Raw genomic sequence first — 230686 nt, forward strand, 5'->3', positions numbered from 1 at the left:
ATCTTCTTGCAAGGTAAAATAATGTCTTGCATTTTCAGGAACAGATATGAGATCGCCTGGCTCAAGTTCAACGTCAAAGAACTTTCCATCTTTTCCTTCAATGGCAAAGATGCCATGACCACTAACAATAAAGCGAACTTCATCATCAGTATGATGGTGTTCTTTTTTGAAATTAATTAATAATTCGTCAAGGTTAGGTGTGCTATTTGAAAGTGAAATTACGTCATGTGCTTTATAACCTCGGCGCGCTGAAACATCAGCGATTTCTTTTGAGAACACAGCTAATATTTCAGCTTTGTTTTCATTTGTTAAAGAATAATTTTCATTTAAATGAGTAGGAAGCTTAGATATGTTCCATTTCTCATATAAAACGCCTTCTTCTTGTAGAAATTTACATACTTCCACTTCATTTTCAATACGAGTATTTACTTCATGAATACGAATTTGCGCCACTAGAAACGCCTCCTTGGATTGATAATAGTTTTATATGAAATTGGAATAAAAACTCATAAGCTTCTAATCTTTTCTTTGCATCAAAGCTATCTCGTCCCCATACGGTAATACCATGGTTACGGATTAATACTGCTCCCGAATCGCCTTGTATATGCTTTCGGAAGTTTTCTCCAAGCGTTGGGATATGGGCATGGTTTTCGATAATAGGAATGTTAATTGTTGCGCCTTCTTCCCAAATATCAAGAGCTTTAATAATTTCTTGATTTTGAAGGGTGACTGCATCACTATATAAATTTGTGATGACATTGTTATCAGTTGTATGAACATGAAGTACGCATCCGGCATTCGTATTGTTATAAATATGTGTATGCAATATTGTTTCTGCTGAAGGACGTAATTCAGTTTCTAATACGGGAACTCCTAGATGATCTACTAATAGAAAATCATCTGGAGTTGTCTTTGTTTTATCTTTACCACTTGCTGTAATGAGAAAAGTGAGCGGTTCATGACTAACCTTTATAGAAATATTACCACTCGTTGCAGGAAACCAATTTCGTGTTGTTAATTCTTTTTTGATCTCGCTTAAGTCATACCATTGACGAAAAAGTTGTTTCATAACTTCACCTCCAACAAATGCTTTAATGCAGCTTGAACATCGTAAAATGTTTCAAAAGGTGTATAGGCGATATGATTCTCTTCACACTTTGTAATAAGGAAGTCACGGGCAAATACTGTATCTGCTTGTTTCGCAGCTTGTAAATCAGTAATGGAATCTCCAATTACAATATGGAAGTCATTCGCATCACCTAATTTACGGATTAAAGATGATTTACATAATCCGCAATGATTTTGACAATGATGATCACAAGGATGAGGCCAATTAACAGTAATGTATTCATTTGAAAAATCTGTTTCATTACAGTAAATTTGCTCTTTTGGAATAAGTCCTTGCAAGAGTGGATAGACGAAGAAATCCATTCCACCTGATATAACATAAAAAGAAATGTTATTTTCATTTACAAATTGTATAAATTCATGAAAACCACTACGGATTTCAGCAGTCTCTTTTAAAAATTGAATGATATCATCGTGTAGATTAGTAGGTATGAATTGAAATAATTGAGAAACACCTTCTTGAATAGATAGCTCTTGCGATAAAATTCTATTCTTTACTTCTTCAGCTTCTGGTGGTGCGAATTTTTCCATAATGGACATAATGTTATCATTATTGGTAATCGTGCCATCGAAATCACAAAATACTTGAATACTCATAATTTCACCTCATGAGAGGGATTTCCCCATATTTGTAGTGCACTATGCAAATTTATATCATCTACTTCATGAAGAGGTATATTTTGCAAAGTAGCATTAATCGCAGTACGGAAGGCTTTACCGCCACCCTGCGCTCCGTTCGGATGTCCGTGTATCCCGCCGCCAGCATTAATAACAACATCTTTACCGAAATCTCGTACAATAAAGGGAACGAAACCAGGGTGAATACCAGCAGACGGAACAGAGAAGCTTTTCTTGAAAAATGCATCGTCTTCAGTTAAATATTTTGAGATAGCAAGGGCTTCTTCTTTTTCTAGCGCAACACTCCCATATGGAGAGGGGAATAATGAAAAGTCAGCGCCAGCATAACGTAATAGCTTTCCGAGTAATAAAGGAGATGAAACTCCATATAGCTTGGATGCTGAGTAAGCACCACTTACAGCAGGGTGTGCCATAATAGGAACTGGGATTTCATCATCTTCTGCAAGTGATTGTAGTACATCTAGTCCGTAAGCAAATACGTTAAATAATAGAATATCAGCTCCAGCTTGCACCGCACGTTTCGCATTTTCTTTTAAATCAAAAGTTCGTCCGGTTAAATTTACGGCATATAACGTTTTATGTCCGTACGTTTCATATACGGATTGTAAAACTTCTTTTCCAGATACAATGCGTTTCGTAAGTGGTGTTAATGTATTCTCAAATAATATTTCATCATCTTTTACAATATCTACACCACCAATTGCTTGATCACGTAATTGCGTTTTTAAATATCCAATATTTCGTCCAATCATCCCTTTAAAAATACTCATTAAAAGAGGACGCTCATACACTTGTAAAAGATTTCGAATACCATCTATGCCGAACTTTGGGCCAGGAAAATGTTTTTTTAACTCGTCTGAAAAAGTTAAGTCAATTAATTTTACTTCGCCATCAAGTGATAGCTTTCCGAATGTAGTTGTTAAAATAGCTGGTAAATCTGGACTGAAGTTTAATAAAGGATATTCAATTTTAATAATTCCGCGTGTTACTTTTTTACGTAAATACGAATTGGTATGTTCTTGTGCAGCTAATTCCTCAACATGAATGACGTTGCCTTTATGTTGTTTTAATTGTTCTTGCAATAAATGTGGCAAATGTGTCCAAGAGCCAATCGTTAAACCGAGTGCAATTTGCTCAGCCTTTTTTTCTAAGTTATGTGAATCATCATGGATTAAATATGTCGCTATAATTCTGCTCATTGTTATAACCTCCTAGTTAAATAAAAAAACCTCTCAGCTAAGGAGAGGTTTTTTTACAACCAGCTCCTTATCTGTCAGCGTAATGCTGCGAGAATTAGCACCGTGTCTACAATTGTAGATCGGTTGCCGGGTTTCGTCGGGCTCGTCCCTCCACCTGCTCTTGATAAGAAGTATTTAGAAATGTTTAAATTTTTAAGATAACTGAATTTTGTCAGATATTTTTCATGTTGTCAATTACTTTTTGAAAAAATTTAATTTATCGATTCGATTAATGGCTTCTCGTAATCTATCTTCTGTATGCAAGAGACCAACGCGGACATACCCTTCACCATGCTCACCAAATCCAACACCAGGAGCAACTGCAACGTGTGCTTTTTCTAGTAAAATATTAGAAAATTGCTCAGAGGTATATCCTTTCGGAACAGGAAGCCATGCAAAAAATGAGCCTGTTGGAATGTCTACATTCCAACCAATTGAGTGACAAGCTGAAATAAGAGCATTTCTGCGAGATTCGTAACGATTTACAAGGTCTATTACGCAAGACTGTGAACTTAATAGTGCTTCGCGAGCAGCGTCTTGAACTGCACCAAAAATACTAACATACATATGATCTTGTAATAAGTTAATCGTTTCAATGACACTTTCATTCCCTACTGCAAAAGCGATACGCCACCCAGCCATATTGAAAGTTTTCGATAGAGTATAAATTTCAATTCCTGTATCTTTGGCACCGTCTGCTTGTAAGAAACTCACGGGTTTTTGACCATCAAATCCAATAGCGCCGTAAGCAAAATCATGAACAACTAATATATTATGTTCATTAGCAAAATGAATGGTTTCTTCAAAGAATGCTTTTGATGCAGTAGCACCAGTAGGATTATTTGGATAGTTTAAAAACATTAATTTTGCTTGTTTCGCAATAGAATCATCAATTTTCGTATAATCTGGTAAAAAATTATTTTCTGCAAGTAGTGGCATTGTTTCAAATGTTGCTTTCGCTAAAGCAACACCTGATAAATAATCTGGATATCCTGGATCGGGAACGAGAATTGTATCACCAGGGTTTGTAAAGCAAACTGGTAATTCTACTAATCCAGCCTTTCCGCCAAACAAAATAGCAACTTCTGTTTTTGGATTTACTACTACATCATATTCACGTTGATAGAATGTTGCCACGGCTTCTTTTAAGCTTTCGTGTCCGCGAAATGGCGGATATTTATGATGAATGGTCTTTTCTGCAGCATCTTGTAAAGCTTTTACGATATGCTGCGGTGTTGGTTGATCCGGATTACCTTGACCTAGATTAATAACATCGTGACCAGCTGCTACAACTTTGTTAACTTTTGCAACAAGTGAAGCGAAAAATTGTGTTGGCAATGATGTTACTATCTCAGAAGGTTGAAATGATTTCATACTTTCCACCTCTTTTGAAAGTTGTTACAATTCTAGTGACAAATGATATAATCTTTCCAGTATTTTGTAAAGAAAAAAATAAGAATGGGGCTGACAAAATGAAAGTCGCATGTATTCAAATGGATATTGTCTTTGGAGATGTAGAAAAAAATATTGAGAATGCTAAAAATAAAATAAGTGAAGCGATGAAAGAAAGACCAGATGTTATTGTTTTACCAGAACTATGGACAACAGGATATGATTTAACGAGACTCTCTGAAATTGCAGATAAGGATGGATTAGAAACGAAAGAAAAGCTGAAAGAATGGTCGAAACAATATGGTGTACATATTGTCGGTGGTTCTATAGCGAAGCAAACAGGGCAAGGTGTTACAAATACAATGTATGTGGTAAGTAATAAAGGAGAACTAGTCAATGAATATAGTAAAGTGCATTTATTTCAGCTTATGGATGAACATAAATATTTAATAGCTGGAAATAGTACGGGTGAATTTAAGTTAGATGATGTAGAGTGCGCTGGGACAATTTGTTATGACATTCGTTTTCCGGAATGGATGCGCGTTCATACTGCTAAAGGTGCAAAAGTTTTATTTGTTGTAGCAGAATGGCCATTAGTTCGTTTAGCACATTGGCGTTTACTATTGCAAGCAAGAGCAGTTGAAAATCAATGTTATGTTGTCGCATGTAATAGGGCAGGAAAGGATCCGAATAATGAGTTTGCCGGTCACTCTTTAATTATCGATCCTTGGGGCGAGGTTGTTGTAGAAGCGGATGAAGAAGAATCCATTTTATTTGGGGAGCTTCATTTTGAGAAAATTAAAGAAGTACGTAAAGGAATTCCAGTTTTTGCAGATCGTCGTCCAGAATTATATAAATAAAATGTTGACAAGTGATTTTTATTCTTGGTATAGTCTTCAACATAAAGTTAAAAATTCAAAAAATTATACAACTCTTATCAAGAGCAGGTGGAGGGATTTGGCCCGATGAAGCCCAGCAACCGACCGTAATACCATTGTGAAATGGGGCGTTTATTTACGCCAAAAGGCACGGTGCTAATTCCAGCAGAAAGTAAAACTTTCTGGCAGATAAGAGGGGAGAAGATAAACTTCAAACCTCTTTCTTAGTGGAAAGAGGTTTTTCTACGTCAGAAAAACCTCTGAATGAAAAAAGGGGGAGAAGACGATGGGATATTATTCATTAACTGAAACGACAGCTATACAATATGCGAAAGAAAATGGTTATTTTGAAAAGAAAGCAAATGTAGTTTGTCATGAAATTGGAGATGGAAATTTAAATTACGTGTTCAAATTAGAGGATGGAGAGAAGTCTATTATAATAAAACAAGCACTGCCATATGCAAAAGTAGTTGGTGAGAGCTGGCCATTGTCTATAAAAAGAGCGACGATTGAAAGTAAGGCACTGCAAATTTTTGCGAAGTATGTGCCGGAATACGTGCCGGTCGTGTACAGTCATGATGAAGAGTTAGCCGTAACAGTCATAGAAGACTTATCAAGACTAACAATTACAAGAAGAGGATTAATAGACGGAGAAGAGTACCCACTACTATCTCAGCATATTGGTCGTTTTTTAGCACATGCTTTATTTTATACCTCAGATTTCGGATTAGAGTCAGAAGAGAAAAGGGTATTAGAAGGTGCATTTGTAAACCCGGACCTTTGCAAAATTACAGAAGATTTAGTGTTTACAGATCCGTTTGGTCATTACGATACGAATGATTATGAGCCGGAATTACAACTAGCGGTTGATGAATTGTGGAGTGATAAAACTTTAAAATTAAAAGTAGCACAATATAAATATAAGTTTTTAACGAGAAAAGAAACACTTATTCATGGTGATTTACATACTGGTAGTATTTTTTCATCACCTTCTGAAACGAAAGTGATTGATCCGGAGTTTGCAACATATGGCCCATTTGGATTTGATCTTGGTCAATTCATTGCAAATCTATTATTAAATGCTCTATCTAGAGAGGAAGAACAGAGAAGTGTGCTATTTTTCCATATTGAGAAAACATGGAGCTATTTCGTAGACACTTTTACGAAGTTATGGATTGGAGAAGGTGTAGAAGCATATACGAAAGAGAAACAATGGTTGCCGATTATTTTGCAAAATATTTTTACGGATGTGGTCGGATTTGCTGGATGTGAGCTTATCCGAAGAACAATTGGCTTAGCACATGTAGCTGATTTAGATGAAATAGCAAATAAAGAAAAGAGAATTCAGGCCAAGAAACAAGCGTTATCCTTAGGTAAAGAACTAATAAAATATGAATCTAAGAACGCCGATATTCAACTGTTCCGAACATTATTTCAACAGACAGTTTCTGGAGGGGTAAAAGCATGAGTACAGTTGTTACTATTCCGAGGTCTGTCAGTTGGAAAGGTGATGCCATTGCAGTATTAAATCAAACAAAGTTGCCGCATAGCACAGAATACAAAACATTAACGACGATTGAAGAGGTATGGAAAAGTATTGTCATGCTAGAAGTAAGAGGAGCACCTGCAATTGGAATTGTAGCTGCATTTGGCTTGGCGCTTGCATCAAAAAAATATACTACTTTACATATTGAAGAATTTCAAAAGAAGTTTAATAGAGATTGTAATTATTTAGGGACGTCACGCCCGACAGCGGTCAATTTATTTTGGGCAATCAATCGTATGAGAGAATCTATTCAAGAAATTACTACAATAAAAGAAGCGCAAAAAATATTAGAAGAAGAAGCGCTTCGTATTCAGCAAGAAGATGAAGCGGTATGCCGGAGTATTGGAGAACATGCATTATCATGCTTTAAAGACGGTGATAACATTTTAACGATTTGTAACGCTGGCAGTATCGCAACTGCTAGATATGGTACTGCATTAGCGCCGTTTTATATTGGGAAAGAAAAAGGTGTACGGTTACATGCGTATGCGTGTGAAACGAGACCGGTTTTACAAGGCGGGCGTTTAACGACTTGGGAATTGAAACAGGCAAATATTGATGTAACACTTATTACAGATAATACGGCAGCTCATGCTATTCAAACGAAGGAAATCAACGCGATTATTGTAGGCGCGGACCGAATTGTCGCAAATGGAGATACGGCAAATAAAATCGGAACAATGAATTTAGCTATATTAGCAAAATATTTCGATATTCCGTTCTATGTTGCAGCTCCGCTATCGACATTTGATATTACGAAACAAACAGGCACTGAAATTGTTATTGAAGAAAGAGACGAAACAGAAGTTACGAAAATTTTTGGGAAACAAGTAACGCCAGTTGGAACTACTGTTTATAATCCAGCATTTGATGTAACGCCAAACGAATTAATTACAGGCATTATTACTGAGCGAGGTATTATACGCGGGGATTATAAACGAGAAATTGCATTATTATTTGAAAGACAAGCTAATACATAATAGCTTGTTTTTTTATGCCCAAATGTTTTCTTTTCTCTTATTTATATAATGAAAGGAGGAGAGAAAGATGGAAGAGTGGATCAGGATGGTAGGTAATGTAGGGTTTCCGATTGTTGTAACATTATATTTACTCCACCGTATTGAAAGTAAATTAGATGGGGTAATTGTTGCCATCGAGAAACTCCCTAAACAATTACTAAAGTAGGAAGATCCCTGGGAGAAAAAATAAAGTTTGCTCACAAAGAGCAAACTTTATTTTTTATTGAGCGGTATAACCACCATCAATAACGACAGCTTGACCAGTTATACCTTTCGCTTTTTCGCTCGCTAAAAATATAGCATAATCCGCGATTTCTTGTACTTGTAATAAGCGCTTTTGTGGTACAAGTGGATAAATGATGTCCTCTAAAACATTTTCAAGAGGTACATTTCGCGTTGTAGCTAAATCTTGTAGTTGATTACGTACGAGAGGGGTATCGACATAACCAGGACAAAGAGCGTTAACGGTAATTCCATGAGTAGCGCCTTCTAAAGCGGCAACTTTTGTTAATCCAATTACGCCATGCTTCGCGCTATTGTAGGCGGATTTCCCTGCAAATCCAACGAGACCATTAATGGATGCGACATTAATAATCCGACCATACTTTTGTTTTTTCATGATCGGGAAGGCATGTTTAATAGCAATAAAAGGAGCGATTTGCATAATTTTAATAAGTAGTTCAAACTTTTCGGTTGGAAAATCTTCAATTGGTGAAACGTGTTGCATGCCTGCATTATTAATTAATATATGTAATGAACCGAAATGATTAACTGTTTGAGAAATTGCAGCTGTAATTTCTTCTTCAGATGTAACATCACATTTTAAACCGATAGCTTGGTAGCCTTCTTTTTGCAATTGTTCAGCAGCTTCTTTTGCACGTTCTTCAAGACGATCGGTAATAACGACTTTTGCACCTTCTTTTGCAAAAGCGTTTCCCATTTCATAACCAATACCACTTGCAGCGCCTGTTAAAAAAACAACTCGATTTGTAACCATGATGAAAAACATCCCTTCTTAATAAAGTTCTCCTATTGCTCTATTTAGAGAGTGGATAATAAAAATCCTGCAAAGATTTGGAAAAATATCGTTAGCTATCTTGTTTTGCAAAATAGTCTCTGCTATACTATTTTGTAAAGCAAGATACTTACGCTTATCTATCTTGTAAAACAAGATAGTAGGAGGATTTGAATTATGTCGACGAGTCAAATGCTGAAAGGGATTTTAGAAGGTTGCTTACTTGCTATTATTTCTGAAGGTGAAATATACGGTTATGAAATGAGTGAAAAGCTGGCGAAGTATGGCTTTACAATGGCGAGTGAAGGAAGTATTTATCCGTTATTAATACGAATGCAAAAGGAAGGGCTAATAACAAGTGTAATGAAGGAATCTCCATCTGGCCCAAAGCGAAAATATTATACATTAACAGAAAAAGGCGAGGAAGCACTCGATGAATTTATGGATCGTTGGGAAGCGATGCAAAGTAGTGTAGAGCGTCTACTTGAAGGGAAGGGAAGAAAAAAATAATGCTATCAAGTGAAGCACGAAAGTTTTTATTAGATATGAGATTATTTTTAACGGCAAAGGGTGTGAAAGAAAGCGATATTGAAAATTTTATAGAAGATGCAGAACTTCATTTAATCGAGGGTGAGAGTGATGGGAAAAGTGTAGAAGATGTTTTCGGAAGCTCATCGAAAGAATATGCAAATGAACTTGTAAAAGTAATGGAAAAGGATAGACAGGAAACGTGGAAGCAAATTGGTTTTACAGTAATGAATATCGTATCGCTTTGGATTATTGCTTCTATTCTAATAGTGAATAACGGATTGTTACAGATGTCACTTATTCAGTGTGTTGGGTACAGTTTTGCATTGATTTTAGTTGTGATAGGTCCTAATTTTCTACTTCGCAAAATGACTTTTGTAACAAGTTTTTCAAAAACGTGGTTTTCTATGTGGTTTTTAGTGATGATAGCGCCAATGTTTTTAATGGGCGTTATTACGGTACTAGATGTGATATATCCTACAAAAATGTTTATATTCACTCAAATGCAAAGTTATATATTAGCTGGTGGGATTTTTATCATTACAGTAGCGATAAATATGTATTTTGATGGATGGTTTAAAAACTTATATTTAATTATTCCACTTTCGATTATGTTACTGTTTAAAACATTTACATCAGAAGATCTCGTGCCAATGTTATTTCAAATTATATGTTTATACGGAAGTTTGTTTATTTTAATCTTCCTTGAAATTATGATGAAGACGAATAGAAGAGAAGCGGTTAAATGAGGGAGGGATTACCATGCAAATTTCTAAAGAAGGTGAAAAGTTTTTAATCGATACGAAAGTATATTTAATAACAAAAGGAATGAAAGAAGAAGATGTGGACGCTTTTTTAGAAGATGCAGAACTTCATTTAATAGAAGGCGAGAAAGAGGGAAAGACGGTAAGTGATATATTCGGTGATTCACAAAAAGAATATGCGGAAGAATTAGCGAAAGAGATGGAGAAGGATAAAGGTCGGAGTATAAAAAGTATTTTAGGGATGATTATTGGTATTGGCGGGTATTGGTTACTTACAAATATTTTATTTGAAAGCCCAAATCATGAATTTACATTAACGAATGTACAATTGATTGGATACCCAATTGTTTTAATGATTACGATTGTAGGAATTATATTTGCTTTTAAGGTGTCATCATTTAAGAGCAAAATAAAAGAATTTAGCATCATTTATGTAGCATCTTTGCTGCCAATTTTATTACTAGTAGTATTAATGTTTATGAATAAATGGTACGGGACGCCTGTATTACAATTGACGACTATGCAAAGTTATATACTAGCTGGGTTTATCTTGTTAGTACTGTTAATTGGGGAAGCGTACATACTTGGATGGATTGGAATATTGGCTGTTATCGTACCACTATTCATTATGTTTGTATTTAAAGGATTGGGAGAGAAAAATCCATACTGGGGAATGTTAGAACCTTTACTTCTGTACGGTAGTTTATATGTGTTAATGCGATGGTCTTTGAAAAATGAGGAGAAAAAGACTGTAAGTTAGTTTTATATTACTAGTGAACGAACCGGATTTTTTATTAAGGGGGGAACAAACATGCAAAGTATATTTCTAGGTATATTGTCTACTATATTTTTAGGTTTAACGATTTTGGGGATATATACTACCTTTTCTAAAAAGGTACATGATGATTATTTCGATACTTTATTAGATGACACATCGGGGTATGTTTTGTTCTTCGGTTTAATAGGAAAAGGGCTGCTTTGGATATGCAAAAAATTATTTCCAAAGAAATATTATATAGGGATTTTTAGAGGTATTACGTTTATGTTTAGTTGCCTATTTTTATTTCTAGCAGCCGGGATTTGGATTGTGGATTGGAATAAGTTGTTTTAAACAGTAACAAGATTGTTACTGTTTTTTTCTTTGCAATAAAGCACTTTGTAAAGAGAGTGCTTTTTGTTCGTTCGTTAATAGGGATTGAATATAGACATTTTCAGGACGAGGTACGATAGGGTACATAAGATTTGTTGGAGAAGGATGGTGCTCTGAGCCAGTTGGGGAATGAGGATCTGCGTGAGTAAGTTTTCCGTGAACACGCCTTGTAAATAAAATATGACCGATTTCGTGAGCGAGCGTATATATATTTTTCATAGGAGCAGCCGAATTTGTTAACACGATATAACCGGTAAGTTGCTGTTGTTTTGCTAAAGAGTAAGCACAGGCAATTACTGCTGTTTCTTTGAAATAATCACTGCCAATGTAACAAATATAAAGGTCGCATTCAGGAGCTTCATTTACACATGTTTGGAAAAAGGATGCTAATTTTTCCTGACTTTGAATAGAATTTTTGTAACTAATTTCGCGATCAGAAAAACGAAAAAGTTCATTTAAAATAATTACTTCTTTAATTTGAAATGTAATCGGGTGCCAAATTGACTCTGCAACTGCTAAATCTTTTGCGATACGATCATTAGAAATATCGGCGCCTGGAGTAATGCAAATACATATATTGACGTATGGATCCATAAGGAACACCTCAACTGAAAAAATTCTTCCTATAATATATGTTGGGAAAAGACCCTATGTATGGATAAACACCTCGTTTATTACAAGACAAAAAAATTTCATAGTTCTATAACGTAGTGTGATCATCTTTTTGATATAGTAAAGAAAAGGGGGAGAATATATGTATACATTAAAAATCGTTTCAGACAGAGAAGCACTGTATCAATTTGCAAGTTACGTAAGAGTTGTGCAAGGGGTGGAAGATGTATATGTAGAGGTGGGAGAGCCTTTATATGAACATCCATTAATGAAATTTTATGTACATATTAAGCTGGAGGAAACATATGAGCAACAAAAAGCGTTACAAGAAATAGCAAGGTTGGTAGAATTAGGGCGTTTTACATACGTTCATTATCGTAATGATGAAATTGAAGAAGCTTTTGAAGCTGTAAAATATGAAAGTTTTAAGAAATAGAAATGAAAAAAAGGAAGCGAAGGCTTCCTTTTTTTTCTTGGAAATTACATCAACAAAAGGAGAAAAATTTTGTTATGATAAGGGAGGGTGAGGAAAGGAGAGTTTACATATTGGGGTATATTGAAGAGTTACGCAAAGTCGTTGGGACAAGGCCACTTATTCTCGTTGGATCAGCAATCATTATATTAAATGATAATCAAGAAGTATTGCTTCAATATCGTTCAGATACATATGATTGGGGTGTACCTGGCGGCGCGATGGAACTAGGAGAAACGACAGAAGAAACTGCTCGTAGAGAATTATTCGAAGAGACGGGGCTACAAGCAAAAATTATGCAATTTCTTGGTGTCCTTTCAGGAAAAGAAGTATATTTCCGTTATCCTAATGGGGATGAAATTTTCAATGTCATTCATCTGTATCAGGGGCATCATGTAAGCGGAGAATTGAGGCTTGATCATGAGGGAATAAAGCTTCAATATTTTCCGGTAGACAAGTTACCAAAATTAAATGAAACGACAGAGAAAATTTTACAAAAATTTTTATACGCATTGACAGAATAGAAGGTTAATTCCTTCTATTTTTATTATATTAAATATTTTGATTTTTTAGTATGTTTATAGTATGATAGTTGTAGACATACATCTTATGGAATTTCACCTAAAAACTGACTAGGGTACATAAGAGAGGGGCAAGTGCAAAATGCATAATGTTGTTATTACAGCTGCAGTTCGTTCGCCAATTGGAACTTTTGGGGGAGCGCTAAAAAATGTAACGCCAGTAGAATTAGCTGTTCCTGTACTTCAGGAAGCTGTAAAACGAGGCGGGGTAGAACCACACGAAGTTGATGAAGTGATTTTAGGTCATTGTATTCAAAGGACTGATGAAGCAAATACGGCAAGAACAGCTGCATTAGCGGCAGGATTTCCTGACACAGTTACAGGGTATACAATCCAACGCCAATGTTCTTCAGGTATGCAAGCAATTATGTCGGCCGCAATGCAAATACAATTAGGTGTAAGTGATGTTGTTATTGCAGGTGGAGTAGAAGCAATGAGTTCAAGCCCTTATGCATTGAAACAACACCGCTGGGGACAACGTCTACAGCACGGAGAAATTCGTGATACGGTGTGGGAAGTGTTAGAAGATCCGATTCATCATATTATGATGGGGGAAACAGCGGAAAATTTAGTTGAACAATATGAAATTACAAGAGAGGAACAAGATGAAGTTGCTCTTCGCAGTCATACATTGGCACTGAAGGCAATCGAGTCTGGATACTTTGACGATCAAATTGTTCCTATTACAATAAAAGAACGTAGAAAAGAAGTAGTATTTTCAAAGGATGAACATCCACGTGCTGATATTACAGCAGAAAAATTAGCTGGATTAAAACCAGCTTTCCGTAAAGGCGGTTCAGTAACTGCAGGTAATGCATCTGGCCTGAATGACGGAAGCGCGGTTCTAGTATTAATGAGCGAAGAAAAAGCGAAAGAAAAAGGCTTACAACCGTTAGCTAGAATTGTTGGATATTCAGTAGCTGGAGTAGATCCGAAAATTATGGGTATTGGACCAGCGCCAGCAATTCGTAAAGGATTAGAAAAAGTAGATTGGTCATTAGAAGATGCGGATTTACTGGAAATTAATGAAGCTTTCGCTGCGCAATACTTAGCTGTAGAGAAAGAACTAGGTTTAGATCGTGAAAAAGTGAATGTAAACGGTAGTGGTGTAGGACTTGGGCATCCAATCGGTTGTACAGGAGCTCGTATTACTGTAAGTTTAATTCATGAATTGAAGAGACGCGGGTTAGAAAAAGGAATTGCCTCTCTATGTGTCGGCGGCGGTATTGGGGTAGCATTATTTATAGAAGCACTATAAAAAGAAGCAGCAATCGCTGCTTCTTTTTTTTAAGCATTGAATAAATGATGAAATAATCGATCACGATTTTCAAAGAAAAGTTTCGTCGTTTGGTAATGCTCGGTTTCTTCTAATGTGGATTCGTGGATCCCTTCTTGTGTTAAAGAGTATATAGTGGATTCAGGGTAAGCCATTAAAATAGGAGAATGCGTCGCGATAACAAATTGTGAACCTTGTTCCGCTAGTTCGTGCATTCGAATGAGCATGGAAAGTTGCCTCATTGGTGATAGAGCGGCCTCAGGCTCATCTAAAATGTATAAACCTTGTCCTGAAAAACGATTCATAAATAATGAAAAGAATGATTCACCATGGGATTGTTCGTGAAGTGAAACACCGCCATAAGATTTTATAGCATCTATTTCATCAATATAAGAAGCAACGTTATAAAATGATTCAGCGCGAAGGAAGAAACCATCGCTTGGTGTATTGAAACTTTTTGAAATGCGAAGGTATTCATGTAAAGATGAATGTGAATCGTTTGTGCTAAAGCGGAAATTCTTCGTTCCACCTTCTGCATTAAATCCTAAAGCGATAGCAATTGCTTCGAGTAATGTTGATTTACCCGTTCCATTTTCTCCAATAATGAATGTTACATTTGGGTGGAAAGCAAGTGAGTGTAATGTTCGGATAGCCGGTAAACAGTAAGGATATGCGGAAAAACTAGGGATACTTTCTTTTTTTAATGTGACATTTTTTAAAAAGGGTACGTCAATCAATATATAAACCTCAATTCATAACGGATTTTGATTCTAAAAAAGTAGCAAATACAATTGGTAATGGCACATGAGTCCTTCTTATTTTCTGAATATTTTATGTGGATTATATCATTTAAACTATCATATTCCAATGTGAAAATAAATATTGCATGTAGATTATTCATGTCGTTATGATAGTATGTAATCTATTGTAATTATAAAAAGGAGTTAAAACATGCCGTTTACATTTGCGCATCCAGCAGCAGTCCTTCCTTTTGTGAAAAAGCAGTCCCAATATATTTCAGTAACGGCTCTTATATTAGGGAGTATGGCGTCTGACTTTGAATATTTTTTACACTTTAGACCGCATGGTGTTATTGGTCATACATGGCTTGGGTTCTTGTATTTAAATTTACCACTTGTATTTCTGCTCGCATATATATATCATTACATTTTAAAAAAGCCGTTTATAACACATTTACCTAAACCGTTTGCTGGCTACTATACATATGCAGTAGATGAGAGGTGGGGGCTTCATACATGGAAGGATTTCTTTGTATTTTGCTATTCTGCTTTATTTGGTATGCTCACGCATGTCGTTTGGGATGCGTTTACTCATCATACGGGCTACTTCGTTATGAAGATACCATTTTTACAAAGAGAATTACATAGTATTCCAGTGTATAAATATATGCAACACGGGAGTACATTTGTTGGTTTATTATTACTAGTATACGTACTATGGAAGTATAAAGATGAAACAGGGAAAGATACTATGATAGCTTCAGAAAAAAGGAAGTATTGGATTTCGGCAATCATTGTGGCAGCTCTTATATTTGTCGTTCACGCGTTCGTAGATCCCTATTTTCATATTTTCCAAATAGGAGGTATAATAGTATCTGGACTGACAAGTTCGTTTTGTGGACTTCTCATTGTTTCTATAGTTTACAAAGCAAAGGACTAATTAATATTAATGAATGATAGTGTTAGGAGAAATTATATGATGAAAGCATGGAAAAGTATTTTTGTTTTATGTAGTTTTCTTCTTATGTTAAGTGGTTGCTTCCATCAAGAAGAAAAGAAAGTTGAACCGAAGAAGAAAGAGTCTATTCCTGAAACAAAAGAATATGGCGGGCGTGAGCTGAAAAAAGTAGGACAAAAAGTGAAAGAAACAGGTTGGGGTACTTTTAAGTTAGAACAGATTCATTCTGTGAATCAAACATTTGAAGTAGCGCCAATGAAAATTCACGTACAAGATGTGAAGGTAATCTCTTTATCACAGATGAGTAAAGATGCAAAAGATACATTAAAAGTATATACGGCATTAACTCCTGAAGAAGTAAAGCGTAGATTAGGAGATAAAGTAAGTCAAGAAGATGCAGAGTTATATGCATCGCTAAGTGGAACAGAGATTAGTGATACGATTCGTTACGTTGAAATTACATATAAGGTGGAGAATAGCGGGAATAAAAATATCCAATTTTTCTCTATGAATGATGTTGCAATTAATGATAAGCAACATTTTAAAGTAGCAACTCAAAACTTTTTATATGATGAAGATACGCTCGTTGGTACAAAGAATGTATCTAGAGAAGACTATAAGCCAGGTGAAACAAGAGATGGTAGTATCGGGTTAATACTTGATGATGGAAAAGAAAAGGTAAGGGATATTAAGTTTACAACAGATAATGTAGTCGCAGCAGATACAGAAACGCAAGATGTTGTAACAGAGCCACAAACTTTTAACATCTCACTTTCTGAGTAATTTGTTTTTAAATATATGTAAGAAAAAACAGTCAGCACTGAAAATATTATGCTGACTGTTTTTTCTGTTCTTTTATGTATGAATCTACACTTTGAAAAGGCACCTTAATTTTAAACGCATCTTTTTGTTCATTAAATTGCTTTTCATTATAGGGACCAAACCGTTTATTATGCTTTACGTCAATAATCCAATAATGCTCACTTTTTTTATTTGCAATTGCTGCGTCAGGATTATTCGGATCTGACTTTTCCTCAGTTTGTTTTGCAATAATGTATTTATCATCCCAGGCTATGTCTGTAATTTTTGCGGGAATGTATTGTGTGGCATATACAGCATCTTGCGTGGGGAAAAGTTCAAATGCATTTCCAGAAGTACGTATGAGTTCGTATTCATCGTTAATCGTATATGTTATATGATTTGTATTTCCAGCACAACCGGCTAATAGGAATGCGACGAATAGGATTATCCATTTTTTCAATATGGGAACCTCCTTTACAATGCTGTTGTAACACATTGTACAAGAAAAGTAAGAGAAACGCTAGTTTACAATGTTTTTTAGAAGTGGTACGATGAGACGGGTAAAGAAGGATATGAAGGAGTCGACATAAAAATGAAGGTAAAGATGCATCGTCCAGCGCTTGTAATGAATCGCATAGGTGCTTCCCTAATTGACATGTTTTTAATTTCAGTTATGTATGGTGCAGTAGTAGCTATTATGACTGGAAATTATAGTGCTATTTTTAATCGCTTTAATATTAGTTTTGGCGATTATAGATATGATCTTGCAGTAGTTTTTATATTAATGGCAATATATTTTATTTTGGTACCTTTTATTTGGAACGGTGTAACACTTGGTAAAAAGGTAACAAGAATAAAATTAATTTCATTGAAGAGTGAAAAGTTAACATTACAAACATTAACGATACGGTTTTTTGTATTGTTATTACCAAACATATTACTACTTGGAATTCCAATATTATGTAACGTATATATGATGTTATTCCGCAAAGATAATTGTGGTTTTCAGGATTTAATTACAAAAACGAAAGTGATAAGTCTTGTATAATGAAAAAAGACCTTTTTATATATATAAAGGTCTTTTTTGTTATACAAATACATTTCAAAAGATAGATAATAATATCATTTTCAGTTTTAATAGATTGAAGATTAAGAAAATGTTATAATAATTAAAATAATATCTTTATATAATAAGGGGGAAATTGAAATGACTGGAGGTAGCGTAATATTTTGGGGGATTTTAATTTTTATCGGTTTAGCTTTCGATCAGCGTAATAGTAAGAAAAAAGAAGGAGTAAAAAAGTAACCGCTTACAAATAGATAAGCAACTTTTCTTGCTTGCAGACTAATCTCATAAAGCAGTATACTGAATAACGGTAAGACTTATAGAAGGGGTAATGAAAATGAAGCTTGCAGGAAAAGTTGCTATCGTAACTGGCGGTGGCATCGGTATTGGACGTAATACAGCTCTTTTGTTGGCTAAACAAGGCGCAAAAGTAATTGTGACGGACATTGATCAAGAAAGTGGACAAGCAACAGTGGAGGAAATTACGAATCTAGGCGGAGAAGCACTTTTTGTATCCTATGACATGGAAAAGCAAGGAGATTGGCAACGCGTAATTAGCATTACTTTGAATGCATTCAGTCGCATCGATATGCTTTTTCAAAATGCTGGTTTATATAAAATAGATTCTATTTTTTCATGCCAACAAGAGAACGATTCCAATGTACTTTGTATTAATGACGTATGGATAGAGATAAAACAATTAACGTCATCTTTTATGAAACAGCAAGAAGAAGTGGTGCTCAGTGACTTACCGATTTTCGGTATTATTGGCACGAAAGGACAATCATTTCATACAGTAGAGACCCTCGTATAATAGTGAAAACCGCCCTCAATATATGTGGACGGTTTTTTTGTATGTTATATTGTTGGAAATTATTTTTTAACGAATACGTTGTTCGGTTTGGCTATCAAAGAAATGTGCTTTATTCATATCAAATGCTAGTTTAATTTGGTCACCAGGTGAAAATGTATGTCTTGCATCAACACGTGCTGCAAAATCTTGATCTCCCAGTTTCATATATAAAATAGATTCAGCACCTAACAATTCAGCAACTTCGATTTTTGTTGTAAAAGCAGTAGATTGTGAAGCTTCTAAAAATAATAGTTCATCATGAATGTCTTCAGGACGAATACCTAAAACAATGTCTTTATTTACATAGCCTTGTTCACGTAACATCTTCATTTTGCCTTCAGTTACTTTAATTTTTATTGCATTGTCTATAACGAAATCGGTTTCAGTTAATTTACCACGGAAGAAATTCATCGCTGGAGAGCCGATAAATCCACCAACAAAAATGTTTTCAGGTGTTTCATATACTTCTTTTGGAGTTCCAATTTGTTGAATCTTTCCGTCCTTCATAACAACAAGACGAGAAGCCATTGTCATTGCTTCAGTTTGATCATGTGTTACATAGATTGTTGTCGTTCCAAGGCGATGGTGTAACTTAGAAATTTCTGAGCGCATTGCAACACGTAATTTAGCGTCTAAGTTAGATAAAGGCTCATCCATTAAGAACACTTTCGCGTCTCGAACGATTGCTCTCCCTAATGCAACACGTTGACGTTGCCCACCGGATAAAGCTTTCGGTTTTCTATCTAAATATTGTTCCAGTCCTAAAATTTTTGCTGCATCTTTCACACGACGATCGATTTCATCTTTTGGTATTTTTCTAAGTTTTAATCCAAATGCCATATTATCATACACACTCATATGTGGATATAGAGCATAGTTTTGGAAGACCATTGCGATATCGCGATCTTTTGGAGGGACATCATTCATTAGCTTACCATCAATTGAAAACTCTCCTTTTGAAATATCTTCAAGTCCAGCAACCATTCGTAATGTTGTAGATTTTCCGCATCCAGAAGGACCGACAAATACGATGAACTCTTTATCTTGAATGTGTAAATTGAAGTCTGTTACAGCTGTAACGTTATTATCATATATTTTATAAATGTTTTCTAATTTCAGTTCTGCCATGGTATTTCCCCCTAGAAATAATGATGCAAACGTTTTCTTTGAATTCATTATAAACGAATAGATTCAAAAAATAAACAAAAAAATAAAACGTTTTCATACGTGAGAGAAATATTAGTAATTTTCGTATATTTTCCTAGAAAAGTAAGAATAAAAGTTGTAAGCGCTATTTTAAATTAAGGTAGAATCTGTTATCATTCATTAATGAAAACGTTTGCGCCTTAAAAAAGAGAAAATCGAATTATGAATGAAATGGGGTAGCATAATGGAAAAACAATGGTGGAAAGAAAGTGTAGTATATCAAATTTATCCTCGTAGCTTTATGGATAGTAACGGTGATGGCATTGGGGATCTTCGCGGTATTATTTCAAAGTTAGATTACTTAAAAGAATTAGGGATTGATGTAATTTGGTTATCACCAGTCTATGAATCTCCAAATGACGATAATGGTTATGATATAAGTGATTATTGTAAAATTATGAATGAGTTCGGAACAATGGAAGATTGGGATGAGCTATTACATGAAATGCATGAACGTAATATGAAACTTATGATGGATTTAGTTGTGAATCATACTTCTGATGAACATAATTGGTTTATTGAATCACGTAAATCAAAAGATAATAAATATAGAGATTATTATATATGGCGTCCTGGAAAAGAAGGGAAAGAGCCGAATAACTGGGGAGCAGCTTTTAGTGGATCAGCATGGCAGTATGATGAATTGACAGATGAATATTATTTACATCTGTTTTCTAAAAAACAGCCAGATTTAAATTGGGATAATGAAAAGGTAAGACAAGATGTTTATGAAATGATGAAGTTTTGGTTAGAGAAAGGAATTGATGGCTTCCGTATGGATGTGATTAATTTTATCTCTAAAGAAGAGGGATTACCGACTGTCGAAACAGAAGAAGAGGGATATGTTTCAGGTCATAAGCATTTTATGAACGGCCCAAACATTCATAAATATTTACATGAAATGAATGAAGAAGTATTGTCTCATTATGATATTATGACGGTTGGTGAAATGCCTGGTGTAACAACGGAAGAAGCAAAATTGTATACTGGGGAAGAACGTAAAGAACTGCAGATGGTATTCCAATTTGAACATATGGATTTAGATTCAGGAGAAGGTGGAAAATGGGATGTAAAACCATGTTCACTCCTTACTTTAAAAGATAATTTAACGAAATGGCAAAAAGCATTAGAGCATACGGGATGGAATAGTCTGTATTGGAATAACCATGATCAACCTCGCGTTGTATCTCGTTTTGGTAATGATGAAATGTATCGCATTGAATCTGCGAAAATGTTAGCGACGGTGCTTCATATGATGAAAGGAACACCGTATATTTATCAAGGAGAAGAAATCGGAATGACGAACGTTCGATTTGAATCGATTGATGAATATCGAGATATTGAAACATTAAATATGTATAAGGAAAAAGTTATAGAGCGCGGTGAAGATATAGAGAAAGTGATGCAGTCTATTTATATAAAAGGACGAGATAATGCTAGAACACCGATGCAGTGGGACGATCAGAATCATGCAGGATTCACAACAGGTGAGCCTTGGATTACGGTAAACCCTAATTACAAAGAAATTAATGTGAAACAAGCGATCCAAAATAAAGATTCAATTTTTTATTACTATAAAAAATTAATTGAGTTACGTAAAAATAATGAGATTATTGTGTATGGATCATATAATTTAATATTGGAGAATAATCCATCTATTTTTGCATACGTAAGAACATATGGAGAAGAAAAACTTGTTGTTATTGCAAACTTTACTGCGGAAGAATGTGTGTTTGAATTACCTGAGGACATTAGTTATAGTGAGGCAGAGTTATTCATACACAATTACGACGTAGTGAGTGGATCGATAGAAAACATGACATTACGTCCGTATGAAGCGATGGTATTCAAATTGAAATAAGAAAAAGCCTTATACCACTTCGGTATAAGGCTTTTTTGGTTACCATTTTAATATGGAGAATCCATATGGAGGAAGTGTAACTTGTAACACACTTGCTTCCGCTGAAAATTCTTCGTTTGTATAAATGTTAATGATTTTCTTTCCGGTAACATGGAGAGGGAGTGAAGCTGTAATGTCACTGTTAGTCGGATTTAAAACGAAAAAGATTGTTTCATCTTCATACGTTTTCGTATAAGAAATATAATTATGTTCATCATTTGCTTCAATGAATTGGAAAGTACCATGTCCTCCAAATGCTTTATATTGCTTTCGTAATGAAATTAATGTTTGTACATGTGTAAATAATAGATGATCTTGTTCTTTCGTATCCCAAACCATACATTTGCGACAATCTGGATCCATACCGCCATCCATACCAATTTCGTCTCCGTAATAAATGCAAGGAGAGCCGATGAAAGAAAGGTGGAATACATAAAGTAACTTTAACTTATTTTTATCTCCGTTACAGGTTGTCAATATTCTTGGTGTATCATGGCTATCTAATAAATGAAACGCTGCTTCATTTACATTCATAGAGTAGGAATGTAGAGATTCTGTGATTTGTTTCATAAATTCATTTGCTTTAATGGAATCGTTAGCAAAGTAAGACAGTAGAGCATTTGTAACGGGATAGCTCATTACAGCATCAAATTGATCTCCTTGTAGCCATGGAAGTGCATCATGCCAAATTTCACCTAAAATATATACTTCAGAATTTAATGCTTTTATCTCACTTCGGAATTCTCTCCAAAAGCTATGGTCGACTTCATTTGCTACATCAAGGCGCCAACCGTCTATGTTGAATTCTCTTACCCAATAACGCCCTACTTCAAGTAAGTATTCTTTTACATCTGGGTGTGCTGTATTTAATTTAGGCATATACGGTGTAAACGCGAAAGTATCATAATTTGGAACTGGATCAGTTTTAATTGGGAACTCATGAATATGGAACCACTCTTTATATGCTGATTGCTCACCCTTTTCTAGTACGTCTTGAAATTTATCGAAAAAGTATCCGCTATGATTAAATACGGCATCGAGCATTACTTTTATACCGTGTGTATGACATGCCTGAACGAGTTCTTTGAAAGTTTCTTTTGTGCCAAATTGAGGATCGATTTCCATGTAGTCAATTGTGTCATACTTATGGTTTGAATGTGCTTTGAAAATAGGTGTGAAATATATTCCCGAAATTCCAAGCTTAACAAGATAATCAAGGTTTTGAATAATACCAGCAAAATCTCCCCCGAAGAAATTATTTGGAGTAGGCTCAGCGCTGCCCCAAGGAAGGGTGTTTTCTGGATTTAGTGCACAATCTCCATTAGCGAACCGTTCTGGGAAAATTTGATACCAGACAGTATCTTTAATCCAGGAAGGCGCTTTGAATACATCATGTGCATGAATAAATGGGAAACAGAAAAAGTTACCAACGTCATCATTTGGAATGCTAGAAAAAAATCCTCGCTCTGTATAAATAAGCGTTTCTGTCTCCGTGTTTAATTCGAAACCATAACGTAAGCGCTTAAATTTTGGTTCAATGGAAATGGACCAGAAATCAAACAATGCAGTAGAACCAGTTTTTTTCATCGGTGTACTTGATGTAATCCATTTCCCGTCTTTCCAATCATAAGGATCACCATAAACAAGAGTGGCGCTTTGAATATCGTCTCTTTTCGTACGTATTCGGATATGAATTGTTTTTTCATCGTAAGCGTATGCGTAATTATCTTTTGGCCTATGATAAATGGCTTCTTTAAGCATATAGAAAATCCCCCTTTAATATCTCCATGCATATTGTTCCCTTACGTATAATAATAAAGCATATGTTGCAAACGATTGCTTTTTGCATAGATTTAATATTGCTTATAAGAGTAGTATTCATTTCATATAAAGTCAATGTATAAAGAGTGTAGTAATAATATTTTAAAATTAATATTTGCAAAATGAATAAAAGAATGTATAATGATAGACAAATAGCGCAAACGTTTTCATAGATTGAGATATTGTTTGCGCTTCTATTAAACCATTAAATGCAAACGTTTTCAATTAGTAAGGTACATATACAATTCAGGGAGGTTTTTGGGATGAAGAAAGCATTATCATTATTAACGGTTTCAGCATTATCAATTGGTATGTTATCTGCATGTGGACCGAAAGATTCAGGGAAAAAAGAAGAAAGTAAGGCAAAGAAAGATTACGATCTTCTCGTTTGGGAAGATGATAAAAAAGGTGTTGGTTTAGAACCAGCAGTGAAAAGCTTTGAGGAAAAATATAAAGTAAAAGTAAAAGTTGTGGAAATGCAAATGACCGATCAAGTGAAGAAATTACGCCTTGATGGACCAGCGGGGACGGGACCAGATGTTGTAACATTGCCACATGATCAAATCGGAAACGCAGTAACAGAAGGTTTACTTTCTGAAGTGAAAGCTGATGATGCTGTAAAGAGTAAATTTACTGATTCATCAATAGAAGCACAGACATATAACGGAAAATTATATGGCTTACCAAAAGCAATTGAGACACCAGTCTTTATTTATAATAAAAAATTGATGCCAAAAGCGCCAGAAACGATGGACGAACTGTTTAATTTCTCAAAAGAATTTACGAAAGATGGCAAGTACGGATTTTTAGCATTAGGAGATAACTTCTACTTTGCTAATGCATTCATGGCAGGTATGGGTGGTTATGTGTTTGGCGAAAAAGATGGAAAGCCAAATGCAAGTGATGTTGGGTTAAATAATAGCGGAGCAGTACAAGGTGCTGAATATCTTCAAAAATGGTATAAAGAAAAGTTATTCCCGAAAGGTATTATCGGTGAATCTGGTGGACCTGCTGCTGATGGACTGTTTAACGAAGGAAAAGCAGCATCTATCATGAATGGCCCATGGGCGTTCCAAGCAATGGAAAAGAACGGAATTGATTATGGCGTTGCTCCAATGCCAAAATTACCGAATGGTCAACCAATGAAAACATTTGTTGGAGTTAAAGGATGGCATGTGACAAGTTTCTCTAAACAAAATGATTTAGCTACAAAGTTCACTGAATGGGTAACGAATGAAGAGAACGCAAAAATTCGATTTGAGAAAACAAAAGAAATTCCTCCAGTAAAAGCAGTAATGGAAGATCCAATTATTAAAGATAACGAAGCTGCAAAAGCAGTTGCAACACAATCTGAAAATGGAATTCCAATGCCGAACATTCCAGAAATGCAAGAAGTATGGAAACCTGCTGGAGATGCGCTTCAATTAGTTGTTACGGATAAAGAGGCACCAAAAGCAGCACTTGATAATGCAGTGAAGCAAATTAAAGGTAATATTGAGGCAAATCATAGTAAGAAAAAATAAGGTGAAATTCGTGCCTCTCATATGAGGGGTACGAATTCTCTCCCAGAAAAAAGGGGGAAGGAACATGCAAACATCTATGGAACCAGCAAACGCTTTAAACGGTTCAAAGTATAGGAAAATGGCAACCATGTTATCTATCATTCCAGGCGTGGGCCAAATGTATAATAAGCAATTTGTAAAAGGTCTTATTTTTCTTGTATTAACAGGTTCATTTATTGTAGCTTTTGCTGATTTATTAAATATGGGATTATGGGGAATTGTAACGCTTGGTACAGAAGTTCCACGTGATCATTCTGTCTTTCTATTAGTAGAAGGAATCTTGGCACTCATTGTCATCGTATTTGGGCTCGGAATATATGCATTTAATTTATATGATGCATACCAAAACGGAAAGAAACGTGATATAGGAACACCATTAAACTCTGTAAAAGAGCAATACCGTAATTTACTAGATCAAGGTTTTCCATATTTAATGGTTTCACCAGGTTTTCTATTACTTATCTTTGTAGTTGTATTTCCAATCATCTTCGTAATTTTAATTGGATTTACGAACTATGATTTATATCATTCTCCTCCAGCTAAATTAGTAGATTGGGTAGGATTTAAAAACTTTATTGATATCTTTACATTACCGATGTGGAGAGAGACATTTTTAAGCGTATTTTCTTGGACTGTCATTTGGACATTTGTTGCAACGACATTACAAGTTGCACTTGGTATTTTTTTAGCGATTATCGTAAATCAGCCTGGTATTAAAGGGAAGGCAATTATTCGAACAATCTTCATTTTACCATGGGCAGTTCCAGCATTCGTATCTATTCTTGTTTTCTCTGGTATGTTTAATGAAACATTTGGAGCAATTAACAATCAAGTATTGGCTTTATTCGGAATCGAAAAGATTGCTTGGATGACAGATCCATTTTGGGCGAAGATTGCTTTAATTATGATTCAAACGTGGCTTGGATTCCCATTCGTTTTTGCGATGACGACAGGTATACTGCAATCGATCCCAGGGGAATTATATGAAGCAGCTACAGTAGATGGAGCTACAGCTTGGCAACAGTTTCGTAAAATTACATTGCCACTTGTTCTATATGCAACAGCACCAATATTAATTACGCAATATACGTTTAACTTTAATAACTTTAGTATCATCTATCTATTTAACGGCGGAGGTCCTGCTGTAGCTGGACAAGACGCAGGGGGAACAGATATTTTAATTTCATGGATTTATAAGTTAACGATGACTTCGGCTCAGTACGGAAAAGCAGCAGCTCTTACAATGATCTTATCGTTAATCGTTATTACAGTTGCGTTATGGCAATTTAAGAAAACAAAATCATTCCAAGAAGAGGATATGATGTAAATGAATATTAAAAGACAAAAGATGTTACGTCTCTCATTAAGTTATCTCGTTATTTTCGTAATGTGTGCCATCATTTTCTATCCATTATTATGGATTATTGGCTCATCGTTTAATCCGGGTGATAGTTTATCTGGGTCAAGTATTATTCCACAAAACGCAACATTAGATCATTATCGTAAGTTATTAGATTTAGAGAATAGTAATTATTTACTATGGTATAAAAACACATTAAAGGTAAGTGTTTTAACGATGATTTTCTCAGTGTTGGCGATTAGTTTTACTGCTTATGCATTTTCGAGATATCGTTTTGTTGGAAGAAAAAATGGTTTATTAACATTTTTAATTCTGCAAATGATTCCAAACTTTGCAGCGTTAATCGCTCTATACGTATTAGCGCAGTTAACAGGATTAATTGATACGCACCTTGCATTAATTTTAATTTATGTGGGCGGGGCAATCCCAATGAATACATGGCTTATGAAAGGGTATTTTGATACGATTCCGAAAGAATTGGATGAGTCAGCTCGTATGGATGGAGCAGGACATTTCCGTATTTTTTGGCAAATTATTATGCCACTTGCAAAGCCGATCGTAGCAGTTGTAGCGTTATTCACTTTCATCGGTCCATTTACAGATTTCATTTTAGCAAGTATTATTTTGCGCACACCAGAAAATTATACGTTAGCAGTTGGGTTATATGAAATGGTAGCGAAGAAATTTGGTAATGAATTTACAACGTTTGCAGCGGGTTCGGTATTGATTGCAATCCCAATTTCAATTTTATTCCTATCACTACAAAAATACTTTATCTCTGGTTTAACTGCTGGAGGTACGAAAGGATGAAAAATGGGACATTACGTCCCATTTTTCTTTTCATCTCCCTATAAAAAATTTTATAGGGAGATGAAAAGAGATTTGACATCACATATGAAAAGAAGTGAAATAAATAGTATATTATAGTATAGGAAAAAAGAGCTATATCCCTTACAATACATGGAGAGGGAGAATATGATAGGTTTTGCAAGATAGAATCAATAAAAGTTTATGACTTCTCCTATTACTTGCAACGGGTGCAAGATTAAAAATATATATAAAATGGCAGAGAAGTGAAAGGAGGGGGATTTTTATGACAGTTACAATTAAAGATGTGGCGAAGAAGGCGAATGTAGCACCATCTACCGTTTCTCGTGTAATTGCTGATAATCCAAGTATAAGTGAAAAAACAAAGCGTCGTGTGCGGAAAGTAATGAGTGAACTAGGGTATCATCCCAATTTAAACGCAAGAAACCTAGCTAATCAAACAACAAAAACACTTGGTCTTGTTATGCCAAGTTCTGCAAGTAAAGCTTTTCAAAATCCGTTTTTCCCAGAAGTTATAAGAGGGATTAGTTCATTTGCACATGTGGAAGGGTATGCGCTCTATATGTCGACAGGTGAAACGGAAGATGAAATTTTTAATGGTGTTGTAAAGATGGTGCAGGGACGCCAAATTGGTGGCATTATTCTTTTATACTCAAGAGAGAACGACCGGATTATTCAATACTTGCATGAACAAAATTTCCCGTTTGTTTTAATTGGGAAACCATATGATCGAAAAGATGAAATTACATATGTAGATAATGACAATTATACAGCTGCAAGAGAAGTAGCAGAATATTTGATTTCATTAGGGCATAAACAAATCGCGTTCATCGGCGGTGGATCCGATTTACTTGTAACGAGGGATCGTTTGGCTGGTATGAGTGATGCTTTAAAATTAGCAGACATTGTATTACCAAAAGAGTATATTTTACATTTTGATTTTTCAAGAGAAAGTGGTCAACAAGCCGTGGAAGAATTAATGGGGCTGAAGCAACCACCAACAGCAATTATGGCAACGGATGACCTGATTGGACTTGGTGTGCTAAGTGCACTTTCTAAAAAAGGATTTGTTGTACCGAAGGATGTTTCAATTGTAAGCTTTAATAATGCTTTATTATCAGAAATTTCGAGTCCGCCACTTTCAACAGTTGATGTGAATATATATCAGCTAGGATATGAAGCTGCAAAAGCTTTAGTTGATAAAGTAGAGAATGCAGAGTCTACTGCAAAGTGTATCATTATTCCGCATAAATTACTGAAGCGTCAAACTTGTGATCATTATGCATAAAAAAGCTAAGAGTTTAACTCTTAGCTTTTTGTTGTAGAAAGGCTTCTAAACGGTCACAGCCTTCTTTTAACGTTTCGATACTATACGCATAGGATAAGCGGAGGTAGCCTTCACCATATTCAGAGAATGCTGTTCCAGGAACGACGGCAAGTCCAGCTTCTTTGACGAGATCAAGTGCAAAGTCAAAGGATGAAGTTGTTAAATGGCCAACATATGGGAATAAGTAAAATGCACCTGTTGGCTTTTCAACTGTTAAGCCCATTTGAATGAGTCTATTATATACGTAATCGCGGCGTTTTTTGTATTGATGACGCATCATTTTTGGTGCATCTTTAGCAGCTGTTAATGCTTCAATTGCAGCGTACTGAGCGATTGAGGTAGCGCATGTTACGTTGTATTGATGGACTTTTAATATATGTCCTGCTAAATAGCTTGGTGCGAATAATAGACCGATACGCCAGCCAGTCATAGAATGAGATTTTGATAAACCGTTAATGACGATCGTCTTTTCACGCATTTCTGGGAAATGAGCGACAGATGTATGTTTTTGTTCATATACAAGTTCGCTATAAATTTCATCAGAAAGGACGAAAATGTTTTTATCTTTTAAAACATCTACAATATCTTGTAGTTCTTCTTTTGATAAAGTTACACCAGTTGGATTAGAAGGGTACGGCAGTACAACGCATCTTGTTTTTTCTGTAATGGCATTTTCTAGTAATTTAGCTGTTAAACGGAAGCCAGTTTCGCGAACATCGATAAAAATCGGTGTTGCGCCGCATAATCGAATAATTGGCTCGTATCCTGGATAAATAGGGGCAGGTAAAATGACTTCTGTTCCTGGCTCTAAAATCGTTCGAAATGCAGCATCAATTGCTTCACTAGCACCGATTGTAACGATGGTTTCGTTTTCAGGTAAATAATGTAAATCGTAGTTATCTTTTACAAAGTCACAAGCTGCCTTGCGTAATTCTAATAAACCAGCGTTATGTGTATAGCTCGTATAATTTTCTGTAATGGCCCGTTTTGCCGCTTCTTTTACGAGAGAAGGTGTAGGAAAATCAGGTTGTCCAATTGTTAAAGAGATAAGATTATCATAGTTTTGAATCATGTTAGAGAATTGACGGATACCAGAAATCTGGATGTCCTTCACTCTAGGATTAATGAATTGTTCCATTGTATCTCCCTTTCTTCCGTTTGAAAATTAAGTTCATTTTAACATATTTTCTATAATTTCGCTTGCGTATATGTTAGGGAGAAAAGGAGGGATAATAGAAAAAAAAGCCGCTGTCAGCGACTTTTAATATCCGTACTCCCAATCTATTTCATCTTCATTCCAAAGTACAGAGGATACTTTGCCGAGGTGAACAACTGATTCGTTCACAGCACATGTGCAATTTTCATCTCCTGTTTTATGCTGCAACTCTTCATATACTGATTTTTCAACATTCTCTAGAACGACCAAATTTTCTTCTTTTAAAACAAGCGTAGTACCCGCCATATTTATCTTCCTCCTACTAAAATAATGATCACTTATTTGTAAACATAGATAGTATGGATTATATGCTGTATTTTGCTATAGTTGTCCGTCTCATGAAGTATTTTTTATTTTCTTTGTAATCCGTATTCATTGTATACTGCCAGGTAGAAATTTGGTACAGGGTTTACATTCATTTCGAAAATCTGTAACAATTATTATGCGTTGTTAACAAAGAATTAACAAATATGTTAAGAAAAATCAAAATCTTACAACAAATACGTCTGTAAAATGATATAATCATATCAAAATACATATAGGGGATGAGAGGCTATGGAGCTTATCCGTGATTTAATGATCCAAATTGCCATCATAATTTTGCCACTATTTTTATATGAAGCGATTCGTTTAAATCGTTATCAAGAAATGCCTCCGAAGCCGAACCGCTACTTTATTATGTTTTTATCTAGCATTACACTCGTTCTCTCCATGACATACTCTATTTGTTTTGGTGATGTTTGTGGGTATAACTTTCACCCAATCCCGATTGTTAGTGGTTTTCTATATGGTGGGATTGTTGGTTTAATCCCGGCCGTTATTTTTGTTGCATATGAATGGACGCTAAAAGGAATAAACCTTCTTCCAGTCATAGAAGTAATATTTCTATTGATAGTTCCATTATTTTTATCAAAGAAATGGTCGTTATTTTCAAGGGATAAGAAGCTAATTTTGGCATTTATGATTTCATCATTGTACGTACTTGTTTCTTTAGTGATCAGCATGATTAACGTTCTGTTAGAAAAGGGGTTCACACCGTATGTTTCCCACGTATATAGCGGATATATATTTGCTTCGCTTATTATGGTTATGACAATGGTATTTCAGGTGTATTTAACAGAATATTTAAATGAAAATGCAATATTGCGTACGGAGATGCAAAAGTCAGAAAAGCTTAATATTGTAAGTGAGTTAGCAGCAAGTGTTGCACATGAGGTTCGAAACCCGCTCACCGTTGTTCGTGGTTTTATTCAATTGCTAGAAAGTACAGAAGATGTGAAGAATAAGGATTATATGCGTCTCGTATTAGCTGAATTGGACCGGGCAGAACAAATTATTTCAGATTATTTGAATTTAGCAAGGCCACAAATTGAGAAGAAAGAACATATTTGCCTATCAGCTCAATTAATAGAAATGACAACTCTTATGTCATCATTTGCAGCGATGCAAGGGGTATATTTGCAAGTTGAGATTTCAGAAAGTCTTTATACGATCGGTGATAAGACAAAATTGAAGCAAGCTATTATGAATGTTGTTAAAAATGGTATTGAAGCAATACAAGGAAATAAAGGATATTTAAAAGTAACGGCTATGCAAAAAGATGAAACGATTGTAATAAGAGTTAAAGATAGTGGCGTTGGAATGACGAAAGAACAATTAGCAAGGCTAGGACAACCGTATTATTCTTTAAAAGAAAAAGGGACAGGATTAGGGCTTATGGTAACATTTAGTATTTTACAAGCGCATAATGGTACACTGGAATATAAAAGCGAAAGTGGAAAAGGGACTGAAGCGATTATTATATTGCCAGCTGTAAGAAATAAGGAATAAAAGTTACCGATGAAAGGTAACTTTTTATTTTATATAGGAAAAATATATTATTCATTTGTTTTTTCTTGTTTTGTTCGGCTAAATAAACTTCTAAATGATTGGAAAAAACTTTGTTCTTTTGAAGCTGCGACTAATCTTTTTGTTTCTTGAATTTCGCGAATTACTTGCATAAGTTGTGCATCACGATTGCTGTCTTTATTATAAATTTGATTTACGAGTTTATTCATTTTTTCTTCTTGCTTAGATTCGCGTTTATACATATGATTCATTAATAAGTCCATCTTTTCTTTTTGCAGGGCATCTGTTTGAGCGGCATGATCTACTAACTCTTGTAGCATTTTTTCTTGAGAGCCTTCTTTTACATAAACTTGTTGCATCAATTCATCTAGCTTTTCATCTTTTAAACGATTTTGGGTAATAAGGGTAGAATTTTGATGAATAATTGCTTCGTTTAATTGAGCGAGCATTTCAAGTTTTAACATGAACTCCTCGAAGTTACGCCCATCTTCTTTTTCTTTCGGTTGTATTTCTTGCGTATCTTGTATAACTGGTACAGGTGGGGCCTCTTTTTCTTTTAAAATAATTGGTATCGTTTCTGAAATATCTTCTTGCAATGTAGCAGCTCTTTCATGTATAGATTTCAATAGTTTTAAATCATCCAGTTTATAAATACGAGCATCAGCTGTTTTGGAAATCATATAACCGTGTTCCTCTAACAGTTGACTATATTTGCGAACTATATGTTTTGGGATGCCTGTTTTATTCGTGACATCTTTCGTTTTATAGGTAGCTTCCATAATATTTCCTCCCCAAAAAGTATCGTATATATCATTTCAATCTTTTATGAGGACTTCCTTTGAAAAAGAATGTCGGAAGGTTATTAGTTTTCTACAGCATTAGTGAAAAGGTGAAGAAAAATGAGAGTTTTTGGCGGAATGGCGAAGAAGAGCTAAAATAATGTCTGAAAACATATACAGGAGAAGTTTGTTATAATAACTGAGGAAAAGAAACTGGTAGAATCATGGAGGTATACATGAAGCAATTAAAAGGTATTATTATTTCAATTATTGCAATTCTTTCTATTGTAGTAGCGGTGTATGAAGTACTTGTTCCAGAGGAAACAAGTAACAAAAAAACAAATGCGTATGATCAAGTTCTAGAATTTCCGAAAGAGCGATATCCAGAGACAGGAAAACATATTACGGATGCGATAAAAGAAGGGCATTCAGAAGTTTGTACAATCGACCGTGGTGGCGCTGCGGATAGAAGAAAATTATCGTTAGCTCCATATCCATCAAAAAAAGGATATGATCGTGATGAATGGCCAATGGCGATGTGTAAAGAGGGCGGAAAAGGAGCACATATTGAATATATAAGTCCAGCAGATAACCGCGGAGCAGGCTCTTGGGTAGGAAATAAGTTAGATAAATACCCAGATGGTACGCGTGTGAAGTTTGACGTGAAGTAGTAGTTGCATATTTCATAATGAAGGAGAAGGGAACTATGGAGTTAACAATTTCGTATTCGCAATTAATGTTGATGAACTATGACGGGGATCAGCCTTACGTTGACTGGACGAATGAAGATTTTGAAAGAGGTTATGCGAAGGCGGATGGAACTGTTATTTTTGAAGCACTTTCTGATTATACTTGTGAAGTAAAAGTGACCTGTGGGAAACATATTGAGAAAGAAGAAGTGATTAGAACGGTTACAGTTCCGTTTACAGTTGAAAATGAATGTATCGTTGTAACAAGTATTCTTTCAAATAAATTTCAAATCCCTATTCCAAATGGTGAGTATACGGTTGTATTACAAGCAACGCCTCTTGAAGAACCAACGGATGATGAATTATATAAAATACAATATGAATTCTTTTTTGAAAGTAAAGAATAAAAAATGGGTTATCCTCAACAAGGATAACCCATTTTTGTTATGCGTTTGTTTTTAGAAGGGAACGAGCATCTTTCGCTGCTTGCACCATGTGTTCTAAAGCCGGAATAACTTCTTCTGTTCTTCTCGTTTTTAACCCACAATCAGGATTAATCCAGAAATATTTAGGATCGCATACTTGTAGAGATTGTTCTACGATCTTATACATTTCATCTTTACTCGGTACACGTGGGCTATGAATATCATATACACCTAGACCGATGCCTTTTTCATATGTTGTATGTTTTAATGTATCAATAAATTCACCGTGACTTCTTGATGTTTCGATAGAAATCACATCTGCGTCTAATGCGCGAATCGCATCAACAATATCTTCGAAGTTACTGTAACACATATGAGTATGAATTTGTGTTTCATTTGCTACAGAAGAAGTTGCTAAAAGGAAGGATTGTACTGCCCATGTAATATAAGCGTCCCAATCTTTTTCTTTTAACGGCATTCCTTCACGAAGTGCTGGCTCATCGACTTGGATCACTCGAATCCCCGAAGATTCAAGTAGTTCAATTTCGTGACGAAGAGCTAATGCAATTTGATACGAAACTTCTTTTCTTGGAATATCATTTCGAACGAAGGACCAATTTAAAATCGTAACAGGTCCAGTTAACATTCCTTTTACAACTTTCTCTGTTAAGCTTTGTGCATAAACAGTTTCCTTAATAGTCATTCCGTTAATAAAGGCTACATCACCATAAATAACAGGCGGTTTTACGCAGCGTGAACCGTATGATTGTACCCAACCGTTTTTAGTGAATGAGAAACCAGCAAGGCGCTCACCAAAATATTCGACCATGTCAGTTCTTTCAAATTCACCATGTACAAGGACATCAAGACCAATTTCTTCTTGGTAACGAATCCATTTTTCTGTCTCTTTTTCAATAAATTGTTCATATTGTTCATTTGAAATAACACCGTTACGCCATTCTTTTCGTGTTTGACGAACTTCAGTTGTTTGCGGGAAGCTACCGATAGTTGTTGTTGGTAACAATGGTAACTCCAAGGCAACTTGTTGCAATTCGTATCGTTTTTCAAATGGAAGAGGACGTGAAAAATCTTCTTCTTTTAATGCTGTTCGTGCTGCTTTAACATCTTCTCGGTTACGTGCAGCAGATGACCGAATTGTATGATGTACATTTCGGTATGTTTCCAGCTCCTTACTAATGCTTTCTGTACCTTGAGTCAGAGCGGAACGAATAAGAACTAACTCTTCTAATTTTTGATTTGCAAATGCTAACGCGTCAAATAGCTCAGTCGATAAGTGAGTTTCTTCTGTTTTATCGATTGGTGTATGCAATAAGCTACAAGAAGGCTGAACGATGAAATCTTTCGTCTGGACTTGTTTTTGTAACGTTGTAAATAACGTAAGAACTTCATCAAGGTCAGCTCTCCAAATATTACGGCCATCTATACAACCAACAGCTAAAGTTTTATCAGCTGGGAATCCATATTTTGAAATAGCATGTAGATTACCTTCTTTACCATGAACGAAATCTAATCCAATACCAGATACAGGGAATGTAATGATTTCTTCATAGTTTTCTTCTACACTATCAAAATATGTTTGTAAAAGAAGAGTTGCATTTGGAACTTCTTTACGAATAGCTTCATAAATTTCTTTTGCTTGTTGAAGTTCTTCTTTCGTTAAAGAAGCGAAAATCGGTTCATCAACTTGAATGACTTGTGCACCAGCTACATGTAGTTCTGAAAGCAATTGTACGTATGGTGCAACTAATTGTTTTAAAATAGTCGCGAATTGTTCTTGTGTATAACCTTTAGCTAATTTTAAGAAAGTATACGGTCCTAAAATAACAGGCTTTCCATCTACTCCTAATTCTTGTTTTGCCTCTTCATATAAGCGAAGTGGACGATTATCTTTTAAAGAGATTTGTAATCCCTCTTCATATTCAGGAACGATATAGTGATAGTTTGTGTTAAACCATTTTGTCATTTCGGAAGCTACGTGATCTTTAGAGCCACGGGCCATTGCGAAATATACATCAAGGTAAGATGTAAACTCAGAAAAACGTGATGGGATAAATCCTAGCATATAAGCAGTATCCAAAACGTGATCATAATATGTAAAGTCGCCAATTGGAATGAGTTCAATCCCTTTTTCTTGCTGTACTTTGACGTGTTGAAGGCGAATCTCTTTCATCTTTGTTAAAAATTGTTCTTCATCAATTTTATTAGACCAAAAAGCTTCCAATGTTTTTTTCCACTCTCGTTGTAGTCCGATGCGTGGATAACCTAAATTACTTGTTTGAATTGCCATTTTAAATTCCTCCCTAATTGAAAGTAAGCATTTCCGTTTACTAGGAAATACCTATAACAAAAAGCACAAAGGCATAGAAAATAAGCCTTCCTTTTTGTTTTAACACCTCATCATCATCCGTGAATCTATCAGTGTTGTTAAAACAGGCAGGTCTCCTGACTTATGCTTCATATAATTTCTTTTACCTTCCCGTTTTCACAGTGGCATAGAAAAGAAATCTCAGCATTTACAGTGGCGGGACCGTGTTGGAGTTTCACCAATCTTCCCTTTTAAACACGAAAAGAAATTTTCGTGTACCTATTTTCCTTTTGAAAGGAAGTTAACAAGCGATATGATATTGAAACAAATTCTAACACAATTTTTGGAATTTTGTCTACTGTTTTAAAATAAGAAAATTTCAAAGTTTTTTATTTTTATTATTCAGATTATTCTTGTTTTTTAGAGTGAAGAAAAGTAAGGAGAATTGAAAGGAAGTGCGATTAAACCTACAAAGAAGTAGATACTTGTACAAAGATAAGATGCTAGTTATGCAATTTAATAATAAATTCAATTTATATCGAAAATAAAACAAGCATAGCTCCGTCCTAAATTAGAACGGGGCTATGCTTGTTTTAAAATTTAACATGAAATAACTTTATCGTTTTTTACAACCTCTTCTTTATAATTTTACCCTTCATCTATATCAATTTTTGAAAGGCGTCCTGCAACTGCATCTATAAGGAGGGTGTTTAACCATTGTAATTCAACTGTAATATGTTCAATAACGCTTTGTAAAATATATAGTTGTGCACGTGGAATTTGTCCTTTGCTACAATCATAAATAGTTTGCATTTTATGTAAATATTGAATGGTATCATTTTTCTTTTTTTCTAAAATGGGAACTAACTCCTCTTCATCACCAAACTGAGCGAAAGAGAGTGCTGAATAAATTGGTTTATATATTTGATTTTTTGCCTCGAATTGTTTTAATAGTAACGTGTGAAATAACTGTTTACCTTCTTCTGTTATATGAAAGATTGTTTTATCTGGTCTATTCGTATCTCGAACAATTGTGGTAATGCTAATTGCACCTTGCTTTTCTAATTGCTCGAAGGCGTAGTAAAGGGAACCTTTTGCATATTTAATATAACAATCCATTTGTCTTTCTTTCATAATGTGTTGCACTTCATATGGATGTTTATCCCCTTCGAGTAGCAAGCCGAGAATGACTAATTTCATGCTCATTCTGTCTCAACTCCTGTATATAGAAACTTTATCCTGATTGGTGAGGGATTATAATCAGTGAGAATGGTTCCTTACTGATCAAAGTTTAACTTTATATATTATAAACGGCATATCCTTTTTCATAAAGGAATATGCCGTTTCTTTTCTATATATTAGCTTACTTGCTTTTGTTTTTGTTTCGTTTTTGGGCCTGTAAATAGGCGTTCATTTCCCATAAGTAAAATACAGATAATACTTAGTACAGCCGGGATTAGTGCCCAGAAGAATGTGCTAGCAATAGATGTAGCGAGAGCCTCTTTAATGCCAGTCAATATTTCAGCTGGTATTTTATCGTTAGTACCTGGTGATAATAAGAAACTTGTGTCTCCACCCTTTGGAGCTAGTTTTGCTAGTTCAGGAGGGAAGAGAGTGTTTAGTTTATCTGTAAAAATGTGATTTTGAATTGTACCAAAAATTGTTACACCAAGTGTCATACCGAGTGAACGGAAGAATGAATTTGTTGATGTAGCAGAACCACGGTCTCTCATTTCTAATTTGTGAATCGAAGACATGCTTAAAACTGAGAACGAGAAACCAACACCAAGTCCAGCGAGAACCATAAATAGTGTTACGAGTAGGCGAGGTGTGTCCATTGTTAAAGTGCTTAGTAAATAAATACCAAGAACGAAGAAAACTCCAGATGCCATCATAATGTTACGATAACTTGTTCGAGAAGCTAACTGTCCACCTGTTTGGCTTCCAATTACAGAGCCAACCATCATAGGTGTTAAAATTAATCCAGCATTTGAGGCCGAACCACCGAGAACACCTTGAACGAAGATTGGGATATAAACTGTACAGATGATAAAAGCGGCACCATAGAAAAAGGCAACACCTTGGCTAGCTGCGAATAAAGGCTTTTTAAATAGATGGAAAGAAATGATAGGCTCGGTTGCTTTTCGTTCTACGAAGAAGAAAATAATAAGCATAATAACAACTGTTGTAAATAAGCCAATAATTACAGTGGAATCCCATGCGTATTCTTTACCACCAAGTTCTAAGGCGAACATTAAGCAAACAATACTAATAACAAGTGTAATAGCGCCAGCCCAATCAATTTTTTGTTTTCTAAATTCTAGAGACTCAATGTAGTATTTCGTAATGAAGAAGAAGGAGATAAGTCCTAATGGAATATTAATATAGAAGACCCAGTGCCAACTTATATAGTCTGTAATATACGCGCCTAATAAAGGGCCGAATACACTAGATGTCCCGAAAACAGCACCGAATAGCCCTGTCATTTTCCCGCGTTTTTCTGGTGGGAATATATCGTACATAATTGTGAAGGCGATAGGCATAAGAGCGCCCCCGCCAATCCCTTGAATTGCTCTATAAATACTTAGTTGCTCAATACTAGATGCTGTTCCGCAAAGTGCAGAACCGAACAAGAAAAGAATAAGACCACCAATATAAAAGCGTTTCCGTCCGTACATATCAGAAAGTTTTCCGAAGATAGGCATGCCGGCCATTGTTGCTACCATATATGCAGACGTGACCCAAACGAACTTGTCAAATCCTCCTAAGTCTCCAACGATAGTTGCCATAGCTGTTGCAACAATTGTATTATCCATTGCCGCCATTAAAATACCAAGTAGTAAACCAGCAACAACAAATTTTGTCTTGTTGGAGTCTTTTTTTGATAATTGAGATTCCAAATATAACCCTCCTTTAAAAATAAGTAAACTATATTAAGTTTTGAGTGCAGCGCATAAAAATGTAAAGTATAGTTCTTTCAAATCAATTTACACAAGTGCACAAGCCATAAAGAATATTATAGTCAAATTTGACTAAAAGGCAAACTTTTTCTTCCGTCAAAATATTCTGTTGTATGTGCAGCAAAAGAGTGAGTAATACTTAATATTGGTATAAAGAATGAAGGAAATTATAAAAAAATATTTCAGTAAGAATCCCTTCAGTTAACAGAGGAAAAATGGTTTTTTCTTTATATTGTCGAATAGGATAAAAGGAAGAGTAATAACTATATATCGTTTGTAACAAGTTGTGTAGAGAGGCAGAATAAAGCCGTATGAATGATGCATCTGAAATGGGGTGAATATTATTATGAAAATATGGAAACGAATTTCGGATCAAGGAAGATGTTCAATACCACTACAACCGGTATTATGGATTGATGGATCAAAAAAGGAAAACGAATGTCCGAAAGTAGCAGTTACATTACAAATCCGTAGTATGTATAAAGAAAAATTTTCATATGAACTGACCTATGATGTAAACGACATACTTATTATACGAATTGAAGTTGAAAATAAAGGATTGGAAATGATTTCACGAGTTGTAGTAAGTCATATGATTCGAGATTATTTTGCATATATCCCAAATTCACTAAAGGCTGATAAGGGGATGAGTGAATTTTTGTTCCAGCTTGTAAGGTGGCGAATCGATAATTTATTACCAAATGAGAAGGTAGAATTAATTTGTAAAATAAAAGCAAATAAAGATAAAGCACTCAAAAGCGCATTATTTCAGGCTACATATACATTTCAATATAATGGAGTATCATATGGTCCGCTACAAACAAATGAAGTTGTTGTGCGACAATGATAAAAAGGAACCTGTATGAAAGGTTCCTTTTTTAGTGAAGGTTGTGCTTTTTGAGTACTTTTTTTTGCTCGATTCCTTTTTTTCCTACGTAATTATTTTTATAACCAAAATATAGAATGAACAGAAAGGAAACAACATTTACAATAGCGTCAATTTGATCGTTTGTAATAAAGTTTACACCGAAAGAGTTAAATAGTAATTTCAACGATAACAGAAAACCAGCTAGTAAACGTATAATATCTGATAGATTTTCTTTTTGTAGCATATAGGTCACCACCTTTTTAAAACGATATATAGTATATATATGAAATAGAATAGAAATGGTAGACAAGCTTAAGCGGAAATGTACACTCAATATGTACATTTTTTATTTTGTAGAAAAACATAATTGTTATAGAAACATATATTGGTATAGAAGGGAGGAGAAGTATGAAACATAAAGGAAAAATAAGTGGATTATTACTTGGGAATACAGTGGCAGTTACAGAATGGATTGCGCTTCAGGATGTAATTACAAAACTGGATTCGCGATCATTTTATACCGTCTTTATTATTTATATATTGCAAATGGTACTCAGCTATTATTTTGGACATTGGTATGATAAAAGAGCGAGCGGTCGTATGGATACGGAAGTAGGGGGAATGGCAAGTAATGATTTTGTAGTTGATTTCTTTGAGAAAGTAGCTGCTCTATCAGAACGGGATTCTCATAATATTACAGTGTACATTCTTTCTGTGAAAGAATGGAAAGGACTAAAAGAAACAGTGCAAGAAAAAAAATTGGAGGTGTTAGTACAAAAATTGGAGAGTACGATTGTAAAGACAATTCGTAAAGGGGATGTCGTTACTAAGTGGGATGAAAATAAGTATGTAATTGTGGCAATTGATAACGGACATGAAAAGTCGACAATAACAAACCGATTAATGAAAAATATTGAAAGTGAAATAGAAAATGGCTTGTTAAGTATGAATCTATTATTTGGAGCTGCTAGTTATCCACTAGAAGGAAAAACTTTTGAAGAATTGTTAAGAAAAGCACAAAATCAGTTGTACCAGCATAGAGGTTTGTAAGAAAATAAATAAAATTTTGATTTGAAGAAATATGATATGAAGAAGTTTTGAATGTAACATTTTTTTGACTTTTATTACAAAAAGAACTTTTATTGTAATAAAAGTCTTTAAAAATATATGGAATAAGCATATAATTATGTTGGATGTGTCAATGCATTTTGCACAATGTGTTTCATTTTTAAAGTGTAGAGGAAAGCATGCTCTACACTTTTCCTTTTTAGGGAATGACAAGAATAATTGTAAGTTGTTGCAAGATGACATTTACACTGTGTAAAATGAACAAAGAGGTTATTTGATAGAAAGCGGAAAGGGAATGATAGAATGATAGAAGTGACAGAACAACGACCATCTTTTATGAGGTGAATTATTACTGTTGTTCTCCAAATTATTATGGCTGTGATGAATTCCGTTGTACTTTTATGTAATACATAGTATAAACAGGTTTTAAAAAGTACCAATTAAAAGGTAGAGATGAAACTGCTATTTAGTTCGAAAATGTAATTTTGAGTAATACAATTTGTACAAGCATTATAAACAATATGAATGATTCTCGTAAAAAAAGGTGCGAGTATGGAGTTAATAAAGGATAAATAATTTCATAGCTTTTTACACGATGATCGTAAATAAGTAGGAGGAAAAGATGTTGAAGTATAGTAAATTAGCAATTGTAACTGCATTATCAATGATTTTACTAGCGGGTTGTTTCGGGCCGAAACCAGAAGAGGAATTATATGTTGCGTTTGAAAATGCTGCAAAGCAAGAAAAAACAATGTTTGAAGATGCGAAGAAACTTGAAACTTTAGAAAAAGAGGGACAAGAATTATATAACCAGATTGTTCAAGAAGGAAAAGATAATAATCAAACTGTTAAGGAAAAACTGAACCAAGCAGTGAAAAATACAGATGAAAGAGAAAAAGTGCTAAAAAAAGAAAAAGAATCTTTAAATAAGGCACAAGAAGAAGTGAAGTCAGTAGATAAATATGTGAAGAAAATTGAAGATAAGAAATTGAAAGATCAAGCGGATAAAGTGAAGAGCACATATGAGAAACGACATGATTCATTTAACAAAATGTATGATAGCTATAATAAATCGCTAAAACAAGAAAAAGAATTATATACAATGTTACAAGATAAAGGTACAAAATTAAAAGATATTAGTGAAAAAGTAAAAGTAGTAAATCAGTCTTATAAAGATATTGAATCAGAAAAAGATAAGTTTAATGAATTCACAAAAACTTATAATACAGAAAAAATAGCTTTTTATAAACAAGCAAATATTAAGATTAAAGAAGAGAAAAAATAAAACAGTTTGGCCAATAATGGGCCAAACTGTTTTATTTTTTTGTATAAGTACGACTATACCATGGGACAGGTTCACTTAATTTTTTTTCTTGTTTCAGTGCTTCAGGACCAATATAATCTTGAAGCGTCTTCTTTGCTACTGTTAAAGATAAGGTTGTTTTCGGATTTCGATAGGAGGATTCAAGATGACCAAGGTGTGGTAGGATTCGAAAATCTTCTTTGGTAGGAGGAATATGGAAAAAATAATCACCTAAACGTATAAGAACATCAGATTGTTGTTGGCTAAAACGTGGATTTCTAGAAAAATGTAATCCTTCTTTAATAGCTTTTTTCTCGGCAATTAAGCGTTCTAAAGCCGTCTTTTTTAACCAGTATAAATACTTTGGATTAGTTGCAGCTTTAGCATGACGATTCACAACGAAAATAGATTGAGCTAGTCGATTAATAGAATGTTGGTTTTGTAATTGAGATTGTGGTTGTGAAGGTTTCATATTGAATCTCCTTTCAATTTTTCATTATTATATCATAAATAAAAGTGATTTTTATTATATGCAAAAAGTGATTGTATATATTTTCAATATTAAAGCAATATTGTTACAAAAAACAACCATTTTGTATAATAGTAATAGAATGTGTTTTAGAAATTTGATAATGAAAGAGTGAGAAGTTTGAAAGAAATATTAAAACAGCAATATGCGATTATAGATATTGGGTCTAATACAATGCGTTTAGTTATTTATGAAAAGCAAAACGGAGGTTTTTATAAGGAAATTGAAAATACCAAAGTGGTTGCTCGGTTAAGGAACTACTTAGTCGATGGCATGTTGAGTGAAAAAGGAATAGAGGTATTGTTACACACATTATTTCAATTTCAAGAAAGTACACGATTCCACAAGTTGCATCATGTACTTTGTGTTGCAACAGCAACAATTAGGCAGGCTGAGAATCAAGAAGAAATTAAAAAACTTGTTGAAGGACAAACAGACTTTACTCTTAGAGTATTATCAGAATATGAAGAAGCACGTTACGGCTATTTAGCAGTTATGAATTCAACTTCGTTTTCTGAGGGACTTACAGTAGATATTGGTGGAGGAAGTACGGAAGTTACATACTTTCGAAATAGAGAGATTTTAGAGTATCATAGCTTTCCTTTTGGAGCACTTTCTTTAAAGCAACAATTTATTAAAGAGAATATACCTACTGAAGAAGAGTTGGAAAAGATTCAAACGTACTTAGAAGATCAATTTCGAACATTACCATGGTTAATTGACAAAAAATTGCCTCTTATTGCAATTGGTGGTAGTGCGAGGAACTTAGTGAAAATCCATCAAAATTTAATTTGTTATCCTATAGCAGGGGTACATCTATATAAGATGAAAGAAGAAGATATTCAAAATGTGAAAGAAGAATTGGAAGCATTGTCTTTCACAGAGCTTCAAAAATTGGAAGGGTTGGCAAAAGATCGAGCAGATACAATTATTCCAGCAGTCGAAGTATTTCATAAGCTTGTTAACGTTATAGAGGCACCAGCATTTGTATTAAGTAGAAAAGGATTACGAGAAGGTGTTTTCTATGAAGAGTTGACAAAAGATTTGGGGATTTCATATTATCCGAACGTAGTCGAAGAAAGTTTGCATTTATTATCACATGAATACGAAATGGATATGGAATTTGTTATTCAACTTGTTAAACATGGAAGATTGATTTGTCAACAGCTTGAAGGAGCAGGTCTTATTTCTATGTCCGAAAGAGACTGGGAAGTATTTCAGCAGGCAGCGAAAGTATTTAATATAGGAAAATATATAGATGAAGAAGCGAGCCGCTTACATACGTTTTATTTATTAGCGAATAAAACAATCGATGGTATGATGCATAAAGATCGAGTTAGATTAGCGCTTATTGCATCTTATAAATCAAAAATGTTATTCAAACAACATTTGTCCCTGTTTGAAGGATGGTTTGATAAAAATGAACAGAAAAAAATTCGCTTACTAGGAGCTGTTTTACAATTTTCAGCAGCTCTAAACATAAGAAAAAGATCGCTTGTTGAATCGATATGTGTAACAGAAAGTAAGGAAGGATTAACATTTAAAATTTTGTGTGAGCAATCGGCATTAGCAGAAAAAGTGCAAGCTGAAAAGCAAAAAAAGCAGCTGGAAAGAGTATTGAAAACGACTATTAACTTATCTTTCGAATCAAAACATTAAGTTGTACGGATGTCTTTACAAAAAATTAACACTTTGGAATATTGTAATTTGCTAAAATAAAAGTAACTAAATTATAGTAAAAAAGTTTCAAGGGAAGTGTGGAGAGGATGGAAACGTTGAAGGGGAATATAGTAAATTTAAATGATACAGCTTATTACAACAATAGGGAACTAAGTTGGCTAGCATTTAATGAACGTGTACTACAAGAAGCACAGGATGAAACGAATCCGCTCTTGGAAAGATTAAAGTTTATTAGCATTTTCAGCTCAAATTTAGATGAATTCTTTATGGTACGCGTAGCAGGATTGAAGGATCAAGTGAGTGCTGGGTTTAACCAACCGGAGAATAAGGCTGGCTTAACACCAAAAAAGCAATTAAATAAAATTGCGATAAAGGCGCATGAATTAATGACTGTACAATATGATACGGTTAAAAATTATGTATTGCCAGCGCTGGAGCTAGAGGGAATTGAGCGTTTAACATTCCATGATTTGACGAAAGAACAGAGAGAATTTATAGAAGAGTATTTTGATGAACAAATTTTCCCAGTCTTAACACCTGTAGCTATCGATGCATATCGTCCATTTCCGATGTTATTAAATAAAAGTTTGAATTTGGCTACACTTTTATATGATGAGAAACAAGTGGAGGAAGAAAACCGTACGAAATTAGGAATTGTACAAGTTCCTTCATTACTTGAACGTTTCATATTTTTGCCGAGCGAAGGGCAAAAGCATAAATTTATTTTATTAGAAGATGTAATTAGTGGTTTTACTCATAAATTATTCACTGGATATAAAGTATCATCTGTGACTCGTTTCCGTATTACACGCAATGCGGATTTAACGATTCATGAAGAAGGTGCGAGAGATTTATTAAAAGTAATTGAAAAAGAATTAAAAAAGCGTAAGTGGGGAGCTGCTGTACGTTTAGAAGTTGGCAAAGAGCATATTGATGAAAGAGTATTAGCATTATTATATGAGGTGTTGGAAGTAAAAGATGAAGACGTATATATAATGGATGGACCGCTAGATTTAACATGTCTCTTCTCTTTATATAAAAAACTAGCTCCATTATATGAACATTTAGTATATCCGGCTCTTATTCCGCAACGACCTCAAGATTTAGGGGATGCAGAAGATGTATTTGAAAAAGCAATTGAGCATGATATTTTATTACATCATCCGTTTGAATCGTTTCAGCCAGTAGTTGATTTTGTGCGTGATGCAGCAGACGATCCGAATGTACTTGCAATCAAACAAACCTTATATCGAGTAAGTGGGGATTCGCCGATTATTCAGGCGCTCAAGATAGCGGCTGAAAAAGGAAAGCAAGTGACGGTATTAGTTGAGTTAAAGGCAAGATTTGATGAAGAAAATAATGTACATTGGGCTAAAGAATTAGAAAAGGCAGGCTGTCACGTTATTTACGGTGTAAGTCATTTGAAAACACATAGTAAAATTACGCTAGTTGTAAGGAGAAAAAACGGAAAAATTGAAAGGTTCGTACATCTTGGGACTGGAAATTATAATGATGCAACAGCAAAGTTATATACTGATTTCGGTTATATTACATCACGAAAAGACTTTGGGGTGGATGCAACAAATTTCTTTAATTATTTAAGTGGTTATACAACAAAACCACATTTTCACCATTTATCGGTTGCGCCATTTGATATAAGAGAGCAGTTTATCGATTTAATAGATGAAGAAATTCGTTATCATAGACAATATGGAAATGGATATATTATCGCCAAGATGAATTCATTAACAGATAAACCGTTAATAAAAAAAATGTATGAAGCATCACAAGCTGGAGTAAAGGTAGAGCTCATCGTTCGAGGAACATGTTGTTTAAGGCCTGGTATTCCAAATGTAAGTGAAAATATTCGTGTCGTTAGTGTGGTTGGGAGATATTTAGAACATAGCCGCATTTATTATTTCCACCATAATGGAGAAGAGAAAATATACTTATCTTCAGCTGACTGGATGACACGAAATATGGAGAAGCGAGTAGAAATATCTTTCCCGATATTAGATATTGAAATGAAGGCGAGAATTAAGGCGATTTTACAGCTTACTTTAGCTGATAATGTGAAAACGCGTGAACAAAATAAAGACGGTGACTATTATTATGTTATTAATAATGGGGCAGAAGAGATTGATAGCCAAGTGAAGTTATTTAAGATGGCATATCAAAACACGGATGCTGAATAATGAGAACAAAGTAAAAAACCTCTTTTTTAAGAGGTTTTTTACTTTGTTCTCTACTTATTATAAAGGATGCGTAGAGAGAATATTTTTTATTATAAGCATGTTAATGGATCATGAATCGGTTAAGAAAGGAAATAACATTAGTAGAATTGTTGCGGTACATTAATAATAGAATGGTTGTTGACAAGGTCCACCATAACAAGGATAAGGTGCTGGCGGTGGGAAAGGTGGTGGATATGGTGGATAATACGGTCTAGGACCGAAAGCTAATGCTCCGCCAAGTAGTCCGCCAGCAATACCAGCTAGAAATGGGACGCCAAAAAACGGAAAAAAGCGTGAGTCGCCTACTGGACCAATAGGTGCTGAACGGACTGGGATTGGTTGATAATATGGATACATGACAAACCTCCTTTATTGGACTCACTTTTATCATATGGTAAATGAAACATGGATGAGCGCGTACAAGAAAGGTTATGTAAGAAAATAGGCGAATTATTACGAATGTTGGAGTGTGAAAATCGTAATTTCAGGTTTTGACATAAATCGGAATGGGACGCGTGTTCTGCCAAGGCCTCGATTGACATATAGGGCTAAATCTTGAATTGTATAGAACCCTTCTACATAGTTTTTAGCAAGTGATGGGGTAATAATTGCTCCTAAAAAGGGAATTTGTACTTGTCCACCATGGCTATGACCAGAAAGCTGTAAGTTAACTGGATATTGAGCAATTTGGGGTGCGATATCTGGCTCGTGAACAAGAACAATGTTATAAGTGTTTTGCTTCGCGTGATGTAGTGTCTCCTTTATTCTTGGTTTGCCTAGTAGTATATCATCAAGACCGAAAATTGAAATTTCACTATTATCTATTAGACGAATTTTCTTTTCGCTATTTAGTAACAGTTCAAATCCAGATTCGCGCATAATGTGTTCGTAGTACTCTGTTCCATATCCGCCGTGATCATGGTTACCATAAATAGAAAATTTACCGAAGGGTGCTTGTATATTTTTTAAAATAGATGCAACGAAAGGAGTGTCAGTATATGTTTGATAATTATCAATGAGATCACCGGTAAAAAGGACGATATCGGGTTTTACAGCATTAATTTTAGAAACGATTTGAGATAAATGGTGAAGAGAGAAATAGTATCCGAGATGTAAATCGCTAAATTGAAGAATCTTCATACCATGAAAGCTTTTTGGTATGAGTTTTGATTGTAGTGTATGTTCTGTAATAGAAAGTAAATGAGGCTCAATATATTTAGCATAATAGTATCCGATACTAGTGGTTATAAATGAATATAAACAAGTGCGCATGCCAGTTTTTAAAAAATCTCTTCTTGTAATTTTCTTCATAAAAATATGAGTACACCTATTTGACTTATGTTGCATTTATAGGTTACTCAAATCTCCTTTCAGTTTATTTAAAATATATTTTAAATAATACAAAAGTAGTATATATTACGAAAAAATGAATGAATAGAAACCTCTTTACGTTAAAATATCAGAAAAGTTTAAAAATATAAAGATTTCTATTAAATAAAATGATAAAATGAATGTGTATTCATTTTTTGGAGGGGATGTATGTGAAAGAAAAGGTAGTTATTATAACAGGTGGATCGAGCGGAATGGGAAAAGGAATGGCGACTCGGTTTGCAAAAGAAGGGGCACGAGTTGTTATTACAGGACGTACAAAGGAAAAGCTAGAGGAAACAAAGTTGGAAATTGAACAGTTTCCAGGGCAAATATTACCTGTGCAAATGGATGTAAGAAATCCGGATGATATTCAGAAAATGATTGAACAGATTGATGAGAAGTTTGGTCGAATTGATGTTTTAATAAACAATGCAGCTGGAAACTTTATTTGTCCAGCAGAAGATTTATCCGTGAATGGCTGGAATTCAGTCATTAATATTGTGTTAAACGGTACATTTTATTGTAGCCATGCTGTCGGGAAATATTGGATTGAAAAAGGTATAAAAGGGAATATCATTAACATGGTAGCAACATATGCATGGGATGCAGGTCCGGGAGTTATTCATTCGGCTGCAGCGAAGGCTGGAGTATTAGCAATGACGAAGACACTTGCTGTTGAGTGGGGCCGTAAATATGGAATACGAGTTAACGCTATCGCGCCAGGACCAATTGAACGTACGGGCGGTGCTGATAAATTATGGATTTCAGAAGAAATGGCTAAGCGTACGATACAAAGTGTTCCGCTTGGAAGACTGGGCACGCCAGAAGAAATTGCAGGTCTAGCTTATTATTTATGTTCAGATGAAGCTGCGTACATAAATGGAACTTGCATGACAATGGATGGAGGACAACATTTACATCAATATCCATTTTAAAAGGGATAAGAAAATGAATGTTTGATTCATTTTTCGACGGTTAAATGTGACGGAATTGTGACATATGAAAGAAAAGTGTTTACAAGAGGTCATATATACGGTATATTTAAGACCTCTTTTTTCTTCATAGTAGAATTGCTAATTCCCCTTAGCATTTTACCCCTCTAATCCCTTCAGGAAAACTGAAGGGATTTTTTATTATTTTTCCGTAAATATCATGTTATAATTTTTGAAAAGTAAAGGGAGGGAAGCGCATTGATAGATGCATTAGATGTAATGAGTAACTTGGATAAAGTCCTTCCTTATTATCAAGCTATTTTTAGTGCTGATGAGCATACTGTAATTGGATATGAAGTCGTAGGACGTATTCAAACAGAAGAGGGCATACAAAGTTTAGCTTCTTTCTTTCACGATGATTCTATTCCAAGTGAGTTTCAACTAGAAGCGGATAACATTATAGTAGAAAAAGCTTTAAATCGTTATTTAGAAAGTGATCAAAAATTATTATTATTTATACATCGGAATGCTAACGTATTAATGAACGATGATGATGAAAGTTTACTTCAACTTTTATTGATGTATGAAGAGCAAGGTTTAAATTTGAAACACATTGTTTTAGAGATTACAGAACATGAATGTAAAGAAGATATAGAGCAATTTAATCATTTGCTTATGTATTATCGTACATATGGTATTCAAATTTCGATTAATAAAGTCGGAACGGGTACAAGTAATTTAGAACGTATTAGCGTGTTAGCACCGGATATTTTAAAGGTAGATTTAACAAACTTAAGGCAAACTGCACTTTTACAATCTTATCAAGATATTTTATATTCTTTATCATTACTTGCTAGAAGAATTGGTGCAACATTGTTATATGAAGAAATAGATGCTTTTTACCAGCTACAATATGCTTGGAAAAACGGTGGTAGATACTATCAAGGGAATTATTTGAAAGAATGCTTACCTGATTTTATTGAAACGAACGTTTTGAAAGAACGACTTGGCAATGAGTGTCATCAATTCATTCAACATGAGAAGAAGAAGTTACAAAAAATTTATAATTTAACAGAAATGTTACGTGATCGAATTGGTGATGTTTTAGCCAAGCAGAAAAAGAATGAAGATATAAATGATTGGTTATTACAATTTAGTCAAAGTGTATCACAATGTAGTTTTCGCATATTTATTTGTAACGAAGATGGTTTTCAACAATCAGGAAACGTTATGAAAAAAGATGGGGAATGGATTGTAATGCCTGAGTATTATATGAAGAACTGGAGTTGGCGCCCGTATTTTCTAGAGAATATTATGAAAATGCGTTTTGAGAATAAGGCAAGACTTTCAGATTTATATGCTGATATTGAAACCGGTGAGATGGTACGAACATTTTCTTTCCCGATTGATGATGAAAACTTTTTATTTATAGATTTATCGTATGAATATTTATATGAAGAAGATGTTTTATTTTAATGCACGAAGAGATTCGTGCATTTTTTGTTTGTTTTTATCATAAATTGGTAATAGTGAAAATGGTGCCAAAAATGCTGTCTATCGTTGTAAAGATTTTACGAACGAAATCAGCCCTTTCTTTGCATAATCATTGTTACAATGAATACTACAAAGACAAGTTTTCTTAAAAGGAAGGTGAAAAAATGAGGAAATATGGTATATGGTTAGTTCTATTTGTATGCGTTGCCTTTCTAGTTGGTTATAGTGTTACAACTGTTTTAGGGAAAGAGGAAGTGAAAGTCGATCGGAAAGAAGTGTATACAACGATACAAAAGGGCTATGAAACCCAATTCTCAATTCGTGGGAAGCATTTGCCAATGAATAAGATGATAGAAACGTTATCACCGTATTTTACAGAGAATTTCCTTCAAGTATTTACAGATGAAAATAGTAGAAGTGATAAACAAAGTGGTGAATATTTACTTCCAGCAAAAGAAGCGCCGTTTTCTTTTAATTCAGAAACGAAAATGTCATATGATGAAGAGCATAAAATTTTATATGTATATGAACGGGCGAAAAGTGGACAATATCAAATTGTAACTTTGCAAAGAGATCAAGGGAAATGGAAATTGGCCGGATATCATGAAAGCCAAGAACTTTTAACGGAAATAAAAAGGTTACAACAATTATAAAGTGAAACTTTAATTAATAGGGGACATATTCCGCTGATTATTAGCCCTCTACAATTGAATGTTTACTTCCTAAAAACTAGCGGGATAAGAATAGGAATAGGAATAGGTCTTTACCTATTCCTATTCTATATTGAGAAGTTGTTGTAATTTTTCAATTTGAAAACCAGCAACAACTTCTCCGTCAATTACAACCGTTGGAGTTGAATAAGAATCATAGTCATATAAAAGACGATTGCGTGCAGCGGCGTCTTTTTTTACGTCAAATTCTTCATATACAACGTTATTATGCTTTAAAAATTCTTTCACAATGACACATGGCGGGCAATCGGGTTGTGTGTAAACCTCAATTTTTTTCATTGTAATTCCTCCTTTTTACTGTTTCTTATTATATTCTTCCAGTATAAAAATCGCAATAAAGAAGGAAAAAGATGTTCTTTCTGTTTTTTCCTTCGTATTTCGACAAATTTTTAGTTGAGTTTCTGGCCAATAACCTTTATCCTAGAGTGTGGAACATTTTTTCTGTTATGACGGATAGAATGAGTATAGCTGTAAAACCTATTGGTAGGAAGATCAGAGAAAGGAGAGATTTCATGTCTCTACTCCAAGGAATTTTAACTCGACTTGTTAGTCTACAAGAACAAGCTCAAAGCGGTGAAGTAGCACAACGCTATTTTGAAGTGAACGGTGAGCGTAAATGTAGCGTGAAATTTTTCGATAAAAGTGAAATGTATGAGTTAGAAGTGTATCAACAAGGTGAAAAACCTCAAGTGTATCAATTCGATAATATCGACATGGTTGCAATTGAGATTTACGATATCATTTCTTGATACATATAAAAAAGGTGTTGCCATATGGCAACACCTTTTTTAGTTCTATTACTTTTCGCATATATGTATAGGGATTTTTCATTTTTCCTACAATGGTAATAAAGTGAAATTGTAATCAGTGAAGATTCTTTGTCCTATACTGCTTATTAGCGATCACTAATTGGAGGCGAATAGTAAATAGAGGGATAAACATAATGAGGAGGTGTGTTGTATGGAACGTTTACCAGTTGTCATTTGTCCTAATTGTCACAATGCTGCTGAGATTATTCATGTATTAACGGCTCAATCGAACCAAAATGTAATTTATACGTGCCAAGTTTGTCAGTATGTAATTCGGAATATTGAAACGAATAAAGGGTAGGAAGTTATATTTTTTGTTTTTGTCCCATACAATGAGAATACGAAAAGTCTGTCTAATTGAAAGGACGTGACTATGTGGCCGGTGAACATAAATTTTATAATGTTTCAGAGAGACATTTAAATTTTGATATGGTCTTTACTCGTATTTGTAATTTCATTGAAAAGGATCCAAGAAATTTATATCGCTTATCCATTGGGACAGACTCACAAGCACATCAAAAGGATACGAGGTTTATTACGGCAATTCATATTCATCGCGTTGGAAAAGGAGCCTGGGGATGTTTACACCATCAATCAGTAAAAGATAAGCCAGCAACCTTACGTGAGAAGATATATTTAGAAACGCAGTTTAGTCAAGAAATCGCATGCTTATTTACTCCAAATCACATACAAACAATATGGGATTTATTGCATCCATACGCTCAAGATGGGGCTGGATTTATAATGGAGATTCACTTAGATATCGGAAATGATGGTTTAACAAAAGAATTTATTCTAGATATGACAGCGAAAATTCAAGCGATGGGATTAACTGCAAAAATTAAGCCAGATGCTTATGCAGCGTTTAGTTATGCAAATCGATATACGAAATAAAAACAAATTTTATATATCTCTTACCAAAAACTGAATATTACATCTATTAAATAGGCTGAAAATTTTATATAATAATGGTAACGATGCGAGTATAAGGAGAGGGGTATATGAAAAGGGAATTTGTTTTAACGGAAGAAGAGGAAAGTTTGTTACTAGATATTTTATTTCAGCAAAATTATGCGAGTGAAATTTTAGCTGTGGAACTTACAGATATTGAGAATGGTTTAAAAAAGACAGATGTGATGCAATATAAAAAAATCACAAGATTATTTTACAGATTAAAAAATAAAGGGTATTAAGCGCTACCGGAATGGTAGTCTTTTTTTTGCGTTATATGCTAAAATAGCTGTGTGATTTTGTTTTTTACTGAAATAATGTAAGGACAAAATAATAATATGAAAACGCTGTCATAAAATGTGAATAGAGCCGGTGATTATAAGCAGGAAAAAGGGAAAATGGGGGATGTAATATGATTAGTATTCCAAAAGACGAGTTTCAACAAATTTTTGTGAAAGATTTAATGATTTCATCAGAAAAAGTAGCGCACGTCCAAATAGGGAATGGCTTAGAGCATGCTTTACTCGTACTTGTGAAATCTGGATATTCGGCGATACCTGTTTTGGACCCGATGTACAAATTACACGGGTTAATTAGTACTGCTATGATTTTAGACGGTATGCTAGGGTTAGAACGTATTGAGTTTGAAAGACTTGACGAAATGAAGGTAGAACAGGTGATGAAGGAAGATATTCCGGTTCTTAAGTTAGAAGATTCATTTGCAAAAGCATTAGAAATGACAATTGATCATCCTTTTATTTGCGCTGTCAATGAAGAAGGGTATTTTGAGGGGATTTTAACACGTCGAGCGATTTTAAAATTGTTGAATAAAAAAGTAAGGCAACATAATCGATAATGTGAGAAAAGTGGCTTCATAGAAACGGGGAAGTCACTTTTTTTTCGTGCATATCAGTTGTGTATGTATTATATTTAAAAAGATAAAAAATATATGAGTATGTAGTTCAATTAAGGATGAAAAGCTTATTGAGATAAGGTGTATGGAAGCTAAGGAAAGAGGGAGAAAGTTGCAAATTGATGATTTTCAAATGATGGTTGTGTTAGCACAGGAATCAAATATGAGAAAAGCGGCGGAACGTTTATTTGTTTCACAACCTGCGCTTAGTCAACGATTACAATCTATGGAGAAACAATGGGGAATGAAGTTTTTTATTCGCTCGCAAAAAGGATTGACAATTACACCTGAAGGGGAAAAAGTCGCAAATTACGCAAAAGAAATGCTACAAAGGGAAGAAAATATTAAAAGTGAGTTAGCTGTTTTTAGAACAGAAACTCACGGAACGTTAAAAATAGCTGTTGCATCAGTTATTGGTCAATATTGGCTTCCTCCTGTTTTAAAGAAGTTTGTGAATAAATATCCTTCTGTGAAAATATCACTGTTTACTGGCTGGAGTAGTGAAGTGCAAAAGCAATTTTATGAAGGAGACGTTCATGTTGCTATATTAAGAGGAACACAAGAATATAAAGGGCAGAAACAACAATTATTTGAAGATGAACTTTATTTAGTGGATAAAGAAATAAAAGATATTTCGATGTTAAAAGAAACAAATAGACCTTTTATTCAATTTAAAAGTGATTCGACTTACTATGGACAAATACAAAATTGGTGGTATGGTTTATTTTCTAATCCACCTAAGAGAACGATTGTCGTTGATCAAATTGAGACGTGTAAACAACTCGTTTTAAATGGCATAGGTTATGCTCTATTACCTTCTACTGTTTTAAAAGAAGTACAGGAAAACATGTATAAAACACCTGTGCAATTAACAAGAGAAACATGGTTATTGACGAGTGAATCAGCTAGACAATTGAAGCAAGTACAAGCATTTTTAGAAATTATAGAAGAAATTCAAATGGAAAAATAGGATTATTATCTTGCTACTCGCTCTATCGTTTGGTAGAGTAACATTATAAATGGATTTAGGAGGCAACAAGAATGAAAATGATGGACGCTAACGAAATTATTTCGTTTATTCAAAAAAGTGAAAAGAAAACTCCTGTAAAGGTATACATAAAAGGGGATTTAAAAGAAGTAACATTCCCTGAAACGGTACAAGCATTTGTAAATAAAAAGTCTGGTGTATTATTTGGAGAATGGTCTGAAATTAAGACAATTCTTGATGAAAATAGTAAGCACATCGTTGATTACGTTGTTGAAAATGACCGTCGTAATTCTGCAATTCCAATGCTGGATTTAAAAGGTATTAAAGCTCGTATTGAGCCAGGCGCGATTATTCGTGACCACGTTGAAATCGGCGACAACGCTGTTATCATGATGAATGCAACAATTAATATCGGTGCTGTAATTGGTGAAGGTTCTATGATCGACATGAACGCAGTACTTGGTGGACGTGCAACTGTTGGTAAGAACTGTCACGTAGGTGCTGGTGCAGTACTTGCAGGTGTTATTGAGCCACCTTCAGCAAAACCAGTTATCGTTGAAGATGATGTTGTAATTGGTGCTAACGTAGTTGTGTTAGAGGGAGTTACAGTAGGTAAAGGTGCAGTTGTAGCAGCAGGAGCTGTTGTAACAGAAGATGTACCTCCATATACAGTTGTTGCAGGTACTCCAGCGCGTGTAATTAAAGAGATTGATGAGAAGACAAAAGCAAAAACTGAAATTAAACAAGAGCTTCGTCAATTAAACCCAGAGAAATAAAAACAAAAAAGCGTAAGAGCATAAACAGGCTCTTACGCTTTTTATAGATAGAGGTGCAAAAATGGCAGTAAGCAAATTTATTCAAATTCGTAGAGACTTACACAAAATACCGGAAATTGGATTTAAAGAGTGGAAAACACAACAGTATATTTTAGATTACATTGGAACGCTTTCGAATGAACATGTGGAAGTGAAAGTATGGGAAACGGGTGTCATTGTTAAAGTAAATGGAAAAAATCCAGAAAAAATTATAGGTTATCGCGCAGATATAGATGGTTTACCAATTACAGAAGAAACTGGATATGAATTTGCTTCTATTCATGAGGGAATGATGCATGCATGTGGACATGATGTACATACGACAATCGGTTTAGGCCTTCTAACAGCAGCTGTAACAAAAAGGATAGATGATGACCTTGTGTTTCTATTCCAACCAGCTGAAGAAGGTCCAGGTGGGGCTCTTCCTATGTTAGAGAGCGAAGAGTTAAAAGAATGGAAGCCAAATATAATTCTCGGTCTTCATATTGCACCTGAATACCCTGTAGGAACAATCGCCACTAAAGAGGGGCTATTATTTGCAAATACATCAGAGTTATATGTTGATTTAAAAGGGAAAGGTGGACATGCAGCCTACCCTCATACTGCAAATGATATGATTGTTGCAGCAAGTCATCTCGTTACACAACTCCAATCCGTTATTAGTCGTAATGTGAATCCACTTGATAGTGCAGTAATTACAATCGGCAAAATAACAGGTGGTACAGTTCAAAATATCATAGCAGAAAAGTCTCGGTTAGAAGGGACAATCCGAACGTTATCAGTAGAATCAATGAGTCGTGTGAAAAGTAGGATTGAGGCAATTGTTGCGGGGATAGAAGCTTCCTTCCAATGTGAAGCGGCTATTGACTACGGAGCGATGTATCATCAAGTATATAACCATGAAGCATTAACGAGAGAGTTTATGCAGTTCGTAAGTGAACAAACTGATATGAATGTCATTACATGTACAGAGGCGATGACAGGTGAAGATTTTGGTTATATGCTTCAAGAGATTCCTGGATTTATGTTTTGGCTTGGAGTAAATTCAGAATACGGTTTACACCACGCAAAATTACAACCAGATGAAGAGGCTATTGAGAAAGCTATCGTATTTTTAGATCAGTATGTGAAGTGGAAAGGAACTAGAAAGTGAACTTGCTCGCCAACTTCGAAACGATTTAAAGTGAAGGATTGTTAGTTCAAGGACGAAAAGGTCTTTCACATTTATTTTGGATGCACATCGACATACAAATGGATAAAATAATGAGCAGTGGTTTTGAGCCGCTGCTCATTATTCATTATCGCTTATTGAGCAGATGATTAGTTAACTAGCTTATATATGTTTACATTTCTTGTAGAAAGTGTGTAAAATCAAGGTGAAACATAGAAAAAGGGTGGGGAATTACGTGCAAATTAGCAGTGCAATGTTGTGTTTCGTCTTATATACGTATGTGATTATTGCGGCGATTTATTTTGGGATAAGTTTTTATGCCTACCGTTTAGTCGATAATCATGAATATGACGAAACATATAAATGGGTGAAGAGATATTTATCACCTGTATTAGAAATTATGAATGGGTTTGTGCTCTTTTTATTTATTGGATTAATTGCTTTCTCAACGAGTTTAGTAGGGAATAAAACAACATTATTTGTACTAGGTATCATTATTTTTATGTTGTTAGGTATACGGATTGGTAACACTGTGTTTTGGAATGAAAGAAAAGTAGATGGTTGGACTGGAATGTTAATTCCGTGTATGTTAGCGGCTATCGTGACAAACATAGAGCATGAGTATTATGAATTACATTTTTGGCTCATTATCGTTTTAACAATTCTTTCGGTCTTGTACATAAGTACAGTAGTACTAACATACATTGCGCATGAAAAAGGTGATGTTAAAGGAACTCGCTTCTTTAGAGGGCGCGCATTATTTTGGAGTGTGCCAACGATGGCGGTTATAGGAATAATTGCGATATTAGTAAATGGGTATCAATTTACGAATTGGCAACTGTTTTTAGAAAGTTGGTGGATTTTCATCCTTTCGTTTATCGCTTTTTTAGGTGCAACGCATTATTTATTCCATCAACATCATTACATATTGGCATTACTATTTGCATTTACACAACTATTATTTGCTTTCTTCGGACAAGAAACGTTATTATTCGTTTTTGAAACATTTAGTTCATTTGGAAACATATTTGTATTTGGTATGTTAATATTCAGTATCGCATTTTATTTACAACAGTATTTTTATATGCAAAAACAAAAATAAGAATGTTATACAGGTTTTTGTAGCAAATCTAAAGTATGTTACAATAAAAATACATAGTATTCGATGTTATTGGAGGAATTCCTGTGGGTGAAAAAGAGAAAGAATTTGCTGTCATTGGGCTTGGGCGTTTTGGTGGGAGTATTTGCCGGGAACTTGCTCAATTAGGTATGGAAGTAATGGCAATTGACTCAGATGAGGATAAAATTAATGAATTTGCAAATATAGCTTCACATGCTGTAATTGCAGATTCAACAGATGAGATGGTATTAAAAAGTCTTGGTATTCGTAATTTTGATCATGTAGTCGTTGCGATTGGAGACAACTTAAATTCAAGTATTTTAACAACGTTAATTCTGAAAGAGTTAGGTGTAAAAAATATTACTGTAAAAGCTCAAAATGATTACCATGAAAAAGTATTAAGTAAAATTGGAGCGGATCACATTGTGCACCCAGAGCGTGATATGGGAAAAAGGATTGCGAATAATATAGCGTCAAGTAATGTATTAGACTATCTTGAGCTTTCGGATGAGCATAGTATTGTAGAAATTATTGCAAATAAAAAAATTGATGGTCATTCTTTAATTGAATTAGATATTCGTGCGAAGTTTGGATTGAATATTGTAGCGATTAAACGTGGTAAAGAAGTTATTGTATCTCCTCGAGCTACGGAAAATATTCAAGCGGGAGATATATTAATTGTAATTGGTCATGACGATGAAGTAGATCGTTTTAAACACTTTTTGAGATAAGAGAAAAGGACAATACCGTGAAGGTATTGTCCTTTTTCTTATATCTCCATAATGATTGGTAAAATCATCGGACGACGTTTCGTTTTCTCATATAGGAATGGTGCCAATGTGTCTGTAATCTCATTTTTAATTTCAGACCATTGTGTTGTTTTACGTTCCATTACTTTTTCTAAATGAGTTGTAATTAATGTTTGAGCATCATTAATTAAATCACTACTTTCGCGCATATAAACGAAACCACGTGAGATAATATCAGGTCCTGCTGCAACTTTAAATTCTTTCATATCAATGCTTACAACTACAATAACAAGTCCTTCTTCAGAAAGGATGCGACGATCGCGTAATACAATATTACCGATATCTCCAATACCATTTCCGTCAATATAGACAGATCCAGATGGTATTTTACCAGCTACGCTTGCTTCATCTGAACGTAAGGCAAGAACATCGCCATTATCCATGATGAAACAGTTTTCTTCTGGAATACCACAATCATTAGCTAACTTCATATGCATACGTTGCATACGATATTCACCGTGAATTGGCATGAAATACTTCGGTTTAATTAGACGAAGCATTAGTTTTTGCTCTTCTTGTCCGCCGTGTCCACTCGTATGAATGTTTGACAGTTTTCCATGGATTACATCAGCACCAGCACGATACAACATGTTAATTGTACGACTTACGCTAATTGTATTACCAGGGATTGGTGAAGAAGAGAAAACAACTGTGTCGCCAGGGATGATTTGAATTTGACGATGCGTACCATTGGCAATACGTGAAAGTGCTGCCATTGGCTCCCCTTGACTACCTGTACATAAAATAACAACTTTATTAGCCGGTAGGCGATTTAGTTGAGATGCATCTATGAATGTATCCTTCGGACAGCGAATATAACCGAGGTTTTGTCCGATTTCAATTGCTGCTTCCATACTGCGACCAAATACAGCCACTTTACGATTGTTTTCAACAGCTGCTTCAACAACTTGTTGTAAACGATGAATATTTGATGCAAAGGTTGCGAAGATAATACGACCTTCTACTTTGCGGAAAATATCTTGAATACTATCACCAACGCGACGCTCAGACATTGTAAAGTTTGGAACTTCACTGTTTGTACTGTCAGATAAGAGGCAAAGTACACCGTCTTTTCCGATTTCGGCCATTTTTGTTAAGTCCGCAGGTTCACCAACTGGTGTGAAGTCAAATTTGAAATCTCCAGTATGAACCACTTGTCCTTGAGGTGTTTTCACAACAACTCCGTATGAATCTGGGATACTGTGAGTTGTACGGAAGAATGAAACTGATGTCTTTTTGAATTTAATAACATCATCTTCTTGAATTTCATAAAGTTTTGCTTTACGAAGTAATCCGTGCTCTTCTAGTTTGTTTTTGATTAGCGCAATTGCTAATTTACCACCATAAATAGGAATGTTCACTTGACGTAATAAGTAAGGAATTCCACCGATATGATCTTCGTGACCATGTGTAATGAACAATCCTTTAATTTTATCTTCGTTTCGCACAAAATAAGTGTAATCTGGTATTACATAATCGATTCCGAGGAGTTCGTCTTCTGGGAATTTAATTCCAGCGTCAATTATAATAATTTCATCTTGAAATTGAACAGCATATGTATTTTTACCGATTTCACCAAGACCACCTAAAGCAAAAACGGCTGCTTGATCATTCTTTAGAAATTTCATATGACTATACGATTTCCGCTAATGTTAAATCAGCGTTTTCTTTTTCATATTCAAGATGATTGCCAGTAACAGACTGAACGAACTCGATATTATATGCGAACTTATTTAATTTCTTACGAACATCCTTTTCAGACGTAGCCTCTAAATATAAAACTTTTGTATTTTCACGTACTGGAACCTCAGTCATTTTTTCTTGATAAAATACTTTAAAAATCATTTGGAAAACCTCTCCTTGTCTATGTTTTGCATTATCTGTTACTTATTATAAAGCAAACAGTCACGATTTTCATGTTTTTTCGAATGAGAATGAAGAAAAAGCCCGAAATGGGCACAATTTAAGCGATCGTCTTTTTACCGACCAGATCTTTTAAATAACGCTTGAGCTTTTTCTTCAGCTTCTTCAGCATGATTACTCCTTCCTTTCCTTATTTAAACATGCATATTACTAGTGAAAACGCCGTCTCTGCTATAAGAAAGAAGACAAAAGTGAATGTTGAATCTTGTCCTTTCTCATACAGGGAAAGTTATTCTATAGTAACGATTAGTAGCCGTTAGTTATAGGTATAGTATGAGAAAGAATAGAAAAGAAAATTCATACGAACAAGTATCCACACTTTTTACTAAATATATATATGCAGGTTTCATAAATAAGGTCAGAAAGTGAACGCTTTCTTCACAGATGTTTAATATGTTATACTTTTTTTTAGAATTTGAAAAGCGATAATCCAAATAGGAATATAGAGTAACAGAAAGGATTTTGACAAATGAATGATAAAATTGTCTTTTTTGATATTGATGGAACATTATTAGATCATGATAAGAAGATTCCGCAATCTACAAGAGATGCAGTAAGACAGTTACAAGAAAAGGGTGTGCATGTAGCAATTGCAACAGGACGTGCGCCATTTATGTTTGAAGATATTCGTGAGGAACTTAATATTCACAATTATGTTAGTTTTAATGGACAGTACGTTGTATTTGAAGATGAGGTAGTATTTAATAACCCGTTACATCCAGCTGCCTTACATAAGTTTACTCAGTTTGCAAATCAAGAAGGATACCCGCTTGTATATCTTGATCATCAAGAAATGAGAGCATCAGTTGAATATCATGATTATGTGAAAGAAGGTTTTGGAAGCTTGAATTTTGAGCATCCGGCCTATGAACCTAATTTTTATGAGAAGCGTAATATTTATCAAACACTTCTTTTCTGTGAAGTGAATGAAGAGGAAAAGTTTATAAATCAATACCCAGATTTTCATTTTATTCGCTGGCATGCGTATTCCATGGATATTATTCCAAATGGCGGTTCTAAGGCAAAAGGGATCGAGAAATTCATTGAAAAATTAGGATTTAACCGTGAACAAGTGTATGCATTTGGAGATGGTTTAAATGATTTAGAAATGATCGAAGCAGTTGGGACAGGTATTGTGATGGGGAATGGTCATGAAGACTTGAAAAAACTTGCAAATCATGTGACAAAGGATGTTAGTAAAGACGGCATATATCATGGCTTAAAATGGGCTGGATTGCTATAAGTGAATATGGAACCCATTTCATATAAAAAAAGGCGGAAGAGTAACTCCCGCCTTTTTTTATTATCGCTCTAGAGGTTTTGAATCGTCAGGAGCAGCAAATGGATTCTCTTTATTAATGTGATCATAGAACATAACACCATTTAAATGGTCAATTTCATGCTGAAATACAATTGCTGGTAAACCTTTTAAACGCAATTTTACTTCTTCGCCGTTAATAGATGTTGCTTTCACTGTAATTCTTGTGTAACGAGGGACATAACCAGGTACTTCGCGGTCTACTGATAGACAGCCTTCACCACTTTGTAAATATGTACGCTCAACAGAATGACTAATGATTTTTGGATTGAATAATGCATGACTATATAACGTACCGTCTGTATCTGTTACATGAACCGCAATCATTTTCTTTGAAATACCGATTTGCGGAGCCGCTAATCCGATTCCAGGGCGTAAACTATATTTTTCAGCCATTTCAGGATCTTGGCTATTTATTACAAATTCAATCATTTCTTTAAGTGTATTTGTATCTTCTTCGCTCGCTGGTATTACTACCTCTTCTGCAACATTTCGCAAAATAGGATCTCCTTCGCGAATTACATCTTTCATTGTAAGCATATGTAATCTCTCCTTTCCCTTTTAGTCTACCAAAGGAGCCGAAAAAAGTCATCGACAAGTAGGGAGAAGCGCTTTGGAAAGAGTTCTATTGTATGTAATAAAAAGAAACAGACGGCAAAGCCGTCTGTTTCTTTCCATAGTTGTTTCATTTTACATTAGCGAATGCAAGCAGCACCAACGATAATTAAAAGAATAAACAACACAACGATTAAGGCGAAGCCGCGTCCAGACCCGCCACAAGAACCGCCATAACCGTAGGAAGGATATGAACAAGTTGGATAGCAATATGAGTATCCGTACATGAGATGACCTCCTTTATCATTTCCCGCTAATACTGCGGTTACTATAATGTATGGAGGGAAGAGTAGAAATGTATGGGTAATTACCTATAAAAGGAAGAAGAGTTTGTATATTTTTGCTAAGAAGGGAGAAAAACTAAAGAGAATTAAATCGTTTACATATTATTCTAAGAGAAAAAACAAGTTAAAAAGGGAATAATATAACAGCGGGTTAATGCTTACTAATACAGATGTGAAAAATAAAAACACGTTTGTGTAGAAGAAACCGGCAGATTATTTATAAAAAAACGTATTCAAAGTAATTGACATCGTAATTAGAATAGTTGTAAACTAAAAAACGTGATCAAGATTGTATTAATATGTTTCTGAAAAAACATTAGTACAGATTGTTAGGTACACAAAATTATTCTCAACCGACAAATAAATTTGTTGGTTTACATTGTTGCGTTTTCAGTCTAGCCAATAGATAGTGAAAGCGTTTCAGAATATGGTTCAAGAGAGGAAGAGGTGAACGGAATGGGTACTAAAACAAAAAAGACCCTATTTAATGTTGATGAGCAAATGAAAGCTATCGCAGCTCAATTTGAAACATTACAAATTTTAAATGAAAAAGGCGAAGTTGTGAATGAAGCAGCTATGCCTGAATTATCTGATGATCAATTAAAAGAATTAATGCGTCGTATGGTGTATACTCGCGTATTAGATCAACGTTCTATTTCTTTAAACCGTCAAGGACGTTTAGGTTTCTACGCACCAACAGCTGGACAAGAGGCTTCTCAATTAGCAAGTCATTTCGCACTTGAAGCAGAAGATTTCATCTTACCAGGATATCGTGATGTGCCACAATTAGTATGGCACGGTTTACCATTATACCAAGCATTCTTATTCTCTCGTGGACATTTCATGGGTAACCAAATGCCTGAGAACGTAAATGCACTTGCTCCACAAATCATCATCGGTGCGCAAATCATCCAAACTGCTGGTGTTGCGTTAGGTATGAAACTACGTGGTAAAAAATCTGTTGCAATTACTTACACTGGTGACGGTGGTGCTTCACAAGGTGACTTCTACGAAGGTATGAACTTTGCGGGTGCATTCAAAGCTCCAGCAATCTTCGTTGTTCAAAACAACCGTTATGCAATCTCTACTCCAGTAGAAAAGCAATCTGCAGCTAAAACTGTAGCTCAAAAAGCAGTAGCAGCAGGTATTTACGGAATTCAAGTAGACGGTATGGATCCATTAGCTGTATACGCAGCAACTGCTTTCGCTCGTGAGCGCGCAGTAAATGGCGAAGGTCCTACTTTAATCGAGACTTTAACATTCCGTTACGGTCCACATACAATGGCTGGTGATGACCCAACTCGTTACCGTACAAAAGATATCGAGAACGAATGGGAACAAAAAGATCCAATCGTACGCTTCCGTGCATTCTTAGAAAACAAAGGCCTATGGTCTCAAGAAGTTGAAGAGAAAGTAATCGAAGAAGCAAAAGAAGATATCAAACAAGCAATTGCTAAGGCTGACCAAGCTCCAAAACAAAAAGTTACTGATTTAATGGAAATCATGTACGAAAAAATGCCTTACAACTTAGCTGAACAATATGAAATTTACAAAGAAAAGGAGTCGAAGTAAGCCATGGCTCAAATGACAATGATTCAAGCAATCACTGATGCTTTACGCGTTGAAATGAAAAATGACCCTAACGTACTTGTGTTTGGTGAAGACGTTGGTGTAAACGGCGGTGTATTCCGTGCTACTGAAGGTTTACAAGCTGAATTCGGTGAAGACCGTGTAATGGATACTCCACTTGCAGAGTCTGGTATTGGTGGACTTGCAGTTGGACTTGCACTTGAAGGATTCCGTCCAGTTCCAGAAATCCAATTCTTCGGTTTCGTATATGAAGTAATGGATTCAATTTCTGGTCAATTAGCTCGTATGCGTTACCGTTCTGGTGGACGTTGGACTGCTCCTGTAACAGTTCGTTCTCCATTCGGTGGCGGTGTTCATACTCCTGAACTACATGCTGATAGCTTAGAAGGATTAGTGGCTCAACAACCTGGTCTAAAAGTTGTTATTCCATCTACTCCATACGATGCAAAAGGTCTTTTAATCTCTGCGATTCGTGACAACGATCCAGTTATCTACTTAGAGCATATGAAATTGTACCGTTCATTCCGTCAGGATGTACCAGAAGGCGAATACACAATTGATTTAGGTAAAGCTGATATCAAACGTGAAGGTACAGATGTATCTGTTATCGCTTACGGTGCTATGGTTCACGCTGCATTAAAAGCTGCTGAAGAACTTGAAAAAGAAGGTATCTCTTTAGAGGTTGTTGACTTACGTACAGTTCAACCATTAGATATCGAAACAATCATCGCTTCTGTTGAAAAAACAGGCCGCGTGGTAGTAGTTCAAGAAGCACAAAAACAAGCTGGTATTGCAGCTAACGTTGTAGCGGAAATTAATGACCGTGCAATCTTAAACTTAGAAGCTCCAGTTGTACGTGTAGCAGCTGCTGATACAGTATTCCCATTCTCTCAAGCTGAGAGCGTATGGTTACCAAACCACAAAGATATTGTTGAAGCTGTTAACAAAGTAATGAACTTCTAATTTTTAGTTATTCATGTGCAAAAGAAATCAGCACATGCTGATTTCTTTTGCCATATTCCATAATAAAGAAATGAATCAGGGGGCTGAATTCCGTGGCATTTGAATTTAAACTACCAGATATCGGTGAAGGTATCCACGAAGGTGAAATCGTAAAATGGTTTATTAAACCAGGCGACGAAGTAAACGAAGATGACGTACTTCTTGAAGTACAAAATGATAAAGCAGTAGTAGAAATCCCTTCTCCTGTTAAAGGTAAAGTACTTGAAGTACTTGTAGAAGAAGGTACGGTTGCAGTAGTTGGAGATACATTAATTAAATTTGATGCTCCAGGATACGAAAACCTTAAATTTAAAGGTGACGATCATGACGAAGCTCCTAAAGCTGAAGAAGCGAAAGAAGAAGCTCCTAAAGCTGAAGCTACTCAAGCAGCAACTGCAGAAGTAGTAAATGAGCGCGTAATCGCTATGCCATCTGTTCGTAAATATGCTCGTGAAAACGGCGTAGACATTCATAAAGTAGCTGGTTCTGGTAAGAACGGTCGTATCGTAAAAGCTGACATCGATGCATTTGCAAATGGTGGACAAGCAGTAGCAGCAACTGAGGCTCCAGCAGCAGAAGCTACTCCAGCAGCAGCGAAAGAAGAAGCACCAAAAGCACAACCAATCCCAGCTGGTGAATATCCAGAAACTCGTGAGAAAATGAGTGGTATCCGTAAAGCGATTGCAAAAGCAATGGTTAACTCTAAGCACACAGCTCCTCACGTAACATTAATGGATGAAGTTGATGTAACTGAGCTTGTTGCTCACCGTAAGAAGTTCAAAGCTGTTGCAGCTGACAAAGGTATTAAATTAACTTACCTTCCATACGTTGTTAAAGCTTTAACATCTGCATTACGTGAATTCCCAATGTTGAATACTGCTTTAGACGATGCTTCTCAAGAAATCGTTCATAAACATTACTTCAACATCGGTATCGCAGCTGATACAGACAAAGGTCTATTAGTACCAGTTGTTAAAGATACAGATCGTAAATCAATCTTCACTATTTCTAACGAGATCAATGATCTTGCTGGTAAAGCACGTGAAGGTCGCTTAGCTCCGGCTGAAATGAAAGGTGCTTCTTGCACAATTACAAACATTGGTTCTGCAGGTGGACAATGGTTCACTCCAGTTATCAACCACCCAGAAGTAGCAATCCTTGGTATCGGCCGTATCGCTGAAAAACCAGTTGTGAAAAACGGTGAGATTGTTGCAGCTCCAGTATTAGCATTATCTCTAAGCTTTGACCATCGTTTAATTGACGGCGCAACTGCTCAAAAAGCATTAAACCAAATTAAACGTCTATTGAATGACCCACAATTATTAGTAATGGAGGCGTAATAACAATGGTAGTAGGAGATTTCCCAATTGAATTAGATACAGTCGTTGTTGGTGCAGGTCCTGGTGGATACGTTGCGGCAATTCGTGCAGCACAATTAGGTCAAAAGGTAGCAATTATTGAAAAAGCTAACCTTGGTGGCGTATGCTTAAACGTTGGATGTATTCCTTCAAAAGCGTTAATCAATGCAGGTCATCGTTATGAGAATGCAATGCATTCTGATGACATGGGTATCACTGCAGAGAACGTAAAAGTTGACTTTACAAAAGTTCAAGAATGGAAAAACGGCGTAGTTAAGAAATTAACTGGCGGTGTTGAAGGCCTTCTTAAAGGTAACAAAGTTGAAATCATTCGCGGTGAAGCTTACTTCGTAGATGCTAACACATTACGCGTAATGACTGAAGATGCAGCTCAAACTTACACGTTTAAAAATGCTGTTCTTGCAACTGGTTCTACACCAATCGAAATTCCTGGATTCAAATACTCTAAACGTGTTATCAACTCTACAGGTGCTTTAAGCTTACCTGAAATTCCTAAAAAGCTTGTTGTAATCGGCGGCGGTTACATCGGTATGGAATTAGGTACTGCATATGCTAACTTCGGTACAGAAGTTACTGTAGTAGAAGCTGGCGACGAAATCTTAGCTGGTTTCGAAAAAGCTATGAGCTCTGTTGTTAAACGTGCTCTACAGAAAAAAGGTAACGTTAATATCCATACAAAAGCTATGGCTAAAGGCGTTGAAGAAACAGAAACTGGCGTAAAAGTTAGCTTTGAAGTTAAAGGTGAAATCCAAACTGTAGAAGCAGACTACGTATTAGTAACTGTAGGTCGTCGTCCAAACACTCAAGAAATCGGTCTTGAGCAAGTTGGAGTTAAAATGACTGACCGCGGCATCATCGAAATCGATGAGCAATGTCGTACAAACGTACCAAATATCTATGCGATCGGTGATATCGTTCCTGGACCACCATTAGCTCACAAAGCTTCTTACGAAGGTAAAGTAGCTGTTGAAGCAATTAGTGGCCATGCATCAGCAATCGATTACATCGGAATTCCTGCAGTATGCTTCACAGATCCAGAATTAGCATCTGTTGGTTACACTAAGAAACAAGCTGAAGAAGCTGGAATGACTGTAACTGTATCTAAGTTCCCATTCGCTGCTAACGGTCGTGCGTTATCATTAAACAGCACTGACGGTTTCCTACAACTTGTAACACGTAAAGAAGATGGTCTTCTTGTAGGTGCTCAAGTTGCAGGTGCAGGCGCTTCTGATATTATTTCTGAGATTGGTTTAGCTATCGAAGCTGGAATGACAGCAGAAGATATCGCTCAAACAATCCACGCTCACCCAACATTAGGTGAAATCACAATGGAAGCAGCTGAAGTTGCTCTTGGAATGCCAATTCACATTGTAAAATAATTTAGGTAATGAAAATAGCCCATCTCTTATTTAAAGAGATGGGCTATTTTTTATTTTAATAAAAATGGCTTGCAAGGTCTTTATGTGTACTTGTCGAATGAATATATAATACTTTATTTGGACTGTTAGAACATATATTAATCCAAAAGTCATATATATGCTTTCGTATAATATGTAATTGATTCAAACTTAATCCCATATAGTAATAAAATAGAGCATGTCAAAGGAGAAGGTTCCATGAAAATATTACATGTTATATTTTATCATTTTTTATTATGGAGTGGTTTTTCCGTTGTATTATCATTGTCAAATGGTGATAAGTTGCATTATAAAGTCATTCTATTTTTTGTATTTCTTTATTTAGCATATGTGATCGCATATGTTGTATTACAAATTAGAAAGCAGGCATTATTTCTTACGTGTTCAAATTGCATACTTTTCTTAATCGTATTTTCTATTTTTTAGATTAACGTTTATAGAAATACATTGTTCTGCCATTAAATAATTGTAACTCTCCTTCTAACTTCTTCGCTAGAAAACGGCAAAATTCATTTGCTTTTCCTTTATCACCAAATGTTGCATTAGGTGGTAACGAGATCTGAATGAAAGATTGTTCTTTTTCTATACCGACACCAACATAAATGGAATCATATCGATCGTGAGTAGATTGTAGTTTTAATGTTGTTGCTGATGTATCTAAAATTTCATAAGGAAAAGCGGTATTTGTATAAGCGTAATTAATTTGAACACCAGTTTTGGAAGTAACTGTTTGATAATAATGAAAAAGTTGTTTTATATCATCTATTGAAACAGATTGTTGATTGGATTTAGGTACAAGCGTAATGAAGGCATGTTGCATATAAGTTCCCCCTAACTTAGTAGAATACTTTCATTCTACATCCTACTGAATTTTTTGACAATTAAAAGGAGTATTCCTTTTTTTGTTTAATATACTAATGAAAGGTGATGGAGAAAGGTGGAAACCGATGTTTGAAAAATTGTATGATGAGCATGAAAGTGTGAAGGTACGATTTTTGGGATTTATGACACATGATACTCGTTATGATTTTGGTGTTATTTATACAAATATGTTTTTTGGGAAGCCACTTATTGTTTGTATGCAAACAGGAAGGTCTACTTTACTTGGACGAGATGATGTAGAGAATGTTCAATATTTACAGGAAATTTTTAAATTAGGATCAGAAGGCGAAGCAGCGGAGTTAGCTCAGTTTTTTTCATTTCTAGTTCCCTCTACATCTTTGCATGCTGAATATGAAGAATAAATAATGTAAAACAGTCGTACGTATAAATATGGCTGTTTTTTTGTTTGAATATCGTATACTAATTTAAATTAAAAATATTTAATGTGTTATACTAAAAACCTATTGACGCAAAAAGTATAACATATTAAAATGAAGACAGAAAGTTAAGCGGTTACAAAAAGTTTTTGGGATTATAAACTTAGGGGGAAATGAAAAATGGGAACAATCGTATGTCAAGATTGTGAAGGTACAATTGCACACTTCGAGGATGAGAAAGTAACGGTACTTTACGGGAAATGTGGATCTTGCGGATGTGATCACACAGAGCATACAAAAGCCCAATAATTGATAGGAAATGGACAGCTAAAAGTTTTTAGGACCATAAACTTAGGGGGAAATGAAAAATGGGAACAATCGTATGCCAAGTATGTGAAGGAACAATCGGTCATTTTGAAGATGAAAAGACGACAGTGCTTTACGGGAAATGTGGTACAAATTGTGACTGTGCTAATAAAGATAAGGCGAAAGCTTAATTATAAATAAGTAGATTATTATTAAAACTCAGGGGGAAATGAAAAATGGGAACAATCGTATGCCAAGTATGTGAAGGAACAATCGGACATTTTGAAGATGAAAAATCAACAGTACTATACGGAAAATGTGGATCTCATTGCGACTGTAACCATAAAGAGCATGCAAAAGCTTAAATAAGAAAAAGCGCCTACACTTGTAGGCGCTTTTTTAATAAATTGTAGTTGTATGGCCAACTGTTGCAACGATTGCATCATCTCTAATCGGAATAAATCCTATGGATGTCTGTGGGGCTTTAGAAGAAGCGTAGTGGCTCATGAGACGGCTATCGATACGGGTAATAGTATCGGTCAAGAAAGCCGAAATGAAAGCGTAAGGAACTCGTCGTTCATTTAACGCGTATATAATTTCTTCTTTTGTTTTTACACCTACACCATGTCCGTAAAAAAAGAAATTCCCCAAATAGATTGTATTTTCTCCTTGCCACTCGATTGTAGCTGGATTCACTTGTGGATTTTTAAAATAAACGAGATCACCTGGGACAAGATCGCCACCCGTTTTTGTTATGAGTTTTAAATCTTGATCGTAGTCCCACGTATAAAGTAAAAGGTTTGCAAAGAGACGGTTGAAAGTTTCTTCTTCATACAACGATAGTAAAGCTTTGTAAAAAATAATAATCATCGCGGTGGCACATTCAGTTCCATATAGTTTTCCGTTTTTGAAAATATCTTGTATGGCAATGGAAGGGGGTATGTTTGGAAGGAGCTCAAATCCTCCAAGGGACGTTCTTTTCCAATACTGAGGGTTGCAAAAGGATTGTTGAAATGTTCGAAACTGAAATCCACTTTGAAAAAGTTCTAATGCGGAAGTAATAATATTCACACGCAAGTTTAGATCGAAGCTGAGTTCATCTGATGTTCGGAAGGAATAGATTTCTTGATTTCCTGCCATTATAGATAAAATTTGCTGTTTCTCAGCTGCAAATGGCTCATATTCATTTGTGATATAAGGATGCACAATAGAACGGCCTATTACAATCATAATAGTATCCCCACCTATACGTTACATTACATCATATCGTATGAGAAAAGGGAAAAAGGGTGAAAGAAAAGCCTATCAACTGATAGGCTTGTACTCTTTAATCACACGTAATGTTTGCAATGTCATATCTTCAGGACCTTGTACAGGTAAACCTGCTTCTAAGTTTTTACGAATATACTCTAAGTTATCTTGTGTAATAATTTCCCCCGGAGTAAAGATTGGAATCCCTGGTGGATAAACCATAACGAAATCAGCTATAATACGACCGGCTGCATTTTCAAATGGGATGACTTCTGTTTCCGAATAAAAAGCATCTCGAGGAGAAAGTGCTAGCACTGGTATTTCTGGAATTTCTACTTGTACTTGAACACCTTTATCAGCTGTATTTCTAAATGTTGCTGCTAAATCTTGTAATGCTGTAATAAGTGTATTCGTCTCACTTTCTGTATCTCCGAAAGTGACAAGACATAGTATGTTGTATAAATCTGAGAGTTCTACTTCAATGTTATATTGCTCTCTAAGCCATACTTCAGCCTGATGGCCTGTAATACCTAAATCTTTTACAGATACAATTATCTTTGTAGGATCATAGTTAAAAGTAGCATCCGTACCTAGCATTTCTTTCCCAGGACAGTAAAGATGCTCAATATCATTTATAGCATCACGAACTTGTTCTGCTAATTGAATTGTTTGTTCTATGAGTGCAGTTCCTTCTGTAGCAAGACGTTTTCTAGCAACATCAAGAGATGCTAATAAGATATAAGAAGTTGATGTAGTCGTAAGCATGCTAATAATAGATTGAACATGTTTTACGTTCACAAGGCCTTCTTTCACATTAAGAATAGAACTTTGCGTTAAAGATCCTCCTAGTTTGTGAACACTTGTTGCCGCCATATCTGCTCCAGCTTGCATCGCTGACATCGGCAATTCATCGTGAAAATGAATATGAACACCATGAGCTTCATCAACGAGTACAGGGATATCGTAAGAATGTGCTAATTGTACAATCTGTTCTAAGTCCGCAGCAAAACCAAAGTATGTTGGGTTAATAACAAGTAAGCCTTTCGCATCTGAGTGCTCTTCAAGAGCCTTTTTGACAGATTGAATTGTAATTCCATGTGAAATACCAAGTTTTGGATCGATTTCAGGATGCATAAAAATCGGTTTTGCACCTGAGAAGATAATCGCTGACATTACGGATTTATGCACGTTTCGTGGTACTAGGATTTTGTCACCAGGACCGCAAACGCTCATTACCATTGTCATAATTGCGCCACTTGTACCTTGAATGGAAAAAAAAGTATGGTCTGCACCGAATGCAGCGGCTGCTAAATCTTGTGCTTCTTTAATCATACCTTTTGGATGATGTAAATCATCGAGCGGCGCAATATTAATTAAATCAATTGCTAATGCATTATGCCCAATAAATTCGCGAAATGTAGGATCCATGCCTTGTCCTTTTTTATGACCAGGAATATGGAATTGAATTGGATTTCGCTTACTGTGCTCAACTAAAGCGGTAAACAATGGTGTTTCGTATTGGGACAATCTATACACTCCTTCTTCTTCGTAATATTTAGTATTATTTGTTTTATATAATCCTGTACTAAAAAAGCTAAGTCCTTTTTTAGTATGAGGCTTGTTTTTCTGCCATTCAAAAAAGTGTTTTGAGATGGTAGGTTCACTTTATTTTCTATAAAACAAAAGCATTATATCACCAATAATTATAGATGTATAGAAAAAAATATTTTTACAGTGCGTATATTAAATAGTTATTTCCAATTAACTTATAGAGGAAGACAATTCCATCATAAGGAATAAATAGTGTATAATGCAAAGTGGCTATAGTGAAGAGGAAAAAAACTTAAGATAGCATATTGAAATAAGAAGAAATGATAAATGAGGTGCAAAATGGAATATCAATATCCGTTAGATTATGATTGGTCAAATGAAGAAATGGTTGCAATTGTGAAGTTTTATGAAGCGATTGAGAAAGCATATGAAAAAGGCGTTATAAGAGAAGAATTAATGGGATTATATCGTCGTTTTAAAGAGATTGTTCCATCGAAAGCAGAAGAAAAGAAGATTGATAAAGAGTTTCAAGAAGTAAGTGGATATTCTATATACCGTGCGATTCAAAGGGCTAAAGAAGCAGAGGAACAAAAGCTTGTGAAAATGTAAAAAATATTTTGAAAAATAAAAACTGAAGTGATATAATGTGATAACAACTAAAAACGGACAATATAAATTGTCCGTTTTCTACTATCGATTACAAAGTGCATATAAAGGAAGGAGTGATTGCATCGTAGATTCAATCTTAGCAAGGAATTGTTCGTTGGTCATTGCTGAAAACTCCTCTGGTGATATATGAATACCAACTAATAATTCTGCTTTTTTCACAGTAGCTAGACGTTCAATCATCTTTTGTAAATCTTCTGTTTCAAGTGTTTTATGTAATTTTACACTTGGTTTAGTATGGTCAATGGACCAAACGAAGTCATTTGGAATATTAGTTTTTAAATCATTTAAATGTTCTAAGAAGGCGTGAGCCGTCTCCACTTTTTGTGGACACTCATAGATTAAACCAAAGTATACGAAGGCATGAGTACCCCATAATCCAATTTGGAAATGTGGTAGCATTTTATATCCGCGTTTATTTGTTGAAAAAGCAACCCAAGTATCGTTTGGTGGATTGACTTTACGACGTGCATGTTTTGCTACATGATAAAAAAAGTTCTCATCAGTTTGTTTGGATAAATACGTAGCAAACTGTTCCCCTAAAGCTTCTAGCTTAGGATGAATGTTCGTTTTAATTGCACTCATTCGTTCTTCGAGACCATCAACTGTAAAGACCTCAAAATCAGTTGATTTGAATGTTTGTAGTGTCATGATTGTTCCTCCAACTCCTATTTTGCTTTTATTTTAGCATAGCTTGTACTATTCATAAAAAAAACAGCACAAAAAAATTTAAATAAAAAAATATAATTTTGTTGCATAGATGATTTATCCAACATAGTATAGTATAAAACAAAAAAATCAGAAAATTAAATCAATTCTAGTCCGAGGGCAGACGAATATTGGGAGGAGGCAAATAATATGAGACAGGTGATTAATGCGTTAAAGAGAACAGATGCTGAAAAGAGAATTCCGGTGCTACGTTTGGAGCTAGATTATGAATTAGCGACTTTATATGATGCGATGATGGAAAATGATAAACAGAAAAAAGAAGAGTGTGTACAAAAGTTAGAAGTGTTAAGACTTGAAATGATTCGTTTAGAAGCGTAATAATAGTATATGTATAAAAAATTAGTTGGTGCGAACCTTATAAAGGGTTCGTTTTTTCTGTGAACAGTATAGATCGGAGTGTTTAAACATGCAAGAAGTATGGAAAGACATCGATGCACAAGCCAAACAGTGGATTCGAGATGCGGGAGAGCGTTTAATGGCATCAATGAAAAAGGCACTTATTATAGAAACAAAATCAAATGCAGCTGACTTAGTAACAAATATGGACCGAGAAATAGAACAGTTTTTAATTGGGAAAATTAAAGAAACATTTCCAAATCATACTATTTTAGGGGAAGAGGGTTATGGAGATGAGGTAACTTCTTCTGACGGGATTGTTTGGTTAATTGATCCAATTGACGGCACGATGAACTTTGTCCATCAAAAAAGAAATTTTGCTATTTCAATTGGAATTTATGAGAACGGTATCGGAAAGATTGGACTTATTTATGATCCAGTTCATGATGAATTATATCATGCGTTAAAAGGTGCTGGAGCTTTTTGTAATGAAGTGCCAATACCTTCATTACAAAAAGGGACTGTAGAGCAAGGTATTGTAGCTTTAAATGCGATATGGCTTACCGACAATCCATTGCTTAATATGGAAAGTATGATGGCTCTTGTTAAGAAAGCAAGGGGCACAAGATCATATGGCTGTGCAGCGTTAGAGATGGTATATGTTGCAACAGGGAGAATAGATGCATATGTAACGCCGAGATTATCACCATGGGATTTTGGCGGGGGACAGATAATTGTAGAGGAAGTTGGAGGCAAGGTGACAACCTTCTCTGGAGCCACGCTTTCTATTGTAGAGAAGAGTAGCGTGTTAGTTGCGAAACCAGGGGTGTATGAAGAAGTGTTATCGTTTATATCGGAGTAACAAAAAAAGTAAGAGGCTGTATATAAGCTTCTTACTTTTTAGCGTTATTGTGATTTGCGCATTTTTCTTTTTGTTACAAAACCGTATCCAACTGTAACAAATGTGCCGATAATGCAAATAATAATACCGATGGGACTATTTTCAGCAATCATAATGCCAATACCAATTAAGAAAATAACACCGATAATTGCGGTTAATAAAAAGCGATATTGAATGTGTTCCATTTCTTCACCCTCCAATCTCATTTTACTTTCACAAAAGTAAGAATACAACTATATTTTCATTCTTGATTTTATTTTAATTGCTATTGTATCCCCTTCGCTCTTATAATAGAGAAGGATTAAAAAGACATTAGGAGTTGGACATGTTGAAAAAACGACAAGATTTACGTAATATAGCAATTATTGCCCACGTTGACCATGGTAAAACAACACTTGTTGACCAGTTATTACGTCAAGCGGGGACTTTCCGTGCGAACGAACACGTTGAAGAACGCGCAATGGATTCAAATGATCTAGAAAGAGAACGCGGTATTACAATTTTAGCGAAAAATACAGCGATTCACTATGAAGATAAAAGAATTAACATTTTAGATACACCTGGTCACGCTGACTTCGGTGGAGAAGTAGAACGTATCATGAAAATGGTTGATGGTGTTTTACTTGTTGTTGATGCATATGAAGGTTGTATGCCACAAACACGATTTGTTTTAAAGAAAGCTCTTGAGCAAAACTTAACTCCAATCGTAGTTGTAAACAAAATTGACCGTGACTTCGCTCGTCCGGATGAAGTAGTTGATGAAGTAATCGATTTATTCATCGAACTTGGTGCAAACGAAGATCAATTAGAGTTCCCAGTTGTATTTGCATCAGCAATGAACGGAACAGCAAGCTTAGATTCAAACCCAGCAAATCAAGAAGAGAATATGAAATCATTATTTGATACAATTATCGAACATATTCCAGCGCCAATCGATAATAGCGAAGAGCCACTTCAATTCCAAGTAGCACTTCTTGATTACAATGACTATGTTGGCCGTATTGGGGTTGGCCGTGTATTCCGCGGTACAATGAAAGTAGGACAACAAGTTGCTTTAATGAAAGTTGATGGAAGTGTAAAACAATTCCGTGTAACAAAATTATTTGGTTACATTGGATTAAAACGTCAAGAAATTGAAGAAGCAAAAGCTGGTGACTTAGTAGCTGTTTCTGGTATGGAAGACATCAACGTTGGTGAAACAGTATGTCCAGTTGAGCATGAAGATGCGTTACCATTATTACGTATTGATGAGCCGACACTACAGATGACGTTCCTTGTAAATAACAGTCCATTTGCAGGTCGTGAAGGTAAATACATTACATCTCGTAAAATTGAAGAGCGCCTTCGTTCACAATTAGAAACAGATGTAAGTTTACGTGTAGATAATACAGAGTCTCCTGATGCATGGATCGTATCTGGACGTGGGGAACTACATTTATCTATCTTAATTGAAAACATGCGTCGTGAAGGTTATGAACTACAAGTATCTAAGCCAGAAGTAATTATTAAAGAAGTTGATGGCGTAAGATGTGAGCCTGTAGAGCGTGTACAAATCGATGTACCTGAAGAATATACTGGTTCAATCATGGAATCTATGGGTGCACGTAAAGGTGAAATGTTAGATATGGTGAATAACGGAAACGGTCAAGTTCGCCTTACTTTCATGGTTCCAGCACGTGGTTTAATTGGTTACACAACAGAATTCTTAACATTAACTCGTGGTTACGGTATTTTAAACCATACATTCGATTGCTACCAACCAGTACACGCTGGACAAGTTGGTGGACGTCGCCAAGGTGTTCTAGTTTCACTTGAAACAGGAAAAGCATCACAATACGGTATTATGCAAGTTGAAGACCGTGGTGTAATCTTCGTTGAACCAGGTACAGAAGTATATGCTGGTATGATTGTTGGAGAACATACTCGTGAGAATGACTTAACAGTTAACGTTGTAAAAATGAAACAACAAACTAACATTCGTTCTGCAACGAAAGATCAAACTTCAACAATGAAAAAACCGCGCTTAATGACTTTAGAAGAGTCATTAGAGTACTTAAACGATGACGAGTTCTGTGAAGTAACTCCAGAATCAATTCGTTTACGTAAAAAGATTCTTGATAAGAGCGAGCGCGAAAGAGCTGCTAAGAAAAAGAAATCTGTAGAAGCGTAAAATAGTAAAACAGCTACCTTTAATTAAGGTAGCTGTTTTTTTATGTTTATTTTTTAGAATATTTACTCTTTTTTGTGGACAGTATTTTTTTCACAGGTTACTCTTGTATTAAGTACATAAAGAAAAATGGTTTGATTTATGAGGAAGGGGGATAAATGGTGTTAGAAAGAATGTCGTTTTTTGCGAAATTATGTAAAGTTGATGAAAATCCAGAGCTAGGGATGTGGTTACTGTATGGCATCATTATAATATTAAGTGCACTTGTGTATAATTTAGGTTTTGCAAGAAAGCTATCAATAATAAAAAATATAGTGATATATATATCACTAGCGATTGGATGTACAGTTTTAACTTTCTTTGCAGTTTTTTTACCTGTTGGAGAGGGACTTGTTGTAGCGGCAATTGTGCTTGGGATTTATAGATTGCGATTACATCAAGCAAGACAACAAAAAGCAGGGTAAGGGGGGAAGTTTTATGCGTTCAGTGCAAGATGCATTATATAATTGGTTAACAATTAAAACAGTTGCCGAAGCACGTCCAGGTGATAATGCAGCAAAAGAAACGTATTTACTATTTCAAAATATGATATATGAAGAGCACAAATTAAAGAATGTGGAAGTTGAAAAGAACGAAGAAATGTATTTGATTTCATATGAAATGAATGGGGAACGAAAATCTGCACGGTTTCCATTAGAAGCTATTGATTGTTTCTTGGATCAAATGAATCGTGAACCTGAAAAATATAAATAAGTCCTTATCTATATGATTAAGGACTTATTTACATTTTACCAATCGTCTTCGACTTTTTTATCACGATATAGTCGGAAGTTACCACTTGCATGACGTTCCAGCGTACGTTCTGCAATTCGTTCCGAACATTCCATGCACATATATGTATGAATAGGGCGATTACGCAGTTTTTTTGCCGTAGGATTTTCATCATCTAACATATCTTTTTTATCACAAATCATACATTTGACTCTCATTTCGTCACCTCAATACGAATTCTATCAATATAAGTATATCATGGAAGTATAATGTTTTTGAATAATAGCGGGAAAAAATAATATTTTCGCAATTCAAAAAATAAGTTATGATAAGGATATATTAAGTATATTTGGAGGTGGAAATATGGCGAATGTAGTAGAGCCTACATTAACAGATGATTTAGTACAAACGTTACGTAAAGAGTGTATTGTCATGGTAGCAACAACAGATTTTGAAAAACAAGTTCCTAACGTAAGTGCTATTTCTTGGGTGTATGCGGTGAGTAAAACTAGTATTCGATTTGCAGTAGATCAACGTTCTCGTATTGTGGAAAATATACGGCATAGTACTGGGGTGGTATTGACTATAATGGCGAATGAATCCGTATTTTCCATAAGTGGTGCAGGCGAAATTTTGACTGATAGAATGGAAGGTATTCCTCTAAAATTAACTGTAATAGAAGTAAATGTACAAGAAGTACGTGATGTGATGTTTTATGGTGCAAAACTTGCAACTGAGCCAACATATGAAAAAACATATGATCTTCGGGCAGCAAAAAAGCTCGATAATCAAGTATTGGTAGGAATGAAAGAATTATAAATGCGATAAATAAGAAAGTCAGGTATTAACTTTTGTAATCAGTTATTGTGATTTTATGTTAATAATTATAATAAAAAGTAATATATTGAATAGAAATGAATAAAAAATAAATAAAAGGTTTAATGGCGATACATTTCGATTCTACCTCGTTTATACGGTACATATAATTATAACAATGGTTCGTCCATATTTTATGGATGAAACCCTTGTTCTACAAATTTAAAAGTGGAGTCAGGGGGTAACAGGTTGGATAAAATTTATGTGTTAGATACGAATGTACTTTTGCAGGATCCTTTATCTATTTTTTCATTTGAAACCAATGAAGTAGTGATTCCAGCAGTTGTATTAGAAGAGGTTGATTCGAAAAAACGTTACATGGATGAAGTAGGAAGAAATGCTCGTTATGTATCTAAGTTAATAGACAAATTTCGTGAAATAGGAAAGCTGCATGAGAGTATTCCGCTAGAAAACGGCGGTACATTTCGTATTGAATTAAACCATCGTTCATTTGTCCAACTACAAGATATCTTTGTAGAAAAGACAAATGATAATCGAATTTTAGCTGTAGCAAAAAATCTATCTTTAGAAGAACAAGAAAAAGAGGATGGGAAATCTGTTATTTTAGTAAGTAAAGACGTGCTCGTAAGGGTAAAGGCAGATGCGATTGGTTTGAAGGCGGAAGATTACTTAAGCGATCGCGTAATTGAAGTAGAAAATATATATTCAGGATTTTTAGAAGGGTATATATCAAAAGAGCAATTGGATTATTTTTATGAAAAAGGTGAATTGCCATTATCCGAAATTGCAAATCATCCTTTTTATCCAAATCAGTTTGTAGTAATGAAAGATGCATTAGGGGGATCTAGTTCAGCACTTGGCATTGTGGATCACTTAGGTAAGAAGGTAAAGAAACTTATTTTTCACAATGAACAAGTATGGGGGATACGACCGCGAAATGTGCAGCAGATTATGGGGTTAGAATTGTTGCTTCGTGAAGATATTCCGCTAGTAACATTAACGGGGAAAGCTGGTACAGGAAAAACATTACTAGCTTTAGCTTCGGGGCTCATGCAAACCGAAGATTTAGGACTATATAAAAAATTACTCGTTGCAAGGCCAATTGTTCCAGTCGGAAAAGATATCGGTTATTTACCAGGAGAAAAAGAAGAAAAGTTAAGGCCTTGGATGCAACCGATTTTTGATAACTTAGAGTATTTATTTAATACGAAAAAGCCAGGAGAGTTAGATGCGATTTTAGCTGGAATGGGTTCGATTGAAGTAGAGGCTCTTACGTATATACGCGGAAGAAGTATTCCAGATCAATTCATTATAATTGACGAAGCGCAGAATTTGACGAAGCATGAAGTGAAAACGATACTAACAAGGGTAGGAGAAAAAAGTAAAATCGTATTAATGGGAGATCCTCAGCAAATTGATCATCCGTATTTGGATGAGTATAATAACGGTTTAACATATGTTGTAGAGAAATTTAAAGAGCAACGTATTAGTGGCCATGTGAAATTTGTTAAAGGGGAGCGATCTAATTTAGCTCAACTAGCAGCAGATTTATTATAAAAAGGAGTGAGCCTTGGCTCACTCCTTTTTTCTTTCAAATATACACATTAAATAATGGTAAATTTACGAATGTTACGGATTGGATTTTGTCTATTAGATCCATCATTGTAATATAGATGAACAGGTCCATCCTCTTTTAATGGTTTTCCTTCTTTCGAAAAACCAAGAATAGCATTTTTGACGGTTTCTAATGGAAGCGTAAATGTATGTTCTACTGTTTCGACCTCGACTTGCGTAGCGTCATCTGAAATTTCAGCGTTAGCAAGAAAAGGATGAAATGGCATACCGAACGTTCCAGTAATTAGCTGTTCTTTTTTATATTTTTTTACACTTTGTTGTATCGGCGGGAAAGCAGCACCATCACGGATTTCGCGATCCCAATGCTCTGAAGTGTTTTTCAAATAAGCTTCTAATTCTGATATGTTTTCTCTTGTTTCATCAAAGTAAGTTGTCAAATCTACTTTTCGATCATCAAAGATCCAAACCGTTGGATCAATAGTGATTGGAAACCGAACTTTTCCATTAATAAATAAAATTTCGCTCATTGTTGTTCCCCCATTTGTGTTATACTCCCACTTTTCAGTATAATAGTATTAGACACTATTGTCACAAAAAATGTTTCTATTGCAATTTATTAAAACTATCGCTAATATTAATAGATAGGAGAGAGTAGGACGGAAACGGAGGGAATCAATTTGGCGTCTGAGACAGTATCAAATCATCAGGAAAAGGCACTAGCCCTTCTACAAGCGGATGCGGAGAAGATTTTAAGACTTATTAAGGTGCAAATGGACCATCTTACAATGCCGCAATGTCCATTATATGAAGAAGTGTTAGACACACAAATGTTTGGACTATCCCGCGAGGTCGATTTTGCAGTTCGCCTTGGTCTTATTGCAGAAGAACAAGGGAAAGCAATGTTAGGAGAGCTCGAACGTGAGTTATCTGCACTTCATGAAGCATTTACAAACAAACAACAATAACGGGTTCAAATAAGGGGGCTCAAACTGAAAAAGTTTGGGCTTTTTATTTGTATAATAAAGCAGGAAGAATCAATGTACATATGGAATACAACAATAATTAAATTGAAACAGAGAGAGGAAATGAAATGAAAAGAGTATGGAAATCAATGGATTATTCATTATTACTTCCTCTTGTTATCTTATGTGTGTTGGGAGTTATAATGGTATATAGTTCTAGTTCCATTGTCGCGATTTCGTCGAAATATAACTGGCCAGCAGATTACTTTTTTAAAAAACAATTAGTTGCTCTTGCTATTGGAACGGTAATACTTGTGATTGTCGCTATAATACCTTACAAATTGTGGAGGAAAAAAATAGTTCTTACAGCGATGGGGTTAGGGAGTATTGGATTACTAACAGCAGCGCTCCTTTTCGGTAAGGTAATCAATGGTGCAAGAGGATGGATACTAGGTATACAACCAGCTGAATTTGTAAAAATAGCAATTATTATTACGCTGGCAAGTTTTTTTGCTAAGAAACAAGAGAGGCAAACTCCTTTTTTTCAAGGGATAATACCTCCCCTATTTGTTGTCGGTGGATCGATGGTATTAATTTTATTACAAAATGACTTAGGGACTGACATATTAATAGGTGGAACAGTGTTAATTATGTTCTTCTGTTCAGGAGTTAATGTTAACTTGTGGATAAAAAGATTTTTATTAACAGCTGTCGTGTGGATTCCGGCGTTGTACTTTATTGGGGACTATAAATTAAGTAAATACCAAAAAGCGCGATTTTCAGTTTTTCTTGATCCATTTAGTGATCCTCAAAATGATGGATTCCAATTAGTTAATTCGTTTATTGGAATTGCCTCAGGTGGGTTAAATGGTAGAGGACTAGGAAATAGTATACAAAAGTATGGCTACTTACCAGAGCCGCAAACGGATTTTATTATGGCGATTATATCTGAAGAACTAGGTTTTATAGGTGTAGCTATCATTTTAATCTGTTTACTACTTATTATCATTCGCTCGTTTAGAGTGGCGCAAAAATGTAAAGACCCATTTGGAAGTTTACTTGCAATCGGGATTGCAAGTTTAATTGGGATACAAACATTTGTTAATGTTGGTGGTATGTCTGGATTAATACCGCTTACAGGTGTACCTTTACCGTTTATTAGTTATGGCGGTAGTTCTCTATTAGCAAATTTAATTGCGATGGGTATATTATTAAATGTTGCTAGTCATGTAAAACGACAAGAGAAACAGCAAAATGAGGAAATGAAAGAAAGAAAACAAGATGGACCACGTCTTGTTGTTGTGAAATAAAAAACACATTGTGCTTTAGAGCGCGATGTGTTTTTTTTTAGAAATATTAAATGTGATATATTAATTGATATTTATAGTAAAAAATATATCACATTAAATCTAATGTGATATACAATTAGGTTGTTAGAAAAGGAAGAGGTATGCTATACTATTTTTGTGAAACAAATTAATCAGAAAACTTATCATTTGTTAAAAAATAAGGTATGATGGATAAAAATAAAGTGAAGCTTTCTAAGTATAATATAATGTAGAAAGTGAAGAACTTCACGCTCTTTATGGTGTGTATATATTTTATCTCTAGAGTGGTAGGAAAGTAGAGGGGGAAGATCATGACAAAGCTGCAACGTATTCAAAAAGTATTGGTAGCTAACCGTGGAGAGATTGCAATTCGTGTGTTTCGAGCTTGTTCGGAACTTGGGTTAAAAACAGTTGCAATCTATTCTAAAGAGGATAGTGGTTCTTATCATCGTTATAAAGCCGATGAATCCTATTTAGTTGGGGAAGGGAAAAAGCCAATTGATGCTTATCTAGATATTGAGGGCATTATTGAGATTGCGAAAAGTAATTATGTAGATGCAATCCACCCTGGATATGGTTTCTTGTCAGAAAATATTCAATTCGCAAAACGTTGTGAAGAAGAAGGGATTATCTTTATCGGTCCAAAAAGTAAGCATTTAGATATGTTTGGAGATAAAGTAAAAGCAAGAACACAAGCGCAGCTAGCAAAAATTCCAGTTATTCCTGGTAGTGATGGGCCAGTAGATTCGTTAGAAGAGGTCAAAGAATTTGCTGAAAAGTATGATTACCCGATTATTATTAAAGCTTCCCTTGGCGGTGGCGGTCGTGGTATGCGTATTGTACGAAATAGTGAAGAATTAAGAGAATCGTATAATCGTGCGAAGTCAGAAGCAAAAGCAGCCTTTGGTAATGATGAAGTATACGTAGAAAAATTCGTTGAAAAACCTAAACATATAGAAGTTCAAATTTTAGCAGATGAAGAGGGCAATGTTGTTCATTTATACGAGCGAGATTGTTCTGTACAACGTCGTCACCAAAAAGTAGTAGAAATTGCACCTAGTGTGTCGCTTTCAGATGATTTGCGTCAACGTATTTGTGATGCTGCTGTGAAGTTAACGAAAAATGTAAACTATTTAAACGCAGGAACAGTTGAATTCCTTGTTAAAGACGATAATTTCTATTTCATTGAAGTAAATCCACGTGTTCAAGTAGAACATACGATTACAGAAATGATTACAGGAGTAGACATCGTTCAATCACAAATTTTAATAGCTGATGGACATGCATTACATAGCAAAATAGTAGGTGTTCCGAAGCAAGAGGAAGTTGTTGTGCATGGATTTGCAATACAATCTCGTGTAACGACTGAGGATCCACTAAATAATTTCATGCCGGATACAGGAAAAATTATGGCATACCGATCAGGTGGGGGCTTTGGAGTTCGTCTTGATACAGGTAATAGTTTCCAAGGTGCTGTTATTACACCGTACTATGATTCTTTACTTGTAAAAGTTACAACATGGGCGCTTACTTTTGAACAAGCTGCTGCAAAAATGGAACGTAACTTAAAAGAATTCCGTATTCGTGGTATTAAAACAAATATTCCATTCCTAGAGAATGTAGTAAAACATAAAAACTTCTTATCAGGGGAATATGATACTTCATTTATTGATGCGTCACCTGAACTATTCTTGTTCCCGAAACGTAAAGACCGCGGAACGAAAATGTTAAATTACATTGGGACAGTAACAGTAAATGGCTTCCCAGGAGTAGGGAAAAAAGAGAAACCAATTTTCCCTGATGCTCGTATACCGAATGTACTACATTCAGAGCCAATCCAAAATGGTACGAAACAAATTTTGGATGAGCGTGGAGCAGATGGATTAGTAAAATGGGTACAAGATCAAAAACGTGTACTTTTAACGGATACAACATTCCGTGATGCGCATCAGTCATTACTTGCGACGCGTGTTCGTACAAAAGATTTGCATCAAATTGCAGAGCCGACAGCGAGAATGTTACCGAACTTATTCTCAGCGGAAATGTGGGGCGGTGCAACGTTTGATGTTGCATATCGTTTCTTAAAAGAAGATCCATGGGAACGATTGCTAGATCTTCGTGAAAAAATGCCTAACGTTTTATTCCAAATGTTACTTCGTTCTTCAAACGCAGTTGGTTACAAAAACTATCCGGATAATTTAATTCAAAAGTTTGTGGAATGTTCTGCTCAAGCTGGAATTGATGTGTTCCGTATTTTTGATAGCTTAAACTGGGTAGAAGGTATGAGAGTTGCAATTGATGCTGTGCGAGATACTGGTAAAATTGCAGAAGCAACTATGTGCTACACAGGAGATATTCATGATCCACTACGTAGTAAATATGATTTGAATTACTATAAAAACTTAGCAAAAGAGTTAGAAGCATCAGGAGCTCATATTTTAGGTATTAAAGATATGGCGGGCTTACTAAAACCAAACGCAGCATATGATTTAGTTTCAGCATTAAAAGAGACGGTATCGATTCCGATTCACCTGCACACACATGATACGAGTGGGAATGGTATATTAACGTATACGAAAGCGATTGAAGCAGGTGTTGATATTGTTGATGTAGCAGTAAGCTCTATGGCTGGTCAAACGTCACAACCAAGTGCGAACACGCTATACTATGCGTTAGGTGGAAACGAAAGACAGCCAGACGTTAATATAGATTCATTAGAAAAACTATCTCATTACTGGGAAGATGTACGTAAATACTACGCACCGTTTGAAAGTGGTATGAATGCTCCTCATACAGAGGTATATATGCACGAAATGCCAGGCGGACAGTATAGTAATTTACAACAACAAGCGAAAGCGGTTGGTTTAGGGGATCGCTTCGATGAAGTAAAAGTAATGTATCGCCGCGTGAATGACATGTTTGGTGACATCGTTAAAGTAACGCCATCATCTAAAGTTGTTGGAGATATGGCATTATTTATGGTTCAAAATCACTTAACAGAACAAGATGTTTTAGAGCGTGGGCATTCTATGGACTTCCCGGGATCTGTTGTTGAAATGTTCTCAGGAGATTTAGGACAACCATATGGTGGTTTCCCGAAAAAGTTACAAGAAATTATTTTAAAAGGGAAAGAGCCGTTAACAGTAAGACCAGGTGAATTATTAGAGCCAGTAGATTTCGACGCGTTAAAAGAAGAGCTATTCCATAAACTTGGACGCGAAGTGACGATGTTTGATGTCGTTGCATATGCATTATATCCAAAAGTGTTTATGGATTACGAAAAAGTTGCTGAGCTTTATGGAAATGTATCTGTGCTTGATACACCGACATTCTTCTATGGTATGAGACTTGGTGAAGAAATCGATGTGGAAATTGAACAAGGTAAAACGTTGATGGTGAAACTAGTATCAATTGGAGAGCCTCAGCCAGATGGAAATCGTGTTCTTTACTTGGAGTTTAACGGTCAACCACGTGAGATTGTTGTGAAAGACGAAAGTGTGAAAGCGACAGTTGCACAACGCGTGAAAGGAAACCGTGAAAATCCAAACCATATTAGCGCAACAATGCCAGGAACGGTTATTAAAGTAGTTGTAAAAGAAGGCGATGAAGTGAAAAAAGGCGATTCTATGGCAATTACAGAAGCGATGAAAATGGAAACGACAGTTCAAGCGCCGTTCAATGGTAAAGTGAAGAAAGTATATGTTAACGATGGAGATGCAATTCAGACGGGTGACTTACTCATTGAATTAGATCACTAAAATAAAAAAAGAGCTGTGTCATTATGAACTGCACCCCAATTGTTAGACACAGTCTAACAATTGGAGGTGCAGTTTTTCTATATTACAAAAAATACCTTGCTAATTCGGCAAGGTATTTTTTCATTTAACTTTATTTTGTTTGTTTAGAAGTTGATGCAGCTTCTTTTGCATTCACTTTACTTCTTGTACCTAACATAACTAAATAGCATAGTACAGCAAACAAGCAAGAAATGAATAATGAATGTAATAATGCCATTGATAAACTAGCATTTGTAAATACGACTAAAATTCCTACTATAGCTTGAAGTGTAACAAGGATAAATGAAATGATCCATCCCCAGTAGACGACAGGCTGCTGTTTGTAATGGCGAATAGCAAGAATCATTGCGTATAGTATCCAAGCGAAAATTAATATTGCTGCAGCTCTATGTCCCATTTGAACCCATTCATGGAGTTGAGTTGGCATAGGTCTGTTTTTACTACATAAAGGGAAGTCTGGACAGGCTAAGCTAGCTCGTTCGTGACGTACTAAAGCTCCTGTGTAGACGACAATATAACTGTAAATTGTTACACCATAAATATGAAATTTCATTTTTTTGTCCATAATAAGTGAACGTGCATCAAACTTTTGGTCAATTTCAAAGATAAGACACGTTAATAAAATGACAGAAGCAAATGAAATTAAGGAAATACCGAAATGGATAGCAAGTACAGCTGGCATTTGTCCCCAAACAACTGCTGCAGCCCCCATTAATGCTTGTGCAACTAAAAATACGAAGGATAAAATTGCTAACGTTTTTGTTTCGCGCACATGTTTATAATATTTCCAGGACAAAATACAAAGGAGAGTGACAAGAATTCCTGCGGATCCTGATGTAAGGCGATGACTCAGTTCAATAATAGTTTCCATTGATAAATTAGATGGAACAAATTCACCGTTACAAAGTGGCCATGATTTACCGCACCCTTGACCAGAACCTGTTTTTGTAACTAAAGCGCCTCCTAATAAAACTATTAATAAATCAAGGCTTGTAATGACTGCTAACCATTTAATAAAGCGTTGCAATCTCGTTCACCATCTTTCTGCTATGAAGTTATTGCGAAATATTTTCATTCCATTATGTATAGAATAAAACGCGCTAATTCCTATGATATATAAAAAATAATAAAATAGCAAAGAAATGGAGGGGGAAGACAGGGGAGAGAAAATGGGTGTAGAAATAGAATATATAAGGAAATTTTTAGGTGAAAAATAGGCTATTTTGAAAAGAAATGGGGAGAATACGTGTTAAATATGACAAAAAAGTTTATTATAGAAGGTAACATCATGTTATGATATGGATAAGTAACAATTACGTTTTTTATATTCGACACAAAAAGTTCATGTTTTCTTCACAAAATGTTCGGGAAATATGATTTAATATATTGGAGTATGGGCGTAGATTAGTAGTAGAATGGGTTAACAATGTTTCTACTGTAATAATATTGCTATATAGAGGCGAAATATTTCATTCGAAATAGGCGCAAAAAGAAAGATGAAAGTTTTAAGAGGGGGTTAAAGTGATGAACCATGCAACAAGTGAGCTGCATGATGAGTCTGCTGTTACAAGTATACCGGAAACAACTCGGTTACAAGATTTAAAAGCACTCGTTAAAATGGGGATTGTAAACTCAAATACACTTACTGTATTTACAGGATTTTGGTTGGCATTACACTTTAATGGATTAAGTGTGATGGACAATCTGGATAAGTTATTCTTTACAATCGTTGGTTCTGGATTAGTTATGGCAGGGGTATGTTGTTTAAACAACTACATTGATCGAGACATCGATCCATTAATGGAAAGAACAAAGACCCGTCCAACGGTTACTGGAAAGTATAAACCAGGATTTGCACTTACATTTGGATTAGTTATATTACTTCTTGGGTTTGTATTTTTATTATTAACAACACCAATGGCAGTGTTAATGGGGTTTATTGGTGCTTTCACATATGTTGTTCTATATAGTTTATGGACAAAGAGAAAGTATACACTAAATACTGTTGTAGGTAGTATCTCTGGTGCAGTTCCACCTTTAATTGGATGGGCAGCAATCGATCCATCTTTAGGCCATCCAATTGCTTGGATGCTATTTTTGATTATGTTTATTTGGCAAATCCCACATTTCCTTGCATTAGCAATGAAACGTGTTGATGAATATCGAAATGCAGGAATTCCAATGCTTCCTGTAGTTCATGGATTTGAAATTACGAAACGCCAAATTATGATTTGGACAGTATGTTTATTACCACTACCATTTTATATGAGTGGACTAGGGATAACATTTATGGTAATTGCAACACTGCTTAACATCGGATGGATCGTTTTAGGATTTTATGGCTTCCGTAAGAAAGATGACATCAAATGGTCTGTGCAAATGTTTGTTTATTCCCTAAATTATTTAACAATCTTATTTGTATCAATGATTGTAGTTACATTCTTCTAAGACAACGACATAATTGGATTTCTTTACGTTGAGATTTACTTTACTTAACTATAAAGTACAATCTAATTCACAAGGAAAGTGGGGGTTGTTTGTATGAAGAAACAGTGGCGACTGCTTTCGTTCGTTTCACTGCTGGCTTTACTGTTAGGGGGATGCGGTAAAGCCTTTCAATCTACTTTAATTCCGCAAGGAGAAGTAGCAAAAATGCAATATGATCTGCTCTTACTAGCAAGTGCAATCATGGTAGGAGTAGTATTAGTAGTTACTATTATTTTCTTATATGTAATTGTGCGTTTCCGACAAAAGAAAGGTCAGGAAGATTATATTCCGGAGCAAGTTGAAGGAAATCACAAACTAGAAATTATATGGACAGTTATTCCGATTATTCTTTTGTTAATCTTAGCTGTTCCGACGGTTACATATACATTCAAACTTGCTGATGTAAGTGCGATGGAGAAAAAGAATATTGATAAAGATACTATCGTTGTTGATGTAACAGCGAATCTTTATTGGTGGGAATTTTCTTATAAATCAGAAAAGATAGTAACTTCCCAGGATTTAGTCATCCCCACAGGTAAGAAAGTGTATTTGAATTTGAAGGGTGCCGATATTAAACATTCGTTTTGGGTTCCATCTTTAGCTGGGAAAATGGATACAAATACAGATAATGTAAACAAAATGTGGTTAAAGGCAGATAAATCGGGCACTTATAATGGTTTTTGTACAGAATTTTGTGGCCCATCACATTCTTTAATGCAATTCAAAGTGAAAGCTTTAGATGAAAGCGAGTACAAACAGTGGCTTGCTGATATGAAGAAGATTGATGGGAAGAAAGAAGTAGCTTCAACGAAAGCGCAAGAAGGCCAAGAAATATTTAATAAAAGCTGTATTGGTTGTCACGCAGTTGGATCTAATGATAGTAGACCACCTTCCGCTCGTATCGCACCAAACTTAGCAAACTTTGCGGATCGCGATACAGTTGCCGGCATTGCCGAAAACAATGAAGAAAACTTAAAAAAATGGCTGAAAGATCCTGAAAATATGAAACCAGGAAATAAAATGACTGGTAAATATGGAAACTTAACGGATGATCAAATTGATGCATTAAATGCATACTTACAAACGTTAAAAGTTGAAAAGTAAAGAGGGATTATTCGCGAAGGGGAGGTTGAAAACGTGAGTTCTGTAGCAAAAAAACAGGGGATGGGTGCTGTCATATGGGATTATTTAACGACAGTAGACCATAAAAAGATTGCCATTCTCTATTTAATTGCAGGTGGATTGTTTTTTGTAATAGGCGGAATAGAAGCTCTATTTATTCGCCTTCAATTAGCGATTCCTAACAATGCTTTTCTTGTTGGGGATGCTTATAATCAAGTATTAACGATGCACGGTACAACAATGATTTTCCTCGCAGCTATGCCACTCGTGTTTGCATTTATGAACGCCGCTGTACCACTTCAAATTGGTGCACGTGATGTAGCGTTCCCGTTTTTGAATTCACTTGGATTTTGGTTATTTTTCTTTGGTGGAGTATTTTTAAATTTAAGTTGGTTTTTAGGTGGAGCACCTGATGCAGGATGGACATCTTATGCATCTTTAGCGTTAGCTTCTAAAGGTCATGGTGTTGATTTTTATGTATTAGGCTTGCAGATCTCCGGTATTGGTACGTTAATTGGAGGTATTAACTTCCTTGTAACCATTATTAATATGCGTGCGCCAGGGATGACATATATGCGTATGCCGATGTTTACATGGACGACATTTGTAACATCTTCGCTAATATTGTTCGCTTTTCCGCCGTTAACTGTAGGGTTAGGACTTTTAATGTTAGATCGTTTATTTGGAACAAGTTTCTTTAATCCGGCATTGGGTGGGAATACGATTATATGGGAGCATTTATTCTGGATTTTCGGTCATCCAGAAGTATACATTCTTATACTCCCAGCTTTCGGAATATTCTCAGAAATCTTCGCGACATTTTCGAAAAAACGATTATTTGGTTATTCGTCGATGGTGTTCGCGACAGTATTAATTGGATTCTTAGGATTTATGGTATGGGCGCATCATATGTTTACTGTTGGGCTTGGTCCAGTTGCAAATGCTATTTTCTCAGTTGCAACAATGGCGATTGCAGTACCGACTGGTATTAAAATATTCAACTGGCTCTTTACAATGTGGGGAGGAAGTATTCGTTTTACGACACCGATGATGTGGGCGGTAGCTTTCATTCCATCATTCGTAATGGGGGGAGTTACAGGTGTTATGCTAGCATCTGCACCAGCGGATTATCAATTTCATGATAACTATTTCGTAGTAGCTCACTTTCATTATGTAATCGTCGGTGGTGTTGTATTCGGTTTACTTGCAGGAGCTCATTATTATTGGCCACTGATGTTTAATAAAGTATTGAATGAAACGTTAGGAAAGATAACATTTTGGCTATTCTTTATCGGTTTCCATTTAACGTTCTTCATACAGCATTTCCTTGGGTTAATTGGTATGCCACGTCGTTACTACACATATCTTGAAGGTCAAGGGTTGGAAATGGGGAATATGATTAGTTCTATTGGAGCGGTATTTATGGCTCTTGGAACGATTGTTCTTCTATTCAATGTAATTAAAACGACAGTTTCAAAAGAAAAGGCTGGTCGTGATCCATGGGATGCTCGTACATTAGAATGGACAATGCCAGCACCTACACCAGAATATAACTTTAAACAATTACCATTTGTTCGCGGGTTAGATCCGTTTTGGATTGAAAAACGTGAAGGGAATAAAGAGATGACAGCGGCGGAACCAGTGGGTGATATTCATATGCCGAATCCATCATTTTCACCATTTATCATTTCTTTAGGACTGTTTATAGCGGCATTCGGTGCAATGTATATGCAGGGTGGAAAAGATAAGTTTTGGTTATTAGTAGCAATTATCGGTTTAATCATTACATTTGGCACAATGTTCCTACGTTCCGTAATTGATGATCATGGATATCATATTCATAAGGAAGATTTAGAAGATAAGGGGGGCAAGGCATAATGCATGTAGATGAAAAGTTAACAAATGAAACATTTCCAGCAGAGCCTGAAAAAGCAACCCTTGAGGGGAAAAATAAGTTTGTCGGTTTTTGGTTATTTCTTGGAGGCGAAACAGTATTGTTCGCTTCCTTATTTGGCACATATTTAGCGTTAAAGAATTCTACAAATGGTGGACCAACATCTCAAGAAATGTTCCAAATGCCACTCGTTTTTATTATGACGATGCTTTTATTAACGAGTAGTTTAACGAGCGTATATGCAATGTATCATATGAAAAACTTTAACTTTAAAAAAATGCAACTTTGGCTACTAGTAACAGTGCTGTTAGGTTTAGGGTTTTTAGGATTTGAGATATATGAGTTTTATCATTATACACATGAATTTAAGCATACTATGAGAAGTAGTGCATTTGGTTCCGCGTTTTATGCTCTTGTTGGTACACATGGACTCCACGTATTGTTTGGATTATGTTGGATTTTAACATTAATCTTTAGGAATGCGAAGAGAGGCCTAAATTTATACAATGCACCGAAGTTTTATGTTGCATCGATTTATTGGCACTTTATTGACGTAGTTTGGGTGTTTATTTTCACTGTAGTATATTTGATGGGAATGGTGGGATAAACAATGGCGATAAAGCAAACGAATAATCCTAAAGTTGATCTTGTTTATCGGAAAAGAAAAAGTGCGGAGGAAATGAAGCATCAAGTTATTACATTTGCATTAATGATTTTTTTAACATTAGTTGCATTTGCAGCGGTAGCATATCCGAAAACTTTTAGTCCGACTTTTTCAGTACCATTTATTTTACTATTAGCGGTGGTACAAGTAATTTTTCAATTGTATTATTTTATGCATATGAGTCATAAAGGACATGAAGCGGCAAGTTTCTTTCTTTATTCTGGTCTGTTGATTGGATTAATTACAATTTTAGCTTTTATGACAATTGTGTGGATTTGAAAAGTGAAGAATAAGGGAGCTCGTGTCGTCACAGCTCCCTCTTCATGTTATGTGAAAGGATAACCTTAAGAAGGTAGGTGTGACAATGAGTAACTTGTGGATATTTGGTTTTCAAGCACTATGGAGTCCAATCTTTTTACTATTTATGATTTCAATCCTTATTGGGTACTTTTTAATTATTGGACCATATAGAATGCGATTTGAACATGCGACAAAGGTAAGTAAGAAGCAAGTTTTTTATTTTACGACCGGGATTGTTCTTTTGTATTTTGTAAAGGGAGGGCCTATTGATTTAATTGGTCATATTATATTTAGTGCACATATGTTTGAAATGGCAGTTATGTATATTGCCGTTCCACCGTTATTGTTGCTTGGTATACCAGTTTGGTTATATCGTTATATTACTTCTTTTAAGTTCGTTCAAATTATATTAAAGATATTTGCTAAGCCACTTATTGCATTGTTTGTATTTAATGGCCTGTTTTCTTTTTATCATTTACCAGTTGTTTTTGATACAGTAAAACAAAGTCAAATTGCTCATCCTATTTGTCTCGCTATATTGTTCTTTACGGCAATCATGATGTGGTGGCCGATGCTAAATCCATTACCAGAATATCAAACGTTAAGTGATATAAAGAAACTTGGTTATATGTTTGCTAACGGTATATTATTAACGCCAGCTTGTGCGTTAATCATTTTTGCGACGGCACCATTATTTGCAACGTATACGGATCCGGCTGCTTGGATGAAGGCGATGGAATTATGTGTACCAGCGGGAACTTTATCTGATTTAAATATAACTGGACCAGAATTTTTACACTGGATGCCCGTCGTGCAAGATCAACAAACAGGTGGCATCATTATGAAAATTGTCCAGGAAATAGTGTACGGTACGATTATTGGCTATGTATTCTTTAGGTGGGCACGTAGAGAACGTGAAAAAGATAAAGAGCAGTTGCAGCAATTACCGCCATATTTACAGACGAAATAAAAACGAGTGCATCAAGTACGATGCACTCGTTTTTATTTTACTCAATGATTTGGAATTCTTTTAACTCTTTTTCGACATTTTGTAGCAGTTGTTCGCTTTTTTGAAGTACATTCGTTGGGAAAGTTTCACCCTCACCATATTCAACGCCGTGAGGATAATAATGTTTACCTAATAAGGGAGGAAGTAGTTTTATTTCAGCATGTCTACTACCAATGTCACCTTCAACAGCTAAACCTTGTACGCGTAAATAATAAACATCGTTTAATATTTCGAATTTATAATCGTATGTAACTCTTTCGTAGTCCCACTGTCCAGCAAGTACAAAATGGTTTTTCTCCATAATCTCTGTTAATAGTGTTAAATCAACGACTGCCCCATTAAATTTCGTATTTGTAAATTGCATATAATACCTCCTTTTTTAATGTTACATCATTATTTTTATAATAGTATGAATAATAAGAAAGTGCAATTCATATTGGGAGAAAAGGGATAATCCAGACTTTTTTTGCGAAAATATGATATAGTGAAAAGAGTACGGTACACACAAAAAAAAGGAAAGAAAAGGATTTGTGTATATCTCAATTTTATGTTTTGTGCAGGAGGTATATCGATTGAAGAAATTATTGCGTATCGTAATGATTACATTTTTAATTTTAGCTGTTGATTTATACGGGAAATTACTCGTTTCACAATATATATTAACCCCATCTCAATCAAAGCAAGAAAATAAAATTGTGAAAAAGAAAAAGCAAGTAAATGAAGACTCTTCTGATACTGTTTTAAATATGATTGGCGGGGACTCTGAAAATTTATTAGCAAAATGGGGAGAACCTTCTCGAATAGAGCCATCTGCTTACGGGTATGAATGGTGGGTATACAATCAAGATTTAGCTCAGTATGTTCAATTTGGGGTTGCTGAACGTAAAGTTGTAACGGCGTATGTTGCTGGTGAAGAGGTTAAGGTGCCACCTTATTATATAAATGAAAAGTATGAAGATGTGTATAAAAAGAATCCACTCTCTCATGAGATTTCGTTAAAAAGAGGAAAGAATAGTTATCAATTTGAGTTATCTGATACCGAAGTGATGGAACAACCATTAATACCTGTAGAAGATGGCTGGGCACAATTATATTTTGATCATTTTACACATGAGCTTGTTGGCGTTCGTTATATGGATGACGAAACGTTGTTACGCCAAAGGCCTTATCAGCTTGTTTATTCAGGTGAATTACTAGCAGAACAACCATTGACTCCAGATAAAATGAAACAAATAGAGAATGGGAATATGCAACAAATTTTTGATTTAACAAATATTATTCGAAGTCGTCATGAGTTGCCGTTGTTAACATGGGATCAACAAACCGCAGATGTGGCTATCGGTCATAGTAAAGATATGAAGGATAATAATTACTTTTCACATGATTCACCTACATTAGGTACGTTAGGAGATCGTTTGCAGCGCGGGAAAGTAGGATTTCAACTTGCTGGTGAGAATATAGCGGCGCAACATAGTGACGGAATTGCGGCGTTGCAAGGTTGGTTAAATAGTGAAGGACACCGAAAAAATTTATTGAATGAACAATTTACAGGATTAGGTGTTGGCGTATACGATAAGTTTTATACACAAAATTTTATTCGGAAATAAAGTGAACCTGTAAGCGGTGGATGGAACACTGCCTAGATATTTACTTCATCTTCACTGAATTATAGATAGGAATCTGAACCTATGCAAATAGTAGGGGAAAAAGGTGCATGAATCGTCTAAAAATAGGCGAACCATGCGCCTTTTTTTTCTTATTATATAGTAGATATACATGAAGAGGTGAGGATTATGCCGACAACAAAAGGACCGTTACATCCATCGGTTCAACAGTTTAAAGAGTTTGTAAACCATCACCCTAAAATGGTTCATGAAGTTAGAAGTGGTCATAAAACTTGGCAACAGTTTTATGAAGAATGGTACTTACTTGGTGAAGAAGATCCGATATGGGCAACTTTTAGACCGGATGGAGCACCTGCTTTTTCTTCGGTAAAAGAAAAGAAAACAGAAAAAGGAAAAGAAAAAGGAAAAGACACTCGAACTGAAGAAGAAAAAACTGCTGATGTAATGGGACAAATGCTTTCTTTTTTTAAGAAGCTGGATGTGGAACAAATGCAACATCATTTAGCCAATGTGACGAGTGCTATTGGTAGTGTGCAACAAGTTTTTCAACAATTTCAAGGAAAACGCACGCAGCAAGAAGAGAGTACTTCCGAAAATAATCCATTTTTCTTTCAGAAGGATTAGGGGGAAAGCGGATGAGAGCAGAAATTATGGAGTTTATAAAGGCAGATGAGGATTTATCTCGCTATATTAGAGAGCAACCGTACTGGTATAGAAAGCTAACGCGAAACCCTGAAGAAAAAGAGGCGTTTGAGTTAGCGGCTATGCAACATTTCAAAAAAACGATACCAGATAAAGTTGAGAAATTCCAAAATCAATTGGCAGTTGCCTCCATTATGATTGATATGTTTCAGTATATGAAGCAGCAAAATACAACATAATTGGAAGGGAAAACTATGTCCGTCATGCAGAACTTTTGATACAATAGAAGCGGATTATTTAAAAAGGAGTTGCAGCATGAGCATGACGGAAATTTGTTTAGTACGACATGGACAAACTGATTGGAATTTTCAAGAGATTATTCAGGGACGTGAAGATATTCCGCTGAATGAAGTGGGGAAGAAGCAAGCGAGTCAAAGTGCAGCTGCTTTGCAAGCGGAGGCATGGGATGTAATTATAAGTAGCCCACTAATTAGAGCGCAAGAAACAGCTAAAGAAATTGCAGGGGCAACTGGATTACAATCAATTTTATTAGATGAGCGATTTGTTGAACGTAATTTTGGTGAAGCTTCTGGGAAACCGGTTGCGACTGTTAGGGAATTAATTGCAGCAGGGGAAGTAGAAGGTATGGAGCAAGATGAAGAGATTGTAGCTCGTTGTTTTGCTGCTGTAAAAGATGTTGCAGAAACTCATTCTGGTAAACGTATTATCATTGTAGCCCATTCGCATGCGATAAAAGCAATTTTACATGCAATTGCTCCGGAAGATATTTCATTTAAGACACCGTTAAAAAATGCATGTATTAGTTATGTGAACGAGAATAGTGGGAAATGGGATGTTCTTAAATATAATATTGCAGAACATATTAATGTATAAATTTGTGTGGACATTATATAAAAAATAGTTAGAATGATATCTTTCTGTTTAGTGAGACACTTCAATTAGTAGTTCTATTCTAAATGTGGTATGATGAATACTCGGAGGTGTCACTCATGATTGTAGCGACGCTGGAAAGCGTATTAATATTAGATAAGGCAGAGCAGCTTGCAAAAGCGATTATCTGTTCAGATATAGCAGAAGATTATCGTAAGTGTTATAAAGAATTACATGAAGATATGGAAGTTCAGACGTTGATTCAACAATTTACAGCGATGAAAGAACGATATGAGGAAGTACAACGTTTCGGTAAATACCATCCTGACTATACTTCCGTTTCGACGAAAATGAGGGAGTTAAAGCGTTCTGTAGACTTACATGATAAGATTGCAGCTTTTAAACGAGTAGAAACGGCTTTGCAAAAGCTGTTAGATGAAGTTAGTGTAGCAATCGGTTCTGAGGTGTCCTCTTCCATCAAAGTTCCAACAGGAAATCCATTTTTCGATGCTGGTGGCTGTGGTGGCGGTTGTGGTACCGGTGGAGGTTGCGGCTGTAAAACGGGGTAAATCACCCCGTTTTTTAGAAGATAGAAGAAAACGTATACAGAGTTTGTCCTGTAATGTCATAAATTTCTGATTGGTTTTCATAAAATATAAAATATATGTTTTTAAAAGGAGAAGATGGAGAAGATTATGTTCGGGCAACGACAAAGTATGATTGTTTATTTACATTCATTGAAACATGCCAAGATTTTAAGGAAATATGGTAACATACATTACATATCAAAACGTTTAAAATATGCAGTAGTATATTGTGATATGGAACAAATTGAGTATATGATGCAAAAGTTGAACAAACTTCCTTTTGTGAAAAAGATAGAACAGTCGTACCGCCCGTATTTAAAAACGGAATTTGAAAATTCACGTCCTGATCGGGCAAAAGAATACGATTATAGCTAATAGAAAAATCCCCTGCTAATTTTAGCGGGGGATTTTTCATTCCTCCAATAACACTTTATTTCATTGGAGGAATGAAATTATTCATTCGTAAAATACCAATTAAATGATTGAAAAATAGTTCTTTTTCTGGGAAAGTTGTGGATGGTTTTACCGTAAAGGTAGTTACTTTTTTTCCGAGTTGTTCTGCTGTTTCTTCAAATAAGATGACGCGTTTACTTTTTTTATTTTCAAGTACAGGAATGCCTTCGCGACATATGTATAATGGTTGGAAATCACCAGTAGTAGTTGGTTTTAATATTACAACAAGTGAGCACACTTTTTTTTCGTTTTTAATCGTTTCAAATTGTAACATATGTGTTATACGTTCTTGATTTGCTTTGGCAATTTCAAGTAATTCATATAAATCAGAGTAGCCTTCTCCGAGTTCTATAAAGCGTTGAATCATATTTTTTCCTCCTCTTTCTTTTACTGTACCATCTCAATTTTTAAATGAAAAGTAGACAACGAAAAAAAACCCTGCAAAGCAGGGCCCTTCTTATACTAGCATGTACTAGTAAGAAGGAAAAGGGAGAGGAGAAACCGGAGGAAGAACTTATGGGGAAACGTAAGTCTTCTCCGCGGTTGGCAACAACATCGAAGGTGATGTTGTTATAATTATTTATGTCCAATCTAAATGAAGATATACATTATGAAATTAAATTTTATGTTGGGCTTTTTATTTTTCTTTTTTTTATTTTATGATAGGATAAAAAAGGTAAAGTGAAACGAATGGTTCGTGTTAGCGAATAGTGAGATGAATACATAAAAATACAGAGCGATTATTTTAAGTTAAGTTCTTCTAGTGTTCGTTGAAAGATGAATGGAATCGTATAGTTTGGTAGCGGTTACCGAGTGGAGAAAAATTTTCAATAATTGCTCCATAGATTGAAATAAAGGTAGTGACAACAGATGAGAGTAGTTTCAGGAAAATGTAAAGGACACCCGCTTAAAGCGGTGCCAGGTAATACAACACGTCCAACGACAGATAAAGTAAAAGAATCAATTTTTAATATGATAGGCCCTTATTTTGATGGTGGTATCGCGCTTGATTTATTTGGCGGTAGCGGTGGTCTTGGAATCGAAGCTATAAGTAGAGGGATTGATAAAGCGATTTTTGTTGATCGCGACAACAAAGCGATAAAGGTAATCCATCAAAATTTAGAAAGTTGTAGAATACAGGAACAAGCTGAAGTATATCGAAATGATGCAGAACGTGCGATAAAAGCGCTTATAAAACGTGAAATGTCATTCAATCTTATACTAATTGATCCCCCATATAAAGATCAAAAAATTATATCTTTAATCAGTGTAATGGATCAACATGGATTGCTACATAACGATGGTTTAATTATGGCAGAGCATGGTAATGATGTAGTTTTACCCGAGTCAATAGGAAGACTTGTAAAAGTACGAGCTGAAAATTACGGCATTACAGCGATATCGATCTATAAGTATGAAGGTGAGGGGACGGAATGACAAGTATAGCTATTTCTTCGGGAAGTTTTGATCCAATTACCCTTGGGCATCTGGATATTATTAAAAGGGGAGCAAAAGTATTTGACGAGGTATACGTAGTAGTTTTAAACAACTCGTCAAAAAAACCTTTCTTTTCAGTTGAAGAGCGCTTAGATTTAATTCGAGAAGCAACAAAGGATATCCCGAATGTAAAAGTAGATTCACATAGTGGACTACTAGTCGAGTATGCGAAAATGCGTAATGCGAACGCGATTTTACGTGGGTTACGAGCGGTTTCTGATTTTGAATATGAGATGCAAATTACTTCTATGAATCGAAAATTAGATGAAAACATTGAAACCTTTTTTATTATGACAAATAACCAATATTCATTTTTAAGCTCGAGCATTGTGAAAGAAGTTGCGAGATATGGAGGAAGTGTAGTAGACCTTGTGCCTCCTGTTGTAGAACGTGCTTTAAAAGAAAAGTTTCAAACCCCGTTAAAGTGAACGGGGTTTTTCTTTATTGCTCCGAAAAAATAATAAGATGACATATACATATAAACAAAATAATGTAAATATTGGTCCGTATTGTACAAAAGATGTCCAAATTTCATGCAGTATAGAAGAATGATTCGATAAAAAGACGGGGGTATCTTTTTGCATAGGTGAAAAAGAGCTTACTTTTTCATAGAATGGTTTCCAAAATATAAAGGTAAAAATAGGAGCAAGGATACTTTGGATAATTCGTGCGAAAAAATAGGGTTTAAATCGTATGTCTGTTTCAGCTAATATGCTAGCAACTTGCGCCTGAATAGAAAGGCCGCTAAATGCTAAAATAAAGCTTGTTACCATCGCTTGCTGCAGGAGGGGTGTTTCATTTATTTGACTAATCATTTGGCTGCCGAGTGTCATTTCAAAAATGCCAGATAATATCGGAATACTAAATTCAGTAGTTAGTTGGAAGAATGATAAAATATGTTGCATAATAAAAGAGAGAGCTGCTGTAATATGAAATACAGTAATCATTTTATTTAAAACAGAGAATAAAATAATAAATCCACCAATCATAAGTAACGTTTGAATAGAAGAAACGATAGCGTCCCCAAGTAATTTTCCTATTGGTCTTTTTTCTTGCATACGTGTCTCGTGTAGGATTGAAAATGGGTTTTGAAAAGGGCGTTTTTTAGTAGTATGTTTATCGTGCATGGAAATGTTGTTATGACCGTAAAAACGCATCAGTAACCCGACGGCAAAGTTACTTACATAATGTGCAGCAGCTAATACAATTCCTAATTTCGGATTATTGAAAAAACCGATAGAAACAGCTCCAAAAATAAAAAGTGGATTGGATGAGTTTGTAAAAGATACGAGGCGCTCTGCTTCAATTTGTGTTAGTTGATTGCTTTTACGCAGTCTAGCGCTTAATTTGGCGCCAGCGGGGAATCCTGAAGCCATTCCCATTGCCCAAACAAATCCGCCTATCCCTGGTACGCGGAAAAGTGGTCGCATGAGTGGTTCTAATATAACGCCTATAAATTTTACAACACCAATACTAATGAGAAGTTCGGCAATGATGAAAAAAGGTAAAAGTGAAGGGAATACAACTTCCCACCATATATTTAACCCTCGAATGGAAGCTTGCAGAGCAGCTTGGGGGTGGAGTACAAGAGAAAAGGTTAAAAACAGTGTTGATATGGTAAGGAAAGCCGTTTTCCATTTTTCATACATGTAAGTAAATCCCCCTTTGTCCCAAAAAACGTTCATTTCAGTATACGTGGATACGTAGTGAATTTAGACCATAAGTATGAAAAAGGAATGAAAAAAATTAAAGGGTGAGAAAAATGAAAGAACCGAAAATTGGCTTAGCTCTTGGATCTGGGGGAGCAAAAGGTTTTGCTCATATTGGTGTTATAAAAGTTTTAAAGGAAAATGATATACCGATTCATATGATTGCAGGAAGTAGTATGGGGGCTTTAGTAGGTACATTTTATGCAGCTAGTTCAAACATTGAAAGACTGTATAAACTGGCAAATGTTTTTAAGAGGAAATATTATTTAGATTTTACGGTTCCGAAAATGGGATTTATTGCTGGAAAACGTGTCAAAGATATGATTAAAATGTTTACATATAATAAAAATTTAGAAGAGTTAGATATCCCGACGGCTGTTGTGGCTACTGACATCTTGAAGGGGGAAAAAGTAGTTTTTACAAGTGGTCCTGTTGCGGAGGCGGTGAGAGCTAGCATATCTGTACCTGGAGTGTTTGTACCAGAGAAAATAGATGGAAGGTTATTGGTAGATGGTGGAGTAATTGATCGCATCCCGGTATCGGTTGTGAAAGAGTTAGGTGCCGATATTGTCATTGCTGTTGATGTATCCCCGATTAAAGTAAATGGAGAAGTTACGTCTATTTATGATGTAATTATGCAAAGTATTGAAATTATGCAACATGAGCTTGTGATGAATCGGCAAATTGCATCTGATTTAATGATGCGCCCAGCTGTGGAACAATTTAGTTCTCGTGCCTTTACGAACATTGAAGATATTATTCGAGTAGGAGAGGTAGAAGCGGAAAAACATGTTGCAAATATTCATTTATTAATTGAGCAGTGGAAGGAGAAACATAATGTTTAAACGTTTTCGGTTTATATATGCAATTTTAATAGGGATTATATTGGCGATGTTACTTGTTTACGTACGTTTACCGTATTATGTAACAAAACCAGGAATGGCTGCAAAATTAGAGCCTTACGTTCAAGTTGAGGGGGGAACGAAAGAATCTGGTGATTTTATGCTTGTTACGGTTTCGATGGGACCGGCAAATGTGGTCAATTTAATAGCGGCACAGTTTAATAAATATACACATATTTCGAAAGCGGAAGAAATATTGCAAAAAGGTGAAAGTGATGAAGAATATCAATTTCGTCAAAATTATGCCATGAAAGACTCGCAAAATGCAGCGATTTATAATGCGTATAAACGTGCAAATCGTACTGTTTCTTTTGAAAATAAAGGTGTATTGGTTGCCGGTGTAGCGAAAGGGATGCCGTCAGAAGGGAAGCTTAAACTTGGCGATATTATTATAGCTGTCGATGGAAAAACATTTGAAAAGACGGAGCAATTTATTGAATATATGACAGGGAAAAAAGAAGGAGATACAGTAAATATTGAATATAAGAGGAATGGAAAACAGCTAAAAGAAATTTTAAATGTAAAGACTATTCCGAATGGAAATGGTCGTGTTGGTATAGGTGTTTCTATCGTTACGGAAAGAGAATTAGTGGTTGATCCGAAAGTGAAAATTGACTCTCATGAAATAGGCGGGCCATCGGCAGGTTTAATGTTTACATTAGAAATATATAATCAACTGGTGGAAGAGGATCTAACAAGAGGGCATGAAATAGCTGGAACAGGTACGATTAATGAAAAGGGAGAAATTGGTCCGATTGGTGGTATTCAGCAAAAAGTGGTCGCTGCGAGTGATGCGGGTGCTGAAGTGTTCTTTGCACCAAATGAAAAAGGTGCGGAGAAATCGAATTATAAAGATGCACTTGAGGCTGCGAAAGATATTAAAACGAAAATGAAAGTTGTACCAGTTGATACGCTGGATGATGCATTAATGTATTTGGAAAAAATGGGTAAGAAATAAAAACCTCTCTGAAAAAGAGAGGTTTTCTTATAGGAATTTTGCAGTTGTTTCATCATACCGAATTGGATGATATGTTGCATCTTGTTTTAGTAGTTGTGTTCGTAACGGTTCTTGCATGATGGAGAAATATACAGAATTGGCTTTTCGCTCAATGTGTAAAGTAGGGTGATCAAATGTTTTTGTATGGGTAAGGATTGGAAGCTCTATTTTTTTCTTGTTTTTTGAAAGGTAAGTTTGTCCTTTTTGTGACATGCCTAGTAGACGAATGTACGGTGCATGCTGTTCTATATTTGCGCTATGTATTTCTTCTTTTGTTGTATTTGTTAAAATGTGTGTACAAGCTCTTTGCAGCCTAGTCCACGTATAACGCTTCGTTTTTAATGCTTCCATGAATGAATGGAAGGAGGAACTGCTTTGTATTTTTGATAAAATACGATGCTCTAAACCTTCTTCAATTTCATATATATGTCGTAAGTCGTCTGGAGACATCGTCATAAGTTTGTATTTGAAAAATGAAAAATATTGTTCCCAATTATGTAATATCCCGTAGTTTTGTTTATAATTTGCTAAAAGAGAAGCAGTGGCTTCGGGGATAAAAGGCTCAATTTCTGTAAAGGAACTATTTTCGCTAAAAAGTTGTTTACGAATACTTGTTGCACTTGCAATATGTTGGTCGTTAAAAGTTTCATCATGATAATGAGATGCGAATCTTTTTATCGTTTGTGCTTGCATAGAACTATTTTGCGACAGAATTGCTTTCATGTACTGGAAGCCTAAAATGTTATTTGGTTGTGACATGTCTATGTTTTTTTCGGAAGGTAAAATGTGTCGGAAAGCTTCAGATGTAGCTTTTGCGTAACTATTACCTGCGTTCATGAATTGCTTTACAAGACGATTATAAGTCTCTTCTTCATTTTTTTGCACAGAGATCGTGTTATAAAAATTTTTGATTTGTCCATCTTCACTACCGAAACAAATTTCAGAAACGTGTAGGGCGTTTAAAATAGAAATAGCACCATTTGCAAAGGTTTCAGCCTTTTGTGTTGAAAAGGCATAAGGAAGCTCTACAACGAGGTCTACACCGCATGCTAAGGCCATTTTGGTGCGATACCATTTGGATACGAGTGCCGGCTCACCACGTTGTAAAAAAGGGCCACTCATAACAGCGATTGTTATATCAGTGTGTGTTAACTTTTTTGTTTGTTGCACATGATAATCATGACCGTTATGAAAAGGGTTATATTCAACGACAATACCACTGGCTTTTATGGTAATCTCTCCTTTCGATGTAGCATCTTTTTGAAAAACGTGATACTCTATATATTATTTACTATGATGACTTCATTATAGTGTAAAGAAAAAACATTGACAAATATAAAATGGCTAGCTATAATTTTGTTTGTTGCCTTGAGGTGATATGATATGAAATGGTCCATCCATCAATTGAATAAATTGAGAAATAAAGGATTGACATTGGATGAGATGGTAGATGTAAGTGAGCTAAAAGAGGTCGAGAAAGATATTCGTGAAATTAATCCTGTTCACGTAACAGGAAGAGTTGATTTTGGCTCCGGTAAGTTTACGTTCCATCTACATATAACTGGAAGCATGGTTTTACCATGTTCTCGCTCTTTAGTAGATGTGACATTACCATTTGACATTAAAACAACTGAGGTGTTCCAAACTTCACAAGAAGAATTTGAAACTGACGCTGAAATTCATTGTTTAGAAGGAGAAGTACTTGACTTACTGCCCGTAATCAAGGAAAATATACTTTTGGAGATTCCAATGCAAATTTTCAGTGATGATGTTTCTGGTGGAGCACCGACGCAAGGTCAAGACTGGCAAGTGATTTCGGAAGAAGACAAAGAAAAGCCTGTTGATCCAAGATTGGCAGGACTTGCAAAGTTTTTTGACAAATAATCGGAAGACTGGTTCAGGCCTTCATATGAAAATAACTATTTCTTTTAAGGAGGTGGGAAGAATGGCTGTACCTTTTAGAAGAACTTCTAAAACAGTAAAAAGAAAGCGTCGTACGCATTTCAAATTATCAGTACCTGGTATGGTAGAGTGCCCAAGCTGTGGTGAAGCGAAATTAGCTCACCGTGTATGTAAAGCATGCGGTACTTACAAAGGTAAAGAAGTAATCAGCAAGTAATTGCGGGAAATAAACGTAGAAGATATCTTCTACGTTTATTTTTTTTTGTCTTATTCTTCATTTGATGTATTCTATCTTTTCTAGTAACTGCATATGTTTAATAAAAAATGCATAGGGAGGACTAGAGAGATGGCGACAACAAGACAAGATGCTTGGACTGATGATGAAGATTTGCTTCTGGCAGAAGTAGTACTCCGGCATATTCGAGAAGGTGGAACGCAATTATCTGCCTTTAAAGAAGTGGGAAGGCATTTATCTCGTACACCAGCAGCATGTGGATTTAGATGGAATTCTTACGTTAGAAAGCAATACAAAGAACGTATTGAAGAAGCAAAGCAACTGCGTAAAGTGGAAAATTATGAAGTGAAAGAGACGAAGGTGCTAGAGCCTGCGTCAATTACATTGAATGATGTTATTAATTTCTTGCAAAATTATAAAGATGAGAACTCTTTAATGGTGTTGCAACAGCAAATTGAATCGTTACAAACGGAGAAAGAGAGCTTGTTGGAGCGATTATCAGTATATGAGGAAGAATATAGAACACTGCTTGATTATATCGATCAAAAAAGAAGTGTAATGGTAGCAGAAAGAAATAGTGCTCGTTCGAATGGAAAATTAGAAAAGTTAAAGAAATAAAAAAACAGCTGCTATGTAGCTGTTTTTTTATTTCTTATGCAGACTCTTCGTTTGTAACCGCATTCAAATTTGTCTCTGGGTTCCAAACATAAAAATCACCATCAGGTACTGATATAGGTTGGAAATTTAATTTATCCCAAAAACCAGCTGAATGGATACGTGCAATCGTTTTAATTGGGAATTGAAGCCCCTTCGCATAATTTACAAGCATTTCTCCGAATCCTTGTTTTTGGAAAGTTGGTAATACTTCGAGTTTATAGAGTTCTAGGTAAGTACCTGTAATTTCGAATGGTTCTCCGCCGTCCCTTTTCATGTATAGACTCATACGTGCAATGAGTGATCCACCATAATAAATACCGTAGAATGGAGATTCGCTATCGTTTTCAATAATATTTGCTTGTAATTCTTCTAACATGGAGAGTTCTTGAGCTCCGCAACCTTTAAATTTTTTAAACTCGTCTAATGTTTTATAATTGATGAGCAAGCGCTCAACTTTTGGGAATCCCATAACATCACATCCTTTTTTTGTCTCGTTGAATGCAGAAAAGTAAAAATATTTATAATAATATTATAACTCATTTTTTTATTTTTATGAAGATGATAGTATATTTCTTTTATTATTTTTTTGGGGATTTGCTAAACTAAGAGTAGGAGCATATTAATAAGTAGTATATACATAGTGGAAGAAGAGGTGGCGTTTGTTCCTCTTTAGTTAATTATGAGTCCTTACCAATCGGGTGATTGTGGGATAAAAAGGGAGGGGAAAAAGGGACTTATGTATCGTGTTCATATGAGTTCCTTGTGTGAAAATGAAAATTGGAGTTGTGGGACCAGGAGCTATCGGTCTATTATATGCATTTTATTTACAAAAAAGTAATCAAGATGTTACGTTGTTTACAAGGACAGCTAGCCAGGCTGGCGAATTGAATATAACGGGTGTAACTTGTATTAGGGAGGGGAAACGCGAAACGGTATTCCCACCTGTTTTACCAATAGAAAGTATGCTAGATCGACAGCTAGACTATATATTTATTGCTGTTAAGCAATATCATATAACTGACATACTACCTTTTGTACGAGGGGAATCCTCATTAATCTTTTTGCAAAATGGAATGTCACATCTTCATGCTATGCAGAAAATAGAGAATGAAAATATTGCAGTTGGAATTGTAGAGCATGGTGCGAAAAAAGAAGAAAGTCATACCGTTTATCATACTGGGATAGGTGTAACAAAGTTTGGAATTGTGCACGGCCGGTCTAAACATTTTGAAAAAATGTTTAATTGCTTTCCTTTTCCTCATTTTCCGATTCAAATAGAAGATGATTGGAAGGATGTTATGCACAAAAAATTAGTAGTAAATGTATGTATCAATCCATTAACGGCGTTATTACAAGTCAAGAACGGAGATTTGATTACGAACCCATTTTTTTATCAGATGATGGAGCAAGTATTTCACGAAGTCGTTTTTCTTGTTAAAGAAGAAAAAGAAATAGTATGGGAAATGGTACGTCAAGTATGTGAAAGAACGTCTCATAATACATCATCTATGCTGGCAGATGTAAGAGCGAATAGACAAACGGAAATTGGTGCGATTGTTGGATATGTATTAGAAGAAGCTAGGAAACAGCGAAAATCTGTTCCGACACTCCGATTTTTGTTTGATGCAATAAAAGGGTTGGAAGTAAAAGCATAAGTGTAATTCTTTGCTTTTACGTGAAACATTGACTACAATGTGGATTGGTGAGAGAACAGGATACGAAAGGAAGAATTATATGGAGATAAAAGAAATCTCTGTTCCGCAACAAGGTGTTGTAGCGGACTATATGAACGGTAAAAAAGAGATACAGTCGTGTTTTGATTATATGTTAACAGAAGATGCTTTTAAACAGCGTGTACAAGATTTGCGTGAGAGGGAGTTTTTCCGCCAAGATTTAGTAGCGCATTTATTAGAATATAATACAAAATTACAAGCGGGAGAAGCTACAATTCAAAATGTAAAAGCGCTTGGAGATGAAAATACATATGTTGTAATAGCTGGACAACAAGCTGGGTTATTAACAGGACCACTTTATACGATTCATAAAATTATTTCAGTTTTACAGCTTGCGAAGGAAAAGGAAGAAAGTTTAGGTGTTAAAGTTGTTCCTGTTTTCTGGATTGCTGGTGAAGATCATGATATGGATGAAATTAATCATACTTTCGTAACGAAGAATAAAAAAATAAAAAAGACTATTTTTCATGATCGTAATCCGAAAAAGGCGAGTGCTTCAGAGTCTGAGCTTTCTTTGGAAGACTGTAGAAAGTGGATTGAAGAAATTTTCAAAACATACCCTGAAACGAATTTCACAAAGGATGTACTTCGATTTATTGATGATTCTTTGAGGAAATCGAATACGTATGTAGATTTCTTTGGTCATCTTATTATGAAAATGTTCGTGAATTCTGGTTTAATTCTTGTCGATTCGCATCATCCTGAATTAAGAAAATTAGAAGTGTCGTTTTTTAAACAAATTGTAGGTAAGTATAAAGACGTACAAGAGGGACTTCATAACCAACAGGAAGTAATTAAAAAATTAGGATATAAACCAATTATTGAAACAAAGTCTAATGCAATACATATATTCATGGAAATTGATAATGAGCGAGTGTTGCTTGAAGACGATCAAGGAAGGTTTGTTGGGAAGGATGGAGCGTATTCCTTTTCATATGAAGAATTAATTGAAGAGATGGAAAGAAGCCCGGAGCGCTTTAGTAATAATGTTGTAACGCGTCCTCTTATGCAAGAGTATGTATTTCCTACGTTGGCGTTTATTGGAGGCCCGGGAGAATTAGCTTACTGGAGTGAATTACAACAAGTTTTCCATACTATCGGTTTCCGAATGCCGCCTGTCGTTCCGCGTATTACAATTACTTATATAGAGAGGGATATAGCGACAGATTTGCATGATTTACAATTGCAAGAGAGTGATCCGTTTTTAAATAACGTAGATAAGTTGCGTGATGATTGGTTATCTAATCAAATAGAGGAACCGATAGATGACCGATTTGTAGAGGCGAAAAAAGAAATAATTAATATTCATACGTCATTACAACAGTTTGTGAAGAAAATAGATCCAGGGTTAAGTGCGTTTGCAGGGAAAAATGAATTCAAAATTAATGAACAAATCGAACTATTGGAAAGAATGTTGAAAAGAAATGTTGAGAAAAAACATGAAGTGCAACTAAACAAATTCCGTCGTATACAATTTGCACTCCGTCCATCAGGAGCGCCGCAAGAGCGTGTGTGGAATATATGTTACTATTTAAATCAGTACGGTTTAGATTTCATTGATCGTGTAATGGAAAAGCCGTTTTCTTGGAATGGAAAACATCACGTTATAAAACTATAGAATCTTGCTCTTAGGAGCAGGATTTTATTTTTATCTCGTTGAATTTACTGTGAAGTGAAATTTTTCTGAATTATTAATTTAAAAACAGTGGATATTGCAATTATGCAGGATACTTAAATATATGACAAAATAGCACAAAATGTAAACGTATTATTAGCTTTTTCGACAGTTTTTTATTTAAATTCCCGCAAAAGATGATAAAATTTAGTATATAATAAAAGAAAATAGCGATTTGTATAGTATGCTGCCGTTGTAGGCAAGTTAAATGAGTCGTTCTTTCACAGTATTTCGTTTTCTAATCGTGAAACATGCGTTTAGAAGGAGAGATACATTCAACATAATTAATTGGAAAAAGAGTAGGTGCAACAATGTTTAAACACGTAACAGTGCTTTTGAAGGAAACAGTAGACGGCTTAGATATAAAGCCAGATGGTACATATGTAGATTGTACACTGGGGGGAGGAGGACATAGTTCTTATTTATTATCCCAATTAACTGAAGGCGGAAGATTAATCGCGTTTGATCAAGATGAGATAGCAATTCAAAATGCGAAAGAAAAATTCTCTTCATACGGTGAGCAATTCATAACAGTAAAGAGTAATTTCCGATATTTATCTGAAAAACTACAGGAATTAGGTATAACAGAAGTAGACGGTATTCTATTTGATTTAGGTGTTTCATCCCCGCAATTAGATACACCAGAGCGTGGCTTTAGTTATCATCATGATGCACCGTTAGATATGCGAATGGATCAAGATGCCCCATTAACAGCATATGATGTTGTAAATAGCTGGTCATATGAACAACTTGTAAGAATTTTCTTCCAGTATGGCGAAGAGAAGTTTTCAAAACAAATAGCAAGGAAAATTGAAGCATATCGTGAGAATAAAGCTATTGAAACGACAGGAGAATTAGTAGAACTAATTAAAGAGGGTATTCCAGCTCCTGCTCGTAGAACGGGTGGACATCCTGCGAAGCGAGTGTTCCAAGCAATCCGTATTGCGGTAAATGATGAATTGAAAGTATTTGAAGAAGCGTTGGAATCTGCAATTGAGATGGTCAAGCCAGGCGGAAGAGTTAGTGTTATAACGTTCCATTCTTTAGAAGACCGTATTTGTAAAACGACGTTTAAGCGAAATAGTACAACGCCACAATTGCCGCCAGGGTTACCAATTATTCCTGATGAATTTAAGCCGAAATTAAAGCTTATTACGAGAAAACCGATTTTACCTTCTGATATAGAGTTAGAAGAAAATAATCGAGCGCGTTCTGCGAAATTGAGAATCGCTGAAAAACGATAAAAAGGGGAGAGAGGTATGAGTAACTTAGCTGTAAAGTACAAACAACAAGCGCAAGAAGAGGTTCAGATTCAAACGCCCCCACAGCAGATGGTTCAGCCAAAAGCTAAAGCGAAGATTACAAGAATCGAAAAACTGTTGTATGTAGCGTTTATTGGCTTTTTATTGTATGCCTGTGTAGCGTTTATTGGAAATAAAGCAGGCCTTTATCAAGTTAATGTAGAAGCTGCGACGATAGAACAAAAAATTGTACAGCAGCAAAAAGAAAATCAAGAATTACAGGCTGAAGTAGAGAAGTTAAGTCGTTATGAACGCATCTCTGAAGTTGCAAAAAAACACGGGCTAGAAATTAATGCGAATAATGTGAAAGGCCTCAAATAAGGCAATAGGTGTGAAGGGAAAATGAAGAGAACTATGACTAAATTTCATACCAATAAGGGAGCAGGGTATTTTATGATTTTATTCCTCCTGCTCTTTTTGCTGTTATTAGCCCGATTTTTTTACATACAAGCAACAGGAACAGTGCATAATCAAGATTTAGATAAACTCGCTCAGCAAAAGCATAGTAAAACCGGAGTTCTTGAAGCAAACCGCGGGACGATTTATGATCAAAACGGCCATGTATTAGCGCAAGATGCAAACTCTTATAAGCTTGTAGCGGAATTAAAAGGTGCCAATCAGGTTGAGAATAAAGAGGATACTGCAAAGAAAATTGCGGGAGTGCTCGGAAAAGATGAAGAGAAGATTTTAGCTACGTTAAATAAAGAAGGTAGAAGTCAAGTAGAATTCGGGAAATTAGGTAAGAACTTGACGAAAGAACAGAAAGATCAAATAGAAGCATTAAAATTGCCAGGTATATCTTTTATTACTGAAAATGCAAGGGTATATCCAAATGGTGATTTCGCATCTTATGTCGTAGGTCATGCGAGACCTGATGATAAGGGTGTTGCTAAAGGGCAATTTGGTTTAGAAAAGAGTTTAGATAAGTATTTAGGAGCCTCTAACGGAAAAGTAGCTTATACAGGTGACCGTAAAGGTGTGTCTCTTGATGGTGGGAAAGTGAATGTAGAGGCACCTAAAAATGGAGATAATGTATATGTAACGCTTGACCAGCGTATTCAAAGTTATTTAGAAGACGCAATGAAAGAAGCGAGTAAACATTATGAACCAGAAAGTTTAATAGGAATTGTTGCGGATCCAAAAACAGGGAAAATATTAGGGATGTCTAGTAAGCCTAGTTATGATCCGAACCAAGAGAATAATAATTATTTTTATAATGACGCAATTGCAAATGCATTTGAACCTGGATCAACAATGAAAATATTCACGCTAGCAGCAGCTATTAATGAAGGTGTGTATAAGGGACAAGATTATTATCAGTCTGGTACTTATCAAGTCGGAAACCGAAAAATAAAAGATCATAACGGCGGCGCTGGATGGGGATCTATCACATTTGATGAAGGGGTAGAGCGTTCTTCCAACGTAGCGTTTGCAATTTTAGGGGATCAAAAACTTGGCCCAGAACGTTTCCGAAAATATATTCATAGTTTTGGATTAGATGAAAAAACGAACATTGATTTACCTGGTGAAGGGTCAAATACAATTATATTCGATCAGCAAATACAGCAAGTAACAACAGCTTTTGGACAAGGTTCTACTGTAACGCCAATCCAGCTTGTGCAAGCTGCAACAGCTATTGCAAATGATGGGAAAATGATGAAGCCTTATACAATTGATAAAATTGTAGATCCAATAACAGGCGAAGTAAAATTAGAACATAAGCCAGAAGAAGTAGGGAAACCTGTTACGAAAGCAACAGCGGCGCAGGTAAGACAGTTATTAGAACGTGTTGTTACATCGCCTAAAGGCACGGGAACTGCTTATAAAGTCGATGGATATTCAGTTGGTGGTAAAACAGGAACAGCGCAAATTCCGGATGGAAAAGGTGGCTATATGACAGGAAGAGAGAATTACATATTCTCGTTCTTAGGTATGGCACCTATGGATGACCCACAACTTGTTGTATATGTAGCAGTTAAAAAACCGAAGTTGAAAGATGATGAGAGTGGCGCACAACCTTTAGCTGATATTTTTAAATATGTAACGAAGAATAGTTTAGAGTATTTAAAGATTAAACCTAATGAAGTGAAAGATCCGAAGAAATATGTGAAAGAGCAGCAAACTGCTGTTCCAGATGTAATCGAAAAAACGATGGAAGAAGCGAAAAAAGCTATTGATAAAGCAAAACTTCGTCCAATCGTATTAGGTGAAGGGAAAGTGCAGCAACAAGTACCGAAAGCGACTGAACAAACATTGAAGGGTGATCGAGTGTTCTTAGTGGGAGATCAACCTACAATGCCGAATATACAAGGCTGGGCACTTCGTGATGTTATGAATTTAGCAAAAACATTAAAGCTTAATCTAAAACCTACTGGTACAGGATACGTAACCGAACAAAGTGTACCAGAAGGAACATTGTTGCAACCTGGTACAGAGTTAGGTGTAACACTTGTACCGCCACTTGAACCACAACAAGAAGCAGAAAAGCCGTAATGATAAAAGAGAAGAAGTTCTAATTAAATAAGTACAAGCATATATTGGAACAAGCTAGGCGTAAGGGAGGCTTGTTCCAAAATGCGTGTATCAAATGTAACAGTTAGAAAACGACTTATTTTTATACTTATATCAGGTATACTTATTTTCACTATCATCGATATTCGTCTTGGATATGTGCAATTTTTTCTTGGGAATATGTTAACGGATCGTGCGAAAGATTCATGGAGTCGTAATATTACTTTTGAACCTGAACGTGGGAAGATTTTAGACCGAAATGGTGTGGAACTTGCTACGAATAAAAGTGCTCCAACTGTCTTTGTTGTACCGAGGCAAATTGAAAAACCAGCAGAGACTGCAGAGAAGTTAGCTGCAGTATTAGGTGTGGAAAAAGATGAGATTTATAAGAGAATTACAAAAAAAGAATCGATTGTAAGGTTAGATAAAGGCGGAAGGAAAATATCACATGATAAAGCGAAAGAGGTACGAGGATTAAGTTTGAAAGGTGTTTATATCGCAGAGGACTCTATCCGGTACTATCCATTTGGCAACTTTTTGTCACACGTATTGGGGTTTGCTGGTAGTGATAACCAAGGTCTTATGGGACTAGAAAAATATTATGATAAAGAGCTAAATGGTGATGAAGGTCATGTGCGTTTTTTTGCAGATGCAAAAGGACAAAGGATGCCTAATGTTGGTGATGATTTCAAAAAACCAGAAGCTGGTTTGAATTTAGGCTTAACAATTGATGCACGTATTAATAGAATTATGGAAAGAGAAATGAACATCGCAGAGTCGACATATAATCCAGATGGTATGATTGCGATTGCGATGAATCCGAAAAATGGTGAAATTTTAGGTATGTCGAGTCGGCCGAGTTTTGATCCGGCAGATTTTCAAAGTGTTTCTCCAGAAGTGTACAATAGAAATTTACCAGTATGGAGTACGTATGAACCTGGTTCAACATTTAAAATCATTACGTTAGCCGCAGCTTTGAATGAAAATTTAGTAGACTTAGAGAAAGATACGTTTTATGATGATGGAGCAGCTGAAGTTGGTGGAGCAAGATTGAAATGCTGGAAAGCAGGAGGCCATGGTAGCCAAACGTTTTTAGAAGTAGTTCAAAACTCTTGTAACCCAGGATTTATCGAGCTGGGTGATCGTCTTGGTAAAGACCGATTGTTTAAATACATTCGTAATTTCGGCTTTGGACAGAAGACAGGAATCGATCTGCAAGGTGAAGGTAGTGGGATTTTATTTAATTTAGATAAAGTCGGTCCAGTTGAGCAAGCAACAACTTCATTCGGTCAAGGCGTTTCTGTTACGCCAATCCAACAAGTAGCGGCAGTGGCAGCGGCTGTAAATGGTGGAACTTTGTATCAACCGTATATAGCTAAAGAATTTATTGATCCGAAAAAAAATCAAGTTGTAAGCAAAAAAACACCTGTAGCAAAAAGGAAAGTTATTTCCAAGGAAACTTCAGAAAAAGTTCGGTATGCATTAGAGAATGTTGTAGCAAAAGGATCTGGTAAAGGTGCTTTCATTGATGGGTATCGTGTAGGTGGAAAAACAGGTACGGCTCAAAAAGTGAAAGATGGTAAATATTTAGAGAATAATTATATTGTATCTTTTATCGGTTTTGCTCCAGCAGATGATCCGGAAATTGTTGTTTATGTTGCTGTTGATAATCCGAAAGGTGTAACGCAATTTGGTGGAGTAGTGGCAGCTCCAATTGTTGGAAATATTCTTCGGGATGCACTTCCTGTTATGGGAGTGAAACCGAGAACAAAACAAGTTGAAAGAGAATATAAATGGGGCGATATACCAACTGTGGAAGTTCCAAATTTAATTGGTATGAAAAAGAAAGATTTACAGACGCAACTCGTCGATTTGAAGCTTGATATAAGCGGAGACGGAGAGAAAGTCATTAAACAGTCCCCAGAAGCAGGAGCTAAAGTGAAAGAAGGCTCAAAAATTAGAATTTACTTCGGGAATTAAAGGTAACCTAGTACGTTTTATGGTACAATTGGTGGAAGTGAGTTCTCTAAAGAAGAGTTACTTAATTTGAGGCCGTAAGAGTCTCATTTATAAATAGGTCTATTTATTAGACGATAGTAGCACGTACCTCCTATTTTATTTAATTAGGAGGTAGCGTGTTGCGTATTAAAAAAGAGATAAATACACAATGTAGAGAGGGTTTAGTGAAATGAAGTTGCATACACTTGTATCATGTTTGCATGATTTTCCAGTTGTTCCAAAAGAAAATCCAGAAATCACATCTATAGAAGCTGATTCACGTAAAGTGAAAGAGGGAAGCTTATTTGTATGTATGAAAGGATATACGGTTGATAGCCATGATTTTGCTAAGCAAGCAGCGGCACAAGGAGCGGCTGCTATTGTTGCGGAAAGACCAATTGATGTTGACGTTCCAGTTGTACTTGTGAAAAACACTTTTCGTTCGTTAGCGGTTTTAGCTGATTATTTTTATGGTCAACCAACACACAAGTTACATTTAATCGGGATTACAGGTACAAATGGAAAGACAACAACATCGCATATTATGGATGAAATTATGCGCGCACATGGTCATAAAACAGGGCTAATTGGAACGATTAATATGAAAATCGGTGATGAAACATTTGAGGTGAAAAATACAACGCCAGATGCACTAACACTTCAACAGACGTTTTCAAAAATGGTTGAACACGGTGTGGATAGCACAGTAATGGAAGTTTCGTCACATGCTTTAGATCTTGGTCGTGTACACGGATGTGATTACGATGTAGCAGTGTTTACAAATTTAACACAAGATCATTTAGACTACCATAAAACGATGGAAGAATATAAACATGCAAAAGGGTTGCTATTTGCACAACTGGGCAATAGTTATAATCATAATCGTGAAAAATATGCGGTACTGAATAACGACGATGCTGTAACAGAGGAATATATGAGAAGTACTGCAGCAACTGTTGTAACGTATGGAATTGATACAACAAGTGATATTATGGCCAAAGATATCGTTATGACGAGTGGTGGAACTACATTTACGCTTGTAACGCCGTATGAAAGTGTAAATGTTACGATGAAATTGATTGGGAAATTTAATGTATATAACGTACTAGCGGCAACAGCGGCAGGACTTGTTTCTGGTGTAAGTTTAGAAACAATCCTTGATGTAATAAAGAAACTAGCTGGAGTTCCAGGACGTTTTGAAGTGGTTGATGGTGGACAGAATTATACAGTTATTGTTGATTATGCTCATACACCAGATAGTTTAGAGAATGTATTGAAAACAGCAAAGCAATTTGCAAAAGGCGACGTATATTGTATCGTCGGTTGTGGCGGCGATAGAGATCGAACGAAGAGACCAATCATGGCAAGTGTTGCAACAAAATATGCAACTCATGCAATTTACACTTCAGATAATCCAAGAAGTGAAGAGCCAGGGGCAATTTTAGATGATATGGTACAGGGTGCAAATGGAAATAATTATGAAGTAATTATTGATAGAAAAGAAGCGATATACCATGCGATTGCTAACGCGAAAGCTGAAGATATCATCATTATTGCTGGTAAGGGTCATGAAACATATCAAATTATTGGTAAAGACGTTCATCATTTTGACGATCGTGAAGTCGCTAAAGAAGCAATTACAGAGCGTTTAAACAACGAAGAGTAACAACGTGAGAGGAGGACTACATGTGCTTGAGCAAGGTTTATTAGTAACGGCTGGGGTAGCATTCTTAATTTCTGTTGCCCTTTCGCCATTGTTTATTCCATTTTTAAGAAAATTAAAGTTCGGACAGAGTATTCGTGATGAGGGACCAAAGTCGCATCAAAAAAAATCAGGGACACCGACAATGGGTGGTATCGTCATATACGTATCTATGATGGTCACTTCACTTATTATGGCGATTAAGTTTAATCATTTAGGTGCAGAGGTTTCATTATTACTATTAGTGACGTTTGGTTACGGATTGATTGGATTTTTAGATGACTACATAAAGGTAGTTAAGAAGAGAAATCTTGGTTTAACATCAAAACAAAAATTAGTAGGTCAGCTTGTTATTGCTATTGCGTTCTTTTTAATTGGAAAAGGGCAAGCGTTCCACACATACATCATGATTCCGGGAACGGATGTTAAGTTTGAATTAGGTTGGGCATATTTTGTACTTGTACTATTTATGCTTATTGGTGGATCAAATGCAGTTAACTTAACTGACGGTTTAGATGGTTTATTATCAGGAACAGCTGCTATTGCATTTGGAGCGTTTAGTATTATTGCTGTAGCGCAAGAGCAATTTGGAGTAGCAATATTCTGTATGGCGGTTGTAGGAGCTGTACTTGGATTTTTAGTATTCAATGCGAATCCAGCGAAAGTGTTTATGGGAGATACAGGTTCTTTAGCTTTAGGTGGAGCCATTGCAGCTGTAGCAATTTTATTAAAACAAGAATTGCTACTTGTAATCATTGGTGGAGTATTCGTAATGGAAACTTTATCTGTTATTATCCAGGTTATTTCATTTAAAACAACAGGAAAACGTGTCTTTAAAATGAGTCCACTACACCATCATTATGAATTATGTGGTTGGTCAGAGTGGCGTGTTGTTGTGACGTTTTGGTCTGTAGGATTTTTATTAGCTGTGTTAGGAATTTATATCGGGGTGTGGATGTAATTGAAAACTGTAACTGAATTTCAAAATAAAAATATTCTTGTATTAGGCATTGCAAAAAGTGGTTATGCAGCAGCTACATTATTACAAAAATTAGGAGCGAACGTTATTGTAAATGACGGAAAGCCTTTAGCAGATAATGTACTTGCTGCAGAATTACAAGCAAAAGGAATGGACGTTGTATGTGGTGGTCATCCTTTAGAATTGTTAGAGAGAAATATTTCTCTTGTAGTAAAAAATCCAGGAATCCCATATTATAATCCAATATTAGTTGCTGCGAAAGAAAAGCAAATTCCGATTGTTACGGAAGTTGAATTAGCATATCGTATTTCAGAAGCGCCATTTGTTGGGATTACGGGATCTAACGGTAAAACGACGACGACAATGCTTACATTTGAAATGCTAAAAGAAGGACAAAAGCATCCTATAATTGCAGGGAACATTGGAACTGTAGCGTGTGAAGTAGCACAGGATGCAAAAGAAAATGAAGTTGTAGTTACAGAGCTTTCATCATTCCAACTGATGGGAGTAGAATTGTTCCAACCTAAAATTGCTGCGTTTTTAAATTTATTTGAGGCCCACTTAGATTATCATGGGACGAAGAAAGAATATGGTTTAGCAAAAGCAAATATTTTTAAGAACCAAACAGAAAATGATTATAGTGTAATAAATGCAGATGATGCAGATGTTATGGCTTTATCTGCTTATAGTAAAGGACAAAAAATACTATTTTCAACAACGAAAGAAATTGAAGATGGCGCGTATATAAAAGATAATGCTCTTTATTTTAAAGGTGAAAAAGTTGTTGAAGTAGGTGATATCGTTTTACCTGGTCAACATAATTTAGAGAATATTTTAGCGGCGATGAGTATCGCAAAATTATTGGGTGTTTCTAATGAAGCGATTACGGCGGTGCTAAAACGTTTTACAGGTGTAAAACATCGTTTAGAGTATGTAACAACTATTAATAATCGTAAGTTTTATAATGACTCAAAAGCAACGAATATGTTAGCGACAGAGAAAGCTTTATCTGCGTTTACACAACCGATTGTGTTATTAGCGGGTGGGCTCGATCGTGGAAATGAATTCGATGATTTAATTCCATATTTCAAAAATGTTAAAGCGATTGTAACATTTGGACAAACAGCTCCAAAATTAGTAAGAGCTGCAGAAAAAGCGGGATTAGATACAATTGAAAGTGTCGATACTTTAGATGAAGCGGTAGTGAAAGCTTATGCTCATTCTACAGATGGCGATGTAATTCTTCTTTCTCCAGCATGTGCAAGCTGGGATCAATTTAAAACATTTGAAGAAAGAGGAGACATTTTTATACAAGCTGTGCATAAACTTATATAGAGTAAATCAAAACATCAGTAGGCTAACACCTACTGATGTTTTGTTACATAGGGCAAAAGTTTCTGCCTAAAGAGGTGGTGTTTATGGGTAATGAAGAAAACGCCTGATTTTATTCTCATCATCGTTACGCTTGCGTTGTTAACAATTGGAATGGTTATGGTGTATAGTGCGAGTGCGGTTTGGGCCTCTTATAAAATGGGGGACTCATTCTTTTTTGCAAAAAGGCAATTGCTATTTGCAGGTCTTGGTGTAGTGGCTATGTTTTTAATTATGAAAATTGATTATTGGGTGTGGCGTACGTACTCAAAAGTGATTTTGCTAGTTTGCTTCATTCTTCTTATTCTCGTTCTTATTCCTGGTGTAGGACTTGTTCGTGGAGGAGCGCGAAGCTGGATTGGAATTGGAGCATTTTCCATTCAACCGTCCGAATTTATGAAGTTTGCGATGATTATTTTCTTAGCGAAATTTTTAGCGGAACGACAAAAATTAATTACCTCTTTTAAACGTGGTTTACTACCAGCTCTAAGTTTTGTATTTCTTGCTTTCGGAATGATTATGTTACAGCCAGATCTTGGTACAGGAACGGTAATGGTTGGGACATGTATCATTATGATATTTATCTCGGGAGCAAGGGTCTTTCACTTTGCAATGTTTGGTTTACTTGGTGTAGCAGGATTTGTAGGGCTAATTGCATCAGCACCGTATCGAATGAAACGTATAACATCATATTTAGACCCGTGGTCAGATCCGCTTGGAAGTGGATTTCAAATTATTCAATCGTTACTCGCAATTGGACCGGGTGGACTATTCGGGCTTGGACTTGGACAAAGTAGACAAAAGTTTCTTTATTTACCTGAACCGCAAACAGACTTTATATTTGCAATCTTATCCGAGGAATTAGGTTTTATTGGTGGTTCATTTGTGTTATTATTATTTAGTCTATTATTATGGCGTGGGATTCGTATAGCTTTAGGAGCGCCAGATTTATATGGTACGTTTTTAGCAGTAGGTATTGTGGCGATGATTGCGATTCAAGTAATGATTAATGTTGGTGTTGTAACAGGGTTGATGCCTGTTACGGGTATTACTTTACCGTTTTTAAGTTATGGTGGATCAAGTTTGACATTAATGTTAATGGCAGTGGGTGTATTATTAAATATAAGTCGCCATTCTCGCTACTAAACCCTGTTTTATAAGACAGGGTTTTTCGTATGTGTGCGAAGAAACAATATGTATATAGAAATAAATACGACTGAAATAAGAAAAAGAGAAGCGGAGGAGTTAGTAGTGCGTGTATTAGTAAGTGGTGGGGGCACTGGAGGTCACATTTATCCGGCTCTTGCTTTAATAAGAGAAATAAAAAAATTAAATCCGGAAGCAAGGTTTTTATATATTGGTACGGAGAATGGATTAGAGAGTACAATCGTGCCAAAAGCAGGTATACCGTTTCAATCTATTGTTATAAGTGGATTTAAGCGTAAAATATCGCTAGATAACGTGAAAACGGTGATGCGTTTCCTAAAAGGTGTACAAGATAGTAAACGATATATTCGTCGTTTTAATCCGGATATTGTAATTGGAACGGGTGGATATGTATGTGGACCTGTTGTATATGCTGCAGCAAAATTAGGTATTCCAACTATTGTACATGAACAAAATAGTGTACCTGGTGTAACGAATAAATTTTTAAGCCGCTATGTTGATAAAGTTGCGGTTTGTTTTGAAGCGGCTGCAGAACATTTTCCACAGTCAAAAGTAGTCATGACAGGAAATCCACGAGCGTCAGAAGTAATGGATCAAAATGGAATGAAAGGAAAACGTTCAGTAGGTTTATCCCTTCCTAAAAAATCCGTGCTTATTTTTGGTGGAAGTCGTGGAGCTAGACCGATTAACGATGCTTTCGTAGAGGCAATTGAACAGTTTGGGAATAAAAGTTACGAAATATTGTATGTAACAGGTGAAGTTCATTACGATAAGGTGATGGAAGCTGTGAAGCAAAAAGGAAATCCGAGTAATGTTATTATCAAACCTTTCATTCACAATATGCCAGAGGTACTTACAGGTGTAGATCTTGTTGTTTCAAGAGCTGGGGCAACAACACTTGCAGAATTAACAGCGTTAGGTAAGCCAAGTGTGTTAATTCCGAGTCCTTACGTAACAAATAACCATCAGGAAAAAAATGCACGTTCTGTTGTCGATAAAGGAGCAGCAAAAATGTTGCTTGAAAAAGATTTAACAGCTGAAACGCTAATTCGTGATATAGATGAGATTTTATTAGATGCACAAACATTACAAAATATGAAGTTAGCTGCTGGGCAATTAGGTATTCCAGATGCAGCAAATAAGCTATATGAAGTAATGAATAAGCTTGTAAACAAATAACGTTAGGTGAACGCCCTGCATACTACTGTAATAAGGATACTTAGTATGGGGGAGATTGTTTATGGAACAATTAGTAAATGAGCTTATAGAAGCAAATGTTGGCCGCGTGTTAGTGGATGAACCGTTAGCACGTTATACGACTATGAAAATAGGTGGGCCAGCTGATATTTTAATTGTGCCAAAGCATATTACCGGTATTGAAAAAACGTTGCAGTTAGTAAAAAAATATAAAACAAAATGGACTGTAATTGGTCGTGGTTCGAACCTTCTTGTATCTGATTTAGGTATAGAAGGTGTCGTTATTCGTTTAGGAGAAGGATTAGACCACTTAGAAGTCGAAAAACATAAGGTAAGAGTTGGTGGTGGGTATCCCCTTATTAAATTATCAACTTTACTTAGTCGTCAAGGGTTAGCCGGTCTGGAGTTTGCAAGCGGTATTCCAGGAAGTGTTGGTGGTGCAGTATACATGAATGCAGGCGCACATAAATCGGATATATCAAACATATTATCAAAAGCTCTTATTTTGTTTGAAGATGGAACAATTGATTGGTTAACGCATGAAGAAATGGAATTTTCCTATCGTACATCTGTATTGCAAACGAAACGTCCTGGTATTGTTTTGGAAGCTGAGTTTCAATTACAGATAGGAGAGCGTGAGGGAATTGTAAGTGTCATGCAAAAGAATAAAGATTATCGCCGTGAAACGCAGCCATGGAATCATCCTTGTGCAGGAAGTGTGTTTCGGAATCCAATTCCATACTTTGCAGGAGATTTAATAGAAAAAGCGGGGCTTCGTGGTTATCAAATAGGTGGAGCTCAAATTTCTGAAATGCATGGGAATTTTATTATTAATACTGGTGGAGCCAGTGCGCAAGATGTATTATCTTTAATTGCATTAGTAAAGCAAACAATCAAGGATAAATTTAGCGTAGAAATGCATACAGAAGTAGAAATCATTGGAAGATAACGGTTATTCGTTCCGCTCATTATCATTTATGTTATAATAAGAAGATAAGAACGGCATGAGGAACATGCCGTTCTTTATGTTACGTAGGGGGATCGTACATGAAAAATAGTAAAGTGATTAAACTACAGGATCGTGTACCAAAGTTAAAAAATCAACAGAAAAAAAACAAGAAAAATGTTAATCATCGGTTGATTTTATACATATCAATTTTATTTTTATTAGTGCTCTTTTTAATTTATTTTCGGTCTCCGCTTAGCAATATAAAAAAGATAAGTGTGTTTGGAAATCATTATATGACAGATGAACAAGTGATGAAGGAATCAGGTGTGACATATGATACAAGTTATTTCCGAGTGACAGCACATAAAGCAGAAGAAAACTTAACGAAGCGAAAAGAAATTAAAGCAGTAAATGTAAAAAAACGTTTTCCAAATAAAATCGATGTTCATATTGAAGAATATTTAACGATTGGTTATATAAACAAAGATGGGAAATTACAACCGTTATTAGAGAACGGGAAAACACTTGATGTACTCCCGAACGGAAAACTGCCTGTTGCAGCGCCGATTTTTGAACCTTTTAAAGAGGAGAAAATGAAGGAGTTAATTGCTGAGCTTGAAAAATTAACACCAACTATTTTAAGGTCTATTTCTGAAATTCGTTATTCACCAACGAATGCCAATGAAGACCACCTTACTTTATATATGAATGAAGGGTATGAAGTGAGCACTACGATTCAAAATTTCGCAAAACGTATGGAAGCTTATCCACTTATCTTAAAAACAATTGAGCCGGGTAAAAAGGTATTAATTGACTTAGAAGTAGGGGCGTATACGAAAGAATTAGGAGCGGAAGAAAAAAAAGAATAGAATGATAGTTTTCACTACGTTATCGTAGAAAAAACGAAACGAATGTTCTGATTGATGCATATGAATTTACAAGAATGGTTTATTTGATGAAAAATATGTAAAAATTCTTAGATTCATACTAGGATTGGTACAAGTTTCACTTTTCTATGAGTACATCTTAGTGTAGACTTATACTTGGCGGTAATCTTTACACTTGAAATAGAATTATTTCAAGATAAGCAGTTATTCACAGTTTACTGCGATATTCTTAAATGAATGTTAAATAAAAATAAGAAAAATATAGGGTTAAAAAAGGGAAACGTATAAAGACGTTGAATATTTTTCTTATAAATAGTAAAGTTGCGATTGTTGTTCCATATATTGAGTTGTATGGTATAAATAAAGAAGGAGGTGCCAAAGAATGAACAGCAATGAAATATATGTTAGTCTTGACATCGGTACATCCAATGTTAAAGTCATCATTGGTGAAATGGTTAATGACAGCTTAAACATTATTGGTGTTGGAAATGTAAAATCAAATGGTTTAAAGAAGGGATCGATAGTTGATATAGACGAGACTGTTCGATCAATTAAAAAAGCAATTGAACAAGCTGAGCGCATGGTGGGAATCCACATTGAGCAAGTTGTAGTAGGTGTCAATGCAAACCAGGTACAGCTACTTCCTTGTCACGGAGTAGTCGCTGTTTCAAATGAAGATCGTGAAATCGGGAATGAAGATGTCTTACGCGTTCTAGATGCAGCACAAGTTGTGTCAATTGCTCCAGAACGTGAGTTTATTGATGTGGTACCTCGACAGTTCATTGTAGACGGTCTTGACGAGATTAACGATCCACGCGGGATGATCGGTGTAAGATTAGAAATGGAAGGTACACTTATAACAGGGTCGAGAACTTTACTACATAACCTACTTCGTTGTGTAGAAAAAGCAGGTCTTGAAATTGTTGATATTTGTCTTCAACCTTTAGCGGCTGCAACAGTTGCTATATCTTCAGATGAAAAAAATAGAGGAGTAGCCCTTGTTGATATGGGGGGAGGATCTACAACTTTATCTATTTTTAAAGATGGAGAGTTACAGGCGACGAGCGTATTGCCATTAGGTGGAGACCATATAACGAAGGATATTGCAATTGGGTTGAAGACGTCAACAGAAAATGCAGATCAAATTAAGTTAAAATATGGACATGCTTTTTATGATACAGCATCTGAAGAAGAGATGTTTACGGTTCCTATTATGGGAAGCGATCAAACAGAACAATATTCTCAATTGGAATTATCGGATATAATAGAGGCTCGTGTAGAAGAAATTTTAATGTTTGTTCAAGATGAAGTGCGTAAGTTAGGAGTAAAACAAGTAGCTTCTGGTTATGTACTAACAGGTGGAATTGCTTCTATGCCAGGTGTTCTTGATCTTGCATATGATATTTTACATGAAAATGTTCGTATAGCAACTCCTGATTATATTGGTGTGCGTGAGCCCCAATATACAAGTGGAGTGGGATTAATTAAACATTCTTATCAAAAAGCTAAATTACGTGGAAAAAATGTGCAGGAGAAGCAAGAGCATTTTGAACCAGTACCAGCACCAGCACCAACGCCGGTACAACAGCAACCTGCAAAACAAAAAACTCGTAATCAAAACAATAATAATCAAAATGATGACCGTATGATGTCAAAAGTAAAACGTGTATTCCGTTATTTATGGGATTAAAATTGGACACGAAAAATGAGGTTCTAGGGGGATTTCGACATGTTAGAGTTTGATACTACTCAAGATCAATTAGCGAATATAAAAGTTATCGGTGTCGGCGGTGGCGGAAACAATGCTGTAAACCGTATGATTGAACACGGTGTACAAGGTGTAGACTTTATCGCTGTGAATACTGATGCACAAGCATTAAATCTATCAAAAGCTGAAACAAAAATGCAAATTGGTGGAAAATTAACACGTGGACTTGGTGCAGGTGCAAACCCTGAAGTAGGGAAAAAAGCTGCAGAAGAAAGTAAAGAACAGATCCAAGAAGCACTTCGTGGTGCTGATATGGTATTCGTAACTGCTGGTATGGGCGGCGGAACTGGAACTGGTGCAGCTCCAGTTGTTGCTCAAGTTGCAAAAGAATTAGGTGCATTAACAGTTGGTGTTGTAACACGTCCGTTTACATTTGAAGGACGTAAGCGTGCAACACAAGCGGCATCTGGTATTGCTGCATTTAAAGAAAATGTAGATACACTTATTGTAATTCCAAACGATCGCTTATTAGAAATTGTTGATAAAAACACGCCGATGTTAGAAGCATTCCGTGAAGCAGATAACGTATTACGTCAAGGTGTACAAGGTATTTCTGATTTAATTGCAACACCAGGTTTAATTAACTTAGACTTCGCAGACGTAAAGACAATTATGTCTAATAGAGGTTCTGCTTTAATGGGTATTGGTTCTGGTAATGGAGAAAATCGTGCTGCTGAAGCTGCGAAAAAAGCGATTTCTAGTCCATTATTAGAAACATCTATTGATGGAGCTCAAGGTGTTATCATGAACATTACGGGTGGAGCTAACTTAAGCTTATATGAAGTACAAGAAGCGGCAGACATTGTAGCTTCAGCTTCAGATCCAGAAGTAAATATGATCTTCGGTTCGGTTATTAATGAGGGACTAAAAGATGATATTGTTGTAACTGTAATTGCAACTGGTTTTGATGATACAATTGCAACTCAACCACCAAAGCCAATTATTCGTCCGAATGCGAATCACACGCAACAACAGCAACAGCCAGTAGCTCAACCTCCAAAACAACGTGAAGTAAAACGTGAAATGAAGCGTGAAGAGCCGGTTGTACATGAGCGTCATTCCGATTCAGATGATATCGATATTCCAGCATTTTTACGTAATCGTCGTAGACGATAAAAGAAGAAGGAGCTTTCATGCTCCTTTTTTGTTTTATCCCGCATTAACGGACAGTAAGACCCCCACCTCAAAATTCAGCGGAAGCAAAGAAGTTAGGTGGGGGGGCGGGCTGCCCGTAAAAGCCCGATTGGTGAGGGCTAATAATCAGTGGGGGATGAACAAAACCCCCACTGATTAAAGTTTCACTTTATATAGGGAAAAGATCTGCTAAGCAGGTCTTTTTTTATTTTATATATTTCAATTAATATGTAAGCAAAAAAGTATAGTATTCTATGAAACATATACTTTTATTTTTTACCGACAGATTATGTCTAGAAAGCACAAAATAACAAAAAAACACCTCCGCAAATTGACACACTTTCCTATTGGATATGCATTATACTAGTCTCAACTTAAAAAAAGAGGTGAATTGTTTGGTTGTTTACGCCGACGTTGTTTGGTTGTTAAACGCCTGCATTGATTTTCTTTTACTTTTATTAACAGCCACCGTGTTAAAAAAGAAGATCAAAAGATGGAGGCTTGTGTTAGGGGCATTTATAGGTTCAACCATTGTTATTTTTGCCTTTACTCCTTTTGCTTCTATGATGACACATCCAATTATGAAACTACTGTACTCGTTACTTATTGTGTATACAGCATTTGGGTTTACAACGTTTAGAAATTATACACAAACTGTTTTTACTTTTTACTTTGTTACCTTTATGGTTGGCGGAGGGTTAATGGGCACTCATTTCTTTTTGCAAACGAATGAAATGGTAAATGGGTTGGTTCAATCTCAATCAATTTCTTATGGTGACCCCATTAGCTGGTTATTTGTTATTTTTGGTTTTCCAGTAATTTATTATTTTTCTAAAAAGCGTATTGAAAGCGTAGAGGTTACAAAAATACACTATGATCAAATTGTGAAATTAAAAGTTCAATTAGCTGAAGAGGAGTTGGAACTCGCAGGTTTAATTGATAGTGGGAACCAACTTTACGACCCGTTGACGAAAACACCTGTTATGATTATGCATATTTCATCATTAGAACATTGTTTGCCAGCTTGGTTAACAGAACAAATTTATTCCAAAACAGAGATTCCTCAAATACCAGAAAATGATTCTGGATGGGCGACAAAATTACGCTTAATTCCTTTCCGAGCAGTGGGAGTAGAGAGTCAATTTTTATGGGCAATTAAGCCAGACAGTGTACAAATTTATCATGAAGGAAGTTCTATCGTCGTGAACAAAGTATTGATTGGATTAAATACACAACAGTTGTCAACCAATGGAGAGTATCAATGTATTGTGCATCCGAAAATGTTGATTTCACAAAAAATGGTGATTGCTTAATAATGGGAGGCGGGATAATATGATGAAATTAAAATTTTATTTAGTATACCTTTGGTATAAAGTATTGCTGAAATTAGGAATTAAGACCGATGAAATTTATTACATTGGTGGAAGTGAAGCGTTACCACCGCCGTTAACGAAAGAAGAAGAGGAAGTTCTTTTAAATAAATTACCAAAAGGAGATCAGGCGGCAAGATCGTTACTGATTGAACGCAACTTACGGCTAGTCGTATATATAGCAAGAAAATTTGAAAATACAGGGATAAATATTGAAGATTTGATTAGTATTGGAACAATCGGTCTTATTAAAGCGGTGAATACATTTAATCCAGAAAAGAAAATAAAATTAGCAACATATGCCTCACGTTGTATCGAAAATGAAATTTTAATGCATTTACGCCGGAATAATAAAAATCGTTCAGAAGTTTCTTTTGATGAACCGCTTAACATCGATTGGGATGGGAATGAACTTTTATTATCAGATGTATTAGGTACAGACGATGATATTATTACAAAAGATTTAGAAGCGACTGTGGATCGTCATCTTCTAATGAAAGCATTACATCAATTAAATGATCGTGAAAAACAAATTATGGAACTTCGATTTGGGCTTGCTGGAGGAGAGGAAAAGACACAAAAAGATGTGGCGGATATGCTTGGGATTTCACAGTCATACATTTCGCGTTTAGAAAAAAGAATCATAAAAAGATTGCGAAAAGAATTTAATAAAATGGTGTAAAGAATAAGACCAGCCGTTATCTAGGCTGGTCTTATTCTATTTAGTTGTATGAGGAAAGACAATTAAAATGAAAAATGAAGAGAAAACCGCATGCATAAAATCCCCTTCAAAGGAAATACTTTACACTGTACAGCAACTCCCGATAGGAGGGAACACTTTGACGAGAAACAAAGTAGAAATTTGCGGTGTTGATACAGCTAAACTTCCCGTACTAAAAAATGATGAAATGCGTAAATTATTTCGTGAAATGCAAAGTGGAGAGATAAGCGCAAGAGAGAAATTAGTGAATGGAAACTTACGTCTTGTACTGAGCGTCATCCAAAGATTTAATAACAGAGGAGAATATGTTGACGATTTATTTCAAGTTGGTTGTATCGGACTTATGAAATCCATTGATAACTTTGATTTAGGCCAAAATGTAAAATTTTCAACGTATGCTGTACCGATGATTATTGGGGAAATACGCAGATATTTGCGTGATAACAATCCGATTCGCGTATCTCGCTCCTTACGAGATATTGCGTATAAAGCGTTACAAGTAAGGGAAAAGTTGATTGCAGAAAATTCCAAAGAACCAACAGCGATGGATATTGCAAAAGTGCTTGAAGTAACTCATGAAGAAATTGTTTTTGCTTTAGATGCGATTCAAGATCCAGTTTCATTATTTGAGCCGATTTATAACGATGGGGGAGATCCTATTTTTGTTATGGACCAGTTAAGTGATGAAAAACAAAAGGACGAGCAGTGGGTTGAAGAGTTAGCACTAAAAGAAGGAATGAAGCGTTTAAATGATCGTGAGAAAATGATTATTCGAAAACGTTTCTTCCAAGGAAAAACACAAATGGAAGTTGCAGAAGAAATTGGGATTTCTCAAGCGCAAGTGTCACGTTTAGAGAAATCAGCTATTAAACAAATGAATAAGACGATTCAAGGATAAGGTTTCACCATTTATGGTGAAACCTTTTTATATGTAACATAGTTTGTTTTGGCTCATAGTAGGGGAGAGATGTTCATATATTGAAAATAATATGTGGTTAGTAGAGGGTACTTCCTGTTCATTTGAGAAACAGTTTTTCAATTCGTCATATATAAGGGAGAGGATGAAAGTGATAAGAATTTCGGAATTGCAGATGAAAGATATAATAAATGTTTCAGATGGAAAAAGGCTTGGGAATATTGGAGATATTGAAATTGATATGAACACAGGGAAAATCGAATCTATAATTATTTCCAAACAGGCACGTATGTTAGGTATTTTTGGGAAAGATGTAGAAATTGTAATTCCTTGGAAGGAAATTGTGAAAATTGGGGAGGATGTCATACTTGTTAGAGTAAATACTGTTAATTCTGTAACAGAAACAATACAAACACCGACAATTTCATAAAGAATATTACAAATTCCTCTTTTTTTTCTGTTGGCATTATGAAAAAATAAAAGTATGGTAAAATAGACAGGAAGTACCATGCTTTTTTATGTTATTTTAATTAAAAGGAGCCGCTGTTATGATAGAACCATTTAAATATGTGGACGGTATACTGTATTTACAAGCGTGGAAAGAACTTGGAAACATTACTGCTGGATTTACGACAAAAGATGGTGGGGTAAGTACGGGCTCCTTTCATGCGATGAATTTAGGATTACATGTGAATGATATCGTGGAGAACGTTCATGAAAATAGACGCATTTTAGCAAATAAGTTACAGAAGCCATTAGAAAACTGGATTTGCTCTGAACAAGTTCATGATCATCATGTTGAAAAAGTAGGACAACAGGAAAAAGGAAGTGGCGTCTATTCATATGAAGACGGCATTTCAAAAACAGATGGCATTTATACGACTAATAATGATGTTCTTTTAACATCTTGTTACGCGGATTGTGTTCCACTCTATTTTTATGCGCCATCACATGGTATGATAGGACTTGCGCATGCTGGATGGAAAGGGACTGTAAAAGAAATTGCAAAGGAAATGATTCAAAAATGGAATGCAGAAGGCATTTCGAGTGATGAAATTCATGTTGCAATCGGACCAGCAATTGGATCTTGTTGTTACGTTGTTGATGATCGAGTATTAACAGCAGCAAAGCAAGTAGTAAACGGTTCTGTCCCTTATAAAAAAATTTCTGATGGGCAGTACGCAATTAATTTAAAAGAAATTAATCGTATATTATGTGTACAAGCAGGCATAAAAGAAGAGAATATTGTAATGTCATCTCTTTGTACAAGCTGTGAAGAGCAACTATTTTTCTCGCATCGCCGTGATCAAGGTAAGACAGGGAGAATGTTGAGTTTCATAGGTTTTAAGGAGGAAGAAAGCAAGTGACAGTACAAAAAAATTTAACAACTGTAAACGAAGCAATTAAACAATCTTGTGCACGAGCAGGACGTTCTTTGCAAGATATTAAACTCGTTGCGGTTACAAAAACGGTAGGAATTGAAAAAACAAACGAAGTAATTGAAGCTGGAATTATCGATTTAGGTGAAAATAGAAATGAAGGTTTCTTACAGAAGTACGAACATTTCGGTTCAAAAGTGAATTGGCATTTTATTGGGTCATTACAAACGAGAAAAGTAAAAGAAATCATTAATGAAATTGATTACTTACATTCGTTAGATCGTCTTTCACTTGCAAAAGAAATTCAAAAACGTGCGAATAAGAAAGTGAAATGTTTTATTCAAGTGAAAACATCATCTGAAGAATCAAAGCAAGGGTTGGCAATAGAAGAAACCGTTCCTTTTATTCAAAGTTTGCAAGAATTGGATAAGATTGAAGTGGTAGGACTAATGACAATGGCTCCGTTTACAGAAGAAGAGGAAGAAATCAGACGCTGTTTTAAGGAGTTACGTATGCTACAAACAGAGGTGCAGGAGCTAGAATTATTACATGCGCCATGTAAAGAATTATCAATGGGAATGTCTAATGATTACACGATTGCAATTGAAGAAGGTGCTACATATATTCGTTTGGGGACGATTTTAGTAGGAAAAGCGTAAAAGGAAGGAGAATCTTATTATGAGTTGGTCAAAAGTAAAATACTTCTTTTTTGATACACCTGAAGAAAAAGAAGCAGCTCAATATAGTTATGAAAAGGAGCAAACAGACATGAAGAAGCAGCAAGATCCGCCAGAACAACAAGATGTTACGTTTCCAAAAGCGCAAACGAAACAAAATGTTGTGAGCATTGAAACAGCAAAGCAATCTTCAAAAGTTGTTTTATTAGAACCACGCACATATTCGGAAGCGCAAGGGATTGCGGACCATTTAAAAGGTAGACGAGCTGTTGTGATTAATTTACAACGAATGTCTACGGATCAGGCTGTACGTATCGTTGACTTTTTAAGTGGTACTGTATACGCTATAGGCGGGGACATTCAAAAAATAGGACCGAAAACATTTATGTGTACGCCTGAAAATGTAGATATTGTTGGTGCAATTTCAGAGTTATTCGGTGAAGAAGAAGACACAAATATAAAGAGGTGGTAATACGCCATGGATACAGTTTTAAGGATTTTAGTTACTGCTATCGAGATATACTCGTGGGCACTTATTATTTACATTCTCCTATCATGGTTCCCAGGTGCAAAGGAATCAACCTTCGGAGACTTTCTTGCCCGTATTTGTGAACCGTATTTAGAACCATTTCGCAGATTTATTCCACCGCTTGGTATGATTGACATCTCACCACTCGTTGCGATTTTTGCGTTGAGACTTGCTACAAGTGGTTTAGTAACTTTATTCGGCTATTTCTTATAGTAAGAGGTTATGTGAATGAGCATCTATGAGCATTTCAGACCCGATGAAGAGGTCTTTGTGGATAAGGTGTTAGAGTGGAAGCGGGCGGCGGAGTACCATCAGGTGAAGTTAACAGACTTTCTTGATCCAAGACAACAACAAATTGTCACTATGGTAATAGGACAAGGGGATGTTGCTGTACAATTTGAAGGTGCAACGCCTCATGCAGAACGCAAAAGAGCACTCATTTATCCGGACTATCTAGTAGTAAATGAAGAGGAATTTCAAGTAGAAGTATTGGAAATTGACTATCCTTCCAAGTTTTATACGCTAGAACATAGGCAAATATTAGGTACATTCATGTCTCTCGGTTTAACGAGAGAAAAATGTGGTGATATTTTGCTTCAAGAAGATCGTGCCCAAATTGTAGTCGCAAAAGAAGTTGTATCTTATATTGAGATGAACTTACAATCTATAGGAAAAGTGAAAGTCTCCTTATCACCAGTGGAAGGGGAAAAAATTCTACAGATACAAGAAACGTGGGGAGAGAAATCTGGAACGGTTTCTTCACTTCGTTTAGATGTTATGTTAGCTGAAATGTTACATATATCTAGGCAAAAAGTACAACCTTTCATAAAAAATGGACTAGTAAAAGTGAATTGGAAAACTGTGGAGCAAACCTCATACGAATGTTATCCAGGAGATGTTTTTTCAGTGAGAGGGTATGGACGAAGTAAATTGTTTTCTGTAGAAGGTAGAACAAAGCGCGACAAATGGAGAATTTTGTATGGTATACTAAAATGATTGGTTTTTTAGAAGGAAATCCTCCTATTTTGTCGAAGAAAAGATATAATTGAAAGAGGAAATTTAGATAACTACTTGGAGGTGGCGTTGTGCCGTTAACACCATTAGATATTCATAACAAAGAATTTGGTCGCGGATTCCGTGGCTATGATGAAGATCAAGTAAATGAGTTTCTTGATCAAATTATCAAAGATTATGAATTAGTCATTCGTGAGAAAAAAGCTTTAGAAGAAAAAGTTGCGCAATTAGAAGGGAAGTTAGATCATTTCTCTAATATTGAAGATACGTTAAACAAATCTATCGTTGTTGCACAAGAAGCAGCAGAAGAAGTAAAACGTAATGCGCAAAAAGAAGCAAAATTAATCGTACGTGAAGCTGAAAAGAATGCAGACCGTATTATTAACGAAGCGTTAGTAAAATCAAGAAAAGTTGCTTTTGATATTGAAGAGCTTAAGAAACAAGCGAAAGTATTCCGCACTCGTTTCCGTATGTTACTAGAAACGCAGCTTGAAATGTTAAACAACGATGATTGGGATAAACTAATTGAGTTAGAAGACGAAGTAGACGAGCTGTTGAAAAAAGAAGAAACAGTGTAAGCTTGACGTTTTTCTCATTATTACATATAATTTTAAACAACATATTTATTAAGAAAAACGAAGATAGGGATAAGTACCTTTTTCATACCTTATATAGCGAACTGAGGATGGTGTAAGCTCAGGATAAGGAGATAATGGGAATATCACCCTGGAGTTCCTCGCTGAACAAATAGAGTAAGCGTAGGCGTATATTCGCGTTAAGAATATAAAGAGGATTGTATACATATGTATAGGATCTACTAGGGTGGTACCGCGGGAGACTTTCTCGTCCCTTTTTGGGATGAGAAGGTCTCTTTTTTATTCCGTTTTTTAAGTATTTCTTTTATACATGTAAGGAGGAATTGAGCATGGAGTACAAAAATACATTACTAATGCCAAAAACAGAGTTCCCAATGCGTGGGAATTTACCAAAACGTGAGCCTGCAATGCAAGAACAGTGGGCTGAAATGAATATTTATGAAAAGGTACAAGAACATACGAAAGGTCGTCCTTTATTCGTACTGCATGATGGACCTCCATATGCGAATGGTGACATTCATATGGGACATGCGTTAAATAAAGTATTAAAAGACTTTATCGTTCGTTATAAATCAATGACTGGTTACTGTGCACCATATGTGCCAGGTTGGGATACGCACGGTTTACCAATTGAGCAAGCTTTAACAAATAAAGGTGTAAAGCGTAAAGAAATGACAGTTGCTGAGTTCCGTAAGTTATGTGCAGAGTATGCATATGAACAAGTAGAACGTCAACGTGAGCAATTTAAGCGTTTAGGTGTACGTGCTGATTGGGATAACCCATATATTACTTTAGAGCCAGCTTATGAAGCACAACAAATTAAAGTGTTTGGTGATATGGCGAAAAAAGGTTATATCTATAAAGGACAAAAACCAGTTTACTGGTCTCCAACGAGTGAATCAGCTTTAGCAGAAGCTGAAATTGAATACCAAGATAAAAAATCAGCATCTATTTACGTAGCATTCCCTGTAAAAGACGGAAAGAACGTATTAGAAGGTGATGAGAAATACATTATCTGGACAACAACACCTTGGACATTACCTGCAAACTTAGGTATTTCTGTTCACCCAGAACTTGAATACGCTATTGTAAAAGTAAATGATGAAAAATATATTATTGCTTCTGAACTATTTGAGACAGTTGCAAAAACGTTAGAGTGGGAAAATGCTGAAGTTGTAAAAACGGTAAAAGGTAGCGAACTTGAGTATACAGTTGCAAAACATCCATTCTACGATCGTGATTCATTAGTTATGCTAGGTGATCACGTAACAACAGATGCAGGTACAGGTTGTGTTCATACAGCACCAGGACACGGGGAAGATGACTTCGTTGTTGGTAAAAAGTATGGATTAGAAGTACTTTGCCCAGTTGATGATAAAGGTGTATTAACAAATGAAGCACCTGGATTTGAAGGCTTATTCTATGATAAAGCTAACAAGCCAATTACAGAAAAATTAGAAGAAGTAGGCGCATTACTGAAACTAACATTCATTACGCATTCATATCCACATGATTGGAGAACGAAAAAACCAATTATTTTCCGTGCAACAGCACAGTGGTTTGCATCTATTGAAGCATTCCGTAAAGAGTTATTAGAAGCTGTTGCGGAAACAAAATGGGTACCAGCATGGGGCGAAACTCGTCTTCATAACATGGTTCGTGACCGTGGTGACTGGTGTATTTCTCGTCAGCGTGCATGGGGTGTGCCAATTCCTGTATTCTATGCAGAGAATGGTGATCCAATTATTACGGATGAAACAATTAACCATGTAGCAGATTTATTCCGTGAACACGGTTCTAACGTATGGTTTGAGCGTGAAGCGAAAGATCTATTACCAGAAGGATTTACACATCCAGGTAGCCCAAATGGTGAATTCCGTAAAGAAACAGACATCATGGATGTATGGTTCGACTCAGGTTCTTCTCACCAAGCGGTATTAGAAGAGCGCGATGACTTACAACGCCCAGCTGATTTATATTTAGAAGGATCTGACCAATATCGTGGTTGGTTTAACTCTTCATTATCAACAGCAGTTGCTGTAACAGGTAAAGCTCCATATAAAGGCGTACTAAGCCACGGTTTCGTATTAGATGGTGAAGGACGTAAAATGAGTAAGTCGATTGGAAACATCGTCGTACCGAAGAAAATTATGGATCAATTAGGTGGAGACATTTTACGTTTATGGGTATCTTCTGTTGACTATCAATCTGACGTACGTATTTCAGATGATATTTTAAAACAAGTAGCAGAAGTGTATCGTAAAATCCGTAACACATTCCGTTTCTTATTAGGAAACTTAGACGACTTTAAGCCGAGTGAAAATACAGTAGCTGTAGCTGAACTTCGTGAAGTGGATCGTTACATGTTAGTGAAATTAAATGACTTAATTACAAAAGTAAAAGAAGCATATGAGACATACGACTTCGCTGCTGTATATCATGCAATTCATAACTTCTGTACAATTGATTTAAGTTCATTCTATTTAGACTTTGCAAAAGACATTTTATACATTGAAGGTGCAAACCATGAAGATCGTCGTGCAATTCAAACTGTATTATATGATGTTCTTGTTGCATTGACGAAACTTGTAACACCAATCTTACCGCATACAGCTGATGAAGTATGGCCATACATTCCAGGTGTAACAGAAGAAAGTGTACAATTAACTGATATGCCAGAAGCTGTACAATTAGATGACGCAGAAGCATTAAAAACAAAATGGGATGCATTTATGACATTGCGTGATGACGTATTAAAAGCGTTAGAAGTAGCTCGTAATGAAAAAGTAATTGGTAAGTCATTAAATGCAAGCATTACGCTATATCCAACTGCGGAAATGAAAGCTATGTTAGAGTCTATTAACGAAGACTTAAAACAATTATTCATCGTTTCTGAGTACAAACTTGGTGGCATGATGGAAGAAGCGCCAGCAGATGCACCGAAGTATGAGCATACAGCGGTTGTTGTTGCTCAAGCGACTGGTGAAACATGTGAACGTTGTTGGGTAGTTTCAGAAACAATTGGTAAAGATGCTGAACATGAAACATTATGTGAGCGTTGTGCAACAGTTGTTAAAGAAAACTATGTAAAATAATAAAAAACTGACTGTGCGTAAGTGCAGTCAGTTTTTTTATTGACGATATATTGAAATAACTTTCACTCTCTTTCCTATGAAGGAAAAATGTGTGTGAGGTAAGCATAGAAATTTCGGACACACTAATCGTACATTGCAGCTGGGAGGAATGTACACGTGAATGAAATGTATATGGAAATTAAAGAAGAATTACAATTGATGCGAAAAGAGTTACAAGAGAGGCTCGCTAAAGAGGTCATGCACAAATATGATACAGAGTTTAGCGAAGAGCTTGGATATGAAATTAAGGAAGAGATAAAGAAAAAACTGTTATTACATGATATAAAAGAGGATTTAAAAGATGTAGAACGTGCATTATTCAAAATGGAAATAGATATGTATGGTATTTGTGAAGAAACAGGGAGAGTAATTTCGGTAAAACAAATGAAGACGATGCCGACTGCCCGTACCATTCATGAATTTTTCTATGAAAAAGTAAATGTATGAATGTACACAACGATATTATATTACCTTTTTTTAATTTATTTTATTCTTCTATAAAGGTTCATTGTGAAAAGGTTGCAGCTATGCTAAAATTTTGAGGTACACTGTCTTTGTGGGGGAAATGAAAATGATATATTATGTAATAGCGTTATTTGTCATTGCCATCGATCAAATATCGAAATGGCTAATTGTAAAGAACATGGAATTGGGTACGAGCATTCCGATTATCGATAATGTATTATACATAACATCACATCGAAATAGAGGGGCTGCCTGGGGCATTTTAGAAAATAAAATGTGGTTTTTCTACATTATTACAGTTGTCTTTGTAGTATTTATTGTAATGTATATGAAAAAGTACGCAAAAACAGACAAGCTTCTAGGAATTTCATTAGGTCTAATTTTAGGCGGAGCAATTGGTAACTTTATTGATCGTGTATTTAGACAAGAAGTAGTGGATTTCATTCACGTGTATATTTTCTCGTACAACTATCCAGTATTCAATATAGCTGATTCAGCATTATGTATTGGTGTTGTATTAATTATTATTCAAACATTATTAGAAGGCAAGAAAACGAAGGAGTAATTGAATGAGCGAAGTAGTACAAGTAACAGTTGCAGAAGAACAAAAAAATGAGCGAATTGATAAATTCGTTGCAGGAATAAATAATGAATGGTCACGTACACAAGTACAGCAATGGATTAAAGATGACGTTGTGACAGTTAATGGGAAAGCGGTAAAAGGGAATTATAAAGTTAGGGAAAATGATGAAATTACAGTGACGATTCCTGAGCCAGAAGAGTTAGATATTCAACCAGAAGATATGAACTTAGAAATTTATTATGAAGATGCAGATGTACTTGTTGTTAATAAGCCGCGTGGTATGGTTGTACATCCAGCACCAGGTCATACAAGTGGTACGCTTGTGAACGGTCTTATGCACCATTGTACAGACTTATCAGGCATTAATGGTGTGATGCGTCCGGGTATCGTACATCGTATTGATAAAGATACGTCTGGTCTATTAATGGTTGCTAAAAATGATATGGCACACGAATCACTTGTAAATCAACTTGTAGCAAAAACAGTAACAAGACGTTACAAAGCGATTGTACACGGTGTTATTCCACACGATAAGGGAACGATTGATGCTCCGATTGCTCGTGATAAGAAAGAACGTCAAAGTATGACGGTTGATGAAAATGGTAAGCATGCTGTTACGCATTTCCAAGTGTTAGAGCGATTCAAAGATTTCACACTTGTAGAATGTCGCTTAGAAACGGGACGTACACACCAAATTCGTGTTCATATGAAGTATATTGGCTATCCACTTGCAGGAGATCCAAAGTATGGACCGAAGAAAACATTAGATATGAATGGTCAAGCACTTCACGCAGGTATTTTAGGATTTGACCATCCTCGCACTGGTGAATATATTCAGTTTGAGGCACCGATTCCAGAAGTGTTTGAAGACGCATTAAATATTTTACGAAAATAGTATTGACAAATCATAAGAAAACTGAGATACTGACAACAGTTAAATAATGATCCTTTAACACAGCCCCGTGAGGTTGAGAAGGTAACGGTTTGAAATACATAGGGTATGCTGTACCCTTTTTCAAAAGTCCTCTCGCACACGCTGAGAGGACTTTTTTTATACCATTACTCTCACGCAAGAAAAAAGCTTGGAGGTGTAGAGCATGCAAGAGAAAGCTGTCGTTTTAGATGACCAAATGATTCGCCGCGCTTTAACACGAATTAGTCATGAAATCGTGGAACGAAATAAAGGTGTCGATAATTGTGTTCTTGTCGGAATTAAAACTCGTGGAATTTTTATTGCACAACGTTTGGCAGAACGAATTGGTCAAATTGAAGGAAAAGAAATGGAAGTTGGAGAGTTAGACATTACGTTATATCGTGATGATTTAACACTACAATCAAAAAATAAAGAACCACTTGTAAAAGGTTCTGATATCCCTGTAGATATTACGAAGAAAAAAGTTATCCTTGTGGATGATGTATTATATACAGGCAGAACAGTTCGAGCAGCAATGGATGCTCTTATGGATTTAGGTAGACCATCCCAAATCCAACTGGCGGTTCTTGTTGATAGAGGTCATCGTGAACTACCAATTCGCGCTGATTATGTAGGAAAGAACATCCCAACATCAAGTGAAGAGCGTATTGAAGTTGATTTGCAAGAGACAGATCAACAAGATCGAGTAAGCATATACGATAAGTAAAGCCCTTTTAAATGTAGTCCTGTGAGGCTGACAAAGGGTCTTGGCTTTCATATGTCAAATTTGGCATACGAAAGTGTAGGACTCTTTGTGCACAGGCACAAAGAGTTTTTTTATTGCAAAGATTTAAACTGAAGGAGGATGTAACAATGGAACAAAAGCCAGTGTTAGACGTTAATGAAGTACCGAAACCGGGAAAATGGTTATTTTTAAGTATACAACATTTGTTCGCGATGTTTGGATCAACAGTGCTTGTTCCGTTTTTAACAGGATTGAATCCATCAGTAGCATTAATATCAAGTGGATTAGGAACGTTAGCGTTTCTTCTTATAACAAAAGGTCAAGTACCTGCCTATCTAGGATCATCATTCGCCTTTATCGCACCGATTATAACAGCAAAAACGGCAGGTGGCCCGGGCGCAGCAATGCTTGGTGGTTTGCTAGCAGGACTTGTGTACATCTTAATCTCACTCGGAATTAAGAAATCAGGATCAGAGTGGATTATGAAATTACTACCACCAATCGTAGTTGGCCCGGTAGTAATGGTAATCGGTTTAGCATTAGCACATACAGCAGTTAACATGGCGATGAACGGTGCGGATGGCAAATATAGCTTTACACACTTTTCAGTAGCATTAGTAACATTAGCAATTACAATTATCTGCTCAATATTCGGAAGAGGATTTTTCAGTATCATACCAGTGTTACTTGGCATTATCGGCGGATATATTTTCGCTTACTTCCAAGGGCTAGTAGACTTAAAGCCGGTAGCCGAGGCGAAATGGTTTGTTGTACCAGATTTCACAGTACCATTCGTAACATATACACCAGAGTTTTCATGGAAGATTGTACTCTTGATGGTACCAGTTGCACTAGTAACAATTTCAGAACATATTGGACATCAAATTGTACTAGGAAATGTTATTAAAAGAGATTTAATTGAAAAACCAGGTTTACACCGTTCAATCTTCGGTGATGGAGTAGCAACATTAATCGCATCACTAATCGGTGGACCACCGAATACAACGTATGGTGAAAACATCGGTGTGCTAGCAATTACGAGAGCGTATAGTGTATACTTATTCATCGGTTCAGCAGTGTTCGCAATCATGTTCGGATTTATCGGTAAGATTTCTGCACTGATTCATTCGATCCCAACACCAGTTATGGGTGGTGTATCAATCTTACTATTCGGTGTAATCGCATCAAGTGGATTACGTATGATGGTAGATGATAAAACGGATCTCAGTGACAAACGAAACTTAATGATTGCATCGGTAATACTAGTAATAGGTATTGGTGGAGCGGTACTGCACGTAGGAGAATCGTTCCAAGTAGAAGGAATGGCACTAGCAGCAATTGTAGGTGTACTGTTAAATCTACTACTACCAGAAACGAAACAAATAAAACAAACTAAGCAGATTGCTTCATAATAATAACCTTTTAATTCAGTCCTGTGAGATTGGAAAGGGTGGCTTCTTTCTTGCACCCTAGTCTCACACGACTAGGGTATTTTTATGCAAAGGTTGTTATAAAAATACAAAAGTGGTAACATAAAAATCAGAAAGATGAGGGATGACGATGAGCCATTTGTTAACGATGAGTGAATTATCGAAAGTAGAAATTTCAGAAATCCTAAAAGACGCAGAAGATTTTGCGAATGGGAAAGAGAGCAAAACGACAGGGCAAACTTTTGTTGCGAACTTGTTCTTTGAGAATAGTACGAGAACGAGATTTAGCTTTGAAGTTGCTGAGAAGAGATTAGGACTTGATGTTTTAAACTTTTCAGCTGATGCATCTAGCGTACAAAAAGGAGAAACATTATACGATACGATAAGAACACTAGAATCAATCGGAACAAAAGCAGTGGTCATCCGCCACGAGCAAGATCGCTACTTCGATGAACTAAAAGATCAGGTAAATATTCCGATCTTAAACGCTGGAGATGGATGTGGAAACCACCCAACGCAGTGCTTACTAGACCTTCTTACAATTAAACAAGAGTTTGGAAGATTTGAAGGGTTGAAGATTGCAATAGTAGGAGATATTCGTCATAGCCGAGTAGCACGTTCGAATGCAGAAGCATTAACGAAACTGGGTGCAACAATTTACTTTGCAAGTCCAGAAGAGTGGAAAGATGAAGACAACACATTTGGAACATACAAACCATTAGATGAGCTTGTTCCAGAAGTGGATGTAATGATGTTACTTCGTGTACAACATGAGCGTCATGATCATTATGAAACAGACATTATGAAAGAGTATCATGAGAAACACGGATTAACAGTGGAAAGAGAACAGCGTATGAAAGAAGGAAGCATTATTATGCATCCAGCTCCTGTAAACCGAGATGTTGAAATTGCAAGTGAACTGGTTGAGTGTGAGCGTTCACGCATATTTAAACAAATGGAAAATGGAGTTTACGTAAGAATGGCTGTACTAAAACGCGCCTTACCAAATGTATTAGGAGGAATGAAACATGAATTACTTGTTTAAAAATGGTCGTTATATGAATGAAGAAGGAAAAATCGTAGCAACAGATCTTCTCGTACAAGACGGTAAAATCGCTAAGGTAGCAGAAAATATTACGGCAGATAATGCTGAAGTAATCGATGTGAACGGAAAGTTAATCGCACCTGGATTAGTAGATGTACACGTACATCTTCGCGAACCAGGTGGTGAACATAAAGAAACAATTGAAACAGGTACACTAGCAGCGGCAAAAGGTGGATTCACTACAATTTGTGCAATGCCAAATACACGCCCAGTACCAGATTGCAGAGAACATATGGAAGATCTGCAAAATCGTATTAAAGAAAAAGCGCATGTTAACGTACTACCATACGGAGCAATTACAGTACGCCAAGCGGGTTCTGAAATGACAGATTTCGAAACATTAAAAGAACTTGGAGCATTTGCTTTCACAGATGACGGTGTAGGCGTACAAGATGCTAGCATGATGTTGGCTGCTATGAAGCGTGCAGCGAAATTAAATATGGCAGTAGTTGCGCACTGTGAAGAGAATACTCTTATTAATAAAGGTTGTGTACATGAAGGGAAGTTTTCTGAGAAACACGGATTAAACGGTATCCCATCAGTATGTGAATCTGTACATATCGCAAGGGATATACTGCTTGCTGAAGCGGCAGATTGTCACTATCACGTATGTCACGTAAGTACGAAAGGCTCAGTACGCGTAATTCGTGATGCAAAGCGCGCTGGAATTACAGTAACAGCAGAGGTAACACCTCATCACTTAGTATTATGTGAAGATGATATCCCATCAGCTGATCCTAACTTTAAAATGAACCCACCGCTTCGTGGAAAAGAAGATCATGCAGCATTAATTGAAGGTTTATTAGATGGAACGATCGATATGATTGCAACTGATCATGCACCGCATACAGCGGAAGAGAAAGCACAAGGAATTGAAAGAGCACCATTCGGAATTACTGGCTTTGAAACAGCATTCCCACTTCTATACACAAACCTTGTGAAAAAGGGAATTATTACATTAGAGCAATTAATTCAATTCTTAACAGAAAAGCCAGCTGATACATTCGGTTTAGAAGCAGGTCGCCTGAAAGAAGGTAGAACAGCTGATATTACAATCATTGATTTAGAACAAGAAGAAGAGATTGATCCAACAACATTCTTATCAAAAGGGAAAAATACACCATTCGCAGGTTGGAAATGCCAAGGATGGCCGGTAATGACAATCGTTGGTGGTAAGATCGCATGGCAAAAGGAGAGTGCATTAGTATGAAAAGACAACTTATCTTAGAAGATGGAACAGTATTAATTGGAACAGGTTTCGGAGGAGAAATCGAAAAGTCAGGTGAGGTTGTATTTACAACAGGAATGACTGGATATCAAGAAACATTATCTGATCCATCATATTGCGGTCAAATTGTAACATTCACGTACCCATTAATTGGAAACTACGGCATCAATCGAGATGATTTCGAATCGATTCACCCTTCTGTAAATGGTTTAATCGTAAACGAAATTTGTAATCACCCATCAAACTTCCGTAATGAAATTTCGTTAAATGACTACTTAAAAGAAAGAAACATCCCAGGATTAGCAGGGATTGATACGAGAAAATTAACGAGAAAAATTCGTCAATACGGTACATTACGCGGACGTCTTTGTAACATGGATGCAGATGTAGAATACATCGTGAGCCAATTAAAAGCAACAGTATTTACAGATCATGTAAAACGCGTATCAACGAAAGATCCATATCCAAGCCCAGGCCGCGGACATCGCGTTGTACTAGTAGACTTCGGTATGAAACATGGTATTTTACGAGAGTTAAATAAACGTGATTGTGATGTAATTGTAGTTCCTTACAACACGACAGCTGAAGAAATTTTACGCCTTAGCCCAGATGGAATTATGTTAAGTAACGGACCTGGGGATCCAAAAGATGTACCAGAAGCAATTGAAATGTTAAAAGACATTATCGGTAAAGTTCCTTTATTCGGAATTTGCCTAGGACATCAATTGTTCGCTCTAGCATCTGGTGCGAATACAAGTAAGTTGAAATTCGGTCACCGTGGTTTAAACCATCCAGTAAAAAATCTTGCAACTGGAAAAGTAGCAATTACATCTCAAAACCATGGTTACGCAGTAGAAGAAGAATCAGTTGAAAATACAGAACTTGAAATTACACATGTTGCTTTAAATGATGGAACAGTAGAAGGTCTTCGTCATAAGAAGTTCCCAGCATTTACAGTTCAATACCATCCAGAAGCTTCAGCAGGACCAGAAGATGCAAATGATTTATTCGAAGATTTCTTAACAATGATTGAAAACTTCAAGAAAGAAGGGGAAGAGTTATGCCAAAACGCCTAGACATTAACACAATTTTAGTAATCGGATCAGGACCAATTGTAATTGGGCAAGCAGCGGAGTTTGACTACTCTGGAACACAAGCTTGTCAATCTCTTAAAGAGGAAGGTTACAAAGTAATCCTTGTTAACTCTAACCCAGCAACAATTATGACGGACACTGCAACAGCAGATAAAGTATACATTGAGCCTTTAACATTAGAATTCGTAAGCCGAATCATTCGTAAAGAACGTCCAGATGCAATCTTACCAACATTAGGTGGTCAAACAGGTCTAAATATGGCTGTTGAACTTGCAAAATCAGGCGTACTTGATGAGTGCGGAGTTGAAATTTTAGGAACAAAATTATCAGCAATTGAGCAAGCGGAAGATCGTGATTTATTCCGTACATTAATGCAAGATTTAAATGAACCAACACCACCAAGTGAAATCATTCATAACCTTGATGAAGCATATGGCTTTGTAAATGAAATTGGTTATCCAGTAATCGTTCGCCCAGCATTCACATTAGGCGGAACGGGCGGCGGAATTTGCCATAACGAAGAAGAGTTAATTGAAATCGTAACAAGTGGTTTAAAACATAGCCCAGTAACACAATGTTTATTAGAGAAAAGTATCGCTGGCTGTAAAGAAATTGAATACGAAGTAATGCGTGATTCAAATGATAACGCGATTGTAGTATGTAATATGGAAAACATCGATCCAGTTGGTGTTCATACAGGTGATTCAATCGTTGTAGCACCGAGCCAAACGTTAAGCGACCGTGAATACCAAATGTTACGTAACACTTCATTACGAATTATTCGTGCACTAGGAATTGAAGGTGGATGTAACGTTCAGCTTGCACTAGATCCATATAGCTTCCAATACTATGTAATCGAAGTAAACCCACGTGTAAGTCGTTCATCTGCACTAGCATCTAAAGCAACTGGATATCCAATTGCGAAATTAGCAGCGAAAATTGCAGTCGGCTTAACATTAGATGAAATCGTAAACCCAGTAACACAAAAAACGTATGCTTGCTTTGAGCCAGCATTAGACTATGTTGTTTCAAAAATTCCACGCTGGCCATTTGATAAGTTTGAATCAGCGAACAGAACACTTGGAACGCAAATGAAAGCAACTGGTGAAGTTATGTCAATCGGACGTAACTTAGAAGAATCATTATTAAAAGCGGTTCGTTCTTTAGAACTTGGCATTTATCACCTAGAATTAGACCACTTAAAAGAACTTGATAGAGAAACAATGAAAAAACGCATTATTAAAGCAGATGATGAGCGACTGTTTATCGTAGCAGAAGCGATTCGTCAAGGTGTAACGAAAGAAGAAATTAACGAATGGTGTGAAATGGACTTCTTCTTCTTACAAAAAGTTGAAAACATCGTAAATATGGAACGCGAAGTAAAAGCAAATGTAGGAAATATGGAAGTACTACAAACTGCGAAAGAAATGGGCTTCAGTGATCATTACATTGCAGCAGCTTGGAACAAAACGGAGCGCGAAATTTACGATATGCGTAAAGAAAATAATATGACGCCAGTATTCAAGATGGTAGATACTTGTGCGGCAGAGTTTGAATCTGCAACACCGTATTACTACAGCACATACGCTGATGAGAACGAATCAATTGTAACAAATCGTAAGAGTGTAGTAGTTCTAGGATCTGGTCCAATCCGCATTGGTCAAGGTGTTGAGTTTGACTATGCAACAGTTCACTCAGTATGGGCAATTAAAGAAGCTGGATATGAAGCAATTATCATTAACAATAACCCAGAAACTGTTTCAACAGACTTCAGTATTTCTGACAAATTATACTTTGAACCATTAACAATCGAAGATGTAATGCACATCATTGATTTAGAAAAACCAGAAGGTGTTATCGTTCAATTCGGTGGACAAACGGCAATTAACTTAGCGGCGAAATTAGAAGAACATGGTGTGAAGATTTTAGGAACATCACTTGAAGACTTAGACCGTGCAGAAGATCGTGATAAATTCGAAGCTGCTTTAACAAAACTTGGTATCCCACAACCAGTTGGTAAAACAGCAACGACTGTAGAACAAGCGGTAGCAATCGCTGAAGAAATTGGTTACCCAGTATTAGTAAGACCATCTTACGTACTAGGTGGACGTGCGATGGAAATCGTATACCGTCAAGAAGAACTACTGCACTACATGAAAAATGCAGTTAAAGTTCACGCAGATCACCCAGTATTAATCGACCGTTACATGGTGGGTAAAGAAATTGAAGTAGATGCAATTTCAGACGGTGAGAATGTATTCATTCCAGGTATTATGGAACATATTGAACGCGCTGGAGTTCACTCTGGTGACTCAATTGGAGTATATCCACCACAAAGCTTATCTGAAAAATTAAAAGAACAAATTATTGAACATACAATTGCACTTGGAAAAGGATTAAACATTGTTGGATTACTAAATATCCAGTTTGTAGTATTCAAAGATCAAGTGTACGTAATTGAAGTAAATCCACGTGCGAGCCGTACAGTACCATTCTTAAGTAAAATTACTGGTGTACCAATGGCAAACGTTGCAACGAAAGTTATTTTAGGGCAAGACCTAGTAGAGCAAGGATACGGAACGGGCTATCACCCAGAAGAGAAAGAAGTATATGTAAAAGCTCCGGTATTCTCATTCGCGAAACTACGCTCAGTTGATACAACATTAGGACCTGAAATGAAATCAACAGGGGAAGTAATGGGTAAAGATTTAACGCTTGAAAAAGCATTATACAAAGGGCTAGTTGCTTCTGGAATTAACATCCCAACGCACGGATCAGTAATCATTACTGTAGCGGATAAAGATAAAGAAGAGGCGATGGAAATTGCAAAACGTTTCCATGAAATCGGCTATAACTTATTAGCAACAGCTGGAACAGCACAATCGTTAGAAGAGAAAAATATTCCAGTACAAGTTGTAAACAAAATTGATTCTGAAGAATACAACTTACTAGATATTATCCGTCAAGGAAAAGCACAGTTTGTAATCAATACGCTAACAAAAGGTAAACAACCAGCGCGTGATGGTTTCCGCATTCGCCGTGAATCAGTAGAAAATGGTGTAGCTTGCTTAACATCACTTGATACAACGAGAGCAATCTTACGAGTATTAGAATCTATGACATTCTCAGCTCATTCAATGAAAGAAATTACGCAAACAAAGCGTCACGAGGTGGTACATGCATGATGCAAAAGCAAAATATGATCGTCGTTAATCAAAAAGAAATCGCAAAAAACATTTACGAATTAGTGCTTCAAGGAACATTAGTACAGCAAATGAACGAACCAGGGCAGTTTGTACACATTAAGGTAGCAGAGGGCATTGCGCCCCTTCTGCGCCGCCCGATTAGTATTTGTAATGTAGATCAAGAGAAGAACGAATTTACAATGCTATACCGTGCGGAAGGACAAGGGACAAAAACATTAGCAACTAGAAAACAAGGGGAAATGGTAGATGTACTAGGACCATTAGGACACGGTTTTCCTGTAGAAGAAGCAGAAGCTGGTCAAACAGCTTTACTCGTAGGCGGGGGAATTGGTGTACCACCACTTTATGAATTATCGCAGCGCCTCGTTGCAAAAGGTGTACGTGTTATTCACATCTTAGGTTTCCAAACGAAAGATGTAGTTTTCTATGAAGAAAAATTTGCAGAGCTTGGTGATACGTACGTTGCGACAGTAGACGGTACACACGGTACAAAAGGATTTGTCACAGATGTAATTGATAATTACGGAATTGACTTTGATATTCTTTATTCATGTGGTCCGTTAGCGATGCTTCGTGCATTAGAAGGACGTTACAAAGAGAAAAAAGCCTATATTTCATTAGAAGAACGTATGGGCTGTGGTATTGGAGCTTGTTTCGCATGTGTATGCCACTTACAAGAAGATCCAAGTGGACATTCTTACAAGAAGGTGTGTAGCGACGGACCAGTATTTCCAATCGGGGAGGTTGTACTATGAACAGATTGCAAGTTGAATTACCAGGATTATCATTAAAAAATCCAATTATACCGGCATCTGGATGCTTTGGATTTGGTCGTGAATATGCACAGTTTTACGATTTAAGTGTACTAGGATCAATCATGATTAAAGCGACGACAGAACAACCACGTTATGGAAATCCGACGCCTCGTGTTGCTGAAACACCGGGCGGCATGTTAAATGCAATCGGACTTCAAAACCCAGGGTTAGAAAAAGTAATGAATTCTGAATTACCATGGTTAGAACAATTTGACCTTCCAATCATTGCGAACGTTGCAGGCTCACAAGCTGAGGATTACGTAGCGGTTGCAAAGGAAATTTCTAAAGCGCCTAATGTCCATGCACTAGAATTAAATATTTCTTGTCCGAACGTAAAAACAGGTGGTATCGCCTTTGGTACAAATCCTGAAATTGCTGCTGATTTAACGAAGCGAGTAAAAGAGGTTTCTGAAGTACCTGTATACGTGAAGTTGTCACCGAACGTGGCAAACATTGTGGAAATCGCAAAAGCGATTGAAAATGCAGGTGCCGATGGTTTAACGATGATTAATACATTGCTTGGTATGCGTCTAGATTTAAAAACAGCTAAACCAATTTTAGCAAACCGTACAGGTGGATTATCAGGTCCTGCGATTAAGCCAGTAGCAATTCGTATGGTACATGAAGTAAGCCAAGCGGTTAACATTCCAATTATCGGAATGGGTGGCATTGAAACCGCGGAAGATGTAATTGAATTCTTCTACGCTGGCGCAAGCGCAGTTGCAGTAGGGACAGCGAACTTTATCGATCCGTTCGTATGTCCGACAATTATTGAAGAATTACCAGCGTTACTAGATGAATTAGGATTTGATCACATTTCGGAATGTCAAGGAAGGAGCTGGAAGCAAACATGTCACAGTCGTTAATCGTTGCACTAGATTTTCCAGGGAAACAAGATGTAGAACAATTCTTGCGCCACTTTGAAGGGGAAGAGTTATTTGTCAAAGTTGGTATGGAGTTATTTTACAAAGAAGGCCCTGCAATTATTACGTACTTAAAAGAAAAAGGACATAAGATTTTTCTAGATTTAAAACTTCATGATATTCCGAATACAGTAAAAAGCGCTATGCGTAGCCTAGCTAGTCTAGATGTTGATATGGTAAATGTTCATGCTGCTGGGGGAAGCGGTATGATGAAAGCTGCGATTGAGGGATTAGAGGAAGGTAAGCAAGAAGGAAAAGAGAGACCGATTTGTATTGCAGTTACACAACTAACAAGCACTTCGGAAGCGATGATGAAAAAAGAGATCGGCATTGAGAAAACGTTAGAAGAAGCGGTTGCTCATTATGCAAAATTAACGAAAGAAAGTGGACTTGATGGCGTTGTTTGTTCAACGCTTGAAGTTCCAAAATTACGTGAAGTATGCGGAAATGAATTTGTAACAGTAACACCGGGGATTCGTCTTGCAAGCGATGATGTAAATGACCAGGTGCGCGTAGCAACACCGAAACGTGCGAGGGAACTTGGCTCAAGCTACATCGTAGTTGGACGTAGTATTACAAAAGCAGAAAATCCGCTTGAAGCGTATAAAACAGTAAAACAACAGTGGGAAGGTGTAACAGTATGAAAAAAGAAATCGCATCGCATTTATTAGAAATTGGAGCAGTATTTTTACAACCGAATGATCCATTCACATGGTCTTCAGGTATGAAATCACCAATTTATTGTGATAACCGTTTAACTTTATCTTATCCAAAAGTACGTCAAGCGATTGCAGCTGGATTAGAAGAGTTAATTAAAGAGCACTTCCCAACTGTAGAAGTTATTGCAGGAACAGCAACTGCTGGTATTGCGCACGCTGCATGGGTAAGCGATCGTATGGATTTACCAATGTGCTACGTACGTAGTAAAGCAAAAGGTCACGGTAAAGGGAACCAAATCGAAGGAAAAGCTGAAAAAGGTCAAAAAGTAGTAGTAGTAGAAGACTTAATTTCAACTGGCGGCAGTGCAATTACATGTGTAGAAGCACTTCGCGAAGCAGGTTGTGAAGTATTAGGAATCGTATCAATCTTCACATACGAGCTTGAAGCAGGTAAAACAAAACTAGAAGCAGCGAACGTAGCATCATACTCTTTAAGCGACTACAGTGCATTAACTGAAGTTGCAGCAGAAAAAGGTATGATCGGACAAGCTGAAACGAAAAAATTACAAGAGTGGCGTAAAAATCCAGCTGACGAAGCTTGGATCACAGCGTAACACGAAAAAAAGACCGCGGGGGAACGCGGTCTTTTTTTATATTATTGTTAAAACTTCATGTAAAGAACAGATAGTGGGAACATTACACTTGAGTTGCAAGTTATCCCGATTTAACCATATCCCTTTCATTCCGGCTACTGTACTACTAATTGCATCTATTTCTAATCGATCGCCAATATAATAGCAATCTTTCATTTCAAGATTTGATTGTAATACAGTTCGTTGAAAAATTTGAGGATCTGGTTTTGATATACCAATTTCACTAGAAGCAAATATGTATTTGAAATATTGTAGAATGTTTAGAGCGGTTAACTTTTCGACTTGTTGCTCATATTCACCGTTGCTAATGATACCTAATGAGTGCCCTTCTTGCTGTAAAGTCTGCAATGTATAGTGTACATCTTCAAATGCTGCCCAGTTGTTCTTATATAGTTCTATATAATGATTGAATTTATGCTGAGATTCCTCGGGTGATAAGTTTACTCCATATGTTTTAAATAAATGGTACATTCGCATCCTTTGTTGTTTTTGAAAAGATAATTCTTTGGATAAAAATTTGTTGAAATATTCTTCTGATAATTCATGCCAGACTTCTGTTGCTTCTAATTCATTGCCTGAAAAAATAGTATTATATATTTGAAAAAAATCTATAATACCATTTCTTTCCGCAGCCTCATAATCAAGTAAAGTTCCATCAATATCAAAGAAAATCATATGATAATCTCCTTGCTAACAACTATTTAGCGTTTTCTGCAACCTCATATCCTCTTACAAATAATAGTGTCATATAAGAAACAATAAATGAGAAGATGCTGTACATGCCAACCCAAAAGAAGAATTTTGGAGTGAAGGCGATAACACCTATTATTAAAAAACTAGCAAACGTTACAATCGGCATTACGTAATACGTTTTCGTCTTGCGCGTTCCAATAACAGAAATGATAAAGATAAGTAATGGACAAATTAATAAGACGAAAATCAATTCATTCATAGTTATGTCTCCTTTTCTAATGGAAGTAATCTGTTTCTCGTAAACGTTTTAAAATAAATACTCTCTTAATATAACTTCGCTAACATGTATATAATCCCTTTGGAAAGTCAGTAATAAATTGCTCGATCTCACAATAAAAAACGTAAGCAAGAGAACACTTGCTTACGTTATAAAATAAACATCGCAACGATCGTGGTGACAATTAAACCGATAACAACCGGTAAAAAGTTTCGGCGTGCAAGTTCAAATGGATCTACCTTGCAAATGGCAGCAGCGGGAATAAGTGCCCAAGGAATTAACGTCCCTCCCCCGGTCCAGATTGCTGCAATCTGCCCGAGTGCTGTTAATGTAGCTGTTCCATGCCCAAGTGCTGTTCCGAAAAGATTGGCAATCGAACCAGCAAGTGATATACCAGAAAAGCCAGATCCATCTAATCCTGTTATGACACCAACGATAGTTAATGTTCCCGCTGATACATATTGATTTAAAGGAACTGTTTGAGACAAAGCGATCCCTAAGTCGTTAATGATTCCATGTGAACCTTTTGGTAAATAGTCCCCGATAATTTTTACAAAACCGCTATCTCCTAAATAAAAGAGTGCAGCAATTGGGATAACTGGACCAAAAATTTTAAAGCCAAATTGGAGCCCTTCTATAAAATAATCGGTCGTTTTATTTAGTCCATTACCTTTGTAGGCGATGAGAGAAATGATGATAATCATAATAACAGTCGTTCCGCCGATCAGTGCAGTTGCATCGCTTCCTTGTAGCTTAAATTGAATCATGCAGAGGATATCAATGATATATACGATCGGGATGCAAATAGCAAGCCATTTTTTTGTCCGAGGGGATAATGAAGTGAGCGTTTTAGAAGCCACAGTTGATGAAATAGATTCTTGTATGGATAAGCCTGTATGAAATTCTTTTCGTAAGAAGAAAAATGCGACGGAAGTTGTTACAATGCCCATAACAATTACGAGAGGAACACTGGCAGAAACAACGCTGGAAACAGGAAGACCAGCAGCGTCTGCAGTTAATTTTGGTGCACCTTGAATAACGAAGTCACCAGATAAGGCGATGCCGTGTCCGAATAAATTCATAGCAATTGCCACTCCAATCGGGGGAAGACCAACGCGTACAGCGACCGGTAATAAAATAGCTCCCATTAAGGCGACAGCGGGAGAAGGCCAAAAGAAGAAAGAAATTGTCATCATTAAAAGGCCGATCATCCAATAGGCGAGGGTAGGTGTACGAATCATCTTTGTAAATGGTGAAATCATCGTGTCATTTATGCCAGTATGAACGAGTAGATTACTCATTGATACGATAATGGAGATGATTAATATAGTTGGTAATAGTTCAGTAATAGCGTAAATGAAACTTTGAAAAATACCGCTAATGGCAAGAGGGATAGAACTTGTAGCAGTTAATGCTAACAAAAAGATAAAAACGATACAAATGATCGTCGTATCTTTCCGGAGAATAAAAAAGATAATAATAGTGAGTAAACAAATAACATAGAGAGCGTGTAATAGCGTTAATTCAACTCCCATAACATTCACATCCTTAGGCGTTCGTGTAGTTTATTGTATGAAAGCAGTGAAAGTATGTGAGTGTAAGGAACAGAAAAAAGGTGAAATTTCATGTACTGTAATGGTAAGAATAGTAAATGGATGTTACAATACAATTAATCCTAAAAATGGAATTTGAGGAGGGGTTATGTGCAAAAAATTGGATTTTGGGGATTCGTTATATCTTGTAGTCTATTAATCATTTTAAACTTATTTACAAATAATGAATGGATCAGTATTATACCTGTTTTCGGGTTTGTATTTATACTTTTATATAACTGGGAAGATATGAAACAATATAGTAAGAAAAGTATCGGAATTATGATAGGTAGTATTGTTGTTTGCTCATTTTTCGTAGGGTTTATTTTAATAGAAGGGCAGAAGCAAATAGAGAAAATGTCTATTTTTCAAGAGTGGATGTCTTCTGTAAAGGGGCTTTATATTGTCATTGTAGTTGTTGTTTTTCTAAGGATTGTTATAAGAATAACAAGTTACATATTAAAGGGAAAGTAGGATGGGGGAGTGTGAATGAGAGAGAAAATAGGTTATTATGGTGTGCTCGTTTGTTTACTATTATCAGTTATTTCAGGGCAGTTTCTTAAAAGTGAATGGATACCGATTATATTATGTATAGGAGTATTGATTTTTGCACCTATGTATCGCTGGAAGGAATGGAAAGCATATAGCCGAAAAAAGAAAATTGTTTTCAGCATCGAGTTTGTCATTATCATGAGCACAATTCCATTTTTGTTATTGAAAGGAAATAAGATCATAGACGGAATTGTAATGTTTCAAGGGTGGTTATTTATTGCGAAATTGATATATTTAATATGCATTTTAACGTTGTTAGCGGTAGTTGCCAAAAAAGTAAATGAAAAGCTATTCGCTAATGAATAAAAAAATGCCACCTTATTCGGTGGCATTTTTTCTATGATTTCAACAAGGAATAACAATTAGTTCCCGATTTGATTTTGTAATAACTTCATATCCGTCTTTTGTAATGACGATATCGTCTTCAATTCTACAACCACCCCAGTTTGGTATGTAAATACCAGGTTCAACTGTAACAACCATACCTTCTTCTAAAATAGTCTTACTTTCTTGGGATAGGCGAAGTGGTTCATGGATTTCTAACCCAAGACCATGACCAGTAGAGTGTCCAAAATATTGACCGTATCCATGCTCAGTAATGTAGTTTCTCGTTATATCATCGATACGTTTCGCAGTTTCTCCAGGCTTAATTGCTTCAGTCCCACGTTTTAACGCTTCTCGTACAACATTGTATATCTTTTTGAATTCTTCTGATGGTTCCCCGATTGCTACAGTACGAGTTATATCAGAACAATATCCGTCGTAAAGTGCACCGAAGTCTAATGTAACGACATCGCCTCGTTCGATTATTTTATTTGATGCAACTCCATGAGGAAGAGAAGAACGAACGCCAGAAGCTACAATAATTTGAAATGATGAGGATGTAGCCCCTTTTTTTCGCATGAAAAATTCTAACTCATCTCGTACATCATTTTCGCTTATTCCCGGTTTTAAAAATCTAATAATGTGTTGAAATGCCTCGTCAGCGATATTAGCTGCGATTTTCATTATTTCTATTTCGGGCTTGTCTTTAATAATACGAATATTTTCGATAATTTCGCACACTTGAATCATTTCCGTATGTACGTATTTTTGCAAGTTTTTATATTGTTGCAATGTCATGTTGTTTTCTTCAATTCCAAGTTTTTGAATGTTTAATTTCCATACTTGATGTGCAATTTCTTTTTCTAAATTTCCTTTATGCATAACAATCTCAGCATCTTTTATTTGTGATTTTGCTTGGTCTACATAGCGGAAATCTGTTATAAAAACAGCTTGATCGGCAGAGATTAAGACGACGCCAGCACTACCTGTAAAGCCTGTTGCATATTGACGGTTTTCTTTTTTTGTAATAAGTAACCCGTCAATTCCGTACTTATGTAGTTGTTTTTGGATGTTAGTTATTCTTATATTCATTTTAATGCCTCCTTTTTATATTTAATAAAGCAAAAATTGTGCCAGTATACTTATTGACAATAAAAGAGAAGGGGGAGTTTTGTGTCAAAAAAACTAGACAAATATAAAATGAGGATGTCAAAAATTTATACAGTAATGTAAACTTGCATATTATAATCTTTCAATTCTAATATTATATTTTTTGTATAAATAAATGGTGATAATTGGTATAATAAGAGGTCGTTATGTTTTCTTGTAGATAAAGGTGCGTAACGAATAAATAGGAATAAGGAATGTGAGTATATGAAGAAATTAAGTAAAGTCATTTCATTTTGCTTCGCTGCTAGTATGCTAGTTGTAACAGGGTGTGAAAAAAGTGAAATCAAAATTCAAGCAAATGAAAAGATTGAACAGCTTGATGAAGCGCCAGAAGTGACAGAAAAAGAAGCGAAAAAGATTGTAAGAAAGAGTGTAGATGCAATAGCAAATGCATTTAGTGAGATGGAAAAAGAAAATGGATGGAGTCGAAATAATCCTGGAGATTTGGCGACAGCGAAAAAAGGAGTTAAGGGATTAGTTACAGAAAAATTTGTAGAGAACCAGCTTCCTAACTCGCTTGAAACATTTAATAGATCTAGAGAGACAGATATGTTGCCATTCCCTATTAATATTGAACCAGAAATGAGATTCACGTATACACAGAAAGATAAAAATTTAACGATTGAAACTATTATACCTTCAAATGATATGGGAAATGAAGCAGAGATATGGGAATTTATTTTAGTTTATAAAGATGGAAAATGGTTAATGGATAAATGGTCATCGCATACACCGAGAGATTTAAAACTTACGAAGGAAGAAGCTAGTGAATTTCTTAAAATTCGTGGTTTTAAGAATGCATCTTTTGTTAAAGAGGAGAACAGTGGTGATAAAAAGTATATTTTTAAAGACAGTACTAGTTTAATTACTGTGAATGCAAAAACATCGGTTATTACAATTAATTCAGATAACCCAAAAGAAGAACAGGTAGCGAATAAAAATAGTAGTGAAGAACACGAAAACATTAAGGAAAATAGCATGAGTACGCATGCTATTTCTAAAGAAGAGAAGCAGACTAAAAAAGAAACTTCGTCACCAGTAGGTAAAACTAAGGTTTTAAATGAATTAGCTGCTCTAGAAAATCAAGAAAAACATACAAATGTCGTGTCAACAAATGACATAGTAAATGAAATAGAAGGAAATTATCAACTGTGGGATAATAAACTAAATGAAATTTACAGTACATTAAAAAATGCAATGTCAGCTGATGCGTTTCAGTCATTAAAAACGAAACAAGTTGCATGGGTTAAAGAAAAGGAAAGTAAGGTTAAAGCCATTGCTACGGATGAAAATAATGGAACGATGAAATATATTGAAGCTGCAGATGAAAAATATAAGATGACAAAAGAAAGATGTTATGAATTAGTGAATGGGTATATGAACTAGTGTGTACGAATATAAAAAATGCGTTGCTTATAAGCAACGCATTTTTGTATTTACACTTTTAATTTCATTACAGTATCAGCATCTGGTGTCACATAAACTGTTTGCTGATTGTCGTACGTAACAAAACCAAGTTTTGCACCACTCGGTTTTTTGACATGGCGTATTTTGGTGAAATCAACAGGTACGGAGCTAGACTCTTTTGCTTTACTGTAATAGGCAGCAATTTTGGCAGCTTCTAGTAAAGTTTCTTCAGTAGGCTCTAAAGAACGAATGACAACGTGAGAACCAGGTATGTCTTTCGTATGTAACCAAATTTCATCACGACGGGCAAATTTCGTTGTTAAATAATCATTTTGTTTATTGTTTTTACCAACGAAAATCTCTGTGCCATCACTTGCTACATATTTATCTAATACTGGTTTAGTAGGCTTTTTCTTTGCGTTTTTCGTTTTACGATTGCGCATATAACCTTCTTCAGCTAATTCCTCTCGAATTTCTTCAATATCTTTTGAAGAAGCAGCTTCCATTTGTTGAAGTAAGCTATCAAAATAAAGAATTTCTTCATTTGTTTTTTCGATTTGTTCTTCAACAACAACAACTGAATTTTTCGCTTTTTGATACTTTTGGAAATAGCGTTGCGCATTTTCAGATGGCGTTTTTAAAGGATCTAATGTGATCTTTACAGTTCCGCCATTTTCATCATAATAGTTAACGACCTCAATATCTTTATCACCTTTTTTCAAAGCGTACATATTAGCTGTAAGTAGTTCTCCAAATAGTTGATATTTATCTGCTTTTCCAGCATCTTGTAATGTTTTTTGTAGTTTAATGAGTTTTTTCTCATTTTTATTTTTTTCGTTTTGCATAAAGCGCTCTAAATCATGGGCTTGCTGTTTTACACGGTCGCGCTCTGCTTTTCCGAAAAAGAAACGATCTAGCAATTCACTAACAGATGAGAACGTCTTGTTTTCCCCTTGCAAATGTGCAAGAGGGAAAAGGTAGAAAAATTCTTTCCCATTTGAAGTAGTCATCGTTGGTGAATATGTATGAGTTAATAATGGTTTTTGTATGGAGAAAAATGCGTCCGCTAATGCTTTTTCATTTACCATACCAGCTTTTTTCACTACTTCTTTTGCGAATAACGGCGATATTCCCGTAAAGGTGCCGACAAGCTGTTTATCCATGTTTCCAGATAAAAAGTCTAGCGGTCTAAGAAATTCCTCATTTGTTTCAATCTGAAGTGGATTAATTTTATGTTGTGCTGGTGGCGCAACATATTCAGCTCCAGCGTATACAGTTCGATGTCGGTTTACGGCTAAAGAAACGTGCTTTAAGCTATCTAAAATATTATTTGTTTTTGTGTCTACTAAAATGATGTTACTATGTCGTCCCATTATTTCAATTACTAATGTTTTTAGCGATTCATCACCAATTTCATTTCTGCTTCGCACAGTAATTTGAATAATACGCTCTAAATCAATTTGTTCAATTTTTTCAATGAATCCACCTTCTAAATGCTTACGAAGAAGCATACAAAACATTGGCGGAAGTGCAGGTGAATCGTAATTTTGATTTGTTAAGTGTAAACGTGCATATGTCGGGTGAGCGGAAAGAATCAGTTTTTGATTTTTTCCGTTTGCTCGAATATGTAATAAAATCTCATATTTTGAAGGTTGATATATTTTGGAAATTCTCCCCGTGTAAAGAGAATTTGCAATTTCATGTGTAATTGCTCTTGTAAATAATCCATCGAATGCCATAAAAACACTCCTTTCTAACTAAAAGTTAATTATAGCATTTTTTTGGACGAGGCTGAATAAGCTTTCAATAGAGTATGTCTGGAATCAGGAGGTCGATAGCAGGATGAACTGGTATGGTATGCGCGCACATGAAGTGGAAGAAAGAACGAATACGAATGTGAAGATGGGACTTACAGAGAAAGAAGCAGAAGGGCGAATAAAGAAATTTGGTACAAATGAATTAGATGAAGCAAAGAGGCCTTCTGCACTCATGGTATTTTTAGCACAATTTAAAGATTTCATGGTACTTGTTTTGTTTGGTGCAACAATCGTTTCGGCTTTTTTAGGGGAATACATTGATTCTATTGCGATTGTTGCGATTGTTATTATCAACGGTATTCTCGGCTTTTTCCAAGAAAGAAAGGCTGAAAAGTCATTGGAAGCTTTAAAAGAGCTAGCCGCCCCGCAAGTTACTGTACTGCGGAATGGAAAGTGGGTAAAGGCACCGTCCAAAGCACTCGTTTTAGGTGATGTTATTAAATTTTCTAGTGGCGATCGTATCGGGGCTGATGTACGTCTTGTTGAGGCATCGAGTTTATATATCGAAGAATCAGCTTTGACAGGTGAGTCAGTACCAGTGCAGAAGAAAGTAGAAGCATTGCAAGGGCAAGATGTTTCAATTGGTGATCAAAAAAATATGGCTTTTATGGGTACGATGATTACGCGAGGATCTGGAACAGGGGTCGTTGTCGCAACTGGTATGAATACAGCAATGGGTCAAATTGCAAATATGTTACAAAATGCAGAGCAAATGGAAACACCACTGCAAAGAAGATTAGAGCAACTCGGAAAAATATTAATTATTGTGGCTCTTGTGTTGACAGCACTTGTCGTATTAGCCGGTGTGTATCAAGGGAATGAAGTATATCATATGTTTTTAGCAGGCGTGTCACTAGCCGTTGCTGCTATTCCAGAAGGGTTACCAGCAATTGTTACAGTAGCTTTATCACTTGGTGTACAGCGTATGATAAAAAAGAGAGCGATTGTAAGGAAGTTACCGGCGGTAGAAACGTTAGGTTGTGCTTCCGTTATATGCTCTGATAAAACAGGAACGATGACACAAAACAAAATGATGGTAACACATATGTGGTCAGGTGGAGAGTTGTGGAAAGTGACAGGGCAAGGATATGAACCGAATGGCTCTTTTATGAAAGGTGAAAAAGAAATTAATCCAGATAAGACGAAATCACTTTATCAATTACTCACATTTGCTTCACTATGTAATAACGCAAATATAATTCAAAAGAAAAAGACATATGTATTGGACGGAGATCCAACTGAGGGAGCGCTTGTAGCTGCAGCAATGAAAGCGGGGATAACACGTGAGGCACTGAAAGGGAAATTTGAAATTATCCGCGAATTTCCGTTTGATTCCACTCGAAAAATGATGAGTGTTATTGTACGAGATCGAGAAGGGAAAAAGTTTGTTGTTACAAAGGGAGCACCAGATGTCCTTCTGCAAATGAGTCAAACAATTTTATGGGGGGATAAGCAGCAACCATTAAGTGAGTTGTATAGAAAAGAAGTACAGGCGGCTATTCATAGCTTAGGTAGTCAAGCACTTCGAACAATTGCAGTTGCTTTTAAGCCTTTAAAAGTAACAGACTCAATTGAACATGAAAGAGACGTTGAAAAAGATTTTATGTTAGTCGGGATACAAGGAATGATTGATCCGCCAAGACCAGAGGTAGAGCAGGCTGTAAAAGAGTGCAGAGAAGCTGGTATTCGAACAGTTATGATTACAGGTGACCATAAAGTGACTGCAATGGCGATTGCGGAACAATTAAGCATTTTACCACCAGGTGGACGCGTTGTTGAAGGGGTAGAACTCGCAAGTATGGATGTAGAAGAGTTAGAAAATGTTGTAGAAGATACGTATGTATTTGCTCGTGTATCACCGGAACATAAATTGAAAATTGTTAAGGCGTTGCAAAATAAAGGACATATAGTAGCGATGACAGGTGATGGGGTAAACGATGCACCTGCTATAAAAACAGCGGATATTGGGATAGCGATGGGGATTACAGGTACAGACGTTGCAAAAGAAGCTTCTTCTCTTGTATTGCTGGACGATAATTTCGCTACGATAAAATCAGCAATTAAAGAAGGGAGAAATATATACGAGAACATACGTAAGTTTATTCGTTATTTATTAGCATCGAACGTTGGAGAAATTTTGGTCATGTTATTCGCAATGTTACTTGCATTACCGCTGCCGATGGTTCCAATTCAAATTTTATGGGTGAACTTAGTTACTGACGGCTTACCGGCGATGGCATTAGGTTTGGATAAAGCTGAAGGAGACGTGATGAAGAGAACGCCGCGTCATCCGAAAGAAGGGGTATTTGCTAGAGGGCTTGCCTGGAAAATTATAAGTCGTGGCTTTCTAATTGGGGCAGTGACGCTAGTAGCGTTTATAGTAGCATTTAATCAGCATCCAAATGAACTGAAATATGCACAAACTGTAGCGTTTGCAACGTTGGTACTTGCTCAGCTTATTCATGTATTTGATTGCCGAAGTGAGCATTCTGTTTTCCACCGCAATCCGTTTGGAAATGTGTATTTAGTAGGAGCGGTTATCATCTCATTACTACTCATGCTAGTGGTTATATATTATCCACCGTTACAACCGATTTTTAGTACGATGCCAATACAAGCAAGAGATTGGTTGTTAATTGGAGGTTTATCATCAATTCCGACCTTTTTACTAGTAGGTTCTTTATTAACAAGGAAAAAGGGGCAGAAGGAAAAGTCGATATTATATAAGAAGGGATTAAACTTGAAATAGTCAATGATATGAAAATGTGATATAATTTACAGAAGGTAGTAGAGCCTTGTCTCTATTACCTTTTTCATTGAGTTATTTCATGGCTTGGATGTGATAAAAAATGATTTGTAGTATGACAGGATTTGGAAGGTCGAAAGTAGAAAATGATACTTTTCAAATTACAGTAGAAATGAAATCGGTAAACCACCGTTTTCTAGAGATGAGTATTCGACTTCCGAAGCAAATGATGGTATTCGAAGACAAAATTCGTAAAATAATTGCAGAACAAGTTCGACGTGGACGTATTGAAGTGTCTATTAGTATAACGGGTGAAGGGCTTGTTGAAAGAAAATTAAGTGTGAATTGGTCGCTTCTTGAGCAGTACCAATCGATTATGGAAGATATAAAAGGAAAATTTCAATTACAAGATTCTATTACGCTTCAGCAATTAATGGCAATGCCAGAAGTAACAGCGATTGAAGAAGTAGAAAATGTAAATGAACAATTTGAGAACAGTTTATATGAGGCGGTTCGCCAAGCTGCTCATATGTTAAAAACCATGAGAGATGGCGAAGGAGAACGATTACATAAAGATATAGCGTATCGTTTACAAGAGATTCACAATTGTGTAGATGCAATTATTCCGCATGCACCAATTGTTACGCAAAAATATCGTGAACGATTAGAAAATCGCTTAAAAGAATTACATAATCAAGATCTAGATGAACAAAGATTGCTAACAGAAGTTGCAATCTTTGCTGAGCGTTGTGATATTCACGAAGAGTTAGTTCGTTTGCAAAGTCATTTAGAGCAATTTCGTGAAACACTGCAGATTGAAGAGCCTGTTGGAAGGAAAATGGATTTCATCGTGCAGGAGATGCATAGAGAAATTAATACGATTGGTTCTAAGGCGAATGACTTAACAATTTCAAAATATGTTGTAGAAATGAAAAATAACCTTGAAAAAATTCGTGAACAAGTACAAAATATTGAGTAGCTTTCAAAAAATATATAAAGTTATACGTGGTGGAGAAATCGGATAGACTTACTAGGAGGCGCAAACTATGGCCATGCGGTTTTTAAATATTGGATACGGAAATATTGTATCTGCTCATCGAATTATTGCTATTGTAAGTCCGGAGTCAGCTCCTATTAAACGAACAGTACAAGAAGCACGCGAACATAATGCTTTGCTTGATGCTACGTATGGGAGAAAAACAAGGGCGGTTATTGTTATGGATGATGGGCATGTTGTATTAAGTCCAATTCAGCCAGAGACGATTGCACATCGTTTGAATAATAAAGAAGATTTAAGTGAGGAAGGGTAGGTTTTACATATTTATGAGAAGTAGAAGAGGATTGCTCATCGTTCTTTCAGGACCTTCTGGGGTTGGTAAAGGAACGGTTCGAAAAGAGCTGTTTAGTCATGAGGATACACGTTTTCAGTACTCCATTTCAGTAACGACACGTAAGCCACGTGAAGGTGAAGTGGATGGTGTGGATTATTTCTTTAAAGAGAGAGAAGAATTTGAGGAAATGATTCGTAATGAAAAATTACTTGAGTGGGCTGAATTCGTAGGTAATTATTACGGAACACCGATTGACTATGTTGAAAAAACATTACAAGAAGGAAAAGATGTATTCTTAGAAATTGAAGTGCAAGGAGCAATTCAAGTTAAGAAAGCTTTCCCAGAAGGTGTATTTATTTTCTTAGCACCTCCAAGTTTATCTGAACTAAAGAACCGAATTGTTGGTCGTGGTACAGAAACTGAAGATGTTATTGAAAATCGTTTAACGGTAGCGAAAGAAGAAATTGATATGATGGACGCTTACGACTACGTTGTAGAAAACGATCAAGTTGAACTAGCTTGTGAAAGAATTAAAGCAATTGTGGTTGGCGAACATTGCCGCCGCGAAAGAGTAGCAAAATATTATAAAGAAATGACGGAGGGTCTATAATTATGTTAAATCCATCAATTGATTCATTATTAACAAAAATCGATTCTAAATATACACTTGTAACAGTGGCTGCAAAACGTGCGCGCGAAATGCAACTTGCTAATAACTGTGTTGTAGAAAAACCGGTTTCTCATAAATGTGTAGGTAAAGCATTAGAAGAAATCGATATTGAAGCGTTAAGCTACGTACCAAGTGAAGATAAAGTAACTGAATAAGACTTTGTCTTCGACAATTTAGAACATAGACTTTATAATTTTCTATGTAACGGTAACAACCTATTTACAAGTAGGTTGTTATTTTTTTACGGTAGGGAAGAAGTATTGATACTGACGAGATAAGAATTTTGTTTCAGTATGGATAAGTTTGAAAAAGAAAGAGGACGAGCCATATGCTAAAAGGGAAAAAGATACTTTTATGTGTAACAGGAGGCATTGCGGTCTTTAAAGCGGCTGCGTTAACGAGTAAATTGACACAAGCTGGTGCTATTGTAAAAGTAATGATGAGTGAGTCGGCAATGAAGTTTGTTACACCTCTTACATTCCAAGCGCTTTCTCGCCATGATGTATATACGGATACATTCGATGAGAAAGATTCAGCTGTTATTGCTCATATCGATTTAGCGGATTGGGCTGATGTTGTACTTGTTGCACCTGCTACAGCCAATTGTATTGGAAAGTTAGCTAACGGTATTGCGGATGATATGATTACAACTACTTTGTTAGCTACTACAGCCCCAGTGTGGATTGCACCTGCTATGAATGTGCATATGTATGAAAATAAAATTGTTCAAAAAAATATGATGACGTTAAAAACGTTAGGATATACATTTATTGAGCCTGGAGAAGGCTTTTTAGCTTGTGGTTATGTAGCGAAGGGAAGATTAGAAGAACCTGAAGCGATTATTGCACGGCTAGAAGAGGCTTTTTCAGAACAAAAACCATTGCAAGGAAAAAGAATATTAATAACTGCTGGTCCAACTCGCGAAAAGATTGATCCAGTTCGTTTTATGACCAATTTTTCTTCTGGAAAAATGGGTTATGCGATTGCGGAAGTGGCCTCGAACTTAGGTGCTGATGTCATACTCGTTTCGGGACCGACAGCACTAAATCCACCGCTACATGTAACTACGGTGCAAGTGGAATCTGCACAAGATATGTTAGAGACAGTTCTTCAATATTATCAAAACGTAGATGTTGTCATAAAAACAGCAGCAGTTGCAGACTATCGCCCGAAATATGTTCATGATAATAAAATGAAAAAGAAAAATGGTGATGCTGTAATTGAACTCGAGAGAACAGTAGATATTTTAAAAACATTAGGTGAGATGAAAGAGAAACAGTTACTTATCGGTTTTGCGGCTGAAACGACAAACGTAGAGGAATACGCAACGAAAAAATTACGTGAGAAAAATGCAAATATGATTGTTGCGAACGATGTAAAGGCGCAAGGAGCTGGATTTGGTACAGATACGAACATTGTAACAATGTATAGAAAAGATGGAGAAATTATAGAGTTGCCACTTTTAACGAAGAAAGAGGTCGCCCGTGAAATATTAAAGCAAATTGAAACGATGTTAGAAGATGATCGTCTATGAAATTTGCAAGTGTAATTGTTGATGTACCTGCATGTCAGACAGATCGACCATTTGATTATATTATCCCTAAAAAATGGGAAGATATTGTCCAAACAGGTATGCGTGTAGTAGTTCCATTTGGCCCGAGAAAATTGCAAGGTTTTATTATTGGGATTAAAGATTCGGCTGAAGTAGAAAGTAAGAAGTTAAAAACAATCCATGAAATATTAGATGTAACACCGGTATTAAACGAGGAATTATTAAAACTTGGATATTGGCTTACAAGTGAAACATTATGCTATATGATTTCAGCTTTTCAAGTTATGCTTCCAACGGCGATAAAAGCAACATATAAAAAGCGTCTACAACTTCGTAAACAAGAAGAAGTAGCACCTGAACTACTGTTTTTATTTCAGGATAAAGAAGCGATAGATTGGGAAGCGGTTGAGACGCAGCCACATCTATACCGTACGATTCAACAAGAAATTAAACATGGCACGATTGAAGTTGTGTATCAAGTAAAAGACAAAGTGCAAAAGAAGAAACAAAGAGTCGTACAACCGGAGTTGCCAGAAGATAAATTAGAATTAGCAGCATTTGAATTGAAAAGCAAAAAACAACAAGATGTCCTCTATTATTTTGTGGAAAATTATAAAAGTGTACCGTTGAAAGTAATAACAGAAGAGTTACAAATAACAGATGCTCCGATTAAAGCACTTGTTAAAAAGGGGCTACTCTCAGAAAAGTATGTGGAAGTGTACCGAAATCCGTATGACGATGATGATTTTGAACAAACGAAACCATTCCCGCTTACGGAGGAACAACAGCAAGTTATTACACCGATTTTATCATCAATTACAAATGAAACTTACAATCCATTTTTACTATATGGTGTTACAGGGAGCGGAAAAACAGAAGTATATTTACAATCTATAGCAGCTGTGCTCAAGAAGGGAAAAGAAGCTATTGTACTTGTTCCTGAAATTGCACTAACGCCTCAGATGGTAGATCGTTTTAAAGGTAGATTTGGCTCGCAAGTTGCAGTTCTTCATAGTGCGCTGTCTGTTGGAGAAAAATATGATGAATGGCGTAAGATTTTAAGAAAAGAAGTGAAAGTTGTAGTTGGTGCACGTTCAGCCGTATTTGCTCCTTTTGAAAATTTAGGGATTATTATTATTGATGAGGAACATGAATCGAGCTATAAGCAAGAAGATAATCCGAGATATCATGCAAGGGATGTAGCTGTGTGGAGGGGACAATATCATAAATGTCCTATCGTTCTTGGCAGTGCAACACCGACACTTGAATCATTTGCAAGAGCAAAAAAAGGTGTGTATGAATTACTGACGATGGAAAAGCGTATGAATGAACAAGCTTTACCGACAGTAGAGATTGTTGATATGCGTGAAGAACTTCGTGACGGGAATCGTTCCATGTTTTCAAAGGCACTGCATGAAAAAATAGCAGATCGGTTAGAAAAGAAAGAACAAATGGTGCTGTTTTTAAATAGAAGAGGTCATTCTACATTTGTTATGTGTCGTGATTGTGGCTATGTTGTCCAATGTCCGCATTGTGATATCTCACTGACATATCATAAAATGAATCATCGTTTAAAATGTCATTATTGTAGCTACGAAGAGAATATGCCGACTGCTTGTCCTGCTTGTCAAAGTACATACATTCGTTTCTTTGGTACAGGTACACAAAAGGTAGAAGAAGAAATTACAAAACTATTTCCAGAGGCACGAGTCATTCGAATGGATGTAGATACGACAAGTCGTAAAGGAATGCATGAAAAATTATTAAAGGCATTCGGGGAAGAAAAAGCAGATATATTACTTGGAACACAAATGATTGCGAAGGGATTAGATTTTCCAAAAGTAACGCTTGTTGGGGTTTTAACTGCGGACACGATGCTTCATTTACCTGATTTTCGAGCGAGTGAAAAGACTTATCAGTTATTGACGCAAGTAAGTGGACGAGCAGGCCGACATGAATTGCCAGGGGAAGTTATAATTCAAACGTATACGCCAGAACATTACAGTATAGAGTTAGCAAAGAACCAACAATATGATGTGTTTTTTGATCAAGAAATGCAAATGAGACGAACGAGACAATATCCACCTTATTACTATGTTGTACTTGTGACAGTATCTCACCCGGAATTATTAAAAGCAGTACAAGTAACGGAAAAAATTGTCGGTCATTTACGGTCGCACTGCTCGCAGCAAACAATGGTGTTAGGACCAGTTGCTTCAGCAATTCCAAGGATAAAAGATAGATATCGTTATCAATGCATGATAAAATACAAACGGGAACCAAACTTAAAGAACGTGCTCAAAATGGTAAATGAACATTATCAAGCAGAAATGCAAAAAGAGCTACAAATCTCAATTGATTTTAATCCAACAATGTTAATGTAGCGGAGGGAAATATGGCAGTTTTAGAAATAGTAAAGCACCCAAATGAAGTGTTAGAAACACCGTGTGAAAGAGTAATTAACTTTGATAAAAAGTTAGTGAAATTGTTGAAAGATATGCATGAAACAATGTTAATTGCGGACGGAGTCGGTTTAGCTGCGCCTCAAGTAGGGGTAAGCTTGCAAGTGGCGGTAGTTGATATCGGTGATGATACGGGGAAAATCGAGTTAATCAATCCATCGATACTAGAAAAACGTGGTGAACAAGTAGGTCCCGAAGGCTGTTTAAGCTTCCCGGGACTTTATGGTGAAGTGGAACGTGCGGATTATATTAAAGTACGTGCGCAAAATCGCCGAGGTAAAGTATTTTTACTAGAAGCAGAAGGATTTTTAGCGCGTGCAATTCAACATGAAATCGATCATTTACATGGTGTGTTATTTACATCGAAAGTGACGAGATATTATGAGGAAAACGAATTAGAATAGGTATTAAAAGGAGCGGTTTTTAAATGATAAAAGTAGTATTTATGGGAACACCGGACTTTTCAGTGCCGGTGCTTCGTCGTCTTATTGAAGATGGCTATGATGTAATAGGTGTTGTGACGCAACCAGATCGTCCGGTAGGCAGAAAGAAAGTATTAACACCTACACCTGTTAAAGTGGAAGCAGAAAAACATGGTATTCCAGTGTTACAACCGTTAAGAATTCGTGAAAAAGACGAATATGAAAAAGTATTGGCATTAGAGCCAGATTTAATTGTAACAGCTGCATTCGGCCAAATTGTACCAAATGAAATTTTAGAAGCGCCGAAGTATGGATGTATTAACGTCCACGCCTCTTTACTGCCTGAACTTCGTGGTGGTGCGCCAATCCATTATGCAATTATGGAAGGGAAAGAGAAAACAGGTATTACAATTATGTATATGGTAGAAAAATTGGATGCTGGTGACATCTTAACGCAAGTAGAAGTGGAAATTGAAGAGCGTGAAACGACAGGCTCGTTATTTGATAAGTTAAGTGAAGCAGGAGCGCATCTTCTATCTAAAACAGTACCTTTATTAATTCAAGGTAAGCTAGAACCGATTAAACAAAATGAAGAAGAAGTAACGTTTGCATATAATATAAAACGTGAGCAAGAGAAAATTGATTGGACAAAAACAGGTGAAGAAGTATACAATCACATTCGCGGATTGAATCCATGGCCAGTTGCTTATACAACTTTAGCAGGACAAGTTGTTAAAGTATGGTGGGGAGAAAAAGTACCTGTAACAAAATCAGCTGAAGCAGGTACGATTGTTGCGATCGAAGAAGATGGTTTTGTTGTAGCGACTGGTAATGAAACGGGTGTTAAAGTTACTGAGTTGCAACCTTCTGGTAAAAAGCGTATGAGTTGTTCACAATTTTTACGTGGCACAAAACCTGAAATTGGAACGAAGTTAGGAGAAAATGCATGAGACAAAATGTTCGTGAATTAGCTCTTGATGGTTTAATTCAAGTAGAAAAAAGTGGTGCATACAGTAACTTACTTTTAAATAATCTAATTGAAAAAAGTACAATTGATAGAAAAGATATTGGTTTATTAACTGAAATTGTATATGGAACGATTCAGCGTCGTGACACATTAGATTACTATTTACAGCCTTTTTTAAAAAAGAAGGTTGAGGCGTGGGTAAGAGTATTGCTTCGCTTATCTTTATATCAAATGATTTATTTAGACCGAGTGCCCGAAAGAGCGGCTATTCATGAAGCCGTCGAGATCGCAAAGCGTCGCGGCCATAAAGGAATCGCTGGTATGGTGAACGGTGTATTACGTTCCATTCAAAGAGAAGGTGTACCTTCTGTAGATGAAATCAAAGATCCAGTAGAACGTTTGGCAATTGCAACAAGTCATCCAGTTTGGCTTGTCCAAGAGTGGACTTCAGAATATGGTTTAGAAACTGCTGAGAAAATGTGTGAAGTGAACATGTTACCGCCTGTACCAACGGCGCGTGTAAATGTTGATAAAATAACAGTAGAAGAAGCAATTAAATTATTGGCTAGTGAAGGTATAGAAGCGAAGCGTGGCGATTTATCAGATGATGCAATTCAAATTGAAAAAGGGAATGTAGCGCACACAGATGCGTTTAAAAAAGGTTTTCTTTCTATTCAAGATGAAAGTTCTATGCTGGTAGCGCGCGCTCTAGAACCAGATGAGGGAGATGTAGTTCTTGATAGCTGTGCTGCTCCAGGCGGAAAAACAACGCATATTGCAGAGCGATTAAAAGGAACTGGCCAAGTTATGTCCCTGGATTTACATGCACATAAAGTACGTTTAATTAAACAACAAGCAGAGCGACTTGGTCTAGAAAATGTCGAAACAAAGGCATTAGATGCTAGAAAAGTGCAAGAGCATTTTGCAAATGGAACGTTTGATAAAATATTAGTAGATGCCCCATGTTCTGGATTTGGTGTAATTAGACGTAAGCCTGATATTAAGTTAGGTAAAGATAAAGGCGATAGTGAAAGATTATCAACGATTCAACTTGCAATACTAGAAAAAATCGCACCGTTATTAAAACAAGGTGGTCGCCTTGTTTATAGTACGTGCACAATTGAGAAAATAGAAAATGAACAAGTAATAGAGCAATTTTTACAAGAGCATCCTGAATTTGAGTGGGATACTACGATAAAAGAGCGTATGCCAGAAAAGTTAAGTCCGTATATTGATGAAGGTCAAGTACAAATTTTACCGCATTATTTTGCAACAGATGGCTTTTATATTGCTTGTTTAAGGAAGAAGGTGTAGCATCGTGGAAACGACTGTGAGAAAACAAAAGAAAAATTTAGAAACGAAAAAACCATCAATTTACTCTTTACAACTTCATGAAATGCAAGAGTGGTTAAAGGAACAAGGAGAACCAAAGTTCCGTGCTGGGCAAATTTTTGACTGGCTATATAAAAAACGTGTGAAAAATTATGAGGATATGTCAAACCTTTCTAAAGGATTGCGTGATAAATTGTCGAATTCCTTTGATATTACTACTTTAAACACGTTAGTAAAACAAACGTCTTCGGATGGAACGATTAAATTCTTATTCCAATTATATGATGGATATTCTATTGAAACGGTATTAATGCGACATGAATATGGAAATTCAATTTGTGTAACAACGCAAGTAGGTTGTCGTATTGGATGTACATTCTGTGCTTCAACGCTTGGTGGTTTAAAACGAAACCTAGAAGCTGGAGAAATTGTAGCACAAGTAGTAGAAGTGCAACGTGCACTTGATGAATCAGAAGAACGTGTAAGCTCTCTTGTTGTTATGGGAATTGGAGAACCATTTGATAACTACGATAATTTAATGGGATTCTTACGCATTATTAATCATGAAAAAGGACTTCATATTGGTGCAAGACATATGACAGTTTCGACAAGTGGAATTATCCCGAAAATTTATAAGTTCGCTGAAGAAGACTTACAAATTAATTTTGCGATTTCACTGCATGCTCCAAACTCAGAATTACGTTCAAAATTAATGCCGATTAACCGTGCTTATAAGCTACCTGATTTAATGGAAGCTATTAAATACTATGTAAATAGAACAGGTCGTCGTATTACTTTTGAATATGGACTATTTGGGGGAGAAAATGACCAAGTTGAGCACGCTGAAGAGCTTGCTGCGCTCTTAAAAGGTGTAAAATGTCATGTAAACTTAATTCCGGTAAACTACGTACCTGAACGTGATTATGTACGTACGCCACGTGAACAAATTTTCTTATTTGAAAAAACGTTAAAAGATCGTGGAGTAAATGTAACGATTCGCCGTGAACAAGGTCATGATATTGATGCAGCCTGCGGTCAGTTGCGTGCGAAGGAGCGCAAAGAAGAGACGAGGTGACGAGATGAAAGCCGTGTTTCTATCAGATAAAGGAAAAGTTCGTCAACATAATGAAGATAGTGCAGGAGTTTTTCACAATTTAGATGGAAATATTTTAGCGGTAGTAGCAGATGGAATGGGAGGTCATCGAGCTGGTGATGTAGCTAGCTCGATGACCATTCAATTATTCCATGATTATTGGAAGCAAACGCATAATATGAATGAGCCAAAAAAAGTAGAAGAGTGGTTACATACTAGTGTTGGGATTATTAATGAGCGTGTGTATGAGTACTCTAAGCAACATGTAGAATGTAATGGCATGGGAACAACGCTTATAATAGCAATTTGTACGCCAAACTTTGTGACAATAGGTCACATAGGAGATAGTCGTTGCTATATGATATCAGAGGGGAAAATCTCGCTTGTAACGGAAGATCATTCACTTGTAAATGAACTTGTGAGACATGGTGAAATTTCAAAAGAAGACGCAGAATATCACCCGAAAAAGAATGTTTTGTTAAGAGCATTAGGAACAGAAGAAAAAGTCGGATTAGATGTTAAAACACTAGTGCTTGAGGAAGATGATCAGTTACTTCTTTGCTCTGATGGATTATCTAACAAAGTTTCTATTGCTGATATGCAACAAATTTTACAGTTAAATGAACAGCTAGAAGCTAAGGGACAACGCCTCATTCAATTGGCGAATGATCGTGGCGGGGAAGATAATATCACCCTTGTTCTTATTGATTATGCGGGTTCGACAAACGAAAGTAGGTGAAGTGCAACGTGCTGATTGGAAAACGCTTAAATGACCGTTATAAGCTACTGAAAATGATTGGTGGCGGTGGAATGGCCAATGTGTATTTAGCTCATGATGAAATACTGGGCCGGGATGTAGCGGTAAAAATATTAAGACTCGACTATTCAAATAACGAAGAGTTTATTAAACGTTTCCATCGAGAAGCGCAGTCTGTTACAACGTTGTCGCATCCAAATATTGTGAATATGTATGATGTCGGAGAAGAAGATGGTATATATTATCTTGTAATGGAGTATGTACCAGGACAAACATTGAAACAATACATAATCGAGCGAGGGATGTTACCTATAGGAGAAGCTCTTGATATTATGGAGCAGTTAACATCCGCCATGGCACACGCCCATCACTTTGAAATTGTGCACCGTGATATAAAACCGCACAACATATTAATTCGAACTGATGGAGTAATAAAAGTAACAGATTTTGGAATTGCGACAGCTACAAGTGCAACAACAATTACACATACAAATTCGGTACTCGGTTCGGTGCATTACTTATCACCAGAACAAGCGCGCGGCGGGATAGCAAATAAACAATCAGATATTTATTCCCTAGGGATTGTTATGTTTGAGTTGTTAACAGGAAGACAACCGTTTTCTGGCGAATCTGCTGTTGCTATAGCTTTGAAGCATTTACAAAGTGAAATTCCGTCTCCAAAAAGATGGAATGAAAATATTCCACAAAGTGTGGAAAATATTATATTAAAGGCAACTGCAAAAGATCCGTTTCATCGATATCAATCTGCCAATGCGATGAAACGAGATATTGAAACTGCGCTATATCCAGAGAGGATAAATGAGCAGCCATTTTACATACCGGAAGATATGGAAGCGACAAAAGCGATTCCGATTATTCAACAAGAACAATTATTCGAAAATGTAACTGATGAAACAATTGTTTTAAAAGGAAGTAAAGTGGATGAACAGACAAGAAACGAAGAAGCAGAATTAAATAAGAAGAAAAAACGAAGTAATAAATGGCTCAAAATTTTAATTACAACATTTTTACTTTTAGCGATTGGAATAACGTTAGCGCTTACTGTTATTCCAGGATTCTTTATTCCCAAAGATGTGAAAGTCCCTGATGTGGCTGGTATGAAATATACGACAGCAGTAAATACATTAGTTGAAAAGGGTTTTGAGGTTACGGAACCTAATATTGTATATACAGATGATGTAGAAGTCGGTGATGTCATAAAAACAGACCCTGTAGCAGGGAGAGTCGTGAAAGAAAACTCTAAAATTACTATCTATCAATCAGGTGGAAAAAAGAAAAACAAGATGAGTGATTTCACAGGAAAAGACTTTGAGAGTATAAGGAATGAATTAGAAGAAAAATATAAGCAAGTTACAATAAATTATATTGAAAATGATAGGCCAAAAGGTGAAATCGTTGAGCAAATTCCGACGCCGGATCAAATGGTAGTAGAAGCGGAACAAGAGCTGAAAATTTGGGTAAGTAAAGGTCCTTATCAAATTAGACCAGGTGATTTTTCAGGATGGACTGAAAATAGCGTAAATGGTTATTTGAATGAGAGAAAACTAACTCCAGATATAAAACGAGAGTATTCCGATACTGTTGATAAAGGACTTGTCATTTCGCAATCTCCAAAACCGGGAACGCCGTTAAAAGAAGGAGATAAAGTGACGATTGTCATCTCAGAAGGTCCTAAGCCGAAAGTAACGAAAACAGTGAAAGTAGATAATATTTCTATTCCGTATGAGTCTTCTATAATAGGTGAGAAAAAACCACAAACGATAGAAATTTATAAAGAAGATATGCAACAAAAAATGGATAGACCAATTGAAACTAGAACAATTTCAGAGTCGGCAACTATTTCATTAGAATTTGTAATTCAAGAAGGCACAAAAGGACACTATAAAATTGTGCGAGATGGTGTAACGATTATCGACAAAGAAGTACCTTACCCAACTCAATAATAATGAATTCCATGTTCTGTTTAAAGAGGATGGGATGTATTACTCTTGCCTGTTATGCTGTCTACATATAGTAGAAAGTATAACAGGCAAAAATATATGATTCAAAAAGCTATAAAAGTGATACTGTTATAAATAATATTTTAAATTTGATGGTAGGTTAAATATAATAACTTGCATATATGACGGGTTTTGAAATCATTATTTAATAATTTTAATTACAGCTTCACTTTATACAAAATAAAGGAGAATTATATGCCAGAAGGAAAAATTGTAAAAGCTCTAAGTGGGTTTTATTATGTGCAGCATGAAGAAGGGATTACACAATGTCGCGGGCGTGGTGTGTTTAGAAAAAATAAAATTACACCACTGGTAGGAGACCAAGTTGTTTTTCAAGCAGATAATCCAACTGAAGGATACGTGCTTGAAGTATTTGATCGAAAAAATGAACTTGTTAGGCCTCCTATTGCTAATGTTGATCAAGCCATCCTTGTTTTCTCCGCAGTAGAACCAGATTTTAATCCGGGACTGTTAGATCGATTTTTAGTGCTGATCGAATATCATAATATTAAACCGATTATTTGCATTAGTAAGATGGATTTAGTAGATGAAAAAATGAGAGAGACTGTTGAATCTTATGCAAATGACTATCGTGAGATGGGATATGATGTATTATTTACTTCTATAAATACATCGGAAAGTATTGATATTTTAAAACCATTCTTAGAAGGTTGTGTTTCTGTCGTTGCAGGACAATCAGGTGTTGGAAAATCTTCTATGCTAAACGTTTTACGTCCAGAGTTAGAACTGAAAACGAATGATATTTCCTCGCATTTAGGACGCGGGAAACATACGACAAGACACGTGGAATTGATTGCGATTGGAAGCGGACTAGTGGCAGATACACCTGGTTTTAGTTCACTTGATTTCATAGATATCGAGGTAGAAGATCTTACATATTGTTTTCCAGAGTTGAAAGAAGCGAGCCAATACTGTAAATTTAGAGGGTGTACACATCTTTCTGAACCGAAATGCGCTGTGAAGGCAGCGGTTGAAGAAGGGAAGATTACAGAATATCGTTATAAGAATTACAAACAATTCGTAGAAGAAATTAGAGAGAGAAAGCCGAGGTATTAGTTATGATTAAAATTGCACCATCGATCTTATCAGCAGATTTTTCAAAATTAGGGGAAGAAATTAAAGATGTAGAAAAGGGCGGAGCAGATTATATTCACGTCGATGTAATGGATGGACATTTCGTACCAAATATTACGATTGGACCATTAATTGTAGAAGCAATCCGTCCGATTACATCGTTACCATTAGATGTACATTTAATGATTGAAAATCCTGATAACTATATCCCAACTTTCGCAAAAGCGGGAGCGGATATTATTACTGTTCATGTAGAGGCATGCCCTCATTTACATCGTACAATTCAGTTAATTAAATCTCATGGCATTAAAGCGGGAGTTGTATTAAATCCGCATACGCCAGTTTCAGTAATTGAGCATGTATTAGAAGATATCGATATGGTATTACTTATGACAGTAAACCCTGGATTTGGTGGACAGAAATTTATCCATTCCGTATTACCAAAAATTAAACAAGTTGCAGACATGGTTAAAGAGCGCAATCTAGACGTAGAAATTGAAGTTGATGGTGGTGTAAACGCTGAAACAGCAAGACTTTGTGTGGAAGCAGGAGCAAATGTACTTGTAGCTGGATCAGCTGTATACAATCAAAAAGACCGCGGTGAAGCAATTCGTGTCATTCGTGGATAATGAATGAACGAGTCTTTATCCTAGTGAATCTTCTAGTGTACTAGGTTTTCACTATTTATAAAGGATAGAGAAAAAATATGTAAAAAGGCAATCTACCGAATGGCAGATTGCCTTTTTACAATAGAAGGGGAAGGAAACATGATTATTCATATTTTAGCGGGAGGACCTGCGGAATATTGTGCAGATTTTTCTCGATATGAAAATGAGAAAGTAGTGTGGGCGGCAGTTGATAGAGGAGTATATCGTTTGTTAAAAGGAGGGATTACTCCAGCTGTTGCGTTTGGAGATTACGATTCGGTTACTGAAGAGGAATTAGAATGGATGGGACAGCAAACAAATGACTTACATATTGTTCCTCGTGAAAAAGATCAAACAGATTTAGAAATTGCAATTAACTGGGCGTTAGAACAAAATCCAGCATTAATTCGTATTTTTGGTGCTACCGGCGGAAGGTTGGATCACGGTTTAGCAAATATACAGATGCTTTTAAAAGGATTAGAAGTAGGAATAGAAATGTGCATTGTAGACAATAAAAATGAAATAAGCGTAAAAAAAGTGGGTACACATATAATTGAAGAAAATAAAAATTTCCCTTATGTATCTTTTGTACCAGTTACTGAAATAGTGGAAGGGATTACATTACTTGGTTTTAAGTATCCTCTAACAAATAAAACAATAGAGTGGGGATCGACACTTTGTATTAGTAATGAACTCGTTGAGGAAAAAGGTACTTTTTCATTTACTTCTGGCATATTAATGGTGATAAGAAGCACTGATTAAAGAAACAATTTTGCTCCTTACATCATATAGTGAACAAGTGGAGTAATGGGGATTAGGAGGGAAACCATGAGATTTTATACAATTAAGTTACCTAAATTTCTTGGTGGAATTGTTCGTGCCATGTTAAATACCTTCAAAAAAGATTAAAAAAAGCACCTATTACCGGTGCTTTTTTCATTGGTATAGTAAAAAAAGAGCCTATCGGCTCTTTTTTTTATTATTAAACACGTTCGATTTTGCCAGATTTTAATGCTCTAGCAGAAACGTAAACACGTTGAACTTTTCCGTCGATGCGTACGCGAACTTTTTGAAGGTTAGCGCCCCACTTACGTTTTGTAGCGTTCATTGCGTGAGAACGAGAGTTACCAGAACGAGCTTTTCTTCCAGTAATAGCACAAACACGAGCCATTTATATTTCCCTCCCTTGATACCTTACCATACGTAATTTTTCAATGTTAGTCTTTTATGCGATGCTAAAAACACTACTATAATTTAACACAACTAAATAGAGAATGCAACACTGTAGAAAAAAGAAATCAAGAAAAATTACTTGACACTACATATCAATGAAGAAAAGTTGAAATCAAGAAAAATTACTTGACATATTATAGTGGTACATGTTGTATAATAACAATGGACTATTTTGCTCATCATAAAACATGTGATTTAAAACATAAAATATGAGAGTGAAAAGAAAGAACGATGGAATTTTCTTTAAAAAGATTATATGATAGTAACTAAAGTAGTCTAACTCACTTTCACCATTTATGAAGGGGGAAAACGAGATGTCAATTGAAATTAAAACGAAGTACGGTCAAATTGATATTAGTACAGATGTAATTGCAACAATTGCTGGAGGTGCCGCGGTAGATTGCTACGGTATCGTAGGTATGGCATCAAAAAATCAGTTAAAAGATGGATTAACAGACATTTTACGAAAAGAAAACTTCACTAGAGGTGTTATCGTTCGTAAAGATGAAGATGAAGTACATATTGATATGTATATTATTGTGAGCTATGGTACGAAAATTTCAGAAGTAGCACATAACGTGCAGACGAAAGTGAAATATACATTAGATCAAACTGTAGGACTAGCAGTAGATTCTGTAAACATCTACGTACAAGGAGTTAAAGTAATAAACTTGTAATGTGCATTAAGGAGGAAAATCTGTGTCAATTCAAAAAATTGATGGAAAACGTTTATCACAAATGATCATTCAAGGAGCGAATAATTTAACAAATAATGTTCAGCTTGTTGATGCATTAAACGTATTTCCAGTTCCAGATGGCGATACCGGTACAAACATGAACTTATCTATGACTTCAGGCGCACGTGAAGTGAAAGCAAATCCTTCACAACATGCTGGTAAAGTCGGCGTAAGTTTAGCCAAAGGATTATTAATGGGAGCTCGTGGTAACTCTGGAGTTATTTTATCTCAGTTATTCCGTGGTTTCTCAAAATCCATTGAGCAAAAAGAAGAATTAACAACAGTTGATTTTGCTGAAGCCTTAGAAGCTGGAGTAGAAGCGGCTTACAAAGCGGTTATGAAACCGATTGAAGGAACGATTTTAACGGTTGCTAGAGAAACGGGTAAATATGCAGTAACAGTTGCGAAAAAACAGCGCGACTTTGTTTTGTTTATGGAAGACGTTGTGAAAGAAGCAAATGCATCGTTAAATCGTACGCCGGATTTATTACCTGTATTAAAACAAGTTGGCGTTGTAGATAGCGGTGGTAAAGGTCTTGTTGTTGTATACGAGGGATTTTTAGCTGACTTAAAAGGAGAAACAATTTCTTCTGATGCGCCGACGCAACCATCTATGAATGAAATGGTACGCGCAGAACATCACCGTAGTGTACAAAGCCAATTGAGTACAGAAGATATTAAGTATGGATATTGTACGGAGTTCATGGTGAAATTAGAAGCTGAAAAAGTGAAAGAACATAATTTCTCTGAACAAAAATTCCGTGAAGATATTAGTGTATATGGTGATTCTTTACTAGTTGTATCTGATGATGAGATTGTAAAAGTTCATATTCATGCAGAGCATCCTGGAGACGCTATGAACTATGGACAACGTTACGGTAGTTTAATTAAGATCAAAGTAGAGAATATGCGTGAACAGCATACTGCTTTATTAGATGAGCCTGCTATGATGCCTGAGCCAATTAGCCAGTCTAAAGAGAAGCAACCATACGGTATCGTAACTGTAGCTATGGGATCTGGTATTAAAACTTTATTTGAGAGCATTGGCGCTACGAAAGTTATCGAAGGTGGCCAAACAATGAATCCAAGTACGGAGGATATTGTGAAGGCGATTGAAGAAGCGAACGCTGAAAAAATCATTATTTTACCGAATAACGGGAATATCGTGATGGCAGCAGAACAAGCAGCGTCAGTTGTCGATCAAGAAGTAATTGTAGTTCGTTCAAAAACAGTTCCTCAAGGTATGGCTGCAATGTTAGCATTTAACCCAGTTGGAACGTTAGAAGAAAATGAAGAAAACATGAAAGAAGCTTTATCTCATGTGAAAACTGGTCAAATTACGTATGCTGTACGTGATACGGAAATTGATGGTGTAGCAATTCAAAAAGATGACTTCATGTGTATTGCAGATGGAAAAATCGTATCAACAAATGCTGAAAAAGTAGGAGCTGCAAAGCAATTACTAGAAGCGCTTATTGATGAAGATTCTGAAATCGTAACGATTCTACAAGGTGAAGATGCAACTGATGAAGAAGTAGCTGAGTTAGTTGAATTTGTAGAAGAGAACTTTGAAGATGCAGAAGTAGAAGTACATGCTGGAAACCAACCGGTGTATTCTTTCATCTTCTCTGTAGAATAAGAAAAAATTCGTTTTGAAAATAAATGGATTATTTACTTGCTAATGGATAATAAGTAGTAATATGAAGTTTATTACTAGTTTTTATTCAAAAGGCTAGCATATTGTAGATAAAAAAGAGCCTTGCTGCTAATAGTGAGGCTCTTTTCTTTCGTGCTGCTTATGAGGGATTTGAGTAGTTTCTCTTAGAATGCCTATGATAGAATATATAAGGTGAAAGAGAGCGATTACAGATGTCAATCGCGTTAATGGATAATGAATGAAAGAAAATAATGTGACGGAGCGTGAGAATCTTGAATGAAGTTGTACAAGTTCCTGTTACGGATGTAAAGGGAATCGGAGGAGAAACATCTGAATTACTACACGAGATGGGAATTTATACAGTTTCTCATCTATTAGAGCATTTTCCGTACCGTTATGAAGATTATGCGATGAAAGATCTTGCTGAAGTAAAGCATGATGAACGTGTAACAGTTGAGGGGAAAGTTCATAGTGCTCCTTTACTACAATATTATGGGAAGAAAAAATCGCGTCTTACGGTTCGCGTCCTCGTCGGTCGTTATTTAATTACAGCTGTATGTTTTAATAGGCCGTACTATAAGCAGAAGTTAACTTTAGATGAAACGGTAACGATTACTGGTAAATGGGATCAGCATCGTCAAACGATTGCAGTATCAGAACTTCACTTTGGACCAGTTGTACGTCAACAAGAAGTAGAACCGGTATACTCAGTGAAAGGGAAGCTTACAGTAAAACAGATGCGCCGTTTTATTGCACAAGCGCTAAAGGAGTACGGAGATTCTATAGTCGAAGTGTTGCCTGATGGATTGCTAAGTCGATATAAATTATTGCCACGTTATGAAGCGCTTCGGGCGTTGCATTTTCCGGCAGGACAGGAAGATTTAAAGCAAGCGCGTCGCCGTTTTGTATATGAGGAGTTTTTCTTATTCCAGCTTAAAATGCAAACATTACGGAAAATGGAGAGAGAAAATTCGAAAGGGACGAAAAAAGAAATTCCTTCAGCAGCATTGCAAGAGTTTATCGATGCACTTCCGTTTCCGTTAACTGGCGCGCAACGCCGTGTTGTGGATGAAATTATGAAAGATATGACATCTCCTTATCGAATGAATCGTCTGTTGCAAGGTGATGTAGGTTCTGGTAAAACGGTGGTTGCAGCAATTGGTCTTTATGCAGCGAAATTAGCACATTATCAAGGTGCTTTAATGGTTCCTACAGAAATTTTAGCAGAACAACATTATCAATCGCTCGCAGAGACGTTCTCGCACTTTGGTATGAAAGTTGAATTATTAACAAGTTCAGTTAAAGGCGCGAGACGTCGAGAGATTTTGGCGAAATTAGAGCAAGGAGAAATAGATATCCTTGTTGGAACACATGCTTTAATTCAAGATGAAGTTATTTTTCATAGGTTAGGTCTCGTGATTACTGATGAACAACATCGATTTGGTGTAGCGCAGCGACGAGTTTTAAGGGAGAAAGGTGAAAGTCCAGACGTATTATTTATGACAGCAACACCAATTCCGCGTACGCTAGCAATTACCGCATTTGGGGAGATGGATGTTTCTATAATCGATGAGATGCCAGCTGGTAGGAAGGTAATTGAAACATACTGGGCAAAACATGATATGTTAGACCGTGTTCTAGGTTTTGTAGAGAAAGAGATAAAAAAAGGAAGACAAGCATATGTTATTTGTCCTCTTATTGAAGAATCTGAGAAACTGGATGTACAAAATGCAATCGACTTACATAGTATGTTGACTCATCATTATCAAGGGAAATGTCAAGTCGGATTAATGCATGGAAGATTATCAGCTCAGGAAAAAGAAGAGATAATGGGGCAATTTAGTGAAAATAACGTGCAAATTCTTGTATCGACAACAGTTGTTGAAGTAGGTGTGAACGTACCGAATGCGACTGTAATGGTTATTTATGACGCCGAGCGTTTCGGTTTATCGCAGCTGCATCAGCTGAGAGGGCGTGTTGGTCGTGGTAGTGAACAATCGTATTGTTTATTAATCGCAGATCCGAAATCGGAAACAGGAAAAGAGCGAATGCGTATTATGACCGAAACGAATGATGGATTTGTATTGTCAGAAAAAGATTTAGAGTTAAGAGGTCCTGGAGATTTCTTTGGAAGTAAACAAAGTGGTTTACCAGAATTCAAGGTTGCTGATATGGTACATGATTATCGAGCGTTAGAAACAGCTAGACAAGATGCGGCGTTACTAGTAGATTCAGAAGCGTTTTGGCATAATGATCAATATGCGTCGCTGCGTAAGTATCTTGACGGGACAGGTGTGTTCCAGGGAGAGAAGCTCGATTAAAGGGAGGCAACGAAAGTTTTTGTTGCATTCTACTTTTAATGATTATATACTACTGTTAGTACCTAGTCATAAAAATGGATGGTGCGGTATGAAAAAAAGAAGAAGTAAAAAAGAAAGACAAGAATTATTACAACAAACTATAGAAACGAATCCTTTTATTACGGATGAAGATTTAGCAGAAAAATTTCAGGTGAGTATACAAACCGTACGTCTTGATCGTATGGAATTATCTATTCCTGAATTAAGAGAAAGAATTAAACATGTAGCTACAAAGCAACATGAAGAAGATGTGAAATCTTTACCGTTAGAAGAGGTTGTCGGAGAAATTATCGATATAGAATTAGATAGACATGCGATTTCTATTTTTGAAGTGAAGGTAGAACACGTATTTAAAAGAAATCAAATTGCTCGTGGGCATCATTTGTTTGCACAAGCAAACTCACTAGCTGTTGCAGTTATTGATGAAGAATTAGCATTAACTGCAAAGTCTACCATTCGGTACATTCGTCCTGTAAAATTAGGAGAGCGTGTCGTTGCGAAAGCGCGCGTTGAAGATGTAGAGAATGATAAAGGACGGACGGTTGTCAAAGTGCGTAGCTTTGTTGGAGAAGAACTTGTTTTCACAGGCACTTTTGAAATGTATCGATCTAGTAATTATAGTGAGGAAGGTAACAACTTATGAAAATCGCAATAGATGCAATGGGCGGCGATCATGCTCCAAAGGCTGTCGTACTAGGAGCAATGAAAGCTATTAAGGAATATTCTGATTTACATATTACGTTAGTAGGGAAAGAAGAGGAAATTCGTCAATACTTAACGAGTGAAGAACGAATTACTATACTTCATACAGAGGAAAAAATAGAATCGACAGATGAACCAGTAAGAGCGGTTCGTCGAAAAAAACAAGCTTCAATGGTACTAGCAGCACAGCAAGTGAAAGACGGTGTAGCGGATGCTTGTATATCAGCTGGTAGCACAGGAGCTTTAATGGCGGCTGGATTGTTTGTTGTAGGTCGTATGGAAGGAATTGAGCGACCAGCTTTATCCCCTACAATGCCAACTGTTGATGGAGAAGGTTTTGTTATGTTAGATGTTGGAGCGAACGTTGATGCAAAACCAATTCATTTATATCAATATGCAGTAATGGGATCTGTATATGCTGAGAAAGTAAGAGGAATTAAAAATCCTCGCGTTGGACTTTTAAACGTTGGAACAGAAGATGGCAAAGGTAACGAGCTTTCAAAACAAGTCTTTGCAATGCTTAAGGATGCCCCAATTCATTTCGTTGGGAACGTTGAATCAAGAGATTTATTGCAAGGTGTAGCAGATGTTGTAGTATGTGATGGTTTTACAGGGAATGTAGCACTGAAATCATTAGAAGGAACAGCACTTGCATTATTCTCTATGTTAAAAGAACAGTTAATGAGTTCGTTTACGAGCAAATTAGCAGCAGCGGTATTAAAGCCAAAACTTATGGTATTAAAAGATAAAATGGATTATTCGGAGTATGGAGGAGCGGCATTATTTGGATTGAAGGCTCCTGTCATTAAGGCTCACGGTTCTTCCAATGACCAATCGATATTTAGTGCGATTCGTCAGACGAGAGAAATGGTAGCGAAAGAAGTTATTCCTACTATTTCAAGCGTAATGGAGAAAGAGCCACTCCAATAAGAGGAGGATTTGAAATGGGAAAACTAGCATTTCTTTTTCCGGGCCAAGGTTCACAGGCAGTTGGAATGGGTAAACAGTTAGCAGAGAATAATAAAGAGGTTGCAAATGTATTTGCAAAAGCAGATGAGGTATTGCAAGATTCACTTTCGGAAGTGATTTTTGAAGGGCCGCAAGACAAGCTTACGTTAACGACAAATGCGCAACCGGCCTTATTAACAACGAGTTTTGCTATTTTGACAGCTTTAAAAGAGTATGATATTACACCAGACTTTGTCGCAGGGCATAGTTTAGGTGAATATAGCGCTCTTGTAGCGGCGGGTGCAATAACTTTTGAAGACGCAGTATATGCTGTAAGGAAACGTGGGGAATATATGGAAGAAGCTGTTCCTGGCGGAGAAGGTGCAATGGCGGCTATTTTAGGTGCTGATCCACATATGCTGAAACAAGTTACAGAAGAAGTAACAAGTGAAGGATATGCAGTACAAATTGCTAATATGAATAGTACGAAGCAAATTGTGATTTCTGGAACAAAGCAAGGAGTCGAGATTGCTTCTCAAAGAGCGAAAGAAAATGGTGCAAAGAGAGCTGTTCCGCTTAAGGTAAGTGGACCGTTCCACTCTTCGCTTATGAAGCCAGCAGCGGAGAAATTCCAAAGTGTCTTAAATGAAATTACAATTCAAGATACGAATATTCCGGTTATCGCAAATGTAACAGCAGACGTTATTACAAGTGGTGCGCATATTCAAGAAAAGCTAATCGAGCAGCTCTATTCGCCTGTCTTATGGTACCCATCCATTGAATACATGGTGAGTCAAGGGGTAGATACATTTATTGAGATTGGACCTGGGAAAGTACTTGCTGGACTTATGAAGTCAATTGATTCATCAGTGAAAGCATACGCGATATATGATGAAGAGACATTACAAGATACCATTTCGAATTTGAGAGGAGAAAACTGATGTTAAAAGGGAAAGTAGCATTAGTAACGGGTGCTTCACGTGGAATCGGTCGTGCAATTGCGATTGATTTAGCGAAACAAGGTGCAAATGTTGTAGTAAATTATGCTGGTAACGAGCAAAAGGCAAATGAAGTAGTTGATGAAATAAAGAAATTAGGTTCGGATGCAATTGCAGTAAGAGCAGATGTTGCAAATGCTGAAGACGTTACAACTATGGTGAAACAAACTGTAGATGCATTTGGACAAGTTGATATTCTTGTGAATAATGCAGGTGTAACAAAAGATAATTTATTAATGCGTATGAAAGAAGAAGAATGGGATACAGTTATTAATACAAACCTAAAAGGTGTATTCTTATGTACAAAGGCAGTATCTCGATATATGATGCGTCAACGTCATGGACGTATTGTAAATATTGCTTCTGTTGTCGGAGTAACGGGAAACCCAGGACAAGCAAACTATGTTGCTGCTAAAGCGGGTGTAATTGGATTAACAAAAACATCAGCAAAAGAGTTAGCGAGCCGTAATATTACTGTAAATGCAATTGCTCCTGGATTTATTGCGACAGATATGACAGACGTATTAGATGAAAATATAAAAGCTGAAATGTTAAAATTAATTCCTGCAGCTCAGTTTGGTGAGGCGCAAGATATCGCAAATGCTGTAACATTTTTTGCTTCTGATCAAAGCAAATATATTACAGGTCAAACGTTAAATGTTGATGGCGGTATGGTAATGTAATAAAAGAATCGATTTCAGCTAGTTTTTTTGGACAATATTTAATATAATATTTGAGGGGAGGTGAATGGAATGGCAGATGTTTTAGAGCGTGTAACAAAAATCATCGTTGATCGTTTAGGAGTAGAAGAAACAGAAGTAGTACCAGCTGCAAGCTTCAAGGAAGATTTAGGAGCAGACTCCCTAGATGTAGTAGAACTTGTAATGCAATTAGAAGACGAATTCGAAATGGAAATTTCTGATGAAGATGCTGAAAAGATTGCTACTGTTGGCGATGCTGTGACTTACATAGAGAGTCATCTATAATGCTTGAATGAAGTCCCGTTTTTTAGCGGGGCTTCTCGGCTTATATCTGGAGGGACCTATGCCGTACCGTAAATATAGAGAAAAAAAATACGAAACAAAATATCGTGAAGCGTTTAAAGTATTTCAAGAAAAGATAGGTATTACGTTTACAGATGAAAAATTATTGATTCAAGCATTTACGCATTCATCGTATGTGAATGAGCATCGAAAAAAACCGCATGAAGACAATGAGCGTCTCGAATTCCTTGGAGATGCAGTATTGGAACTTACTGTATCGCAGTATCTGTTTCAAAAATATCCGACAATGAGCGAAGGGGAGTTAACAAAACTACGTGCAGCTATTGTATGTGAACCATCTCTTGTTCGTTTTGCAAACGAGTTGTCATTTGGTAGCCTTGTTTTATTAGGAAAAGGTGAGGAAATGACAGGCGGACGTGAACGACCAGCTTTATTAGCGGATGTCTTTGAAGCGTTTATTGGTGCCCTTTATCTTGATCAAGGGCTAGAAACAGTATGGGGCTTCTTAAAAGAAATTGTATACCCTAAAATTAATGAAGGTGCTTTTTCTCATGTGATGGATTATAAGAGTCAATTACAAGAGTTGATTCAGCGTGATGGTAGTGGCAATATTGAGTATCAAATTTTGCAAGAAAAAGGACCGGCTCACAATCGAGAATTTGTGTCACGTGTTACGTTAAATAACGTGGCTTTAGGTCTTGGTAGTGGCAAGTCGAAAAAAGAAGCAGAGCAACAAGCTGCTGCAGAAGCGTTGAAAAAGTTAAAAGAACAACTATAAGGAATCCCCCTTTGAATGAGGGGGATTCCTTGTGCATAGAATGAAACTTTCCTTTCGTTTGTAAATGTAAGGAAATGAAATCCGTATAATCGTTTGTTTTTGTATAAACAACATTTATAGCAACGGAGAATAGGAGGAAGGCCTTTCGTGTTTTTAAAAAGATTAGAAATAGCAGGATTTAAGTCTTTTGCTGAGCGTGTATCTGTTGATTTCGTCCCAGGTGTAACGTCTGTAGTAGGACCTAATGGAAGTGGGAAAAGTAATATTACTGATGCTATTCGCTGGGTACTTGGTGAACAATCGGCAAAATCATTACGTGGTGCAAAGATGGAAGATATTATTTTTGCAGGCAGTGATACGAGAAGAGCAGTTAATGTTGCTGAAGTAACGATAACTTTAAATAATGAGGATCAACGTTTACCGATTGAATATAATGAGGTGTGTGTAACGCGTCGTGTATCTCGTTCTGGTGATAGTGATTTTTATATTAATAAACAATCATGTAGATTGAAAGATATTATCGACTTATTTATGGACTCTGGTATGGGAAGAGAAGCCTTTTCGATTATTAGCCAGGGGAAAGTTGAAGAGATTTTAAGTAGTAAATCAGAAGAACGTCGTGGTGTATTTGAAGAAGCAGCGGGAGTGCTGAAATACAAACTTCGTAAAAAGAAAGCTGAAGGGAAATTAGCAGATACACAAGAAAACTTAAATCGTGTACAAGATATAATTCACGAATTAAGTAGTCAAGTAGAACCTTTAGAAAGACAAGCTTCTATTGCGAAAGATTATCTTGAGAAAAAAGAAGAATTAGAGAAAGTAGAAGCGGCGCTTATTGTACATGAAATTGAAGAATTACATGAGAAATGGGAAGCGCTTCGAAATCAGTTTGGGCATAATAAAAACGAAGAAGCGAAAATGTCAACGCATTTACAAAAAGGTGAAGAAGAGCTAGAGGAGTTACGAGGTCAATTACAAGCAGTAGATGAGTCTGTAGATTCCTTGCAAGAAGTACTTCTTCTTTCTAGTAAAGAACTAGAAAAGTTAGAAGGGCAACGTGAGCTATTAAAAGAGAGAAAGCAAAATGCAACGACGCATTGTGCGCAACTTGAACAGTTAATTGTTGAATTAACAGCGAAAGCTACAAGTTATGATGGTGAAATAGAATCAAGTACAGAAGTATTGATGCAATTTGTAAATCAAGTAAAAGAGTTGGAGACGAAATTGCATGATAATGAGCAATTACTTGCAACGTTTGCTGACAATTTAGAGGAACAGATTGAGAATTTAAAAGGTGACTATATTGAACTTTTAAATCAACAAGCTAGTCATCGTAATGAATTATCTATGATTGAAGAACAATCTAAACAACAAAACTCTAAAAATGAACGCCTTGATGAAGAAAATGCGAAATATGTAGAAATGCGTATGGAAATTACATCGAAAAAGACGAAACTTGTGGAAAGTTATGAACAAGTGAAAGAAAAAGTAGCTGGAATCCTTTTGAATATACAAAAGACAGAAGCGGCACTTGGGAAATGCAAGGCGCAGTATAGTGAAAATGAAACAAAACTGTATCAAGCGTATCAATTTGTACAACAGGCACGTTCTCGAAAAGAAATGCTAGAAGAGATGCAAGAAGATTACTCTGGTTTCTATCAAGGGGTACGTGAAGTATTAAAAGCTAGAGAAAATAGGTTGCAAGGTATCGAAGGTGCTGTTGCAGAACTGCTAACGGTACCGAAAGAATATGAAGTTGCAATGGAAATTGCTCTAGGTGCAGCAATGCAGCATATTGTCGTACAAAAAGAAGAGCATGCTCGTAATGCTATTGCATTTTTAAAACAAAATAAACATGGACGAGCAACGTTTTTACCACAAGCTGTTATTAAAGGTAGATCATTATCGTTTGAGCAATTACGTATTGTAAATCAGCACCCATCGTTTTTAGGTGTGGCGGCAGAACTTGTGCAATATAACAATAAATATGAAAATGTAGTTTCGAATTTGTTAGGTACTGTTATTGTTGCAAAAGATTTACGCGGAGCGAATGAGTTGGCGAAACAACTACAATACCGTTATCGCATTGTAACAATCGAAGGTGATGTAGTGAACCCTGGCGGTTCTATGACAGGTGGAGCGGTAAAACAGGCGAAATCTTCTTTATTAGGACGTCAACGTGAGCTAGAAGAGTGGACGAACAAGTTAACTGATATGGAAGAAAAAACGACGAAGTTAGAAAACTTTGTTAAAGCAGTAAAGCAAGAAATTCAAGAAAAAGAAGTACAAATACGCGAACTGAGACAAAGCGTAGAGGTAGAGCGTGTAGAAGAACAGAAATTAAGAGAAGAAATTAGTCGCTTAGAATTAGAAGAACATCGTATTAATGATCGTTTATCAATTTATGATTTAGAGATTGAAGGGTTCTTACAAGATCAAGTGAAAATGCAAGGGCGTAAAGAAGAGCTAGAAAAGATTTTAGCGACCCTTCAAGTGGAGATTACGGAATTAGATAGTAACATTGCAGCTTTAACAAAACAAAAAAGTGAGCAGCATTCTTCGAAAGAAAAAGTTCAAAAAGAAATGACAGAGTTAAAAGTGTTAGCAGCTGAAAAGCAACAACGCTTATCTAACCAAAAAGAAAAAGTTGAACGATTGACGAAGGAAAAAGAAGAAACAGATGCAACGCTTGTTAAAACGAAAGAGGACTTAGCATTCTTAAAACAAGAAATGACATCGAATTCAAGTGGTGAAGAGCAAATTACGAATATGATTGAGAAGAAAGCATACGATCGTAATCAAACTTCAGAGTTAATTCGCTCTCGTCGTGAACAACGTGTATCGTTACAAGAGAGAGTAGAACAGTTAGAGCGTAATCTGAAAGAGACCACAGGTAAACATAAATACATTCTTGAGATGTTGAAAGATCAGGAGGTGAAAATTAACCGACTTGATGTAGAGTTAGAAAATAGATTACAACATTTACGTGAAACATATACAATTTCATTTGAAGCGGCAAAACTGAAGTATACAATGGTGATGCCTGCCGAGGATGCACGTAAAAAGGTGAAATTAATTAAATTATCTATTGAAGAGCTAGGTACAGTAAACTTAGGAGCAATTGATGAATATGAGCGTGTAGCAGAGCGTCATACATTCTTACTAGAACAAAAAGATGATCTAGAAGAAGCAAAAGCAACATTGCATCAACTTATTACTGAAATGGATGAAGAAATGAAAAAACGTTTTTCTACTACGTTTGAAGGAATTCGAATGGAGTTTCAATCGGTCTTCTCTGAATTGTTCGGAGGCGGTAGAGCGGATTTAGTCATGACGAATCCAGAGGATTTATTAAATACAGGTATTGATATTGTAGCGCAACCGCCAGGGAAGAAACTGCAAAACTTAGGTTTACTTTCAGGTGGAGAGCGTGCTTTAACAGCAATTGCGCTGTTATTTGGTATTTTAAAAGTGCGCCCAGTGCCATTCTGTGTACTAGATGAGGTAGAGGCTGCTCTTGATGAGGCGAACGTTGCCCGTTTTGCCCAGTATTTAAAGAAATTTAGTGATGAGACACAGTTTATTGTAATTACACATAGAAAAGGTACAATGGAAGAATCTGACGTATTGTACGGTGTAACAATGCAAGAGTCAGGGGTATCTAAACTTGTCTCGGTTCGTTTAGATGATGGAGAAGAACTAGTTGCAAGCAAATAGGAAGGATGGGTCAGTATGAGCTTTTTTAAAAAACTAAAAGAAAAAATTTCGAAACAAACAGATACGGTAACAGAGAAGTTTAAACAAGGATTAGAAAAAACAAGAAATTCATTTGCGGATAAAGTGAATGATCTAGTCTTTCGTTACCGTAAAGTGGATGAAGATTTCTTCGAAGAATTAGAAGAAATTTTAATCGGTGCAGACGTTGGGGTTTCAACGGTGATGGAATTAATTGATCAATTGAAAGAAGAAGTGCAACGCCGTAATATTCAAGATCCAAAAGAAGTACAAGCTGTTATTTCGGAAAAACTAATAGAAATTTATAAAGGCGACAGCGATTTTACTAATAAAGTTAATATGCAAAAAGATGGCTTGACAGTTGTTTTATTTGTTGGTGTTAATGGTGTAGGTAAAACGACAACAATTGGTAAGATGGCTCATAAGTTTAAATCAGAAGGTAAGTCTGTCTTATTGGCGGCAGGAGATACATTCCGCGCTGGGGCGATTGAACAATTGGAAGTATGGGGCGATCGCGTTGGTGTAGAAGTGATTAAACAAGGATCAGGGTCTGATCCGGCAGCGGTTATGTATGACGCTGTACAAGCTGCGAAAGCACGTAACGTAGACGTATTACTATGCGATACAGCAGGACGTTTACAAAATAAAGTGAACTTAATGAAGGAGCTAGAGAAAGTAAAGCGTGTAATTGAACGTGAAGTACCAGGAGCTCCTCATGAAGTATTACTTGTTATTGATGCTACAACAGGACAAAATGGTTTGAGTCAAGCGAAAACATTCCGTGAAGCAACGAATGTTACGGGTATTGTTTTAACGAAGTTAGATGGGACTGCTAAAGGTGGTATTGTATTAGCGATCCGTAACGAAATGGATGTACCGGTGAAATTTGTTGGATTAGGAGAGCAAATGGATGATCTACAACAGTTCGATCCGGAACAATATGTATATGGTTTATTTGCGAACTTGGTAGAAACAGAAGAAGTATAAGTGAAAGAAGCGGTATTTTCCGCTTCTTTTTCTATAAAAACATGTGATGTTAAGAAAAAAACTTGACACTCTTTTGTACTCCATGTAAACTAATTCATGTAAAGGGAAATCACTTAACAAAGGATGATCCAACATGCTCGAAAAAACAACGAGAATGAACTATTTATTTGATTTTTATCAATCGTTGTTAACGCAAAAACAAAGAAGTTATATGTCGCTTTATTATCTAGATGATTTATCTCTTGGTGAAATTGCGGAAGAATTTGATGTAAGTCGCCAAGCCGTGTATGATAACATTAAACGGACTGAAGCGATGCTTGAAGAATATGAAGAAAAATTAGTATTACTTCAAAAGTTTCAAGAGCGACAGCGACTTGTTGCAAAGCTAAAACAGCTAATCAGCGAAGAAGAGCATGTGAATGAAGAAATGAAACAAGTTGTTGAAGCTATCGAAAAATTAGATTAGGAGGGCGGCAATATGGCATTTGAAGGATTAGCCGACCGACTTCAACAGACAATGCAAAAAATCCGCGGCAAAGGAAAAGTTTCTGAAGCCGATGTGAAAGAAATGATGAGAGAAGTTCGTCTAGCTCTTTTAGAAGCGGACGTTAACTTTAAAGTAGTAAAAGATTTTGTAAAGCGTGTGTCTGAACGTGCTGTCGGACAAGATGTAATGAAAAGTTTGACACCTGGACAACAAGTAATTAAAGTTGTACAGGAAGAACTTACAGAACTTATGGGCGGAGAGCAAAGCAAAATTGCTGTTGCTAATAAGCCACCGACTGTTATTATGATGGTTGGTCTGCAAGGTGCAGGTAAAACAACGACGACAGGTAAGCTTGCGAATTTGCTTCGTAAAAAGCATAATCGTAAACCTATGCTTGTTGCGGCGGATATTTACCGTCCTGCAGCGATTAAACAGCTTGAAACATTAGGGAAGCAATTGGACATGCCTGTATTCTCTTTAGGAGATCAAGTAAGTCCTGTTGAAATTGCGAAACAAGCGATTGCAAAAGCAAAAGAAGATCATCACGATTATGTTTTAATTGATACAGCAGGTCGCCTGCATATTGATGAAGAACTAATGGATGAATTAGCGAAAGTGAAAGAAGTTGCGAAACCGGATGAAATTTTCCTTGTTGTCGATGCGATGACAGGACAAGACGCGGTTAATGTTGCACAAAGTTTCCATGAACAGTTAGGTTTAACTGGGGTTGTATTAACAAAACTAGATGGTGATACGCGCGGTGGTGCGGCATTATCTATTAAAGCTGTTACAAATACACCAATTAAATTTGCTGGTATGGGTGAAAAACTAGATGCACTTGAAGCGTTCCATCCAGAACGTATGGCATCCCGTATTTTAGGGATGGGAGACGTCTTAACGTTAATTGAAAAAGCGCAAGCTACAGTTGATGAAGAGAAAGCAAAAGAACTTGAGCAAAAAATGCGTACACTTTCGTTTACGCTTGACGATTTCCTAGAACAACTTGGACAAGTGCGTCAACTTGGACCGCTTGATGAATTGTTAGGAATGCTTCCTGGTGCAAATAAAATTAAAGGGCTGAAAAATGCACAAGTTGATGAAAAACAAATTGGGCATATAGAGGCAATAATTCGTTCTATGACTAAATTAGAGCGAGAACAACCGGAAATAATCAATGCTAGTCGCAAAAAGCGCATTGCCAAAGGTAGCGGTGCAACGGTACAAGAAATCAATCGTTTAATCAAGCAATTTGATGATATGAAAAAGATGATGAAAACGATGACCGGAATGCAAAAAGGTAAGAAAAAAGGACTAGGTGGATTGAAGTTTCCATTCATGTAAGGAAAAAAAGATGGCTCTGTTAAGAAAAAATACTTTACAAAGCAATAGTCTTTTTGCTAATATAATTATCTGTGTGAAATAAATTCGGAGGTGCTTTATAAATGGCAGTTAAAATTCGTTTAAAACGTATGGGAGCTAAAAAAACTCCTTTCTATCGTGTAGTTGTTGCAGATTCTCGTTCTCCTCGTGACGGACGTTTCATTGAGGAAATCGGTACTTACAATCCGGTTGCTCAACCAGCTGAAGTTAAGATCAACGAAGAAGCAGCATTAAAATGGTTAGGAAATGGTGCTAAACCATCTGATACAGTTCGTAACTTATTCTCTAACCAAGGTATCATGGAGAAATTCCACTTATCTAAACAAGGTAAGTAATTGAGGCAATGACTATGAAGAAGTTAGTCGAGACGATTGTCAAGCCTCTTGTCGATTATCCTGAAGATGTAAAAGTTACACAGGAACTTTACAACGGAGAGATAAAGTATCGATTAACTGTACATCCTGAGGATGTTGGAAAAGTCATTGGAAAGCAAGGCAAAGTTGCGAAAGCAATTCGAATGCTCTTGTATTCAGTGGGACATCATAATGATGAAAAAGTAACACTGGAAATTCAATAAACGTAAAAAGGGCGAGGAGTTATTTCCTCTCCCTTTTTTAACATTTAAAGAGAAGTTGCATGTTCCATATGTGAAATGGGGATGCTTAATTTATATAGAAACCAGGGGTGAAATACTATTTATGACAAAATGGTTTAATGTAGGGAAAATTGTAAATACTCATGGCGTAAGAGGAGAAATTCGTGTAGTTTCTCGTACTGATTTTCCAGAAGAGCGATATAAAGTAGGAAATACATTATACATATCGAATGAAAAAGGTGGAGAGCCTTTCCCAGTAAAGATTACTTCTCATCGTCAACATAAAACATTTGATTTATTGACATTTGAAGGATATGGGAATGTAAATGAAGTAGAACAGTTTAAAGGATCTCTTTTAAAAGTGCCTGAAGATCAATTAGGCGAACTAGCTGAAGGTGAATACTACTATCATGAAATTATTGGTTGCAACGTTGTAACGGAAGAAGGAGAAGCGTTAGGGACAATAAAAGAAATTTTATCTCCCGGTGCAAATGATGTTTGGGTTATTAAACGTCCAAAAGGTCAAGATCTGTTAATTCCTTATATTGATGATGTTGTACTTCAAGTTAACATTGAGAATAAATTAGTAACCATTCATGTAATGGAAGGGCTGCTATAATGAAAATTGACATTTTAACATTGTTTCCAGATATGTTTACAGGTGTGTTTGGATCTTCAATTTTAAAGAAAGCACAAGAAAAAGAAGCGGTAGAGCTTCGTGTGGTCAATTTCCGCGATTATACAACGAGTAAGCATAATAGCGTAGATGATTATCCGTATGGTGGTGGTGCTGGGATGGTATTAACCCCTCAGCCTATTTTTGATGCTGTAGAAGATTTAACGAAAGAGACGGAGCGTAAGCCGAGAGTTGTCTTAATGTGTCCGCAGGGTGAAAGATTTACTCAAAAGAAAGCGGAAGAGCTTGCAGAAGAAGAACATTTAATCTTTGTATGTGGACATTATGAAGGATATGACGAGAGAATTCGTGAACATCTCGTGACAGATGAGATTTCTATTGGTGACTACGTATTAACGGGTGGAGAGTTAGCCTCTATGGTTATAACTGATAGTGTCGTACGTCTCTTGCCAGGAGTACTAGGAAATCATGCTTCACAAGTCGAGGATTCGTTTAGTACAGGTTTATTAGAGCATCCTCATTATACACGTCCAGCTGATTTTCGTGGTATGAAAGTGCCCGATGTATTAATGTCAGGAAATCATAAAAATATTGATGAGTGGCGACATAAAGAATCGTTGCGTCGTACGTACACGCGTAGACCGGATTTACTAGAAGAACGAGAATTGTCTAAGCAAGAAAAGAAGTGGCTAGAACAGATTAAAGAAGGCAAATAAGGGCTTGATATATTTTCTATTGCAACAGTTCTAGCAATATGCTATTATAACACTTGTGCTGCTGAAATCAGTAGCCGTATTAACGATGTTCCGCTGTAATTTATTTAGACTTTATAAGAGCATCTGTTTAAAGGAGAGAATTTAATATGCAACAATTAATCGCAGAAATTACAAAAGGCCAATTAAAAACTGACCTTCCTTCATTCCGTCCTGGAGACACTTTACGTGTACACGTAAAAGTAGTTGAGGGAACTCGTGAAAGAATTCAGCTTTTCGAAGGTGTTGTAATTAAACGTCGTGGTGGCGGAATCAGTGAAACATTCACAGTTCGTAAGATTTCTTACGGTGTAGGTGTAGAGCGTACATTCCCAGTTCACACGCCAAGAATCGCGAAAATCGAAGTACTTCGCCGTGGTAAAGTACGTCGTGCTAAGTTATACTACTTACGTAACCTTCGCGGTAAAAAAGCACGTATTAAAGAAATTCGATAAGACATGTATGGGAGCTTGTAAATGCACAAGCTCCCTTTTTCCAATCTATATAAAATTTTGATATAATACGAGCAGCTTACATAATCGTGGAGGGGAAAAGCATGAAGAAAGAAAAGAGTTCACTTTGGGAATGGATCAAAGCAATTTTGATCGCTGTTGTATTAGCGGGTGTTATTAGACAGTTTTTCTTTGCGCCAATTCTCGTAGATGGAGTATCGATGGCGTCTACTTTACATGATCGCGATCGAATGATTGTTAATAAAATTGGTTATCACATAGGAGATCCGAAACGATTTGATATTATTGTATTCCGAGCAACGGAAGATAAAGATTATATTAAGCGTATTATCGGCCTACCAGGCGATGAAATAGAGTATCGTAATGATAAACTATATGTTAACGGAAAGGCTTATGAGGAGCCGTATTTAGACAAGCAGAAAAAACAAATTGCTGACGGACCGCTTACATATGATTTTACTCTTGAAGAAATGACAGGGAAGAAAACTGTCCCGGAAGGTCAATTATTTGTTTTAGGCGATAATCGTCGTTTTAGTAAAGATAGCCGTTCGATTGGTACAATTTCAATGGACCAAGTAATCGGAAAAGCAAATATACTGTATTGGCCGTTAAAAGATGCACGTATTGTGAAATAAAAGAAAAAGAAGGTGGCAACATGGTAATTCAATGGTTCCCGGGTCATATGGCAAAGGCTAGACGCCAAGTAACAGAAAAATTAAAGTTAATTGATGTTGTAATTGAGCTTGTAGATGCTCGATTACCTTTATCTTCTCGAAATCCGATGATTGATGAGATTATTACACATAAACCGAGGCTTGTTGTTTTAAATAAAGCAGATATGGCGGATGATCGTTTAACAAAACAGTGGATCGCATATTTTAAAGAAAAAGGCCATATGGCAATTTCAATTAACGCACAAGCTGGACAAGGTATGAAGGAAATTGCAGCGGCTTGTAAAGTGTTAGTGAAAGAAAAATTTGATAAAATGGTTGCAAAAGGTATTAGACCGAGAGCGATTCGTGCATTAATTGTAGGTATACCGAATGTTGGTAAATCTACGTTAATCAATAAGTTAGCAAAGAAAAATATTGCTAAAACAGGAGATCGTCCTGGTGTGACAACAGCTCAGCAATGGATTAAAGTTGGGAAAGAAATGGAGCTGTTAGATACACCTGGTATTTTATGGCCTAAATTTGAAGACGAATTAGTTGGTTTACGACTAGCTACGACTGGTGCAATTAAAGACTCTATTTTAAATCTACAAGATGTAGCTGTTTATGCGTTACGTTTTATGGAGAAACATTATCCAGAACGATTAAAAGAGCGCTATAGTTTAAATGACATTCCAGAAGATATCGTGGAGTTATTTGATGCGATTGGGAAAAACCGAGGCTGTTTAATGGGCGGCGGAATGATTGATTATGATAAAACATCTGAACTTGTACTTCGTGAGCTTCGTGGTGGCAAACTTGGAAAAATGACATTTGAAACACCAGAAGAGTTTGCAGAACAAACAGAAGATGTAGAAAAAGTAGAAGAAGTATAAGACGTGCATTTGTACGTCTTTTCTTTTTTGTATATAAAGGGAGTGGCATGAATGCAAAAAGTGACTATTCAAGAAGCGGAACATTTACTGCAAGAAATTATGAGTGAAGAGGATGATCGCTTTCAAATATTAATGAAAGATGAACGTAAAGGGATACAAAAGCTCGTTACGAAGTGGTATAAACAAAAAGAGTTAGCGCAAAAGGAAAAAGAAAAATTTCTAGAAATGTCTAAGTATGAAAATGCATTACGTGAAAAAGGCCTCACATATATCGCTGGTATAGATGAAGTGGGGCGCGGACCGCTAGCTGGGCCTGTCGTGACGGCAGCTGTTGTCCTTCCGGAAGATTTTTATATTCCAGGGTTAAATGATTCGAAAAAGCTGAGTGAGGCGAAGCGAGAGCGTTTTTATGATGAAATTAAAGCGCAAGCAATTGCAATTGGAGTTGGAATTGTATCACCGCAAGTGATTGATGAAATAAATATTTATCAAGCGACGAAACAAGCGATGTTAGATGCTGTTGCAAATTTATCTTGTACACCAGAATACTTATTAATTGATGCGATGAAACTCCCTACACCAATTCCGCAAACATCCATTATTAAAGGTGATGCAAAAAGTATCTCTATTTCAGCTGCATCCATTATTGCAAAAGTAACGAGAGATCGTATGATGAAAGAGCTTGGAGAAAAGTATCCTGCATATGGATTTGAACAACATATGGGATATGGAACGAAACAACATTTAGAAGCGATCGAAGCGCATGGAGTATTAGAAGAACACCGAAAATCGTTTGCGCCAATTAAAGATATGATTCAAAAATAAGCTGTGTTTTCACAGCTTATTTTTATTTTGACATATAAACATTACTATTTTCAAAAAAGAATAAAGCGATTTCAGTTTTCTGACACTTTATTGTAGACAGCGTGCCAATCATCTTATACAATGGCAATGTAATGTTTTTTAAACATTAAAAAACTTTTCGAGTAAAACAGGAAAACAGGGGAGGATGGGACCATGAATATCCATGAGTACCAAGGTAAGGCAGTCCTTAGAAGCTATGGGGTTAGCGTTCCGAACGGGAAGGTTGCATTTACAGTAGAAGAAGCTGTAGAAGCAGCGAAAGAATTAGGAACGGATGTATGTGTAGTAAAAGCACAGATTCACGCTGGTGGACGCGGCAAAGCTGGCGGGGTAAAAGTTGCAAAAAATTTAGATGAAGTTCGTACATATGCAGAGAGCATTTTAGGAACTACACTTGTGACACATCAAACAGGTCCTGAAGGTAAGGAAGTAAAACGCTTACTTATCGAAGAAGGTTGCGATATTAAAAAAGAATATTATGTAGGTCTTGTTTTAGACCGTGCAACTTCTCAAGTTGTTTTAATGGCGTCTGAAGAAGGCGGAACAGAAATTGAAGAAGTAGCAGAAAAAACACCTGAAAAAATCTTTAAAGAATATATTGATCCGGCAGTAGGCTTACAAGGCTTCCAAGCACGCCGAATCGCATTTAACATCAATATTCCAAAAGAGCTTGTAGGACAAGCTGTGAAGTTTATGATGGGCTTATACCGTGCGTTTATCGAAAAAGATTGCTCTATAGCGGAGATTAACCCACTTGTTACAACAGGTGACGGTAAAGTTATGGCATTAGATGCGAAATTAAACTTTGATTCTAACGCTTTATATCGCCATAAAGATATTTTAGAACTTCGTGATCTTGATGAAGAAGATGCAAAAGAAATCGAAGCTTCTAAATATGACTTAAACTACATTCCTTTAGATGGAAATATCGGTTGTATGGTTAATGGTGCAGGTTTAGCGATGGCTACAATGGATATCATTAAACATTACCATGGCGATCCAGCTAACTTCTTAGATGTTGGTGGCGGTGCGACAGCTGAAAAAGTTACAGAAGCATTCAAAATTATCCTTTCTGACAAAAATGTAAAAGGTATCTTCGTTAACATTTTTGGTGGCATTATGAAGTGTGATGTTATCGCAGAAGGTGTTATTGAAGCAACGAAACAAGTAGGTCTTGAGTTACCTTTAGTTGTACGTCTTGAAGGTACAAACGTAGAGTTAGGTAAGAAAATTTTAAATGATTCTGGCTTAAATATTGTTGCAGCAGAATCTATGGCAGACGGTGCACAAAAAATTGTTTCACTAGTGGGCTAATAGAAAGCGGGGGAGAAAAATGAGCGTATTAGTTAATAAAGATACAAAAGTTATTGTTCAAGGTATTACAGGTTCTCAAGGGTTATTCCACACAAAACAAATGATTGAATATGGTACGAAAATTGTCGGTGGTGTAACGCCAGGTAAAGGTGGCACTGATATTGAAGGTGTACCAGTATTTGATACTGTAGAAGATGCAGTGAAAGCAACAGGTGCAAACGCTTCAGTTGTATACGTTCCACCCGCTTTTGCGGCTGATGCAATTATGGAAGCAGTTGATGCAGAAATTGATTTAGTAGTATGTATTACTGAAGGAATTCCTGTATTAGATATGGTAAATGTAAAGAGATATATGGCTGGTAAACATACACGTTTACTTGGACCAAACTGCCCAGGTGTTATCACGCCTGATGAATGTAAAATAGGTATTATGCCAGGATATATTCATAAAAAAGGTCATGTAGGTATCGTATCTCGCTCTGGTACATTAACGTATGAGGCTGTACATCAGTTAACACAAGAAGGTATTGGTCAATCTACGGCTGTAGGTATCGGCGGAGACCCTGTTAACGGTACAGACTTTATTGATGCGTTAAAAGCATTTAATGAAGATGAAGAAACACATGCTGTAATTATGATTGGTGAAATCGGTGGTACAGCGGAAGAAGAGGCAGCTGAATGGGTGAAAGCTAATATGACAAAACCTGTTGTAGGCTTCATTGGCGGCCAAACAGCGCCTGCTGGCAAGCGTATGGGTCATGCTGGTGCAATCATTTCTGGCGGCAAAGGAACTGCTGCAGAAAAGATTAAAACGATGGAAGCTTGTGGTATTAAAGTAGCGGAAACTCCAGCAGTTATGGGTGAAACGCTAATCTCTGTTTTAAAAGAAAAAGGTCTATTTGAAACTTGTAAAAACTATTAATCTGTTGAAAGACACCTTCTTGCTTGAAGGTGTCTTTTTACAAACTTCTTGTTAACATAATAAAAATTATGGGTAAGGAGAATTATGATGAAAAGAGAACGATTATTGCATCTCCACTACTTGTTAGCGGATCATTGGAAGGCAATAGAGCGGCTATTATATGTCGATCCAGAATTGAAGGAAATATACACTTTTAATGCAAAACAAATGGAATGTTACACTGGAATATCCTCAAAAAAATCTTCAGAATTAGTAAATTTTCTTCAAAGTTCAAATCTTCCGCAATATATATCTTATTTAGAGAAAAACCGAATCTTTTATATGACTATATGGGATGAAGAGTACCCACAATTATTACGTGAAATACAAGACCCTCCCTTTGTATTATATGGAAAAGGAGAGAAGGATTTCCTTAATAAAGCGAACAAATTAGCGGTTGTTGGAACGAGAGAACCGACTTTATATGGACATGAGAGTTTACAATTTATTTTACATCCATTATTAGAAAAGGAATGGCTTATTGTCAGTGGGTTTGCAAGAGGGATAGATACAATGTCCCATGAAATTACAGTAAGACGGCATTGTCCGACTATAGCGATACTAGGACACGGATTATCGTATATATATCCAAAAGAGAATCGATATTTATATGAAGCTTGGAATGAATATATATTGTTATTAACAGAGTATCCGCCGCACTATGCACCGAAAAAATGGTATTTTCCAAAGAGAAATCGGATTATTAGTGGTATAAGTAAAGGTGTTTTAGTTGTAGAAGCGAAATTGAGAAGCGGAACACTTATTACCGCGGACCTTGCTTTAGAGCAAAATAGAGAGGTATTTGCCCTTCCTGGACCGATATTTATAGATAGTGCATCAGGAACAAATCATCTAATTCAACAAGGGGCGAAACTAGTAAGAAATGCAGAAGATATCCTAGAAGAGATTTTAAATTAACCTTATATTTTTATGTTTTTATTAAACAATTATTGACAAATGGTAGATAGGCACTGTATGGTATATTCATTCTTGATTGACAAAAACAAGAGAAATCAATAAGATTAATGAAGACTTGAATCCACCTCTTAAGGAGGCACTAGCATGTCAGATTACCTCGTAATCGTGGAGTCGCCTTCTAAGGCGAAGACCATTGAGAAATATTTAGGGAAAAAATACAAAGTTGTCGCGTCTATGGGACACGTTCGCGATTTACCTAAAAGCCAAATGGGGATAGAAGTAAAGAACAACTTCACCCCGAAGTACATTACCATTCGTGGTAAAGGTCCCGTCTTAAAAGACTTAAAATCAGCGGCAAAAAAAGCAAAGAAAGTCTATCTCGCGGCCGATCCAGACCGCGAAGGGGAAGCTATTGCTTGGCATTTAGCCAATACGTTAAATGTGGACGTTGAATCAGATTGCCGAGTTGTGTTTAATGAGATTACAAAAGATGCAATAAAAGAATCATTCAAACATCCTCGAGCGATCAATATGGATTTAGTAGATGCACAACAAGCAAGACGTATACTAGATCGTCTTGTTGGTTACAATATTAGTCCTTTATTATGGAAGAAAGTAAAAAAAGGATTAAGTGCAGGACGCGTACAATCTGTAGCAGTTCGTTTAATTATCGAACGTGAAAGAGAAATTCAAAGTTTTGAGCCTGAAGAATTCTGGACAATTAAGACAGAATTTGTGAAAGGGAAAGACACATTTGAAGCAAGCTTTTACGGTGTAGATGGTGAAAAAGTTCAATTAACGAATGAAACGCAAGTGAATGAAATAATTGAACAGCTGAAAGATAATGCGTTCTCAGTTGAAAATGTAACGCGAAAAGAGCGAAAACGTAATCCTGCATTACCGTTTACGACATCTTCCTTGCAACAAGAGGCAGCGCGTAAGTTAAACATGCGAGCAAAGAAAACGATGATGCTTGCGCAGCAATTGTATGAAGGAATTGATCTTGGAAAACAAGGAACTGTCGGTTTAATTACGTATATGAGAACTGATTCAACACGTATCTCAGAAACAGCTCAAACAGAGGCGCGTGCTTACATTACTGAGGCGTTTGGTGCGGAATACATAGGAACAGAAAAGAAGAAAGAGACGAAGAAATCGAACGCACAAGATGCGCATGAGGCAATTCGTCCTACTTCGGTAATGAGAAAGCCAGAGGAACTAAAGAGTTTCTTAAGTCGTGATCAACTTCGATTGTATAAATTGATTTGGGAGCGATTTGTTGCAAGTCAAATGGCGTCTGCTATAATGGATACTGTGACAGCGAGACTCATTAATAACAATGTTCAGTTCCGTGCAAGTGGATCGGTTGTAAAGTTCCCAGGATTTATGAAAGTGTATGTAGAGTCGAAAGATGACGGTGCTGAAGAAAAGGATAAGATGTTACCACCTTTAGAAGTAGGGGAAACAGTATTTTCGAAGGATTTAGAACCGAAGCAACACTTTACACAACCGCCGCCGCGCTATACAGAGGCTCGTCTAGTAAGAACACTTGAAGAGCTTGGAATTGGAAGACCGTCGACTTACGTACCGACACTTGAAACAATTCAAAAACGTGGATATGTAGGTTTGGATAATAAACGATTCGTTCCAACTGAACTTGGTGAAATAGTAATTGAACTTATTTTAGAGTTTTTCCCAGAAATTATTAACATCGAATTTACTGCTAACATGGAGCAAAGCCTCGATGAAGTAGAAGAAGGAAATGCGAATTGGGTAAAAATTGTTGATGATTTCTACGTAGGATTTGAACCGCGTTTAGAAAAAGCGGAAAAAGAAATGCGTGAAGTAGAAATTAAAGATGAACCAGCTGGGGAAGACTGTGAATTATGTAATCACCCAATGGTCTTTAAAATGGGTAAATATGGGAAGTTTATGGCTTGTTCGAATTTCCCAGATTGTCGTAATACAAAACCGATTGTGAAAGAAATCGGTGTTACTTGTCCGAAATGTGATAAAGGTCAAATTATTGAGCGTCGTAGTAATAAAAAGAAACGTCTTTTCTATGGATGCGGTACGTATCCAGAGTGTGACTTTGTATCTTGGGATAAGCCGATTGGTCGTAAATGTCCGAAGTGCGAAGGTATGCTAGTGGAGAAGAAGTTGAAAAAAGGCGTGCAAGTACAATGTATTTCGTGTGATTATGAAGAAGAACAACAAATGTGAGCGTAACTGCTCACATTTTTTTCGGGAAGAAAAGGAAAGGTGATAAATATATGACAACACAAGTAGTAAACGTCATTGGTGCAGGTCTTGCAGGAAGCGAAGCAGCTTACCAAATTGCAAAACGTGGTGTCCAAGTAAGATTATATGAAATGAGACCGGTAAGGCAGACGCCAGCTCATCACACAGATAAATTTGCAGAGTTAGTATGTAGTAACTCGCTTCGTGCGAACACATTAACAAATGCTGTTGGTGTTATTAAAGAAGAAATGCGCTTAATGGATTCTGTTATTATCCGTGCAGCTGATGAGTGCTCTGTACCAGCAGGAGGGGCTTTAGCTGTAGATCGTCATGAGTTTGCGGCAAAAGTAACGGAATACGTGAAGAACCATCCAAACGTAACTGTGATGAATGAAGAAATCACTGAAATCCCAGAAGGTCCTACTGTTATCGCGACAGGTCCACTTACGTCACCTGATCTTTCTGCACAATTAAAAGAATTAACAGGTGAAGACTATTTTTATTTCTATGATGCTGCAGCACCGATTGTTGAGAAAGACAGCATTGATATGAATAAAGTGTATTTAAAATCTCGTTACGATAAAGGTGAAGCAGCATATTTAAACTGCCCAATGACGGAAGAGGAATTTGATCGTTTTTACGAGGCTTTAATCGCTGCTGAAACAGTACCTTTAAAAGAATTTGAAAAAGAAATTTTCTTTGAAGGTTGTATGCCGGTAGAAGTTATGGCAAGTAGAGGAAGACAGACACTAGTATTTGGGCCGATGAAGCCTGTTGGATTAGAAGATCCGAAAACAGGGAAAACGCCATATGCTGTTGTTCAGTTACGTCAGGACGATGCAGCGGGAACGCTATATAATATCGTAGGTTTCCAAACGCATTTAAAGTGGGGACCACAAAAAGAAGTATTACAGTTGATTCCAGGACTGGAAAATGCGGAGATTGTACGTTATGGTGTTATGCATCGTAATACGTTTATTAACTCACCTAATTTACTTCGTCCAACATACCAATATAAACAACGTGATGATTTATTCTTCGCTGGTCAAATGACTGGAGTAGAGGGATATGTTGAATCGGCGGCTTCAGGATTGCTAGCAGGTATTAATGCTGCTCGACTTGTGAAAGGTGAAGAGCCAGTTGTATTACCGCCTGTAACTGCAATGGGAAGTATGGCGAACTATATTACTGCGACAAACGCGAAAAACTTCCAACCAATGAATGCGAACTTCGGACTGTTTGCGCCGTTAGAGAAGAAAATTAAGAAGAAAGCAGAACGTAATGAAGCTTATGCAACACGCGCTTTAGAAACGATTCGAAATTTTGTAAATATTTAGTTAAATTTCTTGCAAAGGCTACTAAGTTGTGATACGATTTAGTAGCCTTTATTGAGGTGATTTGTGTGAATGTGAAGAAATTGTTACAATTATTCGTTGGATATTTACAAATTGAAAGAAATTATTCAAAATATACAATTGCAAGTTATCAAAATGATTTAGAACATTTTGTGCAATTTATGGAGCGAGAAGGCATATCCTCTTTTTTAGATATTACATACGCGGATGTTCGTTTGTACTTAACGACGTTGCACGATGAAAAGTTAGCCCGTAAATCTGTCGCAAGAAAAGTATCAAGCTTACGAAGTTTATATCGTTTTTTGATGCGTGAAGGTTATCGAAAAGATAATCCGTTTGCACTTGCGTCACTCCCCAAAAAAGAATTGTCAATCCCAAAGTTTTTATATGCTGAAGAATTAGAGGAATTATTTGAAGTTTCTGATACGGAAACACCGCTAGGTCAAAGGAATCAAGCTTTATTAGAGTTGATGTATGCGACTGGGATCCGTGTGAGTGAATGTGTCAATTTACAACTTACCGATATTGACTTCGCGGTGGGAACAATTTTAGTAATGGGAAAAGGAAAAAAACAAAGGTATATTCCGTTCGGGAGCTATGCACAAGATGCTTTAATTACTTATATAGAGAACGGGAGAAAACAGTTAGCTCAAAAAACTGAAGAACAATCTCATATGGTATTTTTAAACGCGAAAGGTACGCCGCTGACAAGTCGAGGGGTACGATATGTATTAAACGAACTCATTAAGAAAGCTTCACTGACAATGCGGATAAGTCCTCACATGTTAAGGCATACATTTGCTACACACATGTTAGATGAAGGGGCAGATTTACGTACTGTACAGGAGCTACTCGGTCATGAGAATTTGTCGACGACACAAATTTATACGCATGTCTCTAAAGAAAGATTGCGATCTGTCTACATGAAGCATCACCCACGGGCATAAATTGCTTTTAAAGCTATAAAAACATATAAAGGAGTTTTTTCTATGGGAAATTTCCACGCTACAACGATATTTGCAGTTCATCATAATGGAGAATGTGCAATGGCTGGAGATGGCCAGGTGACAATGGGAAATGCTGTTGTAATGAAACATACAGCTCGTAAAGTTCGTAAACTTTTCCAAGGGAAAGTTTTAGCTGGTTTTGCAGGATCGGTTGCTGATGCATTTACTCTTTTTGAAATGTTTGAAGGAAAATTAGAAGAGTATAATGGGAACTTGCAGCGTGCTGCTGTTGAAATGGCGAAACAATGGCGTGGCGACAAAATGTTACGTCAGCTAGAAGCGATGCTTATTGTCATGGATAAAACAACGATGCTCCTTGTATCAGGTACAGGAGAAGTGATTGAACCGGATGATGGTATTTTAGCAATTGGATCTGGCGGGAATTATGCGCTTTCAGCAGGTCGTGCTTTAAAGCAATATGCAAGTGAACATTTAACAGCGAAGCAAATTGCGAAAGCGAGTTTAGACATTGCAGGCGATATTTGTGTGTATACAAACCACAATATAATTGTGGAAGAATTGTAGAATCGTAAGGGAGGCATTTTATATGCATTTACATTTTACTCCGCGTCAAATTGTGGAAAAATTAGATCAATACATTATCGGTCAAAAAGATGCGAAGAAAGCGGTTGCTGTAGCTTTAAGAAATCGATACCGCCGAAGTAAATTAGCTGAAAATCTACGTGATGAAATTGCACCTAAAAATATTTTAATGATTGGACCGACAGGTGTTGGTAAAACAGAGGTAGCACGACGAATGGCGAAACTCGTTGGAGCACCTTTTATTAAGGTTGAAGCTACTAAATTTACAGAAGTTGGATATGTAGGTAGAGATGTAGAATCGATGGTACGTGACCTTGTGGAAACGTCAGTTCGTATCGTGAAAGAAGAAATGGTAGTTAACGTACAAGACAAAGCAGAAGAACAAGCGAACCAACGTCTTGTTGAAATTTTAGTGCCGAGCCCGGAGAAGCAATCTGGATTTAAAAACCCATTAGAAATGTTATTTGGTGGCGCTCAAAATTCAAATCAAACAACAGATTCACAGGAAGATGTTGAAATCGAAAAGAAACGTCAAGACGTCGAAAGAAAGCTTGCTGCAGGACTTCTTGAAGATGAGATTGTATCGATTGAAGTGACTGAACAACAGTCTTCTATGTTTGATATGTTACAAGGAACTGGCATGGAACAAATGGGAATGAATTTCCAAGATGCGTTAGGAAGTTTTATGCCGAAAAAAACAAAAAAACGTAAACTTTCTGTAAAAGAAGCAAGAAAAGTCTTGACAAATGAGGAAGCACAGCGCTTAATTGATATGGATGAAGTTACACAAGAGGCTGTTTATCGTGCTGAACAGCTCGGGATTATTTTTATCGATGAAATTGACAAAATTGCTGGTAAGCAGTCGAATAGCGTAGATGTATCACGTGAAGGTGTGCAACGTGACATTTTGCCAATTGTAGAAGGATCGAATGTTGCGACAAAATACGGATCAGTAAAAACGGATTATATTTTATTCGTTGCAGCTGGAGCGTTTCATATGTCTAAACCGTCGGATTTAATTCCGGAATTACAAGGGAGATTTCCGATTCGAGTAGAATTAACAAAATTATCGACTGATGATTTTGTTAAAATATTAATCGAGCCTGACAATGCGTTAATTAAACAATATATGGCTTTATTAGCGACTGAAGGTATAGAAATTGAATTTTCAGACGAAGCTATTCGTAAGATTGCTGAGATTGCTTATCAAGTTAATCAGGATACAGATAATATTGGAGCAAGAAGACTTCATACGATTATGGAGAAGCTCCTTGAAGATTTATCGTTTGAAGCATCTGAAATTACGTTAGAGAAAATAACGATAACACCTCAATACGTTGAGGAGAAATTAGCAACGATTGCTAAAAATAAAGATGTGAGCCAGTTTATTTTGTAATAGTGTCATCAGGTGACTCGCCCTAGTTTCCAAGTGATGAAAAAATATGTGAGTAATATGTAGGAGGAACTTTTGAAATGGAATTATTAGCAAAAACAAGAAAATTAAATGCGTTATTACAGAGCGCAGCAGGAAAGCCTGTAAACTTTAGAGAAATGTCTGACACAATGTGTGAAGTAATCGAAGCGAACGTATTCGTAGTAAGTCGTCGTGGTAAATTACTAGGATATGCAATTCACCAACAAATCGAGAATGAGCGTATGAAACAAATGCTTGCAGAGCGTCAATTCCCAGAAGAGTATACACAAAGCTTATTCAACATTACAGAAACATCTTCAAACTTAGATGTAAACAGTGCTTACACAGCATTCCCAGTAGAAAATAAAGAATTATTTGGTCAAGGTTTAACTACAATCGTACCGATTGTTGGTGGCGGTGAGCGCTTAGGTACATTAGTATTAGCTCGTCTTGGTCAAGAGTTCTTGGACGATGATTTAATCCTTGCTGAGTACAGCTCAACTGTTGTAGGTATGGAAATTTTACGTGAAAAAGCAGAAGAAATCGAAGAAGAAGCACGTAGCAAAGCTGTTGTTCAAATGGCGATCAGCTCATTATCTTACAGTGAGTTAGAAGCAATCGAGCACATCTTCGAAGAGTTAAACGGAACAGAAGGTTTACTTGTTGCAAGTAAGATTGCTGATCGCGTAGGAATCACTCGTTCAGTAATCGTAAATGCACTTCGTAAATTAGAAAGTGCTGGTGTAATTGAGTCACGTTCGTTAGGTATGAAAGGAACATACATTAAAGTATTAAACGACAAATTCTTACATGAACTCGCTAAATTAAAAACAAACTAATTTATAAAACTCTCCTCATGTTTTTGAGGAGAGTTTTTTTGTATAACAGATTGATGTTGTTTGTAAATAGCGTCATAATCTTATTCTTTTGAAAAGCTATGAATTGAATTTTACTTTTTTGCTTAAAAGAAATGCAGGTTGGTAATACTAGAATTCGAGTATGGACAAAGAAAGTTTTACATTGTTCGCATTTTCGACTTGATTGTAATATTTCAGTATGATATAGTAAGCAGTGGTGTCAGTACAAAGTACACACGTTTACTGATTTAAGTGTTGGTGCTACGTTTGTAGTTTCGCTTAGAGATGAAGTAAACGGAGGATATCAAAAACCATTTAGGAGGAACTATATTATGTCAGTAATTTCTATGAAGCAATTGCTTGAAGCTGGTGTTCACTTCGGACATCAAACTCGTCGTTGGAACCCAAAAATGAAGCGTTACATTTTCACAGAGCGTAACGGTATCTACATCATCGACTTACAAAAAACTGTGAAAAAAGTTGAGGAAGCTTTCAAAGTTATGCGTGACATCGCTGCTGAAGGCGGAGACATCTTATTCGTAGGTACTAAAAAACAAGCACAAGAAGCTATTAAAGAAGAAGCAACTCGTGCTGGTATGTACTTCGTTAACCAACGTTGGTTAGGTGGAACTTTAACAAACTTCCAAACAATCCAAAAGCGTATCAAGCGTCTTAAAGACATCGAAAGAATGCAAGAAGATGGTACTTTCGAAGTACTACCTAAGAAAGAAGTTGTTCAACTTAAAAAAGAGTTAGAGCGTCTTGAGAAATTCTTAGGTGGTATTAAAGATATGAAAGGTCTTCCAAGTGCATTATTCGTAGTAGACCCTCGTAAAGAGCGTATTGCAGTTGCTGAAGCACGCAAATTACACATTCCAATCATCGGTATCGTTGATACAAACTGTGATCCAGACGAAATCGATCACGTTATCCCAGCAAACGATGATGCAATTCGTGCTGTAAAACTTCTTACATCTAAAATGGCAGACGCGATCCTTGAAGCAAAACAAGGTGAAGAAACTGTTACTGCGTAACAAAGTTGGAAAGGTGATAAGGGGTTCGGCCTTTTATCACCTTTTTTAAGGTATAAACACCTTTATAAAAGGTATAAATACATATTTTAGGAGGATGAAAAGTATGGCAATCACTGCACAAATGGTAAAAGAATTACGTGAAAAAACTGGCGCAGGTATGATGGACTGCAAAAAAGCTTTAACAGAAACTAACGGCGACATGGAGAAGGCAATTGACTTCTTACGTGAAAAAGGTATCGCGAAAGCTGCTAAAAAAGCAGACCGCATCGCTGCTGAAGGTTTAACTTTCATCGAAACAAACGGTAACGACGGTTTAATCTTAGAATTAAACTCTGAAACTGATTTCGTTGCGAAAAACGAAGGTTTCCAAACATTAATTAAAGAATTAGCTGCTCACTTATTAACTAACAAACCAGCTAACGTTGAAGAAGCTATGGCTCAAACAATGGAAAACGGTAAAAAGGTTGAAGAGCACATCAATGAAGCAATTGCTAAAATTGGTGAAAAACTTACACTTCGTCGTTTCGAAATCGTATCAAAAACTGATGCAGATGCATTCGGCGCTTACCTACACATGGGTGGACGCATTGGTGTTCTAACAGTTCTTGAAGGTTCTACTGACGAAGCAGCTGCTAAAGATGTTGCAATGCACATCGCTGCAGTTAACCCTAAATACATCGACCGCGATGCTGTAACAGCTGAAGAAGTTGAGCATGAGCGTCAAGTATTAACACAACAAGCATTAAACGAAGGCAAGCCTGAAAAAATCGTTGCAAAAATGGTTGAAGGCCGTCTTGGCAAATTCTTCGAAGAAATTTGCTTACTTGACCAAGCATTCGTTAAAAACCCTGATATGAAAGTTCGTCAGTTCGTTGAGTCTAAAGGCGGAACATTAAAAGGATTCGTTCGCTACGCTGTTGGTGAAGGTATCGAAAAACGCGAAGACAACTTCGCTGAAGAAGTAATGAACCAAGTAAAAGGTAGTAACTAATACAGATTAGGGAACACATTGTGTTCCCTTTTTTAAAATAAAGATGTAAGCAATTGGAGGTTCATTATGAGTAAACCGAAATATAATCGTGTCGTTTTAAAGCTAAGTGGAGAAGCTTTAGCTGGCGAGCAAGGATTTGGAATTAACCCAGCTGTTATTAAGTCAGTTGCGGAACAAGTGAAAGAAATTGCAGAACTAGATGTAGAGGTTGCTGTTGTTGTTGGTGGCGGTAACATTTGGCGTGGAAAAATTGGAAGTGAGATGGGCATGGATCGTGCAGGAGCAGATTACATGGGCATGTTAGCAACAGTTATGAATTCATTAGCTCTTCAAGATAGCTTAGAGAACATTGGAATTCAAACTCGCGTACAAACTTCAATTGAAATGCGTCAAGTGGCAGAGCCTTACATTCGTCGTAAAGCAGTTCGTCACTTAGAGAAGAAACGTGTTGTTATCTTTGCAGCAGGTACAGGTAATCCATACTTCTCTACAGATACAACAGCGGCATTACGTGCGGCAGAAATTGAAGCAGACGTAATTTTAATGGCGAAAAACAATGTAGATGGCGTATACAATGCGGACCCATCTATTGACCCAACAGCTACGAAATACGAAACGCTTACTTACTTAGATGTATTAAAAGAAGGTTTAGGTGTAATGGATTCTACAGCTTCTTCTCTATGTATGGATAACGATATTCCGTTAATTGTATTCTCAGTTATGGAAAAAGGTAATATTAAACGTGCCGTTTTAGGCGAAAATATCGGAACAGTTGTAAGGGGGAAATAAATATGGGACAACAAGTATTAAAGTCTTCAAATGAAAAAATGGAAAAAGCAGTTGCTGCTTATTCTCGTGAATTAGCAACAGTTCGCGCTGGCCGTGCAAGCGCGTCTGTATTAGATAAAGTACAAGTTGATTACTATGGTGCACCAACACCAGTTGTGCAATTAGCGAACATTACAGTTCCAGAAGCACGTTTACTTGTAATTCAACCTTATGATAAAACTTCTATCGGTGATATCGAAAAAGCAATTTTAAAAGCAGATTTAGGCTTAAACCCTTCTAATGACGGAACTGTAATTCGTATTGCATTCCCTGCATTAACAGAAGAGCGTCGTCGTGATCTTGTAAAAGTTGTGAAAAAATATGCTGAAGAAGCAAAAGTTGCTGTTCGTAACGTACGTCGTGACGGTAACGATGATCTTAAGAAGCTTGAAAAAGCTGGCGAGATTACAGAAGATGATTTAAGAGGATATACTGAAGATATCCAAAAAGAAACAGATAAATATATTGCAAAAGTTGACGAAATCGCAAAAAACAAAGAAAAAGAAATCATGGAAGTGTAATAGCGATACTTTCGCAAATATGACCCTCTTCTTAAGGGGGTCTTTTTACACTTTTAGGCATACGTCTGCTTGCTGGAGGGTATGAATGATGTTTAAAAACTTTCCTTTTTTTAAAGGTAAAAAGGACACATCGTTTGATCATCTCGTTGAAGAAGTGAAAAAAGGATACATCCCAGAACACATTGCCATCATTATGGATGGTAATGGAAGATGGGCAAAGAGGAGAGCGATGCCTCGTATTGCGGGACATCATGAAGGCATGCAAGTTGTAAAGAAAATCACAAAATTTGCAAGCAAACTTAATGTAAAAGTATTGACTCTTTATGCTTTTTCAACTGAGAACTGGAAAAGACCGAAAAAGGAAGTTGATTATTTAATGAGGCTTCCGGAAGAATTTTTAGGTACATTTTTACCAGAATTGATTGAAGAGAACGTACAAGTCCGAGTAATAGGACAACAAGATCGTCTTCCTACGCATACACGCAGAGCGATGGAGAAGGCCATGGAAGATACGAAAGAGAATACGGGATTAATTCTGAATTTCGCGTTAAACTATGGAAGTCGAGATGAAATCGTTTCTGCTGTGCAACATATGATGAGAGATAGTGAGGAAGGAAAGATTCGTGTAGAAGATGTAAGTGAAGAAATGCTTTCTTCCTACTTAATGACGAGTTCTTTACCTGATCCAGAGTTGTTAATCCGTACGAGCGGAGAGCTACGTATTAGTAATTTCATGTTATGGCAAATTGCATATTCGGAATTTTGGTTTACAGATGTGTATTGGCCAGATTTTACTGAGGAACATTTGCTAAATGCGATTACAGACTTTCAACATAGAGGGCGCAGATTCGGAGGCGTGTAGAAAGAGAGGGTTTGGTAGTGAAACAGAGAATTATTACTGGAGTGGTTGCTGCCGCGCTATTCATTCCCATCGTAATTTACGGTGGCGTGCCTTTTACGGTTTTAGTGTATGCACTTGCTTCTATAGGTTTATATGAATTAATTCGTATGAATAAGCTTACGCTTATTTCAGTACCAACAGTTTTAGCTGCAGTATTATTATGGGTTATTTTAATTCCGAGTAGTGCATCAGAACTGTTTACATGGATTGGATTAGGTAAATTAGAAATCACATTTGTGATTGTTTTATTACTTTTATCATATACAGTCCTTTCTAAGAATACATTTACTTTTGACCATGCTTCCTTTTTACTAATGGCAACAACATATGTTGCAATGGGATTCTTATATTTGAATGAAACGAGAATTTTAGGAATTAAATATGTGTTTTGCGCATTATTTGTTATATGGGCTACTGATTCAGGCGCATATTTCGTAGGAAAAGCATTAGGAAAAAGAAAATTATGGCCAGAAATTAGTCCAAATAAAACGATTGAAGGTTCATTGGGCGGCATCGTTTGTGGGATTGTTGTGGCAATTGTTTACAATATGTTCTTCCCAGTTGAGGCAAATGTAGGAATTTTAATTGTGTTGACAATTATCATTTCTATTTTTGGACAAATTGGTGATTTAGTACAATCTGCATTTAAACGTCATTATGGAGTAAAAGATTCAGGTACAATTTTACCTGGACATGGTGGTATATTAGATCGAACAGATAGTTGGTTATTTGTTTTACCAATTCTCTACTTCTTATTACAATACAATTAATAAATGAACGAGGGGTTGGAGTCATGAAAAACATTAGTTTATTAGGTGCAAGCGGATCAATTGGTACACAAACTTTAGATGTATTACGCTCGCACCCAGACCAATTCCGTCTCGTTGCTTTTTCTGTAGGGAAAAATATTGACTACGCAGTAAAGGTAATTCAAGAATTTTCTCCGCAAATTGTCTCTGTGCAAAGAGAGGAAGATGTTTTAAAATTACAATCTGTCTCTGGTAATACAAAAATTGTATATGGTAGTGAAGGGCTTTTAGAAGTAGCATTACATCCAGATGCAGAGATTGTAGTAAATGCTGTTGTAGGTAGCGTAGGGTTGTTACCAACACTTCGTGCAATTGAGGCGAAAAAAACAATTGGAATTGCAAACAAAGAAACGTTAGTAACTGCAGGGCATCTTGTAATGGAAGCAGCGCGAAAACATAATGTTTCGTTACTTCCAGTAGACAGTGAACATTCAGCTATTTTTCAATGCTTGAATGGTGAAAATGAAAAAAGAATTTCTCGGCTAATTATTACGGCTTCTGGAGGAAGTTTCCGCGATAAAACGAGAGATGAATTGCATCATGTGACCGTAGAAGATGCGCTTCGACATCCAAATTGGTCAATGGGTTCGAAAATTACAATTGATTCTGCTACAATGATGAATAAGGGGCTAGAAGTAATTGAAGCACATTGGCTTTTTGGTATCCCTTATGAGCAAATCGATGTTGTTTTACATAAAGAAAGTATTATTCATTCTATGGTTGAATTTGAAGATCGTAGTGTGATGGCACAGCTTGGCTCACCTGATATGCGAGTACCAATTCAATACGCACTTACATATCCTGATCGATTACCTCTTTCAGACACAAAGCAGTTAAATTTATGGGAAATGGGTACATTGCATTTTGAGAAAATGAACCAAGAACGTTTCCGTTGCTTGCGCTTTGCGTATGAAGCTGGAAAAGCAGGTGGAAGTATGCCAGCTGTAATGAATGCAGCGAATGAAGTAGCTGTTGAAGCTTTTTTACAAAAGAGAATTGGTTTCTTAACAGTGGAAGACCTCATTGAAAAAGCAATGAACCATCACAATGTCATTGCACGTCCGAGCTTAGAGGAAATTCTGGAAATTGATGCAACCACAAGACGGTTTGTGATGGAACAAATTTAGCAAAGGTGGTATGGAATTGAATACAGCGATTGCCTTTATATTAATTTTCGGTGCACTCGTATTTTTCCATGAGCTAGGGCATCTATATTTCGCAAAAAGAGCAGGTATTTTATGCCGTGAGTTTGCGATTGGTTTTGGTCCGAAAATATTCTCATTTGAAAAGAATGAAACGGTGTATACGATTCGATTACTGCCCCTTGGTGGCTATGTAAGAATGGCTGGCGAGGATGCAGACACAGTAGAGTTAAAGCCTGGGAAAAAGGTTGGCCTTGTATTAAATGAAAAAGACGAAGTTGCAAAATTAGTTTTTGATGGATATGAAAAGTATCCAAATGTTCGCGTTATTGAAGTGGAACAAGCTGATTTAGAACATAATTTAACAATTTCGGGCTATGAAGAGTACGAGGAAGAGCTTCAAACATTCCGAGTGAATGAAAAGGCTCGTATTATTACTGCTGGTGAAGAAATTCAAATTGCTCCGTATAACAGGCAGTTTGGCTCTAAAAAATTAGGTCAACGTGCCCTAACAATCTTTGCGGGTCCTGCAATGAACTTCATTTTAGCGTTTGTTATTTTTGTGATTCTTGGATTTGTACAAGGTGTTCCTGTTGACAAGCCAATGGTCGGAAAAGTAATGGAGAATAGTGCAGCAGAGCAAGCGGGATTAAAAGAAAATGATACAATTCAAGCAATTGATGGGAAAAACACAAGTACATGGAAAGATGTTGTTACCATTGTACGTGAAAACCCGAATAAAGAAATTACGTTACAAGTAAAGCGTGAGAGTGAACAGTTTAATGTGAAAGTAACGCCAACGCTTGATAAAGAAGGTAAAGAAGAAGTTGGTAGAATCGGTGTATACTCTCCTGTAGAGAAAACAGTGATGGGTTCTATTAAATCAGGTTTTGAACAAACATACCAATGGACGAAACTAATTTTTGAGTCTCTTGTGAAATTAGTAACTGGTCAATTTTCTATTAATGAGTTGTCAGGTCCAGTAGGAATTTATAATCTAACAGATCAAGTAGTAGATTATGGATTTACGCGTGTATTAAGTTTAGCTGCAGTATTAAGTATTAACCTTGGTTTATTTAATTTACTACCAGTTCCTGCTTTAGATGGTGGACGTTTATTCTTCTTCTTAATTGAAGCGTTACGAGGGAAACCAATTGATCGCCAAAAAGAAGGAATGGTTCACTTTATTGGTTTTGCATTATTAATGTTACTTATGTTAGTTGTAACTTGGAATGACATTCGTAAGTTTTTCTTGTAAAATAAAGTGAAACTTATAATGAAATAGAGCTCGTAGAATAAAATCCCTCACCTAACTCGAGGTGAGGGGTTTTCCTGCGTGTAAGAGTAAAATGAAGAGGTGCGAATAAATGAAACAAAGTATGGTATTCAGTCCTACATTACGTGAAGTTCCAGCTGATGCAGAGATTAAGAGTCATCAGTTATTACTTCGTGCAGGTTTTATGCGTCAAAATGCTTCTGGTATTTATAGTTTTCTACCATTTGGTTTAAAAGTACTACACAAAGTAGAACGTATCGTTCGAGAAGAAATGGAGCGCGCAGGTGCTGTAGAATTATTAATGCCAGCGATGCAAGCTGCAGAATTATGGCAAGAATCAGGCCGTTGGTATTCTTACGGATCTGAATTAATGCGTATGAAAGATCGTAACGCTCGTGAATTCGCATTAGGAGCGACACACGAGGAAGTAATTACGGATCTTGTACGTGATGAAGTAAAATCATATAAAAAATTACCGTTAACATTATACCAAATTCAAACAAAATTCCGTGACGAACAAAGACCTCGTTTCGGTTTATTACGTGGAAGAGAGTTTCTAATGAAAGATGCATACTCTTTCCATGCTACACAAGAGAGCTTAGATGAAGTGTATGATCGCTTATACAAGGCATACTCTAACATTTTTGCTCGTTGTGGTTTGAATTTCCGTGCAGTTATTGCTGATTCTGGAGCAATGGGCGGAAAAGATACACATGAATTTATGGTATTATCTGATGTTGGTGAAGATACAATTGCATATTCTGATACATCTGATTATGCAGCGAACATCGAAATGGCTCCTGTTGTAGCTACGTATACGAAGAGTGACGAAGCAGAAAAAGCACTTGAAAAAGTAGCAACACCAGACCAAAAAGCAATTGAAGAAGTATCTGCATTCTTAAACATTGAAGCTGACAAGTGCATTAAGTCTATGGTATTTAAAGTAGATGAGAAATTAGTAGTGGTACTTGTTCGTGGAGATCATGAAGTAAACGATGTAAAAGTGAAAAATGTATACGGTGCTTCAGTTGTTGAACTTGCTTCTCATGAAGAAGTAAAACAACTATTAAATTGTGAAGTTGGTTCATTAGGGCCGATTGGTGTAACAGGTGATATCGAAATTATCGCTGACCATGCTGTAGCATCGATTGTTAACGGATGTTCAGGAGCGAACGAAGAAGGATTCCATTATGTAAATGTAAATCCAGAACGTGATTTTAAAGTAAGTCAATATACAGATTTACGTTTCATCCAAGAAGGAGACCAATCTCCAGATGGAAACGGAACAATTCTTTTCGCACGCGGAATTGAAGTTGGTCATGTATTCAAATTAGGAACTCGTTATAGTGAAGCAATGAACGCAACATTCCTAGATGAAAATGGAAAAACACAACCGCTTATTATGGGTTGTTACGGTATCGGGGTATCTCGTACAGTAGCAGCAATTGCAGAGCAGTTTAACGATGAGAACGGTTTAGTTTGGCCAAAAGCTGTTGCACCATTCCATGTGCATGTAATTCCAGTAAATATGAAATCTGATGCACAACGTGAAATGGGTGAAAATATCTACAACTCATTACAAGAGCAAGGATATGAAGTATTACTAGATGATCGTGCAGAACGTGCAGGTGTTAAATTTGCAGATGCAGATTTATTCGGCCTTCCGGTTCGCGTGACAGTTGGTAAAAAAGCAGACGAAGGTATTGTAGAAGTGAAGGTACGCGCTACAGGCGAGTCTGAAGAAGTAAAAGTAGAAGAACTTCAAACATATATTGCTAATATTTTAAAATAAGAAGAGGTACCTCGTAATGAGGTACCTTCTCTTTCTTTGTAAACGTATTTTGTAAAAGAAGAAGGGAGAAATCTTTCTTTGTAGTACGTTTCAATTTATAATAGCAAATGGAAGGAGAGTGCTTATGTCTTTAACAAATGAACAACAAGAGCGATTTCAAATTTTGCTCCAGCAGTTGCAAATACCAGACGACCTTATAAATCAATATTTACAAGGCGGTGGTATTGAAAGGCTTATTATTGATAAAACAAATAAAAGTTGGCATTTTAATTTACAAGTGCCACGTATTTTGCCTACAGAATTATATGAATTGCTAGAAACAAAGCTTAAGCAATCATTTTCTCATATTGCAAGAACAACATTTGCATTAGAAACAGAGAATAAACAATTTACAGAAGAAGAAGTGAGGGCGTATTGGCCACTTTGTACGGAACGAATTACATTTTCACCTATGTTTGCTTACTTAAAGAAGCAGCTTCCTCAGGTGAATGGAGTGAAGTTGCTTATAAATGTGAATAATGAGCTGGAATCTACTGCTTTAAAGAAAAACGTTGCGAAACCAGTAGGGGATCAATACGAAGCTTTTGGATTCCCGCGTTTCCAGTTAGACACACATATACAGCAAAATACAGAAGAAATGCAAAAGTTTCGTGAGCAAACGCAGCAAGAAGACCGCGAACGTGTTATACAAGCTATGGAAGAAATGGCGAAGAAGCAAGCTGAAGAAAGTAGCGTTGTGCATGAAGGGCCGGTTGTACTCGGATATCTTATTAAGCCAGATGAAGAGATTACACCGATGCGAGAAATTCAAGATGAAGAAAGAAGAAAAACGGTTCAAGGGTATGTCTTCCACGTAGAAACGAAAGAACTTCGTAGTGGACGTACGTTATTAACTTTAAAAATAACGGATTATACGGATTCTATTATGATCAAAATGTTCTCCCGTGATAAAGAAGATATTCCTATGCTGCAGTCCTTGAAAAAAGGAATGTGGGTAAAAGCACGTGGTTCTGTTCAAAATGATACATTCGTTCGAGATTTAGTAATGATTGCAAATGATATTAATGAAATAACGGGACCGTCTCGTAAAGATAAAGCGCCAGAAGGTGAAAAACGAGTAGAGCTCCATCTTCATACTCCAATGAGCCAAATGGACGCTGTTACTCCAGTTTCGAAGCTTGTTGCTCAAGCTGGTAAATGGGGACATGAGGCGATTGCGATTACAGACCATGCTGTTGCACAGTCATTCCCAGAAGCATATTCAGCTGGGAAAAAAGCTGGAATTAAAGTTATATATGGTGTGGAAGCAAACTTAGTGAATGATGGAGTACCAATTGCTTATAATGAAGAACATCGTTTGCTGGCTGATGAAACATATGTTGTTTTTGACGTTGAGACGACAGGTTTATCAGCTGTATATGATACAGTTATTGAGTTAGCTGCCGTAAAAGTAAAAGGTGGCGAAATTATTGACCGCTTTGAATCTTTTGCAAATCCGCATCAACCATTATCGGCAACAATTATTGAATTAACAGGTATTACAGATGATATGTTAACCGACGCACCAGAAGTGGACGAAGTGTTTAAAAAGTTTGAGGAATGGATGGGTGACCATACACTTGTTGCTCATAACGCAAGCTTCGATATGGGCTTTATTAACGTAGGATTTAAAAAAGCTGGTTTAGAAAAAACGAAAAATCCAGTAATAGATACGTTAGAGCTTGCACGATTCTTATTCCCAGAAATGAAAAATCACCGTTTAAATACGTTGTGTAAAAAGATGGATATCGAATTAACGCAACATCACCGTGCAATTTATGATACAGAAGCAACGGGATATTTACTTGTAAAAATGTTAAAAGAGGTAATTGAAAAAGGTTTTGAATATCACGATCAATTAAACGATAGTATGGGACAAGGGGATGCATATAAACGCGGGCGTCCAAGTCATATGACATTACTTGCTACATCGGATGTTGGATTGAAAAATTTATATAAACTTGTTTCATATTCTCATTTAAATTACTTTTACCGTGTACCACGAGTACCAAGATCACTATTAAAAAAGTATCGTGAAGGTATTTTAGTAGGAACGGCTTGTGATAAAGGTGAAGTGTTTGAGGCGATGATGCAAAAAGCTCCTGAAGAGGTAGAAGAAATTGCGCAGTTCTACGATTACATTGAAGTAATGCCACCAGAAGTGTTACGTCATTTAGTAGAGCGTGAACTCGTTCGAGATGAGGGACAATTAAAAACAATTATTTCTAACTTAGTAAAACTAGGTGAGACGTTAGATAAACCAGTTGTTGCTACAGGAAACGTGCATTACTTAAATCCAGAAGATGCAATGTATCGTAAAATTTTAGTAAGTTCACAGGGTGGAGCGAATCCGTTAAACCGACATTCATTACCACCTGTACATTTCCGTACAACGGATGAAATGTTAGAGTGTTTCTCATTTTTAGGTGAAGACGTAGCGAAAGAAATTGTTGTAACGAATACACAAAAGATTGCATCATTAATTGGTGATGTTCATCCAGTAAAAGATGATCTATATACACCGAAAATTGAAGGTGCGGATGATGAAACGCGTGATATGAGTTATAAAATGGCGCGTAGCATTTATGGTGAAGAGTTACCTGAAATAGTAGAAGCCCGTTTAGAAAAAGAATTAAAAAGTATTATTGGGCATGGATTCGCCGTAATTTATTTAATTTCACATAAACTTGTGAAAAAATCATTAGTAGACGGATATCTAGTAGGTTCGCGTGGATCGGTAGGTTCATCATTCGTTGCAACGATGATGGAAATTACAGAAGTAAACCCATTACCACCACATTATGTATGTCCCAAATGTAAGCAATCAGAATTCTTTAATGATGGTTCTGTAGGTTCTGGTTTTGACTTACCGGATAAAGAATGTCCTGCATGTAACGTTCCATACGTAAAAGATGGACATGATATTCCGTTCGAAACGTTCCTTGGATTTAAAGGAGATAAGGTACCCGACATCGATTTGAATTTCTCCGGGGAATATCAACCACGTGCCCATAACTATACGAAAGTACTGTTCGGTGAAGATTATGTATACCGTGCAGGAACGATTGGTACAGTTGCGGAAAAAACGGCTTATGGATATGTAAAAGGTTATGCGAACGATCATAACTTGACGATCCGAAATGCAGAGATTGACCGCTTAGTAGCAGGGTGTACTGGTGTAAAACGTACAACAGGACAGCATCCAGGTGGTATTATCGTTGTGCCAGATTATATGGACATCTTTGACTTCTCACCAATACAGTTTCCGGCAGATTCAATAGGGGCTGAGTGGAGAACAACACACTTTGATTTCCACTCGATTCATGATAATTTATTGAAACTTGATATACTAGGACACGATGATCCGACGGTTATTCGTATGTTACAAGATTTAAGTGGTATTGATCCGAAAACAATCCCAACGGACGATCCAGAAGTAATGAAAATTTTCTCAGGTCCAGAATCATTAGGGGTAACGGAAGAACAAATTAACTGTAAAACAGGTACACTTGGTATACCAGAGTTTGGTACGAAATTCGTAAGACAGATGTTAGAAGAGACGAAACCGACGACATTCTCAGAGTTAGTCCAAATTTCTGGACTATCGCATGGTACGGACGTATGGCTAGGTAATGCCAACGAGTTAATTTATAACGGTACATGTACGCTGAGCGAAGTTATCGGTTGTCGTGATGACATCATGGTATATTTAATCTATCAAGGTTTAGACCCATCATTAGCATTCAAAATCATGGAGTCCGTTCGTAAAGGTAAAGGTGTACCAGAAGAATGGGAAGAGGACATGAAAAGTAATAACGTACCTGGTTGGTATATTGATTCATGTAAGAAGATTAAGTACATGTTCCCTAAAGCTCATGCGGCTGCGTACGTACTTATGGCTGTGCGTATCGCATACTTTAAAGTACATTTCGCGCTTCTATTCTATGCCGCATACTTTACGGTTCGTGCAGATGACTTTGACGTAGAAGCGATGGCGAAAGGTTCAGCATCTATACGTGCAAAAATTGATGAAATTGCGCAAAAAGGTTTGGATGCAGCGCCGAAAGAGAAGAGTTTATTAACGGTACTAGAAATGACACTTGAAATGTGTGAGCGTGGATACTCATTCCAAAAGGTTGATTTATATCGCTCACATGCAACAGACTTTATTATTGATGGAGATACGTTAATTCCTCCATTTAATGCAGTGCCTGGACTTGGTACAAACGCAGCTTTAAGTATTGTAGAAGCACGTAAAAATGGAGATTTCTTATCAAAAGAAGATTTACAGCAACGCAGTAAGGTTTCAAAAACAATTATTGAGTATCTAGATAGTCAAGGTTGCTTAGGAGATCTACCTGACCAAAACCAGTTATCACTGTTCTAATAGGTAGGAAAAGTCTTTGCAAATCAACATTTGCTATGGTATACTATTAACCGAGATAACCATGTCATGTATATTGTGTGAAAAAAAGAGTGGGGAAACCCACTCTTTCGTGTTACTATCTACATTTTATTGATGTGGAGAGGTAAGAAATTTCTGTCGTATATACATATTTTGTTACAAGTTTTACTTCTTAAATTTGGTAATACTAAGACAGATATTCCCTGCTTAACAGCAGGGGCTTTTGTTAGCTAACGAGAAAGAATAAGATAGACCGTTCTATGGACGGAGTCTTTTCTTGTAAATGGTACATGACGGCAGGAAGGAGGCTGTTTATGGATAAGAAAGTCACAGAAGTTGTAGAAGCATTTGCGCAGCCAATCGTTGAAGAGTTAAATCTTGAACTTGTAGATGTAGAGTATGTGAAAGAAGGACAAGACTGGTTCTTACGCGTATTCATCGATTCTGAAAAGGGAGTCGACATTGAAGAATGCGGTGCGGTGAGTGAACGTTTAAGCGAAGCTTTAGATAAAGAGGATCCAATTCCTCATCTTTACTTTTTGGATGTGTCATCTCCTGGAGCAGAACGCCCATTAAAGAAAGAGAAAGACTTCCAGCAAGCGGTAGGAAAACAAGTGGCAATTAAAACATATGAGCCGATTGATGGTGAAAAGATGTTTGAAGGCAAAATGCTTTCCTATGATGGTACTACAATTACACTATTATTAACAATTAAAACACGTAAAAAAGAAATCCAAATTCCAATGGATAAAGTTGCAAATGCGCGACTTGCTGTTACGTTTTAGTTAGAAGGGGGATCTTCATGAGCACTGAGTTGTTAGATGCCTTGCTCGTATTAGAGTCAGAAAAAGGAATTAGCAAAGATATTATTATTGATGCGATTGAAGCAGCGTTAATCTCTGCTTATAAACGCAATTTTAACCAAGCACAAAACGTTCGTGTGAGCTTTAACCCAGAAGTGGGAACAATCCAAGTTTTAGCACGTAAAGACGTTGTTGATAATGTGTTTGATCCACGTCTTGAAATTTCTGTTGAAGAAGCAAGACAAATTAATCCAAACTATCAAGATGGTGACGTACTAGAAATTGAAGTAACACCAAAAGATTTCGGTCGTATTGCAGCGCAAACTGCAAAACAAGTTGTAACACAGCGAGTGCGTGAAGCAGAGCGTGGTGTTATTTACTCTGAGTTTAGTGACCGTGAAGAAGATATCATGGTTGGTATCGTACAACGTCAGGATGCTCGTTTCATTTACGTAAGCTTAGGGAAAGTAGAAGCTTTATTACCTGTAAGTGAGCAAATGCCAAACGAACAGTACAAACCACATGATCGCATTCGCGTATTCATTACGAAAGTAGAAAAAACAACAAAAGGACCACAAATTTACGTATCACGTACACATCCTGGTCTTTTAAAACGTTTATTCGAAATGGAAGTTCCTGAAATTTATGATGGAACTGTTGAAATTCGTTCTGTAGCACGTGAAGCGGGCGATCGTTCTAAAATCTCTGTACATGCAGAGAACATTGATGTTGATCCAGTAGGTTCTTGTGTAGGACCAAAAGGACAACGTGTACAACGCATTGTAGACGAACTAAAAGGTGAAAAGATTGACATCGTTCGCTGGTCAAATGATCCAGTAGAATATGTTGCCAATGCTTTAAGCCCATCACAAGTTGTGAAAGTACTTGTAGATGAAGAAGAAAAAGCAACAACTGTTGTTGTTCCAGACCACCAACTGTCATTAGCTATCGGTAAACGTGGACAAAATGCACGTCTAGCAGCTAAATTAACAGGTTGGAAAATTGATATTAAGAGTGAGTCTGATGCGAAACAACTTGGTATTGTAACAGAAGAAGATAGCGTAGTCGCATTCGGATTCGATTCAGTTGAAGACGAAATCGAATAGAGGTGATGAGTATGAGCAATCGAAAAGTTCCGTTACGAAAATGTGTTGCAACGCAAGAAATGAAATCAAAACGAGAGCTCGTTCGCATTGTTCGTTCCAAAGAGGGAGAAGTGTCTATTGATTTAACTGGAAAGAAATCAGGACGAGGTGCTTATTTATCAAAAGATAAAGAAAGCATTCTTCAAGCTCAAAAGAAAAATGTTTTGGAACATCATCTAAAAGCGAAAATCGACAGTTCTCTTTATGAAGAGCTTCTTGAGCTTGTTGAGAAGGAGTCGAAATAAGTGTCCGATTGGAAATCGTTTTTAGGACTAGCAAACCGGGCTCGAAAAATTATTTCGGGTGAAGAACTCGTTTTAAAAGAAGTACGAAGTGGCAAAGCAAAACTTGTTTTGCTATCTGAGGATGCGTCAGCAAATACTGCAAAGCGTATTACGGATAAAACGACGTATTACAACGTACCAATGAGAAAGGTCGAAAATCGACAACAATTAGGGCATGCGATTGGGAGAGATGAGCGAGTCGTTGTAGCTGTGTTAGATGAAGGCTTTGCGAAAAAGCTGCGTAGCATGCTCGATACAAATTACCGGGGGTGAAGGTATGAGTAAAATTCGAGTGCATGAATATGCAAAAAAACATAATATCTCAAGTAAAGATCTTATGACAAAACTAAAAGAAATGAATATCGAGGTTTCGAATCATATGACAATGTTAGACGATGAAGTAGTAAACAAATTAGATAATGAGTATCAAACTGAAAAACCTTCTGTTGCAGATGAGTTTGAAGTAGAAGAAAAAGTTGTTCGTAGTAAAAAGAACAGCAATAAGAAAAAGAAAAAAGGCAAAGGAAACGAAGACAAACGTCAAGAGAACTTTGCTGGAAGACAACAAACACAAACTGTAGAAACACCAGATAAAATTACTTTCTCTGGAAGCCTTACAGTAGGTGACCTTGCTAAGAAATTAAGCAAAGAGCCATCTGAAATTATTAAGAAACTATTCATGCTTGGAATTATGGCAACAATTAACCAAGACTTAGATAAAGATACAATTGAGTTAATTGCTAACGACTACGGTATTGAAGTAGAAGAAGAAGTAATTGTGAGCGAGACTGAGTTTGAAACATTCATCGATGAGCAAGATGATGAAGAGAACTTAAAAGAGCGTCCAGCTGTAGTTACAATCATGGGACACGTTGACCATGGTAAAACAACATTACTTGACTCTATCCGTAACTCTAAAGTAACTGCTGGAGAAGCAGGTGGAATTACTCAGCATATTGGTGCATACCAAGTTGAAGTAAATGACAAGAAGATTACATTCTTAGATACACCTGGTCACGCGGCGTTTACAACGATGCGTGCTCGTGGTGCACAAGTAACGGATATTACAATCCTTGTTGTTGCAGCAGATGACGGTGTTATGCCACAAACAGTTGAAGCAATTAACCATGCGAAAGCAGCAGGAGTACCAATTATTGTTGCTGTGAATAAAATGGATAAACCAGCTGCGAACCCTGATCGCGTAATGCAAGAACTGACAGAATATGAATTAGTTCCAGAAGCATGGGGTGGAGATACTATCTTCGTACCAATCTCTGCGATTCAAGGTGAAGGTATTGACAACTTACTAGAAATGATTCTTCTTGTGAGTGAAGTAGAAGAATATAAAGCAAATCCAAACCGTTATGCAACTGGTACTGTAATTGAAGCACAGCTTGATAAAGGTAAAGGAACGATCGCGACATTACTTGTTCAAAACGGTACGCTTCGAGTTGGAGACCCAATCGTTGTTGGTACTTCATTCGGACGTGTTCGTGCAATGGTAAGTGATATTGGTCGTCGTGTAAAAGTTGCTGGTCCATCAACTCCTGTTGAAATTACAGGTTTAAACGAAGTACCACAAGCGGGAGATCGTTTCATGGCATTTGCTGATGAGAAGAAAGCTCGTCAAATTGGTGAATCACGTGCACAAGAAGCGTTACTTGCTCAACGTGGTGAAAAATCTAAATTAAGCCTTGAAGATTTATTCCAACAGATCCAAGAGGGCGATGTAAAAGAAATTAACTTAATTGTGAAAGCAGACGTACAAGGTTCTGTAGAAGCAATGGCAGCATCACTTCGTAAAATTGATGTTGAAGGTGTTAAAGTTAAAATTATCCATACAGGCGTAGGTGCGATCACAGAATCTGATATCATTTTAGCTTCTGCATCTAATGCAATTGTAATTGGATTTAACGTACGCCCAGATGTAAATGCGAAGCGTACAGCGGAATTAGAGAACGTTGATATTCGTTTACACCGTATTATTTATAAAGTAATCGAAGAGATCGAAGCAGCGATGCAAGGTATGTTAGATCCAGAATTCGAAGAAAAAGTAATCGGTCAAGCAGAAGTACGTCAAACGTTTAAAGTAACAAAAGTTGGAACAATCGCAGGTTGTTACGTAACAGACGGTAAAATTACACGTGATAGTGGCGTGCGTATTATCCGTGATGGCGTAGTAATCTTCGAAGGACAACTTGATACGTTAAAACGTTTCAAAGACGACGTAAAAGAAGTTGCACAAAACTATGAGTGTGGTATTACAATTGAGCGATATAATGATCTTAAAGAAGGGGACATCATTGAAGCGTACATTATGGAAGAAGTGAAGCGATGATTATCGCTTCACTCTCATTCGAGTGTATGATTTACGATGTGCATTCTTTAAAAGAGAAACGAGCAATTTTGCAAAGGGTGCTAACTCGTGTGAAGCAGCGTTTTAACGTAGCTGTTTCAGAAGTAGGGCATCAAGATGTATGGCAACGTACAGAAATTGCAATTGTTTCTGTATCCTCCAAGCGTGTTATTTGTGAAAAAGAAATGAATCGTGTACTTGAGTACATCGATTCATTTCCTGAAATTGAACGTACGATTACACAATTGGAATGGTATTGAATGAGGTGAAGAGTTATGAAATTACGTGCAAACCGTGTAGGCGAGCAAATGAAAAAAGAATTGGGCGACATCATCAGTCGCAAAATTAAAGATCCACGTGTCGGATTTGTTACTGTAACAGATGTACAAGTGAGTGGAGATTTACAAATTGCTACAGTGTATATTTCTGTTTTAGGTGATGAAGAACAGAAAGAAAATACATTAAAAGGTTTAGCGAAAGCAAAAGGCTTCATTCGTTCAGAAATTGGCCAACGTATTCGTCTTCGTAAAACGCCGGAAATCTCTTTTGAATTTGATGAATCTATCGGATATGGTCATCGAATTGATACACTTTTACATGAAATTAATAAAGAAGGTAAACGTGAAGAATAATGGATAGACATTTGTCTATCCATTTTTTCAATGTAAAATAAGTTTTAGGTAATCATTATGAAAGAAATACGATGAGGTGAACATATATGGAAGGTGTAGTATTATTACATAAGCCAAAAGGCATGACATCACACGATTGTGTATTTAAATTAAGAAAGATATTACGTGAAAAACGAATTGGTCATACAGGAACATTAGATCCAGATGTAACAGGAGTATTACCTATTTGTGTTGGACGAGCAACGAAGATTGCACAATTTTTAACAAGCGAAACGAAAACATATGAAGGTGAAGTAACATTAGGATTTTCAACAACAACTGAAGATGCTTCTGGTGAAGTTGTGGAAACGAAACATGTAGATCGTGTTATTTCTCGTAAAGAAGTGGAAGAGGTTCTTGCGGCATTAACAGGTACGATTGAGCAAATGCCTCCGATGTTTTCGGCTGTAAAAGTTAACGGAAAAAAATTATATGAATACGCAAGAGCCGGACAAGAGGTTGAACGTCCAGTGCGTACAATTACAATTCATGAATTTGTATTACTAGATGACCGTGAAGTGTTTGAAGGTGAAAATATTTCATTCCGTTTCCGTGTAACGTGTAGTAAAGGAACATATGTAAGAACGTTAGCGGTAATGATTGGTGAAAAACTTGGTTTTCCATCACATATGTCTCACCTTGTAAGAACGGCTTCTGGTGAATTTTTATTAGAAGATTGCATATCATTTGAAGAAATTGAAGAAAACGTGCAAAATGGAACAGTAGAGTCTATCTTCATTTCAATTGATGAAGCATTAAGTAAGTTCCCGAAAATGGTTGTAGATGAAAAGCAAGCAGAAAAAATAAAGAATGGTATGTTCTTAAAAAATGAATCGCAAATAACGGCGCCATTTATAACAGTATTTGATAAAAACGAGCGCTGCCTTGCAATTTATGAACACCATCCAAAACACCCTGGTATGCTAAAGCCGATGAAAGTACTTGTGAATAATCAAGAACTAAAGCTATAATGAATTATTGGAAGGATTATTACAGAAAAAGGTGAATTCAAGCGTGAAACTTATTCATTTAACTCATCCACATGAACAAAATAAATTAGAATTACCACCTACTGTAATGGCATTAGGATTTTTTGATGGCATTCATTTAGGACATCAACGTGTAATTCGAACTGCGAAACAAATAGCAGATGAACGAGGATACAAAAGTGCAGTGATGACATTTTACCCACATCCATCTGTTGTTTTAGGTAAAAAGGAAGCGCATGCCGAGTATATTACACCGATGTGTGATAAAGAGAAAATAGTCGAGAACTTAGGAATCGATATATTATATGTTGTTAAATTTGATGAATCATTTGCAGGGTTATTACCACAACAATTTGTAGATGATTATATTATTGGTTTAAATGTAAAGCATGTAGTAGCAGGGTTTGATTATTCATATGGACGTTTAGGAAAAGGAAAGATGGAGACTTTACCATTTCATGCAAGAGGGGAGTTTACACAGACTGTGATTGAAAAAGTTGAATTTCAAGAAGAGAAAGTAAGTTCTACAGCATTACGAAAGTTAATTCGAAATGGCGAAATGGAAAAAATTCCATCTATTTTAGGTAGAGCATATACAGTAGGGGGAACGGTTGTACACGGTGATAAACGTGGACGTCAAATTGGTTTCCCGACAGCGAATGTTGGTTTAAGTGATGAGTATCTATTACCACCTGTAGGTGTTTATGCAGTGAGATTAAAAGTTCACGATGAATGGTTCGATGGTGTATGTAATATTGGATATAAACCAACCTTTAAAGAAGATGAGCGCCAACTTTCTATTGAAGTGCACTTATTTGAATTTAACAAAGACATATATGATCAAAATGTTACAGTAGAGTGGCATATGCGTATAAGAGAAGAGAAGAAATTCAATGGCATCGATGAGTTAGTTGAACAAATCGCAAAAGATAAGAAAACAGCACAAGAATATTTTGCGAACGAAAAGAATATACTTGCTTTTTCAAATGAAAAGTAGTATTCTATGTTATGTACTTTATGACAACCATTGCTTGGCATTGCGACTCACCGACGCTTGCTAGGTAATCGGGGGTTTAATTAATAGGAGGTGAAATAGGATGGCTTTAACACAAGAGCGTAAAAATGAAATCATTGCACAATTTAGAACTCATGAGACTGATACTGGTTCTCCAGAGGTTCAAATTGCTGTCCTAACGGAGCAAATTAACACTCTAAACGAGCACTTACGTACTCACAAGAAAGATCATCATTCACGTCGTGGTCTATTAAAGATGGTTGGTAAACGTCGTAACTTACTAACTTACCTTCGTAATAGCGATATCACACGTTACCGTGAATTAATCACAAAGCTTGGCTTACGTCGATAGTCAAAGAAGCGGGAATATTCCCGCTTTTTTGTTAGGTAAAAATATATCTTCTACTCTTTATAGCTTACTTCATTTTCGGTAATACTAGAGGTAGAATATTGTGATATACTATCCATTTACATAGAAGAATTGAATACTTTAAATTGAGAGGGGTACTTAAATGAGTCAAGAAAAGCAAGTCTTCTCGATAGATTTAGCTGGTCGCCAGCTAACAGTTGAAACAGGTCAGCTTGCAAAGCAAGCGAACGGAGCAGTATTAGTAAGATATGGCGATACAGCGGTTCTATCTACAGCAACTGCATCAAAAGAAGCAAAAAATGTAGATTTCTTCCCACTTACAGTAAACTATGAAGAGCGTTTATATGCAGTCGGAAAAATTCCAGGCGGTTTCATTAAACGTGAAGGTCGTCCAAGTGAAAAAGCAATTTTGGCAAGTCGTTTAATCGACCGTCCAATTCGTCCACTTTTCGCAGATGGTTTCCGTAACGAAGTACAAGTTGTCAGCATCGTAATGAGTGTTGATCAAGATTGTTCTTCTGAAATGGCAGCTATGCTTGGTTCTTCATTAGCGTTATCGATTTCAGATATTCCATTTGAAGGTCCAATCGCGGGTGCAACAGTTGGTCGTATTAACGGCGAATTCGTTATCAACCCAACAGTAGAACAGCAAGAACAAAGTGATATTCACCTTGTTGTAGCTGGTACGAAAGATGCAATTAACATGGTTGAAGCAGGAGCAGATCAAGTGCCTGAGGAAACAATGTTAGAAGCAATTATGTTTGGTCATGACGAAATTAAACGTCTAATTGCATTCCAAGAAGAGATTGTACAAGCTGTAGGTAAAGAGAAATCAGAAGTGAAACTTTATGAAGTTGACGCTGATCTTAACCAAGCTGTACGTGAAATGGCTGAGAAGGATATGCATTCTGCAATTCAAGTACATGAGAAACATGCACGTGAAGATGCAATTAATGAAGTGAAAAAGCGTGTAATTGAGCATTACGAAGCGCAAGAAGCTGACGCTGATACATTAGGACAAGTAAATGAGATTTTATATAAAATTGTAAAAGAAGAAGTACGTCGTCTTATTACAGTTGAGAAAATCCGCCCAGATGGCCGTAAAGGTGACGAAATCCGTCCATTAGCATCAGAGGTTGGCATTTTATCTC

237 protein-coding genes, 3 riboswitches and 1 other annotated feature (2 of these 241 running past the window's edge) are annotated in these 230686 nt (G+C 36.3%); of the genes, 192 read left to right on the forward strand and 45 right to left on the reverse strand.

All coding sequences use genetic code 11. From position 1 onward, the window contains the following. The 5 genes from ACZ76X_RS12555 to ACZ76X_RS12575 all read right to left on the reverse strand — a co-directional run. Nucleotides 1–453 carry the 5' portion of a 1,2-dihydroxy-3-keto-5-methylthiopentene dioxygenase gene (locus tag ACZ76X_RS12555; protein ID WP_479850604.1) on the reverse strand. 60 nt of this gene lie to the left of the window's left edge, so the window shows 453 of its 513 coding nt (coding positions 1–453); it begins with the start codon at nucleotides 451–453; its stop codon lies beyond the left edge, outside the window. Continuing rightward, a complete protein-coding gene (locus ACZ76X_RS12560) occupies nucleotides 431–1069 on the reverse strand; it encodes a methylthioribulose 1-phosphate dehydratase (RefSeq protein ID WP_479850605.1) in 639 nt (212 codons plus the stop codon). Before ACZ76X_RS12560 ends, ACZ76X_RS12555 begins: the two co-directional genes overlap by 23 nt. Then, on the reverse strand, nucleotides 1066–1725 hold the full coding sequence (locus ACZ76X_RS12565; protein ID WP_479850606.1) for a 2-hydroxy-3-keto-5-methylthiopentenyl-1-phosphate phosphatase: 660 nt from the start codon (nucleotides 1723–1725) through the stop codon (nucleotides 1066–1068). The genes ACZ76X_RS12560 and ACZ76X_RS12565 overlap by 4 nt, the downstream gene beginning before the upstream one ends. Next, a complete protein-coding gene (mtnW, locus tag ACZ76X_RS12570; protein ID WP_479850607.1) occupies nucleotides 1722–2966 on the reverse strand; it encodes a 2,3-diketo-5-methylthiopentyl-1-phosphate enolase in 1245 nt (414 codons plus the stop codon). Before mtnW ends, ACZ76X_RS12565 begins: the two co-directional genes overlap by 4 nt. Before the next feature lie 64 nt (nucleotides 2967–3030). Continuing rightward, nucleotides 3031–3136, reverse strand: a riboswitch (SAM riboswitch). A gap of 64 nt (nucleotides 3137–3200) precedes the next feature. Next, entirely contained in the window at nucleotides 3201–4379 is a 1179-nt protein-coding gene (locus tag ACZ76X_RS12575; protein WP_479850608.1) for an aminotransferase class I/II-fold pyridoxal phosphate-dependent enzyme, read from the reverse strand. Between the two features lie 14 nt (nucleotides 4380–4393). On the opposite strand from ACZ76X_RS12575, the gene ACZ76X_RS12580 reads away from it, so the two are divergent. The 4 genes from ACZ76X_RS12580 to ACZ76X_RS12595 all read left to right on the forward strand — a co-directional run bounded on the left by ACZ76X_RS12580 (nucleotide 4394) and on the right by ACZ76X_RS12595 (nucleotide 8006). Continuing rightward, complete coding sequence (locus ACZ76X_RS12580; protein ID WP_479850745.1) at nucleotides 4394–5257, forward strand: carbon-nitrogen family hydrolase; 864 nt, start codon at nucleotides 4394–4396, stop codon at nucleotides 5255–5257. Between the two features lie 71 nt (nucleotides 5258–5328). Then, a riboswitch (SAM riboswitch) is annotated at nucleotides 5329–5471 on the forward strand. Nucleotides 5472–5561: 90 nt separating this feature from the next. Next, nucleotides 5562–6743, forward strand: a complete 1182-nt coding sequence (gene mtnK / locus ACZ76X_RS12585; RefSeq protein WP_479850609.1) for an S-methyl-5-thioribose kinase — start codon at nucleotides 5562–5564, stop codon at nucleotides 6741–6743. Continuing rightward, a complete protein-coding gene (mtnA, locus tag ACZ76X_RS12590; RefSeq protein WP_479850610.1) occupies nucleotides 6740–7801 on the forward strand; it encodes an S-methyl-5-thioribose-1-phosphate isomerase in 1062 nt (353 codons plus the stop codon). Before mtnK ends, mtnA begins: the two co-directional genes overlap by 4 nt. Before the next feature lie 67 nt (nucleotides 7802–7868). After that, nucleotides 7869–8006: a YvrJ family protein gene (locus tag ACZ76X_RS12595; RefSeq protein ID WP_000393345.1), complete on the forward strand. Its 138-nt coding sequence runs from the start codon at nucleotides 7869–7871 to the stop codon at nucleotides 8004–8006. 54 nt (nucleotides 8007–8060) lie between these two features. Here ACZ76X_RS12595 and ACZ76X_RS12600 read toward each other — a convergent pair whose 3' ends face one another. Then, nucleotides 8061–8837: a 3-hydroxybutyrate dehydrogenase gene (locus ACZ76X_RS12600; RefSeq protein ID WP_479850611.1), complete on the reverse strand. Its 777-nt coding sequence runs from the start codon at nucleotides 8835–8837 to the stop codon at nucleotides 8061–8063. 195 nt (nucleotides 8838–9032) lie between these two features. Between ACZ76X_RS12600 and ACZ76X_RS12605 the strand changes: the two genes are divergently transcribed. From ACZ76X_RS12605 to ACZ76X_RS12620, 4 genes are read left to right on the forward strand one after another with little or no spacing between them, the layout of a single operon-like run. Beyond that, nucleotides 9033–9365 carry a PadR family transcriptional regulator gene (locus tag ACZ76X_RS12605; protein WP_002111568.1) on the forward strand — a complete coding sequence of 111 codons (333 nt, stop codon included), beginning with the start codon at nucleotides 9033–9035 and terminating at the stop codon, nucleotides 9363–9365. Beyond that, entirely contained in the window at nucleotides 9365–10132 is a 768-nt protein-coding gene (locus tag ACZ76X_RS12610; protein WP_479850612.1) for a DUF1129 domain-containing protein, read from the forward strand. Before ACZ76X_RS12605 ends, ACZ76X_RS12610 begins: the two co-directional genes overlap by 1 nt. Nucleotides 10133–10145: 13 nt before the next feature. Next, nucleotides 10146–10907 carry a DUF1129 domain-containing protein gene (locus ACZ76X_RS12615; RefSeq protein ID WP_479850613.1) on the forward strand — a complete coding sequence of 254 codons (762 nt, stop codon included), beginning with the start codon at nucleotides 10146–10148 and terminating at the stop codon, nucleotides 10905–10907. A gap of 51 nt (nucleotides 10908–10958) precedes the next feature. Beyond that, complete coding sequence (locus tag ACZ76X_RS12620) at nucleotides 10959–11258, forward strand: DNA-binding protein (protein ID WP_479850614.1); 300 nt, start codon at nucleotides 10959–10961, stop codon at nucleotides 11256–11258. 15 nt (nucleotides 11259–11273) lie between these two features. Here the strand turns inward: ACZ76X_RS12620 and ACZ76X_RS12625 are convergent, their stop codons facing one another. Beyond that, on the reverse strand, nucleotides 11274–11891 hold the full coding sequence (locus ACZ76X_RS12625) for an ImmA/IrrE family metallo-endopeptidase (RefSeq protein ID WP_479850615.1): 618 nt from the start codon (nucleotides 11889–11891) through the stop codon (nucleotides 11274–11276). Nucleotides 11892–12051: 160 nt separating this feature from the next. Between ACZ76X_RS12625 and ACZ76X_RS12630 the strand changes: the two genes are divergently transcribed. The 3 genes from ACZ76X_RS12630 to ACZ76X_RS12640 all read left to right on the forward strand — a co-directional run bounded on the left by ACZ76X_RS12630 (nucleotide 12052) and on the right by ACZ76X_RS12640 (nucleotide 14220). Then, entirely contained in the window at nucleotides 12052–12345 is a 294-nt protein-coding gene (locus ACZ76X_RS12630) for a DUF3928 family protein (RefSeq protein WP_000288328.1), read from the forward strand. 110 nt (nucleotides 12346–12455) lie between these two features. Beyond that, a complete protein-coding gene (locus ACZ76X_RS12635; protein WP_479850616.1) occupies nucleotides 12456–12905 on the forward strand; it encodes an NUDIX hydrolase in 450 nt (149 codons plus the stop codon). A 139-nt stretch (nucleotides 12906–13044) separates the two neighbouring features. Beyond that, entirely contained in the window at nucleotides 13045–14220 is a 1176-nt protein-coding gene (locus tag ACZ76X_RS12640) for an acetyl-CoA C-acetyltransferase (protein WP_048530803.1), read from the forward strand. A 29-nt stretch (nucleotides 14221–14249) separates the two neighbouring features. On the opposite strand, the gene ACZ76X_RS12645 is transcribed toward ACZ76X_RS12640, so the two are convergent. After that, a complete protein-coding gene (locus ACZ76X_RS12645; protein ID WP_479850617.1) occupies nucleotides 14250–14975 on the reverse strand; it encodes an AAA family ATPase in 726 nt (241 codons plus the stop codon). A gap of 214 nt (nucleotides 14976–15189) precedes the next feature. On the opposite strand from ACZ76X_RS12645, the gene ACZ76X_RS12650 reads away from it, so the two are divergent. Together ACZ76X_RS12650 and ACZ76X_RS12655 are read left to right on the forward strand one after the other, a co-directional pair. Next, on the forward strand, nucleotides 15190–15918 hold the full coding sequence (locus ACZ76X_RS12650; RefSeq protein WP_479850618.1) for a DUF4184 family protein: 729 nt from the start codon (nucleotides 15190–15192) through the stop codon (nucleotides 15916–15918). A gap of 36 nt (nucleotides 15919–15954) precedes the next feature. After that, nucleotides 15955–16719, forward strand: coding sequence for a hypothetical protein (locus tag ACZ76X_RS12655; protein ID WP_479850619.1), 765 nt, complete (start codon nucleotides 15955–15957; stop codon nucleotides 16717–16719). A gap of 46 nt (nucleotides 16720–16765) precedes the next feature. Here ACZ76X_RS12655 and ACZ76X_RS12660 read toward each other — a convergent pair whose 3' ends face one another. After that, nucleotides 16766–17197: a DUF3997 domain-containing protein gene (locus tag ACZ76X_RS12660; RefSeq protein ID WP_000758784.1), complete on the reverse strand. Its 432-nt coding sequence runs from the start codon at nucleotides 17195–17197 to the stop codon at nucleotides 16766–16768. Nucleotides 17198–17329: 132 nt separating this feature from the next. On the opposite strand from ACZ76X_RS12660, the gene ACZ76X_RS12665 reads away from it, so the two are divergent. The 3 genes from ACZ76X_RS12665 (at nucleotide 17330) to ACZ76X_RS12675 (ending at nucleotide 18617) form a co-directional block, all read left to right on the forward strand. Continuing rightward, the gene (locus ACZ76X_RS12665) at nucleotides 17330–17785 is read left to right on the forward strand and encodes an RDD family protein (protein ID WP_479850620.1); all 456 of its coding nucleotides are present in this window, start codon (nucleotides 17330–17332) and stop codon (nucleotides 17783–17785) included. Between the two features lie 159 nt (nucleotides 17786–17944). Further along, nucleotides 17945–18043: a flagellar motor protein gene (locus ACZ76X_RS12670; RefSeq protein ID WP_073516315.1), complete on the forward strand. Its 99-nt coding sequence runs from the start codon at nucleotides 17945–17947 to the stop codon at nucleotides 18041–18043. Between the two features lie 64 nt (nucleotides 18044–18107). After that, entirely contained in the window at nucleotides 18108–18617 is a 510-nt protein-coding gene (locus ACZ76X_RS12675; protein ID WP_479850746.1) for an SDR family NAD(P)-dependent oxidoreductase, read from the forward strand. 66 nt (nucleotides 18618–18683) lie between these two features. On the opposite strand, the gene ACZ76X_RS12680 is transcribed toward ACZ76X_RS12675, so the two are convergent. Further along, nucleotides 18684–19784: an ABC transporter ATP-binding protein gene (locus ACZ76X_RS12680; RefSeq protein ID WP_342715599.1), complete on the reverse strand. Its 1101-nt coding sequence runs from the start codon at nucleotides 19782–19784 to the stop codon at nucleotides 18684–18686. Nucleotides 19785–20046: 262 nt separating this feature from the next. Between ACZ76X_RS12680 and malL the strand changes: the two genes are divergently transcribed. Continuing rightward, nucleotides 20047–21723, forward strand: a complete 1677-nt coding sequence (gene malL / locus ACZ76X_RS12685; RefSeq protein WP_479850621.1) for an oligo-1,6-glucosidase — start codon at nucleotides 20047–20049, stop codon at nucleotides 21721–21723. Nucleotides 21724–21762: 39 nt separating this feature from the next. Here the strand turns inward: malL and ACZ76X_RS12690 are convergent, their stop codons facing one another. Continuing rightward, the gene (locus ACZ76X_RS12690) at nucleotides 21763–23523 is read right to left on the reverse strand and encodes an alpha-glycosidase (RefSeq protein ID WP_479850622.1); all 1761 of its coding nucleotides are present in this window, start codon (nucleotides 23521–23523) and stop codon (nucleotides 21763–21765) included. Between the two features lie 323 nt (nucleotides 23524–23846). On the opposite strand from ACZ76X_RS12690, the gene ACZ76X_RS12695 reads away from it, so the two are divergent. The 4 genes from ACZ76X_RS12695 (at nucleotide 23847) to malR (ending at nucleotide 28621) form a co-directional block, all read left to right on the forward strand. Further along, nucleotides 23847–25106, forward strand: a complete 1260-nt coding sequence (locus tag ACZ76X_RS12695; protein WP_000709918.1) for an extracellular solute-binding protein — start codon at nucleotides 23847–23849, stop codon at nucleotides 25104–25106. Nucleotides 25107–25170: 64 nt separating this feature from the next. Then, the gene (gene malC / locus ACZ76X_RS12700) at nucleotides 25171–26472 is read left to right on the forward strand and encodes a maltosaccharide ABC transporter permease MalC (protein ID WP_479850623.1); all 1302 of its coding nucleotides are present in this window, start codon (nucleotides 25171–25173) and stop codon (nucleotides 26470–26472) included. Beyond that, nucleotides 26473–27315 carry a maltosaccharide ABC transporter permease MalD gene (malD, locus tag ACZ76X_RS12705; protein ID WP_001022608.1) on the forward strand — a complete coding sequence of 281 codons (843 nt, stop codon included), beginning with the start codon at nucleotides 26473–26475 and terminating at the stop codon, nucleotides 27313–27315. It begins immediately after the preceding gene. Between the two features lie 283 nt (nucleotides 27316–27598). After that, nucleotides 27599–28621 carry a maltose operon transcriptional repressor MalR gene (gene malR, locus ACZ76X_RS12710; protein WP_342715595.1) on the forward strand — a complete coding sequence of 341 codons (1023 nt, stop codon included), beginning with the start codon at nucleotides 27599–27601 and terminating at the stop codon, nucleotides 28619–28621. A 13-nt stretch (nucleotides 28622–28634) separates the two neighbouring features. Here malR and ACZ76X_RS12715 read toward each other — a convergent pair whose 3' ends face one another. Further along, nucleotides 28635–29798 (reverse strand): aminotransferase A, encoded by a 1164-nt coding sequence (locus ACZ76X_RS12715; RefSeq protein WP_479850624.1) that lies wholly within the window; start codon nucleotides 29796–29798, stop codon nucleotides 28635–28637. A 123-nt stretch (nucleotides 29799–29921) separates the two neighbouring features. Further along, complete coding sequence (locus ACZ76X_RS12720; RefSeq protein WP_000929281.1) at nucleotides 29922–30122, reverse strand: hypothetical protein; 201 nt, start codon at nucleotides 30120–30122, stop codon at nucleotides 29922–29924. Nucleotides 30123–30431: 309 nt separating this feature from the next. Here ACZ76X_RS12720 and kinB point away from each other — a divergent pair, with 309 nt between their 5' ends. Then, entirely contained in the window at nucleotides 30432–31706 is a 1275-nt protein-coding gene (gene kinB / locus ACZ76X_RS12725; protein WP_479850625.1) for a sporulation sensor histidine kinase KinB, read from the forward strand. Nucleotides 31707–31753: 47 nt separating this feature from the next. On the opposite strand, the gene ACZ76X_RS12730 is transcribed toward kinB, so the two are convergent. Beyond that, complete coding sequence (locus tag ACZ76X_RS12730) at nucleotides 31754–32503, reverse strand: DUF3967 domain-containing protein (RefSeq protein WP_098667466.1); 750 nt, start codon at nucleotides 32501–32503, stop codon at nucleotides 31754–31756. 236 nt (nucleotides 32504–32739) lie between these two features. Here ACZ76X_RS12730 and nucA point away from each other — a divergent pair, with 236 nt between their 5' ends. Together nucA and comJ are read left to right on the forward strand one after the other, a co-directional pair. Continuing rightward, nucleotides 32740–33174, forward strand: a complete 435-nt coding sequence (gene nucA / locus ACZ76X_RS12735; RefSeq protein ID WP_479850626.1) for a DNA-entry nuclease — start codon at nucleotides 32740–32742, stop codon at nucleotides 33172–33174. A gap of 35 nt (nucleotides 33175–33209) precedes the next feature. Further along, nucleotides 33210–33599, forward strand: a complete 390-nt coding sequence (gene comJ, locus ACZ76X_RS12740; protein WP_074606329.1) for a competence protein ComJ — start codon at nucleotides 33210–33212, stop codon at nucleotides 33597–33599. Nucleotides 33600–33636: 37 nt separating this feature from the next. On the opposite strand, the gene metE is transcribed toward comJ, so the two are convergent. From metE to ACZ76X_RS12755, 3 genes are all read right to left on the reverse strand, one after another. Beyond that, nucleotides 33637–35925, reverse strand: coding sequence for a 5-methyltetrahydropteroyltriglutamate--homocysteine S-methyltransferase (gene metE, locus ACZ76X_RS12745; RefSeq protein WP_479850627.1), 2289 nt, complete (start codon nucleotides 35923–35925; stop codon nucleotides 33637–33639). A 128-nt stretch (nucleotides 35926–36053) separates the two neighbouring features. After that, nucleotides 36054–36241: riboswitch (cobalamin riboswitch) on the reverse strand. Nucleotides 36242–36591: 350 nt separating this feature from the next. Continuing rightward, nucleotides 36592–37149, reverse strand: a complete 558-nt coding sequence (locus ACZ76X_RS12750; protein WP_479850628.1) for a PadR family transcriptional regulator — start codon at nucleotides 37147–37149, stop codon at nucleotides 36592–36594. A 152-nt stretch (nucleotides 37150–37301) separates the two neighbouring features. Continuing rightward, on the reverse strand, nucleotides 37302–38843 hold the full coding sequence (locus ACZ76X_RS12755) for an MDR family MFS transporter (RefSeq protein ID WP_479850629.1): 1542 nt from the start codon (nucleotides 38841–38843) through the stop codon (nucleotides 37302–37304). A 406-nt stretch (nucleotides 38844–39249) separates the two neighbouring features. Here ACZ76X_RS12755 and ACZ76X_RS12760 point away from each other — a divergent pair, with 406 nt between their 5' ends. After that, a complete protein-coding gene (locus tag ACZ76X_RS12760; protein WP_479850630.1) occupies nucleotides 39250–39750 on the forward strand; it encodes a hypothetical protein in 501 nt (166 codons plus the stop codon). Between the two features lie 31 nt (nucleotides 39751–39781). On the opposite strand, the gene ACZ76X_RS12765 is transcribed toward ACZ76X_RS12760, so the two are convergent. Beyond that, entirely contained in the window at nucleotides 39782–40015 is a 234-nt protein-coding gene (locus tag ACZ76X_RS12765) for an SPP1 phage holin family protein (RefSeq protein WP_000939453.1), read from the reverse strand. Between the two features lie 164 nt (nucleotides 40016–40179). Here ACZ76X_RS12765 and ACZ76X_RS12770 point away from each other — a divergent pair, with 164 nt between their 5' ends. Both ACZ76X_RS12770 and ACZ76X_RS12775 read left to right on the forward strand, forming a co-directional pair. Then, nucleotides 40180–40821 (forward strand): diguanylate cyclase domain-containing protein, encoded by a 642-nt coding sequence (locus ACZ76X_RS12770; protein WP_479850631.1) that lies wholly within the window; start codon nucleotides 40180–40182, stop codon nucleotides 40819–40821. A 640-nt stretch (nucleotides 40822–41461) separates the two neighbouring features. Beyond that, nucleotides 41462–42124, forward strand: coding sequence for a YkyA family protein (locus tag ACZ76X_RS12775; RefSeq protein ID WP_098667475.1), 663 nt, complete (start codon nucleotides 41462–41464; stop codon nucleotides 42122–42124). Nucleotides 42125–42155: 31 nt separating this feature from the next. Here ACZ76X_RS12775 and ACZ76X_RS12780 read toward each other — a convergent pair whose 3' ends face one another. Continuing rightward, nucleotides 42156–42614 carry a YkyB family protein gene (locus ACZ76X_RS12780; RefSeq protein WP_000804864.1) on the reverse strand — a complete coding sequence of 153 codons (459 nt, stop codon included), beginning with the start codon at nucleotides 42612–42614 and terminating at the stop codon, nucleotides 42156–42158. Between the two features lie 168 nt (nucleotides 42615–42782). Between ACZ76X_RS12780 and ppx the strand changes: the two genes are divergently transcribed. Together ppx and ACZ76X_RS12790 are read left to right on the forward strand one after the other, a co-directional pair. Then, nucleotides 42783–44330, forward strand: coding sequence for an exopolyphosphatase (gene ppx, locus ACZ76X_RS12785; RefSeq protein ID WP_479850632.1), 1548 nt, complete (start codon nucleotides 42783–42785; stop codon nucleotides 44328–44330). 107 nt (nucleotides 44331–44437) lie between these two features. After that, nucleotides 44438–46546 carry a polyphosphate kinase gene (locus tag ACZ76X_RS12790; RefSeq protein ID WP_479850633.1) on the forward strand — a complete coding sequence of 703 codons (2109 nt, stop codon included), beginning with the start codon at nucleotides 44438–44440 and terminating at the stop codon, nucleotides 46544–46546. A gap of 159 nt (nucleotides 46547–46705) precedes the next feature. Here ACZ76X_RS12790 and ACZ76X_RS12795 read toward each other — a convergent pair whose 3' ends face one another. Both ACZ76X_RS12795 and ACZ76X_RS12800 read right to left on the reverse strand, forming a co-directional pair. Continuing rightward, the gene (locus ACZ76X_RS12795) at nucleotides 46706–46942 is read right to left on the reverse strand and encodes a hypothetical protein (RefSeq protein WP_048530745.1); all 237 of its coding nucleotides are present in this window, start codon (nucleotides 46940–46942) and stop codon (nucleotides 46706–46708) included. A 96-nt stretch (nucleotides 46943–47038) separates the two neighbouring features. Continuing rightward, nucleotides 47039–47896 (reverse strand): metallophosphoesterase, encoded by an 858-nt coding sequence (locus tag ACZ76X_RS12800; RefSeq protein WP_098667534.1) that lies wholly within the window; start codon nucleotides 47894–47896, stop codon nucleotides 47039–47041. Between the two features lie 230 nt (nucleotides 47897–48126). On the opposite strand from ACZ76X_RS12800, the gene fadH reads away from it, so the two are divergent. The 3 genes from fadH (at nucleotide 48127) to ACZ76X_RS12815 (ending at nucleotide 51035) form a co-directional block, all read left to right on the forward strand. Next, the gene (fadH, locus tag ACZ76X_RS12805; protein WP_048530742.1) at nucleotides 48127–48891 is read left to right on the forward strand and encodes a 2,4-dienoyl-CoA reductase; all 765 of its coding nucleotides are present in this window, start codon (nucleotides 48127–48129) and stop codon (nucleotides 48889–48891) included. 255 nt (nucleotides 48892–49146) lie between these two features. Next, nucleotides 49147–50364: an EAL domain-containing protein gene (locus tag ACZ76X_RS12810; RefSeq protein WP_000564300.1), complete on the forward strand. Its 1218-nt coding sequence runs from the start codon at nucleotides 49147–49149 to the stop codon at nucleotides 50362–50364. A 182-nt stretch (nucleotides 50365–50546) separates the two neighbouring features. Then, the gene (locus ACZ76X_RS12815; RefSeq protein WP_342715582.1) at nucleotides 50547–51035 is read left to right on the forward strand and encodes a DUF3993 domain-containing protein; all 489 of its coding nucleotides are present in this window, start codon (nucleotides 50547–50549) and stop codon (nucleotides 51033–51035) included. Between the two features lie 120 nt (nucleotides 51036–51155). Here the strand turns inward: ACZ76X_RS12815 and ACZ76X_RS12820 are convergent, their stop codons facing one another. Next, entirely contained in the window at nucleotides 51156–51392 is a 237-nt protein-coding gene (locus ACZ76X_RS12820) for a glutaredoxin family protein (RefSeq protein WP_000717880.1), read from the reverse strand. Between the two features lie 233 nt (nucleotides 51393–51625). On the opposite strand from ACZ76X_RS12820, the gene ACZ76X_RS12825 reads away from it, so the two are divergent. From ACZ76X_RS12825 to ACZ76X_RS12870, 10 genes are all read left to right on the forward strand, one after another. Then, entirely contained in the window at nucleotides 51626–51862 is a 237-nt protein-coding gene (locus ACZ76X_RS12825) for a YkuJ family protein (RefSeq protein ID WP_098667535.1), read from the forward strand. A 211-nt stretch (nucleotides 51863–52073) separates the two neighbouring features. After that, on the forward strand, nucleotides 52074–52223 hold the full coding sequence (locus ACZ76X_RS12830) for a hypothetical protein (RefSeq protein ID WP_048530729.1): 150 nt from the start codon (nucleotides 52074–52076) through the stop codon (nucleotides 52221–52223). A gap of 74 nt (nucleotides 52224–52297) precedes the next feature. After that, entirely contained in the window at nucleotides 52298–52816 is a 519-nt protein-coding gene (locus ACZ76X_RS12835; RefSeq protein ID WP_000896650.1) for a ribonuclease H-like YkuK family protein, read from the forward strand. A gap of 107 nt (nucleotides 52817–52923) precedes the next feature. Next, complete coding sequence (abbA, locus tag ACZ76X_RS12840) at nucleotides 52924–53115, forward strand: antirepressor AbbA (RefSeq protein WP_000817794.1); 192 nt, start codon at nucleotides 52924–52926, stop codon at nucleotides 53113–53115. Nucleotides 53116–53285: 170 nt separating this feature from the next. Further along, nucleotides 53286–53729: a cyclic-di-AMP-binding protein CbpB gene (gene cbpB, locus ACZ76X_RS12845; protein WP_048530727.1), complete on the forward strand. Its 444-nt coding sequence runs from the start codon at nucleotides 53286–53288 to the stop codon at nucleotides 53727–53729. Nucleotides 53730–53871: 142 nt separating this feature from the next. Next, the gene (locus ACZ76X_RS12850) at nucleotides 53872–54756 is read left to right on the forward strand and encodes a LysR family transcriptional regulator (protein WP_098667480.1); all 885 of its coding nucleotides are present in this window, start codon (nucleotides 53872–53874) and stop codon (nucleotides 54754–54756) included. Between the two features lie 71 nt (nucleotides 54757–54827). After that, entirely contained in the window at nucleotides 54828–55550 is a 723-nt protein-coding gene (gene dapD, locus ACZ76X_RS12855) for a 2,3,4,5-tetrahydropyridine-2,6-dicarboxylate N-acetyltransferase (RefSeq protein WP_016086511.1), read from the forward strand. A 61-nt stretch (nucleotides 55551–55611) separates the two neighbouring features. After that, nucleotides 55612–56742 (forward strand): N-acetyldiaminopimelate deacetylase, encoded by a 1131-nt coding sequence (locus ACZ76X_RS12860; protein WP_479850634.1) that lies wholly within the window; start codon nucleotides 55612–55614, stop codon nucleotides 56740–56742. A gap of 253 nt (nucleotides 56743–56995) precedes the next feature. Continuing rightward, nucleotides 56996–57862, forward strand: coding sequence for a cytochrome C oxidase assembly protein (locus ACZ76X_RS12865; protein ID WP_098667482.1), 867 nt, complete (start codon nucleotides 56996–56998; stop codon nucleotides 57860–57862). A gap of 83 nt (nucleotides 57863–57945) precedes the next feature. Beyond that, nucleotides 57946–58611 carry a potassium channel family protein gene (locus tag ACZ76X_RS12870; protein ID WP_000504032.1) on the forward strand — a complete coding sequence of 222 codons (666 nt, stop codon included), beginning with the start codon at nucleotides 57946–57948 and terminating at the stop codon, nucleotides 58609–58611. A 38-nt stretch (nucleotides 58612–58649) separates the two neighbouring features. On the opposite strand, the gene rnjA is transcribed toward ACZ76X_RS12870, so the two are convergent. Together rnjA and ACZ76X_RS12880 are read right to left on the reverse strand one after the other, a co-directional pair. Continuing rightward, on the reverse strand, nucleotides 58650–60317 hold the full coding sequence (rnjA, locus tag ACZ76X_RS12875) for a ribonuclease J1 (RefSeq protein WP_000670368.1): 1668 nt from the start codon (nucleotides 60315–60317) through the stop codon (nucleotides 58650–58652). A 4-nt stretch (nucleotides 60318–60321) separates the two neighbouring features. After that, a complete protein-coding gene (locus ACZ76X_RS12880) occupies nucleotides 60322–60534 on the reverse strand; it encodes a DNA-dependent RNA polymerase subunit epsilon (protein ID WP_342715576.1) in 213 nt (70 codons plus the stop codon). Between the two features lie 547 nt (nucleotides 60535–61081). Between ACZ76X_RS12880 and ACZ76X_RS12885 the strand changes: the two genes are divergently transcribed. Beyond that, nucleotides 61082–61855, forward strand: a complete 774-nt coding sequence (locus ACZ76X_RS12885; RefSeq protein WP_479850635.1) for a Cof-type HAD-IIB family hydrolase — start codon at nucleotides 61082–61084, stop codon at nucleotides 61853–61855. Between the two features lie 60 nt (nucleotides 61856–61915). Here the strand turns inward: ACZ76X_RS12885 and def (ACZ76X_RS12890) are convergent, their stop codons facing one another. Together def (ACZ76X_RS12890) and ACZ76X_RS12895 are read right to left on the reverse strand one after the other, a co-directional pair. Continuing rightward, nucleotides 61916–62470, reverse strand: a complete 555-nt coding sequence (gene def / locus ACZ76X_RS12890; protein ID WP_000957055.1) for a peptide deformylase — start codon at nucleotides 62468–62470, stop codon at nucleotides 61916–61918. 155 nt (nucleotides 62471–62625) lie between these two features. After that, nucleotides 62626–62772 carry a YjcZ family sporulation protein gene (locus ACZ76X_RS12895; protein ID WP_000274562.1) on the reverse strand — a complete coding sequence of 49 codons (147 nt, stop codon included), beginning with the start codon at nucleotides 62770–62772 and terminating at the stop codon, nucleotides 62626–62628. 513 nt (nucleotides 62773–63285) lie between these two features. Between ACZ76X_RS12895 and pdhA the strand changes: the two genes are divergently transcribed. The 5 genes from pdhA to ACZ76X_RS12920 all read left to right on the forward strand — a co-directional run bounded on the left by pdhA (nucleotide 63286) and on the right by ACZ76X_RS12920 (nucleotide 68644). Beyond that, a complete protein-coding gene (pdhA, locus tag ACZ76X_RS12900; protein WP_000536893.1) occupies nucleotides 63286–64401 on the forward strand; it encodes a pyruvate dehydrogenase E1 component subunit alpha in 1116 nt (371 codons plus the stop codon). Between the two features lie 3 nt (nucleotides 64402–64404). Continuing rightward, complete coding sequence (gene pdhB, locus ACZ76X_RS12905) at nucleotides 64405–65382, forward strand: pyruvate dehydrogenase complex E1 component subunit beta (RefSeq protein WP_000068166.1); 978 nt, start codon at nucleotides 64405–64407, stop codon at nucleotides 65380–65382. Nucleotides 65383–65474: 92 nt separating this feature from the next. Beyond that, on the forward strand, nucleotides 65475–66761 hold the full coding sequence (gene pdhC / locus ACZ76X_RS12910) for a pyruvate dehydrogenase complex dihydrolipoyllysine-residue acetyltransferase (protein WP_479850636.1): 1287 nt from the start codon (nucleotides 65475–65477) through the stop codon (nucleotides 66759–66761). A gap of 5 nt (nucleotides 66762–66766) precedes the next feature. After that, nucleotides 66767–68179: a dihydrolipoyl dehydrogenase gene (gene lpdA, locus ACZ76X_RS12915; RefSeq protein WP_000260104.1), complete on the forward strand. Its 1413-nt coding sequence runs from the start codon at nucleotides 66767–66769 to the stop codon at nucleotides 68177–68179. Nucleotides 68180–68416: 237 nt separating this feature from the next. After that, a complete protein-coding gene (locus ACZ76X_RS12920) occupies nucleotides 68417–68644 on the forward strand; it encodes a hypothetical protein (protein WP_479850637.1) in 228 nt (75 codons plus the stop codon). 1 nt (nucleotide 68645) lies between these two features. Here the strand turns inward: ACZ76X_RS12920 and ACZ76X_RS12925 are convergent, their stop codons facing one another. After that, nucleotides 68646–69038, reverse strand: coding sequence for a DUF1885 family protein (locus tag ACZ76X_RS12925; protein ID WP_098103102.1), 393 nt, complete (start codon nucleotides 69036–69038; stop codon nucleotides 68646–68648). A gap of 127 nt (nucleotides 69039–69165) precedes the next feature. Here ACZ76X_RS12925 and ACZ76X_RS12930 point away from each other — a divergent pair, with 127 nt between their 5' ends. The 4 genes from ACZ76X_RS12930 to ACZ76X_RS12945 all read left to right on the forward strand — a co-directional run bounded on the left by ACZ76X_RS12930 (nucleotide 69166) and on the right by ACZ76X_RS12945 (nucleotide 70148). Further along, the gene (locus ACZ76X_RS12930) at nucleotides 69166–69462 is read left to right on the forward strand and encodes a DUF3055 domain-containing protein (protein ID WP_144614716.1); all 297 of its coding nucleotides are present in this window, start codon (nucleotides 69166–69168) and stop codon (nucleotides 69460–69462) included. A 195-nt stretch (nucleotides 69463–69657) separates the two neighbouring features. Continuing rightward, complete coding sequence (locus ACZ76X_RS12935; protein ID WP_000536778.1) at nucleotides 69658–69786, forward strand: GapA-binding peptide SR1P; 129 nt, start codon at nucleotides 69658–69660, stop codon at nucleotides 69784–69786. A gap of 59 nt (nucleotides 69787–69845) precedes the next feature. After that, nucleotides 69846–69974, forward strand: a complete 129-nt coding sequence (locus tag ACZ76X_RS12940; protein ID WP_000536800.1) for a GapA-binding peptide SR1P — start codon at nucleotides 69846–69848, stop codon at nucleotides 69972–69974. A 45-nt stretch (nucleotides 69975–70019) separates the two neighbouring features. Beyond that, nucleotides 70020–70148, forward strand: a complete 129-nt coding sequence (locus ACZ76X_RS12945) for a GapA-binding peptide SR1P (protein WP_098667488.1) — start codon at nucleotides 70020–70022, stop codon at nucleotides 70146–70148. A gap of 34 nt (nucleotides 70149–70182) precedes the next feature. Here the strand turns inward: ACZ76X_RS12945 and ACZ76X_RS12950 are convergent, their stop codons facing one another. Both ACZ76X_RS12950 and speA read right to left on the reverse strand, forming a co-directional pair. Then, nucleotides 70183–71013 (reverse strand): protein-glutamine gamma-glutamyltransferase, encoded by an 831-nt coding sequence (locus tag ACZ76X_RS12950; protein ID WP_479850638.1) that lies wholly within the window; start codon nucleotides 71011–71013, stop codon nucleotides 70183–70185. Between the two features lie 75 nt (nucleotides 71014–71088). Continuing rightward, nucleotides 71089–72561: an arginine decarboxylase gene (speA, locus tag ACZ76X_RS12955; protein WP_142337326.1), complete on the reverse strand. Its 1473-nt coding sequence runs from the start codon at nucleotides 72559–72561 to the stop codon at nucleotides 71089–71091. Between the two features lie 363 nt (nucleotides 72562–72924). Here speA and ACZ76X_RS12960 point away from each other — a divergent pair, with 363 nt between their 5' ends. Next, complete coding sequence (locus ACZ76X_RS12960; RefSeq protein WP_479850639.1) at nucleotides 72925–73194, forward strand: UPF0223 family protein; 270 nt, start codon at nucleotides 72925–72927, stop codon at nucleotides 73192–73194. Nucleotides 73195–73275: 81 nt separating this feature from the next. Here the strand turns inward: ACZ76X_RS12960 and ACZ76X_RS12965 are convergent, their stop codons facing one another. Continuing rightward, on the reverse strand, nucleotides 73276–73902 hold the full coding sequence (locus ACZ76X_RS12965; RefSeq protein ID WP_342715566.1) for a YktB family protein: 627 nt from the start codon (nucleotides 73900–73902) through the stop codon (nucleotides 73276–73278). Nucleotides 73903–74109: 207 nt separating this feature from the next. On the opposite strand from ACZ76X_RS12965, the gene ACZ76X_RS12970 reads away from it, so the two are divergent. Further along, complete coding sequence (locus ACZ76X_RS12970) at nucleotides 74110–74298, forward strand: hypothetical protein (RefSeq protein ID WP_001250168.1); 189 nt, start codon at nucleotides 74110–74112, stop codon at nucleotides 74296–74298. Nucleotides 74299–74386: 88 nt separating this feature from the next. After that, the gene (locus ACZ76X_RS12975) at nucleotides 74387–75178 is read left to right on the forward strand and encodes an inositol monophosphatase family protein (protein WP_479850640.1); all 792 of its coding nucleotides are present in this window, start codon (nucleotides 74387–74389) and stop codon (nucleotides 75176–75178) included. A 44-nt stretch (nucleotides 75179–75222) separates the two neighbouring features. Here the strand turns inward: ACZ76X_RS12975 and ACZ76X_RS12980 are convergent, their stop codons facing one another. After that, a complete protein-coding gene (locus ACZ76X_RS12980; RefSeq protein ID WP_000400127.1) occupies nucleotides 75223–75402 on the reverse strand; it encodes a DUF5325 family protein in 180 nt (59 codons plus the stop codon). A 140-nt stretch (nucleotides 75403–75542) separates the two neighbouring features. On the opposite strand from ACZ76X_RS12980, the gene typA reads away from it, so the two are divergent. From typA to ACZ76X_RS12995, 3 genes are all read left to right on the forward strand, one after another. Beyond that, nucleotides 75543–77387, forward strand: a complete 1845-nt coding sequence (typA, locus tag ACZ76X_RS12985) for a translational GTPase TypA (protein WP_000914761.1) — start codon at nucleotides 75543–75545, stop codon at nucleotides 77385–77387. Nucleotides 77388–77545: 158 nt separating this feature from the next. After that, nucleotides 77546–77848, forward strand: a complete 303-nt coding sequence (locus ACZ76X_RS12990; protein ID WP_063223159.1) for a YlaH-like family protein — start codon at nucleotides 77546–77548, stop codon at nucleotides 77846–77848. 13 nt (nucleotides 77849–77861) lie between these two features. Next, nucleotides 77862–78137, forward strand: a complete 276-nt coding sequence (locus ACZ76X_RS12995) for a hypothetical protein (RefSeq protein ID WP_479850641.1) — start codon at nucleotides 77862–77864, stop codon at nucleotides 78135–78137. A 35-nt stretch (nucleotides 78138–78172) separates the two neighbouring features. Here ACZ76X_RS12995 and ACZ76X_RS13000 read toward each other — a convergent pair whose 3' ends face one another. Further along, on the reverse strand, nucleotides 78173–78373 hold the full coding sequence (locus tag ACZ76X_RS13000; protein WP_097846076.1) for a YlaI family protein: 201 nt from the start codon (nucleotides 78371–78373) through the stop codon (nucleotides 78173–78175). A 145-nt stretch (nucleotides 78374–78518) separates the two neighbouring features. Between ACZ76X_RS13000 and ACZ76X_RS13005 the strand changes: the two genes are divergently transcribed. Both ACZ76X_RS13005 and ACZ76X_RS13010 read left to right on the forward strand, forming a co-directional pair. After that, a complete protein-coding gene (locus ACZ76X_RS13005; protein WP_306183503.1) occupies nucleotides 78519–78974 on the forward strand; it encodes a pyridoxamine 5'-phosphate oxidase family protein in 456 nt (151 codons plus the stop codon). A gap of 246 nt (nucleotides 78975–79220) precedes the next feature. After that, nucleotides 79221–80549, forward strand: coding sequence for a PhoH family protein (locus tag ACZ76X_RS13010; RefSeq protein WP_000358083.1), 1329 nt, complete (start codon nucleotides 79221–79223; stop codon nucleotides 80547–80549). Between the two features lie 47 nt (nucleotides 80550–80596). Here ACZ76X_RS13010 and ACZ76X_RS13015 read toward each other — a convergent pair whose 3' ends face one another. Continuing rightward, on the reverse strand, nucleotides 80597–81094 hold the full coding sequence (locus tag ACZ76X_RS13015; protein WP_098667496.1) for a hypothetical protein: 498 nt from the start codon (nucleotides 81092–81094) through the stop codon (nucleotides 80597–80599). Nucleotides 81095–81244: 150 nt separating this feature from the next. Between ACZ76X_RS13015 and ACZ76X_RS13020 the strand changes: the two genes are divergently transcribed. The 3 genes from ACZ76X_RS13020 to pyc all read left to right on the forward strand — a co-directional run bounded on the left by ACZ76X_RS13020 (nucleotide 81245) and on the right by pyc (nucleotide 86615). Then, entirely contained in the window at nucleotides 81245–81532 is a 288-nt protein-coding gene (locus ACZ76X_RS13020) for an Fpa/YlaN family protein (RefSeq protein ID WP_000135695.1), read from the forward strand. 125 nt (nucleotides 81533–81657) lie between these two features. After that, nucleotides 81658–82839: a putative lipid II flippase FtsW gene (ftsW, locus tag ACZ76X_RS13025; protein ID WP_479850642.1), complete on the forward strand. Its 1182-nt coding sequence runs from the start codon at nucleotides 81658–81660 to the stop codon at nucleotides 82837–82839. Nucleotides 82840–83168: 329 nt separating this feature from the next. Next, a complete protein-coding gene (gene pyc / locus ACZ76X_RS13030) occupies nucleotides 83169–86615 on the forward strand; it encodes a pyruvate carboxylase (protein ID WP_479850643.1) in 3447 nt (1148 codons plus the stop codon). A 130-nt stretch (nucleotides 86616–86745) separates the two neighbouring features. Here pyc and ctaA read toward each other — a convergent pair whose 3' ends face one another. Then, entirely contained in the window at nucleotides 86746–87681 is a 936-nt protein-coding gene (gene ctaA, locus ACZ76X_RS13035) for a heme A synthase (RefSeq protein ID WP_479850644.1), read from the reverse strand. A gap of 497 nt (nucleotides 87682–88178) precedes the next feature. Here ctaA and ctaB point away from each other — a divergent pair, with 497 nt between their 5' ends. The 6 genes from ctaB (at nucleotide 88179) to ctaG (ending at nucleotide 94091) form a co-directional block, all read left to right on the forward strand. Next, nucleotides 88179–89102, forward strand: coding sequence for a protoheme IX farnesyltransferase (gene ctaB / locus ACZ76X_RS13040; RefSeq protein ID WP_001015052.1), 924 nt, complete (start codon nucleotides 88179–88181; stop codon nucleotides 89100–89102). A 93-nt stretch (nucleotides 89103–89195) separates the two neighbouring features. Continuing rightward, nucleotides 89196–90245 (forward strand): cytochrome c oxidase subunit II, encoded by a 1050-nt coding sequence (coxB, locus tag ACZ76X_RS13045; RefSeq protein ID WP_048530648.1) that lies wholly within the window; start codon nucleotides 89196–89198, stop codon nucleotides 90243–90245. A 60-nt stretch (nucleotides 90246–90305) separates the two neighbouring features. Continuing rightward, nucleotides 90306–92141 carry a cytochrome c oxidase subunit I gene (ctaD, locus tag ACZ76X_RS13050; RefSeq protein WP_170955056.1) on the forward strand — a complete coding sequence of 612 codons (1836 nt, stop codon included), beginning with the start codon at nucleotides 90306–90308 and terminating at the stop codon, nucleotides 92139–92141. Then, the gene (gene ctaE, locus ACZ76X_RS13055; protein ID WP_000557861.1) at nucleotides 92141–92764 is read left to right on the forward strand and encodes a cytochrome c oxidase subunit III; all 624 of its coding nucleotides are present in this window, start codon (nucleotides 92141–92143) and stop codon (nucleotides 92762–92764) included. Before ctaD ends, ctaE begins: the two co-directional genes overlap by 1 nt. A gap of 3 nt (nucleotides 92765–92767) precedes the next feature. Continuing rightward, a complete protein-coding gene (ctaF, locus tag ACZ76X_RS13060; protein ID WP_000985699.1) occupies nucleotides 92768–93100 on the forward strand; it encodes a cytochrome c oxidase subunit IVB in 333 nt (110 codons plus the stop codon). Nucleotides 93101–93185: 85 nt separating this feature from the next. After that, nucleotides 93186–94091, forward strand: a complete 906-nt coding sequence (gene ctaG, locus ACZ76X_RS13065) for a cytochrome c oxidase assembly factor CtaG (RefSeq protein ID WP_139866899.1) — start codon at nucleotides 93186–93188, stop codon at nucleotides 94089–94091. A 37-nt stretch (nucleotides 94092–94128) separates the two neighbouring features. Here the strand turns inward: ctaG and ACZ76X_RS13070 are convergent, their stop codons facing one another. Then, complete coding sequence (locus ACZ76X_RS13070) at nucleotides 94129–94494, reverse strand: YugN family protein (RefSeq protein ID WP_479850645.1); 366 nt, start codon at nucleotides 94492–94494, stop codon at nucleotides 94129–94131. A gap of 208 nt (nucleotides 94495–94702) precedes the next feature. Between ACZ76X_RS13070 and ACZ76X_RS13075 the strand changes: the two genes are divergently transcribed. From ACZ76X_RS13075 to ACZ76X_RS13100, 6 genes are all read left to right on the forward strand, one after another. Next, a complete protein-coding gene (locus ACZ76X_RS13075; RefSeq protein WP_479850646.1) occupies nucleotides 94703–95737 on the forward strand; it encodes a CAP domain-containing protein in 1035 nt (344 codons plus the stop codon). 186 nt (nucleotides 95738–95923) lie between these two features. Further along, nucleotides 95924–96379 carry a spore coat protein YlbD gene (ylbD, locus tag ACZ76X_RS13080; RefSeq protein ID WP_479850647.1) on the forward strand — a complete coding sequence of 152 codons (456 nt, stop codon included), beginning with the start codon at nucleotides 95924–95926 and terminating at the stop codon, nucleotides 96377–96379. Nucleotides 96380–96390: 11 nt separating this feature from the next. Next, complete coding sequence (locus tag ACZ76X_RS13085; protein WP_001200991.1) at nucleotides 96391–96636, forward strand: YlbE-like family protein; 246 nt, start codon at nucleotides 96391–96393, stop codon at nucleotides 96634–96636. An 82-nt stretch (nucleotides 96637–96718) separates the two neighbouring features. Next, on the forward strand, nucleotides 96719–97291 hold the full coding sequence (locus ACZ76X_RS13090; RefSeq protein WP_142337328.1) for a histidine phosphatase family protein: 573 nt from the start codon (nucleotides 96719–96721) through the stop codon (nucleotides 97289–97291). 116 nt (nucleotides 97292–97407) lie between these two features. Next, entirely contained in the window at nucleotides 97408–97857 is a 450-nt protein-coding gene (locus ACZ76X_RS13095; protein ID WP_098667507.1) for a YlbF/YmcA family competence regulator, read from the forward strand. Between the two features lie 126 nt (nucleotides 97858–97983). After that, the gene (locus ACZ76X_RS13100; RefSeq protein ID WP_097907071.1) at nucleotides 97984–98250 is read left to right on the forward strand and encodes a YlbG family protein; all 267 of its coding nucleotides are present in this window, start codon (nucleotides 97984–97986) and stop codon (nucleotides 98248–98250) included. Nucleotides 98251–98305: 55 nt separating this feature from the next. Here ACZ76X_RS13100 and ACZ76X_RS13105 read toward each other — a convergent pair whose 3' ends face one another. Continuing rightward, the gene (locus tag ACZ76X_RS13105) at nucleotides 98306–98695 is read right to left on the reverse strand and encodes a DUF7147 family protein (protein WP_000616011.1); all 390 of its coding nucleotides are present in this window, start codon (nucleotides 98693–98695) and stop codon (nucleotides 98306–98308) included. A 503-nt stretch (nucleotides 98696–99198) separates the two neighbouring features. On the opposite strand from ACZ76X_RS13105, the gene rsmD reads away from it, so the two are divergent. Together rsmD and coaD are read left to right on the forward strand one after the other, a co-directional pair. Further along, nucleotides 99199–99765 (forward strand): 16S rRNA (guanine(966)-N(2))-methyltransferase RsmD, encoded by a 567-nt coding sequence (gene rsmD, locus ACZ76X_RS13110; RefSeq protein WP_342715552.1) that lies wholly within the window; start codon nucleotides 99199–99201, stop codon nucleotides 99763–99765. Continuing rightward, the gene (gene coaD, locus ACZ76X_RS13115) at nucleotides 99762–100253 is read left to right on the forward strand and encodes a pantetheine-phosphate adenylyltransferase (protein WP_000200598.1); all 492 of its coding nucleotides are present in this window, start codon (nucleotides 99762–99764) and stop codon (nucleotides 100251–100253) included. Before rsmD ends, coaD begins: the two co-directional genes overlap by 4 nt. Here coaD and ylbJ read toward each other — a convergent pair. After that, a complete protein-coding gene (ylbJ, locus tag ACZ76X_RS13120) occupies nucleotides 100245–101474 on the reverse strand; it encodes a sporulation integral membrane protein YlbJ (RefSeq protein WP_479850648.1) in 1230 nt (409 codons plus the stop codon). The two genes, coaD and ylbJ, sit on opposite strands and share 9 nt — an antisense overlap. 113 nt (nucleotides 101475–101587) lie before the next feature. Between ylbJ and ACZ76X_RS13125 the strand changes: the two genes are divergently transcribed. Together ACZ76X_RS13125 and ACZ76X_RS13130 are read left to right on the forward strand one after the other, a co-directional pair. Further along, nucleotides 101588–102379, forward strand: coding sequence for a patatin-like phospholipase family protein (locus ACZ76X_RS13125; protein WP_479850649.1), 792 nt, complete (start codon nucleotides 101588–101590; stop codon nucleotides 102377–102379). After that, nucleotides 102372–103394, forward strand: a complete 1023-nt coding sequence (locus tag ACZ76X_RS13130) for a SepM family pheromone-processing serine protease (RefSeq protein WP_479850650.1) — start codon at nucleotides 102372–102374, stop codon at nucleotides 103392–103394. Before ACZ76X_RS13125 ends, ACZ76X_RS13130 begins: the two co-directional genes overlap by 8 nt. A gap of 27 nt (nucleotides 103395–103421) precedes the next feature. Here ACZ76X_RS13130 and ACZ76X_RS13135 read toward each other — a convergent pair whose 3' ends face one another. Next, nucleotides 103422–104663, reverse strand: a complete 1242-nt coding sequence (locus tag ACZ76X_RS13135; protein ID WP_180233419.1) for a nucleotidyltransferase — start codon at nucleotides 104661–104663, stop codon at nucleotides 103422–103424. Between the two features lie 153 nt (nucleotides 104664–104816). Between ACZ76X_RS13135 and ACZ76X_RS13140 the strand changes: the two genes are divergently transcribed. The 3 genes from ACZ76X_RS13140 to ACZ76X_RS13150 all read left to right on the forward strand — a co-directional run bounded on the left by ACZ76X_RS13140 (nucleotide 104817) and on the right by ACZ76X_RS13150 (nucleotide 106188). Further along, nucleotides 104817–105317 (forward strand): YceD family protein, encoded by a 501-nt coding sequence (locus tag ACZ76X_RS13140; RefSeq protein WP_098667513.1) that lies wholly within the window; start codon nucleotides 104817–104819, stop codon nucleotides 105315–105317. A gap of 61 nt (nucleotides 105318–105378) precedes the next feature. Beyond that, nucleotides 105379–105552 (forward strand): 50S ribosomal protein L32, encoded by a 174-nt coding sequence (gene rpmF, locus ACZ76X_RS13145; RefSeq protein WP_001984764.1) that lies wholly within the window; start codon nucleotides 105379–105381, stop codon nucleotides 105550–105552. Nucleotides 105553–105681: 129 nt separating this feature from the next. Then, on the forward strand, nucleotides 105682–106188 hold the full coding sequence (locus tag ACZ76X_RS13150) for an RsfA family transcriptional regulator (protein ID WP_479850651.1): 507 nt from the start codon (nucleotides 105682–105684) through the stop codon (nucleotides 106186–106188). Between the two features lie 34 nt (nucleotides 106189–106222). Here ACZ76X_RS13150 and ACZ76X_RS13155 read toward each other — a convergent pair whose 3' ends face one another. Then, entirely contained in the window at nucleotides 106223–106696 is a 474-nt protein-coding gene (locus tag ACZ76X_RS13155) for an N-acetyltransferase (protein ID WP_098667515.1), read from the reverse strand. Between the two features lie 295 nt (nucleotides 106697–106991). Here ACZ76X_RS13155 and panE point away from each other — a divergent pair, with 295 nt between their 5' ends. The 39 genes from panE (at nucleotide 106992) to pyrE (ending at nucleotide 150715) form a co-directional block, all read left to right on the forward strand. Further along, the gene (panE, locus tag ACZ76X_RS13160; RefSeq protein ID WP_479850652.1) at nucleotides 106992–107882 is read left to right on the forward strand and encodes a 2-dehydropantoate 2-reductase; all 891 of its coding nucleotides are present in this window, start codon (nucleotides 106992–106994) and stop codon (nucleotides 107880–107882) included. A 79-nt stretch (nucleotides 107883–107961) separates the two neighbouring features. Next, nucleotides 107962–109578: a bacillithiol biosynthesis cysteine-adding enzyme BshC gene (bshC, locus tag ACZ76X_RS13165; RefSeq protein WP_479850653.1), complete on the forward strand. Its 1617-nt coding sequence runs from the start codon at nucleotides 107962–107964 to the stop codon at nucleotides 109576–109578. 368 nt (nucleotides 109579–109946) lie between these two features. After that, on the forward strand, nucleotides 109947–110879 hold the full coding sequence (gene rsmH / locus ACZ76X_RS13170) for a 16S rRNA (cytosine(1402)-N(4))-methyltransferase RsmH (RefSeq protein WP_166701987.1): 933 nt from the start codon (nucleotides 109947–109949) through the stop codon (nucleotides 110877–110879). A 15-nt stretch (nucleotides 110880–110894) separates the two neighbouring features. After that, the gene (ftsL, locus tag ACZ76X_RS13175; RefSeq protein WP_000067082.1) at nucleotides 110895–111257 is read left to right on the forward strand and encodes a cell division protein FtsL; all 363 of its coding nucleotides are present in this window, start codon (nucleotides 110895–110897) and stop codon (nucleotides 111255–111257) included. Nucleotides 111258–111278: 21 nt separating this feature from the next. Beyond that, complete coding sequence (locus tag ACZ76X_RS13180; protein WP_479850654.1) at nucleotides 111279–113429, forward strand: penicillin-binding protein; 2151 nt, start codon at nucleotides 111279–111281, stop codon at nucleotides 113427–113429. A gap of 81 nt (nucleotides 113430–113510) precedes the next feature. Beyond that, complete coding sequence (locus ACZ76X_RS13185; RefSeq protein WP_098667520.1) at nucleotides 113511–115427, forward strand: stage V sporulation protein D; 1917 nt, start codon at nucleotides 113511–113513, stop codon at nucleotides 115425–115427. Between the two features lie 208 nt (nucleotides 115428–115635). Continuing rightward, on the forward strand, nucleotides 115636–117111 hold the full coding sequence (gene murE, locus ACZ76X_RS13190; RefSeq protein WP_342715541.1) for a UDP-N-acetylmuramoyl-L-alanyl-D-glutamate--2,6-diaminopimelate ligase: 1476 nt from the start codon (nucleotides 115636–115638) through the stop codon (nucleotides 117109–117111). Between the two features lie 22 nt (nucleotides 117112–117133). After that, on the forward strand, nucleotides 117134–118108 hold the full coding sequence (mraY, locus tag ACZ76X_RS13195; protein WP_000893058.1) for a phospho-N-acetylmuramoyl-pentapeptide-transferase: 975 nt from the start codon (nucleotides 117134–117136) through the stop codon (nucleotides 118106–118108). Continuing rightward, on the forward strand, nucleotides 118109–119461 hold the full coding sequence (gene murD / locus ACZ76X_RS13200) for a UDP-N-acetylmuramoyl-L-alanine--D-glutamate ligase (protein ID WP_479850655.1): 1353 nt from the start codon (nucleotides 118109–118111) through the stop codon (nucleotides 119459–119461). A gap of 90 nt (nucleotides 119462–119551) precedes the next feature. Continuing rightward, nucleotides 119552–120643, forward strand: coding sequence for a stage V sporulation protein E (spoVE, locus tag ACZ76X_RS13205; protein ID WP_078419030.1), 1092 nt, complete (start codon nucleotides 119552–119554; stop codon nucleotides 120641–120643). A 105-nt stretch (nucleotides 120644–120748) separates the two neighbouring features. After that, entirely contained in the window at nucleotides 120749–121843 is a 1095-nt protein-coding gene (gene murG, locus ACZ76X_RS13210) for an undecaprenyldiphospho-muramoylpentapeptide beta-N-acetylglucosaminyltransferase (protein WP_098667537.1), read from the forward strand. Nucleotides 121844–121904: 61 nt separating this feature from the next. After that, on the forward strand, nucleotides 121905–122810 hold the full coding sequence (gene murB / locus ACZ76X_RS13215) for a UDP-N-acetylmuramate dehydrogenase (RefSeq protein WP_479850656.1): 906 nt from the start codon (nucleotides 121905–121907) through the stop codon (nucleotides 122808–122810). A 98-nt stretch (nucleotides 122811–122908) separates the two neighbouring features. After that, a complete protein-coding gene (gene divIB / locus ACZ76X_RS13220) occupies nucleotides 122909–123679 on the forward strand; it encodes a cell division protein DivIB (RefSeq protein WP_000798232.1) in 771 nt (256 codons plus the stop codon). Between the two features lie 400 nt (nucleotides 123680–124079). Continuing rightward, nucleotides 124080–125387: a cell division protein FtsA gene (gene ftsA / locus ACZ76X_RS13225; protein ID WP_001087553.1), complete on the forward strand. Its 1308-nt coding sequence runs from the start codon at nucleotides 124080–124082 to the stop codon at nucleotides 125385–125387. Between the two features lie 39 nt (nucleotides 125388–125426). Beyond that, entirely contained in the window at nucleotides 125427–126581 is a 1155-nt protein-coding gene (gene ftsZ, locus ACZ76X_RS13230) for a cell division protein FtsZ (protein ID WP_306183438.1), read from the forward strand. 413 nt (nucleotides 126582–126994) lie between these two features. Further along, nucleotides 126995–127912: a sigma-E processing peptidase SpoIIGA gene (spoIIGA, locus tag ACZ76X_RS13235; protein WP_479850657.1), complete on the forward strand. Its 918-nt coding sequence runs from the start codon at nucleotides 126995–126997 to the stop codon at nucleotides 127910–127912. Between the two features lie 19 nt (nucleotides 127913–127931). Beyond that, on the forward strand, nucleotides 127932–128651 hold the full coding sequence (gene sigE, locus ACZ76X_RS13240; RefSeq protein WP_000976948.1) for an RNA polymerase sporulation sigma factor SigE: 720 nt from the start codon (nucleotides 127932–127934) through the stop codon (nucleotides 128649–128651). A gap of 157 nt (nucleotides 128652–128808) precedes the next feature. Continuing rightward, the gene (gene sigG, locus ACZ76X_RS13245) at nucleotides 128809–129588 is read left to right on the forward strand and encodes an RNA polymerase sporulation sigma factor SigG (protein ID WP_000197753.1); all 780 of its coding nucleotides are present in this window, start codon (nucleotides 128809–128811) and stop codon (nucleotides 129586–129588) included. Nucleotides 129589–129751: 163 nt separating this feature from the next. Further along, nucleotides 129752–130036 (forward strand): YlmC/YmxH family sporulation protein, encoded by a 285-nt coding sequence (locus ACZ76X_RS13250; protein ID WP_033682636.1) that lies wholly within the window; start codon nucleotides 129752–129754, stop codon nucleotides 130034–130036. Nucleotides 130037–130154: 118 nt separating this feature from the next. Next, on the forward strand, nucleotides 130155–130973 hold the full coding sequence (gene pgeF / locus ACZ76X_RS13255) for a peptidoglycan editing factor PgeF (protein WP_479850658.1): 819 nt from the start codon (nucleotides 130155–130157) through the stop codon (nucleotides 130971–130973). Next, the gene (locus tag ACZ76X_RS13260) at nucleotides 130970–131644 is read left to right on the forward strand and encodes a YggS family pyridoxal phosphate-dependent enzyme (RefSeq protein ID WP_342715534.1); all 675 of its coding nucleotides are present in this window, start codon (nucleotides 130970–130972) and stop codon (nucleotides 131642–131644) included. Before pgeF ends, ACZ76X_RS13260 begins: the two co-directional genes overlap by 4 nt. Before the next feature lie 19 nt (nucleotides 131645–131663). Next, entirely contained in the window at nucleotides 131664–132134 is a 471-nt protein-coding gene (locus ACZ76X_RS13265) for a cell division protein SepF (protein WP_000119138.1), read from the forward strand. Between the two features lie 6 nt (nucleotides 132135–132140). Next, nucleotides 132141–132404 carry a YggT family protein gene (locus ACZ76X_RS13270; RefSeq protein WP_029439626.1) on the forward strand — a complete coding sequence of 88 codons (264 nt, stop codon included), beginning with the start codon at nucleotides 132141–132143 and terminating at the stop codon, nucleotides 132402–132404. A 15-nt stretch (nucleotides 132405–132419) separates the two neighbouring features. Next, entirely contained in the window at nucleotides 132420–133187 is a 768-nt protein-coding gene (locus ACZ76X_RS13275) for a YlmH family RNA-binding protein (RefSeq protein WP_479850659.1), read from the forward strand. An 89-nt stretch (nucleotides 133188–133276) separates the two neighbouring features. Then, on the forward strand, nucleotides 133277–133783 hold the full coding sequence (divIVA, locus tag ACZ76X_RS13280) for a septum site-determining protein DivIVA (protein WP_001131611.1): 507 nt from the start codon (nucleotides 133277–133279) through the stop codon (nucleotides 133781–133783). Nucleotides 133784–133834: 51 nt separating this feature from the next. Next, nucleotides 133835–134059: a binding site (T-box leader), on the forward strand. A 71-nt stretch (nucleotides 134060–134130) separates the two neighbouring features. Then, the gene (gene ileS2, locus ACZ76X_RS13285; RefSeq protein WP_479850660.1) at nucleotides 134131–136896 is read left to right on the forward strand and encodes an isoleucine--tRNA ligase; all 2766 of its coding nucleotides are present in this window, start codon (nucleotides 134131–134133) and stop codon (nucleotides 136894–136896) included. A gap of 156 nt (nucleotides 136897–137052) precedes the next feature. Further along, entirely contained in the window at nucleotides 137053–137382 is a 330-nt protein-coding gene (locus ACZ76X_RS13290; RefSeq protein ID WP_001004659.1) for a TraR/DksA C4-type zinc finger protein, read from the forward strand. 124 nt (nucleotides 137383–137506) lie between these two features. Next, a complete protein-coding gene (gene lspA, locus ACZ76X_RS13295; protein ID WP_001980603.1) occupies nucleotides 137507–137965 on the forward strand; it encodes a lipoprotein signal peptidase LspA in 459 nt (152 codons plus the stop codon). A 4-nt stretch (nucleotides 137966–137969) separates the two neighbouring features. Further along, on the forward strand, nucleotides 137970–138878 hold the full coding sequence (locus ACZ76X_RS13300; RefSeq protein ID WP_000005838.1) for an RluA family pseudouridine synthase: 909 nt from the start codon (nucleotides 137970–137972) through the stop codon (nucleotides 138876–138878). Between the two features lie 202 nt (nucleotides 138879–139080). Beyond that, the gene (pyrR, locus tag ACZ76X_RS13305) at nucleotides 139081–139623 is read left to right on the forward strand and encodes a bifunctional pyrimidine operon transcriptional regulator/uracil phosphoribosyltransferase (protein ID WP_001156491.1); all 543 of its coding nucleotides are present in this window, start codon (nucleotides 139081–139083) and stop codon (nucleotides 139621–139623) included. Nucleotides 139624–139769: 146 nt separating this feature from the next. Further along, on the forward strand, nucleotides 139770–141053 hold the full coding sequence (gene uraA / locus ACZ76X_RS13310; RefSeq protein ID WP_142337349.1) for a uracil permease: 1284 nt from the start codon (nucleotides 139770–139772) through the stop codon (nucleotides 141051–141053). Between the two features lie 148 nt (nucleotides 141054–141201). Then, nucleotides 141202–142116 carry an aspartate carbamoyltransferase gene (gene pyrB / locus ACZ76X_RS13315; RefSeq protein WP_479850661.1) on the forward strand — a complete coding sequence of 305 codons (915 nt, stop codon included), beginning with the start codon at nucleotides 141202–141204 and terminating at the stop codon, nucleotides 142114–142116. Next, on the forward strand, nucleotides 142100–143386 hold the full coding sequence (gene pyrC / locus ACZ76X_RS13320; RefSeq protein ID WP_479850662.1) for a dihydroorotase: 1287 nt from the start codon (nucleotides 142100–142102) through the stop codon (nucleotides 143384–143386). Before pyrB ends, pyrC begins: the two co-directional genes overlap by 17 nt. Beyond that, nucleotides 143383–144480: a carbamoyl phosphate synthase small subunit gene (locus ACZ76X_RS13325; protein ID WP_479850663.1), complete on the forward strand. Its 1098-nt coding sequence runs from the start codon at nucleotides 143383–143385 to the stop codon at nucleotides 144478–144480. Before pyrC ends, ACZ76X_RS13325 begins: the two co-directional genes overlap by 4 nt. Beyond that, a complete protein-coding gene (gene carB / locus ACZ76X_RS13330; RefSeq protein ID WP_479850664.1) occupies nucleotides 144465–147683 on the forward strand; it encodes a carbamoyl-phosphate synthase large subunit in 3219 nt (1072 codons plus the stop codon). The genes ACZ76X_RS13325 and carB overlap by 16 nt, the downstream gene beginning before the upstream one ends. Further along, nucleotides 147680–148459 (forward strand): dihydroorotate oxidase B electron transfer subunit, encoded by a 780-nt coding sequence (gene pyrK, locus ACZ76X_RS13335; RefSeq protein WP_000983359.1) that lies wholly within the window; start codon nucleotides 147680–147682, stop codon nucleotides 148457–148459. Before carB ends, pyrK begins: the two co-directional genes overlap by 4 nt. Next, a complete protein-coding gene (gene pyrD, locus ACZ76X_RS13340) occupies nucleotides 148456–149385 on the forward strand; it encodes a dihydroorotate oxidase B catalytic subunit (protein ID WP_001081057.1) in 930 nt (309 codons plus the stop codon). Before pyrK ends, pyrD begins: the two co-directional genes overlap by 4 nt. Further along, a complete protein-coding gene (pyrF, locus tag ACZ76X_RS13345; protein ID WP_088028698.1) occupies nucleotides 149370–150086 on the forward strand; it encodes an orotidine-5'-phosphate decarboxylase in 717 nt (238 codons plus the stop codon). Before pyrD ends, pyrF begins: the two co-directional genes overlap by 16 nt. After that, on the forward strand, nucleotides 150083–150715 hold the full coding sequence (gene pyrE / locus ACZ76X_RS13350) for an orotate phosphoribosyltransferase (protein WP_098667704.1): 633 nt from the start codon (nucleotides 150083–150085) through the stop codon (nucleotides 150713–150715). The genes pyrF and pyrE overlap by 4 nt, the downstream gene beginning before the upstream one ends. Nucleotides 150716–150751: 36 nt before the next feature. On the opposite strand, the gene ACZ76X_RS13355 is transcribed toward pyrE, so the two are convergent. The 3 genes from ACZ76X_RS13355 to ACZ76X_RS13365 all read right to left on the reverse strand — a co-directional run bounded on the left by ACZ76X_RS13355 (nucleotide 150752) and on the right by ACZ76X_RS13365 (nucleotide 153259). Then, the gene (locus tag ACZ76X_RS13355; RefSeq protein WP_479850665.1) at nucleotides 150752–151429 is read right to left on the reverse strand and encodes an HAD family hydrolase; all 678 of its coding nucleotides are present in this window, start codon (nucleotides 151427–151429) and stop codon (nucleotides 150752–150754) included. A 22-nt stretch (nucleotides 151430–151451) separates the two neighbouring features. Next, nucleotides 151452–151706, reverse strand: coding sequence for a YbeF family protein (locus ACZ76X_RS13360; protein ID WP_048546061.1), 255 nt, complete (start codon nucleotides 151704–151706; stop codon nucleotides 151452–151454). A gap of 167 nt (nucleotides 151707–151873) precedes the next feature. Next, nucleotides 151874–153259, reverse strand: coding sequence for a hypothetical protein (locus ACZ76X_RS13365; protein ID WP_479850666.1), 1386 nt, complete (start codon nucleotides 153257–153259; stop codon nucleotides 151874–151876). Nucleotides 153260–153427: 168 nt separating this feature from the next. On the opposite strand from ACZ76X_RS13365, the gene ACZ76X_RS13370 reads away from it, so the two are divergent. Both ACZ76X_RS13370 and ACZ76X_RS13375 read left to right on the forward strand, forming a co-directional pair. Continuing rightward, on the forward strand, nucleotides 153428–153790 hold the full coding sequence (locus ACZ76X_RS13370) for a YoqO family protein (protein WP_479850667.1): 363 nt from the start codon (nucleotides 153428–153430) through the stop codon (nucleotides 153788–153790). A 15-nt stretch (nucleotides 153791–153805) separates the two neighbouring features. Further along, nucleotides 153806–154174 carry a YoqO family protein gene (locus ACZ76X_RS13375; protein WP_479850668.1) on the forward strand — a complete coding sequence of 123 codons (369 nt, stop codon included), beginning with the start codon at nucleotides 153806–153808 and terminating at the stop codon, nucleotides 154172–154174. Nucleotides 154175–154213: 39 nt separating this feature from the next. On the opposite strand, the gene ACZ76X_RS13380 is transcribed toward ACZ76X_RS13375, so the two are convergent. Then, entirely contained in the window at nucleotides 154214–155284 is a 1071-nt protein-coding gene (locus ACZ76X_RS13380) for a M24 family metallopeptidase (protein ID WP_479850669.1), read from the reverse strand. Between the two features lie 282 nt (nucleotides 155285–155566). Between ACZ76X_RS13380 and ACZ76X_RS13385 the strand changes: the two genes are divergently transcribed. Next, the gene (locus ACZ76X_RS13385) at nucleotides 155567–156748 is read left to right on the forward strand and encodes a lysozyme inhibitor LprI family protein (RefSeq protein WP_479850670.1); all 1182 of its coding nucleotides are present in this window, start codon (nucleotides 155567–155569) and stop codon (nucleotides 156746–156748) included. 50 nt (nucleotides 156749–156798) lie between these two features. Here the strand turns inward: ACZ76X_RS13385 and ACZ76X_RS13390 are convergent, their stop codons facing one another. After that, a complete protein-coding gene (locus tag ACZ76X_RS13390; protein ID WP_479850671.1) occupies nucleotides 156799–158508 on the reverse strand; it encodes an Rqc2 family fibronectin-binding protein in 1710 nt (569 codons plus the stop codon). A 103-nt stretch (nucleotides 158509–158611) separates the two neighbouring features. On the opposite strand from ACZ76X_RS13390, the gene ACZ76X_RS13395 reads away from it, so the two are divergent. The 17 genes from ACZ76X_RS13395 to spoVM all read left to right on the forward strand — a co-directional run bounded on the left by ACZ76X_RS13395 (nucleotide 158612) and on the right by spoVM (nucleotide 176590). Beyond that, complete coding sequence (locus ACZ76X_RS13395) at nucleotides 158612–161335, forward strand: calcium-translocating P-type ATPase, SERCA-type (RefSeq protein WP_479850672.1); 2724 nt, start codon at nucleotides 158612–158614, stop codon at nucleotides 161333–161335. A gap of 100 nt (nucleotides 161336–161435) precedes the next feature. Beyond that, a complete protein-coding gene (locus ACZ76X_RS13400; protein ID WP_098667714.1) occupies nucleotides 161436–162311 on the forward strand; it encodes a YicC/YloC family endoribonuclease in 876 nt (291 codons plus the stop codon). A 67-nt stretch (nucleotides 162312–162378) separates the two neighbouring features. After that, nucleotides 162379–162642: an extracellular matrix/biofilm regulator RemA gene (remA, locus tag ACZ76X_RS13405; RefSeq protein WP_001251456.1), complete on the forward strand. Its 264-nt coding sequence runs from the start codon at nucleotides 162379–162381 to the stop codon at nucleotides 162640–162642. Between the two features lie 13 nt (nucleotides 162643–162655). Beyond that, nucleotides 162656–163273 carry a guanylate kinase gene (gene gmk / locus ACZ76X_RS13410; protein ID WP_001257738.1) on the forward strand — a complete coding sequence of 206 codons (618 nt, stop codon included), beginning with the start codon at nucleotides 162656–162658 and terminating at the stop codon, nucleotides 163271–163273. A 2-nt stretch (nucleotides 163274–163275) separates the two neighbouring features. Further along, entirely contained in the window at nucleotides 163276–163488 is a 213-nt protein-coding gene (gene rpoZ / locus ACZ76X_RS13415) for a DNA-directed RNA polymerase subunit omega (RefSeq protein WP_000933969.1), read from the forward strand. A gap of 173 nt (nucleotides 163489–163661) precedes the next feature. Continuing rightward, nucleotides 163662–164867 carry a bifunctional phosphopantothenoylcysteine decarboxylase/phosphopantothenate--cysteine ligase CoaBC gene (coaBC, locus tag ACZ76X_RS13420; RefSeq protein ID WP_479850673.1) on the forward strand — a complete coding sequence of 402 codons (1206 nt, stop codon included), beginning with the start codon at nucleotides 163662–163664 and terminating at the stop codon, nucleotides 164865–164867. After that, on the forward strand, nucleotides 164864–167269 hold the full coding sequence (priA, locus tag ACZ76X_RS13425; protein ID WP_479850674.1) for a primosomal protein N': 2406 nt from the start codon (nucleotides 164864–164866) through the stop codon (nucleotides 167267–167269). The genes coaBC and priA overlap by 4 nt, the downstream gene beginning before the upstream one ends. 11 nt (nucleotides 167270–167280) lie before the next feature. Beyond that, nucleotides 167281–167751 carry a peptide deformylase gene (gene def, locus ACZ76X_RS13430; protein WP_000279468.1) on the forward strand — a complete coding sequence of 157 codons (471 nt, stop codon included), beginning with the start codon at nucleotides 167281–167283 and terminating at the stop codon, nucleotides 167749–167751. A gap of 23 nt (nucleotides 167752–167774) precedes the next feature. Continuing rightward, a complete protein-coding gene (gene fmt, locus ACZ76X_RS13435) occupies nucleotides 167775–168719 on the forward strand; it encodes a methionyl-tRNA formyltransferase (protein WP_000598791.1) in 945 nt (314 codons plus the stop codon). Further along, complete coding sequence (gene rsmB / locus ACZ76X_RS13440; protein ID WP_342715508.1) at nucleotides 168716–170050, forward strand: 16S rRNA (cytosine(967)-C(5))-methyltransferase RsmB; 1335 nt, start codon at nucleotides 168716–168718, stop codon at nucleotides 170048–170050. Before fmt ends, rsmB begins: the two co-directional genes overlap by 4 nt. Nucleotides 170051–170054: 4 nt before the next feature. After that, nucleotides 170055–171143 carry a dual-specificity RNA methyltransferase RlmN gene (gene rlmN / locus ACZ76X_RS13445; protein ID WP_048530542.1) on the forward strand — a complete coding sequence of 363 codons (1089 nt, stop codon included), beginning with the start codon at nucleotides 170055–170057 and terminating at the stop codon, nucleotides 171141–171143. Nucleotides 171144–171147: 4 nt separating this feature from the next. Continuing rightward, the gene (locus tag ACZ76X_RS13450) at nucleotides 171148–171900 is read left to right on the forward strand and encodes a Stp1/IreP family PP2C-type Ser/Thr phosphatase (protein ID WP_479850675.1); all 753 of its coding nucleotides are present in this window, start codon (nucleotides 171148–171150) and stop codon (nucleotides 171898–171900) included. Nucleotides 171901–171908: 8 nt separating this feature from the next. Further along, nucleotides 171909–173882 (forward strand): serine/threonine protein kinase PrkC, encoded by a 1974-nt coding sequence (gene prkC / locus ACZ76X_RS13455; RefSeq protein WP_479850676.1) that lies wholly within the window; start codon nucleotides 171909–171911, stop codon nucleotides 173880–173882. 252 nt (nucleotides 173883–174134) lie between these two features. Next, nucleotides 174135–175016: a ribosome small subunit-dependent GTPase A gene (gene rsgA / locus ACZ76X_RS13460; RefSeq protein WP_048530535.1), complete on the forward strand. Its 882-nt coding sequence runs from the start codon at nucleotides 174135–174137 to the stop codon at nucleotides 175014–175016. A 2-nt stretch (nucleotides 175017–175018) separates the two neighbouring features. After that, nucleotides 175019–175663: a ribulose-phosphate 3-epimerase gene (gene rpe / locus ACZ76X_RS13465; RefSeq protein ID WP_098667721.1), complete on the forward strand. Its 645-nt coding sequence runs from the start codon at nucleotides 175019–175021 to the stop codon at nucleotides 175661–175663. Nucleotides 175664–175762: 99 nt separating this feature from the next. Continuing rightward, nucleotides 175763–176443 carry a thiamine diphosphokinase gene (locus ACZ76X_RS13470; RefSeq protein WP_306183379.1) on the forward strand — a complete coding sequence of 227 codons (681 nt, stop codon included), beginning with the start codon at nucleotides 175763–175765 and terminating at the stop codon, nucleotides 176441–176443. A gap of 66 nt (nucleotides 176444–176509) precedes the next feature. Next, complete coding sequence (gene spoVM, locus ACZ76X_RS13475) at nucleotides 176510–176590, forward strand: stage V sporulation protein SpoVM (RefSeq protein ID WP_001213599.1); 81 nt, start codon at nucleotides 176510–176512, stop codon at nucleotides 176588–176590. A 73-nt stretch (nucleotides 176591–176663) separates the two neighbouring features. Here spoVM and rpmB read toward each other — a convergent pair whose 3' ends face one another. Beyond that, the gene (gene rpmB, locus ACZ76X_RS13480; RefSeq protein WP_000124776.1) at nucleotides 176664–176852 is read right to left on the reverse strand and encodes a 50S ribosomal protein L28; all 189 of its coding nucleotides are present in this window, start codon (nucleotides 176850–176852) and stop codon (nucleotides 176664–176666) included. Between the two features lie 376 nt (nucleotides 176853–177228). On the opposite strand from rpmB, the gene ACZ76X_RS13485 reads away from it, so the two are divergent. From ACZ76X_RS13485 to pnp, 51 genes are all read left to right on the forward strand, one after another. Beyond that, nucleotides 177229–177591, forward strand: coding sequence for an Asp23/Gls24 family envelope stress response protein (locus ACZ76X_RS13485; RefSeq protein ID WP_000021109.1), 363 nt, complete (start codon nucleotides 177229–177231; stop codon nucleotides 177589–177591). A 22-nt stretch (nucleotides 177592–177613) separates the two neighbouring features. Beyond that, entirely contained in the window at nucleotides 177614–179290 is a 1677-nt protein-coding gene (locus ACZ76X_RS13490) for a DAK2 domain-containing protein (RefSeq protein ID WP_098667723.1), read from the forward strand. A gap of 290 nt (nucleotides 179291–179580) precedes the next feature. Further along, on the forward strand, nucleotides 179581–181629 hold the full coding sequence (gene recG, locus ACZ76X_RS13495; protein ID WP_479850677.1) for an ATP-dependent DNA helicase RecG: 2049 nt from the start codon (nucleotides 179581–179583) through the stop codon (nucleotides 181627–181629). Nucleotides 181630–181717: 88 nt separating this feature from the next. Next, nucleotides 181718–182311, forward strand: coding sequence for a transcription factor FapR (gene fapR / locus ACZ76X_RS13500; RefSeq protein ID WP_000747352.1), 594 nt, complete (start codon nucleotides 181718–181720; stop codon nucleotides 182309–182311). Continuing rightward, complete coding sequence (plsX, locus tag ACZ76X_RS13505; protein WP_479850678.1) at nucleotides 182308–183300, forward strand: phosphate acyltransferase PlsX; 993 nt, start codon at nucleotides 182308–182310, stop codon at nucleotides 183298–183300. The genes fapR and plsX overlap by 4 nt, the downstream gene beginning before the upstream one ends. 14 nt (nucleotides 183301–183314) lie before the next feature. After that, entirely contained in the window at nucleotides 183315–184259 is a 945-nt protein-coding gene (gene fabD / locus ACZ76X_RS13510; RefSeq protein WP_342715501.1) for an ACP S-malonyltransferase, read from the forward strand. Continuing rightward, nucleotides 184259–184999 (forward strand): 3-oxoacyl-[acyl-carrier-protein] reductase, encoded by a 741-nt coding sequence (fabG, locus tag ACZ76X_RS13515; protein WP_016718306.1) that lies wholly within the window; start codon nucleotides 184259–184261, stop codon nucleotides 184997–184999. The genes fabD and fabG overlap by 1 nt, the downstream gene beginning before the upstream one ends. A 69-nt stretch (nucleotides 185000–185068) precedes the next feature. Then, on the forward strand, nucleotides 185069–185302 hold the full coding sequence (acpP, locus tag ACZ76X_RS13520) for an acyl carrier protein (protein WP_000786062.1): 234 nt from the start codon (nucleotides 185069–185071) through the stop codon (nucleotides 185300–185302). Between the two features lie 58 nt (nucleotides 185303–185360). Next, entirely contained in the window at nucleotides 185361–186098 is a 738-nt protein-coding gene (rncS, locus tag ACZ76X_RS13525) for a ribonuclease III (RefSeq protein ID WP_001146876.1), read from the forward strand. Nucleotides 186099–186245: 147 nt separating this feature from the next. Then, on the forward strand, nucleotides 186246–189815 hold the full coding sequence (gene smc, locus ACZ76X_RS13530) for a chromosome segregation protein SMC (protein ID WP_479850679.1): 3570 nt from the start codon (nucleotides 186246–186248) through the stop codon (nucleotides 189813–189815). Nucleotides 189816–189830: 15 nt separating this feature from the next. Further along, complete coding sequence (gene ftsY / locus ACZ76X_RS13535; protein WP_479850680.1) at nucleotides 189831–190820, forward strand: signal recognition particle-docking protein FtsY; 990 nt, start codon at nucleotides 189831–189833, stop codon at nucleotides 190818–190820. A gap of 133 nt (nucleotides 190821–190953) precedes the next feature. Further along, complete coding sequence (locus ACZ76X_RS13540) at nucleotides 190954–191286, forward strand: putative DNA-binding protein (protein WP_000891062.1); 333 nt, start codon at nucleotides 190954–190956, stop codon at nucleotides 191284–191286. Between the two features lie 12 nt (nucleotides 191287–191298). Beyond that, nucleotides 191299–192648 (forward strand): signal recognition particle protein, encoded by a 1350-nt coding sequence (gene ffh, locus ACZ76X_RS13545; RefSeq protein WP_479850681.1) that lies wholly within the window; start codon nucleotides 191299–191301, stop codon nucleotides 192646–192648. A gap of 101 nt (nucleotides 192649–192749) precedes the next feature. Next, complete coding sequence (rpsP, locus tag ACZ76X_RS13550; protein WP_000268750.1) at nucleotides 192750–193022, forward strand: 30S ribosomal protein S16; 273 nt, start codon at nucleotides 192750–192752, stop codon at nucleotides 193020–193022. A gap of 14 nt (nucleotides 193023–193036) precedes the next feature. Further along, nucleotides 193037–193264, forward strand: a complete 228-nt coding sequence (locus ACZ76X_RS13555; RefSeq protein WP_048530518.1) for a KH domain-containing protein — start codon at nucleotides 193037–193039, stop codon at nucleotides 193262–193264. Nucleotides 193265–193385: 121 nt separating this feature from the next. Next, on the forward strand, nucleotides 193386–193901 hold the full coding sequence (gene rimM / locus ACZ76X_RS13560; protein WP_048530513.1) for a ribosome maturation factor RimM: 516 nt from the start codon (nucleotides 193386–193388) through the stop codon (nucleotides 193899–193901). Continuing rightward, nucleotides 193901–194635 carry a tRNA (guanosine(37)-N1)-methyltransferase TrmD gene (gene trmD / locus ACZ76X_RS13565; protein ID WP_000686892.1) on the forward strand — a complete coding sequence of 245 codons (735 nt, stop codon included), beginning with the start codon at nucleotides 193901–193903 and terminating at the stop codon, nucleotides 194633–194635. The genes rimM and trmD overlap by 1 nt, the downstream gene beginning before the upstream one ends. 146 nt (nucleotides 194636–194781) lie before the next feature. After that, nucleotides 194782–195126, forward strand: coding sequence for a 50S ribosomal protein L19 (rplS, locus tag ACZ76X_RS13570; RefSeq protein ID WP_001186516.1), 345 nt, complete (start codon nucleotides 194782–194784; stop codon nucleotides 195124–195126). A 101-nt stretch (nucleotides 195127–195227) separates the two neighbouring features. After that, a complete protein-coding gene (lepB, locus tag ACZ76X_RS13575) occupies nucleotides 195228–195779 on the forward strand; it encodes a signal peptidase I (protein WP_000711857.1) in 552 nt (183 codons plus the stop codon). 20 nt (nucleotides 195780–195799) lie between these two features. Then, nucleotides 195800–196690 carry a ribosome biogenesis GTPase YlqF gene (gene ylqF, locus ACZ76X_RS13580; protein ID WP_078419062.1) on the forward strand — a complete coding sequence of 297 codons (891 nt, stop codon included), beginning with the start codon at nucleotides 195800–195802 and terminating at the stop codon, nucleotides 196688–196690. 51 nt (nucleotides 196691–196741) lie between these two features. Further along, the gene (rnhB, locus tag ACZ76X_RS13585; RefSeq protein ID WP_479850682.1) at nucleotides 196742–197515 is read left to right on the forward strand and encodes a ribonuclease HII; all 774 of its coding nucleotides are present in this window, start codon (nucleotides 196742–196744) and stop codon (nucleotides 197513–197515) included. 192 nt (nucleotides 197516–197707) lie between these two features. Beyond that, nucleotides 197708–198868, forward strand: a complete 1161-nt coding sequence (gene sucC, locus ACZ76X_RS13590) for an ADP-forming succinate--CoA ligase subunit beta (protein ID WP_479850683.1) — start codon at nucleotides 197708–197710, stop codon at nucleotides 198866–198868. A 19-nt stretch (nucleotides 198869–198887) separates the two neighbouring features. Further along, the gene (gene sucD, locus ACZ76X_RS13595) at nucleotides 198888–199790 is read left to right on the forward strand and encodes a succinate--CoA ligase subunit alpha (protein ID WP_000115178.1); all 903 of its coding nucleotides are present in this window, start codon (nucleotides 198888–198890) and stop codon (nucleotides 199788–199790) included. Between the two features lie 87 nt (nucleotides 199791–199877). Then, on the forward strand, nucleotides 199878–200747 hold the full coding sequence (dprA, locus tag ACZ76X_RS13600; RefSeq protein WP_479850684.1) for a DNA-processing protein DprA: 870 nt from the start codon (nucleotides 199878–199880) through the stop codon (nucleotides 200745–200747). Nucleotides 200748–200891: 144 nt separating this feature from the next. Continuing rightward, nucleotides 200892–202970: a type I DNA topoisomerase gene (gene topA, locus ACZ76X_RS13605; protein WP_098667732.1), complete on the forward strand. Its 2079-nt coding sequence runs from the start codon at nucleotides 200892–200894 to the stop codon at nucleotides 202968–202970. A 50-nt stretch (nucleotides 202971–203020) separates the two neighbouring features. Further along, entirely contained in the window at nucleotides 203021–204325 is a 1305-nt protein-coding gene (trmFO, locus tag ACZ76X_RS13610) for an FADH(2)-oxidizing methylenetetrahydrofolate--tRNA-(uracil(54)-C(5))-methyltransferase TrmFO (protein WP_046198542.1), read from the forward strand. A 65-nt stretch (nucleotides 204326–204390) separates the two neighbouring features. Beyond that, nucleotides 204391–205290, forward strand: a complete 900-nt coding sequence (xerC, locus tag ACZ76X_RS13615; protein WP_098667733.1) for a tyrosine recombinase XerC — start codon at nucleotides 204391–204393, stop codon at nucleotides 205288–205290. A gap of 42 nt (nucleotides 205291–205332) precedes the next feature. After that, nucleotides 205333–205875: an ATP-dependent protease proteolytic subunit HslV gene (gene hslV, locus ACZ76X_RS13620; protein WP_000526271.1), complete on the forward strand. Its 543-nt coding sequence runs from the start codon at nucleotides 205333–205335 to the stop codon at nucleotides 205873–205875. 22 nt (nucleotides 205876–205897) lie between these two features. Continuing rightward, nucleotides 205898–207289: an ATP-dependent protease ATPase subunit HslU gene (gene hslU, locus ACZ76X_RS13625; protein WP_002194930.1), complete on the forward strand. Its 1392-nt coding sequence runs from the start codon at nucleotides 205898–205900 to the stop codon at nucleotides 207287–207289. A 77-nt stretch (nucleotides 207290–207366) separates the two neighbouring features. Further along, entirely contained in the window at nucleotides 207367–208146 is a 780-nt protein-coding gene (gene codY, locus ACZ76X_RS13630; protein WP_000421288.1) for a GTP-sensing pleiotropic transcriptional regulator CodY, read from the forward strand. Between the two features lie 350 nt (nucleotides 208147–208496). Then, nucleotides 208497–209198, forward strand: a complete 702-nt coding sequence (gene rpsB / locus ACZ76X_RS13635) for a 30S ribosomal protein S2 (protein ID WP_000111483.1) — start codon at nucleotides 208497–208499, stop codon at nucleotides 209196–209198. 103 nt (nucleotides 209199–209301) lie between these two features. Beyond that, nucleotides 209302–210189: a translation elongation factor Ts gene (gene tsf, locus ACZ76X_RS13640; protein ID WP_060631984.1), complete on the forward strand. Its 888-nt coding sequence runs from the start codon at nucleotides 209302–209304 to the stop codon at nucleotides 210187–210189. A gap of 66 nt (nucleotides 210190–210255) precedes the next feature. Next, nucleotides 210256–210978 carry a UMP kinase gene (pyrH, locus tag ACZ76X_RS13645; RefSeq protein ID WP_000042663.1) on the forward strand — a complete coding sequence of 241 codons (723 nt, stop codon included), beginning with the start codon at nucleotides 210256–210258 and terminating at the stop codon, nucleotides 210976–210978. Nucleotides 210979–210980: 2 nt separating this feature from the next. Continuing rightward, nucleotides 210981–211538, forward strand: coding sequence for a ribosome recycling factor (gene frr / locus ACZ76X_RS13650; protein WP_000531503.1), 558 nt, complete (start codon nucleotides 210981–210983; stop codon nucleotides 211536–211538). A gap of 85 nt (nucleotides 211539–211623) precedes the next feature. Next, nucleotides 211624–212400 (forward strand): isoprenyl transferase, encoded by a 777-nt coding sequence (gene uppS, locus ACZ76X_RS13655; RefSeq protein ID WP_078419066.1) that lies wholly within the window; start codon nucleotides 211624–211626, stop codon nucleotides 212398–212400. A gap of 17 nt (nucleotides 212401–212417) precedes the next feature. After that, on the forward strand, nucleotides 212418–213209 hold the full coding sequence (gene cdsA, locus ACZ76X_RS13660) for a phosphatidate cytidylyltransferase (RefSeq protein ID WP_479850685.1): 792 nt from the start codon (nucleotides 212418–212420) through the stop codon (nucleotides 213207–213209). Nucleotides 213210–213232: 23 nt separating this feature from the next. Then, the gene (dxr, locus tag ACZ76X_RS13665) at nucleotides 213233–214375 is read left to right on the forward strand and encodes a 1-deoxy-D-xylulose-5-phosphate reductoisomerase (RefSeq protein ID WP_479850686.1); all 1143 of its coding nucleotides are present in this window, start codon (nucleotides 213233–213235) and stop codon (nucleotides 214373–214375) included. Between the two features lie 16 nt (nucleotides 214376–214391). Further along, the gene (gene rseP, locus ACZ76X_RS13670; protein WP_142286748.1) at nucleotides 214392–215648 is read left to right on the forward strand and encodes an RIP metalloprotease RseP; all 1257 of its coding nucleotides are present in this window, start codon (nucleotides 214392–214394) and stop codon (nucleotides 215646–215648) included. Nucleotides 215649–215757: 109 nt separating this feature from the next. Then, nucleotides 215758–217458, forward strand: a complete 1701-nt coding sequence (locus ACZ76X_RS13675) for a proline--tRNA ligase (RefSeq protein WP_210625277.1) — start codon at nucleotides 215758–215760, stop codon at nucleotides 217456–217458. A 124-nt stretch (nucleotides 217459–217582) separates the two neighbouring features. After that, nucleotides 217583–221884, forward strand: coding sequence for a PolC-type DNA polymerase III (locus ACZ76X_RS13680; protein WP_479850687.1), 4302 nt, complete (start codon nucleotides 217583–217585; stop codon nucleotides 221882–221884). 332 nt (nucleotides 221885–222216) lie between these two features. Continuing rightward, nucleotides 222217–222687: a ribosome maturation factor RimP gene (rimP, locus tag ACZ76X_RS13685; protein ID WP_000359097.1), complete on the forward strand. Its 471-nt coding sequence runs from the start codon at nucleotides 222217–222219 to the stop codon at nucleotides 222685–222687. Between the two features lie 17 nt (nucleotides 222688–222704). Further along, entirely contained in the window at nucleotides 222705–223811 is a 1107-nt protein-coding gene (gene nusA / locus ACZ76X_RS13690; protein WP_098667740.1) for a transcription termination factor NusA, read from the forward strand. An 11-nt stretch (nucleotides 223812–223822) separates the two neighbouring features. After that, on the forward strand, nucleotides 223823–224095 hold the full coding sequence (rnpM, locus tag ACZ76X_RS13695; RefSeq protein WP_000071128.1) for an RNase P modulator RnpM: 273 nt from the start codon (nucleotides 223823–223825) through the stop codon (nucleotides 224093–224095). Continuing rightward, nucleotides 224096–224407, forward strand: a complete 312-nt coding sequence (locus ACZ76X_RS13700) for a YlxQ family RNA-binding protein (RefSeq protein ID WP_001286518.1) — start codon at nucleotides 224096–224098, stop codon at nucleotides 224405–224407. A gap of 4 nt (nucleotides 224408–224411) precedes the next feature. Then, nucleotides 224412–226472: a translation initiation factor IF-2 gene (gene infB / locus ACZ76X_RS13705; RefSeq protein ID WP_000036344.1), complete on the forward strand. Its 2061-nt coding sequence runs from the start codon at nucleotides 224412–224414 to the stop codon at nucleotides 226470–226472. Further along, complete coding sequence (locus ACZ76X_RS13710; protein WP_479850688.1) at nucleotides 226469–226750, forward strand: DUF503 domain-containing protein; 282 nt, start codon at nucleotides 226469–226471, stop codon at nucleotides 226748–226750. The genes infB and ACZ76X_RS13710 overlap by 4 nt, the downstream gene beginning before the upstream one ends. Nucleotides 226751–226765: 15 nt before the next feature. Next, the gene (rbfA, locus tag ACZ76X_RS13715) at nucleotides 226766–227122 is read left to right on the forward strand and encodes a 30S ribosome-binding factor RbfA (RefSeq protein WP_000776441.1); all 357 of its coding nucleotides are present in this window, start codon (nucleotides 226766–226768) and stop codon (nucleotides 227120–227122) included. A gap of 86 nt (nucleotides 227123–227208) precedes the next feature. After that, entirely contained in the window at nucleotides 227209–228132 is a 924-nt protein-coding gene (gene truB / locus ACZ76X_RS13720; RefSeq protein WP_479850689.1) for a tRNA pseudouridine(55) synthase TruB, read from the forward strand. A 43-nt stretch (nucleotides 228133–228175) separates the two neighbouring features. Beyond that, a complete protein-coding gene (gene ribF / locus ACZ76X_RS13725; protein ID WP_479850690.1) occupies nucleotides 228176–229147 on the forward strand; it encodes a bifunctional riboflavin kinase/FAD synthetase in 972 nt (323 codons plus the stop codon). 100 nt (nucleotides 229148–229247) lie between these two features. Beyond that, nucleotides 229248–229517, forward strand: coding sequence for a 30S ribosomal protein S15 (gene rpsO, locus ACZ76X_RS13730; RefSeq protein ID WP_001229392.1), 270 nt, complete (start codon nucleotides 229248–229250; stop codon nucleotides 229515–229517). A 160-nt stretch (nucleotides 229518–229677) separates the two neighbouring features. Next, nucleotides 229678–230686 carry the 5' portion of a polyribonucleotide nucleotidyltransferase gene (pnp, locus tag ACZ76X_RS13735; RefSeq protein WP_098667744.1) on the forward strand. 1130 nt of this gene lie beyond the right edge of the window, so the window shows 1009 of its 2139 coding nt (coding positions 1–1009); it begins with the start codon at nucleotides 229678–229680; the stop codon falls past the right edge of the window.

The sequence above is a fragment of the Bacillus sp. BC05(2025) genome (assembly GCF_056725905.1).

Excerpts from the sequence above, each read along its gene's own strand:
- ACZ76X_RS12560 (WP_479850605.1), bottom strand. The coding sequence starts at position 1,069 with ATGAAACAACTTTTTCGTCAATGGTATGACTTAAGCGAGATCAAAAAA.
- ACZ76X_RS12565 (WP_479850606.1), bottom strand. The coding sequence starts at position 1,725 with ATGAGTATTCAAGTATTTTGTGATTTCGATGGCACGATTACCAATAAT.
- mtnW (WP_479850607.1), bottom strand. The coding sequence starts at position 2,966 with ATGAGCAGAATTATAGCGACATATTTAATCCATGATGATTCACATAAC.
- ACZ76X_RS12575 (WP_479850608.1), bottom strand. The coding sequence starts at position 4,379 with ATGAAATCATTTCAACCTTCTGAGATAGTAACATCATTGCCAACACAA.
- mtnK (WP_479850609.1), top strand. The coding sequence starts at position 5,562 with ATGGGATATTATTCATTAACTGAAACGACAGCTATACAATATGCGAAA.
- mtnA (WP_479850610.1), top strand. The coding sequence starts at position 6,740 with ATGAGTACAGTTGTTACTATTCCGAGGTCTGTCAGTTGGAAAGGTGAT.
- ACZ76X_RS12595 (WP_000393345.1), top strand. The coding sequence starts at position 7,869 with ATGGAAGAGTGGATCAGGATGGTAGGTAATGTAGGGTTTCCGATTGTT.
- ACZ76X_RS12600 (WP_479850611.1), bottom strand. The coding sequence starts at position 8,837 with ATGGTTACAAATCGAGTTGTTTTTTTAACAGGCGCTGCAAGTGGTATT.
- ACZ76X_RS12605 (WP_002111568.1), top strand. The coding sequence starts at position 9,033 with ATGTCGACGAGTCAAATGCTGAAAGGGATTTTAGAAGGTTGCTTACTT.
- ACZ76X_RS12610 (WP_479850612.1), top strand. The coding sequence starts at position 9,365 with ATGCTATCAAGTGAAGCACGAAAGTTTTTATTAGATATGAGATTATTT.
- ACZ76X_RS12615 (WP_479850613.1), top strand. The coding sequence starts at position 10,146 with ATGCAAATTTCTAAAGAAGGTGAAAAGTTTTTAATCGATACGAAAGTA.
- ACZ76X_RS12620 (WP_479850614.1), top strand. The coding sequence starts at position 10,959 with ATGCAAAGTATATTTCTAGGTATATTGTCTACTATATTTTTAGGTTTA.
- ACZ76X_RS12625 (WP_479850615.1), bottom strand. The coding sequence starts at position 11,891 with ATGGATCCATACGTCAATATATGTATTTGCATTACTCCAGGCGCCGAT.
- ACZ76X_RS12630 (WP_000288328.1), top strand. The coding sequence starts at position 12,052 with ATGTATACATTAAAAATCGTTTCAGACAGAGAAGCACTGTATCAATTT.
- ACZ76X_RS12640 (WP_048530803.1), top strand. The coding sequence starts at position 13,045 with ATGCATAATGTTGTTATTACAGCTGCAGTTCGTTCGCCAATTGGAACT.
- ACZ76X_RS12650 (WP_479850618.1), top strand. The coding sequence starts at position 15,190 with ATGCCGTTTACATTTGCGCATCCAGCAGCAGTCCTTCCTTTTGTGAAA.
- ACZ76X_RS12655 (WP_479850619.1), top strand. The coding sequence starts at position 15,955 with ATGATGAAAGCATGGAAAAGTATTTTTGTTTTATGTAGTTTTCTTCTT.
- ACZ76X_RS12665 (WP_479850620.1), top strand. The coding sequence starts at position 17,330 with ATGAAGGTAAAGATGCATCGTCCAGCGCTTGTAATGAATCGCATAGGT.
- ACZ76X_RS12670 (WP_073516315.1), top strand. The coding sequence starts at position 17,945 with ATGACTGGAGGTAGCGTAATATTTTGGGGGATTTTAATTTTTATCGGT.
- ACZ76X_RS12680 (WP_342715599.1), bottom strand. The coding sequence starts at position 19,784 with ATGGCAGAACTGAAATTAGAAAACATTTATAAAATATATGATAATAAC.
- malL (WP_479850621.1), top strand. The coding sequence starts at position 20,047 with ATGGAAAAACAATGGTGGAAAGAAAGTGTAGTATATCAAATTTATCCT.
- ACZ76X_RS12690 (WP_479850622.1), bottom strand. The coding sequence starts at position 23,523 with ATGCTTAAAGAAGCCATTTATCATAGGCCAAAAGATAATTACGCATAC.
- ACZ76X_RS12695 (WP_000709918.1), top strand. The coding sequence starts at position 23,847 with ATGAAGAAAGCATTATCATTATTAACGGTTTCAGCATTATCAATTGGT.
- malC (WP_479850623.1), top strand. The coding sequence starts at position 25,171 with ATGCAAACATCTATGGAACCAGCAAACGCTTTAAACGGTTCAAAGTAT.
- malD (WP_001022608.1), top strand. The coding sequence starts at position 26,473 with ATGAATATTAAAAGACAAAAGATGTTACGTCTCTCATTAAGTTATCTC.
- malR (WP_342715595.1), top strand. The coding sequence starts at position 27,599 with ATGACAGTTACAATTAAAGATGTGGCGAAGAAGGCGAATGTAGCACCA.
- ACZ76X_RS12715 (WP_479850624.1), bottom strand. The coding sequence starts at position 29,798 with ATGGAACAATTCATTAATCCTAGAGTGAAGGACATCCAGATTTCTGGT.
- ACZ76X_RS12720 (WP_000929281.1), bottom strand. The coding sequence starts at position 30,122 with ATGGCGGGTACTACGCTTGTTTTAAAAGAAGAAAATTTGGTCGTTCTA.
- kinB (WP_479850625.1), top strand. The coding sequence starts at position 30,432 with ATGGAGCTTATCCGTGATTTAATGATCCAAATTGCCATCATAATTTTG.
- ACZ76X_RS12730 (WP_098667466.1), bottom strand. The coding sequence starts at position 32,503 with ATGGAAGCTACCTATAAAACGAAAGATGTCACGAATAAAACAGGCATC.
- nucA (WP_479850626.1), top strand. The coding sequence starts at position 32,740 with ATGAAGCAATTAAAAGGTATTATTATTTCAATTATTGCAATTCTTTCT.
- comJ (WP_074606329.1), top strand. The coding sequence starts at position 33,210 with ATGGAGTTAACAATTTCGTATTCGCAATTAATGTTGATGAACTATGAC.
- metE (WP_479850627.1), bottom strand. The coding sequence starts at position 35,925 with ATGGCAATTCAAACAAGTAATTTAGGTTATCCACGCATCGGACTACAA.
- ACZ76X_RS12750 (WP_479850628.1), bottom strand. The coding sequence starts at position 37,149 with ATGAGCATGAAATTAGTCATTCTCGGCTTGCTACTCGAAGGGGATAAA.
- ACZ76X_RS12760 (WP_479850630.1), top strand. The coding sequence starts at position 39,250 with ATGAAAATATGGAAACGAATTTCGGATCAAGGAAGATGTTCAATACCA.
- ACZ76X_RS12765 (WP_000939453.1), bottom strand. The coding sequence starts at position 40,015 with ATGCTACAAAAAGAAAATCTATCAGATATTATACGTTTACTAGCTGGT.
- ACZ76X_RS12770 (WP_479850631.1), top strand. The coding sequence starts at position 40,180 with ATGAAACATAAAGGAAAAATAAGTGGATTATTACTTGGGAATACAGTG.
- ACZ76X_RS12775 (WP_098667475.1), top strand. The coding sequence starts at position 41,462 with ATGTTGAAGTATAGTAAATTAGCAATTGTAACTGCATTATCAATGATT.
- ACZ76X_RS12780 (WP_000804864.1), bottom strand. The coding sequence starts at position 42,614 with ATGAAACCTTCACAACCACAATCTCAATTACAAAACCAACATTCTATT.
- ACZ76X_RS12790 (WP_479850633.1), top strand. The coding sequence starts at position 44,438 with ATGGAAACGTTGAAGGGGAATATAGTAAATTTAAATGATACAGCTTAT.
- ACZ76X_RS12795 (WP_048530745.1), bottom strand. The coding sequence starts at position 46,942 with ATGTATCCATATTATCAACCAATCCCAGTCCGTTCAGCACCTATTGGT.
- ACZ76X_RS12800 (WP_098667534.1), bottom strand. The coding sequence starts at position 47,896 with ATGAAGAAAATTACAAGAAGAGATTTTTTAAAAACTGGCATGCGCACT.
- ACZ76X_RS12815 (WP_342715582.1), top strand. The coding sequence starts at position 50,547 with ATGAGGAAATATGGTATATGGTTAGTTCTATTTGTATGCGTTGCCTTT.
- ACZ76X_RS12820 (WP_000717880.1), bottom strand. The coding sequence starts at position 51,392 with ATGAAAAAAATTGAGGTTTACACACAACCCGATTGCCCGCCATGTGTC.
- ACZ76X_RS12825 (WP_098667535.1), top strand. The coding sequence starts at position 51,626 with ATGTCTCTACTCCAAGGAATTTTAACTCGACTTGTTAGTCTACAAGAA.
- ACZ76X_RS12830 (WP_048530729.1), top strand. The coding sequence starts at position 52,074 with ATGGAACGTTTACCAGTTGTCATTTGTCCTAATTGTCACAATGCTGCT.
- abbA (WP_000817794.1), top strand. The coding sequence starts at position 52,924 with ATGAAAAGGGAATTTGTTTTAACGGAAGAAGAGGAAAGTTTGTTACTA.
- cbpB (WP_048530727.1), top strand. The coding sequence starts at position 53,286 with ATGATTAGTATTCCAAAAGACGAGTTTCAACAAATTTTTGTGAAAGAT.
- ACZ76X_RS12850 (WP_098667480.1), top strand. The coding sequence starts at position 53,872 with ATGGAAGCTAAGGAAAGAGGGAGAAAGTTGCAAATTGATGATTTTCAA.
- dapD (WP_016086511.1), top strand. The coding sequence starts at position 54,828 with ATGAAAATGATGGACGCTAACGAAATTATTTCGTTTATTCAAAAAAGT.
- ACZ76X_RS12860 (WP_479850634.1), top strand. The coding sequence starts at position 55,612 with ATGGCAGTAAGCAAATTTATTCAAATTCGTAGAGACTTACACAAAATA.
- rnjA (WP_000670368.1), bottom strand. The coding sequence starts at position 60,317 with ATGAAATTTCTAAAGAATGATCAAGCAGCCGTTTTTGCTTTAGGTGGT.
- ACZ76X_RS12880 (WP_342715576.1), bottom strand. The coding sequence starts at position 60,534 with ATGATTTTTAAAGTATTTTATCAAGAAAAAATGACTGAGGTTCCAGTA.
- ACZ76X_RS12885 (WP_479850635.1), top strand. The coding sequence starts at position 61,082 with ATGAATGATAAAATTGTCTTTTTTGATATTGATGGAACATTATTAGAT.
- def (WP_000957055.1), bottom strand. The coding sequence starts at position 62,470 with ATGCTTACAATGAAAGATGTAATTCGCGAAGGAGATCCTATTTTGCGA.
- ACZ76X_RS12895 (WP_000274562.1), bottom strand. The coding sequence starts at position 62,772 with ATGTACGGATACTCATATTGCTATCCAACTTGTTCATATCCTTCCTAC.
- pdhA (WP_000536893.1), top strand. The coding sequence starts at position 63,286 with ATGGGTACTAAAACAAAAAAGACCCTATTTAATGTTGATGAGCAAATG.
- pdhB (WP_000068166.1), top strand. The coding sequence starts at position 64,405 with ATGGCTCAAATGACAATGATTCAAGCAATCACTGATGCTTTACGCGTT.
- lpdA (WP_000260104.1), top strand. The coding sequence starts at position 66,767 with ATGGTAGTAGGAGATTTCCCAATTGAATTAGATACAGTCGTTGTTGGT.
- ACZ76X_RS12920 (WP_479850637.1), top strand. The coding sequence starts at position 68,417 with ATGAAAATATTACATGTTATATTTTATCATTTTTTATTATGGAGTGGT.
- ACZ76X_RS12925 (WP_098103102.1), bottom strand. The coding sequence starts at position 69,038 with ATGCAACATGCCTTCATTACGCTTGTACCTAAATCCAATCAACAATCT.
- ACZ76X_RS12930 (WP_144614716.1), top strand. The coding sequence starts at position 69,166 with ATGTTTGAAAAATTGTATGATGAGCATGAAAGTGTGAAGGTACGATTT.
- ACZ76X_RS12935 (WP_000536778.1), top strand. The coding sequence starts at position 69,658 with ATGGGAACAATCGTATGTCAAGATTGTGAAGGTACAATTGCACACTTC.
- ACZ76X_RS12940 (WP_000536800.1), top strand. The coding sequence starts at position 69,846 with ATGGGAACAATCGTATGCCAAGTATGTGAAGGAACAATCGGTCATTTT.
- ACZ76X_RS12945 (WP_098667488.1), top strand. The coding sequence starts at position 70,020 with ATGGGAACAATCGTATGCCAAGTATGTGAAGGAACAATCGGACATTTT.
- ACZ76X_RS12950 (WP_479850638.1), bottom strand. The coding sequence starts at position 71,013 with ATGATTGTAATAGGCCGTTCTATTGTGCATCCTTATATCACAAATGAA.
- ACZ76X_RS12960 (WP_479850639.1), top strand. The coding sequence starts at position 72,925 with ATGGAATATCAATATCCGTTAGATTATGATTGGTCAAATGAAGAAATG.
- ACZ76X_RS12965 (WP_342715566.1), bottom strand. The coding sequence starts at position 73,902 with ATGACACTACAAACATTCAAATCAACTGATTTTGAGGTCTTTACAGTT.
- ACZ76X_RS12970 (WP_001250168.1), top strand. The coding sequence starts at position 74,110 with ATGAGACAGGTGATTAATGCGTTAAAGAGAACAGATGCTGAAAAGAGA.
- ACZ76X_RS12975 (WP_479850640.1), top strand. The coding sequence starts at position 74,387 with ATGCAAGAAGTATGGAAAGACATCGATGCACAAGCCAAACAGTGGATT.
- ACZ76X_RS12980 (WP_000400127.1), bottom strand. The coding sequence starts at position 75,402 with ATGGAACACATTCAATATCGCTTTTTATTAACCGCAATTATCGGTGTT.
- typA (WP_000914761.1), top strand. The coding sequence starts at position 75,543 with ATGTTGAAAAAACGACAAGATTTACGTAATATAGCAATTATTGCCCAC.
- ACZ76X_RS12995 (WP_479850641.1), top strand. The coding sequence starts at position 77,862 with ATGCGTTCAGTGCAAGATGCATTATATAATTGGTTAACAATTAAAACA.
- ACZ76X_RS13000 (WP_097846076.1), bottom strand. The coding sequence starts at position 78,373 with ATGAGAGTCAAATGTATGATTTGTGATAAAAAAGATATGTTAGATGAT.
- ACZ76X_RS13005 (WP_306183503.1), top strand. The coding sequence starts at position 78,519 with ATGGCGAATGTAGTAGAGCCTACATTAACAGATGATTTAGTACAAACG.
- ACZ76X_RS13015 (WP_098667496.1), bottom strand. The coding sequence starts at position 81,094 with ATGAGCGAAATTTTATTTATTAATGGAAAAGTTCGGTTTCCAATCACT.
- ftsW (WP_479850642.1), top strand. The coding sequence starts at position 81,658 with ATGAAAAGAGTATGGAAATCAATGGATTATTCATTATTACTTCCTCTT.
- pyc (WP_479850643.1), top strand. The coding sequence starts at position 83,169 with ATGACAAAGCTGCAACGTATTCAAAAAGTATTGGTAGCTAACCGTGGA.
- ctaB (WP_001015052.1), top strand. The coding sequence starts at position 88,179 with ATGAACCATGCAACAAGTGAGCTGCATGATGAGTCTGCTGTTACAAGT.
- coxB (WP_048530648.1), top strand. The coding sequence starts at position 89,196 with ATGAAGAAACAGTGGCGACTGCTTTCGTTCGTTTCACTGCTGGCTTTA.
- ctaD (WP_170955056.1), top strand. The coding sequence starts at position 90,306 with ATGGGTGCTGTCATATGGGATTATTTAACGACAGTAGACCATAAAAAG.
- ctaE (WP_000557861.1), top strand. The coding sequence starts at position 92,141 with ATGCATGTAGATGAAAAGTTAACAAATGAAACATTTCCAGCAGAGCCT.
- ctaF (WP_000985699.1), top strand. The coding sequence starts at position 92,768 with ATGGCGATAAAGCAAACGAATAATCCTAAAGTTGATCTTGTTTATCGG.
- ctaG (WP_139866899.1), top strand. The coding sequence starts at position 93,186 with ATGAGTAACTTGTGGATATTTGGTTTTCAAGCACTATGGAGTCCAATC.
- ACZ76X_RS13070 (WP_479850645.1), bottom strand. The coding sequence starts at position 94,494 with ATGCAATTTACAAATACGAAATTTAATGGGGCAGTCGTTGATTTAACA.
- ylbD (WP_479850647.1), top strand. The coding sequence starts at position 95,924 with ATGCCGACAACAAAAGGACCGTTACATCCATCGGTTCAACAGTTTAAA.
- ACZ76X_RS13085 (WP_001200991.1), top strand. The coding sequence starts at position 96,391 with ATGAGAGCAGAAATTATGGAGTTTATAAAGGCAGATGAGGATTTATCT.
- ACZ76X_RS13090 (WP_142337328.1), top strand. The coding sequence starts at position 96,719 with ATGACGGAAATTTGTTTAGTACGACATGGACAAACTGATTGGAATTTT.
- ACZ76X_RS13095 (WP_098667507.1), top strand. The coding sequence starts at position 97,408 with ATGATTGTAGCGACGCTGGAAAGCGTATTAATATTAGATAAGGCAGAG.
- ACZ76X_RS13100 (WP_097907071.1), top strand. The coding sequence starts at position 97,984 with ATGTTCGGGCAACGACAAAGTATGATTGTTTATTTACATTCATTGAAA.
- ACZ76X_RS13105 (WP_000616011.1), bottom strand. The coding sequence starts at position 98,695 with ATGATTCAACGCTTTATAGAACTCGGAGAAGGCTACTCTGATTTATAT.
- rsmD (WP_342715552.1), top strand. The coding sequence starts at position 99,199 with ATGAGAGTAGTTTCAGGAAAATGTAAAGGACACCCGCTTAAAGCGGTG.
- coaD (WP_000200598.1), top strand. The coding sequence starts at position 99,762 with ATGACAAGTATAGCTATTTCTTCGGGAAGTTTTGATCCAATTACCCTT.
- ylbJ (WP_479850648.1), bottom strand. The coding sequence starts at position 101,474 with ATGTATGAAAAATGGAAAACGGCTTTCCTTACCATATCAACACTGTTT.
- ACZ76X_RS13125 (WP_479850649.1), top strand. The coding sequence starts at position 101,588 with ATGAAAGAACCGAAAATTGGCTTAGCTCTTGGATCTGGGGGAGCAAAA.
- ACZ76X_RS13130 (WP_479850650.1), top strand. The coding sequence starts at position 102,372 with ATGTTTAAACGTTTTCGGTTTATATATGCAATTTTAATAGGGATTATA.
- ACZ76X_RS13140 (WP_098667513.1), top strand. The coding sequence starts at position 104,817 with ATGAAATGGTCCATCCATCAATTGAATAAATTGAGAAATAAAGGATTG.
- rpmF (WP_001984764.1), top strand. The coding sequence starts at position 105,379 with ATGGCTGTACCTTTTAGAAGAACTTCTAAAACAGTAAAAAGAAAGCGT.
- ACZ76X_RS13150 (WP_479850651.1), top strand. The coding sequence starts at position 105,682 with ATGGCGACAACAAGACAAGATGCTTGGACTGATGATGAAGATTTGCTT.
- ACZ76X_RS13155 (WP_098667515.1), bottom strand. The coding sequence starts at position 106,696 with ATGGGATTCCCAAAAGTTGAGCGCTTGCTCATCAATTATAAAACATTA.
- bshC (WP_479850653.1), top strand. The coding sequence starts at position 107,962 with ATGGAGATAAAAGAAATCTCTGTTCCGCAACAAGGTGTTGTAGCGGAC.
- rsmH (WP_166701987.1), top strand. The coding sequence starts at position 109,947 with ATGTTTAAACACGTAACAGTGCTTTTGAAGGAAACAGTAGACGGCTTA.
- ftsL (WP_000067082.1), top strand. The coding sequence starts at position 110,895 with ATGAGTAACTTAGCTGTAAAGTACAAACAACAAGCGCAAGAAGAGGTT.
- ACZ76X_RS13180 (WP_479850654.1), top strand. The coding sequence starts at position 111,279 with ATGAAGAGAACTATGACTAAATTTCATACCAATAAGGGAGCAGGGTAT.
- ACZ76X_RS13185 (WP_098667520.1), top strand. The coding sequence starts at position 113,511 with ATGCGTGTATCAAATGTAACAGTTAGAAAACGACTTATTTTTATACTT.
- murE (WP_342715541.1), top strand. The coding sequence starts at position 115,636 with ATGAAGTTGCATACACTTGTATCATGTTTGCATGATTTTCCAGTTGTT.
- spoVE (WP_078419030.1), top strand. The coding sequence starts at position 119,552 with ATGAAGAAAACGCCTGATTTTATTCTCATCATCGTTACGCTTGCGTTG.
- murB (WP_479850656.1), top strand. The coding sequence starts at position 121,905 with ATGGAACAATTAGTAAATGAGCTTATAGAAGCAAATGTTGGCCGCGTG.
- divIB (WP_000798232.1), top strand. The coding sequence starts at position 122,909 with ATGAAAAATAGTAAAGTGATTAAACTACAGGATCGTGTACCAAAGTTA.
- ftsA (WP_001087553.1), top strand. The coding sequence starts at position 124,080 with ATGAACAGCAATGAAATATATGTTAGTCTTGACATCGGTACATCCAAT.
- ftsZ (WP_306183438.1), top strand. The coding sequence starts at position 125,427 with ATGTTAGAGTTTGATACTACTCAAGATCAATTAGCGAATATAAAAGTT.
- sigE (WP_000976948.1), top strand. The coding sequence starts at position 127,932 with ATGATGAAATTAAAATTTTATTTAGTATACCTTTGGTATAAAGTATTG.
- ACZ76X_RS13250 (WP_033682636.1), top strand. The coding sequence starts at position 129,752 with ATGAAAGTGATAAGAATTTCGGAATTGCAGATGAAAGATATAATAAAT.
- pgeF (WP_479850658.1), top strand. The coding sequence starts at position 130,155 with ATGATAGAACCATTTAAATATGTGGACGGTATACTGTATTTACAAGCG.
- ACZ76X_RS13265 (WP_000119138.1), top strand. The coding sequence starts at position 131,664 with ATGAGTTGGTCAAAAGTAAAATACTTCTTTTTTGATACACCTGAAGAA.
- ACZ76X_RS13270 (WP_029439626.1), top strand. The coding sequence starts at position 132,141 with ATGGATACAGTTTTAAGGATTTTAGTTACTGCTATCGAGATATACTCG.
- ACZ76X_RS13275 (WP_479850659.1), top strand. The coding sequence starts at position 132,420 with ATGAGCATCTATGAGCATTTCAGACCCGATGAAGAGGTCTTTGTGGAT.
- ileS2 (WP_479850660.1), top strand. The coding sequence starts at position 134,131 with ATGGAGTACAAAAATACATTACTAATGCCAAAAACAGAGTTCCCAATG.
- lspA (WP_001980603.1), top strand. The coding sequence starts at position 137,507 with ATGATATATTATGTAATAGCGTTATTTGTCATTGCCATCGATCAAATA.
- ACZ76X_RS13300 (WP_000005838.1), top strand. The coding sequence starts at position 137,970 with ATGAGCGAAGTAGTACAAGTAACAGTTGCAGAAGAACAAAAAAATGAG.
- pyrR (WP_001156491.1), top strand. The coding sequence starts at position 139,081 with ATGCAAGAGAAAGCTGTCGTTTTAGATGACCAAATGATTCGCCGCGCT.
- uraA (WP_142337349.1), top strand. The coding sequence starts at position 139,770 with ATGGAACAAAAGCCAGTGTTAGACGTTAATGAAGTACCGAAACCGGGA.
- pyrB (WP_479850661.1), top strand. The coding sequence starts at position 141,202 with ATGAGCCATTTGTTAACGATGAGTGAATTATCGAAAGTAGAAATTTCA.
- pyrC (WP_479850662.1), top strand. The coding sequence starts at position 142,100 with ATGAATTACTTGTTTAAAAATGGTCGTTATATGAATGAAGAAGGAAAA.
- ACZ76X_RS13325 (WP_479850663.1), top strand. The coding sequence starts at position 143,383 with ATGAAAAGACAACTTATCTTAGAAGATGGAACAGTATTAATTGGAACA.
- carB (WP_479850664.1), top strand. The coding sequence starts at position 144,465 with ATGCCAAAACGCCTAGACATTAACACAATTTTAGTAATCGGATCAGGA.
- pyrK (WP_000983359.1), top strand. The coding sequence starts at position 147,680 with ATGATGCAAAAGCAAAATATGATCGTCGTTAATCAAAAAGAAATCGCA.
- pyrD (WP_001081057.1), top strand. The coding sequence starts at position 148,456 with ATGAACAGATTGCAAGTTGAATTACCAGGATTATCATTAAAAAATCCA.
- pyrF (WP_088028698.1), top strand. The coding sequence starts at position 149,370 with ATGTCACAGTCGTTAATCGTTGCACTAGATTTTCCAGGGAAACAAGAT.
- pyrE (WP_098667704.1), top strand. The coding sequence starts at position 150,083 with ATGAAAAAAGAAATCGCATCGCATTTATTAGAAATTGGAGCAGTATTT.
- ACZ76X_RS13355 (WP_479850665.1), bottom strand. The coding sequence starts at position 151,429 with ATGATTTTCTTTGATATTGATGGAACTTTACTTGATTATGAGGCTGCG.
- ACZ76X_RS13360 (WP_048546061.1), bottom strand. The coding sequence starts at position 151,706 with ATGAATGAATTGATTTTCGTCTTATTAATTTGTCCATTACTTATCTTT.
- ACZ76X_RS13365 (WP_479850666.1), bottom strand. The coding sequence starts at position 153,259 with ATGGGAGTTGAATTAACGCTATTACACGCTCTCTATGTTATTTGTTTA.
- ACZ76X_RS13375 (WP_479850668.1), top strand. The coding sequence starts at position 153,806 with ATGAGAGAGAAAATAGGTTATTATGGTGTGCTCGTTTGTTTACTATTA.
- ACZ76X_RS13380 (WP_479850669.1), bottom strand. The coding sequence starts at position 155,284 with ATGAATATAAGAATAACTAACATCCAAAAACAACTACATAAGTACGGA.
- ACZ76X_RS13385 (WP_479850670.1), top strand. The coding sequence starts at position 155,567 with ATGAAGAAATTAAGTAAAGTCATTTCATTTTGCTTCGCTGCTAGTATG.
- ACZ76X_RS13390 (WP_479850671.1), bottom strand. The coding sequence starts at position 158,508 with ATGGCATTCGATGGATTATTTACAAGAGCAATTACACATGAAATTGCA.
- ACZ76X_RS13395 (WP_479850672.1), top strand. The coding sequence starts at position 158,612 with ATGAACTGGTATGGTATGCGCGCACATGAAGTGGAAGAAAGAACGAAT.
- ACZ76X_RS13400 (WP_098667714.1), top strand. The coding sequence starts at position 161,436 with ATGATTTGTAGTATGACAGGATTTGGAAGGTCGAAAGTAGAAAATGAT.
- remA (WP_001251456.1), top strand. The coding sequence starts at position 162,379 with ATGGCCATGCGGTTTTTAAATATTGGATACGGAAATATTGTATCTGCT.
- gmk (WP_001257738.1), top strand. The coding sequence starts at position 162,656 with ATGAGAAGTAGAAGAGGATTGCTCATCGTTCTTTCAGGACCTTCTGGG.
- rpoZ (WP_000933969.1), top strand. The coding sequence starts at position 163,276 with ATGTTAAATCCATCAATTGATTCATTATTAACAAAAATCGATTCTAAA.
- coaBC (WP_479850673.1), top strand. The coding sequence starts at position 163,662 with ATGCTAAAAGGGAAAAAGATACTTTTATGTGTAACAGGAGGCATTGCG.
- priA (WP_479850674.1), top strand. The coding sequence starts at position 164,864 with ATGAAATTTGCAAGTGTAATTGTTGATGTACCTGCATGTCAGACAGAT.
- def (WP_000279468.1), top strand. The coding sequence starts at position 167,281 with ATGGCAGTTTTAGAAATAGTAAAGCACCCAAATGAAGTGTTAGAAACA.
- fmt (WP_000598791.1), top strand. The coding sequence starts at position 167,775 with ATGATAAAAGTAGTATTTATGGGAACACCGGACTTTTCAGTGCCGGTG.
- rsmB (WP_342715508.1), top strand. The coding sequence starts at position 168,716 with ATGAGACAAAATGTTCGTGAATTAGCTCTTGATGGTTTAATTCAAGTA.
- ACZ76X_RS13450 (WP_479850675.1), top strand. The coding sequence starts at position 171,148 with ATGAAAGCCGTGTTTCTATCAGATAAAGGAAAAGTTCGTCAACATAAT.
- rsgA (WP_048530535.1), top strand. The coding sequence starts at position 174,135 with ATGCCAGAAGGAAAAATTGTAAAAGCTCTAAGTGGGTTTTATTATGTG.
- rpe (WP_098667721.1), top strand. The coding sequence starts at position 175,019 with ATGATTAAAATTGCACCATCGATCTTATCAGCAGATTTTTCAAAATTA.
- ACZ76X_RS13470 (WP_306183379.1), top strand. The coding sequence starts at position 175,763 with ATGGCAGATTGCCTTTTTACAATAGAAGGGGAAGGAAACATGATTATT.
- spoVM (WP_001213599.1), top strand. The coding sequence starts at position 176,510 with ATGAGATTTTATACAATTAAGTTACCTAAATTTCTTGGTGGAATTGTT.
- rpmB (WP_000124776.1), bottom strand. The coding sequence starts at position 176,852 with ATGGCTCGTGTTTGTGCTATTACTGGAAGAAAAGCTCGTTCTGGTAAC.
- ACZ76X_RS13485 (WP_000021109.1), top strand. The coding sequence starts at position 177,229 with ATGTCAATTGAAATTAAAACGAAGTACGGTCAAATTGATATTAGTACA.
- fapR (WP_000747352.1), top strand. The coding sequence starts at position 181,718 with ATGAAAAAAAGAAGAAGTAAAAAAGAAAGACAAGAATTATTACAACAA.
- plsX (WP_479850678.1), top strand. The coding sequence starts at position 182,308 with ATGAAAATCGCAATAGATGCAATGGGCGGCGATCATGCTCCAAAGGCT.
- fabD (WP_342715501.1), top strand. The coding sequence starts at position 183,315 with ATGGGAAAACTAGCATTTCTTTTTCCGGGCCAAGGTTCACAGGCAGTT.
- fabG (WP_016718306.1), top strand. The coding sequence starts at position 184,259 with ATGTTAAAAGGGAAAGTAGCATTAGTAACGGGTGCTTCACGTGGAATC.
- acpP (WP_000786062.1), top strand. The coding sequence starts at position 185,069 with ATGGCAGATGTTTTAGAGCGTGTAACAAAAATCATCGTTGATCGTTTA.
- rncS (WP_001146876.1), top strand. The coding sequence starts at position 185,361 with ATGCCGTACCGTAAATATAGAGAAAAAAAATACGAAACAAAATATCGT.
- ftsY (WP_479850680.1), top strand. The coding sequence starts at position 189,831 with ATGAGCTTTTTTAAAAAACTAAAAGAAAAAATTTCGAAACAAACAGAT.
- ACZ76X_RS13540 (WP_000891062.1), top strand. The coding sequence starts at position 190,954 with ATGCTCGAAAAAACAACGAGAATGAACTATTTATTTGATTTTTATCAA.
- ffh (WP_479850681.1), top strand. The coding sequence starts at position 191,299 with ATGGCATTTGAAGGATTAGCCGACCGACTTCAACAGACAATGCAAAAA.
- rpsP (WP_000268750.1), top strand. The coding sequence starts at position 192,750 with ATGGCAGTTAAAATTCGTTTAAAACGTATGGGAGCTAAAAAAACTCCT.
- ACZ76X_RS13555 (WP_048530518.1), top strand. The coding sequence starts at position 193,037 with ATGAAGAAGTTAGTCGAGACGATTGTCAAGCCTCTTGTCGATTATCCT.
- rimM (WP_048530513.1), top strand. The coding sequence starts at position 193,386 with ATGACAAAATGGTTTAATGTAGGGAAAATTGTAAATACTCATGGCGTA.
- trmD (WP_000686892.1), top strand. The coding sequence starts at position 193,901 with ATGAAAATTGACATTTTAACATTGTTTCCAGATATGTTTACAGGTGTG.
- rplS (WP_001186516.1), top strand. The coding sequence starts at position 194,782 with ATGCAACAATTAATCGCAGAAATTACAAAAGGCCAATTAAAAACTGAC.
- lepB (WP_000711857.1), top strand. The coding sequence starts at position 195,228 with ATGAAGAAAGAAAAGAGTTCACTTTGGGAATGGATCAAAGCAATTTTG.
- ylqF (WP_078419062.1), top strand. The coding sequence starts at position 195,800 with ATGGTAATTCAATGGTTCCCGGGTCATATGGCAAAGGCTAGACGCCAA.
- rnhB (WP_479850682.1), top strand. The coding sequence starts at position 196,742 with ATGCAAAAAGTGACTATTCAAGAAGCGGAACATTTACTGCAAGAAATT.
- sucC (WP_479850683.1), top strand. The coding sequence starts at position 197,708 with ATGAATATCCATGAGTACCAAGGTAAGGCAGTCCTTAGAAGCTATGGG.
- sucD (WP_000115178.1), top strand. The coding sequence starts at position 198,888 with ATGAGCGTATTAGTTAATAAAGATACAAAAGTTATTGTTCAAGGTATT.
- dprA (WP_479850684.1), top strand. The coding sequence starts at position 199,878 with ATGAAAAGAGAACGATTATTGCATCTCCACTACTTGTTAGCGGATCAT.
- topA (WP_098667732.1), top strand. The coding sequence starts at position 200,892 with ATGTCAGATTACCTCGTAATCGTGGAGTCGCCTTCTAAGGCGAAGACC.
- trmFO (WP_046198542.1), top strand. The coding sequence starts at position 203,021 with ATGACAACACAAGTAGTAAACGTCATTGGTGCAGGTCTTGCAGGAAGC.
- hslV (WP_000526271.1), top strand. The coding sequence starts at position 205,333 with ATGGGAAATTTCCACGCTACAACGATATTTGCAGTTCATCATAATGGA.
- hslU (WP_002194930.1), top strand. The coding sequence starts at position 205,898 with ATGCATTTACATTTTACTCCGCGTCAAATTGTGGAAAAATTAGATCAA.
- codY (WP_000421288.1), top strand. The coding sequence starts at position 207,367 with ATGGAATTATTAGCAAAAACAAGAAAATTAAATGCGTTATTACAGAGC.
- rpsB (WP_000111483.1), top strand. The coding sequence starts at position 208,497 with ATGTCAGTAATTTCTATGAAGCAATTGCTTGAAGCTGGTGTTCACTTC.
- tsf (WP_060631984.1), top strand. The coding sequence starts at position 209,302 with ATGGCAATCACTGCACAAATGGTAAAAGAATTACGTGAAAAAACTGGC.
- pyrH (WP_000042663.1), top strand. The coding sequence starts at position 210,256 with ATGAGTAAACCGAAATATAATCGTGTCGTTTTAAAGCTAAGTGGAGAA.
- frr (WP_000531503.1), top strand. The coding sequence starts at position 210,981 with ATGGGACAACAAGTATTAAAGTCTTCAAATGAAAAAATGGAAAAAGCA.
- uppS (WP_078419066.1), top strand. The coding sequence starts at position 211,624 with ATGATGTTTAAAAACTTTCCTTTTTTTAAAGGTAAAAAGGACACATCG.
- dxr (WP_479850686.1), top strand. The coding sequence starts at position 213,233 with ATGAAAAACATTAGTTTATTAGGTGCAAGCGGATCAATTGGTACACAA.
- ACZ76X_RS13675 (WP_210625277.1), top strand. The coding sequence starts at position 215,758 with ATGAAACAAAGTATGGTATTCAGTCCTACATTACGTGAAGTTCCAGCT.
- ACZ76X_RS13680 (WP_479850687.1), top strand. The coding sequence starts at position 217,583 with ATGTCTTTAACAAATGAACAACAAGAGCGATTTCAAATTTTGCTCCAG.
- rimP (WP_000359097.1), top strand. The coding sequence starts at position 222,217 with ATGGATAAGAAAGTCACAGAAGTTGTAGAAGCATTTGCGCAGCCAATC.
- nusA (WP_098667740.1), top strand. The coding sequence starts at position 222,705 with ATGAGCACTGAGTTGTTAGATGCCTTGCTCGTATTAGAGTCAGAAAAA.
- rnpM (WP_000071128.1), top strand. The coding sequence starts at position 223,823 with ATGAGCAATCGAAAAGTTCCGTTACGAAAATGTGTTGCAACGCAAGAA.
- infB (WP_000036344.1), top strand. The coding sequence starts at position 224,412 with ATGAGTAAAATTCGAGTGCATGAATATGCAAAAAAACATAATATCTCA.
- ACZ76X_RS13710 (WP_479850688.1), top strand. The coding sequence starts at position 226,469 with ATGATTATCGCTTCACTCTCATTCGAGTGTATGATTTACGATGTGCAT.
- rbfA (WP_000776441.1), top strand. The coding sequence starts at position 226,766 with ATGAAATTACGTGCAAACCGTGTAGGCGAGCAAATGAAAAAAGAATTG.
- truB (WP_479850689.1), top strand. The coding sequence starts at position 227,209 with ATGGAAGGTGTAGTATTATTACATAAGCCAAAAGGCATGACATCACAC.
- rpsO (WP_001229392.1), top strand. The coding sequence starts at position 229,248 with ATGGCTTTAACACAAGAGCGTAAAAATGAAATCATTGCACAATTTAGA.